This window comes from Acinetobacter tibetensis, assembly GCF_023824315.1.
GTDB classification, from domain to species: domain Bacteria; phylum Pseudomonadota; class Gammaproteobacteria; order Pseudomonadales; family Moraxellaceae; genus Acinetobacter; species Acinetobacter tibetensis.
Window position 1 is genome coordinate 2,247,164 of the sequence record NZ_CP098732.1, and the last position, 230,686, is coordinate 2,477,849.

Here is a 230,686-nt window from a genome sequence, read left to right on the forward strand (position 1 = left end):
TAAGGCTAGCTTTTTACAGAAAGAAAATAAGTCAATCTTTTTTTTAACCATAAAGTGTATAAAATAGACAAATTAAATACAATGTTACAATATTGTATACTTATTAACCACAAAACAATTTAATTACCTACTTTTTGTAAAGATTTCGGTATAAAGACTAGACACCCTCACTGTGGCATGAATATTATCCATCTCGTCAAATGTAGTTGCACAAGTGAATAAATCGGCCCGTTTGCTTGTAATTCAAGGTTTTACTACTGAATTACTGCTCTGCAAACCCGCCTTTAGGAGATTTTATGCATTCTTCAATGAAATATATTCTTGCCATAACCACCACGTTCGCCCTGACCCAGTCACAGGCCGAATTGGTTCAATCATCATCATTAAATAATGACAATGATAATTCACGTTTAGCAGCACGTGTTTTAAACAAAGATGCTCAGAGTTTTAACTCTCACTTTTCAAATCTAAATAGCCTTTCAATTACTGAGAGTTCTGGAGATAAAATTCGCCGCGAAACCATTGCTGCGAAAATTGAAATCCCAGCAAATGAGCCCTCAGTCATTGACAAGTTAAATAATGTTGCGTCAAATACTGTTCGTCAATTTAGCCAAACTGGTGTTGCCTCATGGTATGGTCGTCAGTTCCATGGTCGTAAAACTGCAAATGGTGAAACATTTGACATGAATGCATTAACAGCAGCTCATCGTAGCTTGCCACTTAACTGCTACATTCGTGTGACCAACAAAAATAACGGCAAAAGTGTGGTTGTCAAAGTCAATGACCGTGGTCCATTCCATGGCAACCGTGTGGTCGATCTTTCTTATGGTGCTGCAAAACAACTTGGTATCACCAATGCAGGAACAGCAAAAGTAAGCATTGAACGCGTTGCAGGTCCCAATTCTTAATTTCACTGATGCACAATACATTTGATAAAAAGCCACGTCTAAGTGGCTTTTTTTATTTTCTAATTTAATTAATATGTTATTTTAAAAAAAAGACAAGAAATCGACAACCTGTCTGGGAAACGATCTAATGACAAAATCAATCCAATATTTAACAACTTCGCATTTAAAAGTTTTTGCTCTAATGAGTACGGTTTTATTGTCTGCTTGTAGCTACTCCATCTCAAAACATATTCATCGCGGTCAAAAAATAGACCCCAGACAGAATTCTACCTTTATTCTGCATGGTGGCCCTATTCTAACCATGCAAGGCGATACCCCGACATACGTTGAAGCGATGTTGGTTGAAAATGGGATGATCAGATTTACTGGCTCTCTTGCTGAGGCAAAGCGACTCAATCTGCGTGCGCAACGTTTTAACTTAAAAAACCACACCGTTATTCCTGGGCTCATCGATGCGCATAGCCATGCCAACAGTGTCGGCTTACAACAAACCGTTGCTAATCTTTATGCCCCGCCAGATGGCAAAGTCACAGATATCCCCTCTCTGATTCAAGCAATGCAAATATGGAAAAATAATAATCCTGCTTTCATTCAACAAGCTTCGGGGTGGATTATTGGCAACGGATATGATGATGCCCAATTAACTGAAAAGCGTCACCCTACCGCGACTGAACTAGATAAAATCTCAACCGACCAACCTGTCATTGTTTTACATCAATCTGGTCATTTGGCCACGGTCAACACCAAAGCACTCGAACTACTCAAAATTGATGCTAAAACACCAAATCCAACTGGTGGAGTCATCCGTCGTAAAGCAAATTCTAAAGAACCCAATGGCGTACTTGAGGAAAGTGTAGTTTTTAAAGCCATGATTCAAATTTTCCAACATATGCCACCTGAAACCATGGAAAAAATGGCACTCACTGCGGTACAGACCTATGTCAAAAATGGATACACCACCATTCAAGAAGGTCGAGCAGATGCAGGGACTTCAGAGATGTGGCGCGATTTAGCGAAAAATGGCAAATTACCTGTAGATTTGGTGGTCTATCCAGACATTAGCACCGAAAAAAACTATATGCTGCAACATGGTACCAACCGAGAATATAAACACCACTATAGAATTGGGGGCGTTAAAATTAGTCTGGATGGATCTCCACAAGGTAAAACCGCTTGGCTGACCAAACCCTATCTAATCCCACCTGAAGGTCAAAAAAAATCTTATCGTGGTTATGCCGCCTTCCCTCAACAAAGCACGGTACAAAATCTGATTGACTTGGCTTTCCAGAATAATTGGCAAATTTTAGCGCATGCCAATGGTGATGCTGCTATTGATCAATATTTAAATACCATTGAAAAAGCCACAGCCAAATTTCCAATCCAAGATCGACGCAATGTAATTATTCATGCGCAAACCATGCGGGAAGACCAACTAGACAAAGCCAAAGAACTAAAACTCATTCCTTCTTTCTTCTCGCTACACACTTATTACTGGGGAGACTGGCATATTCATGAGACTTTAGGTCTTCAACGCGCTCAAAACATTTCCCCTACTGGCTCTGCCTTAAGAAAAGGGATTTTATTTACCCAACATCATGATGCACCCGTCATTCCCCCAAATAGCATGATGACTTTGGACACTACTGTAAATCGTGTCACACGAAGTGGTGAAGTTTTAGGTGAAGATCAACGTGTCAGTCCTTATCTTGCGCTCAAGAGCATGACCAGTTGGGCCGCCTATCAATATTTTGAAGAAGACAGCAAAGGTACACTGGCTCCAGGGAAAGTAGCTGATTTTGTGATTCTGGATCAGAACCCCATGACTATACCTAGTGATCAAATTAAAAATATTAAAGTGCTTGCTACTTTCAAAGAAGGCAAAGAAGTTTTTCACGCAGGAAATTAGATTTGCAAATGCATCCCTAAACGCAGTTCAAAATCATTGAGCTGCGTTAATGTATGACAAAACAAATGATAGAAATGGACTAAAATTTAATTTCAAATTTTGACCTCAGTTGTTTTCTATTTTATAGTTTCTTCGAAACATGGATAAAAAAAGTACAATAAGCAATTGCAGGAGCAACAGATGAAAACTATCACCGAATGGTTCGATGAATACAGTGAAAGCCACCAAAATAAAACCAATAAAATGATTCACTGGCTTTGCGTACCGACAATCCTATTTTCAATTATTGGTATTTTGGCGCATTTTAGTGTGCTACTTACTGCTCTCATTGTGGCCTTCACTCTTATTTTTTATAGCCGACTTGATCTTGTTTTGGCTCTGGCAATGGCTGCCCTCTTATTCGTAATGGCATGGCTAATTTTAATTTTACCTGTTGGCGTGGGTTTTTATATTGCATTGTTCATTTTTGCTTGGATTGGGCAGTTTTATGGGCATAAAATTGAAGGAAAGAAACCTTCTTTCTTTAAAGACCTCCAATTCCTCCTCATTGGCCCAATTTGGTGTATGGATGCATATCTAAATAAACTGGTACCCAAATTAAAAACCCATGCTAGAGCGCAAATGAACGCCATTTAGCGCACAAGTATAATTTTCACAGTGGAATTTGATCTTCCTGATGTTTTCCACTGTGAACTCGATTAAAACACCCAAGCTTCTAATGCATAAAAAAACAGCAAACTCAAAGCCAAACTGATTAAAATTTTTCTTAAAAATAAGGATACAAGAACACAAAATATCGTGGCATAAAAATAACTATTGCCCTGCAACGATCTCCATTCACCGTGATCAAAAAAAATAATCGGTATACAAATTGCACTTAATAAACAGGGTGCTGAATATTTCAACATTCGCTCGAAAAACATCGGAAATTGAATAGCAACTTTAGGTTCTAAAAACAGATAACGATTAAAAAATACAATTGCAGCCAACAAAAAAATAAATGACCAACTCATGTTTTTTGCTCCCAACGTTCTAGACACACCGCAACAAACATTCCCAACATGCCAGAGATTAAAATTGAGGCTTCTATATGCAATGCGGTTAAACACAGCGAGCTTAGAATTGTGGTGATGACACCAATCAAACTCATCCAATTTTTAATAAATGGAACAATAATCGCCACCAAAACAGCAACGATAGAAAAATCTAAATGCAAGTTCGACAAATTAGGAACTGTCGAAGCCAAATAAATTCCCAATAGACTAAATAGCACCCACGCGAGATAAAAACATAAGCCTGCACCCAATAAATAATATGGACGACGCAGTTGCTTGGTCATCGCGACAGCAAATAACTCATCCGTCAATAAAAATCCCAAAGGAATTCGGTAATAACTCGCCAAAACCGAAATATCTTTGCGCAAGGTTAAGGCATAAATAAAATGCTGACTGGTTAAGAAAAATACTGTAATTGCAATTGTAAGTGCTGTTGCATCCGCAGACCACATTCCTAAACTTACCAGTTGTGCTGCACCCGCAAACACAACCGCCGACATCGCTACTGCCTGTGGAATGCTCAGTCCTGCATCAATGGCAACTGAACCCGCCAAAATCCCCCATGGTAGTACCGCAATCGATAAAGGAACGATATCGATTGCGCCTTGGATAAAATCTTGCGACTTATGATAGGCCCTAGCTCTTAATTGCTGTTGAGAAAGATCCATAACAACATCTACTGAATAAACACATCTATAAAATAGGCGTTTTGCAGAAGGATGATCTTGTACAAAATTGCTGAATAATCATGAAATAATCAAAGCATGGAACGAAGCGAATAATCTTAATTAAATTTATAAACTTGAATCATTTAAATAACGCATTGAAATTAGAGTCACTTCTTCTAACGTAGACTCATCACGTATTGCAAAGGTGTCACTCCCACCGATTTTTTGAAATGCCGATTAAAATGACTCTGATCTGAAAAGCCACATAAATCGGCCACCAAAGCAATATTTTCACCGCGTTTTAAAAGCTGCTTCGCTTGATGCAAACGAAACTGAATGAGCCATGCGTGGGGTGGAAGACCCGTATATTTTTTAAATTGTCGCAAAAAATGCCAAGGGCTTAAACCTGCTGTTTCTGCCAGCTCATTCAGGGAATAATCTTTTTCAGGCGCACTCGCCAACAAATCCTTAATCATCAATATACGATTCTGAGCTTCAGGCAATGGCAACTCACCCAGCTTAGTGCGGCTGTGATGTGACATTAAATAAGCCAGTGTAGATAAGTATAAAGTTTGTTTAAATAATTGATTATCTTTATTTTCTAATAAATCAAACAGTAAGCTAAGTTGTTGCGCCAATCCTTCATCCTGAATCACGGCATGGGGAAACCACGGCATGGTTCCTGAAGGTTGAAAAAAATCCTGACTCACATCTCTTAACATTTCAGGTGTCGGATAAATGGCGCGATAACGCCACCCTGTTTCCACTGCAGATGAACCCGTATGCACTTCATCTGCATTCACCAAAATGATATGCCCTTTAGGTGCAATATGCAGTGCACCTGTCCGATAAAAAGACTGCGCACCCTCTTCTATCACCCCGATACAATAGCCTTCATGCACATGTTTAGAGAATTGCTTTTGTATATACGAAGCATTCAGTAACTCTAAGCCACCCAATTCTTGGACATGCTTAAATTTAACAAACTCATGCTTCACTTCGCTCATACAATTAATTCTTCATTCATGCCAGTCAAATCTATTTCACATGCAAAATAGCATGTCTATTTTTGTTGTATAGAACAAAATTGCTCTCTCATTTTTTATTGATAAATTCTTCCTTGATGTTTTAACCAACCACCAATGTGCTGCCGCTCTGGATCATGATGCGTCCAATGAATTATCCCACCCTTCGGGTTGTATTCATATTCACCATAAAACTCAACCGTATCCCCTTTTTGTACATTTTCTATTCTGGGTGCTAAATCAATATTATGTGCGACCAATACAGTCAAGCCATTCTGCAAGGACAATATAAATTTCTGGTGCCTTGAGCCTTCATGATCATCCGCAAGAATCGCTTTAACTACGCCACTTGCACGGACTTGAACATTATTTTGTTGTTGCTGAAATGCCTGTTGTATTTTCTGACGATCATCAACTGTTGATACTGTTTCCGATGGCGTTGTGATTGGAGATTCATTCTTAGGAGGCGTATGCTGTTCTCGGTTTATTCCTAGATATGCAGCAATAAGCACCAGAATAACAACGCCTATTCTCAAATTTGTTTTATTCATCATTTTTTATCCTTTTTATTTGATATAAAAAAAGCCCCAGAAGGGGCTTTTTTTTGCAAAATAAAATTATTTTGCAGCAGCTTGAGCAGCAGCAACTTCTTCAGCAAAAGAAAGTTCAGCTTTCTTCTCAATGCCTTCACCCACTTCGAAACGAACGAATTGAGCAACAGTTGTACCAGTCGCTTTTAATACGTCAGCAACTTTCTTATCGTTGTCAATTACGTACATTTGACGCTCAAGTACAACTTCGTTCAAGTATTTCTCAACTGAACCAGTAACCATCTTCTCAACGATGTTTGCTGGCTTGCCAGATTCAATCGCTTTCGCTTCAGCAATTTCTTTCTCTTTCGCGATAAGCTCAGCAGAAACGCCTTCAGCAGTTACAGCAACTGGGTTGAACGCAGCAACGTGCATTGCAACACCTTTACCAGTGTCAGCTTGACCAGTATAAGCAACTACAACACCAATTTTTAAACCGTGTTTGTAAACTGCAAGGTTTTCACCTTCAACAATTTTAGCACGACGTACTTGGATGTTTTCACCGATTTTTTGAACAAGAGCAATACGCGCTTCTTCAACAGTCGTGCCATCTTCAAGTTTAAGTTCAGCAATTTTAGCAGCATCAGTTTCGCCAGCAGCAAGTGCAGCAGCAGCAACTTTCGCAGAGAAGCCAGCAAAGTTTTCGTCTTTAGCAACGAAGTCAGTTTGGCAGTTTACTTCTAAAAGAATAGCTTTGTTGCCTTCTTGAGCGATCGTGATCGCGCCGTCAGCAGCGATGTTACCCGCTTTTTTAGCAGCTTTAGCTTGACCAGATTTACGAAGGTTATCAATCGCTAATTCGATGTCACCGTTCGCTTCTGTTAATGCTTTTTTACATTCCATCATTGCTAAACCAGTACGGTCACGCAATTCTTTAACCATGCTTGCAGTAATAGCAGTCATGTGTATCTCCTAAAAATCGGTAGAAAATGAATTCTTTTTAGAACAGAAACGGCCCAGAGGGATGCTCATGGGCCGTCTGCATACATGACGCTTACTTTGCCACCATCACATGTCGCAAAAATGACAAGCTTGCGTCAAAACGCATTAAGCCTCAGGAGCTTCTTTAGCAGCTTCGTCGCCTTTTGCTTGTGCATTTGCTTGTGTTTGAGCGTACTCTTTACCAGCAAGGATCGCATCAGCCATAGCAGAAGCGTAAAGTGTTACTGCACGGATCGCATCGTCATTACCCGGGATAACGAAATCTACGTTGTCTGGGTTAGAGTTTGTATCAACGATACCGATTACAGGAATACCAAGGTTTTTAGCTTCTTTAATCGCGATTGATTCGTGGTCAACGTCGATTACGAATAATGCGTCAGGTAAACCACCCATGTTTTTAACGCCGCCTAAAGCACGTTCAAGTTTGTCCATCTCACGAGTACGCTCTAAAGCTTCACGTTTAGTAAGCTTAGCAAAAGTACCGTCTTGAGATTGAGTTTGAAGGTCTTTCAAACGGTTGATAGATTGGCGAAGTGTTTTCCAGTTCGTCAACATACCACCTAACCAACGGTGATCTACATATGGTTGACCAGCGCGTTGAGCTTGTTCACGGATGATGTTAGAAGCAGCACGTTTAGTACCAACGAACAATACTTTGTTCTTTTTGCTTGCAAGATTGTTAACAAAGTTCAAAGCATCGTTTAACGCAGGAACAGTGTGCTCAAGGTTGATGATGTGAATTTTGTTACGCGCACCAAAAATGTATTGACGCATTTTTGGGTTCCAGAAACGAGTTTGGTGACCAAAGTGCGCACCTGCTTGAAGAAGGTCGCGCATGCTTACGTTGTAATCTGCCATTTTCTTTACCTTAAAGTTTGGGTTAGGCCTCCATATATCCGCATTCTCCACCCTTAAAAGGGCACCCAGAGTAATGTGTCGATATATGTGCGGATTTTTTACCTATTTCAATCAAATGACTCGTAAAGATATTCACGAAAAAGCATTTGATAAAATGGGCGGCTATTTATACCATAGTCACATATAAATTTCCAAAAGTTTTTAGAGATCATGAATACAACTTATCAAGCTCCCCGTCGATTAATTAAAACTGCCGATGAAATTGAAAAAATGCGTGTGGCGGGACGACTGGCGGCAGAAGTGTTGGATATGATCAAACCGCATATCAAACCAGGGGTAACGACCCTCGAATTAGACACGATTTGTCACGATTATATTGTGAACGTACAAAATGCGATCCCTGCATGTTTAGGTTATGGTGCGGCACCTGGTCGTCCAGCGTTTCAGCACACCATTTGTACTTCAGTGAACCATGTGGTGTGTCACGGGATTCCATCTGAAAGTAAAATCTTAAAGAAAGGCGATATCTTAAACATTGATGTCACTGTAATTAAAGATGGTTATCACGGCGATACCAATATGATGTACGTGGTGGGTGAAGAAACTTCGATTCTTGCTGACCGCTTATGTAAAGTTGCTCAAGAAGCCATGTATCGTGGTATTGCGACGGTTAAACCAGGTTCGACCATTGGTGATATTGGTCTAGCAATTCAAAAATATGTTGAATCAGAACGCTTTAGCGTCGTTCGTGAATACTGTGGTCACGGTATTGGTACGGTATTCCATGACGAACCTCAAGTATTGCATTATGGTCAAGGCAACAGTGGCATGATTCTGGAAGAAGGCATGACCTTTACCATTGAACCAATGGTCAATGCAGGCGTATGGCAAACCAAGTTATTGGGTGACAAATGGACAGTTGTGACCAAAGATCATAAGCTTTCTGCGCAATATGAACATACCATTTTAGTGACTAAAGATGGCGTTGAAATTTTAACAGCCCGTCCTGAAGAAGATTTATCTCGTTTTCAGACTGAAACCGTGTCATTGGCTTAAAATCTAAGTCAGTTGTCAAAAAGGTCACCTTCGGGTGATCTTTTTTTATATCCAAAAACAACCACCCCAAACTTTTTTCTTTTTCATTAATAAGTATTTAGAAAAGACTCAAATAAGTTGTGTCACGTGCGCTCACGCTTTTTAGAAATAACATGATTGATTGATAAGTAACAGAACCATAAAAAAATCACGGTAATTTTCACAATTTTTTAAAACTATACCTGTTCGAAAACAACAGTTTTCTTTCGCTGCTCTATTGAATAATGCCCCTGAATAAAAATGATGAAAATGGACATGGAGTCCCCTATGCAGAAAACAGGATTAGCATTTTCAATTGCGATGACCCTTATCCCTACATTTAGCCATGCTAAATCCCCTTATTTCAGCCTAGAAGATGGTGATGGCTTTAAACGTTTTTCCATTTCTGTGGGTGCATTACATGTTATGCCACAAGGTCAAGCCCAACCGTTTCGAGTCAATACGGCAGTCAAGGAAGGTGAAACTGCGAAAGTCGGCAGTATTCAAGCGCAAACCGTTTTAGACAATATTCGATCAGGCAGTGACGTTAATCCACTGTTAAAAGCAGCTCTTAAAGGATTGGCTGCAATTGATGCTCCCGTCCCTTCAAGTCTCAGTGGTACTGCCGAAATACACGGCTTAAGCCAATGGGATAATGCGGGTACTGGACTTCAGGCAGATGATGTTACAACTTTAGGCATCATGAGCAATTATTTCTTTACCGACCATGTTTCCGTTGAGGTCAAAGCTGGGATTCCCCCTAAGGTCGATTTACAAGGTCAAGGAAAAATCTATGCTCCCTTTTCAGCCATTGCCAGTCCTTTAGGCAGTGTTTTAGGTCAACTGGAACTTGAAAATGATATTTTGATTACCGATTTGTCTACTCATGGCACTGCTGCTTCGGCTCGGGCATGGACACCTGCATTTGAATTGCAATATCACTTTGGCAAAACTGGGGTGAATAAATTTCGCCCCTATGTCGGTTTTGGCGTCATGTATGCTTATTTTAATGAATTAGAAATGAACCCACGTATTGAACAAGATTTAATTGCCGCTGGTCATATGATTGCCAACATTAAAGAAGGTCAAGCTGGCGGATCTTTGGAAGGTAAAACCAGTTCTGCCAACCCTCAAGTGGATCTTGAAGCATCTGATGCCTTTGCACCAATTGCCACAGTTGGATTTACCTACGATTTTAATAGCAATTGGTTTGCTGTCGGCTCGGTCAGTTATGCTCAACTCAGTAATGACACCACCATTACCGTGACCGATGCCAAACTCGGTGAACTTATCCGCTCCAAAGCCGATATTGAGATCAATCCAATTCTCGCTTATGCAGGCATTGGTTATCGCTTTTAAAATTTGAAAACTCATTCGGATTTCTCTTCATGGTATTCATTAAAATAGTATGAATACCGTGGAATAACTGCTGAGTTTTATCCCCCCAACTTATCATCTAAAGTGCATTGTTCTGATGCACTTTTATTGAATGCTTTAAAGAATGAATTATTTTTGATCAGATTTTATCCCTTTTTATCCAGCGGGGTTTTCTCAGAATTTCATGACCTCTAAACTCATGTTGACCAACAAACTCACGTGTTTAATCACAGTATCCGTTGAATCAAGCCAAAATCACACTTTTGGCATATTGCTTGCATTTTAATCTATAAGATGAATCAACGTCGATTCACACAGTACATAGACGGCCAACGATGTCCGTTCTGATCGGATTACAAGCAGCTTAAAAAACTTGTAAACAAAATTACGCTCAGTTCAGGGGATGGTTATGTCTTCAACAATAAATAGCGATGCAAAAAAAGCGACACAAATTAAACTTTTTAATTTTTCTACACCCGCCATGCGTGCGTTCCATATGACTTGGCTCGCATTCTTTGTCTGCTTCTTTGCATGGTTTGCCTGCGCACCGCTCATGCCTGTAATTAAAGGCGAATTTAATTTAACCAAAGATCAAATTGCCAACATTAATATTGCAGCCGTTGCGATTACTATTTTAATTCGCCTGATTGTCGGTCCATTGTGTGATAAATATGGTCCCAGAAAGACCTATACGGCCCTTTTATTACTCGGCAGTATTCCTGTATTTGGGGTTGCCGCTGCCAATACCTACGAATCCTTTTTATTTTTCCGCCTACTGATTGGTGCCATTGGCGCGAGTTTTGTCATTACCCAATATCATACCAGTATTATGTTTGCACCGAATGTCGTGGGTACAGCAAACGCGGCGGCGGCGGGTTGGGGTAATGCAGGCGGCGGCGCAACACAAGCCCTCATGCCACTTCTTCTTGGGGCAATTGTAATGTTTGGTGTAGAACAAAGCATGGGATGGCGTATTGCCCTGCTTGTACCGGGCATCATGATGGTGATCGTGGGCATCTTATATTGGAAGCTTACTCAAGATTGCCCTCAAGGGAATTTTAAAGAACTTCGTAAAGAAGGCATTGAGGTAGGAAGTGGCAAAAAAGGCGGTACAGCAATTTTGCTGCAAGCTGCACGCAATTACCGCGTTTGGATTCTATTTGTATCTTATGCTGCATGTTTTGGTATTGAAATTTTCATTCATAATGTTGCTGCAATGTATTATGTAGACCACTTCAATATGGGCCTTAAAGAGGCAGGTTTAACTGCGGGTATCTTTGGTCTATTGGCACTTTTTGCTCGTGCTTTGGGTGGCATTGTTTCAGATAAAATTGCAATCGTAAAAGGCCTAGATGGACGCACCAAAGTGTTATTCACTCTAGTCTTACTTGAAGGTTTATTCTTAATCGTATTCTCTCAAATGAATACCGTCACACTCGCTATTATCAGCATGACCGTATTTGCACTCTTTACCCATATGGCATGTGGGGCAACTTATGCACTGGTGCCTTTTATTGACCGTGATGCTTTAGGAGGTGTTACAGGGATTATTGGTGCTGGGGGTAATGTGGGCGCAGTGGCTGCTGGCTTTTTATTGAAAGGCGTATTAGACGTACAAACTTGCCTATTTATCCTTGGTGGTTTAGTCACAGTTGCGGCCTTTAGTGTCATTTTAATTCGCTTTTCAGTTGAACATAAAACCAAAGAAAAACAACTTTTTGATCAAGCTGTATTAGAGCGAAATAGTTTAGCGTAAAACTTTAAATCCTCAGGTACAGATGATGGTGTATTCACGCTCTGTACCTGATCAAAATAACCTACTCTTTCTTATGTGAAACATTAACTTGATTCATAGACCCATAAATCACTCATCAATATAGAATTAATTCTTGAATGTATAAATCCTGATAAATGACAAATCCACGGCATCAAATGTTGAACTATTTCTAATCCAGCAGTGTCCTAAATATGCAAATAATGACTATTTCAGTAGCTTTCACATATTCATAAGGCTGCACTAATCCCCCAATCATTACGTCACTTTTCAAATATTTTAATCACATATCGAATGTAATCGATATATTGCGTACAATACAGCCAAACTCATATTTCAAAGACGAATGCGGCAATGACCCAAAGTCAATTTTCAAAACCCCTTATTTATATGCTGATTGGCAGCGCTATCATTTTGGCGCTTTCGCTAGGTGTTCGGCATGCATTTGGACTCTATTTGGTTCCTATGAGCCATGAATTTGGTTGGGGGCATAACGTTTTTAGTTTAGCAATTGCTTTACAAAACCTCATTTGGGGTGCTGTACAGCCCTTTACAGGGGCTTTTGCCGATAAATACGGCAGTAAAATTGTCATCACGGTAGGAGGTATTCTCTACGCGATTGGCTTATTACTCATGTCCGTCAGCTCAACTGGCTTTATGCTAAATGTCAGTGTCGGTCTGATTTTAGGTTTAGCCTTATCGGCCACCTCTTTTCCTGTGTTACTTTCTGCGGTTGGGCGTGCAGCCCCACCTGAAAAACGTAGTTTGGCTATGGGTATTGCCAGTGCAGCAGGCTCGTTTGGACAATTTATTATGCTGCCATCCACCTTATTGCTATTGCAAAATATTGGTTGGTCAGCCGCTTTAATTGTTAGTGCGATTTTAATTGCCTTTATTGTTCCGCTCGCTTGGATGCTAAAAGCACCCATGTATGTTGCACCGAATAGCCAAACGTCAAGTAGCGCACCTACGCTCAGTTTTAAACAAATTTTGAACATTGCAAAAGCCCATAAACCTTTCTGGTTTTTATCTTTAGGTTTTATGGTGTGTGGCTTCCAAGTGGTCTTTATTGGTATTCACCTCCCTGGTTATCTGATTGATCATGGTTTTGATGCAACCACAGGCACCGTGTTTCTCGCTTTAGTGGGATTATTCAATATCTTTGGTACGTACGGTGCAGGCTGGTTAGGGGGAAAATTTTCCAAACCTAAACTACTCATGGGTTTATATGCGCTGCGCGGCATCGCCATTATTGCTTTTTTAGCCTTACCGTTAAGTACATGGACAATCTATAGTTTTGGCGTCATTATGGGTTTATTATGGTTATCTACCGTCCCATTAACCAACGGAATTGTCGCCAATATGTTCGGCATTCGTTATTTGTCTATGCTCAGTGGTATTGTATTTTTTACCCATCAAGTCGGTTCATTTTTTGGTGGATGGCTCGGTGGTGTGAATCATGACATGACGGGTAATTATCAAGCGGTTTGGATGATTTCAATTGCTCTCAGCGTTTTAGGTGTACTGGTTCATTTCTTTGTCGATGAAAAGGCGGTGGTCCATGAATAATTCATCTCTGTTTTGGCTTAAGACATCGATTAGCGCGGTTGTACTGGGACTGATTATTGCTGCCATTGCACTCTGGCTACAAACACCGCAACTCTTCGAATACTTTAATCAAGCTTTCTGCCCACACTAATCTCTTCAAGACTGGCTCTAGTTTTCATAAACTCAGCATTTATTCTTATTTCAAAAAATGCTGAGTTTTTCTTAGTTTAAAACAACAAGAAATTTAGAGTAATAATAATGACCAATCTTACACAACTTTCTCAAGCCATTCACGATGAACCGCAATGGCATTTAGCTGATGCTCTTCAACATCCAAATGAAATTCAAATTACCCCATTGAAAGATCAAGCTTTAGGTGCGGTTGTGACAGGCTTAGATGCACGTAAAGCTCAGTCAGGCGAAACCATTTTCCGTCTTAAACAAGCCCTAGCCGAACATTTAGTTTTGATCTTTAAACAACAAAGTTTAGATGATTTACAATATCTAGCTTTTGCTAGCTACTTTGGTTCCATTTTCCGCCCAAGCGCTGACAATTCAGTACTTGCCAGCCAATCGGACACTGGTGTCCCACCTGATGTTGTCCCTGTGTCAAATGCAGTGGGGCAAGGAGACTACACAGGTCACGGCGAGCTAAGTCCACATGCCGATCACCAATGGACACCTCTTCCCTCTTTCGGCTCACTGCTTTATGCCATTGAACTTCCACAAAACGGTGGACAAACCACTTGGTTCAATACCATTAAAACCTATGACGCCCTCTCAGATGAAATTAAAAAGAAAATCGACGCGTTACAGCTCATTACCTATAACCCCTTTGTCCGTGTACAAAGTAATACAGGGACAAGCGGTTATGCAGATTCACCTTACTACCGCTTTAAAGATCAACCGATTTTAGGACATGCCTACCCACATCCACTTGTACGCATTCACCCTGAAACGGGACGTAAAGCATTGTGGCTGAATACACGTTCGGAAGTTGAATTGGTCAATGTGAATGATATTGAAGGGAGTGAACTCATCGCAGAGCTACGCGCACATATTCTAAAACCAGAGTTCCGCTACGAACATCATTGGGAAACGGGAGATATCGTGTTTTGGGACAATCAAGTCACATTACATTCGAGAACACCCTTTCCCGCAGAACAACGTCGCCTATTAAAACGTATTAGCTTGGCAGGTGCTCGACCTTTCTAAACGATATTCATCATTCCGCAGCACATAAAAAAGCCCATTAATTAAAATGGGCTTTTTATTCACTTCACTGAATGTTTAGAACAAACGGTTCATACCATTCAAAGTCGCTACACGGTACGCTTCAGCCATTGTTGGGTAGTTAAATGTCGTTTCCACAAAATACTTGATGGTATTATTTGGACTGTTCATCACTGCTTGACCAATGTGAATAATTTCCGCAGCGTTATTACCAAAGCAATGTACGCCCAAAATTTCCAAAGTATCGCGGTGGAACAAAATCTTCAATTCACCGACGGTATCACCTGTAATTTGCGCACGGGCTAAATGACGGAAAGAGGCCTGACCCACTTCATACGGAATTTTTTCTTCCGTTAATTGCTGTTCATTCTTACCAATCGAAGAAATTTCTGGAATGGTGTAAATCCCTGTAGGAATATCAACTACGGGTTCAACACCTTCTTCACCACTCATGTTTGCCCCCGCACAACGACCTTGGTCATAAGCAGCAGAAGCCAGCGATGGCCAACCAATGACATCACCCGCAGCGTAAATATTCTCAACTTCAGTTTGATATTGATCATTCACGGTAATTTGACCGCGGCTGTTTGGCGTAATACCAACATTCTCTAGTCCAAGGCCATCTGTATTACCCGAACGGCCATTACACCATAAAATCGCATCGGCCTTAATTTTCTTACCACTGAGCAAATGCATGACCACGTGATCATCAAACGTTTCGAGATGATCAATCTGTTCATTGTGACGAATCAACACACCTTGTTCACGTAAGTGATAAGAGAGTGCATCTGAAATTTCATCATCTAAATAGCTGAGCAATTTCATTTGGGTATTAATTAAATCAACTTTATGATCTAAGCCAATGAAAATTGACGCATATTCACAGCCAATTACACCTGCACCATAAATGATGATTTTCTGGATCGAGAAATCCAAATCCAAAATTTTATCTGAATCAAATACACGTGGATGATTAAAATCAAGCATGGCAGGACGATACGGACGGCTACCCGTCGCAATCACCAACTGCTTGAACATGATGGTTTCTTTAATCCCTTCAGGCGTAAAAACCAAAATTGTGTTTTGATCTTGGATATAGGCACGGCCGTGGAAAATATCAATCTTATTACGATCGTAAAAACGCGAGTGCGTCTCAACCTGTTGTTGAATGACTTTATGCGCATTGCGTAGCACTTGTTTCATGGTGAATTGTTTCCAATCCCCCACTTTTTGGAACATTGGATCGCGTTGATAGCGAATAATGCTCGATACTGTTTGACGCAATGCCTTACTTGGAATTGTGCCAACGTGGGTACAGTTGCCCCCCAATTGCTCTCGCATATCAATAATTGCAACACGCTTGCCCGATTTAGCAAGTTTCATTGCCGCGCCTTCGCCAGCAGGACCCGAACCGAGAACGACCGCATCGTATTTCACGAAAGTTCCACTAACGACCTCTTTCTTACGTGCCATTCAACGCTCCTTTTCTATAAATCTGTGTCTATTTTCGCTCTATTATGACTGAAAATAGCTGACTTTGCTGTATTTCATAGTCATATATTGAATGATGACGACATTTAGAAAATGAATAGTGTTTTTGCCCTATCAATGTGCAATTCCGTTATAATATTTGCATATCTCTCCGTGTAAACAGTGGAAAAGTTGAATATGTCTGAAAGCCGTAAACCTGAACAGGGTGTCAAACTTCGTGGTGCAGAAAAAGTTTCACGTATTCCTGTCAAAGTTGTTCCTACGGTTGAAGTGCCTCGTAAGCCAGACTGGATTCGTGTCAAGATGACAGCGCCTGAGGAAGTTCAACGCATTAAAACAACTTTACGTGCGCAAAAATTACATACTGTATGTGAAGAAGCTGCCTGCCCAAATTTACCAGAATGTTTTGGTGGTGGTACGGCAACCTTTATGATTATGGGTGACATCTGTACTCGTCGTTGCCCATTCTGTGATGTTGCTCATGGCCGTCCAAATGCGCTTGACCCAGATGAACCACGTCATATGGCTGAAACCATTTCAAATTTAGGTTTGAAATATGCAGTCATTACCTCGGTAGACCGTGATGATCTATTGGATGGTGGCGCACAGCACTTTGTCGATTGTATTAAAGAAGCGCGTAGTTTAAGCCCGAAAACCTTACTCGAGATTTTGGTGCCAGACTTCCGTGGCCGTATGGATATTGCCTTACGCATTATGACCGAATGCCCACCAGACGTGTTTAACCACAATATTGAAACTGTGCCACGTTTGTATAAAGCCATGCGTCCAGGTTCAGATTACCAACACTCTTTAACATTACTTAAAATGTTTAAAGAATACTGCCCAGACGTTCCAACCAAATGTGGTTTGATGGTCGGTATTGGTGAAACTGAAGAAGAAGTCATTGCACTATTAGATGACTTACGTGCGCATGATGTGGACTATGTGACCATCGGTCAGTATTTACAGCCATCTAAAGAACATGCACCGATTGACCGTTTTGTCAGCCCAGAAGAATTCGAGCGTTATGCTGAACATGGTCGTAAACTTGGTTTTAGAAACATCTGGTCTGCACCAATGGTTCGATCAAGTTACTTTGCTGACCGCCAATATTATGGCGAACCTGTACCCGCAGTGCGTCGTAAAGTAGATCCAGCAAAGAAAATTGCCGTGCAAACGATTGAAGCTTAATTAAGTCTTTGATTTTAAAAACCCTTTAAATACATGATTTAAAGGGTTTTTTATTATCATAAACTTCAATTAAAGCAATTACGCTATATCCAGTACACGTTAAAACTATAAAAAAACTCATTCACTTCAAAGCGAACTTGATAACCCAACTGGGTCAATTCAGCCGAAAGCTCCCGAATTTCACTTAGCGGTAAGTGCTTAGGTAAAACAGCAAATACGGCGGTATTCCCCTGCTGAGCACTTTCTTCAATTAATTTTGCTAAGCGCTCTTTATAGAGGTTGATATCTAATTTGGCAGTTGCCGTAAGAATTTTGGCATGTTCGGCTGTAATAAAGCTCATTCTTGTTCTCTTGGTATTGATGAATTATTTCTTTTGATCATAGCAAATAGAATAGACGTAAAGGTGAAAATTTGTACGCATTTTATCTTTCAATTTCAAACATCACCTATTTTCAAAAATTGAGCTAACCTCACTTTTTTTAAAAATAGTCTCAATGTATGGTGGAAATATTGACATTAATGAGCTTGGTGCGGGTGCAACTGCCTATTATCCAGTACAAGTCAAAGGTGCACTTTTTTACACAGGTGACAGCCATTTCTCACAAGGGGATGGTGAAGTTGCACTGACGGCATTGGAAGCATCTGCACGTGCGACCCTCAAATTTACGTTGTTGAAAGCAGGTAAGGACAAGATTCCGGGGCAAGAAATTAAACAACCTTTAGCTGAAAATGCAGAATTTTGGATTACTCCGGGTTTAGATGCGGATCTAGATGAAGCAATGAAAAAATCTACCCGTGAAGCAATCCGTTTTTTACATCAGGAATACGGTATTGATGAAGCGACTGCCTATGCGTATTTAAGTGCCGCAACAGATTTTGAAGTTTCACAGGTGGTTGACCGTACTAAAGGTATTCATGCCAAAATCCGCAAAGCCGATTTCAAAGAGTTTGAGTCAAAAAATCCTAGCAAATAACTGATAATGAAAATGAAGGTGATTTGGCAATCACCTTTTTCAAATCTGCAACATCAACATCATTCTCTTAGATCCAACATATCTTGCCTGTTTCGGCTCACCATTTTTTACAACTCATCACCACATTTATACGTCAGGCAATTGATTAAAAAATCAGCTAAATTATAAACTATCTATATACGCTACAGGATAAGAAGAATGACAAGATTCAAACCGTGCATACACTTGTTACGATAAGGATACATGGATAATTTAAGCCAATGAAAACGATTCGATCTCATGTGAGTTAGAGCGAATTGGTCTGTGTCGATAAGTTAAATCACCCCTAAAACTTAAAGACCTTCAAATGCTAGACTCAGGTATGATCCAAAGAATTCCGGGTCAAAATGTCACTCATCCCAGTCCTGTAAGTTTGCACATAAGAATCTTTACAGGAGGTTGATATGAATTTTCTAACAAATTTATTGGTCGCAAAGCCTCTTTCCATTTTCGGGATTGCCTGTATTTTTTTTGTCGGCTATTTAATCGTACGTAATTTTAGCCACCAGCATAGCGCGAAATATTTAGGACTGACCGCAATTTTATGGCTGCTTTATGCGCTCTGGGAATTTTTAGTTCAACTCAAATCACCAAACGCTAATATCCGTATTGATTTACTGATTATCTGGCCAGTAATTTTCATATTAACTTTAATTTCAATGCTGTTGCTGTTTTTTAAAAGTGAGAAATAAAGAGCTAAGCGGGCATATACTCCGCCTCTAAAAAGAACCAGTCGTTTCCCACTGGTCAAGGAAAAAGCGGCGACCCTATCTAAAGAAAAACGATTCTTTTATGGTTAGATAGAGCCGTATCTTGAGTTGTACGTATTATTATTGTGTGGTGTATGCACCATCCATAACTACAGCCCGCCCTGTAATTCACATCTTCTTTGAACTGTACAATCACACGTTGATAGTCATATAAAAATGCACTGATAATACCGACAATCAATGTCAAACCTACCGCCCAGCAAGTTCTTTTTCAGGGATTTATGCATCGTTATGTGCTTATCCGTTTTGTCATCAAAATAAACCAAGGATTCAAGTTAGTGAACCTATGGCTTAAGCAGGATTCAGGTTAAAATAAAGTATAAATAAATCTAATCATCTGTAACTTCATTGTTTTTTGCATTTTATGTGAAAAAGGCTCAAAATCAAGCCAGACCTCATCTTTCGCTTAGCCCTTGTAGTACACACCTACTTATGACTTTAAAACAACTAAAAGCCTTCTTAGCCCTCGCTCGCAGCTTGAACTATGCCAATGCATCAAATGAACTCCACCTGAGTCAATCTGCTTTAAGCCTCACCATCAAAACCCTAGAAGAAGAGTTAGGTGGAAAACTTTTTAAGCGAAACACGCGTCGAGTAGAATTGACCTTTGAGGGAAAATCCCTAATTCCTTATGCCAGAAAACTATTGGCAAACTGGGAAGATATGGAAAAAGATGTGAAACAACGTTTTAAATTACAACGTGGTACGCTCAATATTGCCTCTATGCCTTTTGTCACACACGCAATCATGCCGAACGTGATTCAAAATTTTTTAAGCTTACATCCCAATATTAATTTTTCTATTCATGACATTACCAATGAGAAAATTATTGAAAATGTGCTCGATGGTATTTTTGAACTCGGTATATGTTTCGAACCACAACAGATTGATATGCTTGAATTCTTACCGCTATTCAATGAAGATTTTCTCGCCTTATTACCCAAAGCACATGCTTTAGCCCATGCAACTTCAATTACATGGAAAGATCTCTGTGCCAATCCTTTCGTGACCTTGCAACAGCCTTCGATTGTGCGTCATCTGATTGAAGAAAATTGCAAAAATAATGATATTCAATTGGACTTAAAAGTGGAGTGTCATCAAATCAGTTCGTTATCGAGTTTTGTTGCGCTTGGCATTGGAGTCAGTGTAATTCCACGTCATTTTCAGCAATTTATCGATACTGAAAAAAATGTACTGATTGAATTACAAGATCAGGATCTAATTAAACCTGTTGGAATTATTTATAAAAAGAATTTTGAGATTTCTAACATCACAGCGCAGTTTATCGAAACCTTAAAACAATACAATTATAAAAATCACATATAAATTAATCAATTACAATTATTCTCTCTTCCCTCCTCACTCACCTATCTGATTTGATTACAGGGTTCCGCCATTTTTTATGCTGAATTTTGCCTATTTTCCACCCCATTATTGAGTTTTTCTGATTAACTGTTTGAAAATTTAAACTTCATTCTACGCACGAGCAATGCTAATAATGAGTTCATACAAACTAAGGGATTTAGAGAAGTTGATATGAATAAGCTCTATTCAAATGCAACACTTGCTTTGCAAGATGTCGTGCAAAATGGACAAACGATTGCAGTCGGTGGTTTTGGCTTATGTGGTATTCCAGAAGCGCTGATTGAAGCACTCAAACAAACTGGGGTAAATGACCTCACCTGTATTTCAAACAATGCAGGTGTCGATGATTTCGGTTTAGGCAAACTGTTACAGACCAAACAAATTAAAAAAATGATTTCATCTTATGTCGGTGAAAATAAAGAATTTGAACGCCAATATTTGAATGGCGAACTCGAAGTTGAACTCACCCCACAAGGCACACTGGCAGAAAAATTACGCGCTGGCGGTGCAGGTATTCCTGCATTCTTCACTCAAACAGGTGTTGGCACGCTGATTGCTGAAGGCAAAGAACAACGCGATTTTGACGGTAAGCCATATATTCTCGAAAACTCATTAACGGCAGATGTTGCATTGGTCAAAGCCTATAAAGCTGACAAAGCAGGTAATTTAATCTTCCGTAAAACTGCACGTAACTTTAATCCAGAATGTGCAATGGCAGGCAAATTTACTGTAGTTGAAGTAGAACACGTGGTTGAAATTGGTGAACTCGATCCCGATGACATTCATTTACCCGGTATCTATGTCAACCGCATTATTTTGAATGCCACCCCTGAAAAACGCATTGAACAATTAACCATTAAGCAGGAGGCTTAATCATGGCTTGGACACGCAATGAAATGGCTGCACGTGCTGCACTAGAACTCGAAGATGGATTTTATGTGAATCTAGGTATTGGTTTACCGACGCTGGTTGCCAACTATATTCCAGAAAACATCAATGTCTGGTTACAGTCTGAAAATGGTTTATTGGGTATTGGAGAATTCCCAACTGAAGCAACCGTAGATGCCGACCTGATTAACGCGGGCAAACAGACCGTGACCGCACGCAAAGGCGCTGCATTTTTCTCAAGTTCTGAATCTTTTGCCATGATTCGTGGTGGTCATGTCAACATCGCCATTTTAGGTGCCATGGAAGTTTCAGCACAAGGCGATCTTGCCAACTGGATGATTCCGGGTAAAAAAGTCAAAGGTATGGGCGGTGCAATGGACTTGGTTGCGGGTGTGCAAAAAGTCGTTGTGCTGATGGAACACTGTGCCAAAGATGGTAGTCCTAAGATTGTGGAACAATGTACCCTACCACTGACTGGCCAAGGTGTAATCAATCGTATTATCAGTGACTTAGGTGTAATGGACATTACGCCTGAAGGTGTGAAACTAATTGAGCTAGCGAAAGATGTTAGCTTAGAACAAATTCAAGCGGTTACTGGTGTACCATTAATTGTCGATAACGTTCAAGAAACGGTAAGCGCATAAATCAGATAGGTTAAAGCAGCTTCGGCTGCTTTAATTTTGATTCAACAAGAACGGAACAGATATAAATACACGGAGATAAACATGAATAAAGACATCGTCATTGTTGCTGGTAGCCGAACTGCAATGGGAAGTTTTCAAGGCGCATTATCGAGTCTTTCAGCCCCAGAACTTGGCGCAGCCGTTATTCAAGAGACTTTAAACCGCACAAACGTTGCCGCTCAGGATATTGATGAAGTGATTATGGGCTGCGTTCTACCTGCAGGCTTAAAACAAGCTCCAGCTCGTCAAGCCATGCGTCTTGCGGGTGTACCCGACCATGTTGGTGCAACCACCATCAATAAAATTTGCGGTTCAGGTATGAAAGCTGTGATGCAAGCTGCCGATGCCATTTGCGCAGGTAATGCAGAAATTGTCATGGCGGGTGGTATGGAATCCATGAGTAATGCACCTTATTTACTGCCAAAAGCACGTGCAGGTTACCGTATGGGTCATGGCGAAGTGAAAGACCATATGTTCCAAGAAGGTCTAGAAGATGCAGAAACTGGACTTTCAATGGGGGTTCTGGCACAAAAAATGGCCGATAAAAAAGGCTACACACGCGAGCAACAAGACGAGTTTGCAATTCGTTCTTTAACTCGTGCGCAAGCGGCAATTCAAAATGGTTTCTTACAAGCAGAAATTGCACCCGTGACCGTGTCGAGCCGCAAAGGCGAAGTTGTTGTGGCACAAGATGAAAATCCGTTTCATGCCAATATTGATAAAATTCCAAACTTACGTCCTGCCTTTGCCAAAGATGGCACCATCACCGCAGCCAATTCAAGTTCCATTTCAGATGGTGCATCTGCCATGTTGGTGATGTCGGCTGAACAGGCGGCAGCTCGTGGTTTAACCCCACTGGCCCATATTCGTGCTACAGCAACCAACTCTCAACATCCTTCAGAATTTACCATTGCGCCTGTGGCTGCAATTGAAAAAGTCCTGAAAAAAGCAGGATGGTCTGTAGAAGATGTAGATTTATGGGAGATCAATGAAGCCTTTGCTATGGTGACCATGGCAGCTATTGATGCTTTCAATCTGGACCCTGAAAAAGTCAACGTAAACGGCGGTGCATGTGCATTGGGTCACCCATTGGGTTCTTCAGGTTCCCGCATTATTTTGACTCTTATTTATGCCTTAAAACGCTTGGGTAAAAGCAAAGGTGTGGCTACGTTATGTATTGGCGGTGGTGAAGCGACTGCCATTGCCGTTGAGCTTGTCGCTTAACTGTCAAGTCTCGAAAAAATCATACAGATCAAAGTGATAAAAGGTTAAACTTTTATCACTTTTTTAATGAAGAAGAGTGACTCAAATGTCTCAGCAAGATTATGAAAATGGATTAAAAGTTCGTACCGAAGTCATGGGAGAAAGTTTTGTCAAACGTGCCCAAGACAATACCGTACCTTTTACTCAACCGTTACAAGATTGGATTAATGAGCATGCTTGGGGCTCGACTTGGCAACGTGAAGGTGTGTTACCTCGTAAATATCGCTCATTAATTACCCTTGCCTTTTTAACTGCACTCAAAAGTCCCACTGAACTGAAAGGACATGTCCGCGGTGCACTCAACAATGGTGCAACAGTTGAAGAAATTCAGGAAGTGTTATTACATAGCTTGCCCTATTGCGGCGCGCCCGCGACACAAGAAGCCTTTCGTGCAGCTTTAGAAGTCATTACTGAATATCAAAATAACAACTCATAATCTACCACCTATTTAGAGCCATATCTTATGGCTCTAAAAGTCTTATTTTAAACCTTATAGATTTTGTGCAATTGTATATACGAGTATCAGGCTTAATTGCAGCCCCACCACAACAGCGAACCACTTCCAACCCTTTTGTTTTAGCACGATCTTATTCGGATAAGTTACTGTTTTTATCATTCTCTATCTCCAATACAGTTTTATTGCTAAAAAGAAAGAAACATATTTTTTAGATTATTTATTAAGCAAATTTTACACCAACTTTTTAGATCCTGACACGATTAAAATTATTCAATCGTTATTCTTATTCTGTTTTAAAGTCACACAAACACATCTACAGCAATGTTAAAATAAAGAAGAAAAAGAATTTGGATAACAATGAAACGTATAGCTCCCCTAGCCACTTTCTGTCTGTTCGTATTTCTAAATACGCAAACAACCTATGCCAATTTCTTTCAAAATCTTGAAATTTTTCGACCAAAAAATACAATTCACAATATTTCTTATGGATCAGATACATTACAAAAATTAGATGTCTATCTCCCGAAGTCCAATCACTCAAACCTAAAAAATCAAAAACTTGCACCCATTTTATTGATTGTACATGGTGGAGCGTGGAGTATTGGAGATAAGTCTCATCAAGGTTTGATTCAACATAAAGCGACCTATTGGAATCAGCAAGGTTGGGTGGTAATTTCAGTGAATTATCGCTTAGTCCCTAAAGTCACCGTGCAACAGCAGACACAAGATATTGCGGATGCACTGAATTTTGTGCAAAAGAATGCCTCAAATTGGCAGGCTGATAATCGAAACATCGTGATTATGGGACATTCAGCAGGTGCACATTTGGTCACCTTACTCTCTACTCACCCAGAATGGATTTCCAACTTTCCCAAACCATGGAAAGCAACGATTGCCTTAGATAGTGCTGGCTATGACTTAGAAGCCACCATGTCCAATCAACACGCTCAATTTTATGATCGTGTTTTTGGGCCTTCTAAAGAAAACTGGCGTTTAGTTTCACCCAAAGTTCAGTTAAAACATTCGATGCCTGCTTTTCTGGCGGTCTGCTCCACCATTCGTCCTGATCAATCTTGTGTACAAGCGCATTCATTTGTTCAACAAGCCAAAGCTTTAGGCACGACCACAGCCTATTTGCCTCTACCCTTATCTCACGCCGAAATTAATCGGAACTTGGGTCAAAATAACGACTATACCCGTCAAGTTGATCAATTTATGCAACAGCATTTACAACATTAATATCTAGGCAAAAAAAAGCCACCCGAAGGTGGCTTTTTTAATGTGTTATGGATTAACCAATAAACTTACGTGCATTACGGAACATACGTAACCATGCACCATCTTCAGTCCACTCTTCAGGTTTCCAAGAATGCTGAATCGCACGGAAATTACGCTCTGGGTGCGGCATCATAATGGTTGCACGACCATCTTTAGACGTTACACCTGTAATCGCTTCTGGAGAACCATTCGGGTTTAATGGATAGTGCTGAGTTGGGTTACCATGACTGTCGACATAACGTAAAGTCACTTGGTTACCTTCATTTAAGGCAGCCAATTTTTCTGCACTTGCAACAACACGACCTTCACCATGCGCAACCGCAATCGGAAGAATCGAACCTTCCATGCCTTCAAGCAATACAGAATGTGACTTTTCAATACGAACGTTCACTGCACGTGCTTCAAACACTTCTGAAGTGTTGCGATGGAAACGTGGCCAAGCATCTGCACCAGGAATTAACGGTGCAAGTTGCGACATCATTTGGCAACCGTTACACACACCTAAAGTGAATGTTTCTTGACGGTTAAAGAATTTCTCAAATTGATCACGTAAGCGTGGGTTAAATAGAACTGATTTTGCCCAGCCACCGCCAGCACCCATGACATCTCCGTAAGAGAAGCCACCACAAGCCACTAAACCTTCGAAGTCATTTAAATCAACACGACCTGCAAGTAAATCACTCATGTGCACATCGACGGTATTAAAACCAACTTTGTCAAATGCAGCCGCCATTTCAGTTTGGCCATTTACGCCTTGTTCACGCAAAATCACCATACTTGGACGACGTAAATTAATAAACGGCGCTTCAACTGGCTCATTCAAATCAAAAGTAGGCTGTGCAATGATACCTTGATGTGAATTGTCTGCAATTAAGGCAAATTCTTGATCAGCAGTTTCAGAGTTATCACGTAAACGTTGAATTTGGTGAGAGACTTCAGCCCAAGCTTGCTGTAAATCAACACGTGGCAAAGTCAAACCATTGATCGTTAACTGATCTGTGTTATTGACTGAACCCACAACTGAGATGGCATCTTTTAAGCTTGATGCTGCAACTTCGTCTGCAAGAGTCGCCCAGTCAGAAGTACTGATTTGAAGCACTGCACCAATTTCTTCTGCGAACAACGCTGCTGTAGATTGATTTTCTAGTGCTACACCTAAACGTGAAGCAAACATCATTTCCGCAACAGTTGCCAATAAACCACCATCACCAATGTCATGGTAAGCTTGAATTAAGCCACGGTTGTTCCAGTCTTGGACTAAATCAAAGAAAGCTTTGAAATCCGCAAAACTGTCAACATCTGGAGTAACGGAACCAATCGCTTTATAGACTTGCGCAAGGATCGAACCACCCAAACGGAATTGACCTTTAGATAAATCAATACGAACCAATACAGAATCAGTATTTTTCAATTCAGGCGTTAAGGTTTTACGTACATCATTTACAGGTGCAAATGCAGTAATCACACCACTCATCGGAGAGGTTACAGCCTTATCCTGACCTTCGTCATTCCAAGTCGTACGCATCGAAAGTGAGTCTTTACCAACAGGAATTGCAATCCCTAAAGCAGGACACATTTCCATACCAATGGCTTTCACACCTTCAAACAAGGCTTGGTCTTCACCTTTTTGCCCTGCTGCTGCCATCCAGTTCGCAGACAACTTAATGTCGCTGATCTGCTCGATATTGGCACACATGATGTTTGAAATTGATTCTGCAACTGCTAAACGCGCAGATGCCGCAGGGTTTAACAACGCTACAGGTGGACGTTCACCCATTGCCATCGCTTCGCCTGTATAACCTTGTAAGCTGGTGGTTGTTACTGCTGCATCTGCAACAGGTACTTGCCAACGACCTACCAACTGATCACGCGCAACCATACCCGTAATCGAGCGGTCACCAATGGTAATCAGGAATGATTTAGATGCAACTGTTGGGTTCTTTAATACACGGAAAATCGCGTCTTTCAAGTCCACTTGAGCAGCATCAAAATCATCGCCCTTACGTTCAATCGTTTCGTATGAACGACTCATACGTGGTGTACCACCAAGCATGACTTGCATTGGCATATCCACTGCTTTGTTGTCGAACAATGGGTCGTTTACAGTCAATTGACGAGCTTCAGTCGCTTCACCCAATACAGCAAATGGGCAGCGTTCACGCGCACAAATTGATTCAAACAAGGCTAAAGATTCTGGTTTGATCGCGAGTACATAACGTTCTTGCGCTTCGTTTGACCAAATCTCCATTGGAGACATACCTGATTCAAGCGAAGGAATCTTACGAAGGTCTAGAATCGCACCGAGCTCATGGTCATTCACCAACTCAGGCATAGCATTGGAAATACCACCCGCACCGACGTCATGTACAGAAACGATTGGGTTTTCATTTTCCATGCGCCAGCAAGTATCAATCACTTCTTGGCAACGGCGTTCCATTTCTGGGTTTTCACGTTGTACAGAAGCGAAGTCTAGGCTTTCACCCATCGTACCGCTATCTACAGATGATGCAGCACCACCGCCTAGACCGATCAGCATCGCTGGCCCACCTAAAACAATGAGTAAGTCGCCCGGTTGAATCGCATCTTTTTCTACATGGTCAGGACGGATATTACCGTAACCACCTGCAATCATGATTGGCTTATGGAAGCCTTTCACTTCACCGTTTACATTCTGTTCGAAAGTACGGAAATAACCATTTAACGCAGGACGACCAAATTCGTTGTTAAACGCAGCACCACCTAATGGGCCTTCAATCATAATTTGAAGTGGCGATGCCATACGTGAAGGTTTGCCGTAGTTTTCTTCCCAAGGTTGTTCAAAACCAGGAATATTCAAGTTCGATACAGTAAAGCCTGTTAAGCCTGCTTTCGGCTTACCACCACGACCTGTTGCGCCTTCATCACGGATTTCACCACCTGAACCCGTTGCAGCACCTGCAAATGGTGCAATTGCTGTTGGGTGGTTATGGGTTTCCACTTTCATCAGGATGTGAGCAGCTTGGCTCTTATACTTATACGTATAGTGACCTGTGTCTTCATCTTTTTTCGGGTAGAAACGTTGTGTGTCATAACCCACAATGACTGATGCATTGTCTTTATAAGCAGACAAAACATCCGTTGGTGATTCTTTATAGGTATTTTTAATCATTTGGAACAATGACAATGGTTGTACTTCACCATCAATCGTCCATTCAGAACCGAAAATCTTATGACGACAGTGCTCTGAGTTTGCTTGAGCAAACATCATTAGTTCGATGTCATGCGGATTACGACCCAGCTTGTTAAAAGCAGCCGTTAAATAATCAATTTCTTCATCAGACAACGCAAAACCAAATTCCGAATTGGCTTGTACCAGTGCCTGTTTACCTTGACCCAAAATATCAATTGAATTTAAAGGTTTTGGTGCAGTTTCTTGAAATAATGCCACAGCATCATCAATACTGCTGAATACGCTCTCTGTCATACGGTCATGTAAAGCCAGCTTTACTTCATTCGATACTTCAGAAATACCTTTTAAAGTAAACAAAACACCGCGTTCAAGGCGGTGTATCGGGGTATTACAGTTGGCAAAAATATCCGTCGCTTTAGAAGACCACGGCGAGATTGTACCCACGCGAGGTGTCACCAAAATTTGGACGTCATCATTCGATGCTTGGCGAATTTGAAAAACTTCACCATCATTTAATAATTGTAAGGCAGATTGCTGCTGTTGCTCGTTGAGCGCTTGGTCAAACAGATAGACCCATTGGCTTTCTATTGATTGAACAGAACTAATTGACGCTAGACGTGATAATAGTTGAGTTTTCTTAAAAGAAGAATGTGCTGGTGCACCGGCCACGATAAACATGCTGATTTTGGCTCCACGGGCAAGTCTTTTGAACTTTACCGCAATGTGACTTTGAAGAGAGTCACATATTCTACTGTGAAAAGGTCAAATCAGCTAGATGGATAACCCTGATTATGTAACCTAATCCTGCAAGAATTTCATTTACAACCGCTTTATTACGCTTTTTTAGATAAAATGACTTAAAAATAAATAACTAGATTGACTACTCAAGCTGAAATAGTGTGAATTTTTTCATAAAAAAATTCGTTGTTGCTCAAAAACAATCAAAATTCCTTTTCAATCCTCTACCCTTCAATTTAAACCTCCACGCTTCTTTATTTACATTGCAACCGACAAATCGTGTCGCACTGCTCTAGTGCAACCCAATATTTTTTGGCATGATTTAAGCAATCCTTCTATGAAACATAATAAATGGAACAAATGCGTTGGTTAGAACTGCTTTCCACAGTTCGCATTGGTCGTAAAAAACAAAGTACAGAACAAGCACGAAGCCCTTTTCATAAAGATTATGATCGTATTATTTTTTCGCAAAGTTTTAGACAGCTCAATCGTAAAACTCAAGTCCACCCACTAACGCAACATGATGGCATTCATACGCGCCTCACGCATTCACTTGAAGTATCGTGTATAGGTCGCTCATTGGGTATGCTGGCGGCTGAGAAAATAAAAGACGAACTCCCTGTCTGGATTTCCCCTGCCGATGTTGGTGCCATCATTCAAGCTGCATGTTTAGCACATGATATTGGCAACCCCCCTTTTGGACATGCAGGAGAATACGCCATTCGTGAATGGTTTGATGATGCTTCACACGGCAACTTTCTGGCAAAACTCACTCCAGAAGAAGAAGCTGATGTGCGTCAATTTGAAGGTAATGCACAAGGTTTACGCTTACTGACCAAAATTGACTATCATCCTAATGATGGGGGCATGCGTTTAACCTATGCCACTTTAGGCGCATATTTAAAATATCCATGGTTATCCAAAACCATTGCCGAACAAGGCAATACCCCAGCCAGCATGCGAGCCAAATTTGGTTGTTATCAATCTGAAAAAGAAATATTGGGGCAAATTGCCGAACAACTTGGGCTCATTCAATTGGCAAAAGATCGTTATTGCCGTCATCCACTAACCTATTTATTAGAAGCCGCAGACGATATTTGCTATGCCCTGATTGATTTAGAAGATGGCATTATTCTGAATATGTTGAGTTATGAAGAAGTTGAACCCATTTTTCTTGATTTAATTGCGGACTATGGCAAGCCTGCAGAACTCTCGATGGATACCACTTGGCAGCAAAAAATTGCCGCATTGCGTGGTCGGGTGATGAAACGTTTAGTTGATGAGGTGACTACCGCCTTTGCCAAACATCATTATGAAATTCTGACTGGACAGCTCAAAGGCAGCTTATTGCAGTATTGTTCCGAAGACATTGAGTTGGGAATTAACCGTGCTAAAGAACTGGCACGCGATAAAATCTTTGAACACCCACAAAAAGCAGGTTTGGAAATTATCGCCCATCAAAGTTTACAGAATATTTTAGATGCTTTTATTCCCCTCACTACACCGCACAAAACCTTAAGCTTTAAAGAACAACGCCTATTTACCATTTTGCAGCGTTCAGGTGCGCGTTTTGGCAACAATCATTATGAAAATATTATGCAAGTACTGGATATTATTTCAAAGTTTTCCGATCATCAGGCTTATAATCTTTCGCAAGAACTGCAAGGCAATAAATCTGGTTTGATGTAACCCAAATTAAAGATAAACATACTTTTTAAATAAGTAATCTTAAACCACTGGCAACCGTATACACCTCAAATAGTGAAGTTTTAAAAATGATTGGATGTTTAATTGGCGAAGTGTTTGCCCTCGAAGCCCCAACAGTACTGTTAAATGTCAACGGCGTTGGCTATGAGATTGACACACCTTTATCGACATTTTGCCAATTACAAAAAGGACAAAAAGTCACGTTATGGACACATTTGGCAGTACGTGAAGATGCACAATTATTGTACGGATTTTTACATCAACAAGAAAAAATCATTTTCCGTACTCTTTTAAAAGTCAACGGTGTCGGCCCCAAAATGGCTTTGGGTATTCTTTCAACGCTAAGCGTAGACATGCTGATTCATACGGTTGAACATGAAGATATAAATACCTTGATCAAAGTCCCTGGCGTCGGTAAAAAGACTGCCGAACGCCTGATGATTGAATTACGTGATCGCTTTAAAGCCATGTCTACAGGTTCAGTACCAAGCAACTCAACCACGGAACAAATCCAATTTACAGGCAACTCTGCCGTTGCCGAAGCCGAAGCGGCTTTACAATCTTTAGGTTATAAACCCTTAGAAGCCCAGAAATTGGTGAGTGCGGCAAAAGGCGATTTTACTGAAGCAAGCGATATCATTCGTGCAGCACTTAAGTCGATGAATAAATAATTCAAATAGACACTCCAATACACCTAAATTCGATACACGAAGGCGACAAGGATGTCGCCATGTTGGATTGGGATATAAGGACATATCCTCAATCCAACACAAGATTTACTTGCGGACTCTAAAATATATTTTAAAGTCCTCATTTTGATCTTTCAAAAGTAAGGCAATGCCTACACAATGGCACCTAACCATAAATCATAATTTGAGGCTGTGCCTCGAAAGTTCAGCCAGAGATTTATTCACCCATTATGCAAGACCGTCTCATCGGTGGTTCCGAAAAACCCGAAGATCATATTGATCGCGCCATCCGTCCAACTTCACTAGATGACTATATTGGTCAACCTGTGGTACGCGAACAAATGGAAATCTTTATTGGTGCCGCACGTGGTCGTGCAGAAGCACTCGACCATACCTTGATTTTTGGTCCACCTGGGCTGGGTAAAACCACACTGGCCAATATTATTGCGCGTGAAATGGGCGGAAACTTGAAATCGACTTCAGGACCTGTATTAGAACGTGCAGGTGATTTGGCTGCTATGCTGACCAATCTTGAAGAAGGCGATGTACTGTTTATTGATGAAATTCATCGTCTTTCACCAGTTATTGAAGAAATTTTGTACCCTGCAATGGAAGACTACCAACTCGATATCATGATTGGTGAAGGTCCAGCAGCCCGCTCAATTAAATTGGATTTACCGCCATTTACCCTTGTCGCAGCCACCACTCGTGCAGGCTTATTAACGTCTCCACTACGTGACCGTTTCGGGATTGTGCAACGTTTAGAGTTTTATTCGGTGAAAGATTTAACTCATATTGTGACGCGTTCTGCCAACTTAATGGATGTGCCAATTACCCATGAAGGCTCGGCAGAAATTGCGCGTCGCGCTCGTGGCACACCACGTATTGCCAACCGACTATTACGTCGAGTTCGTGACTATGCGCAAGTGAAAGGTACAGGCGAAGTGACCCAAGACATGGCACAACGTGCATTAGATATGCTCAATGTTGATAAAGATGGTTTAGACACCCTCGACCGCCGTTATTTAAGCATGCTGCTTGAGCGATTTGATGGTGGTCCAGCAGGTATTGAAGCCCTAGCTGCTGCCATGGCTGAAGATTCAGGCACTTTAGAAGATGTGATTGAGCCATATTTAATTCAACAAGGTTATGCCATGCGAACTGCGCGTGGGCGTATTGCCACCAACATGGCGTATTTACAGTTTGGGATGACGCCACCTGAACCGAAAGAAAAGTAAATAAGAAAAAGGGAGATTAAATCTCCCTTTTCCTTTTCAAGAAAACTCGAAAAATAGCGGTTATTTGAGCCGAACAACTCGTCTATCTCATGATAAATTCGAGCATTCACAATATAAGTCGATACCTTAAAAATCAAAAAATATACTTACATGGTTTTGCCTTCCGTTTATCACAAGGCTGTGTATTGCATGAAATCATTCCGATTATCCTGTTTTGTTACATCGCGTCTACTATGTAGTCCCTTAAGTTTTGCCGATTGGATTAACACTGCTGTCGAAAAAATGAAGCACAAACTATCCAACTACGTCATCACATTCATCAACATCCAGAACTGGGAAATATGAAGTTTCAGACCTCTAAACTGATGCAACAGCAGCTTAAATCTTATGGTATAGGAGTGAAAATAGGATTTGCCAAAACAGGGGTAATTGGCATATTCAAATGCATTATGCTGTCTAGATTATCAACCCATTCCCTCTAAGCCCAGAGGGTCAATTTGCAAACAAGCTAAAGCTCCCTCACCTCTTCCACTAACATTAACTCACATGCCCCATTGCCTGTATCTTCACGACTGAGTGAACTGCGCCATGCCCAACCATCCGCCGATTTCACTTCGACCAAATGTCCCTTTAAATAAATTAGGTCATCTTGATCAACATCCTCCAATTGTTTTGCAATGGATGCATTCGCAGGAATCAAATGTGTATTGGCACTTTGTGTTTCAATCTCTTGGCGTGGAATAGGTGGCTGATTTTCATAACGCCAGTAATACCAGCGATTACTCTGACGTATCGAAAGCTGTTTATAAACTGTTGGATCTGCCATCGCGCCCCATCCCAAGGCAAAATCAACAGGGCTAAGCTCTGCTTCACGTCCAGAACGATAGTTTTCCCGTGATAAAACCCTAAATTGCCCCTCATAATTCGCCAAATTGGTCATGGTATAACCATTAAAAGTTTGAACTGTGTCACTGACTCGCTGATGATCTTGAGCATTTTCAATCGTAGGACTTGGCTTCCACCAATAAATGAGTCCTGTAACAATCACAATCAACCAAATTAAATAGGCCCGACGGCTCATCTTTCCCCCCCAAAAATGCAAATCGAAATATCCATTTTTATTATTCAAACTTAGCCTCATCCATTTTCAGATTGAAATCTTGTGCCATTGGACGGTCATTTCAAACTGCTAAACTTCATGGCATTACCTAGCCCATGACTCAGCCCCATTATAGCTGCAATTATTCTAAGCAGCTTTGGACAAGCACGGGCTTCGAAACACCATATTAAATCTAGACATGGAACACTATCATGGCGAATAAATTCGAATTTCAAATTCGTGTATATATTGAAGACACTGACGCAGGCGGTATTGTCTATCATGCCAACCATATTCGCTTTATGGAACGTACCCGTACCGAATGGTTACGTGCCTCTGGTGTAGACCATTACTGGCACCAAAAAGACTACAACTTCGTGGTGCACAAAATTAATGTTAAATACATGCGTCCAATTCTCATGGATGACCTCATTACTGTTACAGCAAGTGTAGTTTCGTGTAAAGCTACGTCTTTTGTATTGCAACAAAATATTTATCGTGGTGAAATCTTGTTGGCTTCTGGCGAAGTCGAGTTAGCATGTATTAGTGCAGAAATGAAACCTCGTCGTTTGCCAGATGAAATTCGCGATCTAATTCGTAAAGAGTTAGAACAAATCTAAGAAAACTCGGCTCCAGTGTAACTATGGCAAATCAATTAGACTCCACACTTCACGTTTCAGACCTCATTTTACAAGCAAGTCCTGTCGTACAACTGGTGATGCTTTTACTTTTATTTGCATCACTCTACAGTTGGTTTTTGATTGCCAAGTTACATCAGAGCTATAAAAAAGCCCAAGCAGATGATGAACATTTCCAAAAAATCTTCTGGTCGGGTGCCGAACTCAATACCCTTTACAACAATGCTCAACTCAACTCTAAACGTGTCGGGCTAGAAGACATTTTCTATCAAGGTTTGGGTGAATACCTCAAACTTAAAAAACGTCATGCAGCAACGCAACAAACCATCGAAGGTACTGAACGTATTTTACGTGTTGGTTTAAGCCGTGATCAGGGTAATTTAGAACAAGGTTTAGGCGCTTTAGCCAGTATTGGTTCTGTCGCACCTTATGTGGGCTTGTTCGGAACTGTTTGGGGCATTATGAATGCCTTTATTGGTCTGGCAGATGTCGATCAAGTGACCTTAGCGACCGTTGCACCTGGCATTGCGGAAGCCTTGATTGCAACTGCGATTGGTTTATTTGCAGCGATTCCAGCCGTTCTAGCCTTCAACCATTTTACTGCTAAAGGTGAAGCGGTTTATTCAGACCGTGCTCTGTTTGCAGAAGAAATGGTGGCGCTATTACAACGTCAGTCGGTAGGTTCTGTTCAGGAAAATGACTGATGGCGATTCAACGTTCAGGACGCTTTGAGCGCATAAAAAAACCATTAAAGAGCGACATGAATGTCGTGCCCTATATTGACGTGATGTTGGTGCTTTTGGTGATCTTTATGGTCACCGCCCCAATGATTACCAGTGGTATTAAAGTCGATTTACCGCAAGCCAATGGCACTCCACTGCAATCTGAAGATGCTCCTTCTATTGTCTCTTTAAAAGCAGACGGCACATATTTCTTAGAACAAAAAGGTCAAACGACAGGGCCGCTTGCACTGACAGAACTCACTCAACTATTAGTCGAGTCTCAAGCGCAAGCTCAACAAAATAACAAAAAACTCAATGTTGTGATCAATGGTCATCAAACTCGTCCTTATGGAGAAGTGATGGCGTTAATGTCAAGCCTTCAAGATGCAGGCTTAACTCAAGTTGGCTTACTGACCGAACCTTTAAAGTAATATGAAGAATTTTCAAAAGCCACCTTTCAAACAAAACGCAATTGCACTGGGTTTTACCTTCGGTGTGCATGTACTTGCGGTTGTGGGCTTGCTTTATTTAGGAATGAGTACCCCCCCTAAACCACCAGAGCAAATCAAAACCATATTAATTAAACCGCAAGATTTACAACCTACTCCACGCGAAGAAACTGAATTTTCAGAAACTGCGCATGAAAATATTGCCCCTGAAATTACGCAAACTGCTGAGCCGAGTGTAGAACCTACTCCTGTCATTCCTGTGGCGCCACCAAAAACCAACACCACTGAGCAGCAGGCAGCACGTTTAGCTCAGGAAAAGGCAAAAGCAGATACTGCCGCTAAAGCGCAAGCAGATGCAAAAGCCAAAGCACAGGCGGATGCTACTGCAAAAGCCAAAGCTCAGGCAGATGCCGCTGCGAAAGCCAAAGCTCAGGCAGACGCCGCTACGAAAGCACAAGCTCAAGCAGATGCTGCCGCGAAAGCCAAAGCGCAGGCGAATGCTGCTGCAAAAGCTAAAACTCAAGCAAATGCGGCTGCAAAAGCCAAAGCGCAAGCCGATGCTACTGCAAAAGCCAAAGCGCAGGCGGATGCTGCTGCAAAAGCTAAAACTCAAGCAAATGCGGCTGCAAAAGCCAAAGCACAGGCAGATGCTACCGCGAAAGCTAAAGCTCAGGCAGATGCCGCTGCAAAGGCCAAAGCTCAGGCAGATGCTGCCGCGAAAGCCAAAGCTCAGGCAGACGCTGCTGCAACAGCCAAAGCGCAAGCAGATGCTGCCGCGAAAGCCAAAGCTCAGGCAGACGCTGCTGCGAAAGCCAAAGCTCAGGCAGACGCTGCTGCAAAAGCTAAAACTGCTGCAAAAGCACAAGCCGATGCGGATGCGAAAGAGCGCGCTGAAGCAGAAGCTAAAGCCTCTGCTGCGAAGAAAGCAGCGGAAGAAGCTGCCAATAAAAAAGCTGAAGCAAAACGTATTGCCTCTACAGCAAAACGAGACTTTGAAAACAAAGTCAAGCGTGCGTGGAATCCACCTGCGAGCGCATCGGGTCAGAAAGCCAGTGCTCGAGTCACCTTAAGTGAGAGTGGTGCAGTTTTATCGGTTGTCGTCAATTCAAGCGACCCAGATATGAAAGCCAGTGTCGAAGCAGCAGTTCGTGCAGCAGCACCTTATCCAATGCCTTCAGACCCTGATGCACGGCGCGAAGCACGCACATTTACCTCATCTTTCACAGCTCAATAATCACAATCGCCATGCAAAAAGCATGGCGATTAAGTATTTTCACAGTGTTATAACAGTTTAGCCATAATGTAATGCTTTAAATCATGAAAATTCATGCCATTATGTTAGGCAATTTCACACAACCCACAAAAATTGACGTTTTAGAGTATACAGCGAATGATGGAAAATACGCGTAAACATCTACTTGGTTTAGCAATCATGACAGCTTTTCTACCTGTCATTGCACAAACTGCCCATGCTCAACTTCATTTAGAAATTGCAAAGGCACCAGAGCAAGCTCCCAAAATTGCGATTATTCCATTTAGTAATGATCAAACCATTTATTCTATTGTTGAAAATGACCTGAATCGTTCAGGAAAATTTAGCAGTGCATCGAAAAACTTACCTGCAAGTGCAAGTATGAATAATCCCAATGCTGCTGCATGGCAGACCGCTGGCGTGCCTTATGTCGTCACTGGGGAAATCAAACAAAATGCTGCGGGAAGTTATGAAGTTCATTACCAACTTTATGATGTTGAAAAAAAACAATATCTACTCAATGAATTATTGACCGTACCCACTTCACGTGTACGTCAAGCCGCACACATGATCAGCGATGCTATTTACCAAGCATTAACTGGCATTCAGGGAGATTTTAGCGGGCGTATTGCCTATGTGCTCCGTAATCCTACAACACCTGAGCAGCGCTATACCTTACAAATTGCAGATACAGATGGTGAACAGCCTAAAACCATTCTGACCTCGCGTGATCCAATCTTGTCTCCTGCGTGGACACCCGATGCACAAAAAATTGCTTATGTGTCATTTGAAAGCAAACGTCCAGCGATTTATGTGCAAGATTTGTCGACAGGTCAACGTGAAAAACTGGCAAGCTTCCGTGGCTTAAATGGCGCACCGAGCTTCTCTCCAGATGGAAAATCCATGTTATTTACTGCGTCTATGCATGGTAATCCAGAAATTTATCAAATGGATTTAAATACACGTCAGTTACAGCGTATGACCAATGACAGCGCTATTGATACCGAAGCACGTTACGCTCCCGACGGTAAATCCTTTATTTTTACTTCAGACCGTGGTGGATCACCACAAATTTACCGTTACAGCCTCGCAGATGGCAGTAGTAAGCGCCTTACCTTCCGTGGTGCATTCAATGCTCGCGGCACTTTAAGTGCTGATGGTAAAAAAGTGGCATTGGTGCATCGTCCAAGTGGTAGCAGCTACAAAGTTGCAATTCAAGATATTAATACGGGGATCACCAATATTCTGACCCCAACCAGTCTGGATGAATCCCCGAGCTTCTCTCCAAATGGTCAAATGGTGGTTTATGCCACTCGTGAAGATAACCGTGGCTTGCTCTCTATTATGTCAGTCGATGGTCGTTTCCGTATGAATTTACCAAGTGAACAAGGTGAAGTTCGTGAACCTGCTTGGGCACCTAAATAATTTTTAAAAATCTATCTTTATGGAGATGAAGATGAACGCTATTAAACTATTGGTTTTACCTGTTTTGGCTTCAGCCCTGATTATGACTGGATGTGCCAGCCGTAAACCTGCAGCCGAAATTCAAACAGGTCAAACACCAAATTCTGCTGGTACAACAGTCAGCACTGAAGGATTAAGTGAAGATGCTGCGTTAAATGCACAAAATCTTGCAGGTGCATCTTCAAAAGGGGTTACGGCTGCAAACAAAGCTTTTTTAGCGAAACGTGTGGTGCATTTTGACTACGATAGCAGCGATCTTTCAAATGAAGATTACCAAACACTTCAAGCTCACGCCCAGTTCCTTATGGCAAATGCAAACTCGAAAGTTGCGTTAACTGGTCATACTGATGAACGTGGTACGCGTGAATACAATATGGCACTAGGTGAGCGTCGTGCTAAAGCAGTAGAAAGCTTCTTAATCACCAATGGTGTAAGCCCGACTCAATTAGAAGCGGTCAGCTATGGTAAAGAAATGCCAATCAATGCAGGGCATGATGAGAATGCGTGGAAAGAAAACCGTCGCGTAGAAATCAACTACGAAGCTGTACCACCTTTATTAAAATAAGAAGGTCTACAGGCATAAAAAAGCGCTTTAAAATTAAAGCGCTTTTTTATATGCATTAAGCTGGTTTCTGCTCATCTTCTTCATGCTCATGCTGCATGGATTCAATGAGGTCATGCTTATTGAAATCTTTATATTCAGGCTTGGCTTCATATTCTTTCCAAGCTTCTTTCACCTTTTCAGGACTAATATCATCTAAACTAATGCCTTCATTTTGCGTTGGCATGGCATCAAACTTTTGTGTAGTCATTCTGCTGCTCCTCAATTCTTCTTCATCCTTCACATCAACATAGCATTATCCCTAAAAGTTGCAAGGGCAAAATCAAGCCAAATAATCGAGTTTAATTTTTCTTTTGCGGCATTCTCATCTAAACTAGCTGTCTAAATTTTTTTTGCTCAATTTGATTGGTTTTCACTCGGAGTTTTCCTGCCATGGCATACCTCACCCTTTCCCAATTCTTAGAACAACAAACTGGGAATCTTACACCTGAGCTTGCAAAAGTCATTGATACTATTGCAAATACGTGTAAAACCATTGATCAAGCTTTACAAAAAGGCGCGCTTGCTGGGGTATTGGGCAGTGCTGAACATGAAAATGTACAAGGTGAAGAACAGAAAAAACTGGATGTGATTTCAAATGACTATTTAATTGATGCATTAAAAATTCATCCACATGTTGGTGGTTTAGCATCAGAAGAATTAGATGACTTTACTCCTGCCCAAGAAAATGGCGAATATTTAGTGTTATTTGATCCACTTGATGGTTCAAGCAACATCGACATTAACATGTGCGTAGGTACTATTTTCTCAATCTTGCCTGCAAAAAATGCGGTGACTCAGTCTGCGGATTTCATGCAAGCAGGCAACCAGCAAGTTGCTGCGGGTTATGTGCTTTATGGCCCATCAACCATGATGGCATTAACAGTCGGTGCGGGTACGGTATTCTTTACTTTTGACCCAGAAACTCAACAATTCTTACTCACCTCTGAAAATATTCAAGTGGCAGCAGATACCAAAGAATATGCTATTAACTCATCAAACCAACGTCACTGGGAAAACCCAGTAAAACGTTATATTGAAGAACTGCTCGCAGGTAAAACAGGTCCACGTGAAAAAGACTTCAACATGCGTTGGGTTGCATGTATGGTGGGCGACATTCACCGTATTCTTTGCCGTAGTGGTATTTTCATGTATCCATACGACCTTAAAGATCCGAAAAAAGCAGGTCGCCTGCGTTTAATGTATGAAGCAAACCCTATGAGTATGCTGATTGAACAAGCTGGCGGTGCTTCTACAACTGGTCGCGTTCGTATTCTTGACATTCAACCGACTGACCTACACCAACGTGTCCCTGTGATTATTGGTTCTAAAAACGAAGTCAATTTAGTGACTGGCTACCACAACTAATTTTTTAAATGCGCATAACCATCTGACGCGTTATGCGCATGAGTCTCCTCCATGTCAATTATTTTCCTTGAATCAAAAGACAACCCAAAGATTAAACATCTCCGTGGTTTAATAGAGCAAAGTAGCTACCGTAAAAAGCAAGGTCAAACCGTGCTTGAAGGGACACACTTAGGCTTAGCTTGGGTTGAAAAAAAGAAGAAACTCAATTCTATTTTCACCACTGAAAATGCACTCGAACACCCTGATATTTGCGATATTTTAGATGAATATGAAGGTGCTGTTTTTGTCATTGCTGAAAGCCTATATCGTGACTTAAGCACATTGGGGACTACTTTGCCATTCTTGGCAGTTGTAGACTTACCAAGTTCAAGCCAAAGTGTAGACTTTAGCTTGGATACCCTGATTTTGGAAAACATTCAAGATCCAGGCAATGTCGGCACACTACTTCGCTCTGCAGCAGCAGCGGGTATCAAGCAAGTGATTTGTACCAAAGGTTCTGCAGCGCTCTGGTCACCACGTGTATTACGCGCAGGCATGGGTGCACACTTCTCCCTCAACACCTATGAAAACGTTGCCATCGAAGATGTACTCGACCGCTTTGAAATTCCAGTGTATGTGACCAGCTCACATCAAGCTGAAAGTTTATATCAAAAAGATTTAACACAAGCTTGTGTCTGGATCTTAGGTAATGAAGGCCAAGGCGTTTCTGACTTTGCTTTAGCACATGCTCAAGCACTAAGCATTCCACAGCCAGGTGGTCAAGAATCTCTCAATGTCGCTATTGCGGGTTCAATCTGCTTTTTTGAAATGGTACGCCAACGCATCTAATACACTTTTATTTTAAATTGTCTCGTCTAATTTCAAAAAAAGATTACACTTGAAAAAATAATAACGGATATTGTCAACCAAACCATTATTTCCAACGTTATTAAGGATATGTATTGGAAATAATGGTGATAATCCAATGACAGGGTTTTCCATCTCTATGGATTTAGCGCCGAAACAGTCTCAGTCCGAAAATTTAAGTGCTTTAAAAAGTACGGTTGAACAACGTCTGAAAAATTTTATGCAAGACGTAACTGGACGCGCACTCGTGATGATGGAAAATGCAACGCAAGGACAACAAGGCATCGCAATGGATCTGGTCCAAGAAGCCTTTATTTCTTTGCATAAATCCTATTCAGAGAAGTCGACTGAAGAATGGTATCCCCTGTTTTACACCATTTTAAATAACAAACTGCAAGATTGGCGTCGTAAAGAAGCTCGTCGCTCTCAGCCTTTTTCATTGTTTAAAAAGGTGAGTCTAGATGAAGATGATCTTGAAATTCAGGATGTTATTGATGAAACAACGCCTAGCCCACTTGAGTTTCTGGATCAGGCAGTCACTATTGAAGAAATTCAAGCTGCGATTCGCCAACTGCCAGTTCGTCAACAGCAAGCGTTTATGCTTCGGGCTTGGGAAGGATTTGACACGCAAACGACTGCTCAAATTATGAATTGTAGTGAAGGCAGTGTAAAAACACATTATCATCGCGCGATTCAAGGTTTGCGATCTGCGTTATCGCATTTGAATCCATATTCGGGAGGGTCATCTGAATGAAACAAGATGATTTCTTAAAACAAATCACTTCCAAACTTGATGGTCTTGCTCAGCAACATAAGGCAAAACCTGTCGTGATGAATCATGTTTTGGATCATATCCAGCAAAAAAAATCATCACGCTTTGTTTATTTCAAAATGACTGGGTTTGCTCTGGCAGCAGCAATTGCAGGAATTGTGGTTTTACCAAATTCTATCGATATGTCTGAAAAACCACAGAATCAAGTTGTAGTAACACCAAAACTCTCTCCGCAAATGGTTGAGGATTTGGAAATGTTAATGGTTTTAGGTGAGGACAAAGTTCCACATGGCAGCTAGACGTTTAGCTTTTGCTTTTTGTGCACTCGGTTTCTTGCAAACAAGTTTTGCAGGTTTTGAACGTTTTTGGATTTTTTCTAAAGATGCCAACACACAAGTGGCCGAAACATGGGAAACACTTTCTGAGCAAGAACAGCGTGCATTAATCAAACGCTATCAATCTCTCAAAGAAATTCCAGATGAACAAAGTAGCAGCTTACAACAGCGTATGGACTGGTTCACGCAGTTACCTGAACAAGAGAAACAGAAAATGCGTGAAACTTGGCAGCAAATGAGCAGTCAGGAACGTAATGATTTACGTGCACGTATGCAAAAAGCCACACCCGAAGAACGTATTACCATACGTGAAGAGTATATGAACAAATACCTACATCACACCACTGAACAGCATTAAGAACACTTTAACAGCAATAAATAACAGTATATAAAAAGCCAATCTACAATAAGTAAGATTGGCTTTTTATATTTCTATTTCATCTTTAAATATTAACCTCATCGGTACTCAACGAAGTTAATGTTTTCATTTTGCTTAATGCTTTTTTGTTTGACTATGACGTCGATACAAACCTAAACCGAATAAACCCAGTAAACTCCACCACCCAATTGAACCGCCGCCACCGCCAGATGTGACTGTATTCTTAGCTGTGTTATTTAAATAAATTTTTGCTCGATTTGAAGCCAAACCTTCGGCATCAAATACGGTATATTCCATAATCTGGTCGAATGGGCTGTAATTATTTTTTACCTGCACCACCAAATCGCTCGAATAACAGGTATCTCGCATTGCACTTCCTGGACATGGCCCATTCGGAACTGACGGGTCAATCATCATCGCGCTTGGTAAACTATCCAAGCGAATTGCCAACTCCTGACCTGCTTCATTATGATAAAAGTCGGCTTTATTCAGTCCAGCAATACTGCCTTTGGGACCATCATCATCAAAATCATTTTCTAGTGGATGCAACGAAATTTTCTGGCTAGATCCATATTGCAAGCTGTAAGTATCCTCTTTTGCAATTGGGGAAATATTGGTAAAACTCGCACTTAATAAGCCTGATGTTGTTTTGGTGGCATCTGTTTTCGAGGTGATGCTGTAAGTACATAAAGCATTCTCACCAATAGTAGAAATACTATCATCTAGGCGATAAAACATGATTCGTTTAAGTTCTGGCACCCACTCACATTTTAACTTCGGATCTTGATCGCCAATAAATTGAAAGCTACTGCCCTCACCAGAATAATGCCCCATACCCAATACCTGGGTATTAATCGTATAGTTTTCTGCATTTAATGCCTTAACCTGTGATTCATTATTCACCCATTGTTCATCAGGCAGTGCAAGTGCAAACGGATCAATATAAATCGCACGATACTTGGCATACTTTTCAGTATTGCTCTTCAAGTCTTTAAAAGCAGTCAACTCAGCTTGATATTGCGTCAAATATTTCGCATCCGTCGATTTATCATCCAAACGTGCTTGATATAAATCAATCGCTTGCTGATAGTCATCCACCATTTGCGAATAAGATAAGTTCTTTAAATTAATAATATCAGCCGCAGTTAAGCGCATCAGCTCAACCGAACCAATATCACAGGTATTTTTCATACTTGGATTAAGAATCAACGTTGCATCCGTAATGCGACTAAATCCACGTTGATCAACATCACTACACCCAATCGCATTCAGATTCACCAGATCATTCGCGGTCTGATTATCTTTTGGATAGTACAGCGGTAGATATTCTGTATTGGCATTCGGTCCCGTATACGCAGTTAGTAATGTTCCCATCGAAATATTACTGACATCAATATTGGTATTGGTTCCTGAAATATTACTTTCATAAGCCACCTTCGGTAGATTACATTGCCCTGTTACAGCAGCCAATTGCAGGGCATTATTGATTGCAGTCATATTGAGTTTGGCATCGGTCACATTCCCGTTATTCAATGCATAACGACATGACTGCCCCGAATTATAAGCCAACACATTAAATGAAATATTTTTACTACCTAATTGATCGTAAAGTAGCGTACTGGCCGCATTGTTCTCAACAATCGTATTACTGAGCAATATCAGCGTACTATTTTCACTTAAATTTGCCTGCGCAGCATTAGACGAGACATTTTTAATAATCGCCCCTGTACTGATATTTGCCTGATTTTTGGCAATGGTATTGGTTTGCAGTAAAGTCGATGCTTCACCACAAAGATCCAACATACTCTGATTATTTACCGCGCCATTGGCAACAATACTGCTATTTTGAATAGAGATTGTCGGCTTCGTGAACAACAAGTTGTTTTGGCAAGTCATCGCCAAAACACTGCCTTGTCCTGCTTGGTTACCCTGAATTAAAGCATGATCGATCGTAAGTGCAATGTCACCATCAAGGTAAATTGCACCACCTTGTGCCGCACGTGAATTTATAATGGCAACATTGGACAAATTAATATCCGCACCAGCATAAATAGCTCCACCCAATCCAGTGCTTACAGCATTCGCCAAGGTTAAGTTTTTAAATGAAGTCCCATATTTTGATAAAGAACTATTCAATATTCGCGTTTGATTTTCGCCGCTGATGGTTGTTTTGATCGCCGTCGTGGCAGGATATGTATTTGTTAATACATGCTTCTTGGAATAATCAAGCGGCTCAGCACCATAAATCTCAATCACCGATTGTGGGACTAATTCACGCTTCAGTGTATATGTTCCCTCTTTTAACTGAATCCGATCTTTTTGTCCTAGACGCGTATCACCTGCATTACATCCACCATAGGCTTTATTCTCGGCTGCCGTTTTAATGGCTTCGCGTAAAGAACATTGATTTAAGTTGTTACCATCTTCATCATCAAACGTAGTGACATGAATAAACGTATCTTCTGCTGCCATCAATGACATCGCAGAAAGTACCATTAACGTAAGTAAACCTTTTTTATAATTTTTCACGGTCAATTCCCTTGCCTATTTCTTGTAACGACGTAATCCAATCAGTCCCAATAAACCGAATAAACTAAATACCCCTGCACTCCCGCCCGAAGTTTTCACTTTACTGTTTTCCATTTGTCCAGCTGGTGCCTGAGAGACTTGCACTTTTATCTCTAAATAAGGGTTTTGAGAATCATTGAATCGTGTAGTTGTCGTGACTAAGCGAATCTTGAAAATATCAGCACCATGCCAGTTTCCATTCGGCTTATACTGAATGTTTCCTTGCTCATCTATGGTTAAAGTCCCTTTAGGCTGAGTAATTGTTGGAACGACCTGTAAGCATCCATCTTGCCAAGCACCACCCGCTGGATTCGCACCCAATAAGGCTTCACATTGATCTTTCGGTAAAAGCTCTCCATCCCCCAGCAAATCAGCAACCGACATTTTCGCAACTTCACCGTAATTGATATCATCCCCGATTAACGCGATTGTTGTTGGAAACACCAACTCAACAGCACCACGGTCACAAAGCACATTATTTGAATCACGGACCTGCCCACGCTGATCACTCGATTCACACTCGACCCGTGCAGTATCAGAACCTGTAGCTTGTTTACCCTTATTAACGATTAAAGAATCACTCAAGTTTTGATAGGACACCAATAAGCGCGGCTTAAAGTAACCTAAAAAGTTACTCGTTCCCTGATTAAACGGACAGACTAAACTTTGCCGATCTAAATTTGCACTGCTACATTTTCCTTCAATTGTACTGCCCGCAACTAAAGCCGTTTGGGTCAAAATATCATTCGGATACTCTGCTAATCCTTGTCCACACATCGCCGAAACTAAATTATTTTGTAAAATGCTCTGATCACCAGACTCAAATTTACAATCCTGCTGATTTGTAATTGGATACGGATTTCCCACCAAAATACTATTAGCCAAAAAAGCTTTGCCCTGTGGAGCAACAAATTGGATGCCTTGTGCGTTCCCAATCATGGTCAGGTTATTTAAGCCAATGCCATCACGTAAATTCAGCAAATAACCTTTATTCTGTAGAAAAGTACTGTTCTTAATAAAGTTTGCGACATTTAATATGGAGGTAGGCAACTGATCTGTATTAAATAATAACGATGAATAAATACCTGCCGATGTGGTACTTGTTGTCTCATTATTTCGAATAACGCTATTGAGAATTTTATAGGCAGGATGCTGGGTAAATAAAACTGCACCTTCATTCGCATAGTTCTTCTCCAACAAACTATTCTGAATGACAACTAAACTGTCCGTCGTATTCTCTATTGTTGAATTACCCACATTATAAATTGCCCCACCTTGAGCAGCATATCCCCCAGATAATACTGCATAACTTAATTGTAGATATTCATTGTTGTAAATCAGTCCACCTTGTTGAGCACATTGAACCTGACCACAACCTTGTAGACTGATTTCATACAGCACGACACTCAGTAGCTTCTCTTGTGAACCATCATCAATGCGCAAAATATTATCTTTCGCCTGCATTTGTAGCACGGCATTATTTTTACCTAAAACAGGCGTCTCATTAAAATCAGCCTCATAATTGGTTTTAATGGTTAATTCACGCTGAATGTTTAAGTGTGAATTGAGTTTATAAACTTTCTGCTTTTCTAATAAAATGACAGGACTTGCATCTTCCCCACCACAGCCAAAATATCCTTCTTTAGGCATATCTTGATTGATATAGTTCACCGCCTCTCGCAATGAACATTCTTTATCATCTTTAACAACATCTTCAGTGGTGGTGACACTAATATTTGCACTATAAGCATGCCCAGCTAGACATAACATTCCCACACCAATGCTCTGCTTGAGCATACATCTCTCCTTAATTTTTTAATTATCTTGTTTTTCTAGATTGCATCTTCTAAACAATTTCAATGCAATCTGATTGCAGTCCTTTTGCTGTACAGCCTAAAAGATGCCAATACAAATAAAATTGACTAAATTGCCAAATTCTTTGGGCATTAAAGCAACTACAGCACGATTGCACTGCATATTTTCTGGGCTAAGGTAAGATTTGAATGGTATTGGACACACTGAGGGTTCATGCTGATTTGCAGCATCCTGTTCTCCTTAACATACATTTCTATTATTTTTCTATGCTCGCAAATCCCTGCGATGCAAATTTATCAGTACTTTGTCACAGCTTTTTAAATTACTCAAGCGCTTTTATCTGTTATTGATATTCATCGATTAAGGCATAAATTTGTCTTAAAGTGGCATGGCTGAGTTTAGTTTTTTCGCCTTTAAGCAATTGAATTAACTGCTCTAAAGTTTGCAAAAGTATCGAAGCCTGCTGTGGACCATGTAACAGAAGATAATCAATAATTTGCTGATCAATATGAATGCCACGTCGGGCAAGCACAGAACTGACTAAAATTTGTCGATCTGCATATAAACTGCCAGTCGGAACTTTGACACTCACTGCTTGGGTTAATCGGGACTGCAAATCAGGTAATTCTAATTTCAATTCAATTGGTGCAAAGCGAGAGGAAAAAACCAGTTGTCCGCCAACTTCATTATTATAATTGATCAGGTGAAATACTGCTTTTTGCCAATGTGGGACACCACAAATCGCTTCGATATCATCAAGCGCAACCAAATCATAGCGTTCTAAAGAGGTAATCGCCTCCGTAGGTGCATCCAGCAGCTCTAATAACGAAACTTTAATCGCAGATTTACCCACATCCAAATAAGAATCACAAATCGCAGAAAGTAAATGGCTTTTGCCTGTTCCAGCACCGCCATATACATAGAATCGATTCATTAAACCTGCATGTAGCTGACGAATTGCATCAATGACGTGACCCCAACCTGGACCAGAGAAATCACTGATTCGGGCATCAAGTTGGGGTTCAATATCTAATTGCAGTTGACGCATATTCGTGATTAAGCCTTATACGCTTTATGTTTTGGGTTCAATGTTACTCGATTTCTCAGCAGTGTGCTGATCTTTCGAAGTTTGCTCTTTAATTTCAACATCAATATCCATTTGCGAAGTTTCTATACTAATAGAATTTGTTTCAGCAAAGGAAGTCACAACTGCTTGCGTACCATACAACTGACTCTGCTCATAACATTCTCGTGCGTGTTTAAGCAGCACAACAATCACCGCAGCCACAGGCAATGCAATTAACATTCCTAGGAATCCTGCCAATTGCGCACCCGCCAATACCGCAAAAACCACAGCGACGGGTGACAGACCAATCTTATCCCCCAACAAAAATGGTTGCAGAATGTAACCTTCTACGGCTTGACCAATCATAAATACCACACCAACCAAAGCCAACTGCATCCAATCAAGACCAAACTGGAAAAATGTCGCAATCACAGCCGCAATAATTCCAACGCCAAAACCTAGATAAGGAATAATACTGGCCAAACCTGCCACCATACCAATAATCAGTCCAACTTCTAGTCCAATTAATTGCAAACCAACCGCATAGACAATGCCGAGCAACAACATCACCAAAAACTGACCCTTCACAAATGCGCCCAGTACGCTATGACATTCACCCACAATTTTTAAAGTAGATTTTTCGTAAGGACGTGGAATAAGTCGACGCATACTATCGAGCATACGATCCCAATCTAAAAGGAAATAGAAAGCGATAATTGGAATAAGAACAACTGTACCCCCCACCTGAATAAAGCTCAGTCCAGACTGGGCAATTTTCAATACCATAGTTTGCAAGCTATCCGCACTATAATTGGTCTGAATATAATCCATGACGACCGTAGACAATTGATGTGTATCAATTTCCATCTGCACTAAATTAAAAGTATGCGACAACCAAGGTAAAAAGGTATCATTTAGCCAATGAATTCCTGCGGGAATACTACTTTTGGCATACATTAACTGCTGCCAAATCAAAGGCACCAAATAAGAAATTGCTAAAGTTAAAACAACACCAATCCCAATAAATACAATGCTAATAGACAACCAACGTGGCAATCCAATCTGATGAAATTTTTCCACCAGCGGATTAAACAAATAAGCGACTAAAAAGGCGACAATAAATGGGAGTACAACTGGCTTTAATAAATACAATACCCATAAAATAAGTACGATACCCGCAAGAATAAAAATGCGCCGTAAGGTTCGATCGACCATATTAGACCCGCCTTTTTCGATTTAATCGTTATAAAAAGTAAAATATTTAAGTAAAGATAGCATTTTAGAGCATAAATAACATAAGAGTTTCATTGATTCAGGTTATAATCCCCGCGCAAATGCGGAGACTTCACTATGAGCAACTCAACTTCTACCCCAAACACTGGTTTAAGCTATAAAGATGCAGGTGTCGATATTGAAGCGGGCGACGCACTTGTCGATCGAATCAAATCTGTCGCTAAGCGTACAACTCGCCCTGAAGTGATGGGCGGATTAGGTGGCTTTGGCGCACTATGTAAAATTCCTAAAGGCTATGAAGAGCCTGTTCTTGTATCTGGCACAGATGGTGTGGGTACAAAATTACGTTTAGCTTTGAACTTAAACCGTCATGACACAATTGGTCAAGACTTAGTTGCAATGTGCGTAAACGACCTTTTAGTGTGTGGTGCAGAACCATTATTCTTCCTCGACTACTATGCAACAGGTCACTTAAATGTTGATGTTGCTGCTGATGTCGTAACAGGTATTGGTAAAGGCTGTGAGCTTGCTGGCTGTGCATTGGTTGGTGGTGAAACTGCTGAAATGCCTGGCATGTATGAAGGCGAAGATTATGACCTTGCAGGTTTCTGTGTAGGTGTCGTTGAGCAAAGCAAAATCATTGATGGCTCTAAAGTAAAAGCTGGCGATATCTTAATTGGTGTTGCATCAAGCGGTGCTCATTCAAATGGCTACTCTCTGCTTCGCAAAATCTTAGACGTGAAAAATGTCGATCTTACTCAAATTGTAGATGGTCGCCCACTTGCTGATACAGCAATGGAACCCACTCGTATTTATGTAAAACCGCTTCTGGAACTTTGCAAACAAGTTGACGTACATGCTATGGCGCACATCACTGGTGGTGGTTTACCGGGTAATTTACCTCGCGTACTGCCAAATGGTGCTCAAGCGATTATTAATGAATCTTCTTGGGAATGGCCAGAATTGTTCAAACTTCTTCAAAAAGAAGGTGGTGTTGAACAATTCGAGATGTACCGTACTTTCAACTGTGGCGTAGGTATGGTTATTGCTGTTGACGCAAATGATGCAGATAAAACCATTGCGCTTTTAACCGAACAAGGTGAAAAAGCATGGGCTATGGGTCACATCGTAGACAACGCAGAATCTGTTGAAGGTGCTGACGAGAAAGTCCGCGTAATCTTTGCATAATGAAAATTGCTGTCCTTGTTTCAGGAAGTGGTAGTAACTTACAAGCCCTCATAGACGCCCGTCTATCAGGGCAAATTGTAGGTGTTATTTGCAACAAGCCTGAAGCGTACGCGCTAAAACGTGCTCAGCAAGCAGGCATTCAGACTGCTGTCATTCAGCACAAACAATATCCAACTCGAGAAACATTTGATGATGTAATGCATCAACAGTTATTAGATTGGAATGTTGATTTAGTGGTATTGGCAGGTTTCATGCGCATCCTAAGTGCTAAGTTTGTCTATGCATGGGAAGGGAAAATGCTCAATATTCACCCTTCTCTTTTGCCACACTATAAAGGTATGCATACCCACCAACGCGTACTCAATACAGGTGATGTGTATCATGGTTGTACCGTGCACTACGTCACAGCAGAGTTAGATGCTGGACAATCTTTGGCACAAGGTGTATTGAAAGTTGCTTGTCATGATGATGTCGAACAACTGGCGCAACGCGTGCATGAACTTGAGCACTTAATCTATCCTCAAGTAGTAGAATGGATCTGTACAGGTGCCTTGCAATATCATAATGCCAATACCGCGATGTATCGCAATCAAGTTTTGAATGAACCTATTCAGTTTTGTAAACTGTAAAGAATTATATTCAAATAAAAAATGCATCCGAGGATGCATTTTTTATTTTTTGTTATTGCTGAATTAACTGCTTAATCAATTCTACCGTCGCTTCAGGGCGTTCCAGAGGGAACATATGCCCTCCTTTAACCACACTAAATGGAATACCCACTTTTTTCTTAGCAACTTGCGGAAAACCGTGTTTTAAAAACTCACTTTGATCCCCAACCACCAAATGCATCGGAACTTTAGGTTTCGACATAGGTAACCACCACCAAGATGGTGTATTACGAAATATTGCAACTTCAGCAGCTTTAGGAATGGTCAAGGTTACACCACCGCGCTCCGCATCTTCGGTTAAGGCATGATCTAAATAGGCCTGAAAGCACTCATCATCAAATTTTTGATATAGGCTTTTCGGTCGCAACATTTCACCTGCCTGTTCACGAGACTCCCAATGATCACGGCGGCGATTACTCAGACCTGCTGGTGTCATACGATCCACCAGTTTCGGTTGAAATAACTTCGCAGTGTGGAACAGTAAAGAGGCTTTACCCATAATCAGTGGTGGATCCAGCATAATCACTTGCTGAAATAATTCAGGACGCTTATATGCTGTCATCATCGTTAACACTGAACCCAGTGAATGACCAAGCCCGATCACGGGTCGCCCATGTGCTTGCCGCACAATACTGTCAGTCAATTGATCCACCAAGCGTGGCCAATGATTAGTCACAGGGTAACGTTGGTCAGTTCCGATGAGTGGAACATAGACAATATCGTAATCATCTCTAAGTAAATGAAAAAGCTTTTCATAAACTTTGGATGGCACACCATTGGCATGCGCAAAGTGGATCAGTGGTTTCATTGTAGTTTTGTCGTTTGCTCAGCTTGAACTTGCTCTGAGAGTGAAGTTGCAAAACCTTGCCCGATTGAACTTCCCATACGCCCCAGAACAGAATCCAATGGATTATATTGAACGGTATAATCCACTGTTTTATCGATTTTCAAGTCACGTTTCAAGCTATTTAGACTACCTGTACGGTCAGCAATACCTAGCTTCACCGCTTGTTCGCCCGTCCAGAACAATCCAGAGAAAATTACAGGATCTTGCGATTTCAATTTATTACCGCGACCTTTCTTAACCGCGTCAATGAAGTGATCATGTACATTGTCTAATACGGCTTGTACATGTGCCTTCTGTGTAGCATCAACAGGTTGCGTCATTGATAAAATTGCTTTGTTTTCACCCGAAGTCATCGTGCGGTCTTCCACACCCAACTTTTGCATCAACCCATTCACGCCATAATTTGGCATGATTACCCCAATAGAGCCGACTAAACTTGATGGATTGACAATAATTTCATCTGCTGCAGAGGCAATATAGTAAGCGCCTGATGCACCCGTATCACCAATAAGCGCATACAATTTTTTATCTTTATGCTGTTGTTTTAAATATTGAATTTCTTGCCAAATTTCATCTGACTGGACTGGAGAGCCACCAGGTGAATTGATATTTAAGACAACGGCTTTACTATTGTTGTTCTCGAATGCTTTCTTCAAAGATTTGATGGTATCTTCGCTATTCACACTCTGTTTATCTGCGGCAATTGTGCCAATAATATCAACCACTGCGATATGTGAACCTGTAGTCGAACTAACATCTGTAGGAGCAGTACTACAGCTTTTACCCAAAATTACCAAGATGAAGAGAAGATAAGCGAAAGTCAGCAACTTAAAGAATATGCTCCAACGACGTGCGCGACGTTGCTCTTCCACTGAAGCCAATACGGCTTTCTCAAGAATTTGCCATTCTTTTCCTGACTGCTTTTCTAAATTTTGTTGTGTAGTATGACTTTCGTTTTGTGGTTTAGGTGGCCAATCGGACATTTAAGATGATCCAATAATGAATAAAATTACTCCCATTATATACATGCAGGCGCAATAAACTATTTAAACCCTGTATTTTCGCCTATAATAATTACTGTTTTATATTTCTTATCCCCATAATGTTTAGGCAATGACTGATAAAACTTCAAAAACAATGACAGATCGCGTACTCCAATTTGTAAGTCGACAGCCTATTCAAATTTCTCGAATGATTGCCCGTTCACTCGCAGGTTTAGTGAACGTATTAAAAATTTCTAAAACATCACAAACCATTCGTCTAAATCTTGAAATTGCCTTGCCTGAACTCAGTGAGAGCCAACGTGAGCAGATTAATCAACAAGCCATTCGAAATGAACTTATCTCTTATTTCGAGTTTTTTAGCATTTGGGGATCTGAAAGTCAGAAAAATATTTCGCGTATTCATTCAATTACAGGAGAGCAATATTTACATGATGCGCTTGCCGAACAAAAAGGCCTAGTATTAATTGTTCCACATTTTGGAACATGGGAAGTGATGAATGCTTGGCTCGCACAATTCACCCAAATGACGATTTTATACAAACCTGTCAAAAACCCATCAGCGGATAATTTTGTGCGCAGTGCACGTAGCCGAGAAAAAGCGCATCTGGTTCCGACTGATGAAACGGGTGTACGACAAATTTTTAAAGCATTAAAACAAGGTGGAACGACCGTTATTTTGCCCGACCACACTCCCAATGTTGGTGGGGAACTTATCCCGTTGTTTGGCTTACCCTTAGAGTCTAGTAACTTAAGTGCAAAACTGATTCAAAAAACCAAAGCTAAAGCATTGTTACTATATGCTATTCGTAATGATACGCATGGCTTTGACATGTATATAGAACCAATCTCTGATGAAATTTATCAGGGTACGGCAAACGATGGTACACGAATCATTCATCATGAAATTGAAAACCTGATTCAACGTTTTCCAGAACATTATCATTGGAGCTATAAGCGCTTTAAAGCAAATCCCGCACTACGCAATCTATATAATCTTCCTCATGAACAAGCCATGCAGTTGGTTACCGAAATTAGACAACAACAGACTAACGACTCAGCCAACGCTGCTGATCACGATAAAAATGCAATTGCATTGTTTGATCCTGAGTCTGAATAAATTGAATACTGCCCTTATTGGCTGTGTTATAGAGTGGAATGTTGAGCTCCTTTAATCGCTGTTGTGTCAGTTGACTCGGATGCCCATAACGGTTATTAAATCCCGCAGAGGCAATCGCAACTTTGGGTTTAAATTGTTTTAAAAAATCATAAGCCGAACTGTTTTTACTGCCATGATGACCTAACACCAGAACATCTACTTTTAGATCTGGATAGTCCTTTAAAATCTGATACTCTGCTTCCCACCCTGCATCTCCCATAAGTAAAAAATTGGCATAGGGTTGAGCATTTTGCACTTGAATATAGAGCACACAAGAAAGTTCATTTTGATTATTGGGTACTTCAGTTAATTGCTGTTGTTGTGGTGATAACACCTGAATCTTAACACCGTCTAATTGCCATACTTGCCCTGAATGACAATAATTGAATTGAGACTCAGGCATTACGTGTACCTGCTCATTACTGTAAATCGTTTGAATAGGCAAAGTTGAACGTAAAGAAAAGTATGAGCCGCTATGATCTTGGTCTAAATGAGTCAATACCAACTGATCTAAATTAGATATTCCCCTGCTATTTAAAAAAGGCCGGATGAGTTGCTGTCCTACACTAAATTTTTGTTCATCATAATGACCACCCATATCAATCATCATGTGCTGATCATGATTTTGTAAGAAAACAGCTTGCCCTTGCCCAACGTCTAGAATTTGTAATTCAAAGGGATGTTGTGATTCATCCAGCATAAAAATTGGTAAAAAGCAGACAATACTCCAACTTTTGGGCACGACTCCTCGAGGTAGAAATAAAATAATCAACCCGAGAGCCAGACCAGACATCACTGTCCAGTTCATGGCAATATTTTGTACCGTTGAACCGAATATCTGATCGCCAGTATTTAAGATTGAAAGTAAAAAAGACAGACCAAGATCATTCAATTTAAATAACAGAATTCCCAACGGAGGAATAACCCACAAACACAAGGTTGCAATAATGCTCAATGGAACAACAAGGAGACTCAACCACGGTAACGCCAGCAGATTGCTGAAAGGTGCAATCCAGACCACCTGTTGAAAAAAGATCAACATTAATGGCAAGAGCGCTAAAAATATTTTCCATTGCGATTCAAACAATATGCCAATGTATAATTTAAGCTGTGCATAGCGCGTTAGCGTTAATTGCTCAGGTTGCTGTTGTAGGGTCTGATAAATTCTTAACAATACTAAACAGGCGCAGTAGGACAACCAAAAGGCAGCGGACAGAATACTAAATGGATCGAGAAATAGCAGAATTGCAGCGCTAAGAAGCAGTACTTGCAAGGCTTGTAATTTGAATTTCGATAAAATCAATACAGCAAGAATACAACTGGTTAACAGCGTTCGTAATGCAGGGATTTCAAACCCAACAAAAGCGCTATACAGCAATACCCCCATACAAAATGGAATGACCAATAAATAGGGTTTGGGATAACGCAAATACCAACTCGGTGCAAAACGGATAATCAACCGATGAATCGTCCAACATAACAATGCTGCAAAGATCAAAACATGGGGGCCAGAAATTGCCAATAAATGACTCAGTCCCATACGTTTAAACAGCTCTTCAACTTCGGGACTCAACAGACTTTGGTCGCCCGTTAACAAAGCCAAAAGTAACCCTGAATGATGTAGTGATTGCTTTTGCAATGTATTTCGCAAAGTTAATCTTTGCTGCTCAATAGCCAATAATATTTTTGCAACCATACGCTGCTGCTGCCTTACATAGGACATCAACCCCATAGCATAAAGCTGTTGCTCGGTTAGCTTTTCTGCACTTTGCACCTGAAATGCAGACATGATGTTCTGCTGTAAAAACCATTTTTCCTGATCAAATGCACCTGCAATCGCATAACTATGTGCAGGTAACACTTTTCCTTGCAATCGGTAATATTGCCCCAATTCGAGCGAAGTGTCCGATGATGGACGGATATAAGCTAACCATTTTACAGGTTGCTTTTGATTATTCAGTACAACAATCTGTTGTTGAACATGATTGGATTGAAGCTGATTCAATGATTTTACGTGCACAACCACTTCGGCAGGTCTTGCAGTCAGTTCACGTAAAGATAGACGCTGTGTTAACGCACTGTCTGCATATAAATAAGCCAAATTAAAACTAAACAAGCACAACAAACTCCGCTGTATGAATCGAATCAATTGCAGATTGAGTTGTGGAAATTTAAAGAGAAGACCTTGAACTATCAGCCAAACGATTGCCAATAAAACACAAGTTTGACCTGTCAGCGCCCAAACTTTCCCCATTCCTGCGATACCCAGAATCCAAGCGATCAGTACGTAATACATCATTATTTTTCATATTGTTTTTATAAGTGCCGCACATCATAAAGCCCACCGAGGTGGGCTTCAAGTACAACAGAATAATTTAAATTTTATTGAGGGTCGGCCCAAAGCCCATCTTGCATATGCAAAATAGAATCTGCCGTTTGTGCCAATTGCTCATCATGGGTCACAATTAACATTGCCATATTAAATTCTTGCCGTAAATCGCTGAGTAATTCAAAAATTTTAACTGCAGTTTTCCGATCCAAGTTACCTGTAGGCTCATCCGCCATCATTAAAGCTGGTTTTGCCACCAATGCACGTGCAAGCGCGACACGTTGGCGTTCGCCACCAGACAATTCGCCTGGCTTATGCGTTAAACGATGCGATAGCCCAACACGGTTTAATAAATATTCTGCCTGTGCTTTAACGTCTTTATAATTTGTCCCTTCACGCAACATTAAAGGCATCGCGACATTCTCTAAAGCCGAAAATTCAGGCAATAAATGATGGAATTGATACACAAAACCAAGATGCTGATTCCGTAAATAACCCCGTTCGGCTTCACCCATATGGTCAAAACGTTGACCATTGAGCCAGACTTGCCCTTCTGTAGGACGATCTAATCCACCCAACACATGCAGTAAGGTACTTTTACCCGAACCACTTGACCCCACAATTGAAATAAACTCACCTGCATGGACTGTTAAAGATAAGCCTTTAATCACTTCAACCGTTGATTTGCCATCCGTAAAATGTTTGACCACATTCTTGGCTTCTAATACCACGTTACTCATAACGTAAAGCCTCCGCAGGTTGAATTTTAGCAGCACGTAACGCTGGGTAAATCGTCGCTAAGAAACTCAAAATTAAAGAGAGGCTGACAATAACCACCACATCTTGCCATCTTAAATAGGATGGTAAGTAGTTAATGAAATAGGCATCAAATAAATGTAAACCGAGTGTAGTATTCACCCAATCAATAAAACCACTGATTCCTGTCGCAAGAATAATACCCAAAACTGCACCAGCTACAGTACCAATAACCCCAATAACGGTCCCCTGCACCATAAAAATCTTAGTAATGGTGGCAGGTGAAGCGCCGAGAGTTCGCAAAATTGCAATATCTGCCTTTTTATCAGTCACCACCATCACCAGTGAAGAAACAATATTAAATGCTGCAACCAATACAATCAGGAACAACAATAGGCTGACCATTGCTTTTTCCATCTGAATCGCACTGAACAAATTACCATGCGTATACGTCCAATCAGAAGCGTAATAGTTACCAGGTAATTCACGTACAATATCATTACTCACTTGTGGGGCAGCAAAAATATCATCCAGCTTTAAGCGAATCCCTTGTGCACCATCGGGTAGGCGAAGAAGCGTTGAAGCATCATTTAGTGCGATATAACCCATCATGGAGTCGACTTCCGCACCAATACTAAAAATACCGACAATTTTAAACCGCTTGAAGCGTGGCACCACACCTGCCGGTGAAGGTGTCGCTTCTGGCAAGACCAAGGTAACACTATCATTCAAACCTAAGCCCAACGCATCCGTTAACTGCTTGCCTAAAACGATACCGAACTCACCTTTTTTTAATTGATCGATATTACCTTCAACCATGTGGTCTTGAATAATAGAGACTTTTTTCTCGTATTTTGGCTCAATACCTGTCACCATAAGACCAGAAACCTGACCATGGGCAGTGATCATACCCTGCAACTGCGTAAAGGGTGCAACACCTTTAACATGCTCATGCTGTTCAACTTTTTTTGCAAGTTCGGGCCAATCTGTTAAAATTTGTGTTGATGAAACAGTGGCTTGAGGTATCATGCCTAGTACACGGTTTTTCAATTCTCGGTCAAACCCATTCATCACAGATAAAACTGTAATGAGGACAGCCACACCTAATGTGAGACCGATCATTGAAACCAGAGCAATAAAAGAAATAAAGTGGTTGCTACGCCGTGCGCGAGTATATCTTAGCCCGATGTACAGCGAGATTGGTTTAAACATACCATCTAGTCCGAGGTAATACATTATGGAAAATTTACAGCATCAAAGCGCCTCAGCGGAACGTCGCGTTATGTCACGTATCGATGCTGCCTTGCGAATTAATTATCAGATTATTTCTGATGACGTTGCTCTTAATGATCCTTACGATCCAAATTTTGTCTTGCCCCGCTATTTTCTACTACTCGCAGAATTAGATCAATTTGATCTGGCATTAAACTACGAATTAGAACAATTAACTGAAAAAGATCAACAAATTGCTCGAATATTATCCTTATTCAATCAAAAATTAAACCTGATTACAGGGTCTTTATACGATGCAATTGTACAGTCCATGTTACCTGTACCCGAACATGTCAATTTTTCAGAGAGCGGGTTTAGTTTCCATAGTGATCGTGAAATTCAGGAAGGTACTTATATCCATGTTACCTTAAGTCATCCAGAAAACTTCTTTCATATTGCTGCGACTGCGCAAGTGGTATATAGCCGTGATGAAGGGAAAGGAAAATACCGTACAGGCGCATATTTCATTACCCTACATCCGCAAGATCGGGTCAAACTGGCTGAATGTGTCAGCTTTGAACAATCTCCCGACTAGACTCATGGACTATCTGGATCGCTTTAATTTAAGAGCGAGTTCTTTGCTCGCTTTTAAATCTCGATAAAAATAGATAAATAAACCGAACAATAAAATGCCCGCCCCCACAAAAACCATGAATGACAACATTTCCTGATTCAGTATTGCCCCAATCAACATCGCCAAAATTGGCGTCATGACGGTGGTTAATGAAATTGTGGTCGGTTGTAAGTTTTGTACCAATTTAAAATAACAAAACATTGCAATCAGGGATGCCATGATCACGGTATACAACAATGCCAACACCGATTTCATTTGTGGCATATGGGTGGGTGCATACTGCCAAATGAAAGGAATTAAACACGCTGCCGCAATAGTTGAAATCAGAATCGATCCTGCTGCTTGTGCAATTGGATTAATGGGTGCATTAACTTTTTTAACCCAGAACATCGATAAAGCATAAATAAATACGCTCATCAGCATCAATAGAATGCCAATCGGATGTACATGCTGCTGGCTGCCTGTAAAGCAAATAATCGCTAAACCTGACACCGAAATGGTCATGCCCATCCATTGCAGACGATGTAAATGCTGCTGAAAAGCAAAGCGACCTATCAGTCCTGCCATAATGGGAGCTAAGCCAAACATTAAGGCAATCATCCCCGATGATAAATATTGGGTCGCCATATACGTAAAAATTTGCGAACCAATAAAACTCGCGGCACCTGCCAAATAGCTTTGTAAGCTCACGCGATCAAATGGCAGACGAACTTTAAGAACATAAACCAGTCCCAAAGCCAACGGCAATGCAATAAAAAAGCGCAACACCAAAGCCCACATTAAATGTAAATCAGAAACACTCCAAACGATGGCTAAAGGTGTGGTTGCCCAAATGAATACCAATAATGCATAAGTAGACGCCAAATTGGCTTTGGATGGCATAGTCAATTCCACTTAAACGCTAGTTTTGCGCTTTTGCTTTTGAATAGTTTGATCAAGACTGCTCGAAAATTCGCGTTTATCACGTTCTGAAATTGGTGGTGGTCCACCAGTTTGTACGCCCGCCCCGCGCAAGGTGTCCATAAAATCACGTAAATGTAAGCGTGCTTTGACATTGGCCGTCGTATAAATTTCACCCCGAGGATGGATCGCAATTCCCCCGTTCTCAATCACCTGAGCCGCCAAAGGAATATCTTGTGTCACCACAATGTCATTGGCTTGCATACGCGACACAATTTCTTGATCGGCTGCATCTGCACCACTCATCACTTGTATGGAGTTAATACGTACAGAAGGCGTAATTCCCACGTTTTGATTGGCGACAAAGGTCACTTCTAACTGATAGCGATCTGAAGCACGTAAAATGACTTCACGTAAAATTTTTGGTAATGCATCAGCATCAACCCAAAGTTTAAAAGGCAGCACAGGCATCTACGATATTAAAAAATTCCACTCAGTGTAGCAAAAAGCCAAGCATTACTCTGCTGTTCATTTTAAATATACTTGAAAAGTATAATATTATTAAAAAAGTAAATGAAAACAACTCGTTTATTTAAAATCTGGATAGTCACAAATATACAACATGCTTTCCCTTCTCAGTCCAGATTCATCACTTAGTTTATATTTTTATCCTTATTTTCATTCAGATAGACTTGAAATCTTCAAATCACCCTCGATTAATAGATTAAAGCCACTGAACATTCAAAATTGTGCTTATGAAAAATCAAAACAGACCAGAAATGATCAGCATCGAAGATCAAAACTTCGGTAGCCATGTAGAGCATTGGAATCTGCTGACAGAAAATCCAACCACTGAAGTTCCCAAATGGTTAGGTCTGGCACTTGATGCGCCCATTATGCCGATGGGACTTTGCCGTGAAGAATGTGATATGGATGCATCTGTATGGCTCATTCAAGGTCCGAGCAAAGAAAAAGTACAACTATGCCAAGTCATTGCGGTGGAAAACAACAAACCTAAAGCGGTTAAAACTGCTTTTCCAAGTTTTGAAAGCCCCTACAAAGTCAAAGCCTCAATTGAGCGTATTATTACTTGTGAATCTAATACTCAAGCCGTACTACGTTTAAATTTAGGCGACAACAGCATTGTCTATGCCTTTGATAGCCTCTATAGCGTGAATCATGATCAATACCAAAAAGATCAAACCTACTTAGTCCAATTAAATGCATGGGCCTATGAATTAGAAGCCGTTTCTGAGCATGAGCAACTGGTTGTAGATGATCCAGCTTCAATTAAGCACCATCGTGCTTTGAACGATATTCTTGCAGCCAATGACGGCATTGCACCTGCTAACCTACAAGAACAAATCGATGCTTGGGAACCTAAGTGTGAGGATGACAAAGCACCTGTCACAGTAGATTTCTCCAAAATGGTTGCTTATTTGTATGGCGAAAAAATGGGGCAGGAAGATGAAGCTTGGTTCCAAGGTAATATTGTTGGCAAAACCAGCCTACAATTTATGGGACAAGAATATACACTCTACGATGTCACGCTTATTCATGATGAAAATCAAGAAGCCACGCTGATTCGTATTGCGACCAAAGATGATCAATATAAACATTTTAATATTGGTCAATACATTCGTGGCAATATTTGGGTTCAAGTGAGTATTCACTCAAAAAATTAGTTTTTTCATTAAGATAGCGTTAAAAGAACGGAATACAGATCATCATTACTTAATCATGATCTGTATTCCGTTCTTTCGTATTTATTCTCATCAAAAGCATAGTCTCATATTTCTACTTATATTTTATCCACATTTTTTATTTTAAGATTCTTTTTTAAATTCAAATAAAGTAAAGTTACCCACAGTTTTAAATTTATTTACCTATTCATTCAAATTAAAATAAAAAGACAAATTAAAACATAGAGTTATTATAATATTAATTAAATATACGATTTATCTAATATGGATGATTTATTTAAATTAAAAATAGAACTGATGTGCGAATTAACGCCAATTAGTACTTTATTTAGTCAAATTTTTGTGCTTATAATATGAACAAGCAATAGGATTTAACGATAATATAGATCGGAACGAAATATCTATGAAAATCGTACAAGAAGAAAATTTACAGCGCGTTGAAACACAACTTGAACAACGCTACCCACTTGATATGATGTCATGCATTTTTTTTATTTTTGGCATGATGTCATCGGCTTATATTCTGCACCAGTTTATTCTTTAATTTTACGCTTAAAATAAAAAACCCATCTTATTCAGATGGGTTTTTGCATATTGGGATTAACCATTACGTTTTACGAAGTCATCCATAAAGTTCACCAATGCTTGTACCCCTTCTAAAGGAACAGCATTATAAATACTTGCACGCATGCCTCCAACAGAGCGGTGACCTGCCAAATTCAACAAGTGGTTTTCTTCAGCTTCTTTCAGGAATAACTTTTCTAAGTCAGGATTTGCCAAAGTAAAGGGTACATTCATGATTGAACGGTTAGCTTCTACAATTGGGTTTGCATAGAAGTCGCTAGAATCAATATAGCCATAAAGTAATTGTGCTTTTTGTAGATTCACTTGATGCATGGCATCTACACCACCATTTTCAAGTAACCATTCAAACACTAAACCAGACAAATACCATGCATAAGTCGATGGGGTATTTACCATAGAATCATTTTTAGCTTGAGCAGAATATTTCAACAAACTTGGAATTTCTGGTTTCGCCTGATCCAATAAATCTTCACGAATAATGACCAGTGTTAAACCTGCTGGACCAATATTTTTTTGTGCACCGGCATAAATCAAACCGAATTTAGACACATCTAACGGTGCAGATAATATACTTGATGAAAAATCAGAGACCAATGGTTTATCTGTTTCTGGAATACCAGCAAATTGTAAACCGCCAATCGTTTCATTATCTGCATAATGCACATAAGCAGCATCGGCTGATAAATTCCATTGACTTTGTGGCGTGATTGCAAGTTTGCCGTCAATTTTTGTTCCAGCTTCTACAACATGAATATCGCCATAACGTTGTGCTTCTTGCAGTGCTTTTTCAGACCAAATACCCGTATGGATATAGTCAGCTTTATTATTTTTACCCAACAGGTTTAATGGAATGGCAGAAAACTGTAATGATGCCCCACCCTGTAAAAACAAAACTTTGTAATTTTCAGGAATGTTCATGAGCTTACGTAAGTCTGCTTCTGCTTTTTCTGCAACCGCAACATAGTCTTTGCTACGGTGGCTCATTTCCATAATGGACAGCCCTTTGCCATGCCAATCCAACATCTCTTGTTGAGCTTTTTCTAAAACGGCAGTAGGTAATGCAGCAGGACCAGCACAGAAATTGTACGCGCGCATGATTTTTCCTTTCAGAGGTGAAACACAATAAAATGATGGCATTTAATCATATCTTGCTCAGGCTTGCAGTAAATTATCCTGAAAATATTTCAATGCTATCGGGTATTTAAAGTCAAAACTTCAATAAAGATCGATTATTTTTTAGGTGGAATGGCTTTAATAAATGATTCAACATTCACTAAGTAACTGACTATACGTACAATTAATACTGAAATCACCACCATTGCATGAATCAACATTGCAGTTATTAAATAACAGCCAAATTAAAAATAACGCTAAACATGAATTTTTTTCTTTTTAGGCTCAGCAAGATGTTGTTCTTTTAAATCTTTCAATAATTTTTCATCATGTATATCAATCCTGTGACGTGTAGATTGAGCATACAAATTTTGGCTAAACACCCCACGCTGAAATGCCAACCACATTTGTTGTGGTTTTAAGAAAAAACCCGTCAAAAGTGCTATTCAATTCATGATGCCAAGTATGGGATGATTCAACATAGAATCCGTTCCCAACGCACAAGCACTAACCTCCCCCTCACTTCTGCCAACACGATAACCTGTTAAAATATGGTATAAGTCACGATATTTTAGACATTTAGGTCTTACTGCAATATTCGGAAGTGGTACAAACAAGTAACCATAATAAACATGAACCGTACAAAGCTCTTGTTCCGCTTGGATCGGAGAAAAACCATTATTTTGATAAAATAAATCTAACGCTTGATGAATACTCATCTGGTCTAATTGTCTTGATGCTAGGCACTTGCAAATTGGGAACATATTCAGTTATTAGTATTTTTATCTATGTAATTTTTTAAAAGTTTAAATTTATCGTATTATCTACTTACAGGAAAATGAGTCTAGCATCTGCAACACTCAAAATGTAAACGCGCTCGTTTACACCGATAAAATAAAGATCTGTATAATTCATTACAACAACAATGCGAGTTTGATTAATGCCACAGCGTTTTCAATTAAAATCAAGAAAATTAACGCTTAGGATGAATCCTATTTTTCCTGGTTTTATTTGCTTATGCACGAGTGTGTTATTTCTTCACCCAAGTTATGCAAAATCCATCAGCTATATAGAAGCTGAACAAAACATACTGACTCAATCCTATAGCACTCGAGCTGCGCAGGCTCTACAACAATCTGCTCAACTGCAAGCTGAAGCAGTGAAAGGGCTCGGACTCCCGCGTATTGATTTAAATGTTCGTGCTTATGCCTTTCATAATGAAGTAGATGTGCCACTAAATTCCTTAAAAAATAATCTGGATAATACCCTTACTCAAGGCGTGAATAATCAAATTGATCAATGGCAAAATAATAGTGGTATCCCTAGCGGAATTACAGACACTCTAAAAGATGGTGTCGGCAACGTTATTGATCGTGGCCTTGGATTAATTCCCAATGAGACGACGATCAATTTGGATGACCAAGTTATACGCCCGACCGTTTCAGTATTTATGCCTTTATATACTGGCGGACTGACCACTAGCGCCAAACAAATGGCAAAAATTCAGTCCGAACGCAGTGTCATCAATAATAAACAGCAACAAGACCTTCAGCGTTTCGAAATCATTCAAGCCTATTTTAACTCGCAGCTACAAACACAATTATTAGCGGCAAGCCGTTTTAATGCTCAAGCGATGCAAAGCCATTATCGAAATGCACTAAAATTAGAACAGCAAGGCTTTATTAGCAAAGGGCAACGGATGCAATTTGAAGTTGCTAAAAACAATGCTGAACGTTTAGCACAAAATACCCAAGCCAACCTACAAGCCAGCTTGTTTCAGTTGAATAATCTCCTGCAAAGCAGTGGCATAACAGAATTAAGCACGCCTCTTTTTGTCAATACAACCAAAAATCATTCGATTAATCAATTATTAAAGAGTTACCCTGAACAATCCTCTCTGGTTCAAAAGCTGCAAAAGGACACCGAGCTTGCTGGGGTAAAAGTGAAAGCGGAATCGGCAGCCAAAAAACCGACTGTATTTGCCTTTGGTGAATACAGCTTAGATGAACATCAAAACTGGATTGTGGGCGTTGCCGCTCAGTACAATTTATTTTCAGGCATCGACAAACAAAAAAATATACAAGCTGCTGAATTACAAAGATACGCTTTACAGTTAACCACCCAGCGTACTAAACAAGAAATAGAAAATATGATTTATAAATCATATAGCGAGCTTGAAACCGCTCAACAAAGCCATGCTCTACTGCAACAGAACATGCAAGCTGCTCAAGAAAATTTACGCATTCAAACACTTTCCTTCAAAGAAGATATGGGCACAGCCACACAAGTAATTGATGCTCAAAATGCCATGACCGCTCTTAAATCTGAAATGGCACTAAATGCGTATAAATACGTCATGTCATTAGCCACTTTATTACAAAGCCACGGTTCTATAGCTGAGTTTCAAAGCTATGTAAATCAAAAAAATACGCAATATATTCGTTAACTTTAATGGGGAAACCACATGAATCAAGATCAATCAACACCTGATCAAGAACCTAATGCTTCCTCATTGGAGGAAAAAAATACAGGGAAATCTGAAACTGATCTATCAGAGCAACTGACCGAAAATAACACTGGCACAGAAAATTCAGCAGATCACTTAAATGATGTCTCTGAAAAAGTGACTGATCCAACATCTAAAACTAAACTTCTGAAAAGCGTGGGTATTATCCTAGCCATCTTACTGCTTGGGTTAATTGCATTTGGTTTGTGGAAAAGCTACCAACCCAAGATGGTTGAAATACAAGGGAGAGTTGAAGCGGAAACCCTGCATATCAGTACCAAAATACCAAGCCGAATTGAAGAACTCTATGTACATGATGGTGAAAAAGTTCAAAAAAATCAGCCTCTCGTACGTTTGTATAGCCCAGAAATTGATGCTAAAAAGCAGCAGACACTGGCTGCTTTGCAATCGGCTCTAGCACTGAAATCGACCGCTGATCGAGGCTCACAACAAGAGAATATTGATACCCTATTTGCCAACTGGCAAGCCGTGAAAGCCCAACAAGACTTGGCACAAACAACCTACCAACGTGGAGCCAAACTTTTTCAGGAGGGTGTTATTTCTCGTCAGCGTCGTGATGAAATGCAGGCTGCTGCACAATCTGCTGCTCAGTTGACTGAAGCTGCTTACCAACAATATGCTCGAGCAAAACGCGGAAGTACAACTGAACAGAAATCCACAGCCGACGCACAGGTTGAAATCGCTAAAGCTGCTGTTGCGGAGGCGAATGCGCTAGATGCTGAAACAAAATTATTTTCACCCGTAAATGGTACAATTTCCAAAACCTACGGCAAAGTCTCTGAATTAGTCACGATAGGTGTGCCTGTCATGAGTATTATTTTAGATGATGAGCTATGGGTAAGTTTAAATGTCCGTGAAGATCAGTATGCTCAGGTCTATCAAGCCAAAACATTGGAAGGTTTTATTCCCGCTTTAAATAAAACTGTGCAATTTAAAATTGAGAATATTGATGCAGAGGGCGAGTTTGCGACTATAAAAACGACTCGACAAACGGGGGGTTACGACATACGTAGCTTTAAGCTCCACTTAACACCAAGCACACCCATTGCAGATCTTAAGGTTGGCATGAGTGTGATATTTAAAGTCAAAGAGCAATCCTGATGTGGGCTGGTCTCTGGCGTGAACTTCGCTATTTAGCCACACATAAATGGGACTTGTGTTTAGTTACACTCGCCCCGCTATGTGTGATTGTGCTATTTAGCTGCATGTTTGCGCAGGGAAAGCCTGAACATTTACCCATTGCGATTATTGATCAAGACCAGAGTAGTCTGAGTCGAAATATCGAAAAATATTTATCCAACAATCAAAGCTTGGCTATTTATACCGTAACGCCTGATTCCAATGAGGCTGAACGCCTACTGAATGAAACAAAAATTTGGGGCTATGTACTTATTCCAGAAGGTGCCGAACAACGGCTAGTTCAAGCGAAAGATGCAGAAATTGCACTCGCATTTAATCAAAGTTACTTCAGCATCGGAAATTCTATTTCTTCAGCCATGCTCAGCAGTACTGTGCAAGCCATGGCAAATTATATGGGGCAAAATTATTTAGAAAATAATATTCCCTATTTAGACATCCCTACCCCTAATGTGAAAATCTCGCCACTCTATAATCCGAGTCTCAGTTACGAATTTTATTTAGAACCTTTTGTCATTCCTGCTGTTCTACATTTATTGCTCTGTTGTTGTGTGGCTTTTTCCGTAGGTCAGGAATTTCAATTTAAGTCTGCAAAAAATTGGCTGAAATCTTCAACTATATGGACAGCATTACTCAGTAAAGTGCTTATTTATGTTCTTATTTTCAGTATTTGGACATGGTTGTGGATGTTCTGGCTCATAGAAATTCGAGGGTGGTTTGTGGCTGGTCAACTCTGGCTATTACTTCTAGCTCAGTTTTTATTTTATTTTGCCTATGCTTTAATTAGTGCAACTGTAGTATTGGCTACCCATAATTTGGCCAAAACTTTTGGCTTTATTGCGGTATATGGTGGTTCATCCTTAAGTTTTGCAGGTGTGACACTCCCCTTAAATAATGCCCCTGCATTTACCAAATTTTGGGCGAATATTATTCCATATACCCCTTATGCCAAGCTACAGACTGAACAATGGGTCATTGGTAGTCCTGTACAACTTTCATTCATCCCTTTAGCAATTCTGAGTTTTTATTGTCTCTTCTATTCGATAACTTCTTTCCTGTTATTAAAAAAGCGTAGTGTAGAGGTGCAGGAATGAAACAAAAATTGAAGTCATTTCTTTTTTACTTTGTAAAAACATTCAAAGATATTGCAAAGAATAGCTCCATTCTCACGACGATGGTGCTTTCTATCTTCTTTTATAGTTTTTTCTACCCAACAGCCTACAAAGCACAACATGCTCAAGCCTTACCTATCATTATTGTGGACGAAGAACAAAGTACATTAACCGCTAGTATCATTAATGCAGCGAGCAACAGCCCAAATATTCAGGTTCGTGCTGTGACAGGAAATTTTGCTGAAGCGGAAACTTGGGTAAAGCAACAACGTGCCGATGGCATTTTACTATTACCTGATAATTTATCTAATAGTATTCATCGGGGTGAAGTTGGTGGGGTTGGATTATATTTAAGTGCTGCTTATTTTTTAAGAACTAAACAAATTGGTTTGGGATTGGCTACAGCCATTGAAAACACCTTAGCAGAACGCGCAGAAAAGTTTGGACAGATTTCACATTTTTCTCCCGTCCTTTCAATTCACCAAATTCCATTATTTAATACACTTTCAGGCTATGGCAGTTATATTTTTCCAGCGATTGCCCCGTTAATTATTCATCAAACCATTGTATTGGGCTTATGTATGCTGGTTGCAGGTTATCGCAACTTAAATTGGCGGAGCAAAACAACTGAGTTTTGGGGGTTATTTGCTGCTGCGCTATGCATAGGTTGTTTGGGCTGCTTTTATTTATTTGGTTTTACCTTCTGGCTCTATGACTATCCACGTGGCGGAAATTTTTGGGGTATGCTGATTGCTGTCCCAATTTTTATAAGCAGTGTGATTGGGTTGAGTCTTGTCTTGGCTTCTTATCTTGATATTCCCGAACGTGCAGGCCATGTTATTGTCTTCACCTCTATACCCCTATTTTTACTTTCGGGTACAGCATGGCCACATGCCGCTATGCCGCTATGGATGCAATACTTGGGTTCAGCCTTACCATCCACTCAAGCCATTCAAATGTTTATTCAATTGAATCAGATGGGTGTACCTACGCAAATGGTTATACCTAAGCTCATTTATCTGAGCGTTTTTGCGGGTGTCTGTTTAAGCTGGGCATATTATCGTTTATGTAACACACGCAACTAGTCACTTATTCATCATTTTTATTCTACAAACTAATGATGAATTTAAATACAATCGTATTATTAAATAAAACAGTCCAAACAATCACCAATCAACAATAATAAATTAAAAAAAGATCGCTCATTCTTCACAATAACTTCACAATAGCCACCTTCCATCTGCCAGCATTCTTCTTTTTTCATGCCACCGCATCTTGATGCAGCATAAGAGTTCTTGCAGATATTTTTTTGCCCCTAATTTTTTTTCTGAGCTAAGTATGAAAAAAATTAAGATAAGCCTTGCATGGCAAATTGTAATTGCACTCATTTTAGGTATACTTTTAGGCTCTTTTCTGCACTATTCTCCTGAATATCGTGATGCCTTTGTAACTAATTTATTGAGCCCACTCGGTTCAATATTTATTAGCCTCATCAAAATGATTGTAATCCCACTTGTGGTTTCAATGCTTATTCTAGGCATTGCAAATACAAGTCATGGGACCAATGTCGGTCGACTTGGTTTCAGAACTATTCTATATTTTGAAATCATTACAACCATTGCCATTATTGTTGGCTTGGTTGCTGCAAATGTATTCCAGCCAGGTGCTGGTATTGATATGTCGACGCTAACTCAAGTCGATATTTCTAAATATCAAGAAACCAGTCATGAAGTTAGCCAACATTCTCATGGTTTAGTACAAACCATTTTGTCGCTAATTCCACCGAACTTCTTTGCTGCATTAACTAGCGGTCAAATGCTACCGATTATTTTCTTCTCGGTATTGTTTGGTATTGGTTTAGGTTCTTTATCTAAAGAAACGAAACAACCGCTGATTCAGGTATTGCATGGTGTTTCTGAGACAATGTTCAAAGTTACACACATGATCATGAAGTTTGCGCCTTTAGGTGTATTCGGCTTAATCGCTGCGACCGTTGCAAACTTTGGTTTTAGCTCGTTACTTCCATTGGTAAAACTTGCAGTATTGGTTTATGCCGCTATTTTCTTCTTCACTTTTATTGTACTAGGGTTGGTTGCCAAAATTTGCGGATTCAGCATTTGGACCATCATCAAAATCTTAAAAGATGAATTGATTTTAGCTTACTCAACTGCCAGTTCAGAAACCGTACTTCCACGTATTATGGAAAAAATGGAAGCTTATGGCGCGCCAAAAACAATTACCAGTTTTGTTATTCCAATTGGCTATTCATTCAATTTGGATGGTTCAACACTGTATCAAAGTATTGCCGCGATTTTCATTGCTCAGCTCTATGGCATTGACTTAAGCTTGGGTCAGCAAATTATTTTAGTACTTACTTTAATGATTACCTCTAAAGGCATTGCAGGTGTACCTGGTGTTTCTTTCGTAGTGCTATTGGCGACTTTAGGCAGTGTTGGGATTCCACTTGAAGGTCTGGCATTTATTGCGGGTATTGACCGTATTTTAGATATGGCGCGTACTGCATTGAATGTCGTTGGTAATGCATTAGCTGTTCTTGTCATCAGTAAATGGGAAGGCCAATTCGATACGGAAAAGCAAAAGAACTACAATATACAACTGAATGATACTTTGTAATTTAAATTGCATATAAAAAAGGACGCTACGGCGTCCTTTTTTATTTACTACTGCTGTTGATTATTTAATTTTCTCGCCAAATACTGACACGCTCATGTCTCGAATTTTACTACTGCCATTGGGTTTATCAAAACTCACGTCATACTGTACTAAGTTTTTATCATAGGCATATTCATAGGTCACGGTATATTTACTTGGCTGATTGCTTTCATTCTGCAATTTCTTTGACACGATTTTCTTGGTTTTATAATTCTCTTGAGGCAAGCCGCGTGCAAATTTTTGCATGTTTTTCTGATCACCTTGATAACGTGCTTGCAACTCAGATTCAAAATGCGTCATCAATTGGTCAAAATTCTGCGCACGTAAATCATCATACGCCTCTTGTGCAGCCTGTACTTGCTGTGGACTAGGATCTGGAATATTGGCCTGCTGTCCCAGTTTATCGCATCCACTGAACACCAATACCGATGCTAAAATCGCATATTTCATCTTCATCATCGTTCTGTTCCCATTATTTATGCAACAAATCATATAGAAAAAGGACGCCTAAGCGTCCTTTTTCTTTAGATCATGACTTATTCTTCTTCAGATTCATTCAAATCTGATTCATTTTCAGTTTCATCTACAATCATTTCTTCATCAACTAAATTTTCATTAGCCAATACTGATTCTATAGTTTCGATTTCATCTTCTTCTACAGCATCAATCGCTTCTACACCCACCAATGTTTCATCTTCACCTAAACGAATCAAACGAACACCTTGTGCATTACGGCCTGTTTGTGCAACTTCTGAAGCGCGAGTACGCACTAAGGTACCCCCATCTGAAATCAGCATCAATTCTTTGGTTTCATCAATAGAAACTGCACCGACCAATTCGCCATTACGCGCTGAGGTCTTAATGGCAATCACCCCTTTCCCACCGCGTTTTTTGGTTGGGAAATCACCGACTGGTGTACGTTTACCATAACCGTTAGCAGAAGCACACAGTACTTCACCTGTTTCAGGAACGACTACTAAAGATACGATACGGCTAATGAAGTTTGCATCTGCTGCATCATCTTCATCCGATTCAACTTCTTCTGACTCCTCTGCTTGAGCCGAACCAATCGTGACACGCATACCGCGTACACCTTTGGCAGAACGACCCATCGCACGTACATCAGTTTCAGCAAAACGAATTGCTTTACCTTCATTTGAGAACAACATAATTTGCTGTTCGCCATCAGTAATCGCGACACCAATCAAGGTATCTTCTTCATTCAGTTCAATTGCACGTAAACCATTTGAACGTACATTACTGAATTGTTCCAGCTCTACACGTTTCACGGTGCCCGACGCAGTTGCCATAAATACAAAGAAGTTTTTACGTAACTTTTCAGTCAATTCTGCAAATTCAGCAACAATTTCATCATCCAGATCTGTTGCAGAAAGCTCGACACCCAACTCTTTTAAGTGTTTACGCAATGCATCTGATAATTCATCCGCATCTTCAGCCAATCCATCAAATGATGCTTTTAACGCGTCATAATGCGCTTCGATGATACTGTTTTCACGTAGTTTCACCACATGAGCACGAACGAAAGCTTTAAAGTCGGCTAAACGATCTTTAAATTTCTTCGGTGCATCAATTACAGGTAAAATTGCCGTAATCGTTTCATCTGCTTCTAATGGCAGTAAGTTCACCATTGGGCGACCTTTTGCACCGCGAGAAGCTTGTGGCACTTCAAACACTTTCAGACGATACACTTTACCCACATTGGTAAAGCATAAAACCGTCGCATGGTTTGAGGTGACAATTAGATGTTGGATGTAGTCATCTTCTTTCATAGATGTTGCAGACTTACCACGTCCGCCACGGCGTTGCGCAGCATAATCAGACAATGGTTGAGTTTTCGCATAACCTGTTTTCGAAACAGTTAATACGACTTGTTCTTCTGGAATTAAATCTTCACGAGAGAAGTCAATACGCGATTCTACAATTGCCGTACGACGAGCATCGCCATATTGCTGAAGAATCAAAGCCAACTCTTCTTTAATCACAGCCATCAACAAATTAAAATCGTTCAAAATTGCTGTTAATTCAGCAATTTGCCCCAAAATCTCGGTGTATTCGGCATGAAGTTTGTCTTGCTCTAAACCTGTTAAACGGTGCAAGCGTAGCTCTAAAATCGCACTGACTTGGGTCGGTGACAAACGATACATATCGCCATCTAAACCAAATGGACGGCTTGGATCTTCACCTTCAATTTCTGCTGGACGGACAGAAACTGAACCAGCTTTCTCCAATAATGCAACTACACCACCCGCTGACCATTCACCCGCTTGTAAACGCTCACGTGCTTCGGCAGGGTTAGCAGAAGTCTTAATGGTTTCGATAATGGCATCGATGTTCGCCAAGGCAACCGTTAAACCTTCTAAGATATGACCACGTTCACGTGCTTTACGTAATTCGAACATGGTACGGCGAGTTACCACTTCTTGACGGTGGCGAATAAATGCCGCAATGATATCTTTAAGATTCATTAATTTTGGCTGTCCGTTGTCCAGACACACCATGTTAATGCTGAAAGAATTTTCGAGTTGCGTATTCAAGAATAAGTTGTTCACCACAACTTCAGCATTCTCACCACGTTTTAAATCAATGGCGATACGCATCCCGTCTTTATCAGATTCGTCGCGTAGTTCTGAAATACCTTCGAGTTTCTTCTCTTTTACCAACTCAGCAATACGCTCGATAGTTCTCGCTTTATTGACTTGATATGGAATTTCAGTGAAGACAATGGTCGTACGACCTGTTTTTTGATCTTCCTCAAAATGGTATTTACCACGGATATGCAAACGACCTTTACCTGTACGGTAAGCATCGACAATACCCGATTTACCATAAATAATGCCGCCAGTCGGGAAATCTGGACCCGAAATATGCTGCATTAAACCTTCAATACTGATATTTGGGTTTTCAGCATAAGCCAGACATGCATTCACGACTTCAGTCATGTTATGTGGCGCCATATTGGTCGCCATACCTACTGCAATACCTGTCGCACCGTTAATCAACAAATTCGGAATACGCGTTGGCATCACTTGCGGGATACGTTCTGAACCGTCGTAGTTGTCTTCCCAGTCTACGGTATCTTTTTCGAGATCCGCCAGAATTTCATGGGTAAGCTTTTGCATACGAACTTCGGTATAACGCATTGCTGCTGCACTATCACCATCGACAGAACCGAAGTTACCTTGACCATCCACAAGCATATAACGCAAACTAAAATCTTGCGCCATACGAACAATAGTTTCATAAACAGCAGAATCACCATGTGGGTGATATTTACCAATTACGTCACCGACAACACGGGCAGACTTTTTGTATGCTTTGTTGTAGTCATTACCCAATTCGTGCATTGCAAAAAGCACACGACGATGAACAGGTTTTAGACCATCTCGTACATCAGGTAAAGCGCGTGATACAATCACGCTCATTGCATAATCCAAATACGAGTGCTTGAGTTCATCCTCAATGGCAATCGGTCTAATTTCCGATACGCTCATGCATACTCCTTGTTATACAAGCAGGAATTCTGCCCGCATTTATATCTTAAATCTTGCAAAAATTTAACTCAGGGAATTGAGCTAAAAAACTAAAATACAGCCGTAAATTATAGCATAAAAGGCTCACTAACAGGGAGTTTAGTAATCTGAAAAATAGCATTTTTTTACAATAAAAAGTTTATTAGAATTAATAAGTTAAAAATCTAATTTTCTACTTTTTGACGAACAGAATAAACGCTTATTTTTTAATCTAAAATAATGCTCTTTCTAATAGGAGAAGTCAGCGTAAATTAAAAACCATCATTTATAGAAATGGGCATTTTCTCTTTGGAAAAAAATTAAATCCAACTCTAACGATTTACCGGTCAGTTGAAAAACCATGCTATGCATCTGTCCTCGATGATGAGTTTGATGATTAAATAGATGCGCTAATATCTCGATTAACGGTTCAGTATAAGCCTGACCTCGACGAATGTAGGTAATAAGCCTGTTAAATGCAGCTTCATCATATTCATTGAGAAAGCCAATTAAACGCTGATCATGCTCAAACCTCGCAGGGATCAACGCACTGATCTGAGGGTAAAGGATCTCATCTAAGGCGTAATTGGAGGCCACTCCCCCCTTAATACGTTCAAACCAAAGTAAATCACCTACCAGTAGATGATTTGCCGTTTGCATAAGTGATTTGAAATAGGCTTTGCAATCTTGATTTAACTGTTCTTCTGTTAGCGTGGTTAAAATAGAAAATAACTTCTGGTTTGCCCACTGATTATAATGAGCTAACATTAGAAAATAGGTTTTAAAGCTATAATTCATCTACAATCCTCTGTTTATTTGTTGTTATTTTTTAACACAAAAAAACGCTCTTTTCGGAGCGTTTTTTATTCAAACACAAGTTCAGAAATTAGATTTTAGATACTAATTCAGGAACAACAGTGTTCAAGTCACCCACTAACCAGTAGTCAGCAACGGCATTGATTGGCGCTTCTTCATCTTTGTTGATCGCAACGATCACTTTAGAGTCTTTCATACCCGCCAAGTGCTGAATCGCACCAGAAATACCTACAGCGATATATAAGTCAGGTGCAACGATTTTACCTGTTTGACCCACTTGCATGTCGTTTGGAACGAAGCCAGCATCAACCGCAGCACGTGAAGCACCTTGAGCAGCACCCAGCTTGTCAGCTAATGGGTCAAGTACTTTATGGTAGTTCTCACCAGAACCTACACCACGACCACCAGAAACTACAATGCGAGCCGCAGTTAATTCAGGACGTTCAGATTTCACGATCTCTTCAGAAACAAACTTAGAGATACCTGCATCTTTTGCTTCGCTTACCGCTTCAACCGCAGCAGCACCGCCTTCAGCAGCAACAGGATCAAATGCCGTACCACGAACAGTTGCAACGACAATTGCTTCATCAGATTGAACTGTGGCAATCGCATTACCTGCATAGATTGGACGCTTGAACGTATTTGCAGATTCAACCGCAATGATGTCAGAAATCATGCTAACGTCTAACAGTGCAGCCGCACGTGGAAGAACGTTTTTACCCGTCGTTGTAGATGTCGCAAGGATATGTGAATAACCTTTGCCTAACTCAGCAACTAAAGCTGCAACGTTTTCAGCCAATTGGTTTGCATAAGCCGCGTTGTCAGCAAGTAATACTTTGCTTACGCCTGCAACTTTAGCCGCAGCGTCAGCCACTGCTTGCGCGCCAGAGCCTGCTACCAATACAGTGATATCACCACCGATTTTTTGTGCCGCAGCAACAACGTTTAAAGTTGCACCGTTAAGTGTCTTGTTGTCGTGCTCAGCGATAACTAAAATACTCATGATTTTATCCTTCTGTATTAGATCACTTTCGCTTCGTTTTTCAATTTTTCAACAAGCTCATCAACAGATTTCACTTGTACGCCCGCTTTACGGTCAGCAGGTGGTTCAACTTTAACTGTTTTAAGCTTAGTTGCTGTAGAAACACCAAAATCAGCAGGAGACTTAGTATCAAGCGGTTTTTTACGCGCTTTCATGATGTTTGGAAGAGCCGCATAACGTGGCTCGTTCAAACGTAAGTCAGTGGTAATGATTGCTGGAAGTGACAATTCAACAGTTTGTAAACCACCGTCAACTTCACGAGTCACTTGTACTTTGTCGCCATCAACTTTAACTTCAGATGCGAACGTACCTTGACCTGCACCTAAAAGTGCACCAAGCATTTGACCTACTTGGTTAGAGTCATCATCAATTGCTTGTTTACCAAGAAGGATTAATTGTGGTTGTTCAGCTTCAACAACACCTTTAAGGATTTTAGCAACTTCCAAAGCACCAAGTTGGCTGTCATCAGCTTCAACCAAGATACCGCGGTCAGCGCCAAGTGCCATTGCAGAACGAATTTGTTCTTGAGCTTCTTTAGGACCAATAGAAACAACGATGATTTCTGAAACAGTTCCTTTTTCTTTTAAGCGAACCGCTTCTTCCACTGCGATTTCACAGAATGGGTTAATTGACATCTTAACGTTAGTAAGGTCTACCCCACTATTGTCCGGTTTAACGCGAACTTTAACGTTGGCATCAACCACACGTTTTACAGCAACAAGAGCCTTCATGTAATCCTCGGCTGTTTTAGCAAAAGTAAAAGTTGAGAAAAGTTAGATTAACTCTTCACATAAAATTTTTTAGGTGTCCTATCTTGCAATTGTATGGCATTTCGGTCAAGTCACAATTACTGAATCCACTGTAAAAATGCGTAAAAATGGCTGAACGTCGCGTTCAAATTTTTATTTGCATGAATTTTAATTCTAAAATAGCAGTTTTAGTGCTCTAATTTTAAACATTGATTTTTATTATTTTTTTACTTTATTTACTACATAATTATTTCTGATCAATGACTTAAATTTCTGCTTTATCTGTTTGAGCAAGTGACCAAGCATGGCTGTAAAATCAAACAAATGACTTGTCAGTTTTGACAGAACCATTTTCCTGATTAAAATTTTATTCCCTAGCTACGTTAAAGCAGCCGTCCAATCAAACTTATTGCTCCGACATGATAAGAAATCTGCTGTTGTACATATAAAAAAGCATGCCAATCAAGAGCATGCTTTTTAGTTTCAATTAATTGGCGATCAACCAACTCGCAGCCAGCATGAGTAAACCACCTGAACCCGCATCAACCCATTTTTGTTTTTGAGCATCTAATTGTGCATTTGCAGTAATTTTAGCAATCACAATACTTAACCCACTATATACCACCAAGCATAAGCCTATAAAAATGGACGATAAAATTAGACCTTGTGTGACAGTATTTTCTGCATTGCGCATGAACTGTGGCAAAATTGCAAAATAAATCAGCATGCCTTTTGGATTTAACAATGAAGTTAAAAAGCCTTTAGCGATTGGACTACCCGCAGATGCTTTGGGCACATGCAAAGATTTGCTGTTAAAAACAGCGCGAAATAAACTAAAAGCCAGATATAAAAGATAAGCGATCCCTAACCAGCGGATTGTTTCGAACAACATCGGGAAAGAAACCAATATTGCAGCGATGCCCAAGGCAACCAAGACCGAATGCACCATATAGCCCATACAAACCCCAAGAGTCGCCATAAAGCCCGCTTTTACACCTTTCGCCATCACTTGCGAAAAAATAAATAGCATGTCAGGCCCTGGAGTACACACCAGTGGTAGAACGGTCAACGCAAAGAGTAAATATACAGACATATCCTTTCCCCTTTCGAATATAGACTGAAAGTGAAAATTAGTATCTGCGAATTTATACAAAATAGGATTGCAAATATTCTATAATTAGATCCATATTTCGAATTTAATTCTATTTTATGAAATCATCTTCTAAGAATATTTTAATCAAGCTAGATCGGATTGATAAAAGTATCATTCGAGCCTTACAAGAAAATGGTCGAATCCAAAACAATGATTTGGCTAAAGAAGTTGGGCTATCTCCTTCTTCCTGTTTAAGACGGGTCAAACTGTTGGAAGAAGCAGGTGTAATCCAGAACTACACCACCGTAGTTGATCCTCAAAAGATTGGCTTCCAATTGATTTTATTTTCACGTATTTGGTTGGTCGGACAAGATGCTGAAACCATTGATCGTTTTATTGAAGCAATGAAAGAACTGCCTCAGGTCATGGAGTGTTATATTATTTTGGGTGAATGTGATGCCATGCTCAAGGTTGTCGTCCCTGATTTGGAAAGTTATCGAAAATTTCAGTCTACACATTTGACTAAAAAGAATGGCATTACCAGTGTCAAAACTGATTTGCCTAGCCAAATTATTAAGCAAAGTTTTCAACTTCCGCTTGAAGATTTATAAGAGTTGCTATGCAGAATTCTCTAGAAAGTACGCGCTTAATTTTACGTCCGTGGCAAGAGACTGATCGGTTGCCATTTTATCAACTCAATGCAGATCCTGCTGTGATGCGTTATTTCCCCAAATGCTTGACTCGGACTGAAAGTGATCTGCTTATCGATAAATGCCAAGCTTTAATTGAACAACAGGGCTGGGGCTTTTGGGCAGTCGAATTAAAATCTGAACAACGTTTGATTGGTATGACAGGATTGCATGATCAACCTGATCAATTTAGTTTTTCACCGTGTACCGAAATTGGCTGGCGTTTGCACAAAGACTATTGGGGTCAAGGCTATGCGACTGAAGCAGCTCAACTTGCATTGAGTTTTGCCTTTCAAACCCTCAATTTAAAGGAAGTCGTTGCGTTCACAGCATCCATTAATCATCCTTCACAAGCGGTAATGAAAAGGTTAGGTATGCAATATCAACAAGAATTTTTACACCCCGCCCTGACTGCCGAGAGTATTTTGCAAAAGCATGTGCTGTACGCCATTCATCAGCATGAATTTAGCTCAGACGTGCGCATTGCCTAAAAAGTCGCGATGTACATGACTCAGTTCAATCAATTCATAACGGGACAAATCAAAAATTTCCCAGACCAATTGAAAGTCATCGGTTGTATCCATAATTGGAATAAAGTTTGCAGATACATTCCACGTTGTACCATCCCAAACATAACATTTACGAGTCTCCTGTTGCACCGCTTGCACCATGCCAGAGGTATTAATCCCTTCAATCACGGAATTTTCTGGCAATAGAGGCTGCACTTCAGGTAAGCAATATTCAACAAAATGTTTAATCTGACGCAAACCATATCCTGCAAAAATATCCTTTTGCACTGAATTTAATTGATCATATTTTTCTTGTATATTCGAAATCATGGCTTGCATTCCTCTTTCATTTAACACTCAAAATTCGCAATCGGTATATTTATGCTCTACCGCATGCCATGCGACACTTATACTTCATCTTTTGATTTTTTATTATTCTACAATAGTACAAATAGGCTCCTTTTCATTTTACTTATGTAATGGCTAAAGCAAATTCTGTACCAGAATAAAATCATTCAGGTATATATCTACACTGAAATTGTTACTGTTTTTTGAATTGAGCACGCGGATGTGCTTGATCGTAGACATTGGCAAGTCGATCAAAATCGACATGGGTATATATTTGGGTGGTACTTAAATTACTATGCCCCAACATTTCCTGTACTGCTCTTAAATCACCGCTATTTGAAAGCATATGACTTGCAAAACAATGTCTTAATAAATGTGGATGTAAATCGACACTCACCCCTGCACGTTGCGCTTGAAACTTAACCCGATTTTCAATTTGTCTGGCGCCTAGTGGATTGCCTTTACGACTAATGAAGACATGCGCATCAGGAACAAAATCACCATGCCACAATGGATACAACTTTAGCCAATCCATTAACGCATCTCTAGCTTTGGAACCAAAGGGAACTACTCGGGTTTTGTTACCTTTACCCGTAATCCGTAATAAAAGCCGATTAAAATCAATGTCTTTAATTTTAAGACTTTGTACTTCTGCTAAACGTAGGCCACTGGAATACAATAATTCTAAAATTGCCTTGTCACGCAGCCACAATTCTTGATCAGATTCTTTTTCAGGTTCAGTCTGATCTAAAATTTGCTGAATGGTTTCAATATCCACCATACCCGGCAAGGGTCGCGGTTGGCGCTTTAATTGGAAATCATCGGATGGATTAAACGTCAGATAATTCCCTTCTTTTGCCCACTTCATAAACTGACGAATCGCAGATAATAACCGCTGCAAACTACTTGAACTTAACTGGTGTTGCTCTACTTTGACAGCCAAATATTCGCGTAAATCTGACGTTTCGATATCTTGTAACAGCAGTTTTTTCTGATCACAAAACTGTAAAAAATCACCAACATCACGCTCATACGCCAGTAAAGTTAATTTAGACTGATTTTGTATTTCTCGAGCTTTCAGCCACATGGCGAGTAACTGTTGGGACTCTACAGACATCATACCCACCCTAAACCTGAAAATTAAAATGAGTTAAATACTGCTGAATGTGTACTGCAACTTCTTCTGCATAGTGTTCTGCAAAAGCATGATCACCTCCATGAATAATATGAAGTTCAGCTTGTGGGAATTTTTGCTGTAAAGCCTGTCCAACGGCGATTGGGCTAATCGGATCTTGATCTCCCCACAATAACAATATTGGTATCCTGATCTTTTCAAGGTGTTGTGATAAATCTATCTGCGAAGCCATAAACCAGTCTGGATAGTTGAGATACTGTTGTTGATAAGCGGTTCGCCAATCTTGTACCTGAAATGGAGTTAAATCAATTCCGCCCGAAGTTGCCAAAAGCACTAATCCTTTGACCAAATCTGGACGTGCTATTGCTGCCTGTACAGCAAAAATTCCGCCCATAGACTGTGCAATCACAATAGATTCAGACTGAATCTGTTGCAAAACATAATTCGACAAACTGGCAAAATCATAAACACTCTCTTGGCTTGGTTCCTCACCAAAACTCGGATAAGCAATGACCTGTTTAGATTCTGCATGAGATAATTTATTGATTAAAGGATTCCAGAACGTGGTACTTCCCGATGCGCCCGGTAGAAAAATTAAATTTGGCATGTCTACACTTTATATCTATTTATCTTTGGTCTCAGCATAGCCGATTTTAATTCATAAAAAAGCACCATCATGAAGACAGTGCTTTTTTTAACATCAATGCAGATTTAGCCTTGGAAATAACGCAGGTCAATACGTCCTTCATAAACGTTGGCTGTCGGACCCGTCATCCAGACCACATCGCCATCACGCCATTCAATTTGTAATTTCCCACCCGCCAGTTCAATTTCAACCTGATTCGCCAATAAACCACGACGGATGCCTGAAACAGCAGCAGCACATGCACCTGTGCCACAGGCTAAGGTTTCACCTACACCACGTTCGAATACACGTAAACGTGCATGTGTTTCATCAATAATCTGCATGAATCCTGCATTCACACGTGCAGGGAAACGAGCATGTGACTCGACTTGTGGTCCTATCGTTGCCACATCAGCCGTAATCACATCTGGAACAATGGTCACAGCATGTGGATTACCCATATTCACCACATCAATTTGAATCTGTTGTTGATTTGCCAACTCTAGATCATACAGACTTGCTGGTTCATCGGCCAAAAATGGAATTTCCTGTGGCAGGAACTTTGGATACCCCATATTGACGCGTACCCAACCATTCGAACCCAATTCAGGTTCTACTATCCCTGCTTTGGTTTGTACCTTAATTTTGGTTTTCGTAGTCAATTGTCGTTCATGTACAAAACGAGCAAAACAGCGCACGCCATTCCCGCATTGTTCAACTTCTGAACCATCGGCATTAAAAATACGATATTTAAAATCCGCTTCTGGCATATCAGGTGGTTCAACAATTAACAATTGGTCAAAACCAATGCCAAAATGGCGGTCTGCAAGACGTTGGATGGTCAGTGCATCTAAGTAAGCACGCTGACTAATTAAATCCACAACCATGAAGTCATTGCCTAGACCATGCATTTTAGTAAATTCTAAAAACATTTTTAGTGACTCCTTAAGGCAATAAACGCTCTTTTTCCCAAAGTGATTCGATAGTTTCACGCTCACGAATCAGATGTGAGTTCGCGCCATCGACCATGACTTCAGCCGCACGACCACGTGTATTGTAATTTGAGCTCATCACAAAACCGTATGCACCCGCTCCCAATACTGCAAGTGTATCGTTTTCACGGAGGGCTAAATCACGTTCTTTACCCAAGAAATCGCCTGTTTCACAAATCGCACCCACGACATCCCATTGCAAAGTTTCGACATCATCTCGTGGAGTAACAGGTTGGATATCCATCCATGCTTCATACAAAGCTGGACGAATCAAATCATTCATTGCTGCATCAATAATGGCAAAGTTACGATGATTGGTCGGTTTCAATAAATCTACTTTGGTCAGCAACACACCAGCATTGGCTGAAATACTGCGACCCGGCTCCATATACACTTTTAGCCCTAACTTTTCTAAAGCAGGTTTCAAAGCACTGGCATATTCTTCTACGGTTGGAGGAACTTCATCTTTATAAGTCACCCCCAAACCACCACCAATATCAATGTGCTTCAACTGAATGCCTAACGCTTTCAGTTGCTCAATCATAAGCATGACACGATCAAGTGCATCAACAAACGGTTTGGTTTCAGTCAACTGTGAACCAATATGACAGTCAATGCCGATAATCTCTAAATTCGGTAGACTGGCTGCATATTGATAGGTTTCAAATACTGTATCCGAAGGAATACCGAATTTGTTTTCTTTTAATCCTGTCGAAATATAAGGATGTGTTTTTGCATCAACATCTGGATTGACACGTAATGAAATTGGGGCTTTTTTGCCTAACGCCGCCGCCACTTTCTGAATACGATCTAATTCTGCATGAGACTCAACGTTAAAACATGCAATGCCGACTTCCAATGATTTTTGAATATCTGCTTCAGTTTTACCTAAACCTGAAAAGACAACTTTAGATGCATCACCACCTGCAGCCAACACACGAGCAAGCTCACCGCCAGTCACGATATCGAAGCCACAGCCTAATTTGGCCAACACGCTGAGTACCGCAATATTTGAGTTAGACTTTACCGCAAAACAAATTTGATGGTCGATAAAATCAAACGCACGATCCATATCTAAATAATGTTTTTCAAAAGTCGCTTTTGAATACACATACAGTGGCGTGCCATATTGCTGCGCAAGCTGTTCTAGGGAACACTGCTCTGCGTGCAATACCCCATTAATGCGGGTAAAACTCATGGAAGATGTCCTTTTAATGACAAGTTAAGGAGTAGAAGATTTTGATTCTGTAGTTGTCTGTTGTTCAACCGATTCAGTCGTTTGAACTTGCTCAGTTTTTTGCGCAGGCGCTACATTTGGATATAACAAATATTTTGAACGTTTGTCATAATTTGAATCGCTTGGTAATTGTAATGCACCCGATTGACCACAACCGACTAATGAAGAACCCAACACCAATACACTTATGCAGCAAATGACGTGACGCATCTGACCACCTATCTCAAATTTTAACGAAGTATAACCCGATCAACGCATTGACCAAAGCATTAAACACTAGAGATTATCGCCAGACATAGAAAAACGCCAGTTCTAAACTGACGTTTTTCTGTATAGACAACGATTATTTATGTTTTGGCTTATAGAAACAGAAATAACCAATCGCAAGAATAATAAGCCAAATTGGGCTGACCATTAATGCCTTCATGGTATCAGGCTCTAATGACAATACGTAAATCATGCCAATGAAGAACACAATCACCACCCAACACGTCAAAGGACCACCAGGCAATTTAAAGGTCGATTTCGCATGTAACTCTGGACGTGTTTTGTAGTAAACCAAATAGCTCCACAAAATAATCAACCACACCAAAATAAACAGAATCGTGGATAAAGTTGTTGCCAGAGTAAAGGCTTCAACCGTATTTGGAACGAAATACTGTAAAGCTGCACCACCCAACAAACAAATTGCAGAGAAATATAAAGCATTTGCAGGAACTGCACGCTTATTCAAATGACCAAAAGCTTGTGGTCCTTGCTTCTCGCGCGATAAACCGAACAGCATACGGCTGGTCGAGAATACTCCACTGTTCATAGAAGACATCACTGACGATAACACCACAAGGTTCATAATAATCGCAGCGGCTGCAATACCTGCCTGACTAAACAAATTCACGAATGGGCTAACTTCTGGGTTGATTCTGTTCCATGGTGTCACCGACATCACAATCACCAATGCCAACACGTAGAAAAAGATAATACGAATGGGAATAGAATTGACTGCTTTAGGCAAATTACGCTCAGGATCTTTAGTTTCCGCTGCTGTAGTCCCAACCAATTCCACCCCGACAAAGGCAAAAATCGCAATTTGGAAACCAGCCAAGAAACCACTCATCCCTGTCGGGAACATACCGCCATTGGCCCACAAGTGCGTGAACGATGCCACTTCACCCGTAGTGGAAGTAAAGCCTGTAAAAATCATCCACAAACCAACTGCAATCAATACCACAATCGCAATGATTTTGACCAAAGCAAACCAAAACTCAAGCTCACCAAACAGCTTCACCGTCATGAGGTTTAAACCCATAATGAAGACGATGGCAGCAACACTGATCATTGCACCTTCAACTGGGCTAAATGGTAGTCCATTGTTGAAGAATTGCAGATAATAAATAATCGCGGATAAATCCGCGATACCAATGGTGATCCAACATAACCAATAAGTCCAACCGACAAAGTAACCCGCCCAAGGACCAATCAAGTCGGTCGAGAAGTCAATAAATGACTTATATTTCAGGTTAGATAATAGTAATTCTCCTAATGCGCGCATTACGAAAAACACCATTAAACCAATGATCATATAAATAAATAAAATTGATGGGCCTGCCAAACTAATGGTTTTGCCCGACCCCATGAACAAACCCGTACCAATTGCACCACCAATCGCAATTAGTTGTAGATGTCGATTCGACAAACTACGATGGAGTTCGCCTTGTGCAGCCGACTCATTCGTGTTTTGATTTAACATCGCTATAAAAACTCTCTATTAATCCTTTAAGATTTTTTAACCAAATTAATCCCAATTACACATTTGTACTATTTTTAAGCACGCCTTCGCCATGTAAGTTTTTGGGTCAATCTAAGCTAAACAACTCTATCTGTATCGTTCAGCATTCAAGCCTTATACAATTGGGGCCGATAATACGCACTACATTAATGCAATACAATGCACCTTTTGGACACATCAGTTCATATAAATCTTATACCATTCAATAAAAAAAGCAGCCGATTCGGCTGCTTTTTTTTAAGTTTTACTAAATGTTCGTAAGCTAACTTTCTATTGGTTGTTCTGTTTTTTCTTTAAACGCTCTTCCCAATAAGTTGCATTACGAATGCCGAGTTTCACAGGATCGAAGGTATATTCTGTTACCCCTGCTTTTTGCTGCTGCTCGTAATCTTTCAACGCTTTCATGGTTGGTTTCCAGATAAAGTAGGTCACAATAATACCAATAATGTTAATCCACGCCATTAAACCTACACCAATATCACCAATGCCCCAGATATAACCTGTCGCACTGATCACACCATAAGCAACCGAAATCATGATGAAACACTTGGTGATGAATAATAGTGAAGGTGTTTTGGTGATATAGCTCAAATAAGCAATGTTGGTTTCTGCAATATAGTAGTAGGCAACAATCGTGGTAAAAGCAAAGAAGAACACCGCTAAAGCCACAAAGATTTGACCAAAGCCACCGAATACCGTGCTTACTGCCATTTGGGTAAATGCTGGAGAACCAATTTCAACAGTGGCAGCCACGTTTTGAACAATAAATTGACCCGCTTCTAAAGTACCTTGTACGTTATACATACCAGTAATCAGAATCATGAATGCCGTTGCAGAACAAACAAATAAGGTATCGACATACACAGAAAATGCTTGTACAAAACCTTGTTGTGCAGGGTGTTGCACTTCTGCTGCCGCCGCTGCGTGCGGACCTGTACCCTGACCTGCTTCGTTAGAATAAACACCACGTTTAACACCCCAACCAATGGCTGCACCCAGTCCTGCCATTGGAGAGAACGCATCAGCAAAGATTAGTTTAATCACCCCCGGAAGTTCGTGAATATTCATTCCGACAATTACGAGCGCCATTAAAATGTAGCCTGCCGCCATGAATGGCACAACAAACTCAGCAAAACGCGCAATACGTTTAATACCACCAAAAATGATGATGGCCAATAAAGTCAGAATCACCACCAAAGCCAATAACTTATAAGCTCCTAAGTTACCAAAAATGATAGAACCTTCACCTGTAATTTGGGTGAAGGCATTCCCGACCGCATTGGCTTGAATACCAGGTAGAAATAAACCACAAGATATAATCGCTGCAATAGCGAATAAAATACCCAACCAGCGTTGCCCTAAACCTTTATCAAAATAAAAAGCAGGTCCACCACGATACTGACCTTGGTATTCCACCTTATAAATTTGACCCAAAGTAGATTCTACGTAAGCTGTACTTGCCCCTAAGAAAGCCACGAGCCACATCCAAAACACGGCACCTGGACCACCAAAACCAATTGCTGCCGCTACCCCTGCAATATTACCAACACCCACACGCCCCGAAAGTGAAACGGCTAATGCTTGAAACGATGAAATCCCCTGCTCTGAAGAAGATCCTGAAAATAATAATCTTGCCATCTCTTTCATTTGGCGAACTTGAACAAAGCGCGTCAGAATAGAGAAGAATAAACCTGCCCCTAAACACAAATAGATGAGAGCTTTGCTCCAAATAATACTATTAACCCAATCAACAATTTCTGCTGCACTCATAGACATCAACCTTTTTATATAATTTGAAAATATTGCAACTGCTTTATTTTCATTTGTCTGAGCATGAGCAATATCTATGCCATCAAACCTCTATGTCATGACAAGAAATAATCAAATGCTCAAACTCCTTCCATGGAAAAAGTGAACTGAACGAAGCTCTTGACTCAAAAACACACTGTTTCTTACTTGTAAAAGTCTTAGATCATGTTATTTTTCTGAGCAATTCCCTTTAACCCGTAATTACGATAAACCGCTTCGCCTCTTATTCCTTAAGAATGGCATTCGCTATATTTAATAGTTTTCGTAACTATTACTTTTATCTAATTTACAGATTATTTTCAATTTTATTTATGGCAAAAATTAAAACTGTATATCGCTGCGAACAATGTGGCGCAGACCATTCTAAATGGGCTGGACAATGTATTGAATGTGGCGAATGGAACAGTCTGGTCGAAGTCCGTATTGAACCTGTGGTGACGCATCGTGCCCAACCTAAAATAGGCGGAGGTTATGCAGGACAGGCAGCCAGTATCACGACTTTAAATCAGGTCTCAGTTTCACATGAAACCCGTCTTGCAACAGGGATTGGCGAGTTTGACCGCGTACTCGGTGGCGGGTTGGTAACAGGTTCTGTGGTGTTGATTGGTGGTGATCCCGGCATTGGTAAATCAACCATTCTCTTACAGACAGCAACTTACATGGCGGCTGCTAAAAGTTCTGCGCTTTATGTTACAGGCGAAGAATCACTATCGCAGGTTGCACTGCGTGCACAACGTCTAGATTTGCCCACCGACCAATTAAAAGTCATGGCAGAAACCTGTGTAGAACGCATTTGTGAAGTTTTAGCACAAGAACGTCCTGCTGTTGCCATTCTCGATTCTATTCAAACCCTTTACACAGAAACCTTACAATCTGCCCCGGGTGGAGTCTCGCAAATTCGAGAATCGGCGGCATTACTCACACGTTTTGCCAAAAATAGTGGCACCGCACTCTTTCTTGTCGGTCATGTGACTAAAGAAGGTGCCTTGGCAGGTCCACGTGTGCTTGAACATATGGTCGATTGTGTTCTGTACTTTGAAGGACAATCCGACTCACGTTATCGCATGATTCGTGCAGTTAAAAACCGTTTTGGTGCAGTAAATGAATTGGGGGTTTTCGGCATGACCGATAAAGGTCTACGTGAGGTCGCCAATCCTTCGGCTATTTTCCTGAGTCGCTATGACGAAGCCATTCCAGGTTCAATTGTGATGATCAGTCGTGAAGGTACACGTCCGCTGTTGGTTGAAGTCCAAGCGTTGGTCGATGATGCACATGGACAACCGCGCCGTGTTGCCTTGGGTTTAGAGCAAAACCGCTTAAATATGTTGCTCGCAGTGATGCATCGTCATGGTGGTGTACAAACCTCTGGGCAAGATGTCTATGTCAATGTCGTGGGTGGTTTGAAAATTACCGAAACAGGCTCAGACTTAGCCGTTCTACTCGCTTGTGCTTCTAGTTTAAGAGGTAAAGCATTACCACAACAATTGGCTGTCTTTGGTGAAGTTGGATTATCTGGTGAAATTCGCCCCGTACCTAACGGTCAAGAACGTTTGAAAGAAGCCATTAAACATGGCTTTAAATACATTATTGTGCCGCGCGCCAATGCACCACAAAAAACCATTGCAGGCGTACAGATTATTGCGGTAGCACGACTACATGAAGCATTAACCGAAGCGATGAATCTATCAGAATAGCCAAACGCCGCTGTTAAAATTTAACTGTGCAAAATTAAACAAAAAAATTGCTTTTTCTTATTGAAAAAATTGACAAATGCCTGCATAAATACAGGGCTATTTAACATTATTTTTATAGGAAAATTGAATGGAAGTTCGACAGCGTAGTTTAGTTGCAGGTATTTTAGCAGCGACGTTATTGGTAGCACCTTTGGCTGAGGCAAAACGTGCGGGTGGTGGTAAAAGTCATGGCATGAGCCGTTCTGCCACACCAACCCAGTCTTATCAACAACCTCGTCAAGCGACACCTGCACAACAACCTGTTGCCCCTGCAACTGCACCACAAAAGTCTGGTCCAGGTGTAGGTAGTATGGTCGCCGCGGGTGTTGCGGGTGCTGCTATTGGTGCTGTTGCTGCAAATGCACTTGCAGATGACAATACAGCAAGCCAAGCTACAGCCGCTGAAGAGGAAAAAGGTGGAATTCCGAGTTGGATCTGGATATTACTCGCTGCTGCTGGTGCCTTCTTCATTTTCCGCAAGATGGGCGCAAAAAAAAAATTAACATCCACTAACCCGTATGCACCAAATAATGGCGGTCAAGCTGCATCGCCATTTGGTCAAGCACCTGCGGCACCACGCGCATCTACTGACAATACCAACATTTTTGGTCAATCTGTAGCTGGCGGTGCTGCAACTCAAGCGCCAGTCAATACCGCACCCTTTGGTTCAGCCTACACCAACAGTGGTAGTCAACTCCCTGATGGTACAGAACCTGCTGCGTTCTTACGTATTGCACGTCAGCGCTTTAATCATATTCAGTCTATGAATACCGCAAGTAACATTGAAGAAATCCGTCGTTACCTCACGCCAGATTTATATCAATCAATGTATAACGACATTATGACCAACCGTGATCAAGATGTTGCTGAGTTCTCTAACTTAAATGCAATGGTTACAGATTCTGCAACTGAAAATGGTCAATATGTTGTAAGTGTTCGCTTTACAGGTACAGTCAGTGAAGACCTCAATAGTTTGCCGCAACCATTTGCCGAAATCTGGCATTTTGTTAAACCTGCGGGTTCAACCCAAGATTGGCTGGTTGCTGGTATTCAGCAGGCTTAATCATTGAAATATTTAAAAACAGCGACTTCGGTCGCTGTTTTTATTTGCCATTGAATCAAGCTAATATCAAATGAAGAACATGATTGAATAACATCTATTTCTAGCCAAGATCAAGCACCAAATAGAAGGATACCAATATGCAACCACTGCTTTGCTATAAAACACTTCCCATTTGGAAGCATGACACCATTCCACAAGCATTTCAGCAAGCTCACAATACCAAACAAGGTACATGGGCAAAACTCAATATTTTAAAAGGCGAATTAGACTTCGCCATGCTGAATGAACAAGGAGAAATCCTTTCTGAACTTCATTTTAGCCCAACCAAACAACCACCGCTCATTGAACCACAAGCTTGGCATCGTATTGTGGCATTCAGTCCTGATATTGAATGCCAACTCAGTTTCTATTGCCAAGCCAATCAATTATTCACTCAAAAATATCAACTTACGCCGACCCATTCCGAAATTTTAGCAGCCCTTCCACATCTTCAAGGTGGCAAAGCACTTGATGTAGGCTGTGGTTCAGGGCGTAATGCACTTTTTTTGGCTCAGCATGACTTTGAAGTTGATGCATGGGACGTAAATGTACAAAGCATGCAACGCTTGGAACAAATAATTACGGCTGAGCAAATACATCAGGTTCATACCCAACTCCGTGATTTAAACGAAAATCAGCAGATTCAAGATCAATATGATTTTATCTATTGCACCGTGGTGATGATGTTTTTACAAGCACATACCATTCCACCACTCATCGCACAAATGCAGCAAGCGACTAAGTCTGGCGGTTATAACTTGATTGTATGTGCGATGGACAGTGAAGATTATCCAGTGCAGTCCGACTTTCCTTTTAGCTTTAAGACGGGTGAGCTGAAAGCATATTATGAAAGTTGGACCATCCTTAAATACAATGAAAATGTTGGTGAACTACACCGTACAGATGAACAAGGACAACGCATTAAACAGCGCTTTGCCACGATTTTTGCACAAAAAATCTAATGTTAGAGCATAAAAAACCCGCCAGATGGCGGGTTTTTTAGCATTGGATCTTATAAACGAACCAATTTTACAATTTGTTCTGCAAGTTCTTCTACTTGTTCAGCAGTAAAGCGCACATCCGTTGCATCAGCAAGGTCTGTAATTACAACTACACCCGTTTCACGCAACAAAGCAACTTGTTCCGAGGTTAAACCTGCTTTAGCAATTGCCACAACACCTTGTTGAATCAACAAGCTTTCTAAGATTTGTGCTTGCTCAAGAGCTTTTGCTGTTACAGTCACAACTGCTGGTTTTTGACCTAAACGTGCAGCACGATCTTCCGCAGAAACAGGGTTTGCATGCGCAGACCACTCAACAGATTCTTCCACCATACCCGCACCAATCGTTACGTTATTCAAACGATCAATGAAGATAAACGAACCTGTATAACGGCTGTCTTGATAACGGTCAAACACTACTGGCGCATCAAATTCAACCGTCACATTGGCAATCGCATTGAGATCAAGATGATCCACTTGCATTTGCTCAAGTGTGTTCACGTTCGTACGGAAATTAATGGCAGTCACTTTGGCAGGAACAGTTTGCGTACCCACTTTTAAGTTATACAACTTGCCAATCACCAGCGGTTGATCCGCCATCCATACCACAGTCGCTTTTATAGAAAGAGAAATTGCAGGAACACCCTGATCCGCACGCACCAACATATTACCGCGGGATACATCAATTTCATCGTTTAGCGTTAATGTCACCGCTTGACCTGCAAATGCATGTTCAAGGTTGCCATCAAAAGTCACGATTTCCTTAACCGTTGAAGACTTACCTGATGGTAAAGCAACAACTTTATCGCCCACATTAATTTCACCAAGGGCAATCGTTCCCGCAAAACCACGGAAGTCGAGATTCGGACGGTTTACATATTGCACAGGGAAACGGAAATCACGCTTCGCGGTATCACGGTTAATTTGTACCGACTCCAGCGTACCCATTAGGGTTTCGCCTTTGTACCACGGTGTGTGTTCCGAAACATTCACCACGTTATCGCCATTCAATGCAGAAATAGGCGTAAAGATGATGTTGCTTGGCTTACGGTCACCCAATTGGCTGACGAAGTTGCCATATTCCGCTTGAATTTCATTGAAACGGGTTTCAGAGAATTCAACCAAGTCCATTTTGTTGATCGCAACAATAATGTTCTTAATACCCAACAAGCTTGCAATATACGTGTGACGACGTGTTTGTGTTTGTACGCCATAACGCGCATCAATCAAAATGATCGCAAGGTCACAAGTAGACGCACCTGTTGCCATGTTACGGGTATATTGCTCATGCCCCGGAGTATCGGCAATGATGAACTTACGTTTTTCAGTGGAGAAATAACGATAGGCTACATCAATGGTAATCCCCTGCTCACGTTCTGCTTGTAAACCATCTACAAGAAGTGCCAAGTCAGGTGCATCGCCTGTTGTCCCCACTTTTTTAGAGTCACGCGTCACGGCTTGCAATTGATCTTCATAGATCAATTTTGAATCATAAAGTAAACGACCGATTAAAGTACTTTTACCATCATCGACATTACCGCAAGTCAAAAAGCGTAATAAGTCTTTATTTTCGTGTTGTTTCAAATATGCCAAGATGTCTTGGCTAATCAGTTCAGATTGATGAGACATTGCTCAAACTCCACAAATTCGTTGAAATCGTTTTAATCCTGAATCTCCCTAAATCCCTCTTAATCAAAGAGGGACTTTTTCTCCTCTCTTTCTTACAGAGAGGACGGGAGAGATTAATTAGAAATAGCCTTCTTGCTTTTTCTTTTCCATCGAGCCTGCTTCATCATGGTCAATCATACGACCTTGACGTTCAGAGCTTGTGGCAAGCAGCATTTCTTGAATAATTTCCGGTAAGGTATTGGCAGTTGATTCAACCGCGCCCGTGAGTGGGTAACAGCCTAAAGTACGGAAACGTACCGATTTCATTTGTGGAACTTCGCCTTCTTTTAAAGGCATGCGCTCATCATCAACCATGATGAGTGTACCGCTACGTTCAACCACAGGACGTTCCGCAGCTAAATATAAAGGTACTAGTGGAATACTTTCCAAATAGATGTATTGCCAAATATCAAGCTCAGTCCAGTTTGACAATGGGAACACACGAATACTTTCGCCTTTGTTCACTTTACCGTTGTAAAGATTCCAAAGCTCAGGACGTTGGTTTTTAGGGTCCCAACGATGCTTGCTATCACGGAAAGAATACACACGTTCTTTCGCACGTGATTTTTCTTCATCACGACGTGCGCCACCAAAGGCAGCATCAAAACCATATTTATCCAGTGCTTGTTTTAAGCCCTGAGTTTTCATGATGTCGGTATATTTTGAACTGCCATGATCAAATGGATTGATCCCAGCGTCTTTACCTTCTTTATTTTGATGTACGATCAAATCGAAACCATGGGTTTTTGCCATGTTGTCACGGAATGTGATCATCTCTTTGAATTTCCAGCCTGTATCGACATGCAATAGTGGGAATGGAAGTTTTGCAGGATAGAACGCTTTCAAGGCAAGATGCAGCATGACAGCTGAGTCTTTACCAATAGAATACAACATCACCGGATTTTCAAATTCGGCAGCTACTTCACGAATAATGTGAATACTCTCAGCTTCAAGCTGTTTAAGATGAGTAAGTCTTTCCTCATTTATTGACATCGACAACACCGATTACTAATTCGTGCTTATTACACATTCAACAATTGATATTCATTATAGAGATTTACTAATCACAACTATTGCTTGTTTTATTATATTGATATGCAAAATTATCATATAGAGCATAACTAATAATAACTATAAGTTTTCAAGCTATAGTGAATCTCTACCCTTTCAAAATGTTTGCAAAGTCTTGGAAGATTTTAGCCTATTCACTCTTTGCCTGCGCGGCAGCTTCGCGCTGTTGCCTTAATTCAACACGCTTTTGAATTTCTGCACGCTCTAAATCATATTGCTTTTTATTCTCTGCATCGCTTTTTGCAGCTAAAAGTGCCATGCCAAGAATAAACACTGGAATGAACAGTCCAAATGCCATTAATTTCCAAGGTATGGGCTTTTTGTTCACTTCTGGTTGGCTCATAGGTGATTTAACTCAAATCTTGCATTCTTCATTACGCAACAATATAACAAAAAAGAGCCTCAATAATGAGACTCTTTTTCACAAAGATTAATCTAAAAATGACTTAAAAATTGCCCGTACATTGTGGGTTTTGACTTGCATCTTTCTGTGCGTCGGTCAACACAATACCTGTAGCAGCAGACATATTTGCTTGAATAAAATCGACAGCATCCTCATTTTTACATACGATTGCTTGTGTATGTGTTGCATTCGGTACGATCGTCAGTTTATATCCATCAGCATAATTATTTTGCGGGAAATAGTTTGTCGCCTTTGCTTGCATATTTGCATGCAAAGCTTGTGTAACTACAGGCAATACTGCCTGATCTTTCTCTCCCTGAATAATAAATACAGGTGTTTTAATCACTTTTGCTGCGGTTGCATTGGTGGCTGGTTGATTGTCTATCAGGAACTTTTGAACCACTGGATCTGTTTTTATTTTATTTAAATCAATGCCATATTGAGCAATTAAATGGGTAGGATCTTTCAAGAAATCAAGTACGCCAACTTTGAATAGTTCCTGCAAACCATTCGCACTATTTGGGTCTGCATAACCCAAACATGCGCCATCATCGCCCGTACGGCCATATGCTTTTTCTGCAATATCCGCTGCACCCGCTGTAAAGATATTTTTTAAATCATAATTAGGTTGATATGCTTTAATACCTGAACTGGTCAGTGCTGCATAAGCCAACAATTCAGCATAACCATCTGCAATTTGATCAATTGCCGCTTGTCCTTGTTCTGCTGTAATGATGTTATTTGCAACTGCATATCGAACTTTTAGTAATTGCTCATCTAATCTATTCACACCCTTAGATTGATTATTTTCATCAAGATTCAACTGCGGATCGAGATAAATTTGAATAATTGTTCCTAAGCTTGACGCTGGTGCACCTGCAACTGCTCCTTTATAACTGCTATCTGTATTGGCAAATTCAGCAGTGCCCAAGGAAGCATGTCCACCTTGTGACTGACCAATCGACATCCAAGCGCCATTTAACTGCTTACCGTAATGATCTTTCGCGGCTTTTACCGCTGCAATTGCGGAATTAGCCTGACTGGATAAGTTCAAATAAGGATGTACACCTGCTGTACCCAACCCCTCATAATCTGGTGCAATGATGACATAACCCGCGGCCAATAAGGTATCTGCAAGAATTTTAAAGCGAGGGTTAAGTAGATTTTTACTTGGAGCACAGTCATCTCCACCACCAACAGTTCCATGTTCCCAGACTACTACACGATAACCATCTTTAGGCTGAATGGCTTTTGGAAACAAAACCATGGCAGTGGCTGTTGCGGTTTTCCCTTGAACATTGGTCATATTATAGGTCATGACTTTAATCGATGAACTATTCTCTACGGTATCTAAAGAATAATGCCCTTCAGATAAATAGGTTTTATTTGAATCGGCCACCGTGTTATCGTCATCATCATTACAAGCTGTTAAAAATAGACTTGAAAGTGTCAATGTAAGTGCCAAAGCTATTTTCGTGCGCTTCATAAAATATCCTTTTTTTAATCTTTATTTTTTGGGCATGAAACTACATGCAGAATGATTAAGGCATAAAAAAAGTGCCCTGTATAGGACACTCTTTAACCATATGGTCATTTTAAATCGTTAATTCTAAAAAAATTCCTATAAAAATTACCAATCCTCCCCAACGATTGTGACGGAATGCCCAAAAACAAATCTGAGGATCACGATCTTTGGTTTTGACAGCTTGATAAATAAAATCACCGGCAACGATCATTAAAGCAAGCAGGCCAAATGGAATGAATAACTGTTCTAAAAATAAAACCGTCCCTATTAAAATTACACTGAGCAACTGCAACATACCAATAATTTGAATATCATAACGACCAAATAAAATCGCGGTTGATTTCACCCCAATCTTTAAATCATATTCACGATCAGTAATGGCATATTGCGTATCATAGGCAACAGTCCAAGCCAAATTACCAAAATATAGTAGCCAGCAGCTTAATCCCAAAGGTTCTCCCACTGCGGTATACGCCATCGGAATAGACCATGAAAATGCAGCCCCCAGAAATACCTGCGGTAAATGGGTATAGCGCTTCATAAAAGGATAGATAAAAGCCAGAAATAGCGCACCGAAAGAACAATAAAAAGTCTCTATCGGTAAAAAAAACAGCATACAGGCGCTGGCAAAAACCAAGATTAAAAAGACATAAATCGCTTCTTTTGCACTAATCACCCCTGTTGCCAAAGGCCTATTTTTGGTTCGCTCTACATGAGCATCGACTTTACGATCGGCGAAGTCATTAATAGCACAACCTGCAGCACGCATAAAAATAGTGCCCAAAATCATTGGAATTAAAATTCCTAAACTTGGCATGCCTTTATTTGCAATCCATAAAGCCCACATGGTTGGCCAAAAGACCAATTCGGTACCAATAGGTTTATCAAAACGACATAAATAATAATAAGCTTCTAAGCGTTCACGCCAAGTAATATGTTGCACCGTAGCCATGAAAATCCTTCAACAATTTCATAATTTGGTTTTGCGTAGATACTGCTCAAATGCAGGTAAGAACGTTTCTTGCACAATAAATTTACAACCATGCCAAGTATAACAACTTTGGCGTGTCCAACCATCTTCTAACCAAATCACACGGCGTTCACATGCTGGATTGGTACGCTGGAACAGAAACCAGCCAATAGGTTTTGTGCCAATATGTTTAAAAATTCTGGCACGACCTTGCAAACTCAGAATCGGAAAAATACTTTTCGCTTTAACCCAAGGCTGCGTATCATTGCCGTATAAAAAACTTTCTCTAACCCATGACGTATGCTGAAATGGCATTTCCATCCATTTTGCATCAATAAAATGTAGGCGTTGAAAATGCTCTTTCATAGGTTGTACCCTAAATTTTCCACCCGCCAAATCCGTGAGTTGCTGCGTCAATGAACCTGTAGCATACAACCATGTTTTCAGTTCAGTTGGAATCTGCTGCTGCATAACCTTACCTGTTTAATTGATCTGCTGTGCGCTTAAACGCTTTTTGCGTTATGAAGAATGTCGTTGATTCAATTCTAGGATCAATCTTTAACAATTATCTGTTTTTGCAATGGTTTCAAATTTACCTTGCGGGGTTTTCACCAAAATAAACCCTTCGGCGCTCAAGTAAAAACTTTGGGGATAATCATAGTCGAGTGCCAACTCAGGGCTTTTCAGGGCAACAAACTCTGCCTGTTTATAACCTTCTGGAGTACGCCCAACTTCAATATAAGTCACCATTGAAAAATTCAGTTTAAAACCTTTGCTATGGTCTTTGGGATCAATCCACGGATAAAAACTGGTATGTTTCTTACGCTGTGCCATAAAGCTGATCTATTTTTTTAAATAAAACAGATAATACAAAAAAAACCCGCGACGAGCGCGGGTTTTTTACAGTGGAATTCAGTTCAGAATTACAAGCTGTAGTACATATCGAATTCAACTGGGTGAGTTGTCGTATTAAGACGACGAACTTCTTCAGTTTTAAGTTCGATGTACGCATCAAGCATTTCTTTAGTGAATACGCCACCTTTCAATAAGAATTCGTTATCCGCTTGAAGTGCTTCAAGTGCCATATCTAGGCTATGAGCAACTGTAGGGATTTTTGCTTCTTCTTCTGGAGGAAGGTCATACAAGTTCTTGTCAGCAGCTTCACCTGGGTGAATCTTGTTTTGGATACCGTCGATACCCGCCATTAACAATGCTGCAAAACCTAAGTACGGGTTCATCATTGGATCTGGGAAACGAGCTTCAATACGTTTGCCTTTAGGGCTAGAAACGTAAGGAATACGGATAGAAGCAGAACGGTTACGTGCTGAGTAAGCCAACATAATCGGAGCTTCGAAGTGTGGAACTAAACGCTTGTACGAGTTTGTAGAAGGGTTTGTAATTGCGTTCAATGCACGAGCATGCTTGATCACACCACCAATGAAGTAAAGCGCCATTTCTGAAAGACCAGCGTATTCATCACCAGCAAACAAGTTCTTACCATCTTTAGAGATAGACATGTGAACGTGCATACCAGAACCGTTATCACCAACCATTGGCTTAGGCATGAAAGTTGCAGTTTTTGCATATTGGTGCGCAACATTCCAAACAGCATACTTGAACTGTTGTACTTCGTCTGCTTTACGAACCATTGTGTTGAAGCTCACACCAATTTCTAACTGGCAAGATGCAACTTCGTGGTGATGTACTTCTACACGACCTGGGCCCATGATGTCTTCAATTTTTGCACACATTTCTGCACGCATATCGTGTGAAGAATCAACTGGAGGAACTGGGAAGTAACCACCTTTAACACGTGGACGGTGACCAGAGTTTCCGCCTTCGTAGTCTTTGTTTGTTGACCAAGCAGCTTCTTCAGCGATTAATGTATGGCGCGCGCCAGACATATCGATTTCCCACTTCACTTCGTCAAATACAAAAAATTCTGGTTCTGGACCAAAGAATGCAGTATCACCAATACCTGTAGATTTTAGGTATTCTTCTGCACGGCGAGCAATAGAACGTGGGTCACGGTCATAACCTTGACCAGTTGATGGCTCGATGACATCACAAGTAACAACTACTGTAGGCTCAGCGAAGAACGGGTCGATAAAACCAGTTTCAGCATCTGGGCGTAAAATCATGTCAGACGCTTCGATACCTTTCCAACCAGCAATTGAAGAACCGTCAAACATTTTACCGTCTTCAAAAGTATCTTCATCAATTGTATCTGCTGGGTAAGTTACGTGCTGTTCCTTACCTTTAGTATCAGTAAAGCGGAAATCGACCCATTTTGCGCCACTTTCTTGGATGAGTTGAAGGACCTTGTTCGCCATGCTCATTTTGCTCCGATGATTTTTTGTTGCACCTGTGGAGTGCGTGTTAGTAGTTGGCAGTTATAAAGCAATTCTCATACCAACTTTTAAAAAGCAAAGCTAAAACATTGAATTATTTATCAGAATACAAGATTTATAAACTTTGCTTCCACCCTATTATACTGTTTGAAAAATGAAATGCACCATATTCAATCATTTTCATTATTAAGCAATTAACCAAACCACAAAAGGAACCAAAATAGTGCATTTAAATACAAATGACATAATCCAGTGCATTTTTTAGCGCATTTTTTAACACTTATGTCTTTTTTATTTATAGACCACAGATTCGTTCATCAGAAATGCTTATAAAAAATATAAACCGCTATCAATGTAACAATAAAAACTCATGCTTTTGAGCTTATCAAGCAGCACACATCGTTCATCCAATCATTTAAAACTGCGCTTATGTCTCAAAAGATGCACCACTTTATTGCTACTCATGACTCGCCTTGCTCGGACTCACTTTGCGCATCAAAAATCCCCCCAACAGCATGAGTAATAAATGAGAATACTCAATATCTAGTAAAAATCAGTCACGTTTATAGGCGATTTCTAATTTTTGACTAAATATAACAAACTGTGATCAATTCAGATCTATATAAGTACAACACTGCAAGAATAAAGGTAGGACAACAACACTCTCCTATTGAATCTGGTCTAGGTAAAATTGAGGTATTGAACCTGCGATACTATTACCTACAGCTTCCAAAAAAACTTTAGCTACAGATCAATGGAAATGATGGCATCTCCCCTTTTTATGATGCAGTACGAGTAGACCACCAACATAAAAACGAACCTAACGTGACCAAAGTAGCACCTTGCCAAAATGACCATGACAGCTCTAAATCAAGCAACTGCATAGCAATTAATGAGGAAATAATCGGTGTGAAATAAGAGGCGGCTGTCAGTAATTGAATATTGCCATGTAAGATGCCAATGTTCCAAGCCGCATAACCCAATCCAAATGCAGCCGCACTAACAGCCAAATAAATAAAACTTTGTAGGTGAAGTTCAGGAACTTGAACATCCCCCATCCAAAGATATTTAAGCCATAAAGCCACAGCAGTTAGGCAAAAAAATAGGGCGATTGCATTCTGACCATTGCCAATTTTTTTCGTGAGTATGCAATACGCTGCCCAAATAAAAGCCCCCATTAATGCTAGAGCGTAGCTGATGGGGTTAAGCGCAATATTCTGTGTAATCTGGTTTAAACTAAACTCGCCACTTCCCATTTGAACTTGAATAATGCCAAATAACGTTAGTAACATTCCCACAATCACTAAAGGATGGAACTTTTGCTCTTTGGTTAAAATTAAAAGTAGAACGGTCAGGCTTGGCCACAAATAATTCAGAATACTCACTTCCACAGCTTGTTGATTGTTTTGAGCAAATGCTAAAGAAAGTGATAGGCATAACTCATAAGCAACAAACAAAATAGAGCCGAAAATCAGATAAGATTTAGGGAATAAATGTAATTTGGGTGGTTTAAATAAGATCAGTAAAATGACGGAACTTAAACTGTAAATTAAACAGATACCCAAAATTGGACCGAATCCATCCGTAACTTGTCTTAATAACCCGACAATAGAAGCCCAGAACAAAATGGCACACAATCCAATTATAGTGGCGAAACGATGTGACATAATCTCCTAATTAACCCGCGTAAAATTCATGTGAATGTAGCAATAGTCAGATGATGCGACAAGGTATTTATGACAAAGACTAATCAATATCATTTAATCAAAGCCCTATCCAAATCGGACAGATCATACTAGATACGCAGCTTAAAATTACATGTTTTGCATTGTCCTCTCTTCCCCCCAAAGAGATGTCATACCATCACTGTTTATTTGACAGGAAATAATCATGAACTATAAATATTTACTTCATTGTTTAATTCGCACCTTGCACCAAATTTTGCTTGGGTAATAACTTGCAACCACAAGATAAAGCATCATTGACCCGCGCAGCCGCCTTACCCATGACCAACATATGCATATCCCCCGATACAATAGTCGCGACCACTTTATGTAAAGGGCAAGTTGCTTTATCTCCAACACAAGCAACGGCAATTCCCTCGATTAAGAAACTAGAATTGCCAGAAATTACTTTTCCGCCACCTGTTGTTGGACATCCAACTGTTATATAAGGCGTCGCCATACCCCTATCCCCTTATTAGCAACTAAAGTACTTCAAACTCAATTCTACGATTTTTTTTACGTCCCTCTATTGAGGCATTATCCGCGACAGGTTTCTCTGAACCTAATCCAGCCGTACTTAAACGTCCTGCAACAATCTCTTTTTGAATCAGATACATTTTGACGGCTTCTGCGCGTGCCAAGCTCAATGCCACATTCTTTTTAGCATCACCAGAGCTATCAGTATGACCAATAATTTTGACGTTCTTGTCTCGTACTTTATTTAATGCTACTGCCATCTCATCCAGAATTTTTGTTCCTGTAGCCGTTAAAATTGCACTTCCAGATTCAAATTCTACAATTCGATCTTTCAAAGCATCATCTACGATTTTTTGTTCGGATTGATTAATCGTAAAACTCGTATTCACCCGATAAGGTGGTTGCACAAGGGATTGAAACATAGATGTAACTGGTTGAATTTCTGTTGGATTCAGCAGTTTTCCTGTTAATTCAACTTGCGTTCCTTTTACAGTTAACTTACCAGCCGTGATTTTTTTTAAATCCGTAGTAATCACCCGTGCCACAGTATCATCCCAAGCTTGGGGTGTCGCTACAGGTCGTATCTGGATTTTATCCACAACCTGATCCTGCCCATAAACAGCATACAATTTCTGTAAAATTGCCTGTTTACTGGTTTGATTAGCAACCACACCTTCAACAATAACAGGCTGTGCATAAAGTAATGCACTGGACAAAAACCCACATGCCAAGATGATATTTTTGCAAATCATTCTCTTTTTAAAATTCATTTTTATGTTAGCCACGAATAAATGTTTGTTTGAAAAATTTAATACCTTGATTGAGGCTTAATTGCCGTTCACACAAAGCTTGTTCTAATACAGCTAAACCTGCATTTTGTTCTAAATAGCTGTCTATCCATTCTGCCTGAATCAGAGAAACCCAGCGTTCAGTGGTAAAATTTTGCATAAAAATATCACTGAGTGCTGAAATATCAGCACCTTGAAAACCAAAGAGTAAAATAGGCTCTTCAGCATGAAGCAGTCCAATCAAGACCTCTGTATTTTGGCTGCCAATGAACAAATAAATTAAATTGACCCAGAATGCCGCGATTTCATAACGATAATGTGCATTATGAATTGGTAGAATCAAGACTTTATTTAAATTGGCAACACCGAAACTGAGAATAGGCTGCAATAATAATCCTAAGCCAATCATACTTTGAGCAAGCTGATAACTATTCATTTTCATTAAACTGGCAAATGAATACATGGTCTGATTGTCAAAGAAATCTAGGCTGACATTAAGATTACAGCTCAGCTTATCACGACCAAAATTTGATAATTGTTCTAATAATTGATCAGGTTCCTGAATCGCTTGCAACTTTTTATTTGTTTGAAATAAATCAATTAACAAAGGTTTATACACAACTGGTGCATAAGACAAATTATGTATTGGCTTAGGAACTTCAAGTAAATGACACAATACCATTGGAAACTTTCGCCCCGAAGCATCTTCACTGGCTTCTAAGTTGGCAAGTAACAGCGGTGATTCCATTGGATTAGCAATGAAAAAGTCTAAGCTCGGTAAAGTTTGATATGCCTTTTCGAAATCAGGTTTTTGCATCGCCAACTCCAATGCCTCCGTCATCCAGCGATCAATCATTTGAATAACGTTAGACTGCCCCTTACTTTTTAAGAAGTCGCCACGTGCTGGACTCTTGCCAAAATAAAATGATGCCGTTTTACTTATTTGCATTGAGTCTCTCCCTCACTCCTTCTCAATCGTCGTATCATTGTGGTTTTACTCCTGATAAAACTTGTGAAGTGGACGTCAAATTTTGAGGTTCTGCTTTTATATTGACTTGGGTCGGTGCAACTTGTGCAGCAACAACCCGCACAGCTTTGTCCATAACCACTTTATCAACCAGTTGTAATCCTGCATAACCTCGACCAGCACCAACATTACTGCCACTATTACCGCTAATCAGGCGGAAGTTTAGCTTCACAAAAAGTGATGGATCTTTCGGGCTTGACCAAGTCATTTCAAAACTACCGTTTTGTTGTTTTCTTTGCGCAGAATCAATCAGTCGGTTAATGCCATATTCACCTGGCGCCTCAAAAATTGTATGGGTTTGCCCTGCTAAGTCGACGGCAGTAATTCTGACACCAGGAATTGCATTTTGATTTGGCCAAATAAAATTCACCCACTGCTGTATTCCATTTTCATACACCATTCTTTGACCATCAATATCGATGCTATAAGACAGCAATTTTGGATTCGGTAATGGATAGAATTGGAAATTCGATTGACTCGCTGCAGCAGAAGGTGTTGTTTGATTTAAATCACCTGTCGCTACGCCATTAGCAGGTGCAACATAACTTTGAAAATTCATCACAAACTGCGGGTTTAGACCTATACCTAAATCTTTCCATGTTTTAGATGACAACATATATCCACGACGGATCACCAAAGGATCCAGACTTTCTTTAACAAAACGAGCAATACTGCCTGTTTCACCAAAAATCTGTGCGATTTCCGCACTGGTCGCTTGTATCGTCGCGCCCTGATTAAATGGATATTTTTGCCCCAAAGTCATGCTAAATGGTTGATAAGCCTGCATCACCCATAATTTATTCAGTTCGTTTTGTGCAGGTGGCAATAACGCATTAAAAGCTTGGGTCAATGGGCTTACCAATAGACGTTGTAACACCTGCTGATCTGTCGCATTCAGCCCAACCATTAATTTTTCATCCACAATTTTCTGTGTGGTATTAAATACTGAAGTTTGTTCATTAATGGTTTGTTTAACAACGGTCAAAGCGCTTGGACCAATGTCACCTGCATTTTTTAAATCATTAAACTTACTACGTACCTGAGAAAGATTGTTTAAATACTCATCCAAAAGAGACTGGTTTTGCTGATCATCACGCTTACGTACCAATTGGTAGAAAAATACAAACTCTTGCGATATTGGTCCTTGAGCCTGATTAATGGCTTTCTTTATGGCATCTTCGTTATTTTGTCTTAATATCGTACGCTTAAACCATGCAACAAAACCTGTTTGTGGGGCTGCCAATTCAGCTTGTACAACAGGGTTATCCCAACTGGTTTCCTTGGTTACACGTTCGATCAATATTCTGATTGGTGAGTTTTGTGGTTCACCTAAGATTTCGACAATACGAGCGTCACTATTAAAGTCTGTTCCTTTCGCATAATGTACGGCGTTCAGGAACTTTTTCCATTCTGCAATATATTCCTGCTTATACAGTTGCGTGAGTTGTTTTCGAATTTGGTCTGGGCTTCCAGTAAAGGTTAAATCATCCGACTGAGTCGTATTCAGCACCCAATCTTTCGTATCGGTGGGTTTATTCGCAGCATCTTCAATCGCTTGAGCAACATAATCATCCCATGCCTTATAAGTAAATACACCGGGCAGCGCGTAGCCTCCCATTAATGTGGTCTTGTTACTTTCACCGACAATCTGACCAACAGTCAGTGCAGGAAAACGAACTGATGCCCGCATTTTAATTTCATTATAAACTCGGTCTCGTGCAGGCATACCCCGCACTACAGCCACCATGACTTGACGAGTTTGATCCACCAATTGGGTATCTGCTTCTAATACAGGGAACTGTTTTTGATTTGCTAAAGACATCGCATAAGTTAAAACTTGCTCCGCTTTTTGCGTTAGCTCACTTTGCGGCATGGCTCCACGATTTGCCAATAACCAAGAACGCCAGAACTTTGTCACCTGATCACTGAGATGACTTGCATCCATATACTGTGGATTGCTTAGCATGATATACGCTTTTAAAGCATTATAAGCATCTTGAGGATTGGTATCAGACGGTTCAAAGTACTGTTGATTTTTATTGGCTGCCAATTGCTGAATTTGTACATTGACATGATTCGCCTTCAGCGTTGCTTCATTGCTTTTAACCCGCTGCAAATATTGCTCGATATTCTGTTGCGAAGGTTCCAGCACAATCTGCCGAATACCTTTCAAATACTCACCTTGAAGCTTCTCACGTAATTCATCACCTTGATATAAACCAAATGAAAATTTGAAAGGGCGATCTTGATCAAAGGTATCTAATTGCTGCAATCGATTTTGTAGAATTAAAAGCGCTTCTAATTGTGTCCCCAAATCAGTTTCAGATGTTTTTTCCAACTGTTGGACTTTGTTGAGATCTGCTTGCACATCGAGAATCAATTGCTGATTATTACGATAAGACCAAACCCATACGCCAAGTACCATAGCGACAGTCATCAAACCCACCATAAAGCCCAAGTAACGTTGGCGTTTACGCAAAGGATTAATATGTTGCTTCACTAAATTCTTATCTTTCAAAATCACATTTGAAAATAAGCCTTTTAAGAAATAACCATGATTTTGTGCATTGGTTTTTTTCGATGAATCTCCAGAATGCAGCAAGTTTAGATCAAATTCTTGTGCAATTTGCTCCGTCATCGGGCTTTCAATGATGCCCTCCTGTAATGCACTGGTGAAATAGAAGCCACGAAATACAGGTTTAAATTGATAAGGATTGTCTTCAAACAATGCGGCAATAAAGGTCTTTACCGCTGGTTTTAATGTTTTGAATTCAAGCGGAAAAGTCATCACCCCAGGTGAAATATTCTGTGCGTGGCGACGACTTAGATGTGTGGTGCTTACGCTTTTTAAGCCATCAAATAGCGTATTATAATGTTGCTCAAATAAGTCTGAAGCATTTGGTGAAGAGTCTGCATGATACGGAAGTGTTGCACCCCACACTTGATCGAATTCCTGACCCTCATAACATTCAAAAAACTCAGTAAAACCCGCGATCAAATCCATTTTCGTAAACACCACATAAACTGGTGCAAAAACTTCTAATCGTTCTGTTAAGTCTTGAATCCGGGCTCTTAAGTTCTTGGCTAGTTTTAGTGATTTTTCAGGGCTCTGACTAATCAGTTCGGCAATACTAACCACCACAATTAACCCATTCACAGGTGCTTTCGGTCGATTTTTTTTCAATAGTTTTAGAAAGCCAAGCCATTCGCCATGATCCTCTGCATACACAGAGTAGCGACCCGCTGTATCTAATAAAACGCCGTCTGTGGAGAAAAACCAATCACAGTTTCTGGTTCCACTTAGCCCCGCAGAGACCACTTTTTGATGCGATTCTTCAAATGGAAACTTCAATCCAGAATTATAAATCGCCGAACTTTTACCTGCTGCTGGGTTACCAATGACCATATACCAAGGCAACTCATATAAAGCGGCATTACCCTTTTTATCCCCCAACTTTGATTTACGAATCAGTTGAATGGATTCTTTCATCTGCTGTTGAATCAGTCTTAGTTCTTCATTATTTTGGGTTTGACCGTACTCAGATTCAGTTTCTTTACCTATTGCTTCTGCAAGTTGTTCACCTTGCTGTTCATGTTTGCGACGCTGAATCAGCCAATAAATACCATAACCGATCAAACCTAAAAGATAGGCAATACATAGCATGATAAAGATATGCCGTGGCACAACATTAAATGAAGATATCAGAGCAACCAATATGGAAAGTGCAATCATTGCTTTTGGATTGGTAATGTACTGCCACAAGTAGCCTAAAATTGTATACATTGTTATCTCGTCAATTTTAATATTCTTAAGTATTTAATTCTGATAGTAATTCTTCAGACTGAAATATCACATGTGTGTGTGGAGCATCCAGACTGAACACAAAACTATGCATAGATTCAGGTGCTTGAAGCCCAAGAAGAAATCCGAAAATCTTAGCCAAACTTTGCGTATGTCCTAAACTGTAATGACTATATAAACAGTGATACGACTGTATGTTTGATGAACCAATATGGGTTGCTATTTGTTGAGCAACTTTCATTTGAGCAATATTATCTGGCACCACAAAAAACGGAGTTTCGTTCGCATATTGTTCTAAGTTTTCAATGCCTAATTTACCAATAAAATTCATCAAATTTATTTCGTTTTCAACCAGTTCGATCACTTTTACTCTGGATAATTCAGACACTTGTACTGATTCGGCTGCAATACAACAACTGCCAATGAACTCTGCAGGAATATATTGATCAATTGTCCATAGATGTTCGTCAATCATGTCCTGATCTATGGCTGAGTCAACCACGGTGATATATGAAATTTCATCCTTTTGATGCTGAATGGTTTTAAGCAGTTTAATCCATTCCGCATAGGCATTTTCTGTACCCCAATAATGGTAATGTACGTTTATTTGTTGTACTAACAGCCCTAAACTCTGCAAATACTCTTCAATTAATACATCACTCGATTGTTCATTCCAAACATGGAGTAAGTAATCGGAAAGTACCACATGAATATTCAACATATTGAGGCGAGGAATATCCATAACCATTGTTTGTTCTTCTTCATCTTCCTGATAATCGGAGCGAATCCAAGCAGGATGCATACGATATTCATAAGCAAGTTGCTGGTCATAAAACAGCGCTGAATTTTTCAAATGCTCCACAATAGTTAATAAGGAGGCACAATTTTCATTGAGTTCAGCCTGCATCAATGCCTGTATGCGTTGTTGAATTTCGCTTATCTCAGCGCGATCCATTTCATGGTCTAAAGACTCATCGACAGGATCAGGCATTCGGTAAGATAAAATTGGGTTACCCATCTGATTCACAAGTTTGGAGTCCAATGCGGGTGCAGGCATTTCCGCCATTTTTGCAAATATTTCTTGGTTTTTCCCCAAAGCAGATTGCAGCGAAGTTGCATAAACATTTAAACGTAGATATTCAGGATTGAGCCGATTTTGTGTATTTTCGCTTTCAAGGGATGGATGAGCTTCAATCAGTTTTGAATCTTGCTGCTTATTTTGTATAAATTGGTATAGCTTCCATATGAGATAAGGGCTTAGCACTACCAATGAAATCAAAAAAGGCATCAACACAAAATAAAGCAATAAATCTTGTGCTGTCGGTTCAAATTTAGCATCACGCCAGTAATAAATAATCAGCGTAGAACTTAAAATAAAGATACTTAAAACTGTACTGAATATAATTTTAAGCATTTTAGATCTCTCGTATTAACGCATAACAAAATTCGTTATGATCTTCTGTTAATTTCGGCATTAAGAAAGTTCCCTGCCCCAAACCCAATGATTGATTTGCACCAATTTGAACTGCTTTCTTGTCAGTCCTTTTCAAAATTAAACGAACATCAACATGCAAAGTCGGGTCACACCAACTCTTAAAAATCTTTCTAAGTTGTTCACTTAAACCTTTCCCTGGCAAATAATCTAAATAATGTGGGTAAGTTAAAGGCCCAATTTGAACTTCTATTTTTCCATCCACCTGACGGACTTTTTCACCACAAAAAGTATTTAAACCCAAAGCATTTTTAGCCAAACCACCCAAACTGGTTTTCTGAACATCATTAAGCTGAAAGGTTTCAACAATAAATTCTTTAATTTCGATCTTTTGCTTAAACACACAATGCAACATCGTTTTCAAGGCATGAACATTATTATTCTGTCCTTGCATTAATCCTGAAAACTCAGCAAAAAAGTCATTCAAGTCGGAAGACTGATGTTGCTGTCGCACAAAACCATTTAATGCATGTAAAATTGTTAAATAGTGATTATTCTGATCAATTTCGTAACGAACAGGTAAGTTATAAACCAGACTGGAATCGACATATTGAGCAGTCAACTTATGATTAAAAAGTCCAATAAATTTCTGTACTTCATCACGTTGCTTACGAGGTGATAACTTTATTTTCTGCGTATAGCTATAAGGTAATGCCCCTTGTATCCCAAGCAAGCCCACCATCAAGTTTTTGAGTTCAATTTTATCTTCTGCTAAATTTAATGACTCAATCTCTGCAATAGGAAAGTTGAGCTGAATTGAGCTCTCAAAACTAAAACGATCCGCCCAATGTTGAACTTGATTAAAAATAGGATCATGCCGTAACAGCCGAGTCGTTTGGATAAACTCATAAGCTGTAGGCATGTGAAACAGACCATCAATTACAGAAGCTTCTTGCCACCAACGTTCTGAACGCATTGGTATAACTCCTGTCCTGATTGATGATCAAAAATTGTCAAATCCACAAAACTGTTCATTTGTACTTTTAAGTTGAATACAAAGCTCAATAACTGGCTAAAAATATATAAACTATGCCCACGAAAGACTTCTGCTTTGATTGATACTTTGACTTTTATACCGCGGACAAAAGCTGGGAATGGCTTGATATTCATCATTTTATGCATTGATTCAAATTCAATGCCCTGAATGGCATCAATCAATAGATGATTTTCTTTGGTATTTGATAAATTATATAAAGCCAGTAATTCTTGAATATGGGGTACCGCATTTTCTTGCATTAATGTCATCAAATTCAAAGACAAATGTGAAATCAGTCGCCACTGTTCTTCTTTATTTCCATTAAAAACATAACATGGTGAAGGTCGTTTTAAGACCTGCGCACGCCGAACTAAGCCCACACCATTCATATTTAAAGTATGCTGACTTAAACTCATGCTCTCATAAGGCAAATTACCATTAGAACACAGTAAATTTGTACTAATAAAATCAGACTTGATTTCATGAGGATTCAAATGCCGAGAAATAATGGAATAACCCAATTCAATGTTTTTATGTTGATATTGTTTTTGATTCAATGCATAAAAATATCGTGCATCCTCTTTATGCGCATGACTCATGGCAAAAAATGGTGAAATCGGATAGGTCACGGCATCTTGATCGTGTTTTTCTCTCATCATTTGCATATTAAGAATAGAATAAACACGATAAAATTCAGGGTGATGTGCGTCTGTTAAAATTGGATATTCTAATTTTTTATGATCAATCTTCTGTGGCTCAGCTTTTTTCTCAAACAAATTAATTGCTGGACTACTAAAAAGCTTGAAATTCGCAATATTTAAAGCTGAATAATTATGAACAATTGCAGGGTCAGTCAAATTGAGTTTTAAATGCACATGTAATTCAAATTGGCTATTTCGCTGCGTAAATTTTTTTAGCTGCTTTAAATTCAACTGAAGATAGTTAAATTTTTCTGAAAAGCAAAAATATTCCATTAAAAGCCGATAAGCATGGTGAGTATGCTGATCTAAAGGCAATAAGCTTTCTTTTTCTGTAAAGCCCATCACTTCAAATGGATTTTCGATTGGCAATATATGCTGACCTGATTTCAAGCTAAAACTGGTTTCAGACCTAAACACTGTATCTAAAAACTGCAAAGGAAAATTAGAAATTGCATCTAAATATATTGGGATAACTTCATTGTCCAACCATGTTTCTGCGCCATTAAACGCTTCAAAAGAAAATACCAACGTGGCATTTTGGTTCAAGTGCAAATGCGAGCTCTGATTGGTCTTAAATTCTAAGGATTTAAGCTGTATCGGTAATAGTCGAACAGCCAAGCTCGTTTTAAACTCACACTGTACGCCTTTCACACTTCGTGATTTAAGTGTGGTTTTTTCTGGAATAATTGTGACTTCTGTTAGCTTCTTTTGCTTTTCAATATCTTCAAAACTAACAACAGTACAAGCAGGAAAATGTCTTAAATATTGAGGAAACATCACCTCAAATAATGACCGTGTAAACACGTCATAACTATCTTCTAATTTTTTATCAATTCTTGCTGCAATTAAAGAAAAAGCTTGGATTAGTCGCTCAATGTGTGGGTCATCAATTTGCTCTTGATTCAGTGATAACCGTTGCGCAATTTTAGGATACTTTTTCGAAAACTCTCTCGACTGTAGTGCAAACTCTTGCAACTGCTTTTCGTAATAAGGTAAAAGTTCTTCAATCACAGCGTTGTCCTTGTACCTTAAGATTGCGCAGAAATAACATATTGTTGCGTCGTTGGTTTTAACAACGCATCAAAAACGACAGGCTCATATAAAGGATGAATATTTAAATAAGCCTGAATGGTTAAACACAATGCGCCCATATTGTGACCATCCAGAAGCATTTCCACTTTGACTTGTTTTAATCGCGGTTCATGTGCCGAAATTGATTGCTCTATAGACTGACAAATTTGCTCTCGATCGAGTGGGTTTGCTGTAGAAAGTCCAACAAAATCAATAATACCGAATTGCACTATTGATTGTTTAGACAAAGGATAAGCATCAATAATATGATCTAATTTTGCCATACGGCTATTGAGCAAATCTTCAAGATCATTGGCGACTGACTGTCTTAATTCTTGAATTGAAAGTCCTCTTATACTTTCAGTTTCAGGAAGTAAGCGATCAAACAGCGTGGACTGAAAACCGTAGGGATGTAACTGTTCTAAACTCATGCTCATTATCTAAGTCAATTTATTCTGCATTCAAAAATAGAGGACAACGATGGTCATCCTCTATGTATTGATCTGAGTTCAGTTATGCAGCATACGATGCTGTGTTATTCGACAATGACCATTTCTTGGTCACTGCACCTTTCGCAGTACCATTAATATCTTGTTGATTATACGTCCACTCAACAGCAGCATATTTCAAGCCGAAGGTTTCAGTTGGAACACCTTCTTCATTGACAATCGGCGCTACACTTGAAACGAGAACATGCTTCAATTTAATTTGAAGATATTTAATACGCTTATCACCATTGGCACGGTAAAAATCAATTTGCACTTCATCAAAAGTGTAACCTGCTGAACATGCTTCCCATAGTTTCGGGCTAGTCGCATCAAGGTCTTTTACAAAATGCATATCTGCATGTTCAACACGTTCAGCCGTGTGACCACCCACGCTAGATGAGGTTGCAGATTTTGGTTGACGAATATTGTGTGCCCAAGAGTTTACTTCTAACCAACCCTTGTGCTCTGAGTCGCGTGACTCACCATCAACTTTGTATTTACCTCGAAATTCGACGTATATATCTTTCATGAGATTATCCTATATTATAAAGTTCTTAATTATTGAGCTGTTCTTAATTTAATTAGAAGACTGAGGCAACTCAGTGACGAGTCGCAAAGATACGGACAACTCGTCCAGCTGGAAATGTGGTCTTAAAAAAACCACAGACTTGTAGTGACCAGGCTCTGCTGGATTTTCTACAACTTTCACGGAAGCCTCTCTTAATGGAAATTGGGCTTTTGCTTCTTGAGAAGCCCCATCATCCAAGAGCACATATTTTGCTAACCATTCATTTAAAAAGGCTTCGACATTACCTGCTGATGCAAAACTACCCACTTTGTCACGCATCATGGCTTTTAAATAATGTGCAATACGAGAAACTGCCATAATGTATTGAATCTGACTCGATAATGCTGAATTTGCATTTGCAGTATCATTGTCATATTTCTTTGGTTTTTGCGCAGATTGCGCACCAAAAAATGCGGCATAATCCGTATTCTTACAATGTACCAATGGAATAAAACCAAGGTCACTTAACTCTTTTTCACGACGGTCTGTAATCGCAATTTCGGTTGGACATTTAAATGCAACTTCACCATCATTGGTTTTAAAGGTATGTACTGGTAAACCTTCAACCAATCCCCCTCCTTCTACTCCACGAATTGCAGCACACCAACCATGCATATCAAATGCATTGGTTAAACGTGTACCAAATGCATAAGCAGCATTCATCCATAAATATTCATCGTGGTTTTGACCCGAAACCTCTTCTACAAAATTAAAGCCTTCGGTTTGCATGCCTTGCTTTGGATCATAGGGTAAACGACCTAAAACACGTGGCATGGTTAATGCCACATAACGGGCATCATCACTTTCACGGAATGAACGCCACTGCACATATTCAGCAGTTTCAAAAATTTTCGAGACATCGCGCGGTCGGTCAATATCGGTAAACGATTCCAGACCTAACATATTGGCACTGGCAGCAGAGATAAACGGAGCATGAGATGCCGCAGCAACATGTGAGATTTGCTCTAACAAATACATATCTGCTGGGGTACGGTCAAATTCAAAATCACCAATCAAAGTTGCATACGGTGCTCCACCAAAGGAACCATATTCTTCTTCATAAATTTTCTTGAATAGGGTGCTTTGATCAAAGTCTGTCGCGCTTTGAAAATCTTTAATCAACTCTTTTTTCGTGGTGTTTAATACCCGAATTTTAATGAGCGGATTTGAAGGTGATTCTTGGCAGAAGTAATACAATCCACGCCATGTCGATTCAATTTTCTGAAACTCAGCATGATGCATAATTTGACTTAATTGTTTGGAAATCAAGTCATCAATTTCGGCAATCCGCTTATCAATCGACATCGACATATTGTCTGAAACTGTAATTGTTCCAGCCATCACTTCTTTAGCTAATTCAGCAATGAGACTTTTCGCACGGTCATGCTCTTCATCATTTCGAGCGATACGACTTTGTTCAACAATAGAATCGAGTAAAGTTAATTCAGCGGAGTTATCTTGTACAGCAAGTGCCGATTGCATGTTATTCATTGTCCGCTCCTACTTCTTCACTCAACTGGCGGACTTGTTCGGTATTTTTTAAAACATCATCTAACAAATCTTCTAAACGTTCACTATTCGAAATTTTATTACGTAAATCTGTTAAACGTTCACGTGCTTCGACCAATTTACGAAGGGGTTCAATTTGCTGTGCAATGTTTTCTGGTCTAAAGTCATCCATTGATTTAAAGGTTAAATCAACCCCAAAGCGCCCACCCGTTTCTGAAAGCGTATTTTGTACCTGAAAAGTCGCTCGTGGCGAAAGCGACTCCATGACTTCATCAATATTTTCTAAATCGACGTTCACAAACTTTTTATCTTTAAGTTTGGTTTTTTCCTGTTCCGAAGCCGCAGAAAAATCTCCTAAAACACCGACAACAAAAGGGAGTTCCTTAATTTCTTTCCCTTCACCCACTTCTACGTCATAAGTAAGTTGGACACGCGGGGGGCGAATACGTTGCAATTTTTTTTGCACGCTTTCTCGTTTAGCCATGATTTAAAACCTTGTATTTTAAATTGTTATAAACCCGCAAAAGGGTTGCTGCTGCTGTTCGTATTACTATTGGTTGTATTTACTTTAACCGTCGTTGTACTTGTCTTAGTCTTATTGCTTGTTGTCGCTGCGGATTTGGTTTTAGCCTTAGTTTTTGCAGTTGTTGCGACTTTTGCTGATTTTGCTGCTTTTGTTTTCGATGATTTCGACGTTGATTGATTCCTTTCAGCCGTATTTAAAGCAGTTTCTAATAAAACTGAGGCTGGTTTTGCTGAATCAATTGATCGAATGAGTTCATTTGCAGCAGGATAAGTAATGTCCGAGCTAAGATAGCGCATTTCTTTCTGACGCATTTGTTTCAGAGCATCATTTGCAAGATCAGTCGCCGCGAGGAACTTGACATCAGTCAAGGTATTACCCTGTACTTTTTCAGCTTCAAGCTGCTGTACCAGTGCTAAAGCTTTTTCGCTTCGACCAATTTGCTGAAAACGTTGCGCTGCTTGAACTAAATAACCATTTTTATTATCTGCGTTTTTTTTATCGCAAATTTGGCTATATGTTTTTAATAAAACAGGATCATTTTCACCAGAAACTAACGGATTTTTCTTGATGCAACTTCGAGAAATATCAATATCTGAATTACTCGCAAATGCACTCATAGATAAACTAGACAGCATTAAGCCTGCCCATAAGAGAATATTTGTCTTCAAAACAACCTCTATTATTAAGTCTTTGTCTAAAGTTTTAACCGTTTATATTCTGGTTTTTACTTTATGTATTTTTAAAGTAGGCAGATTTAACTAAATATTAACTACAGTAGTCAAGACAAATTTTGTCATCTTTCGACATTTAATAAATTTAAATAACACTTTTTTTCTTAAATTTTATGATATATGATTCGCACGACTTTATACCAATTACTTAAAAACATAATTTTTCATGCTAGAAAGTTATGATTTTTTTGACTAAGAAAATTTGATTATTACTTTTTTATTAATAACTTAACCAACAAAAATATTCGTATTAAAGTAGTGATTCAAATCTTAGTCTCAAAAGCTGAGATCCATAATGAATAATTTAAAAGTTTTAATTACAAAACTGTCTATTCCTGCACGTGAAGCTTTAGAAAAGGCAGCAAACTTTTGTGTTTCTCAACAAAATTTTGAAATAGAGATTGAGCATTTACTGACTGAATTGGTGAAACAAAATTCAGATAATGATCTGCAACTCATATTAAAAAAATACAAAATCGCGCATGAAGAACTTTTAAATGATTTAAGCCAAAGTATTGCATTATTGCCTAAAGGCAACACTCGTACCCCTATTTTTGCTTTGTCTATTGTTCGTTTATTCGAACAAGCTTGGCTAGTGGCTTCTGCTGAGAAAATACCTGTTATTCGAAGTAGCCACTTATTGATTGCATTACTTACTGCGGCTGATTTACACCAGATTGCAACCCGAGCATCTGTACACTTAACTATGTTGCCAATCGACACGATAAAACATCAGTTTTTAGACATTTGTCGAAACAGTACCGAATGTGATACAACGCCAGTAGTACAGCCAAAAACTGATCTTCCCTCTAGTTCTATCCAACCATCAACTTCGCAAACACCTGCTTTAAATCAATACACCATCAACTTGACGCAAAAAGCACAAAACGGACAAATTGACCCTGTAATTGGACGCGAACATGAAATTCGCCTCATGCTCGATATTCTGATGCGACGTAGACAAAATAACCCGATTTTAACTGGCGAACCAGGCGTCGGAAAAACAGCGGTTGTTGAAGGACTTGCTTTAAAAATTGCACAAAATTCCGTTCCAGATGCGCTCAAAAATGTACAACTTCACACCTTAGATATGGGGTTATTACAAGCAGGAGCCAGTGTAAAAGGTGAGTTTGAAAACCGACTGAAACAAATTATTCAGGAAGTTCAAAGTTCAAGTCATCCTATTATTTTATTCATTGATGAAGCGCATACACTGATTGGAGCAGGAGGACAAGCGGGGCAAAATGATGCTGCAAATTTACTTAAACCCGCGCTAGCTCGTGGTGAACTGCGTACTATTGCGGCAACAACTTGGGCAGAATATAAACAATACTTTGAAAAAGATGCAGCCTTAAGTCGTCGCTTTCAAGTCATTCAAGTTGAGGAACCAACCGAAGCTGTTGCCATTGATATGCTACGCGCCATGATTCCAGTTATGACTGAACATTTTAAGTTACAAATTGATGATGAAGCAATTATAACCGCAGTTCATGCATCACATCGTTACATTACAGGGCGTCAACTCCCCGATAAGGCCATTAGCGTTTTAGACACTGCGGCTGCGCGTGTCGCACTTACCCAGAATGCTCAACCTGTTCAATTAGACCAATTTCAAGCGCAGTTACACAATCTTAAATTAGAACTAAACATTCTACAGAATGAACACCAAAGCAATCCAATTCATGAAGAACGTCTAAACAGCATTCAAGAAAATATTCTGTGTTTAGAACAAAATATTCAAGTCATACAACAAAAATGGCAGCAAGAACTGGCTTTAGTCAAACAAATCCAAGCGCTGCAAGATGGCCAAGCAGTTAACTGTAATGAGCAAATTGCTGAACTCAGATTCAAACTTCTCCAATTACAAGACAATAACCCTCTCGTGTTTGACCGCGTGAATGCCACCATCATCAATGAAATTATTTCTGATTGGACGGGTATTCCTGTTGGTAACATGGTCAGCGATGAAATTAAACAAATACTGAACCTAAAAAACAAACTTGAACAACGCGTCATGGGTCAAGATTATGCGTTAAAACTGCTAGTTCAAGGTATTAAAACTGCTAAAGCCAAGCTGGAAGACCCCAATAAACCACAAGGTGTGTTTATGTTAGTGGGACCAAGTGGTGTAGGTAAGACCGAAACAGCACTGACACTAGCGCAGGAATTATATGGCGGTGAATCGCACTTAATTACCATCAACATGTCCGAATACCAAGAAGCCCATACCGTTTCCTCGTTAAAAGGTTCGCCTCCGGGTTATGTCGGCTATGGTCAAGGTGGCGTATTGACCGAAGCTGTACGACGAAATCCGTATAGTGTTGTTTTATTGGATGAAATTGAAAAAGCACATCAAGATGTTCAAGAATTATTTTTCCAAGTCTTCGACAAAGGTACTCTAGAAGATGGTGAAGGACGTGTCATTGATTTTAAAAATACTACGATCTTACTGACTTCAAATACAGGCTCAAGCAGCATCATGCAAGCCTGTCTAAATCATCCAGTCGAGCAATGGCCTACTGCTGAGCAACTACTTGATAAATTAAAACCAAGTTTATATCAGCAATTTAAACCTGCATTCTTAGGTCGCATGCAAATTGTTCCATATTTCCCATTACATGATGATCTTTTAATTCAAATTATTGAGCATAAATTAGGAAAAATTATCAAACGCATCGAGCAGCAATATCATGTGCAGGTTCAGTATAGTGATGATGTCAGCGAGCTATTACTTAGTCGTTGTACTGAAGTGGATAGCGGTGCCAGAAATGTAGATCATATTTTAAATGCCTCGATTCTACCTGCTTTAGCGACAGAAATTTTGCTGGCTTTAAGCGAACAAAAGTTGCCAAATCAAATTTGGATAGACGTAGACAATGATGAATTCATTTATGTTCTTGATTCTAAGATAAAACAATCTAAAAAGAAAAAAGCCAAAGCAGTCAAAGCTGAAACTGTATAAAACGTAAATTGGATTATTTCGTACTATGAATATAGAGTTAGACAAGTTGCTCGAACCCATTTCGGGTGCAAAAGCATGTGGGGAAGATTTATCCTTTTCCAATGAATTTCACGCCATTAAAAAAGCCAAGACTGAAGATGATCCATCTTTGATCTTAGGCGACTGGATTACAGAACCGAAACAAGCTGACTGGAATTTTGTTGCAGAACAAAGTTGCCAACTTCTGATTGAAAAAACCAAAGATATTCGACTGCTCACTTGGTTATCCGAAGCATGGGCAAATTTATATGGTTTTCATGGCTTAGCGAAGAGTCTGGAACTGTCACACCGCTTATTAGAACAATTCTGGCTCAAGTTACACCCTGCAATTGAAGAGGATGACTTAGATCAACGCTTGGGATTATTAAAAGGTTTAGTCAATCAACTTCCGCTATTAATCAAAAAAACACCATTGATTGAAAGTTCGCCAGCTTATTCTTTATGTGATTATGAAAATTTTCTGTATCAGAACAACAATCAAAGAAAACAAGCAGATGATGATACGGTATTTTCGAATCAACTTGAGCAATTTGACCTCGCACTTGCGCAAAGTTCCCGAACGGTACAATTACAGAATTACCAAAGTTTTGAACAACTTTTATTGCATTGGGAAACCTTAAAACTGGTACTAGATCAACTCATGCAACTGGAAGCTCCAAGCTTTGCGCATATCGACTCACAACTTGAAGATATCCATAAATCATTAAAGAAAATTTATAAAGCGGATCAATTTCAACATGGATCTGACACTTTAGACACTTCATCTACGCTTGAAATATCAACAGACACTCGTCAATTGCCTCAAACAGAAACAGCTTTCGCTATGCCCCTGCATTCACAACAAGGTTTTCAGCCTTCCCCACAAAGTCATTTACAAAATCGGGAACAAGCCATCAAAGTTTTACAGGACATTGCCGATTATTTTCAAACGCATGAACCGCATAGCCCAGTGAGTTATATGCTGCAAAAGACGGTTAAATGGAGTCAAATGCCTTTACATGAATGGTTAGCTCAGGTCATTAAACAGGAAAATCCTCTCGAATCTGTTCAAGAATTATTGGGCATCTCCTCAACCAACAATGAAACAAGTAACTGGTAATTGACATGTTTAAAGCAGAAAAAATTCTTTGGGGCGAAGGCCTATTTTTACGTCCTCAACACTTTCAATTACAAGACCGTTATCACGAACAGCATCTAAATCATACCATTCGCGCGACCATCCCTTTTGCCTACGGTATTCAAAAGATTACCTTCGATGAAAGCCAATTGAACTTAAACGTTTTGGCTTTAGAAGCAATTGAAATGATCTGGCAAGACGGTGAAATTTATGCCGCTCCCTCACGTGACCTTTTACCCGAACCCATTTTATTGGACCATTTAAACTTGCAAGGTGAAATGCAAATTTATTTGGCGATTCCTATCGTACAAGCCAATAAAAAAAATGTGTCATATGAAAAAAGTTCACAGCCGAGTCGTTATCATTGTTATTTGACTGAAACCCATGACCTGTTTACCGATGCATCTCCTGCTGAAATTTCCCTATTGCAACGTCGTGCAGAATTTAAGCTATTAGAACCACATATCATGCCAACCCATGAAATGGACGGTTTCTTGTATCTACCCGTTGGCATGATTAAGCGCCAAAGTTCAGGACATTTTGAACTTGACCCGAAGTTTATTCCACCGTTATTGCATATTGAATCAAATGCAGCATTGTTAAATCAGTTGAAACGTCTGCTAAATATCATTCGTGCCAAGATTAAAACCGTTCAATCTAATAATCGTGAAAATGAACAAAAACTGATTGAATTTCGTTCTGGTGATATTGTGTCTTTTTGGTTGGTCAATGCACTTAATACAGCATATTCTTGCCTCAACCATATTTTTCAACACCCTCAGATTCATCCTGAACGCTTATTTTCTGAACTGTTACGATTGACTGGTTCTTTATTGACGTTCTCATCCGTCTATGAAGTAGACCAACTGCCCAAATACCAACATCACCAACTGCAACAGAGTTTCAGTGATTTAGAGCAAATTTTACGAGACTTACTCGATACGATTATTTCAAACCGCTACATCAGTATTAGCCTAAAAGAAACACGTCCATCGTACTGGGTCGGTAGTCTTGAAACAGATAAAATTACCCGAGATACCCGACTCTATGTTTCTGTCTCGAGTAGCATGATGCAAACGCATGAACTGATTCAAATTGTTCCTTTACGCTTTAAAGTGGGTAGTACCATTGACGTCGAACAACGTGTGGTTGCAGCACTTCCTGCGATTCCATTACATCACTTAATGCAGGTTCCAACTGCCATTCCTGTGCGTTCAGGGGTGAGTTATTTTGAAATTGAACCTCATCATGAACTTTACCAACAGATGTTGTCTTCTGAAACCATTTGTATTTATGTTCCATCTGGTTTCCAAGACATTAGTATTGAATTAATTGCTGTGATGAATAGCTAAGGAATAATAAAAATGAATTCTTCTAGTCAGGCACCCTCTTTGTTTGATGATGGTCAAATTGGTTCAAATACCTTGCCTTATCACTCTGCGATTGTGAAGCCAACATCCTGCCTAATTGATTTACTGTATGACGGTTTTTATGTGGTTTTTTTATTAAGAAACCAATATGTCCCTCAACAACCCGAACAATTTAGACAAAAAGTTCTGGATTTATTACACCGCTTTGAACAGCAGGCACGCAAATTACAATTTTCTGCCGAAGATATTCATGATGCCAAATATGCCTATTGTGCCTTGTTGGATGAAACTATCGTCACGCAGCAAAATGATGCTTTTTTTAATTTGCAAAATCTATGGTTAATTAATCCATTGCAATTAAGCCTGTTTGGTTCACAACTGGCAGGTTATCAATTCTTTGAGGTTTTAGAGCAACTGCGTAGTAAAGGTAAAGACCGACTCGCCTCACTCGAAGTTTTTCATTATTGCCTACTGTTGGGTTTTCAAGGCAAATATCGGATTGAGTCGATTGAAAGTCTAAACCATTTGGTGGCACGAATTGGAGATGAAATTGATTACTTAAAAGGGAAAAAAGCAGCATTCTCGCCTTTTTCGGCTCTACCTGATCAAATCAAGAACATCATTCATCGTGAACTTCCTTTCGTCTGGATTATTCTATTTTTATTGATTTTTAGCCTTCTGGCTTTTGCAGGCTTAAGATATTCGCTTAACCAACAAACGCAGACTTCACTTGCGCCATTTAATAATGTAATTAGTACGCCTACGGAACAGGCCAATATTACGATTTATTTACCTTAAATTGTTGGTGGCATATGGCTCAAGAAAAACAAAATACCCTGCGCATTTTAAAAGCGAACCCTGCAAAACCACAAAAGCGTTCAAGCATTTATGTGATTGCGGGGTTTGTCGGTGGCATTATTTTAAGTTGTGGCTTTTTCGGTTTTTATCTTTATGCTCAAAACTCTGAAAAAACAACATCCACTGACATAAAACCGAATCAAGCTGAGACAACTACGCATACATCTCCCCTCGAAACCAAGCCCGTGGAAAATGCGACTACAGCAGATGAGGATATTGATTATCCGAATCAAATCAATGAACAAGAGATGTCCGCACTGTTTAAACATTCAGTGAATAGTCCGACCAATCTCAATAAGCATACTCCAAACAGCTCACCCTTCGCCAATCTGGGTCAGCAACCGGAATTAGCGAGCAAAGATGTGGGCATAATCGAAAAAAAAGTGCAGAAACCTCAACCTATGACCCCAACGGCAAAGCCACTAGCACAAGGCGTAGTGAAACCTGCATTATTAGATCAACTGGATAAAGAAGCTGAATTGGCTCAGCCTCAAGCACAAACCACACACCCATCATCACCTGCTGTACAGTCAAACTAAGATGATTATTTTTATTGGCTGTAGCTTTCTAGCGTTGGTGATTGGTTTGAGCTTGTTAATGTCTTACGAGCTTCGGCTGCGAACCTTGAATTATGTGCGGATGATTTTACCCAGCAGCAAACAAAAGCTTGGGCACGCACGTCATTTTGCACAAGAAATGGGTTATGCCGCTTCTGCTGAGCAAACTCAAACCCATTGGCATTTACAACAATGGTGGATTTTGATTGCTGGATTCTTTTTATTGGGCAGTATTCTACTGTTTGCCTTTACCCGCCCCATTGATCCAACCAAAGTCGAAGCCAATTATCTGGAAAAAGTCGACCCACAAATTTATGCCTTATTGAATGGTGAAATACTGACAGCACCACCAGAGGTCGATGAACAGTTGGTGGACGCTGCAATTGTTGAGGCCATGCAACTAGAACAGCAATATCAAGCACAGAACAACAGTGTAACGGCTCAACCTTTCTCTTTAGAGCGGGATACGACATTTGAACAAAGTCATGGGCATTTTGATACTTCATTGATTGACCGTAAATGGGATCGGATGAATTTACGCTACAAGCAACGGTTATTGATGGTGTTTAAAATCATGAAGGAACGTTATGGTTATGAACTGGTATTGTTAGAGGGTTACCGTAGTCCTGCACGTCAAAATATGCTTTCTGGCAATAAAAACACCACGCGTGCTAAAGCCTTCCAGAGCTATCACCAATTTGGCTTGGCTGCGGATGTTGCATTTAAACGGGATGGCAAAGTGGTAATTTCTGAACGTGACCCTTGGGCTTGGAAAGGCTATCAACTATATGGTGAAGTTGCCGAGTCGGTCGGTTTAACTTGGGGTGGACGCTGGAAGTCTATTCATGACTATGGTCATACCGAGTTCCGTATGCCGGGTTTGAAAAAAACAGCAGAAATGGCAGAAAAACTCACTACTGAAGGACAGCTTTTAGCACAAGAATTAAATTAATAATGTGCCCAATTGGGATGACTGCATACCAAGTCCTATATCTTTATATTATTCATAACAACAAAAAGCCCTATGGATGAATAGGGCTTTTTTTAAAACAGGGATATCTGTTTTAATGTTGTTGCTTAATCACTTTTATTTTTGAAATTGAGTGCAAGCGCATTTGGTACACGGGGGTAAACGATCAGTACCAATTTCTAAGTAGACTCGACGTCCGCATTGAACACAAAAATAGAAGCCTGTTCCGGGTTTTTCGCCAGCAGTAACCATCTTTGTTCTCCATAGATTTTAGAAATGGTAACCCTAGTATAACGCGCTTATGCTCAATGTCTATTGATCATTTTAAAAAATAATGGCGTCATAAATGTAAGAAATAATGTATTCAAAAAATTGGTGAGCTAAACAAAATTTAATCATTTAAGCGAAGCTTTGATTACTTTATGAACATAAATAATGCTTTAGATTACATATAACCTGTTCTTTAGAGCCATTGATCGTGAACTTACTCTCATAGCGGTAGATATACCTGAAAGCATAAATCAGGTTTCGTTCCCTTCAATCCTTTTCTTGATACAAATAAAAAGCCCTATCTGGTGTGACAGGGCTTTATTCAAAACAGCGGATCACTGTTTGCAGTGTGCAGCTTAGGCAATCTTGTTGTTAAATTGATTGCCAAGGCATTTGGTACACGGGGGTAAACGGTCTGTACCAATTTCTAAGTAAACGCGGTGTCCGCATTGAATACAAAAATAGAAGCCTGTTCCAGGTTTTTCGCCAGCGGTTACCATTTTTGTTCTCCATGTGTTTTAGAAATGGTGAACAGATTATAGACAAGCTTTTGAGTTTGTAGAGTCTATTTTGTGACCGCAGGGGTCAAAAGGTTAAATAAAGGACTTTAAATTTTCATTTTCAATAATTTTCCACTTATGATTATTCATCAGCAACACTTGCAGATGCTTTAGGAATAGCATTAACAATGATAACGTCTAAATTTTTTAGTCCCGTATCCTTAACTAATGAATTGAAGGATTCCCAACGCCCTTTAGTAATACCTTCATTATATAAAACTAAATATATGCCTTTTTGACTTTTCTCTGCTTTTTGATAAATAGGGAGCTGCTTTTCATAACCATGAGCTAATTGATTATTCGATGTTAGCTTAACTTCTACTAAAACCTTAGTTGATGCACCTACACTAATTTTAAAATCAACAGGTCCTCTACCTGCATCGGCCTCGGGGGATAAATCTAAATTATTTGCATAACAATATGCACTTGCAATTCCAAAAAATAATAATTGTGCTGCTGATTCATGCTTTCTTTTATCTTTATCATCATAAAGTAACTTACTCAGCCCATTATTCTCTATTAATTCCTTAAAATGCATACATATTTTTTTAACTACTGTATACACATCATCCAAAGTTGGGTTTTTCTTTAAAGTTAATTCTAGAGGTTGTTTAGCTAATACATCTTGAGCTGTTCTATACCAAATCACTTCCCCTGTTTTATCTTCATTAAAGTCATAATAACTAGGTCTTGAGTTGGAATAGGCCTCTAACAATTCTTTCAACAAATCAGGGTATTGTATAAATACATTTTTTACATGTTGCTTCTTTTCTTGGGTAGTAACTGATTTATATGCGTTACCCAACAAATCATTAAAGAAAACTCGGAGTTCTTCATTATGGGATTTAATCCAATTAAGATCAGCAAACTCATTTGCAACTGGCAAATCTCTTAAGAACTCTTTAGGTATTAGTATAATCGGTTCTTTTGTATAAGGATTCTCAGGTAAATTTGCTTGTTTATAATATTTTGAGAATCTTAGTTCTTTTAGCTCAATCTTAAATTCTGCACAAACTCTTTGTGTATATGCAATCAACTCATCAATTAAAATATTAGTTGTCATATCACTTATTAAATCTGGACCAACACCATCTTCAAAAGCACCAACTAATTCAAAAATGGCTGGATCCTCGTTGCCAGCTTCGATTATTGCTTTAATATTTTCCAATATCTGTTGTTTCTTTTTCTCTCCTATCCCACTCCCTTGATTACTGGATGAGTAACCTATACTAAAACCTTTAATTTCATTTGTTTTAAATATACTTAAAGCCTTTTTCCAAAATAAATCTGATTTAGAAGTTTCTTGGGCTTGCTTCAACAACCTAATAACTTTTTCAAAAAAATTTTGAATTTTAGAATAAGCATTTTTAAATTCAGGTATTTTTGTATCTCTTATTAAACTTGGATCAATAAAAAGCCTTGTATCCACCCCCAAAATAGGATCAAAAGCGCCTGTTTCTTCGAATTTCAAACTATCAATTTTATATTCATCTACAAAACTTATAATCATTATACCGTCCAAATAAAAACCCCATCATCAAGATAGGGCTTTTTTTGAACAATATCAATAATGTTTAACTAAAGTATCAAGCCACTTGGCCTTCTAAAAAGTCTTGTGCAAAACGCTGTAATACACCGCCCGCTTCATATACAGAAACTTCTTCTTCTGTATCTAAACGGCAAGTGACTGGCACTTCCACAATTTCATTTTTACCATCGGCAGTTGAGCGCTCAATCACCAAAGTTAAATCAGAACGCGGCGCAATATTACCAATCACGCTATAAAGCTCTGTACCATCTAGCTTTAATGTCTTGCGGTTTACGCCCGGTTTAAACTCAAGCGGTAACACGCCCATACCCACCAAGTTGGTACGGTGAATACGCTCAAAACCTTCTGCCACAATCGCTTCAACACCCGCAAGGCGCACACCTTTCGCAGCCCAGTCACGGCTTGAACCCTGACCGTAGTCAGCACCCGCAACAATAATTAATGGCTGTTTACGGTTCATGTAGGTTTCAATTGCTTCCCACATACGCATTACTTCGCCTTCTGGCTCTACACGCGCTTTTGAACCTTGCTTAATGGTACCGTCTGAACGAACTACCATTTCGTTATAGAGTTTCGGGTTAGCAAATGTTGCACGTTGTGCAGTCAAATGGTCACCACGGTGCGTTGCATATGAGTTGAAGTCTTCTTCTGGTAGACCCATTTTGTGAAGATATTCACCCGCAGCCGAATCCATCAAAATCGCGTTTGAAGGCGACAAGTGGTCAGTGGTGATGTTGTCACCCAAAATGGCAAGCGGACGCATGTTCGCTAAAGTACGTGGTGCAGCCAACGCCCCTTCCCAATATGGTGGACGGCGGATGTAAGTACTTTGTGGACGCCAGTCATAAAGCGGACTTTCGGCCTCTACGGTTACGCCTAAATCAAACATTGGAATGTAGACTTTACGGAACTGTTCAGGCTTCACAGCTTCTTTAACTAACGCATCAATTTCAGCGTCAGATGGCCAGATATCTTTCAGGTAAATTGGGTTACCGTCTTTATCGTGACCCAAAGCATCTTTTTCGATGTCAAAACGAATCGTACCTGCAATTGCATAAGCCACAACTAGCGGTGGAGATGCCAAGAACGCCTGTTTTGCATATGGATGGATACGACCATCGAAGTTACGGTTACCAGACAATACTGCTGTTGCGTACAAGTCACGGTCAATAATTTCTTGTTGGATGACTGGATCTAACGCACCCGACATACCATTACAAGTCGTACAAGCGTAAGCCACAATACCAAAACCGAGTTGCTCTAAGTCTTTTAGAACACCCGCTTCTTCAAGGTAAAGTGCAGCCGCTTTTGAACCCGGTGCAAATGATGATTTCACCCAAGGTTTACGAACTAAACCTAGCTCATTTGCCTTACGTGCCAACAAACCTGCTGCCACGGTATTACGTGGGTTAGAAGTGTTGGTACATGAAGTAATTGCGGCAATAATGATTGCACCATCTGGCATTAAGCCGTCAGAACGGTTTTCAACAACACCTGCAATGCCTTTTTCTTTTAGGTCGGCAGTTGAAACACGTGCATGTGGATTTGATGGACCAGCAATGTTACGCGTTACTTTTGATAGGTCAAAACGTAGTACGCGTGGGTACTCTGCTTTGGTCATGTCAGATGCCCAAAGGCCAATTTCTTTTGCGTACTGTTCAACCAATGCCACTTGAGCATCTTCACGACCTGTTAGACGTAAGTAGTCAATCGTGTTTTGGTCGATGTAGAACATTGCAGCCGTAGCGCCGTACTCTGGTGTCATGTTCGAAATGGTTGCACGGTCGCCCACAGACATACTATCAGCACCTTCACCAAAGAACTCAAGGTATGCACCAACCACGCGCTCTTTACGCAAGAATTCAGTTAGAGCAAGTACGATATCTGTTGCAGTAATACCTGCCTGACGCTGACCTACAAACTCAACCCCAATAATGTCTGGCAAACGCATCCAAGATGCACGACCCAACATCACGTTTTCAGCTTCTAAGCCACCCACGCCCACAGAAATAACACCCAAAGCATCGGTATGTGGGGTGTGTGAGTCCGTACCTACACAGGTATCTGGGAAGGCTACGCCATCACGTGCCTGAATCACTGGAGACATTTTCTCTAGGTTAATCTGGTGCATAATGCCGTTCCCCGCAGGGATCACATCGACATTTTTAAATGCGGTTTTCGTCCACTCAATAAAGTGGAAACGGTCTTCGTTACGGCGGTCTTCAACAGCACGGTTTTTTTCAAAAGCGTCTGGGTCAGCACCACCGTATTCCACTGCTAAAGAGTGGTCAACAATAAGCTGAGTCGGCACAACCGGATTGACTTTAGATGGGTCACCGCCTTTGTCAGCAATTGCATCACGCAAACCTGCAAGGTCAACCAAAGCAGTTTGACCCAAGATGTCGTGACACACCACGCGCGCTGGATACCATGGAAAGTCCAAGTCCTGACGACGCTCAATTAACTGCGTTAAATAGGCAGTTAAGTTCTCGGCATCGGCACGGCGTACCAATTGTTCTGCAAGTACTTTAGAGGTGTAAGGCAGTTTTTCGTATGCGCCTGGCTGAATATCTTCAACGGCTTGACGCACGTCGTAATATTCAAGCTGGGTATCGCCCTTATAATTTGGCAGCAGTTTACGGTATTTTGTGTTCATTAACCACGCTCCGCCAATGGTTTAAATTTGAGGTTTTCAGGGCCTGTATAGTTCGCACTTGGACGAATGATTTTGCCGTCTTGGCGTTGTTCAATCACATGAGCTGACCAACCTGCTGTACGTGCGATCACGAATAATGGTGTGAACATTGCAGTTGGAACGCCCATTAAGTGATAGCTCACAGCACTGAACCAGTCGAGGTTCGGGAACATGTTTTTCACTTCTTTCATCACGGCTTCTAAACGTTCCGCAATCAAATACATTTTTTTGTTTTCTTGCGCATCCGCCAATTCAAGTGCAACTTGCTTAATCACTTCGTTACGTGGGTCAGCGATGGTGTAAACAGGGTGACCAAAACCAATCACGACTTCTTTGTTTTCTACACGCTTACGAATGTCTGCTTCTGCTTCATCTGCGTTGTCATAACGCTGTTGAATCACGAATGCAACTTCGTTTGCACCACCATGTTTGGGACCACGTAATGCACCAATCGCGCCTGCAATGGTTGAGTACATGTCTGAACCTGTACCTGCAATTACACGTGACGTAAACGTCGATGCGTTGAACTCATGCTCTGCGTACAAAATCAACGACGTGTGCATGGCTTGAATCCATTGTTCACATGGTTTTTCACCGTGTAACAAATGTAGGAAGTGCGCACCAATTGAGTCATCATCAGTTTCAACTTCAATACGTTTACCGTTGTGGCTAAAGTGATACCAGTAAAGCAACATTGAACCGAAAGATGCCATTAATTTGTCTGCGATGTCGCGTGCACCCGCATAGTTATGGTCTTCATGCTCTGGCGTTAAGCAACCAAGAACTGATACACCTGTGCGCATCACATCCATAGGGTGTGCATACGGTGGGAGTTGTTCTAAAGCCGCTTTAAGTGATGCGGGTAAACCACGAAGTGCTTTCAGTTTATTTTTATAGGCTGTGAGTTCCGCTTTATTCGGTAATTTGCCATGAACCAAAAGGTAAGCCACTTCTTCAAATTCACTTTGACCCGCAAGATCTAAAATGTCATAACCACGGTAGTGCAAGTCATTACCACTACGACCTACGGTGCAAAGTGCTGTATTACCCGCCACTTGTCCGCTGAGTGCGACTGATTTTTTAGGTTTGAATCCGCTTGTTGTTGCATTCATGAGATCTTCCTTCTTCCATTGGGTGGATCAATTCATTTTTATGCTTTGCGTCAGTTTTATTTCCTACACTGACGCGAAGATTTTTATGGTTAAACTGTTATTTATTTTTGACAAAAGAGGCATCAAGGTATTGTTCAAACGCATGGTAGTTAATGCGGTCATACAATTCTTGACGGGTTTGCATGGTATCAACCACGTTCTTTTGTGTGCCTTCTTTACGTAAAGTGGTGTAGACATTTTCCGCTGCCTTGTTCATCGCACGGAAAGCTGAAAGAGGATAAAGCGCAATGCTGACATCCGCAGAAGCCAATTCCTCTGTGGTGAATAATGGCGTAGAACCAAATTCTGTAATGTTTGCCAAAATTGGAACATTCGTTGCAGCAGCAAATTGTTTATACATCGCCAATTCAGTAATTGCTTCGGGGAACAACATGTCCGCGCCTGCTTCAATATAAGCACCTGCACGGTCAATTGCAGCTTGTAAACCTTCTACAGCCAAAGCATCGGTACGCGCCATAATCACAAACTTGTCATCACCACGTGCATCAACCGCCGCTTTAATACGGTCGACCATTTCTTGTTGTGAAACAATGGCTTTGTTTGGACGGTGACCACACCGTTTCGCGCCGACTTGGTCTTCAATATGCATAGCCGCTGCACCAAACTTGATGAGTGCTTTGGTGGTACGGGCAATGTTAAATGCTGAAGCACCAAAACCTGTGTCGGCATCGACCAATAAAGGCAAGTCACATACATCGGTAATACGGCGTACATCTGTCAGTACATCATCGAGGTTGCTAATGCCCAAGTCAGGTAAACCCAAAGAGCCTGCTGCCACCCCACCGCCAGATAAATAAATGGCTTTGTAACCTGCACGTTTTGCCAATAAAGCATGATTGGCATTGATGGTTCCGACCACTTGTAATGGATGTTCACTTGCAACCGCATCACGGAATTTCTGCCCTGCTGATAACGTTGACATACGTCCTCCCTCTCTCTTCATCATTAAATTAGGTTTTGTTCAATGTTTTGATAAGACGCAGCAATGTGGCGTCGCATCAGTAATTCCGCGAGTTCTGCATCACCTTCGGCAATGGCATCTAAAATACGAATATGTTCCGACAAGGCTCGATGCGGACGATTTGGCGTTTTGGAATACTGAATTCGATACATCCGAATCAGGTGATACAACTCATCACATAACATCTTTTCCAAAGTTTTATTGCCACAGTTTTTGATGATGCAATAATGAAAATCGTCCTGACCTTCTTGTAAGTAATAGCCTTTACCTTCTTTAAAATTCGGGTCTTGCGCATGTAAATGCAGCACTTCACGCAAATTTAAAATCTGTTGTTTGTCGATGCTTTGTGCAGCCAGACGACAAGCCAAACCTTCCAAGTTTTCACGAATTTGATACAGCTCAAACAATTGTTGATGCGATAAAGACACAACACGCGCACCAACATGAGCGGTACGCTCCACCAGTTTTTGTCCTTCTAAGCGGTGGATGGCTTCACGTAAAGGTCCACGACTAATGCCATACACACGCGCCAGTTCTGGTTCAGAAATTTTACTGCCAGGTGTAATTTCACCGCTCACAATCGCAGTTTGAATTTTTCTGAAAATCTGGTCGGTTAAAGTCGCTGTAGCGACTTGTTTTGTCTGTGGAGACAGCTCGTCAATTTGCATATTGTCAACAATCAGATCAATTATTAGCTAAAATAAGCACAAATAAATTAAAATGCAACAAGATTGTCAACAACTTTGGTATTAGACTTGCAAAAGTGATCGACGAAGACTTGACAACGTTTAAGTAAAATCATATCGGGTATCCGTTCTAAAGATGCTTCAATACAACAGCTCTATAATTTATTTTAATTCAATATCTTAAATCTTATTTCCATGCTTATTTTGTGATAGAACTGCATTTTATATGTCCATGTCGTGACCTGCTCTATCAACACTTGATTTGAGTCCAATCACGAAGTTGTGCTGAATGACCCTTGAGTTCTATTGTCGACACTTCAGTTTTTGTTTTGTTCTATCTGTTATGCCGTAAATAGAAAAAAGCCTCAAGGAAATGCTTGAGGCTTTTGTTACCATTTATATGCTGCTGGACTTATTTTGCCTTTTGCAAACGTAAAGCATTTAAGACCACAGACAATGAACTGAGCGACATCGCCACTGCGGCTAACATCGGGGTAAGTAATAACCCAGTGAGTGGATAGAAAATCCCCGCTGCGACAGGTACACCCAACCCGTTATACACAAAAGAAAAAGCAAGGTTCTGTTTCATATTCCGTACACCGAGTTTCGCCATATGCAGGGCATCGGCTGCTCCACGAATATCGCCTTTCACCAACGTCACTTGTGCCGTCTGTTTGGCAATATCAGTTCCATTGCCCATCGCAATCCCGATATTGGCTTGGGCAAGCGCTGGTGCATCATTAATCCCATCACCCGCCATGGCAACAATTTTGCCCTGAGCCTGATATTTCTTCACAATCTCCAGTTTTTCGATTGGGGTACAGTTGCCATGCACATGCTGAATGCCCAACTCTTTTGCCACCAGTTGCGCATTTTTCTCATGGTCACCTGTTGCCATCACCACTTCAATGCCATCATCAATCAATTGCTGAATCACTTGATGCGCATTGGCTTTAATCGCATCATGGATAGAAATATACGCCAGTACCTCTTGGCTATTGCTCAAGAAACTTATGACATTGCCTGTTGCACGTTGCTGGTCTAACTGGCTTTGTAGTGTAGTGTCTAACGTGATACCGAGTTGCTCAAGCAGCTTTTGACTACCGATATAGAGGGTTTGCTCGCCAATCTGACCTTTCACGCCAAAGCCCGTCACATCTTCAAAGTCTGCCACTTTAAGTAATTGCTGTGCAGGCACCAACTGAGTCAGAGTTTGAGCAATTGGATGACTTGAATACTGTTCAATCGAGGCAATCCACTGTTCAACTTGAGTTTGTTCCACATTTGGACAGAGCAACTGAATTTCTTTAAGGCTTGGTTTACCTTCCGTCAAGGTTCCAGTTTTGTCGACTATCAGCGTATTGACCTTACTTAAGGCTTCAATCGCTTCCGCATCTTTAAACAGAACACCTTTCTGTGCTGCACGACCTGTAGTAGCCATCACGGACATTGGCGTTGCTAAACCAAGCGCACATGGACAGGCAATAATCAGTACCGCCACCGCACACATCAGTGCCAAGTCAAATTGCGCACCACCAAACACCATCCATGCAATGAAGGTCAAAGCACTAATCAGTAACACCACAATCACAAAATACTTGGCAAACACGTCGGCTAAACGTTGCAACGGTGCTTTTGAACGCTGTGCTTCTGCCACCGTTTGAATCATTTTCGCCAAAGTCGTATTCGCTCCGACCGCTGTAGTTTGAATACGAATGCTGCCTTGTTGATTCACTGTGCCACCAATGACAGTGTCATGCACTTGCTTTTTCACAGGTACAGGTTCACCTGTCATCATGGCTTCATCGACATAGGTTTTGCCTTCTACCACCACCCCATCCAGTGGAATCTGATCACCTGAGGAAATCTGTAAAATATCGCCTTGTTTGACCATGCCAATATCCACTTCAATCACTTGATCATTTTGAACCAACTTGGCGGTGTTGACTTGGAGTTTCAGCAAGGCTTTCAATGAATCGGCTGTTTTGGCACGGGCTTTTAGCTCCATGATTTGACCAAGCAAACTCAGAGATACAATCATACAGGCCGCTTCATAATACACCGCGACGCCATGCCCTGTTTTGGCTGCCATCGGAATCAGGCTTGGGAAGATGGTCGCCACGACACTATAAATATAGGCGGCTAATACCCCAACCCCAATCAGGCTCCACATATTCAAGTTACGGGTTTTATATGAGGTCCAACAGCGCTCAATAAACGGTTTACCCGCCCACAACACCACAGGGGTCGCAAGGACTAGCTCAATCCACGGCTGAATATGCGGTGAAATGAAACTATGAAGATGTGAACCCATGGCCAAAACAAACACAATCAAGGTCAGTGGTAGAGTCATCCAAAAGCGATGGCTAAAATCAACCAATTCAGGGTTTGGTGCATCATCTAAAGTCGGTTGCATCGGCTCCAGCGCCATACCGCAAATTGGACACGTGCCCGGCCCTTTTTGCACAATCTCAGGATCCATCGGACAGGTATAATCCATATCCGCAGCCCCTTCAGGCACAGGACGCTGATCAGGTGGAAGTAAATAAAACTCAGGATCGCCCTTAAATTTGTCTAAGCAAGATGGATTACAGAAATAATAAGTCTGTTGCTGATAATCAGTTTTTAACTCTGTATTTGGGTCAACGGACATACCGCAGACAGGGTCAATAAATGTGGATGACCCTGATGGAGCAGGATGTTCATGTTGATGTTTCCCACCACAGCAGCTACTTTTTGCAGGTTCTGCTTTAGGCGTTGCTGCACAGCAACTTGCTTTGCTATCTTGCGCTGTGTGAGGTTTTGGCTCACAACAAGACGTTTTTTTCTCTGTCTCTTTCTGAGTTGACCCGCAACAGCCCGCAGTAGAAGTAGACCCCGATGTTGCATCTTCAGTTTTTACATAAGCCTCTGGATTGGCAATGAATTTTTGCTGACATTTTTCACTACAAAAATAGTAGTTCTGATTCTGCCATTCAGTATGCGGTTTAGTTAAATCTGTCACGGTCATGCCACATACAGGGTCAATAAATATGGTCTTCGCTGTATCTGAAACAGCTTTTGATGCACAACCACAACCTTTGGAAGTCACTACAGCACTTTCCTCTTTCACCTGAGATGAAGCATCGCTTATCTCTGTTTTCGGTTTACTGCAACAAGCGCTTGATTTTTTTTCTGAGCTTAAGTAAGCCTCTGGATTAGCGGCAAATTTCTTCAAACAGCCTGAGCAACAAAACAAATAACGAACTGATCGATGCTCATACACATGTGGAGAATCTTCCGCCACAGTCATACCGCAGACAGGATCGATATTTACCACAGTAGGCGCTAATTTCTGTTTGGAACAGCAAGACGTTTTGTGTTGTTCACTCATTCTGACTCACCTTTTATTTTTTGATTGTGTTAGCATAAAGTCTGTACCTAGGTACTGAGTCAAGCCTTTTGGAGATTATTTTATGCTCACTATCGGCAAACTGGCAAAACACTGTCAAGTGAATGTGGAAACCATTCGTTATTATCAACGAATTGGTCTCATGCGCATTCCTGAAACCATGCAAAACTATCGCTATTACAGCCAACAAGACATTGAAACCTTAAGCTTTATTCAAAAAGGCAAAGATGCTGGCTTGCAGCTCAGTGAAATTCAAGATCTACTACATTTACAACTGGATGATCGAGAGAAAGTCCGTGAAGTAATTCAGCAACGACTGGAAAAAATTGATCAACGGATTCAAGAACTGAATGCACTGAAACAGCGTCTTTCAAGTTGGGTGGATGAATGTAAAACCACAACAGACAGTTGCTGCCCAATTTTGCAAGAACTGAAAAAAGGTTCAACGACTGCACCATAAACAAATGCTGTCTTTTTGACTTGGCGATCACCTTAACACTCACCTTTTTGATACTCAGGACTGCGTTCACCATGTCGATTGAACTTGCCCAACTCAGAAAACAGCTTCGCAAACAACGCAGACAAGTTTCCGCCTATCAACAGCAGCAGTCCGAACAGCAAATTTTACAGCGCCTAAGACGTGTGCCCGAATTCAAACATGCCACCCGTGTCGGTATCTACCTACATGCTTTTGGGGAAATTCAGACCCATAAAATCATTGAATATTGTTTTCATCAAAAAAAGTCGGTGTATTTACCGATGATTTGCAATATGAATCAACGCTTGGTGTGGGTCAAAGTTTCACGCAATCAATTTCAAAATAAGCGTTTTTCCCACCATCCGCTGGGTATGCAAGAACCCATGGCAACACGTGGGCAGCACGTTTCACATTTAGATTTGCTACTGATGCCTTTATTGGCGTGTGATCCTTATGGCACACGCATTGGCATGGGCGGTGGTTTTTACGACAAAACCTTGGCTACTGCGCCCTATCACCGTCCGTTTCGCCTCGGTTTGGCCCATCACTTCCAGTTAGTACCACAGCATCTCATTCGAGAAAAATGGGATCAACCTTTGGATGGGCTACTCACCCCTCAACAATATTTACGCTTCAAGCGCTAAAATTGACATTTTTGACTGTTGAGAATACTCAAAAATCAAATGTTTAGTCATTTTTTATACAATTTGCTTTGACCAACCCTTGTATTTTTTAAAATACCCATCACTATAAAAAATATGGCAACACCGTTGTCACTCATTAGGAGTGCCCATGTCTGAAATTATTATGAATCAAGAAACCTTAGAGCCTCAGGTTCCAAGTGTATTACCACTTTTAGCGTTACGTGATGTGGTGGTGTATCCACACATGCAAATCGCGCTATTTGTAGGTCGTGAAAAATCGATCAATGCAGTTGATGTGGCTCGTAACAGTGACAATCTAGTATTTGTGGTTGCTCAGAAAGATTCTCTTTCAGAAGAAATTGATCACGACAACTTATATCAATACGGTACTGTCGCGAAGATTGTGCAAGTTGTGAATCATGAAAATGATGAAAACTGTATAAAAGTATTAATTGAAGGCTTGCATCGTTCAAAGCTAGAAAAAATCATTGATGAAAATGATTATCTAACCGCAGAACATGCGCTTAGCCCAATGTCAGTCCACATTGACGAAACAACGCAAGAAACACGCGTTCAAGAATTACGTGCCCTGTTTGCTCAATATGCGGAAGCAAAACTACGTAATGCACGTGAACTGATTGCTGCTGCGAACAAGATTGACGATTTACTACAATTGTTATTCTTCGTAGCGACCCGTGTTCCACTGAATATTGATGTGAAGCAAAAATTCCTCGAACACGATGAATTTGAAGCACATTTACAAGAACTGATGACATATTTATTGCAACAATCTGAAGAGCAACAGATTGAGCAAACTTTACATGACTCAGTAAAGCGTCAAATGGAGAAAAATCAACGCGAATACTTCCTCAATGAAAAGATGAAGGTCATTCAGCGTGAGCTTTCTGACATGAATGGCGGTGCGGAAGATGACGTTGCTGAAATTGAAAAACGTCTTGCTGAAGCTGATTTGCCCGAACACGTGCGTAAAAAAGCTGAAAGCGAATTCCGTAAACTCAAAGCAATGCAACCTGCGTCTAGTGAAGCGGCTGTGGTGCGCAATTATATCGAGGCCATTTTAGATACGCCTTGGAATAAAGCCAGCAAAGTCAGCATTAACTTAAGCAAAGCGCAAGAAATTCTCGATGCAGATCATTACGGCTTAGACGACGTGAAAGATCGTATTGTGGAATATCTCGCAGTTCAATCTCGCGTGAAAAAACTCAAAGGTCCGATTCTATGTTTAGTCGGCCCTCCGGGTGTAGGTAAAACCTCACTGGGCGAATCTGTTGCGAAAGCGACTGGTCGTGAGTTTGTCCGTATGGCGCTGGGTGGCGTACGTGACGAAGCGGAAATCCGCGGTCACCGTCGTACCTATATCGGTGCGATGCCGGGTAAAATTGTGCAGTCTTTAACCAAAGTTGGTGTAAAGAACCCATTGTTCTTGCTCGACGAAATTGACAAGATGGCGCAAGACTACCGTGGCGACCCTGCTTCTGCGTTGCTTGAAGTACTCGATCCATCACAGAACAACAAGTTTAACGATCACTATTTAGATCTTGATCTAGACTTGTCTGAAGTGATGTTCATCTGTACTGCCAACAGCATGAATATTCCAGAAGCCTTGCTGGATCGTATGGAAGTGATTCGTCTACCGGGTTATACCGAAGATGAAAAAGTCAATATTGCTGAACGCTACCTTGTTCCTAAAGCCATTAAGAACAATGGTCTACGTGCGAAAGAACTGACTGTTCATGAAGAAGCGATTCGTGACATCGTGCAGCGTTATACACGTGAAGCTGGTGTGCGTAGCTTAGAGCGTGAAGTCTCGAAAATTGCCCGTAAAGTAGTAAAAGAAGCGGTCAGCAAAAAGGCGAAAAACCTACAAGTTGATGTGACTTCGGCTAATCTTCCAGACTACTTAGGTCCACATAAATTTGACTTTGGTATGGCAGAAGATGAAGCACAAGTCGGTCGTGTCAACGGTTTAGCATGGACTTCTGTCGGTGGTGAGTTATTGACCATTGAAGTTGCTGCTGTGAAAGGTAAAGGTAAATTCATTACTACGGGTTCACTCGGTGATGTGATGAAAGAATCGATTACCGCAGCCATGACCGTGGTACGTACACGTGCAGATGAGTTAGGCATCGAGTCAACTCGCTTTGAAGAGACCGATGTTCACGTCCACTTACCAGAAGGTGCAACACCAAAAGATGGTCCATCTGCTGGTTTAGCACTGACTACAGCATTGGTTTCTGCCTTCACAGGCATCCCAATTCGCCCTGACATTGCCATGACAGGTGAAACCAGTCTTGGTGGTCGTGCAATGCGTATTGGTGGTTTGAAAGAAAAATTGCTTGCTGCACATCGTGGTGGCATTAAATTAGTCTTCATTCCTCAAGATAATGTCCGTGATCTTGCCGAGATTCCTGAAAATGTGAAAGAAGGTCTTGAAATTAAAGCGGTAAAATCAATTGATGAGATTTTGCCTCTTGCCTTGACCTCTATGCCTGAACCTTTGGTTAAAGCACCGATTGTAAAACCAGTCGATGATGGTAAAAAAGCAGCACGTCACTAATTTCAGCAAGAATGAAAAGAGAGCTACGGCTCTCTTTTTTTATTACAATTTACTGTTGATAACACCACATATCTTTATGCTTTTATCCCCTACAATAAATTGCATCCATAGGATGATACAGGACCATTAAAATGAAAAACCCTGTCGGATGGTTTGAAATATATGTCAATGACATAACCAGAGCCAAACAATTTTATGAAGCCGTATTTAAGATTCAACTCTCTGAACTCACTCCTCCTTCTGAGGGTAACTCGCTTCAAATGTGGGCTTTCCCATCAGATATGCAAGCCTATGGCGCTTCTGGTGCTTTGGTAAAAATGTCAGGTATCGCCGCTGGTGGGAATAGCACATTAATCTATTTTTCATGTGAAGACTGTGCAGATGAAGCTGCCCGAATTGGTCATGCTGGTGGCAAAATCCATGAAACAAAAACTTCAATCGGTGAGTACGGATTTATTGTTTTAGCTTTTGATACAGAAGGGAATATGATTGGTTTACACTCCATGAAGTAAACCAGTGTATCGTAAATAATTTAAGATTATCGTATGTTCTGACTTTTAGTATTAAGTAAGTTTACCTTCACAAATCAGACTTGAAAAAACAGAAAAAAAGCCCCATATATAATAGTAAGAATACATATGTGCTGTATGTTTCTTATTCCTAAAGGTTATCTGTTTCTCCAGGCAGATAATCTCTTGATCGCAGTCCTTACACTATTCAAGGACTGCGTTTTTTATTGGTATTCTTTATTTTTTCTACATAAAAAATAATGATGCCCTTTTATCCCACATTATTTACTTCAATATTGTTTGCACCAGCCCATCGATCACTTGGGTCATCTTTTCAAGATTTAAAGTCTTTAGTCTGTCCGCAGTCGTATGATAATTCTTATTCCGATAAAAGGCGGTATCGGTCAGCATAATCGCAGGAATATCATAATTCCAATAGTTGCTATGACTGGAAAAATTCAGCCCAGGGGTAAAAGAGGGTGCAACTAAACGTTGGCATTCCAACTGCTGCATTGCAGCACAAAAACGCTCACCTAGCCCACGCGAATCGATATCACTCACCGCTGCAATAAAGTTGCCGTGACTTGGATAAATCCATTTCAATCCAACAGGATATTCTTGTACCAGTGCTGCATCGTAGTAGCCAATCATTTCCAGCATATAAACTCCTCGAATCTTATCACGCTGTGCTTGTACGGATTTGGCATGTACATAACTGCCCATATATTCAGTATTGGTATACGGCGGTTCTTCAAGCGTATAAAAAGTAAATTCTACATTATGGCTCAGATGGCTTTTTTCCTGTGACAAAATACGAGCCGTTTCAATTACTCCTGCGACCCCAGAGGCATTGTCATCTGCTCCCTGTACTTCACCAAACACATCATAGTGTGCGCCCACAATGACTTTTTCGGCACCTCCCACATTTAATGAACAGACCACGTTGCGATAATTCTGCCGATTCACAATATAATTCTGAAATTGACAAGGAATACCAAATAAACGCATTTGCTCTTTGATCCAAGCAGAAACTCGATTTAATTCGGCAGTATTTTGATGATTCCGAAATGAACCTGTACCAATAATTTGCTGTAGATAAAGTTGTACATTCTGAACATCAGCTTGTTGACTGATGGCAGAATTGGCCTGACTCTGCGTAGCCACCGATATAGCGACCATCAGTAAACCCACCCAACCTATTTTAAAAAATTTCTTCCTTTTCATTTATTATTATTCCACCGTCATCGCAATTTTTTTCGTTCTTAAAGAGCATTAATGCAACAGCCAGTAATTATTTTCAATTGCAAAATGTATATCGACATTGGATTGTGTTCATTCAACGCTATAATTCTGCTGAATTAGCATGTGATGCCAGATATGAAAATACGAATTCTGACCATCGGTCAAAAAATGCCAGCATGGGTTCTGACGGGTTTTGAAGATTATTTCAAACGAATTCAACCCTTTGTACAGACTCAAATTATTGAGCTACCAATGGCAAAGCGTGGAAAAAATGATTCTGAAGCCGACATTTTAAAATATCGACAAATTGAAGGTGATAGCATTTTAAATGCGCTCAAACAGAATGAAACGCTCATTGCGCTTGAAGTGGGTGGTCGTGAATTCAGCACTGAAAAACTGGCAGACACCATGAAATCTTGGATGTTGGAAGGCAATGATGTTGCCTTAGCAATTGGTGGACCAGATGGTCATTCAGAAGCGGTCCGTAAAGCAGCAGCGTGGCATTGGTCGTTATCTAAACTGACCTTGCCACACCCTTTGGTGCGTGTCATGCTGATTGAACAGTTATATCGAGCCATGAGTATTAACCACAATCATCCCTATCATCGGGCGGGTTAAAGCTGTTCTCCATCATTCTATAATTGCAACAATACGTTGAATAGAAACTATTTATTCAATTATTCGTATTTGGCATGATGAACATATTCTTTTATTCAAATTAGGCGCAAGACAATGAATCTACAAACTTTACCAGGTTTATTTATTTCACATGGATCTCCCATGCTTGCGCTTAACCCTGAACAAGTTGGCCCAGCTTTACACCGTTTAAGCTTAAATCTCCCGACACCCAAAGCCATTGTTGTGATGTCAGCACACTGGGAAAGTCAGGCACTGGAAGTCAATACGGGCATCCGCCCAGAAACTTGGCATGATTTTCGTGGTTTTCCCCCTGCGCTGTATGAAATTCGCTATCCTGCCCCAGGTGAACCTCAACTTGCCGAAGACATTTTAAAGCGTCTGTCCGATGCAGGATTTGATGCGCATGCTAACAATAGCCGCCCGCGTGATCATGGTGTGTGGATGCCATTACTCCACATGTTCCCGAATGCAGATATCCCCGTGGTTGAAATTTCACTCCCCATGCACATGTCCGCAGAACAGATTTATCAAATTGGGCAAGCTCTTTCAGTTTTACGTGCACAACAAGTTTTACTGATTGGTTCAGGCAGTATTACCCATAATTTGTCTGAATTGTCATGGCATGGGGAATCTCAGGATGTGCCTGTATGGGCATCCACCTTCCGTAATTACGTGGTTCAAAAACTAACGCATCAAGACTATGAAGCGGTATTGGACTGGAACAGCATTCCCTATGTACAGCGCAACCATCCAACCCTAGAACATTTTGCGCCTCTATTTTTTGCAATGGGTACTGGAACGCGATTCAACATTGTACATAGCAGTTTCACAATGGGTTCATTGGGAATGGACATTTATCGTTTTGACTAATCCTTTATAAACATTAAAGAAATGAATACAAATGTTGTACACGTATTCATTTCTTTTTTTTATTAATCATTTAACCTTTAGTTTTGTAGCTATTCACTAAAGTGTTAATTTAAAAATGAAATTGAAATACCTTTTACTTGCTTTGTTGCCTTTTTCTCTTGCTGCTTGCCAATCAACTCAAACACCATCAAATTTGGATCAAGCCGTGAATGTACAATCAATTCCTGATCAAAACAAAACACTTGCTGCCTATGAATGGATCAGCACTACATCGACCACGCCAAAACCTTTAACACTGTCGTTTAATACACAAGGACAATTGTCCGTAAAAACGAGCTGTAACGGTTTAGGTACGAGCTGGAAAATTGAAGGTGACAAAATTGTCACAGGTGCAATGATGGGCACACAAATGGCTTGTGCTGAACCCGCGATGCAACAAGAACGCTTAGCAGCAGATTTACTCGGTCAACGTTCAATTCAATTTACGTTGAATAGCCAAAATATTGAAGCACCGACATTAACACTGGTTTCTGCGAAAGGCGAAAAACATGTCTTTGTTGGGAAAATGACACCTGAAACGAAATATCAATCTCAAGGTGAAACCCTCTTTTTAGAAATTTCACCAGAAACAAAAACCTGTTCCGCTGGCGTCGCTCGCATTGAGTGCTTACAAGTTCGTGAAATCAAATATGATGACAAAGGTATAAAAACAACTGTCGATAAAGATTGGACTTTATTCTACGACCATATCGAAGGCTATACTCACGATTCTAAAACCCGCCAAATTGTTCGCGTAAAACGTTTTGAACGTCAAAACCCTGCTGCGGATCAATCAAAATATGCTTATGTGAAAGATATGGTCATTGAAACCGAAACTGTAAAATAAGCACATATAAAAAAAGCCGATGCAATTACATCGGCTTTTTTATGCTGTGTTATTTATTCAGCTTTAGAACACACCCTGTGACAGCATGGCATCTGCAACTTTTACAAAGCCTGCAATGTTCGCACCATCCACATAATTAATGCTACCGTCTGCTTTGGTGCCATATTTAACACAATTGCGGTGAATGTCTTTCATAATCGCATGTAAGCGCTCATCGACTTCTTCGAAACCCCACCCTAAACGCAAAGCATTTTGTGACATTTCTAGACCTGAGGTTGCAACGCCCCCTGCATTGGATGCCTTACCTGGTGCATACAAAATTTTCGCTGCAACAAATTTTTCAACAGCATCGAGGGTTGAAGGCATATTGGCACCTTCTGCAACACAGAAAACACCATTAGCTAATAATACCTCTGCATCTTCACCCGTCAATTCATTCTGAGTTGCACATGGTAAAGCAATATCACAAGGAATCCCCCAAGGGCGTTTGCCTTCTAAATATTCAAATCCATGCTTAGATGCAAATTCAGAAATACGTCCACGCGCTTCATTTTTCAAATGCATCACTTCTGCTAGAAGTTCGTCGGTGAAACCATCTTTGACATAAACCGTACCATTCGAGTCTGAAAGTGATACGACTTTTGCACCTAGGAACATGGCTTTTTCCGCAGCAAATTGTGCAACATTACCTGAACCTGAAATGGTCACAGTTTTTCCTTGGAAACTGTCACCACGCGTTTTTAGCATTTCTTCAGCAAAGTATACTGTGCCATAACCCGTTGCTTCTGGGCGTGCCAAAGAGCCGCCAAATGCCAAGCCTTTACCAGTAAATACACAAGAAGTGTCATTACTGAGCTTTTTCATCATGCCTGCCATATAACCGACTTCACGACCACCAACACCAATATCTCCAGCAGGAATATCTGTGTTAGAACCTAAGTGACGGTATAGCTCAATCATTAATGCTTGGCAGAAACGCATGATTTCGCCTTCTGACTTCCCTTTAGGGTCAAAGTCAGAACCCCCTTTTCCGCCACCCATAGGCAACGTTGTTAAGGCATTTTTAAAAGTCTGTTCAAAACCCAAGAATTTTAAAATGGATAAATTGACAGAGGGATGGAAACGCATTCCCCCCTTAAATGGGCCAATTGCTGAGTTGTATTGAACACGAAATGCTCGATTTACATGGGTATTGCCTTGATCATCTACCCATGACACGCGGAATTGGATGGCACGTTCTGGTTCAACTAAACGCTCAAGTAATCCATGTGCTGCATACTTTGGGTTCTTTTCAATGAATGGCCACAGACTGGTCATCACCTCTTCTACCGCTTGTAGAAACTCGGGTTGGTGTGCATCACGTGTTTTTACGTAATCCAAAAAGTCGTTTAGGCTACTGTATTTCAACACTTCATCCTCAGCAATTTATGAATCAAAATAGGTCAAAATTAAATTAAGTGATAAATTTTGGCGCAAAACATTAAATACTTTTTATCTACCTTCCACAATATTTATTTAAAATAACATCATATTTTCAATATATAACAAACAATTATTTAACTATTACTCAAAGTTTGTCTTTTCTATTTTTTAAACCCTAGCTTAACAATTCACCCAAGCCTTGCACTATATAAATACACTAAATGCATTAATTTGGAACACAAGATTAATCCATTGAATCATGCTAAAATTCGGGAAAATTTGACTCTATCTCTCTAATCCTGTTTTAAAGACAGGTGTGGTTTTCGCATGATTTCGCAAATTGCTCTCATTCAACACATCGACTCTCTACTCCCCCAAACTCAATGTGGTTTATGTGGTCATCGAGATGGTTGCCTTCCCTACGCCAAAGCGATTGCAGAAGGAGAAGCAGCCAATAAATGCGTACCAGGTGGGCAACCTGTTGCAGATGCTCTAGCCCTTTTGCTACAGCGCCAACATTTACAGGTTGAAGAAAGTGTATGGCCACTTCAGGCGGATGGACGTCCGCAACGGATGAAAGCCATTATTCGAGAAGATGAATGTATTGGTTGTACCAAATGTATTAGTGCATGCCCTGTCGATGCGATTATTGGATCAGGTAAACTCATGCACAGTGTCTTAACTGATTTGTGTACGGGCTGTGAACTTTGTATTCCACCCTGTCCAGTCGACTGCATTGATTTAGTCGAAGACTTGAATAGCTTACCGAATGAAATTGAGCGTACTAAGGAACAAAACAATTTACGCCAGCGCTACTATGCTCACATTCAGCGAGAAGAAACTCGGCGCTTGCACCGCAAAGGGCCTGTGGTACGTGCCGAGATTGATACCACATTATTTGCTCAATTTTCGGCTCAACTTGACTCTGTACCTGTGATTGAAGTTGCAGATAAAACACCTGCTGTAGCCAATCAAAATGCCCAATCAACCATTGAATTGGCAAAGTTACGGACACAAATTAAAAAATTAGAAAAACAACTTAGTGTTCGTGAAGATGTCGCCAAACGTGCTCAATTGCTAACATTGACCGAACAACTCAATGCATTGCAGGGGGTTTAAACATGACAACCAAAACCTCTACCGCTAAAAACATGACCAAGAAGCAAATTCAAACCTTCTTTGAACGTTTACGCGATCAACGTCCGAATCCAACCACTGAATTAAACTTTTCAACACCATTTGAGCTGTTAATTGCTGTGACTTTATCGGCTCAAGCCACTGACGTGAGTGTCAATAAAGCCACGGACAAATTATTCCCCATTGCCAATACGCCTGAAGCCATTTTTGGACTGGGTGTCGAAGGACTCAAGCAATACATCAAAACCATTGGTTTATATAATTCCAAAGCTGAAAATGTCATTAAAACCTGCCAAATTTTAATAGAGCGACATAACAGTCAAGTGCCCAATAATCGTGCTGACTTGGAAGCTTTACCTGGCGTTGGACGTAAAACTGCAAATGTGGTACTGAATACAGCATTTGGACATCCAACCATGGCGGTGGATACGCATATTTTTCGTTTAGGTAATCGGACTGGGTTGGCGGTAGGGAAAAATGTACTCGAAGTTGAGCACCGACTGGTCAAAGTCATTCCTAAAGAATTTATGGTGGATGCACACCATTGGCTGATTCTTCATGGTCGTTACTGCTGTATCGCACGTAAACCCAAGTGTGCCGAATGTGTGGTTTCAGATGTGTGTAATTGGCCAGAGCGCTTTGAATTTGGGGCTGCACGGGCAATCCCCGTAAGCAATATCTAAATCACACAGCGCATAGAACTGACATGCGCTGTGATCAGACGACAGACAGGCTTATTGCTTAGGTGGCTTTTGTTTTAATTTCGGGTGCAACGTGTACTCAGGTTTTGGCGCAGTTTTATTTTCTTCTTTTTGCTTTTGTTGGGTTTCTCTTAACATTTTAAAGCTGATATACAACAAACCTAACAACAGCGCTAAGCAAGCCACCACTAAAATGAATAAACCAATTTTTAACAAAATCGTATCCTCAAAAAGTTCGGACAAATAAAAAGAGCCCTAATATGACTTAGGACTCTTTTAAAGTCAAAAATTCAGTTTTGAATTATTTTGACTGATCTAAAATCGCGAACAAATCTTTTTGTACGTCTTCAATTGCACGTAAACCATTTAACTTGTCATAAGTCGGGGCATTTTCACCAGAAGCAGCACGACCTTGGTAGAATCCAACCAACTGTTCAGTTTCTGTATGATATGAACCTAGACGCTTACGAATAGTTTCTTCTTGGTCATCTGGACGTTGAACCAAATCTTCACCAGTTTCGTCATCTTTGCCTTCAACTTTTGGTGGGTTGTAAACAACATGATAAACGCGACCAGATGCAGGGTGCTGACGACGACCAGACAAACGCTGAACGATTTCTTCGTCAGGAACTTCAATCTCGATCACATGATCGATATTAATGCCTTCTTTTTCCAAAGCTTCAGCCTGCGGAATCGTACGCGGGAAACCATCAAAAATGCAGCCGTTCACACAGTCAGGTTGAGCAATACGTTCTTTTACCAGACCAATGATCAGTTCATCAGAAACCAGACCACCGCTTTCCATTACGCTTTTAGCTTTAAGACCTAATTCAGTACCTTCACGAATTGCAGCACGGAGCATATCACCGGTTGAAATTTGTGGGACATTGTAGCGCTTACAGATCAACTGAGCTTGTGTACCTTTACCTGCTCCAGGTGGTCCGAGTAAGATAATGCGCATAAAAAAACATCCTCATTTAAAACAATATGTATGATACTTCGAGCCAACAATTATGCAGATCTAAACAGTCAGCATGAGTATCTAATTATAAGAAAGCCACAAACAAATGTATTGTACCAGCTATAAATCCAGTGACCCCACCTAATACAATCAGAATCCATTCGTCTTCCTGAAATGCAGGACGTAACAGGTTCTGGAACTCTTTCGGCGTTAACTCTCGAATACGCTCTCGGAACATTTGAAAGATTTTCTGTGCACGGCTCGCATTGAACGCAGGGTCGCATACTGGCACCATCGTAATTTCAATTGAGCGATCAATCAAGTCCGTCTTGAGTTTTGCGTACTCTTTTGGCCCTAAAGATAACTGTAATGACGTTCTAACCAGTGGAGTTTCCATAATTTGGTTAATATGCCGTTTGACGATACGACGTGTTTTGTCTTTTTTACTACCATACATCATTTCAGTCATGATGGATTTTAACGTAATCAGGTCTTCTGTGACTACACTCGCAAATACGTCCGATACTTCTTCCTGACGCTTCATGAACGCACCTTGGATATTATACGTTCCGATTCTAGGCCAGACAGGCTTAACCCAAGGAAACTTACGATCTTTAGTTAATTCAGTGAGTTGCGGGTAACGTACATAATGTGGCTCTATCGGGTTAAAGACCATCCAGATTGCAATCCAGTTGGTTAAAAAACCCCAAACCGATGCCCAAAACGGAACTGTCCAGTGCCAAGGCACCACAAACCACACAATCATTTGGAACACGCCAAAAAACATTCCAATTAGAGCACTAATGTGCCAAATGAAATTGATTTCTTTCTGTCCCACTTTTAAGAACATACGGACCATTAAACGACGATCACCCTCCATTTGGCTGACCACCATTTCACGCATGTTAACCAATGACTCGACGTTCACAGTTAATTCTGTTACCAGCTCTCTTAACACTTCTGGAAGCTGCTTATGCGCCTGCGCATAGATACGGCGTTTAATCGAATAAGGTAGATTTTCCCAAAGTACGGCGTTGCGATCGACCATCACTTCATCAATCAGATGTTCCAGTTCAAAGCCAACCTGTTCACCGATAATACGTGCCATATCTTCTGGATCCATGGCATCTAGAAATTCGCGCAAAGAACCCAATTTAGACAAGGTGTTATCGGTAATGATCCCTGAGATGCGTCCTGCCTTTCGCGGCACAATCCCCTGCCAACCCACAGGCAAAGGTCCCAAATGGAATCCCCAAAAAGTAATTGGATAAAATACCATTTTTAACGCCATCCAGACGTGTGCCCAGGTCACAAATGCAGTTACAGGAATAATGCTCAGCACAGCCCAAAAATCGGGACGATTCAAAAAGGTTTGCCACAACTGATTGATGTACTCAAGCATGCATATTTTCCAAAATAATGACTAAATAACAGAGATTAATTCTTAATTTTTTTTAAACAGGTTATTTTCTGCTTAAGCCCATACTTAATGTATAAGAGAATTGTATTTTCGGTTCGATGTGTTCCACAACCTCACCCTCACGATTTTTTAATTCTTCTCCTGCCCCAAGCCCGACACTCAATGTACTAATGCGATCTTTGTCTAACAAAACATATGCAAGATCTACACCCGCGCCTAAGCGCGTTTCATCTTTATTGTCCACTTGCTTACTGGCAATGTGACCCGCATAAGCCCCCACATAATACCCGTTTTTATCCTTCCCTGTGAAATAGTAAGGATATCTAAAACCAATTTGTGTTCCAAAAGGCGAATCATCAGTAAGAAAAAAACCTGCTTTGCCATAGGCAATACCATAAGGATTGACCCATTCAGCATTTAAGTGAATCAGTTGTTGGGTTACCCCTGCTCCAAGATTCCATGTGCTGACACTTTCAGGCGTCAATTTCGCATCTGGTAAATAATGATGGTCTTGCGCATAAGTTGTATTGAATAATGTTATCAATGCTAACAAGGGATAAACTCTTGTCATTATTGTCACCTTTGTCCTTATTTTAATTGTGCATGCATTCCAAATTTTTTGCATGTTTTTGACTTTAACAGAATTGTTTCTATTCTTATATACAACACCTGATCTTTTTACTGTCTATAAAGTCAAAACACCCAGTTGCAATTAAACAACCTAGCCCCGACCAGTTCCAACAGATAAGCATTATCAAAGCCTGTGACTTGAGTTAGAATAGCGCCTTCCTGATTCTCCCCCACAGTGTAAGTCAATAGCGTATGAAGCAGCACTTTCCTTTAAAAAATGTCCAACAAGAAAAGCGCATTTATCGCAATCGAGTATTTATCTCTGTCGGGATTGTCAGCTTTTTTATGTTGCTGTTGGTGGCACGTTATGCCTACTTGCAGATTATGCAATATCAACAGTTTGCGACAGCATCGGATCAAAATCGTATTCGACTTCAACCACTTGCACCTGCTCGCGGCTATATTTATGACCGTAATGGTATTTTATTGGCCGATAACTATCCTGTCTTTACAGCAACGATGAGCCGTGCGGATATCAAAGATATTGACGACACAGTCAAGCGTCTTACCCCAGTTTTGAGTTTGACTGACGAAGATATTGAACGCTTCCTGTCTCGGATTGAAACCTCGAAAAAAACCGAACGCGTTTCGATTAAACTTAATTTAACTGAAACGGATATTGCCAAATTCAGTGAAGTTAAATTCCAGTTTCCTGGAGTCAATATAGAGACCCAAATGACCCGTTATTATCCACATGGTGAACTGTTTGCCCATGTGATTGGTTATGTGGGTCGTATTAATGACAAAGAACTAAAAAGTATTGATAAAGACTTATATGCAGGCACCAACCTCATTGGAAAAATTGGGGTGGAAAAATCCTATGAGGAACTCTTGCATGGCGTACCCGGTAATGAATCTGTCGAAGCCGATGCGCATGGTAATGTCCTGCGCCATTTAGGACGTAAAGAACCCGTTCGTGGTAATGATTTATATCTTTCGCTCGATTATGGCTTACAGACTGTCGCTACCGAGCAATTGGCAGGACGTCGTGGCGCCATTGTCGCCATGGATCCGCGTACAGGAGAAATCCTTGCGCTGGTTTCTAGCCCAAGCTTTAACCCAAACTTGTTTGTTACAGGGATTAGCCATACCGACTATAGCGGTTTACGCGATAACCTTGATCAACCGCTTTATAACCGTGCAGTACAAGGGGCATATCCACCGGGTTCAACCATTAAACCCATGTTTGGTTTAGGAGGTATTCACTACGGCTATATCGACTGGGGTACCGCAATTTCTGATCATGGCTACTTTACTCTGCCGGGTGACTCTCATAAATTCCGTGACTGGAAAAAATCGGGGCATGGTGTAGTCAATCTACATAAGGCCCAAGTCGTTTCCTGTGATACCTTCTATTACGTGCTCTCTTACCGTATGGGTATTGAGAAAATGAATTCATGGATGCGTCAATTTGGCTTCGGTCAGAAAACAGGGGTGGATTTACCGAGTGAAAGTGAAGGGCTATATCCAAATCCTGACTGGAAAATGCGTACACGAAAAAGTAAATGGCTGAAAGGTGAAACGATTTCGGTCAGTATTGGTCAAGGTGCATTTACCGCCACGCCATTGCAATTAGCCATGGCTACAGCAATCACTGCCAATCATGGTGCACATGTTATCCCACATGTATTACAAACCAGTAAAGGGGCTAAACCACATAAAGTTTTAAATGCACCTGATGGGCATATTCAGTTTAATGGTAAAGACGAAGACTGGGTACAAATGCGAGATGCCATGGTAGATGTAATTGAAACTGGTACAGGTCGTGGTATTCGGACGCCAATGTATAAAATTGCAGGAAAAACAGGTACAGCACAGGTCAAAAGTATTGCGCAAGGGAAAAAATATAATGAAGCTTTACTGACCGAACGTCAGTTAGACCACGGTCTCTTTGTGGGTTTCGCACCTGCAGAAAATCCTGAGATTGCCATTGCTGTAGTGTGGGAAAATGGTCGTCATGGTGGTTCTGCTGCACAATTGGCAAGACCTGTATTTGACTATTGGTTAATGCAACGTAAAAAGAACCCGATTAAACCTGAAGGGCATCAAATTAGTGGTGGATTAATGACTGCTGGTATTAAACCAGGTGAACTGCCGAGTGGCTCTGGTACATCTAGCTCAACCGCTAGTACTCAGGCTCAGCAAAGCACGTCAACACCTCATACTGCTACACATTCACAAACTCAAGTTGCGCCGACACAACCACAAGCCCAAGCCGCACCAACTGCTGCAACGGAAGATATTGAATAATGAAGAATCAACTCAGAATTATTGGTGGAGAATGGAAGCGACGCCAACTCGCATTTGCAAGTATTGAAGGACTACGCCCGACCCCTGACCGCGTCCGCGAAACCTTGTTTAACTGGTTAATGTGGGATATTCAAAATGCACAAGTACTGGATTTGTGTACAGGTTCTGGGGCTTTAAGTTTTGAAGCCCTCTCACGTGGCGCAAAACATGTCACGATGATTGAACCTAACCAAACTCAGGCACAATTTCTAAAGCAGAATATTCAATTATTAAAAGCAGACAATTGCCAATTAAAAGTGACCACGGCTCAACAAGCGCTCGTGACACTAAAGTCAAGTTTTGATCTGGTGTTCTTAGATCCACCTTATAGTTTAAATCTTTGGGAAGAACTGGCCAAACTGACTGATCCGCTGATTGCTGAAAATGGGTTGATTTATATTGAAGCTGATCGTGAGCTCAACACGCTGAATTTACCGCACAGTTGGCAATCTATAAAGCAAACCAAAGCTGGTACAGTCCGAGCAGGCTTATATAAAAAAGTGACTCGTTCTTAATGCATATTTAATTTGAAGCCAGTTATGCGCACCCTGCCTCAACTGGCTTCAAATAATAAATGCAACAGCTCAACACCATACAATCACATTAACGTGGTGGTTGGTTATGATCATTATGCTGATTATTCGAATGATCATGCTGATTAGAATCAGGTCGATGATCTGAACCATGATGTGGAGGTGGTCTATTGTGCCGATGATCCCAATCACCATGCCATAGACATCCCGTGAGTAAACTCGTGGTTAAAACCAATAACACAATATTTTTAATCATTATTTTTCCCTAACCTTTTTATCCAATTTTTATTACTTCTGATTCAAAGATCCTGAATAGCAATCTTTTTTTGCTGCCTATTCCCACCACAAAATACAAAGACTTGAAAGATAATTCGGTTCAATAACATATAAAAATTTGGTTTTTAAATAAAAACCAGATGGAAAAAACCAATCTCCATCTGGTGCATTGATACTCATAAATCAATTAAAGGGTATCGAATAAAGTCAACTTTGGGAGATGAACCATTTTTGTCATGCATATGTTTTTGATGAGATGGTTCTGGTTGATAATCAGTTTCTTGAAGCATTGGACTTGTACTTGAATGATCCATGCCTGCGCTATGTGACATACAACCCATCATCAAGCCAGTACTCAGCTTTTATCATTTTCCTTCCCCTTTTTACTAGGGTCGAATATTTATTATTCTCCTTTAAAGCGATTTAGGGGTTTTCAATTTGTGCGTTTTTTGTACTATTTTTTAAAATACGTCTACTCTATCACTAATAGAAAAATTGCGATAAATAAAAGCCGTGCTAAAACAATTATGTTCTTGTCTTCAATTTTTCGAAAATTATCTCCCGCAACTCATCTAACATAAAGTTAAATAAGAACAACATCCTCTTATTTAACGAGATATTCAGCATCCTTAAAAATTCAGCTAATGTGGTAATGGCCTAGTCTGCTTATAGTTTGGTCGATCTGGTCGATGATCAGGTGGACGACTTTCAGGAGGTCTACGTCCAGATGGACGGTGCTCTGGTGGCCTATTTTCTGGAGGACGATGCTGTGAAGGATGATCATGCGGAGGTCTATAATCTGGACGTCCATCCCATCCATAACCATAACCATAAGATGGTCGATGATCATAGTCGTGATGATCATGGTCATACCAATCATCATCATACCAAACACAACCCGACAACATAATGACCGACAAAGTGGATAACACAATTAGTTTTATCATAATGTTCCCCTTACATATGGGAGTACTTCTTCATTATTCAGAACAAAGATGAATAAAAAACAAGCAACTTGTTCTTTTTTTGTTATAGCAAAATAAATGTGCTTTCATGACTTAATGTCTATATTTCCATTCATTAAAAATAGATGTAATTCCATCACCTTAACGCTTTTTATCGAACAGTTATTCTTCTAGGCTGAAGCAATATGACCGACCTAGTCAAATCACGTTGATGAATACTCTCAGTTAAAATACTTTAAAATATATTGTATTTTTTCAATATCTTTAATTTTTGTTCAATACATCTGAATCCGAAATAATTTCTTACAAGTCTCCCCTGAGTCATCCCTCCATAAAACAGTCTCGCCCTAGCCATTGTGTGTGGTTTAAGTAAATGAAAATCGTTTAATGACGTGCTGTTGAAATATTTAAATACAAATCCTGATGACCGTTTCACCTCATTGTTACCTGAGCTACACAGTTTGCACATTATTGTATTATTCACGTAATTCGTTCTGTTTCGCTTTGTTGTTTCAATTGATTGAATGCCTGTGAATCCTTAGCATGAGTCCTGTTCTGACTTAAGTGATGATAAGTAGAACAGCTTTAATTTTATCTCGTTAATAACACAGGATGCCTATTATGAAATTAACTCATATCCTACTTGCAACAACCTTTGCTGCTGTAACAACCACAACTTTTGCTGCAACAACTGAACAACCTCAAACTGAAGAAAAAGTCATTGTTTCAACCCAAGAGCAACCTGCTAGTTCTGCAACTGAAGGCTCGGCTGCTCAACCTACTACAGACTCAGCAAGTGAAGCTACGCCAGCACAATAAGGCCTAGTACACCAGTTTTCTAAGACCTTCACTCCACCTCATTCACTCGAAGGTCTTAGAAATTTTCAGGTGATTCAGCGTATTCTGTGTCACCTGAATTTTCTAAGAAATGTATAATTATCTAAAATTCCTGAATAATGAATATAGTTAATTATGATGATTCCCATGACATCAACTATGATTGATTTTTAAATAAAGTAAATAAAATCATATAAATATTAAAAATATTAAACCTAACCCAAAACCTATTTATGCTAGCTATCCACTATGGCATAGCTTGTTTGAAGTCATGACTTCACCGTTAATAGCATTATTGTGAATGGATTGAATGGGATTCGCTGTGAGCACAAAAAATACTGATTTTACCACTGAAGTGGCAATCCTTGGCGCTGGCCCTGTAGGGCTTACGCTTGCAAATTATTTAAGCAAACAAGGGGTTCAAGTCACCGTCATAGAACAACTGGATCAACTAATCGATTACCCTCGTGCTATTGGTATTGATGATGAAGCATTGCGCACGATTCAGTCTCTTGGGCTAGTAGAGCAAGTTTTACCCCATACAACCCCAAATCATGCCATGCGCTTTTTGACTCCTAAAGGGCATTGCTTTGCGGATATTCAACCTTTAACACGTGAATTTGGTTTCTCGCGTCGTAATGCTTTTATTCAACCGCAAGTCGACAATGTATTACTACAAGGGCTAAAACAATATCCACAAACCCAAGTTCTATTTGCACGTCAACTGACTGAGTTTAGCCAAGATACGCAATCAGTCACCTTGAATATGCAAAATAAACAGGGAGAAGCTGAAGTTGTAAAAGCCAAATATTTGATCGCCTGCGATGGGGGTAACTCTATCGTGCGTCGTACCTTAAATATCGGTTTTGACGGTAAAACTGCACCGAATCAATGGATTGTCATTGACATAGAAAATGACCCATTGGCAACCCCACATATCTATTTATGCTGTGATCCCGTGCGTCCATATGTCTCGGCTGCATTACCGCATGGTATCCGTCGTTTCGAATTTATGGTGATGCCTGGTGAAACCCAAGAAGAACTCAGCAAACCAGAAAGCATTAATCAACTGTTGGCAAAAGTTTTACCGAATACCCAAAATATCGAGGTGATTCGTCAACGTGTATATACCCATAATGCCCGCATTGCAGATAAATTCCGTGTAGATCGTATTTTACTTGCAGGTGATGCCGCGCACATTATGCCCGTCTGGCAAGGTCAAGGCTATAACAGCGGTATGCGTGATGCCTTTAACTTAGGCTGGAAAATGGCATTGGTTGTACAAGGAAAAGCAGGACCTGAACTTTTAGATTCATACCAAATTGAACGTAAAGATCATGCCAAAGCCATGATTGATCTTTCCGTGATGGCGGGTCATGTATTGGCACCACCGAAAAAATGGCAAGGCTTTGTACGTGATGGCATTGCATATGCACTCAATTATATTAAGCCGATTAAACAATATTTATTAGAAATGCGCTTTAAGCCCATGCCGCAATATCATGATGGCGTGTTGATTCAAAATAAGCTGAAGCACTCACCTGTCGGTAAAATGTTTATTCAGCCTAAAGTTGAATTGGTTTCTGGCGAACAGGTGCTCTTGGATGAAATCATTGGCAATGACTTCGCAATCTTGGCTTGGGGGGTAGACCCACAATGGGGCTTATCAGATGCAACCCTACAACAATGGAAAAAGCTAGGGGTAAAATTTATTCAAGTTTTACCTGCGGTTCAGTTGCAAAATGAAAAGCGTAAACAATTCGATGGTGTGATTTGTGTCGGTGATATTGGCACTGAAATCCGTAGCTGGTTTGGTCGCACCAACGACTCGATGGTCATTTTACGCCCTGACCGCTTTGTAGCAGCACTCGCGATTCCTCAAAGTGTAGATCAAATCAGCCAAGCATTGTTCGCAAAATTACATAGTAAAGCTTAATGCTCTACGCTACGGCGTTACACCCTCTAAATCACAAAGCCCAGAACAATTCTGGGCTTTGTGCGCTAAATAACTATTCAATCGCTTTGAACCATGCAATATCCTGAACCGAAGCACGAGTTTTCATCTGTCGTAAAAATGGTTTAGCTTCTTCAAAATATGGCAGCAACTTAAACGACATGGCATACACTAACCAATACGCCAAATATAAATCTGCCGCAGTACACTTTTCCCCAAGTAAATACGGTTTTGCCTGACTTAAACCTTGTTTTAAAAATTGAAATAAACGCTGTTCATCACCAAAACTTAAGCCCATTTTCTTACTTTCAATCAGATCTTTAGCCACATTTAAATTTTTAATGTCCATATATTCGGTTAATGGGCCATGGATGTAGAACAGCCACTTTAAGTAAGCACCACGTTTAGGGTCATGCAGTGCGGGAGCAAAATCCTGCTCAATATATTTATCTGCCAGATAGGCAATAATTGCAGGTACTTCAGTGATGACAATATCGTCATCTACCAAACAAGGTACTTTTGCCATCGGGTTAATGGCTAAATAAGTTGCCTGACGCATATCTTCATAGCTGATATTAATCAATTCTACCTGATCTTCAATCTTTAGCTCTTTGAGGAAAGGCAAAATGATATTGCCTCGTGATTGTGGATTGGTATAAAGCTGCATCATTGTTATGGTTCCACTGTTGTTATTTTGCGCTACCTTAGCATAGCTTGCCTCTCAACTGCGTGGTGATTCTGTCATCCATGACCTAGAATTGGAGCATATTTTCAGTGCTGAATTAGAAAATTCCAGTATAGAATTGCTCTTTTAAGATTTTTAAAATGAGGTTAATCGCCTCATTACGTTGCTCTTTGCGATAGCTGGCATACAGACCAATGGTGGGTAATGGCTCAATGGTGTTTTTTACCACGATTTTATCGCCCAATAAGGGAATGACATAAGCAGGAACCAAACTCCAGCCTACCCCCATCCCGACCAAATTTACATTGAGTAAAATATTCGTAGAATGCTGTACCACATTCACATTGAGTTTGGATTGTTTGAAAAAATCCTGAATAATTTTATAAAGTTGAGGTGAAGCACCTTCATCACTGATAATAAAATCTTGCTGATTAAAACTTTTGATACTAACGTGACGCTGCGCTGCTACAGCCGAATCTTTCGGCACAATAAGCGCCAAAGGTTCATTGAAAATTTGTACAAACTCTAATTCACTCGATTCATCAATATAGCGGGTGAAAGCAATATCAATGTCGCCTTTCTTTAAAGCTCTAAACTGATCTGCATCGGTCAAACTATGAAAATGAATTTTTAAATCGGGAAAATGTGCCCGAATATTGGGCATGATGTAAGGGAATATCTTCATCTCGGCCACAGGCACAAAACCAATATGTAATTGGTCTTTACTCATATTTGCCACTTTGCGTGCATCGTGAATGGCTTTTTCCGCATGTTCCAAGCTAAGTAATGCTTCCTTTAAAAAGGCTTTGCCTTCTTCGGTCAACTCCACTTTTCGGTTAGAGCGAACCAGTAACTGTACGCCAACCTCTTGCTCCAGGTCTTTGATTTGCTGGCTTAAAGAAGGTTGTACCGTACACATGCGCTGCGCAGCTTTGGTAAAATTTAACTCTTCAGCCACTGCAACAAAGTAACGTAAATGACGTAATTCCATCAGTGTTCTCCTTCATGTTGAACGGATACAACTTTAGTTGCCACTTTTACTCGATACACGACAAGCGTGGCTAAAGTCATCATGGCACAAAACAAATAAGTCATGGCATAGCCCCAATAGGCAATTAAAACTCCCATGAACACTGAACCGACCGCCAAGCCTAAATCAAACAGGGTAAAATAAGTCGAAATCGCATGTCCAATCCGTTGCTTCGGTACACTCTGAATGGCGACCGTCTGCAAACATGGAAATAAAGTGCCATATCCAATTCCGATCAGTACCGCGGATAACCAGAGTACCCATGGCTGATTCAACTGACTGAGCACAGCTAAACCAACGGCAAACAAAATAAAAGATGGATAAATCACCACGCTAGCCCCTTTCTGGTCAAACCAACGTCCCACCCATGGTCGAACCAAAATCATGGAGCAGGCAAAGACCAGAAAAAAGGTACTGGTATACGCTATCAGTTGCTTGGTTTCAGTATACGCCGCAATAAAGCTCATCACACTCGAATAAGAAAATGCTGTCAAAAGTGCGACCAAACCCACAGCAAGTACGCGAAACTCAATAATATCGTGTAGTGTTAAACTAGAAGATGATGGCTCGACTAAAGATTGGCTGTCTTCATCATGAATAGGAATGCAGAGACAGAAAATAAATCCTAGCGTCATCAGTCCCGATAAAATGGCAAATAACACTGTAAAACTGGCATATTGAGTAATGGTTAAAGCCAATAAGGGACCAAACACAACCCCTAAATTAGTTGACATCACAAAGTAGCCCATCCCCTCACCTTTGCGATGTTCAGGAATAAACTCATTGGCAACAGGTACCGTGACTGTCGTTAAAATACTGAACCATATGCCATGAATAAAACGCACCAATAACAGGCTCCACATGCTGTCGATCCATAAATAACTGAATGCAAACAGCACAAATAAAATTTCTGAGCCACGAAAACTAAGTTTCTTGCCTATTTTTTCCGAAATAAGTCCAGAAAAAGGACGTACCATAATGGATGAAATCAAAAACAAGGTCAGTGCTAAACCCGCTTCTTGAATAGACCCACCCAAATCTTTCATGATGTAGACAGGTAAAATGGCCAGCAAGGCAAAATAATAGGTAAATAAAAACAGGTTATTCAGAACACAAAATACAAATGCTCGATTCCACAGCCTCTCTACACGTCCATCCGATCTCATTTTATGGACTCACTTTCTCAGTCGTATTCATACGTGCAGGTTGCAGAACCATGTTCAGCAATGCTTGAATATAAGCTTCTTCAGGCTGATGATTAAAGAAGATCATCTGATAATGAATGGGCGCATACAAAGTATCGAGCATCAGTTCAAATGGATAATCGGCACGAATCTCTCCACTTTGAATGGCCAATTGAATCAACTTTCGGGTCGCTTCACGGCGCGGTAATAAATACTGACTAAAAAACGCCCCAGCGGCTTCACGATGCTCGGATAACACCACCAATAAAGCTCGTCCAATCGGGCGATTTAAAGCATGTGATAACTTGAGTAATTGTTGCTTTAAATTAAATTCCAGACTCTGCGCATAATCCAGTTCAAACACCGAAGCCGTTTCCTGCTTGAAGGCTTCAAAGACCAAGTCAGATTTATGTTTCCACCAACGGTAAATGGTGGACTTCCCGACACCCGCCCGAGCAGCAATCTCTTCAATCGTCAACTTACCGTATTCATAATCTTCTAAAGCTGCGATCACAGCATCTAAAATACATTGCTTACGACGCGAAGATTTTTCTAACTCAGACATAGCTCACCACAAAACGAAACGATACGTATCGTTTTATATTAATGTAATTTTACTGTCTAAACTAGAGGATTAAGACCAAGGACTATAAGTTCATATCATTTAGCGGCATAAAAAAAACCCGTGAGTTAGTTACACTCACGGGTTTCGCTTGAACACAGCTAAATTTTAACTTGGTGTCGAAGACTTTTTATAAATGCTGCAAGATGGGTGATGGTTTTCTTGCAAACGAGCCACTTTACGTTGTTCTGCGGCCTCAAAACGACAACGCTTCCATTCATTGGTTAAGTCCAATGGTGGAATTTGTTTAGGTTGACCTGTTTCATCTACCGCAACCATCGTGAAATAGCAGCTATTGGTATGACGTACAGTACGTTTTTGAATATTTTGTGCTTCTACACGAATACCGATTTCCATAGAAGTACGGCCCACATGGTTCACACTGGCAAGGAAAGTGACCAACTCACCGACATGAATCGGCTCTTTAAAGTTCACTTTATCAACTGATAGTGTCACAACATAACTACCTGAATAGCGACTTGCACAGGCATAAGCCACCTGATCCAGCAGCTTTAAAATAGTTCCACCATGAACATTACCCGAGAAATTTGCCATGTCTGGAGTCATCAATACAGACATGGTCAACTCCGACTGATCATCTAAAATTGGAGTAATTTGATCTAATGGGGACATCGCGCTCTCTAGACTCTTGCAAAGATAGTAGAATATGTACGCATTATTATATAACTTTTGTCATAAATAACATGTTCAAATCGGCAATTAAGTCATCACTATTATTTATAGTGATTACCATATCATTCAGTAAAATATATATTAATGCGCTCGACTTTAATATAAACCTATAATTTTATTATATTTATCTTAAAGTCATTCAATAACGACTATAACTTAACCACCGACCTTGTCTCTGCAAAGCTCTATTTAAATGACTGAAAACCTCAAACAAAACCAGTCCACTACTTGAAATGGGAAAATGAAAGTTTTTTAAATATTAAAATTGGATGAATTAAGGCATATCAATTGAAAATGACATTCTGCTTAAATTAACTGGCCTCCCCACAAGAAACAGCCCAATCGTTGTCCTCTTTTTCACGCTCTGGAAAGAATGAATTGAGGCTATAAGCTCTAATATTTTTGAGTGCCACAGTGCTAGTTTTGAACAGAGTATTGAGGAATTTTATAACCGCGTGAATAATTCTGTTGATCGAAGACTTTCAGGATATTACTCAATTGTTTATCCGCAGCATGAATACCTGCCTGCATGGTTTCTTCACGCCCTTTGACATCAAAGATATGCGCTTTTTCACGTAAATCTGGCTGAATGACAATATCGGCATGTTTCAATTCTTCTCGAGCCAAGTGATTCTGCATAATGTTGATATTTTGGTTAAACAATCCCCACATATTACTGGTTTCTGTGTGTTCGGGTTGTGCCAAAATATCTACAGCAATCACAATGTCTGCACCTAATTCGCGGGCAACATTCACAGGTACAGGGCTGACCAATCCACCATCGACATATTCATCTCCCGCAATTTTTGTTGGAATGAACATACTCGGAATAGAAACTGAAGCTCGGACTGCTTGTCCAGTATTACCATAATTGAAAACTACTTTTTTACCTTCTTTTAGCTCGGTCGCCACTACATACATTGGCGTTTTTAAAAGTTCCAATGGTGTGTTGAGCACTTGTTCATTGACATAGTCTTGAACTTTTTGACCATCAAAGAAACCTGTCATTGCCAGTTTTACATCACGGACATCATTGGCTTTCATATTCAGCGCAATCTCACGTAATTGTTGGGCATTTTTCCCACTGGCATAAATTGAACCCACTACGCTGCCTGCACTGGTGCCCACAATCAAATCTGGATGAATCCCGTATTGCTCCAGTACCTGAATCACGCCAATATGTGCATAGCCACGCGCGCCACCACTGCCTAAAACCAATGCCACAATCGGACGATGTTCTGTTTGTTTGAGTTTTTTGAAGTCGATACGATTCGCCTGCACTTGAGCTTCAGCAACTATAGGCGTAGTTGTCGGCTGAGCCGAGGGCAATAATGATGACTGAGCCATACTCTGCCCCGAGAACATTCCCCAAATAATGCCAATAACTAAACTAGATTGAAGCGGTTTCAAGGTAGGTAAACTCTCTGATCGTGACTAATAGTTATTCTATGCAAAATAGATGGTTCCACTGTTGCATTTCGTAAAAATGAAACTTTAGTTCATTAGCATAACGAACAAAAACCGTGAAATTATGAAGACTAGGCTGCATTTTCGAAAATTTTCTTCTTGGCTTGTTTTTAAATCAATGATCCCTGCAGATCAAAAAACAAATAAAAAAGCCAGTATGATTTAGACACACTGGCTTTTTCAAAATTCAGATTTTTAAGCGATTACCAAATATCAGAATTCACTTTGTCTTTAAATTTTGGATGGTTGTCCAATTTAAATTCAGGTTCTTTAATCCCTTGCTTCAACTGTGAGGTATAGTCTTTTAATAGCATGAGAGCAAATGGCGTTAACAATAGAATTGCAAATAAGTTAATAGTTGCCATTAAGCCCATAGATAAATCCGCCATCGACCATACCAATGGTACGCTGGTAATTGCACCAAAGTACACCATAAACAGCACCAGTAAACGGAATACCAATATCACTTTGCGGTTATTGTTAATGAACTGCATATTACTTTCGGCATAAGCATAGTTACCAATAATCGATGAGTAAGCAAACATAAACAAAATGATGGCAAGGAAGTCATCCCCCCAGCTACCAATCTGGCTCACCAAAGCCATTTGTGTTAATTGTACACCCGCAAAACCTGCATCATGGTACAAACCTGACGATAAGATAATAATCGCTGTACATGAACACACCACGAAGGTATCCACAAATACACCCAGCATTTGTACCAAACCTTGGTTTACAGGATGTTTAACATCCGATGCTGCTGCCGCGTTTGGCGCAGAACCCATCCCCGCTTCATTCGAGAATAAACCACGTTTAATCCCCATCATCATGGCCATAGAAACCATCGCACCGAAGAAACCACCGGCTGCGGCATCAAACTGGAAAGCATGGGTAAAAATGAGTTGGAAAATTTCAGGTAATATTGAAAAGTTCTTCACGGCGATGTACAGCGCTACTGCCAAATACATCACTGCCATGAGAGGAACAAAGCTTTCTGCCACTTTGGCAATACGCTTAATTCCACCAAAAATAATGACTGCCGTTAGAATCACTAAAACAATACCCACCCAAGAAATTTCGAAAGAGAAAAGTCCTAAGTTCAGCATGAGATTGGCTTTATCCCAGCCCCACGCATGTGAAGTCGCATCAATAATCGAGTTGGCTTGCACCGCATTGAAGACAAAGCCATAAGCTAAAATCAACGATAACGCAAAAACCACACCCAACCATTTTTGTTTTAAACCCTGAGTAATATAGTAGGCTGGTCCACCACGAAATTGCTGATTTTGCGTGTCACGAACCTTAAAAAGCTGAGCCAAAGAAGACTCAACAAATGCTGAACTCATCCCTAAAAATGCGGTTAACCACATCCAGAACACTGCACCAGGACCACCAATCGCAATCGCAATCGCAACACCTGCAACATTACCTACACCGACACGACTCGCAAGACCAGTCACAAAGGCTTGGAATGGTGTAATGCCATGCTCATCATCGCCTTCTTTACGACTCGATTTCATGACTTTAATACTGTGAAAAAATAGTCGAAGCTGCACAGCACCCGTAATTAAGGTATAAAACACCCCAACCACCACCAAAAATACCACCAAAAAGTTCCATAAAGGGTCATTCAGCATTTGCACCCAAGACATCAGGGTGGTATTTAGTTGTTCGTTCATTTTCTTATTCCTTAAGACTCAGCAGATAGTGTTTAGCAATTCAAAAAAGGCCTTGAGAACAAGACCTTTTGCTTCCTCTTAAGCAAAGAACTTAAGAATAAGTTGAATAACAGTGGCGTTGATCAAGTCAACGAAGAATGCCCCACAAAGCGGAACAATCAAAAAAGCTTTATGTGAAGCACCATACATGTTGGTGATGGCTTGCATATTGGCAACAGCAGTCGGTGTTGCTCCCATACCGAAGCCACAATGCCCCGCAGAAAGTACGGCTGCATCGTAATTTTTTCCCATGACTCGGAATGTCACAAAGGCTGCATAAAGCGCCATGGTAATGGTTTGTGCACCTAAAATGACAACCAACGGACCAGCAAGGTCTGCAAGTTGCCATAATTTCAGCGAAAGTAATGCCATGGCCAAATACAAAGAAAGTGACGCATTACCAAACACATCAATCGCGCGGTCAAAAATACTTACTTTGAACACGCTCTCAAGGATGTTACGTAAAATTACACCACCACCCAATGTCCAAACAAAGGTAGGCAATTCAAACCACGTACCCTTACTAAAACCCGTCATAAACTCGGCAAATGCAAGACATGCGGCAAACATCCCTAAGGTGGTAATCGCATTATCAGCAGTAATCAAACGTACCTGATGTGGATATTCAAAGGGTGCTGATTGTTCTGCCTCTTGAGCTGTCATTGGCGTATGATCACGCTTCTCGATCTGAGCATTGGTTTTAGGTTGTGCAAGTTGATAACGGTTGATCAACATTTTCGCCAATGGACCACCAATTAAACCACCAATGATCAAGCCAAAAGTGGCACTTGCCATACCCAGCGCTAATGCACCTTTAATCCCATGCTCAACTTCCAGAATTTCACCCCAAGCGCCCGCAGTACCGTGGCCACCTGTTAAGGTAATTGAACCTGCGATAAGACCGATCAGTGGATCAATACCCAATAAAGTCGCAAGACTCATACCGACAAAATTCTGTACCACAATGAATGAAGCAACAGCAATCAGGAAGATCACCAAGCCCATTCCACCTTCTTTCAATTTTGAAAAATTTGCACTTAAACCAATTGAAGCAAAGAAAATAAGCATAAAGCTGGTTTGTAATTCACTGCTTGTACTGATGCTAAAACCCCAAATGTTGTATACAACTAGGGAAAGAAGCGCTGCAATCAAACCACCTGCAACTGGTTCAGGAATATTATAACGACGTAAAAAATCGATGCGATTCACCAGGAATCGCCCCAATAACAATACAATGACTGCCGCAATAAGCGTATAGAATGCATTAAAAGTAAGTGCCATAATTCTTGTCCGTCAATTTTATCTGTTGTTATACAGATAAATAATAACGCTCTATGTAGGAAAAGCTATAAGCAGCTTTGTACAAACAGTGAAACATACTGCTTATACAAAGCGCTTGCAGTTTGACTTTAGAGCAAGAGTTTTAGAAGTTGTAACGTGCCATAGCACCTACGCGATTATCTTTCCCTTTTTGCCAGAGAAAGTTTCTCGCTCACCATAGACATATTCCATCCCTAGCGTGACTGGAGTCACAGGGCTATACATCACATTGAGCCAAACTTGTTGCAAGGTCTTGTTTTGTACAGTATCTATAGATACTAAACCGTCAGCAAAGTCATTCCTGTCATTTGCCAACATAAGACCATCCCCCAAAGTACTGCGTACTTTAGGATTGAATTGATAAATTGTACCTACCGTTAAGGCATCAAACTCATTTAAGTTAAGGTAGGTTGTAGTCGGGCTGATATTGTAGGCTATATTGGTATATAAGAAGAATTTGTCATCACCTTTGACATGGGAATAATCTCCCACCACGTGAAGTTGTTCAGACAACTTATAACTTGTACCTAAACCTAGGCCCCAACTAAATGCGGTTTTATTATCTGCATCTGTAGCACGAAATTCCTGTGATAAAGCACCTAAAGAAGTGGTTCCCTTAGCTTCTAAACAGTTGTGTTTCAGCTTTGCTGTAAATACCGAGAAGCGATTGTCATCATGCTCTTTTTCTAAACCCAGAACATATGATGTGTCTGCATTGAATTTATCGCTATAACGCACCATTGGGGTACGAAACGCACCAATCCCTAAGGGTGCATTAAAATCAAGCATTTCAGGTTGTAAGCCAGTGGCTATAAAAGTCGAGGTCATTTGAGCAAATAACCAGTTATTCAGAGTTAAATAAGCATGGCGAATGCGTAGTGAATCATGACTGCCACGGAAATCGACTTCGACCTTCCCCCCAACATCTTGATCTTGAATCGGTGCTTTAAAATCTAGACCTAAACGGGTTGTGGTCGCGGTACTATAAAAACGATCTTCTATTTTATTTTTATTTGTTACATCACTCAAGGCTACCGCATTAATACGGTTAAAAATCGCATCGCCACCATCAAATTGGTAAGAGGTATCGCCACGGACAAATCCGTAGAGCTTAACTTCAGAACCACTCGAGGCTTTGACCTGTAACGGTGATGCTTTTTCTGTACTTATGGAATGAACAGCTTTAGATGTAGTAATTTGTAGTTTTGTTCTATGACTTACCACTGCTGCTTGTTGTATTTGTGGAAGATTTTGCTGAATCAAAGCTTTTAATGCTTCAACTTCAGCTCTTAATCGTGCAATTTCCTCTTGCTCAACAGACGCTGCGTGAGTCACTGTCATCATCAAAGTTGCAATGGTAACTGCCAAACTTTGCCGAATCCTAGGCTTCTTCATGAGGGGTAAACTCATTCCAAGCTCCTTGTTCCTTTGGTATTTTGCATGTTCATCTAGATCCATTTATATCGGGTGAACAAATAGACCTATACGATAATATCAATTTCTCAATTGATCACTGCTGAAATGAAAGCGCAACATTATGCTGAATTTTTACCAAAAACCTTATTATTATTTTTTAACTCTGTTTTAAGTGTTTCTAATTTAATCTACTTTTTGTTCATCCATCCTCTTTTTGTAACTTTTAATTTCAGCCAAATAATTGTTTAAATAAATAAAAAAAGAGGCTTATGCCTCTTTTTTTTATTTGAACTGAATATTTAGAAATTATACAGTGCAACCACGTTTACACGATTTTCTTCACCTGTTTTACTGGTTAAAGGCGTTGTTGCATTGGGTGCAGAGAAGGTTTCACGTTCACCATAGGTGTATTCAAGACCTAAACTCACTGGTTTAATTGGGCTATAAAATACATTCGCCCAAGTTTGCCATAAGTCTTTATTCAAAGCGCTTGGGCTTTTAGATGCATTGATATAATCCAAATCTGTATCATGCTTCATATAACCATAACCCAATGTACCACGCCACTTCGGATTAAACTGCTGAGTAATACCAACCGTAATTGAGTCAAATTCACTTTGTTGAATATTTTTATTGGCATCAATTGCATAGCCTGGGTTTGACCACGATACAAAGCTATTATCCCCTTTGACATGGTAGTAATCTGCTTTTAAGGTCGTACTTGGTGTGACATTGTATTTTGTTCCTAAGCCTACGCCCCAAGCCACTTTTTCATCATCAGAAGTTTGCTTATCTACCACCATGGTACGGGCTGAAACAATACCAGCATTGTTGGCAAATTTATGATTCAAACGAGCAGTTAGAGCAGGAATACGCATTTGGTTATCTGGATCTGAACCCAAGGTCCAAGCCGTTCCAGAGACTGAATCTGAACTATATTTAGAATCTTCCAATGCAAAGATTAAGTTAGTTTCTGGCGTAAAAGTACTGGTATAACGTACTTGTGGAGTGCGCTTAACTGCACCACCGACATAACCTAAAGCATCAATCGTTTCTGGCATATAATCAGGTACAGCAAAGTTTGACCATGTTTGACCAATGAGCCAGTTGGCATAAGTTAAGTATGCATGACGAATACGTAAAGTATCATTGCTGCCCAAAAAGTCGACTTCAACTTTACCAGCAACATCACCCACCTGAGTTGGCGTCTTAAAATCAAAACCTAAGCGTGTTGCAGCTAAAGTAGATTTGAAAAGATCACTATTTCCTGGCGCTCCGTCTAAAGCAGCTTTATTGATTTGGTTATATGGATGCGCTCTGCTTGGACCACCATCAATCTGATAAGTCGCATCTGCACGGACATTACCGTAGAAATTAACTTCTGCACCACCGACCGTAATGCCTAAACCTTTTTTCTCTGCTACTGGTTTTGCTGGCGGAGTTTGTGTAGCAGCCTGAACCTGATAATTCTGCTGCTGCGTGTTCATTTGCTTTTGCTGCTGTGCATATTGCTCTAACATGCCTCGCAACTCTTGAACCTCTTTACGTAATTGTTCAACTTCCGTATTGGTATCTGCCTGTACAGTTCCTGCTGCAACCACACCCATCGCTAATACTAACGTTTTTAAACGCACAGACATCTTTTGAGTCGTCATCCTAAATTCCCTATCCATCACCAGTGCAAATTATTGTTTGTTCATTCCACTGAACATTTCTTGAGCCAAAATGTGACAGATAAGTCTTATATCGACTATATATGCTTTAGTCGAAGGCTATTTTTTGTTTTTTATACAAATTACCATTCCGTTTGCAATGAAATTGAGACTAAGTCTTTGTCTTTTCAGTATAAGTATCGAATTATTATTCATAAATAATGAATTATGATTCATTATTTTAATAAGCTAAGTTTAACCAATATGATAATTAACATCAGAAACAATACCTTTAAGGTATTGAAATCAACCTATTAGGTGTGATTTTTTCTTAAATTAATACCTAGAGATTTCTTACTCATCTGTCTCATTATTATATTGTTGTACAATCTTGAACATTCGGCTTATTTACTCAAACCAAACAACGCCGAAAAATCAAAACAGAGATTCAGCTTTTATTTAAAGCACAGACTTTAATTTTTTATATTTACGCTCAATCTTTCCAAATTTCCTCTGTGACTTCATTACCTCATCTTACGCGGCAATGCTAAGAAGTTTTCATTTTAATCAATAACAATTTGGTCAATTGCCGCAGCTTTAAATCAAATATACAGCGCTGTGTGATGACAGCATCTTCATCGAATTATATTCAGGTCCATACGTTTAGATCAGTAATTTCAAGCAAAACTTTGTCAGTAAAATTCATGCTGAATAGGGGCAGACTGTGTATAAAACACACATAGAAAAGGCGTAATTTAAATTACGCCTTTTGCATTCAGCTTAAAAATTAAATCGCTTGATTAAAGGTATCGCAGTCTTTTAAGTTGCCTGATTTAAGACCTGCTTGAAACCATTTCATCCTCTGCACACTCGAACCATGTGTAAAGCTATCAGGAACAACCTGTCCTGTTGATTGCTTCTGTAAGTAATCATCCCCAATTTTGTGCGCAGCATCCATCGCTTCTTCAATATCACCCTGTTGCAAAAACTGAGTGCGCTGTTGGTTATGATAGGCCCAAATACCTGCTAAACAATCGGCTTGTAATTCTTGACGCACAGACAGTTGATTCGCTTCAACTTTCGAAGTCTGCGTGCGTGCTTTATGAACCTGATCGGAAATTCCCAAAAGATTCTGCACATGGTGTCCAACCTCATGTGCAACTACATAGGCTTGAGCAAAGTCGCCCGCTTGATCTTGGCGAGTCAGTTCTGTTTGGTTTTGTTCACCACCAATGCCCATTTGCTGACGCATATCTTTAAAGAAAGTGGTATCAATATAAACTTTCTGATCGACTGGGCAATAAAATGGCCCCATAGCCGCTTGCGCTGCACCACAACCTGAATTCACAGCTCCAGTAAACATCACCAGTTTTGGTGCGGTATACTGCTGATTCAATTGCTGCTGAAACACCACATTCCACGTGTCTTCAGTATCTGCCAACACTGTTCCAATAAAATCCATGGCTTCTTGCTGCTCTGGGGTTGGATTATCCAAACCTTTGGTTTCCGCACCAATCGAAGCTTGCTGTGTTACTTGCTGAGTAGCTTGATATGCCTGCTGTGGATCTACTCCAAAAAATTTCCATGCGACAAATGCAACCACCAAGCCTAGAATACTGAAGCCACCCATTTTGCGACCTGTACCACCGCCACGACGGTCTTCTATATTGCTACTGACACGACGACCTTTCCAACGCATAGCCTTATTCCTTATTTTTATGAAGTAGACCTTTTAAGCTTAAGCCTGTTTTGAATTCGGCCAAATCTTTTTAAACACAGTTAGTACAAGAATCACTGCCAAACCCGCGGCAATACCAATCATCAAATTAATTAAAGTTGGCGTTAATGCACCAACAATACTGCCAAAATTAGGAATTAACTCTAAGTGATCAACTGTATCTTCGGTAAAATGATGGATAAGCGGTACTGCATGGTTAATAATCCCACCACCCACCAAGAACATTGCAATTGTGCCAACTACGGTTAATGTTTTCATGAGCTTAGGTGCAAAAGCCAATAAAAAGCGTCCCACTTTCTGTTTCGTATTCGAGCCTTGTTGAGTTAAGTACAGCCCAATATCATCAATTTTGACAATCAATCCGACAAATCCGTATACACCGATGGTCATTGCAATCGCAATAATGCTGAGTACAGTCAGTTTACTCATAAACGTCGCTGTAGCTACTGTACCTAAAGAAATCACCACAATCTCTGCAGACAGAATAAAGTCAGTGCGAACGGCACCTTTAATTTTCTCTTTCTCATAGGTCACTAGGTCAGTTTCAATGGTGTGAAGCTCTTCTTCTGCTTCCTTCTCATTGCTCGCCTTACGATGTTGCAAACTGTGTAAAACTTTTTCTACGCCTTCATAACATAAGAATAAACCGCCAATCATCAATAAAGGATTAATCAGCCACGGCGCCACTACACTGATCAATAGTGCCAGTGGCACCAAAATCAATTTATTCACAAAAGAACCCTTGGCGACACTCCAGACTACAGGCAATTCGCGTTCTGCACGTAAACCGCTGACCTGTTGTGCATTGAGTGCCAAGTCATCCCCCAAAACACCCGCTGTTTTCTTGGCAGCCACTTTACTCATGACAGCAACGTCATCTAATACAGTCGCAATATCATCTAATAATATTAATAAGCTACTTGCCATTATATTTATCCTAAGAAGTTTGCTCTATTTTAATGGGATATGCAGAAAAAAACTGTATTTACCTGATGATTTATGTTCGGATTTAATTTTTTTCTACTTCTATTTTTTTCTGACTGACATTAAAAAAAATTATGCCGTACAATGTAGCCCATTAATTGACTGCAGATGTAGTAAAAAACACTACTTTTTGGAAAAGAAAATGAGTAATCAAGATAATCGTCCAGTCATTTTGACTGGCGACCGTCCTACAGGGCAACTTCACTTAGGTCATTTTGTTGGTTCGTTACGTTCACGTGTGGGTCTACAAGATTCACATCATCAACATCTTTTATTGGCTGATGCGCAAGCATTGACTGACAATGCCGACAATTTTGAAAAAGTACGTCGTAATATTATTGAAGTTGCTACCGATTACTTAGCAGTTGGTATTGACCCAACCAAAACCACCATCTGTGTTCAATCTTGCTTACCTGCATTAAATGAACTTACGATGTTGTATCTCAACTTCGTGACCGTTTCACGTTTAGAGCGTAATCCAACCATTAAATCTGAAATTCAGATGCGTGGTTTTGAACGTGATATTCCAGCAGGCTTCCTATGCTATCCAGTCGCTCAAGCTGCTGACATTACCGCATTTAAAGCCACTGTTGTTCCTGTTGGTGAAGACCAAATTCCAATGATTGAACAAACCAATGAAATTGTTCGTCGTATTAACCGTCAAATCGGTCAAGACCTATTACCAGAATGTAAAGCACTGCTTTCTAATATGAGTCGTTTACCAGGCTTTGATGGTAAAGCAAAAATGTCAAAATCATTAGGCAACACCATTGTGCTTGATGCAAGCGATAAAGACATTAAAAAAGCCGTAAATGCAATGTATACCGATCCGAACCACCTGCGTATTGAAGATCCGGGTCAAGTCGAAGGGAATATCGTATTTACTTATTTAGATGCTTTTGATCCGAATAAAGAAGAAGTCGAAGAGTTGAAAGCACACTATCGTCGTGGTGGTTTAGGCGATGGTACGGTGAAAAAACGCTTGGAAGGTGTCTTGAAAGAATTAATCGGACCAATTCGTGAACGTCGTATCGAGCTTGCCAAAGATCCAGATTATATTATGGACATTTTAAAGGCTGGCACAGATAAATGCCGCGATATTACCCAACAAACATTAGATGAAGTCAAATCCGGTTTAGGTGTATTTCACTTCTAAACATGTTTGAGCAACATCACAAATTAAAGGTCTTTTATAAGACCTTTAATTTTTTAGAATAAAAAAACATCGCCCCAATCACAAGACTCTCCAATTATTAACGTGATTTAACATGAAGTAACGTGATTGCTCATGACCTTGAGACTCATTACGATTAACATTATCCCATGATTTAGGAAATCCTAAATTGATAACATTTCTCCTTAACCGAACTGTGCAAACAGATTCGTTGTTCTACGCAATGATCACCCCAATCGTTGCGTATTTTTTTGTCTCAAAGTTTTTTAGACTTATTCTCATTTCGGTGCTATCTTAGACAATAAAGAACAAATTTGTATTTTATTTGTTATAAATAACATTAAAAAAAAGAGAATTCGATCATGTGGGAACTTGTGACGCACCCGTCAAATCTCATTTTTAGCATTTCTATATGCCTACTCTTTCTCTTTGCCTTTTTTGAGCTGACTTTATTGTTATTGGGCGGTGGCACTCAAGGTATTCTCGACCAACTTTTACCCGCTGATCTCACTTCACCTGAAGTCGATATAGATACTGAAGCCAGTTGGTTGTTACAAGTTTTAGACTGGTTATATTTGGGGCGTGTGCCTTTATTAATCTGGGTTATTATCTTTCTTACCATTTTTGGGCTGTTTGGACTGCTATTACAAACAGTTGCTCACTTATTTACAGAAACCTATTGGAGTGCTTGGCTCTTAGCACCTGCCAGCTTCTTCTTGTGTATGCCATTGGTCCGTTTCACCGCGAAAGTTGTTTCAAGAGTTTTACCGCAAGACGAAACTACTGCAATATTTAGTGAAGAATTGGTCGGTCGTACTGCCGTAATTGTGATTGGTATTGCTAAACCCCATTCCCCTGCTCAAGCCAAAGTCAAAGATCAATTTGGACAAATTCATTATGTTTTGGTTGAACCAGAACAAGAAGATGCTTTTAAACAAGGTCAGCAAGTGATTCTGACCCAAAAAACAAAAATTGGCTTTCAAGCCATACGTTCTGAAACTTAATAACACTTAAATTTTGAGTATACGATGCTAAATTCAAATCTTATCAATCTGTTAGTAATTGCAGGCATTATTTTTGTCGCAATTATTGCTATTGGCTTTATAGTCGCCCGCTTATATCAACGTTCAAGCAAAGAAATTTCATTTGTCCGTACAGGATTTGGTGGCGAGAAGGTCATCTTGAATGGTGGTGCCATTGTTCTTCCTGTATTGCACGAAATTATTCCAGTTAACATGAATACCCTTCGACTTGAAGTGGTTCGTGCAGAAGAACAAGCGCTCATTACACGTGATCGTATGCGTGTAGATGTAATGGCAGAGTTTTATGTGCGGGTAAAACCGACTGCTGAATCGATTGCAACAGCCGCTCAGACTTTAGGTCGAAAAACCATGTCTCCCAATGAACTGAAGAATTTGGTGGAAGGCAAATTTGTTGACTCTTTGCGTGCGGTCGCTGCTGAAATGGCAATGGAAGAACTACATGAAAAACGTGTGGACTTCGTGCAAAAAGTTCAACAAGTCGTATCAGAAGATTTATTCAAGAATGGTCTAGAACTTGAAACCGTGTCTTTAACTGGTTTAGATCAGACCAGTTTTAAATACTTTAATCCGCAAAATGCGTTCGATGCAGAAGGTTTAACCAAACTTACAGAAACCATTGAAGACCGCCGTAAAAAACGTAATGTGATTGAACAAGATGCAGATCTTGCAATTAAAACTAAAAACTTAGAAGCCGAGCAAGCACGTTTACAAATTTTACGTGAAGAAGAATATGCCAAATTACAACAAGAACGCGAAATTTCAGTCCGTCGAGCAGAACAGCTTGCTGAAATTGCAGCACAAGAAGCAGCTAAAAAACGTGAGGCAGAAGAAGCACAAATTGCTGCTGAACGTGAAGTTGAATTAAAGCGTATCGCTTCTGCCCGTGATGTAGAAAATGAAAATATTTTAAAAGCCCAACTCATTCAAAAAGCCCAAGTCGAGCAAAAGAAAACCATTGAATTGGCAGAGCAAGATCGTGCAATTGCGATTGCTGAAAAGTCCCGCGCAGAATCAGAAGCCAAAGCTCAAGCAGATCAAGCCCGTGCTCAGGCAGTTAAAGCAGAAGAAGAAGTGCTTACTGTCCGTGAAACGCAACGTGCTGAACGTGAAAAAGCGGTTGAATTGGTTGCAGCAAAACAAGCTGCTGAAAAAGATGCCATTGCAATTACGGTCGCTGCCGAAGCTGGTAAAAAAGCCGCTGTGGACGAAGCAGAAGCAATTCGAATTGCTGCGGAAGCGGAAGCTGAAAAAGCCCGCCTACACGCCAAAGGTGAAGCAGATGCTAAAGTTCTACTGGCACAAGCCATGGAAAAACAATATCAAGTAGATGCTGAAGGAACTCGCGCTGTACACGAGGCGAATAACACCTTGTCATCTGAGCAAGTTGAAATGCAAATTCGACTGGCTTTACTTAAATATCTGCCTGAAATTATTCGTGAAAGCGTTAAACCAATGGAAGGTATTGATGATATTAAAATTTTGCAGGTGAATGGTTTGGGAAGTGTTGCACATCCTCATGGTCATGAATCGACGCCTGAACATTCAACTGCTTCACTGTCCGACCAAGTTGTGAATAGTGCTTTACGCTATCGTTCGCAAGCTCCATTAATCGATAGCCTAATGAGCGAACTTGGACTGCATGGTGGTGATATCAATGGTTTAACCCAACAACTCAAACCGCAAAGCAAAGTATAAATTCTAGTATTAAGTTAAGCGCAACTTCTGTTGCGCTTTTTTCATCAAAATATTACATATTGCCACTTCGTACTCAGTTAAAATTCAACCCTATAGGACCTAAACACAAGGAGCATGCATGCATCTTACGATCTATCCTGCTTTGTGGTTTGACAATCAAGCGTTAGAAGCATTTGAATTCTATTGCTCAGTTTTTCCAAACAGCATGATCCTTGAACATAATCCGACTGTCGTAAAAGCATCTTTGTCCAATCAATGCTTTATTGGGATTAATGGTGGTCCCTATTTCTTACCTAATCCAGCCATTTCTTTTACTGTCATTTGCAATAGCCGCCAAGAAATTACGACATTGTGGCAAAAACTTATTCTCGGTGGTGCAAGTCTTATTGATCTCGGGCATTATTCTTGGAATGCTTATTATGGTTGGGTTCAAGATCAGTTTGGCTATACTTGGCAATTACAACTAGGTAACTACGGTAAAACACAACAACACATTCTGCCCCATTTATTATTTTGCGGTATCCATCAAAACCAGTGTTCGCAAGCCTTGCAATACTATCAAAAAATTTTTCCAGAATTTCAACGTCATCAGCGGCTTCGCTACTCTTCAGGAGACTTGAAAGGAAAAATCCAAAACAGTATTTTTAGCTTGAACCATCTTAAATTTATAGCAAAAGATAGTCCTGATCTGCATATTTTTGATTTTAATGAATCTGTTTCTTTTGTAATTCCCTGTAAAACACAGCAAGAAATTGATTATTACTGGAATTATTTTACTGAACACGGTTCGGAAAGTTGGTGTGGTTGGTGCAAAGATGTATTTGGTATTAGTTGGCAAGTGATCCCCGATAACCTTGCACAAATCTTAGCGACTCATCCCCAAGCCTATTCAGCACTTACACGTATGAAAAAGATTATTCTGCAAGACCTACTTAGGTAAAACCTGAAAAATATTATGGCATTTTAGAATAAACGGAGCCAAAAGAATCGGATTAACTGTCCTCGATCATGGGGGAAATTTGACAGATATTCATAACCGAGTTTATTTCGCTTATTCAGTTTAATTTCAATTCCATAGCCAAATGATATTTTTAAGGCATCCAAATCTGAACTATTGAACTGACCTGTACCAAGTTTGTTCGTAAAATTATCAGAATTATAAGCGGTGTAATTAAACACCCGAATATATTCATTTTCATAAAAGTCATTATTCGCTACGCTATAATCATTTTCTTCTTCATTATGCTGCTCTGCAAGATGCTGATAATAATTGAAAATTTCATCACCAATAAACTCATCCATTTGTACATCTGCATTTTCAGCCATAGCAACATTCATCAATAGAAAAATCAGAATGAGTACCCGAAAAAAGAACAAATGAAGCAGTCTTAACATTTGCAATACTGTGTCTTGAAAATATAATTTTATGCATAAATATAGCATAGTTAAACAGCATCACATACAACACCTGATTAAACTACACCCCTGATTTTGCAGCGAATAAAATTTATTTTTCAAAAGGAAAAGGCTTCATCATCTTGAAGCCTTTTATCACTTTAAAATAATTATTTGCTAGATTAGAACAGTTTGGTCAAAGAGAATACGACACTTCCTTTCATAATATTGGCATCACTATCGATATTATTGTCAATCCATACCAACTCTGAATTTAACCCCAAAACTTCTGCACCCAAACCAATTTTATAATCGAAATAATCGTCTTGCTGACCATCGCCACCAAATGCTTTAGCAAACTGTTCATTATCTTCCAGTTTGGTATAGCCCAAGCTCGAAACAAGTTTAATATTTTTATACACTGGGAACTTATAACTTGTATTTAAGTAAATTTCTTTACCTGATTTAAATGCAAATTCTGGTGAATAAAACACTCCCGCTGTGAAATAGTCACCACCCGTTATCAAATCACTATGGTTGTAGTTCACACCAAATTCACTAAAATCGGTGTGAAATTCTTTAATCGTGCCAGGATAATTCACATCGGCATAGTTAATATCTAGAAATGATTTTTCTGTGATGGGTAAAATATACCCCACAAAAAAGTCAGCTTCGACATTCCCACCTGCCCCAACATCCGCATTCGATGCCCATAAACTTAGATAGGCGCCTGATTTATGCGAAAAGTTTAAAGCCCCTTGAACGGCTGGATCACGATTTGACATCGAAACACCACGGAAGCGATAATCCGTCAACATTGCCATAGAGCCTGCAACTGTAATTGCAGGTGTAGATTCAGATGTCGTTGTTTCCTCTGCAAATACTGAAACTGATGACATTAAAAGTGATACAGTCAACCACTGTTGAGCACATGATTTAAACATAGATTCCCCCAAATCTTAAGATTTGCCACATCAAGGTTTTGATATGGCATGTTTTATTGCTATCGCAGCATTAATGTGAATGTGTCGTCGTATCTTTTGGTGTGTTTAGATTCAAAGTTGGGGTTTCATCGAAGAAGTTCCACGGTTTAAGCAGTACATTCACCCATTCCGTTGGCATGATTGGCCATTCTTCTGCACGAGCAACGTGCGTTGTACCTGTGGTTAACCACACGACCAAGTCTTTGTTGTCAATGTTGTCGTTGTTTTTAACAAATTGCCCCAAACCTGTATCTTTGTCAGAACGGTTTGGATATGCACCCTCAGGATATAATTCTGTCGGGTTATATTTGGTGACCCAAATTTGCTTGTCCATGAAGTTTAAACGCTTGAATAACCATTCATCTGGACTAAAGTTTGCACCTTTGGCAATTGGGTGTGTACCACCAGCAAATGGTATGAGTTGATAAGAAACTGGATTGCCAACTTTGTTCTCTTTCGAATAATTACTGATTAAACGAATGGTCGATGGATTAAATTTCTCTGCTGCTTCTTGCTCATTACTCACGACATGCTTTTCGATTTCCATCGTGCTCTTACGAATGCCTTTTTTATTGACATTCACAACAGGGTTCATGTGGGTCAGTGTGTTGTTCTCACCATCTACATCTAAATCTAGACGGAAGTTATAAATATGCTGATGGGTTGTTCCCACAATATTATGATCAATCAAAGTACCGTAACGGGTGTCTTCTTTGGCTGTTGCATCATGCATCGTTGATGCTTTTACCCCTTTAACCGCTTCAATACCTGTAGCACCCGCATTAATACCCATGGTGCCATTGTCTGAGAAGACCCAGTCAAACATGTAATCATAGTTACCGACTGTGCTAATCCAACGAACCACAAGCTCACGACGCTCAGCACTTACATTGGTTTGCCCCATTTCCTGATGTTTAAACTCGGGTCCTGCATAACGTTCAAATACAGCAATTGCGTTTGGAATCGTCATTGGTTTACCTTCGTAATCGGCAATCACCGCATCCAATAACACCGCATTTTCAGGTACATCTTTACCCCGCTCAATGGAGGAGGTTAATGTTCCCATTCCATATTCACCAGAGTCGAGATAAGACTTGAAGTACCAACCCATATCTGGGTCACCATAAGGAACTACCATGCCGCCAAGATTGCCTTGGTACATGACCTTACGCTTTACACCTTTATCTTTAAAAGTGACTGTGCCAACTTGTAAACCTACACGTGAATCCAGCCCGACATGGAAGCACCAGTTACCCCAGTGGATATACTGCCCCGTGATGCTATAGTTTTTCCCCTCGGGTTCTACAATATTTAAAGGCTTACGTGTTTCTGCCTTTTTATCACGACCATCATAAGGACGTGGTGTCATAGGTACAGGCACTAAACTGCCCTCTTCAATTTTGACAATTTTCTTTTTGTCTAAATCGACGACAGCAACTAAATTCTCGATAGGATGTGCCCAGTAGTTGCCATCACCTACATCAAGATAGCTGACAATTTTCAGTAGGCTAAGTTCTTTATTTAAACCATCTTCACCACCAAAGTATCCTACTGTCAGTGGTGTACCAACAACTTTAGTGACATCTGTAATGCCACGTTTTGCTACCGCAGCTTTATACTCTGGACTTTTCTGAATGACCTCTTGTACCATCATAAAGTCATCCAACAACACCATCCCATGCGTTGCAGGTAAGACCTTCCAAGCTCTTACTTGTTGTGTGTTCAGATCAACCACACCCTCAATAATATTATCGCTTTGTAATAAGCTGAATTCGGCTAAACGTGGGCCTTTATATTCAGTATGATTCAGCACACTGTTCCAAACAGCATTTTTTTCAGGTTCTTGTAAACGAATACGACTGAAACGTAATGCTTTTGGTGCACGTTGATCTGCCTGAATAATTTTAGTCACTGACTGAATTTCTTCTGTCGTTAAGGTATTTAACGGATGCTTTACGGTTTCAACTTGAAAGGTTTGATCAAGTCCAGATTGGAAAATCTCATTCGCCAATGTTTCCGATGCCATGGCTTGACCATCTTTTACAATAATGGGCGCCGAAATTTTTAATGGCTTCCCATTCACCATAATGGTAGTTGAATTAGGTTTTGCTCGGACTAAGGTCGAGTTTTTGCTGATGGTATAGATATTGGCATATTGGTCTTGCTGTACCGTTGCACCTACCGATTGCATGGCTTGTTGTAGGGGTAACATTTTCGCCGCTTCACCATGCGCCATTGCTTGAGTTGCACATGCACCAATTGCCATTACACCAACAACATTTGATATTTGTTTAAGATATTTTTTCAGCATTTGTGAATGTAATGTTTTCATCTCGGATTTCCTTAGCCTTACAAACTGTCTTCTATGCTGAAAAATTACGCTGTTCTCTATACAAAAAAATCATCCCAAAGGATGATTTTTAAAATTGAAGATAGCTCGAACTTTTATCTATTACAGATGTCAGCCAGACAGTACTCGGCTCATCAATTCCTGACGGCTTCTGACCTGTGTTTTTTGATAGATATGCTGTAGATGGGTCTTTATGGTTGATATTCCACAATGCATTTCATTGGCAAGTGCTTGGTTATTTAAACCTTTGCATAATAAGCCTAATACTTTAGATTCTTGTCGCGTTAGTGATTCTGTTAAACCTTCATTAAATAGGCTAACCTGATGACTAGAAACATCATAAATTTGATTAAAACAACATGCGGTCAAATCATAAAATGACTCAATTATTTTTAACTCTTGATCAGAAAATTCTGCATAAGCTGAAGACCGAACCAAACTCATGCCGCGTACAGGAACCCCATTCTGCCTAAAAAAAAGTTCAATCGTGTCTTTGATATCCCACTTTTTTCTAAAGTCATCATACTCATCATTAGAAGCCACAGCTTGTAATACACTAAACTTCATATCTGCTTGATGGTATGCAAAACGAAAATGCACAGGATCAAAATATTGCTTACGCTCTAAGTATTCATCAACTGCTTGATGAGGTATACCCTTAAACGAGTATTGACTCGCTGTTGTTTCAGCGTCGATCTGAAATGCAACCAATCCATCAAATGGCAGCACTTTTTGGATATTACGGGTGAACTCTTCGCTGAACTGATTCCAATTTACCGCTTGCATCGTATCAAGACACTATTTTGAATGAATACTTGCTCAGAGCAATTTATATACCAAACGTAACGAGATAAACGTAAAAAAGCGCATGCTACCGAAGTAACACACGCTTTCTATACGCAATGAGTCTGAAAAAATTAAGCCAAACCTTTTTCTTTCAATACTTGTAACATGGTAGAACCGAGCTCGGCAGGACTCCGTGTATACGCCATTCCAGCGCGCTCAAAGGCTGCGAATTTTTCTTCAGCAGTTCCTTTACCACCTGAAATAATCGCACCAGCATGTCCCATACGCTTACCTTTTGGTGCGGTTACCCCTGCAATGTAACCAACTACAGGTTTAGTAACATTCGACTGAATATATTCAGCTGCTTCTTCTTCAGCCGAGCCTCCAATTTCACCAATCATGATAATGGCATCAGTATCAGGGTCATCTTGGAACAGTTTTAATGCATCAATTTGGTTCATACCTGGAATTGGGTCACCACCAATACCGATACAGGTCGATTGTCCTAGACCCAGTTTAGTGGTCTGAGCAACCGCCTCATAAGTCAATGTTCCTGAACGTGAAATAATCCCGATACGACCCGGTTGATGAATATGACCCGGCATAATTCCAATTTTACATTCCCCCGGTGTAATCACCCCAGGACAGTTTGGACCCACTAAACGTGTTCCATTGCCATTGGTTTCTAAATAACGCTTGGCTTTTAACATATCTAGCGTCGGCACGCCTTCGGTAATTACCACAATCAGTCCAACACCTGAATCAACTGCTTCAATGATTGAGTCAAGTACATAAGGCGCGGGCACATAAATCACAGATGCATCAGCTTGCGTTTCACGCACAGCATCTTTCATTGTATTAAAAACGGGTAAATCTAAATGAGTCGTGCCGCCTTTACCTGGGGTCACACCACCCACGACTTTGGTTCCATAGTCGAGTGCTTGTGCAGAATGGAAAGTACCATTTTTACCTGTGAAGCCTTGTACCAATACTTTTGTGTTTTTATTAATTAATACGCTCATGATGGCACTCCTTATGCTTTTACTGCTGCAACAATCTTTTCTGCAGCATCAGCCAAGCCGTTTGCAGAAGTTAATTTCAAACCTGATTCATCTAGAATTTTTGCACCCAATTCCGCATTGTTGCCTTCTAAACGAACCACGACAGGAACACTCACATGTACTTCCTGAACCGCAGCAATAATAGCTTCCGCAATCATGTCACAACGAACAATACCACCAAAAATGTTAATTAAAACACCTTGTACCGAGGTATCTGCCAAGATCAATTTAAATGCTTCAATGACGCGCTCTTTGGTTGCACCACCACCAACATCTAAAAAGTTTGCAGGTTGCCCACCATAAAGTTTAATAATATCCATGGTTGCCATTGCCAAACCTGCACCGTTGACCATACATCCAATATTACCTTCTAAAGCAACATAGTTCAGATCAAATTCCGATGCTTTTAATTCACGTTCATTTTCTTGTGATTTATCACGAAGTGCAGACACTTCTGGCAAACGATATAAAGCATTTGAATCAATACCGACTTTGGCATCAACACATAAAATTTCACCATTTTCACGGACTGATAATGGGTTAATCTCGAATAAGGCAAAATCATTTTCAATAAATGCCTGATATGCAGCCGTCATAATTTTGACAAATTGTGCAATCTGGCCATCTTTTAATTTCAATGCAAATGCAACTTCACGTGCTTGAAAAGGCTGTAAACCCACTAATGGGTCAACTTCTACTTTAATAATTTTTTCTGGGGTTTCTTCTGCAACTTTTTCAATTTCTACACCGCCTTCGGTCGATGCCATAAACGTTACACGGCGACTTGAACGATCAACGACTGCACCAAAATATAACTCACGTTCTACTGGATAGACATCCTCACAAACCAAGACACTATTCACAGGCTGACCATTGGCGTCAGTTTGATAAGTAACTAAACGAGTACCGATGATATGGTTTGCGTAATCTGCCGCTTCAATACTGGATTTTACAACTTTAACACCACCAGCTTTACCACGACCACCAGCATGCACCTGCGCTTTCATAACCGCAAATTTTCCACCAAGTTGCTCGAAAGCTTTCACTGCTTCTTCTGCATTGGTTGCCAATACACCTTCTTGAACAGGCATACCATATTTTTTTAATAACGCTTTGGCTTGATACTCATGTAGATTCATTGACTAACCTTTTACTACTTCTTTGCTTTGTTATGGACTGACTAATTCCTAGACTCACGTCTTATTTGGTATTAGTCCTTATTACATTTTTTCTTTCTTATTTGTAGTAGATTGTTCTGGTAAAAACAACCTTTAATCAAAAAAAAGAGCGGTTAAAACCGCTCTTTTCTTGTCTTATTTACGCTTACGCTGAATTGCGTGAATCGCTCGGCCATCGACAGCCAATGCAGCTTCATGAACAACTTCAGAGAATGTTGGGTGACCAAAAGTCATCAACTGTAGATCTTCAACAGAAGATACAAACTCAAGTGCGATCATACCTTGGTGTACGATATCTGACGCAGCCGGTCCAATCACATGCATACCCAGTAAACGATCTGTTTTCGCATCCGCAACAAACTTCACGAAACCAGCATTTTCACCAGCAGCCATTGCACGGCCATTTGCAGCAAAACCGAATTGACCCGTTTTCACTTCGTGACCTTTCTCGATCGCTTGCTGTTCTGTTAAACCTACCCACGCCGCTTCTGGGTGTGTGTAGATCACAGAAATGATGGTGTCATAGTTGACTTGAGCTGCATGACCGTGAATACGCTCAACAGCCATTACGCCTTCTTCCATTGCTTTATGTGCAAGCATTGGACCGCGTACTAAGTCACCAATTGCATAAACGCCTTCAACAGACGTTGCACACCAATCGTTCACTTCAACTAAACCACGTTCAGTTAATTTAATACCGCAATCATCAGCCAATAGACCTTCAGCGTATGCACGACGACCTACACAAACGATCAACTTGTCGAAAGTTTGAGTTTTGTCTTCACCACCTTGCGTATATTTAACAGTTACTTCAGAACCGTTAACTTCTGTACCAGCAACTTTCGCGCCAACACGAATATCAAGACCTTGTTTGGTCAAAAGTTTTTGGTAGTCTTTTGCCAAAGCTTTATCAGCCATTGGTAAGAATGCATCCATTGCTTCAAATACCACAACTTCAGCACCCAAACGACGCCAAACAGAACCAAGCTCTAGACCAATCACACCTGCACCAATCACGCCTAAGCGCTTAGGGACTTCTTGGAATTCTAGTGCGCCAGTTGAATCAACAATAATGTTTTGATCAACTGGTGCTGATGGAATGTTAATTGGCACAGAACCGGTCGCAAGAATCACGTACTTAGGCTCTAAAACTTGAGTTTCACCTTCGTGAGATACAAATTCTACTTTTTTACCTGCAAGTAATTTACCTGTACCTTTTAACCACTCGATACCGTTACCTTTTAGAAGACCATCAATACCCATGGTAAGCTGGTCAACAATTTTGTCTTTACGTGCAAGTAATTTTGCAAGATCAAAGTTCACATCACCTGTGGTAATACCGTGATCAGCTAAGTGATGCACTGTATCTTCATAACGATGTGAAGAGTCAAGTAATGCTTTAGAAGGAATACAACCCACGTTTAAGCAAGTACCACCCAAAGATGGTTTGCCTTTGTGAATACGTTTTTCGATACACGCAACTTTAAAACCTAATTGTGCTGCACGAATCGCTGCTTCATAGCCACCTGGGCCACCGCCAATTACAACAAGATCAAATTGTTGAGACATGTTTATCTCCAAATACAGGCTTAAAGGATCGCTCTAAGCCTGTTATTTTTATTCTATCGATTAAAGGTCAAGGATCAATTTAGCTGGTTCTTCTAACAATTCTTTGATTGTTACCAAGAAACCTACAGCTTCTTTACCATCAATTAAACGATGGTCATAAGAAAGCGCTAAATACATCATTGGCAAGATTTCTACTTGACCATTTACAGCCATTGGACGCTCTTGGATTTTGTGCATACCCAAAATTGCAGTCTGTGGTGTATTCAAGATCGGAGTCGATAACAATGAACCGAAAGTACCACCGTTCGTGATTGTGAACGTACCGCCAGTCATGTCTTCGATGCCTAATTTGCCATCACGTGCTTTGTAAGCAAAGTCACGAATACCATTTTCAACTTCAGCATAGTTCATACGATCTGTGTTACGAAGCACAGGTACAACTAGACCACGCTCAGAAGATACCGCTACACCGATGTCGTAGTAACCGTGATAAACAATGTCATCACCATCAATTGAAGCATTAACCGCTGGGTAGCGTTTAAGCGCTTCAGTTGCAGCTTTAACAAAGAAAGACATAAAGCCAAGACGCGCACCATGACGCTTCTCAAATGCATCTTTATATTGTGCACGCATTTCCATGATCGGCTTCATGTTCACTTCGTTAAACGTCGTCAACATTGCTGTTTCTTGAGTTGCCGCAAGCAGACGTTCAGCTACACGCTTACGAAGACGTGTCATCGGAACACGTTTTTCAATACGCTCACCAACCGCTACGCTTAAAGGTGCAGCAGCAGGAATGGCTGGTTTAGTTTGGTGATTTGAAACATCTTCTTTAGTAATACGGCCACCACGACCTGTACCTGCAACGTCAGCCGCAGCAATACCAGTTTCTGTTAATGCTTTACGCACAGCAGGAGCTTGGTCTTGAACTTGTTGAGCACGTTCAACTACTGGTGCAGCACCCGCTTGAGTATTTGCAGCAGCTTGTTCAACTTTCGCTTCACCTTGGACTGCTTCTGTTGCAGCAGCACCAGAAACTACACCTTCTTCAAACTGAGCAATTACTTCAGCAGAAAGAACTGTGTCGCCTTCACCTTTAATGATTGTAACGATTGTACCGTCAGCAGGAGCAACGACTTCTAAAACAACTTTGTCTGTTTCAATATCACAGATCACTTCATCACGTGATACTGCTTCACCTGGTTGTTTGTGCCAAGTTGCGATTGTTCCGTCAGCAACTGACTCAGGGAATACCGGTGCTTTAATTTCGGTTGCCATTACTTAGAATCTCCTGTTATTCAGCTACGATCGCTAAAGCGTCATTTACGAGCTGAGCTTGTTGTTTTGCATGCAAATATGGTGAACCACAAGCCGGTGCAGCAGAAGCTTCACGACCTGCATAACTGATACGTACTGGTTTAGCCGACTTCATTACATCATCATATAGACGAGGAGCAATAAATAACCAAGCGCCTTGGTTCTTCGGCTCTTCTTGCGTCCAAACAATGTCTTTCACATTTGGATATTGAGCAAGAACTTCAGCAATACGTTGTTCAGGGTATGGATACAATTGTTCAATACGAACGATTGCAGTGTTATTCAACTCTTGCTCACGACGTTTCTCAAGCAAGTCGTAGTAAACCTTACCACCACAAAGTACTAAACGTGTTACGTCTGCTTTGTTGATGTTGTCGATCTCATCAATCACTGTTTGGAATGTACTGTTTGCAAGTTCACTTAAAGTAGACGTTGCAAGTTTGTGGCGAAGTAAAGACTTCGGCGACATGATGATCATTGGCTTACGAATTGGGCGAATCGCTTGACGACGTAAAGCATGGAAAATCTGCGCTGGGGTAGTCGGTGTCATCACTTGCATGTTGTCTTCAGCACATAGCTGTAAGAAACGCTCTAAACGTGCAGATGAGTGCTCTGGACCTTGACCTTCAAAACCGTGCGGAAGAAGTAAGGTTAAACCACACACACGCTCCCACTTAGTTTCACCTGATGCGATGAACTGATCGATCACAACCTGTGCACAGTTTGCGAAGTCACCAAATTGTGCTTCCCAAATGACCAAGCTCTTAGGAAGTGTGGTTGCATAACCATACTCAAAACCTAACACCGCCATTTCCGACAATAATGAGTCGTAAATTGCAGTACGTGGTTGGTTTTCTTTGATATGGCACAGTGGAATATAAGTTGAACCATCCACTTGGTTATGCAGTTTTGCATGACGGTGCGAGAAAGTACCACGACCTACGTCTTCACCTGTTAAACGAACCAAATAGCCATCATCTAAAATAGATGCATAAGCCAAAGTTTCCGCAGCACCCCAGTTCAATGGCATTTCGCCAGTTTGCATTTTCAAGCGATCATCAATCACTTTTGCAACTTGACGCTGCATTACGAAGCCTTCAGGAAGCTCACGCATTTTGCGACCGAGTTCTTTTAAGCGATCTTCAGAGAAGGTTGTGTCCCAAATGTCTGTGTATTCATGACCTAAGTATGGCGTCCAATCTACAAACATTTTTGTATTTGGCTCTAATACCAAGGCATTTGCAACGTGCTTACCTGCTTCTAAATCAGAACGATAATCTTCTACCATTTGGTCGGCAGCAGCACGATCTAACACATTTTGCTGAACCAATTGGTCTGCATACAATGCACGAGTCGTGGTTTTTTTGTTGATCACTTGATACATCATTGGCTGTGTTGCAGCTGGCTCATCCGCTTCGTTATGACCACGACGACGGTAACAGAACATGTCAATTACAACATCTTTACGGAATGTATGACGGAAATCATGCGCCAATTGAGCAACAAACAATACTGACTCAGGATCATCACCGTTCACATGGAAAATCGGTGCTTGGATCATTTTCGCGATGTCCGTACAGTATTCTGTAGAACGCGCATCACGTGGATCAGAAGTTGTGAAACCCACTTGGTTATTCACAACAATGTGAACCGTACCACCAACTGTATAGCCACGAGTTTGTGACATTTGGAAGGTTTCTTGGTTAACACCTTGACCTGCAAATGCAGCATCACCATGCACAATCACTGGCAATACATCGTCACCGCCGATGTCTTTACGACGTACTTGACGTGCACGTACCGAACCTTCTACGACTGGTCCAACGATTTCTAAGTGCGATGGGTTAAATGCCAATGCCAAGTGAACTTCACCACCTGGAGTCATGACATTCGAAGAGAAACCTTGGTGGTATTTAACGTCACCAGAACCTTTTTTATGTAAGCTCTTACCTTCGAACTCACCAAATAGGTCTGCTGGGTTTTTACCCATGATGTTCACAAGAAGGTTCAAACGACCACGGTGTGGCATACCAATGACCACTTCTTTACAACCTACAGAACCTGCACGTTGAATCAAAGCATCAACCATTGGAATGAAAGATTCACCACCTTCAACACCAAAACGTTTTGCACCGACGTATTTATTACCTAAGAATTTTTCTAGGCCTTCAGCCGCAGTTAAACGCTCTAATACGTGTTTTTTCTGGTCTGCTGTAAAGTTAAATTGCCCACGTGCACCTTCAAGGCGTTGTTGAATCCAACGTTTTTCTTTGGTATCAACAATGTGCATGTATTCTGCACCAATCGAAGCACAGTAGGTTGCTTCCATGGCTTGAACCATTTCACCTAAAGTCGCTTCGTCTTTACCAATCAAAAGATTACCTGTATTGAATACAGTATCTAAATCCGATTGAGTTAAACCATGTGCAGCAAGATCAAGATCTGGCACGATTTCACGTTTTGCCAAACCTAGTGGATCAAGCTTCGCTTTCTGATGACCTCGGTTACGATACGCTGCAATAAGTTGTAATACGCCAATTTGACGACGCTCATGTTCAGTACTAACTGTGCTTTGAACCACTGCCTGAACACGGCTTGAATTGCGGCCTAATAAGAGGAATTGCTCACGTACATTGCTGTGTGGTTGATCACCTTTCGGGAATTTATCGAAGTATACACGCCAATCAGCACCAACTGATTCAGGTGACGTCAAATACTGCTCATAAAGTTCTTCAATATACGCTGCACTATCAGCGGAAAGTTCAGTGTCAAGACGCAGAGCGTCAGCAACTTCTTGCATTTGTGGACCCATTTCCTATTGCAAAAATATTTCAGGTGCCTTTTAAGCAACCCCATGATTGATAATGTCAAATTGGTAACATGACATTAGTCCCTAGCAGACATCAGCCTTAGGGCGTTATCACCACATTAGGAGTAACCTGATGTGAAAAATGAACAACAACACCCTCAATGGCATCATCACTCATCCATATATACTCGACCGAAACCGAGCAATTTTTTGCAAAATCGTTTTAGAAAAGATAAATTCTTGATTTAGCTTTTCTAAAACCACTTAGAAAGTATGTAAGCACCCAATTTATATCAAAAAATGTGCATTAATTAACCACAGTTTTTTTCAATATAACGATGTATCAAATCGTAACATGTTCCTCTTTCACCAATTGATTTTTTTGACACATACCATTCATAAATCAGCGAAATACACATAATACTTTATGCTGTACACTACGGTGATTTATCATCAATTGACAATAAATCTAGACCAAAGTCCTATTTAAATTTAGCAAATAATAAAAAAGAGCATCTTCTTACAAACTGCCCTTTTCTAACGTTATATAATAGCATTTATTCTACGCGACAAACGCTTTTTCAGCATAAATAATCCATCTGTTTTTACATGAATTGCACAAATTATATTTATGTTCTCGTTCCTTTCCAGCAAAACAGTATTACACACGATAATTTTCAGGCTTCATAAAAAAAGCACACTCTTGAGTGTGCTTTTTTTAAGCATTTTTAATCTCTAAAGATTAGCCTGCCATATCTAAAAGCATGTTACGGATATGACCGATTGCTTTAGTTGGATTCAAACCTTTAGGACATACTGATACACAGTTCATGATGCCTTTACAACGGAACAATGAGAATGGATCGTCAAGACGAGCCAAACGCTCTTGAGTTGCTGTATCACGTGAATCGATGATGAAACGGTAGGCATTCAATAACGCTGAAGGACCCAAGAATTTATCAGGGTTCCACCAGAACGATGGGCATGAAGTTGAACAACATGCACAAAGAATACATTCGTATAAACCATCTAAGTGTTCACGCTCTTCAGGAGCCTGTAAACGCTCTTTTGGTGGCGCAGGTTGATTATTGATCAAGAATGGATGAATTTTGTTGTACTGATCGTAGAACTGATTCATATCCACAACTAAATCTTTAACCACTGGCAAACCTGGTAAAGGACGAACAGTAATCACTTCTGGCAAGTCGTTTAGGTTCCAAAGACACGCTAAACCATTTTTACCATTAATGTTCACACCATCTGAACCACAAATACCTTCACGACATGAACGACGGAACGTTAAAGTTTCATCTTGTACTTTCAATGCAAGAAGCGCATCAAGCAACATACGGTGCTTATCAGTCAACTCAAGCTTAAAAGTTTGCATGTATGGTGCTGCATCCTTATCAGGATCGTAGCGGTAGATATTAAATGTACGAGTACCTCTACTCATCTTACTTCTCCCAATTAGAATGTACGTGGTTTAGGTGGAATTGCAGCTACAGATAGTGGCTTGTAACGTACCGGCTTGTATTCAAGATGGTTATCGCTAGAGAACCATAATGTGTGCTTCATCCACTCATCATCACGACGACCGTACGGGTATTCTGGATGATCAGGAGATTCTTCAAAATCTACAACTGTATGTGCACCACGGCATTCTTTACGTGCAGCAGCAGAAATCAAGGTCGCTTTAGCAACTTCATACAAGTTTTCAACTTCTAAAGCTTCAATACGTGCCGTGTTGAATACCTTAGATTTGTCTTTCAAATGAATGTTACGAACACGTGATTCAATCGCAAGAATTTCTTTCACGCCTTTATCAAGCAATGCTTCTGTACGGAATACACCAGCATGGTCTTGTACGATGTCTCGAATTGCATCAGCAACTTCTTGCGCATTTTCACCTGTTGTTGACTCATCCAATTTACGGATACGCGCAACAGTTTGCTCAAGTACAGTTGTAGGAAGTGGTTGGTATTCATCACCGTGGTGTTTAGTCACGTAATCGATGATGTGTTCACCCGCAGCCTTACCAAATACAACCAAGTCAAGAAGCGAGTTCGTACCTAAACGGTTTGCACCATGTACAGATACACAAGAACACTCACCAATTGCATAGAAGCCTTTAACAGGTTTCGTAAAGTTACGCTCACCCGCGTTGGTAGAATAAACATCAGTTTCTTTGTTGTAGTTCGCTTCAAGCGGTGAAGTTTCACGGCTTTCTGGCACTACAACTTGACCATGGATGTTTGTAGGAATACCACCCATTTGGTAATGGATTGTCGGTACTACAGGAATTGGCTCTTTAGTGATGTCAACGTTCGCGAATTTCTTACCAATCTCAAATACAGATGGAAGACGCTTCATGATTGTTTCAGCACCCAAGTGCGTCATATCAAGCAAGATGTAGTCTTTCTTCGGACCACAACCACGACCTTCTTTAATTTCTTGGTCCATAGAACGTGATACAAAGTCACGTGGCGCCAAGTCTTTTAAAGTTGGTGCATAGCGTTCCATGAACGGCTCACCCGCATCGTTACGAAGGATCGCACCTTCACCACGACAGCCTTCGGTCAACAATACACCTGCGCCCGCAACACCCGTAGGGTGGAATTGCCAGAATTCCATATCTTGTAATGGAATACCTGCACGAGCCGCCATACCAAGACCGTCACCAGTGTTGATATATGCGTTAGTAGATGCACGGTAAACACGACCCGCACCACCTGTAGCAAACAATGTCGCTTTAGCTTGGAATACCGCAATTTTACCCGTTTCTTGGTCGTATGCAGTTACACCGAGTACATCACCCGCTTCATTACGGATAAGATCAAGTGCAATCCATTCAACAAAGAATTGAGTACCCATTTTCACGTTGCTTTGATAAAGCGTGTGAAGAAGCGCGTGACCTGTACGGTCAGCAGCAGCACAAGCACGTGGAACAGCTTTTTCACCGTAGTTTGCAGAGTGACCACCGAATGGACGCTGGTAAATTGTACCATCAGCATTACGGTCAAATGGCATACCCAAGTGTTCTAATTCATAAACAACTTGTGGTGCTTCACGCGTCATAAATTCGATCGCGTCTTGGTCGCCCAACCAGTCTGAACCTTTTACAGTGTCATAGAAGTGGTAGTGCCAGTTATCTTCTTGCATGTTACCAAGAGATGCACCAATACCACCCTGCGCTGCAACTGTATGTGAACGTGTTGGGAATACTTTAGTCAGAACCGCAACTTTTAAACCAGCTTGAGCAAGTTGGTAAGATGCGCGCATACCTGAACCACCACCACCAACGATGACAGCATCGAAAGTTTCGTGTGGAATATTTGTGTAATCTTCTTTAGGGGTTATAGCGCCCATGATCTCTTCCTATCAATTCGCCCAAAAAATCTGGATTGCCCAGATCGCATATGCAAATACAGCAATAATTACTGCTGAAGTTAGTACAAGGCGTAAACCTGAAGCTGAAGGCCCCATTTGACGAGTAGTCACATAATCCGTGAATACTTGCCACATACCAATCCATGCATGTGCAACAAGAGATAAGACTGCTAATAAAGATAAGATCTTCATTGGAGCTGTCATCATAAAGCCGTACCACTGTTCGTAGCTAAAACCGCCATTGCATAGGATCCAACCTAAAACAACAACAGTATAAACTGCTAATACGACAGCACTTACGCGTTGGATAAACCAATCACGAGAACCTGAACCCGTTAAACCAGTAGCACTTTTCATTAGATAACAATCCATACAAATGCCGCAATGATACCTATTGCAGACAAGATCAATGAAATAGTAGCTGCGACACGACCACTTTGCAGTTCTTCAGCAATACCTAGATCCGCAAGTAAATGCTTAACCCCCGCAATAAAGTGGAAAATTAAGCCGGCTACAAATACCCATACGATAAAACGCACGATGAAGCTATTAAAAATAGCTTGCACTTGCGCAAAACCTTCAGGAGAAGACAATGATTTGTCTAAAATCCATAAAAGTACCGGTACGAGTAAAAATACGATAACACCAGATAGACGGTGTAAAATTGATGCAATAGCCACAGGGGATTTTAAGTTTACTTCTAAAACTTGACCCATGGACAAATTGACAGGTCTGTTGCTTTTCACAGCGGGCATCCTGTAAGTAAAAACTCCATCCGGAGTTTGTTGGAATTAATTCGAAGGAAAGCTGGCATTGTCAGGCAAGTAAATGCCTAAACTTAAAACGACACTGAATTATAAAACGCGAAAAGTCAAAATACAAACAATCAAAGACTGGTTTTTTAACAAAAAACTCTTAAATAAGAATCATTAACAAAAACAACATTCTATAAAAACCAATAATTTAGCTCAAACTTATTGCTATGCTATTGGTTTTTATCACTTATCCATCAAATCCCTCCCTTTTTAAGCGTCTTCTGTGATTTTGCATTTTTAGACTAAAGATAAGGAAGATATTTTCCTTATCTGAGAATCTCTTCCTTTATATGGAGAGACTTGCATTTCCTATCAAAATGTTCACTATTTATTTAGAGCAATAATTTTATGATATAACGTGATTAAATAACGACTTAGCCAAAACAACATACAGATCACGTATAAATATTAAGACTTTAATTTGCCCAAAAATTGCAAAAAATTACGTAAAAAGATTAATTTCCAACCAAAAATCAAAATTCAACTAGTCATTTTTTGATCAATCAAACCAGTCCTTATGATTAGAATTTAATGTCAAGTTTGACTCAAAAATGAAATCAAATATAAACAAAAATGAATGTAAGTTATGAAAATTAGATGAATTTCGATTCAGTTTGTTCGCACTATTTGTTTAAAAACACCCTCTCTATAATTTTTATAAATATTTACAATTAAGATGGAGTGCTATTTTTTTTCTGCACCTCAAGAATATTTTGACATATTATAGCGCAGCGGTGCTGCGATTTTATTCATTCCTCTAAGGACGGATTTGACTAAACCTCTGTGAGGACGTCAGTTTTTTATCCATAAGTATAATTGACAAAATTTCAGTACGCTCTAATCTAACTAGCAAATTTTTGATCCGTCTGATTCGCGCATTAGAAGATTAGTACTACGAGTCAGATTAAACATTCACCAGGACAGGAGATCTTTGAATGTCTGAAGCAACTGGCAAAAAAGCCGTATTACAGCTTGATGGCAAAGAAATTGAATTACCAATTTACAGCGGCACATTGGGCCCAGATGTAATCGACGTTAAGGATGTGTTGGCCGCGGGTCACTTTACTTTTGATCCTGGTTTTATGGCAACAGCAGCTTGCGAATCAAAAATTACCTTCATTGACGGTAACAAAGGTGTACTTTTACACCGCGGTTACCCAATTGACCAACTTGCTACTAAAGCAGACTACTTAGAAACTTGCTACTTATTATTAAATGGCGAGCTTCCAACTGCTGAGCAAAAAGCTGAATTTGACGCTAAAGTACGTAACCACACTATGGTTCACGACCAAGTTAGCCGTTTCTTTAATGGTTTCCGTCGTGACGCTCACCCTATGGCAATCATGGTGGGTGTAGTTGGTGCACTTTCTGCGTTCTATCATAACGGTTTAGACATTGAAGATGTTAACCACCGTGAAATCACAGCTATTCGCTTAATTGCAAAAGTACCTACACTTGCAGCTTGGAGCTACAAGTACACCGTAGGTCAACCATTTGTTTACCCACGTAATGACTTAAACTATGCGGAAAACTTCTTGCATATGATGTTTGCTACTCCAGCAGACCGTGATTACAAAGTAAACCCTATTCTTGCAAAAGCAATGGATCGTATTTTCACGCTTCATGCTGACCACGAACAAAACGCGTCTACATCTACTGTACGTTTGGCTGGTTCTACTGGTGCTAACCCGTATGCATGTATTGCTGCTGGTATCTCTGCACTTTGGGGACCTGCTCACGGTGGCGCGAACGAAGCTGTTCTTAAGATGCTTGATGAAATCGGCACTGTAGAAAACGTTGCTGGCTTCATGGAAAAAGTGAAAACTAAAGAAGTTAAACTTATGGGCTTCGGTCACCGAGTTTATAAAAACTTCGATCCACGTGCGAAAGTAATGAAAGAAACTTGTGACGAAGTTCTTGGTGCTTTAGGCATCAACGATCCACAGCTTGCTCTTGCTATGGAACTTGAACGTATCGCGCTTTCTGACGAATACTTCATTAAACGTAACCTATACCCTAACGTAGACTTCTACTCAGGTATCATCCTTAAAGCGATTGGTATCCCGACTGAAATGTTTACTGTAATCTTCGCACTTGCACGTACTGTTGGTTGGATCAGCCACTGGTTAGAAATGCACAGCGGACCTTACAAAATTGGTCGTCCACGTCAGCTTTACACTGGTGAAGTTCAACGTGACATCCAAGGTCGTTAATTCGAAAGAATTGATGATTAAAAAAACCACCCTTCGGGTGGTTTTTTTATGTCAGCTTAAATACAGATACAGCCATAAGAATATTTTTAAGATAAAAACTAAAATTTAACCGATATCGTAATTAGCCAAGTCTAATTTTTTCAGTTTTTGCTTCAATTGCTTGAGTGACCATGGCCAAGCTGCAAAATTTCGCCCATTTTGATCTAGATAATAAGATTTACAGCCACCACGGTTAAAAACCGTCTTCTGCAAATGTTTTTGTACTACAACATTATGTTCATGAAGTACTTTTGGCTTAATTTCTATTCGCTTAATGTTCTGATCTCGCATTTGCAGTAAACCACTCATAATGTAATCCAGTTGTGCTTCCGCAATCCCAATAAATGAGTCATAGACCAGAATATTGGGACCCAGCACCAAAAAGGCATTGGGTACATGTTCCAAACTTGCACCCAAAAATGCCTCTGGAGAGCTTTCTTTCCAACGCTCAGCCAAGAGTTGCCCATTCGCATCATAGACTCGCTTGCCTATAGGTGGATGTGAAACTTCAAAGCCTGTCCCCCAGATAATCACATCAACTTGATACTGTTCACCATTGGTGGCAATCAATTGATTCCCCTGAATTTCAATCAAACCCTGTGGCACAAGCTGTACATTTTCTTGTTGTAAGGCAGGATAATAATCATTGGCGAATAACAGCCGTTTACAACCAATTGAGAAATTCGGGGTCACATTTTTTCGTAATGTTTGATCTTGAATTTGCAGTTTTAATAGCTGTTTGCTCAGCAGATTAATTGGCTCTAATATTTGAGGATGACGCAATCCAAAGTTAATCCCATTTAAAATTTGCGCAACACTGTTACGCCACAACTGTTGAATCACAGGATATTTGGCAATGACGCCTTTAGCCGCATCATTCAATGCAAAATCAGCTTTGGGTAATACCCACGGTGCAGTACGTTGAAAAATAATCAACTCTTTGACATCAGGTTGAATTTGAGGAATAAACTGAATTGCAGATGCACCCGTACCAATCACAGCAACCCGTTTACCTGTTAAATCGCAGTCATGTTTCCAGCGTGCCGAATGAAACATTTCACCGCTAAAGGTATCAATTCCTTTAATCTGTGGCACAGAGGGTTCTGTAATGGGTCCCGTAGAGAAAACCACTGTTTTAGCGAGAAATTTGCCTTGTGAAGTTTCTAAAACCCATTGTTGCTGTACTTCATTCCATTTAGCGGATATAAGCTCATGCTTAAATTTAATTTTGTCATACAAATTGAATTGCTTCGTGACCTGCTCCAGATAGGTCAAAATTTCCGTTTGCTTGGCAAATAGATGACTCCATGCATGGCTTGGTGCAAACGAAAAAGAATATAACGCGGATGGCACGTCACAACCACAGCCAGGATAAGTGTTGTCACGCCAAGTTCCACCGACGCGATCTGCTTTTTCAAACACTAAAAAGTCAGTATAGCCCGCTTGTATCATCTTATAGGCAGCAGCAATACCAGATATTCCCGCACCAATTACAACACAATCATATACACGAGTTGACTGCGCTTGTTTCGCTTTCGTTCGTATTTTGGTTTTTTGTTGAGTCACGGAAGTTGGGTTTTCCTCTACCCCAATAGATTCAGCACCTTCTTCTAAGGCGGATTCAATTTTTTGATCTGAATTTTCCACTAAAATATTCTCCGTAATGTTCAGTATCTTATTTTTATTTCATGTATTTTTGGAACAATGGATAACCAATTCCAAGTAACTTTGCATACAGACTTGGTGCAGCACGTTTTAACCACCAAAACAACTTGGCATCTGGCTGTGGAATGGTATACAGCTTATTCGCATCAAGCCGATCTAAGGTTTTAATTGCGACTTGATCGCTATTAATAAAAGCATGATTCATCAGCAAATGATCTGCCAAACCAGAGTAACGTTGTGGCAAACGGCCATTTTTCATAATATTGGTTGGCACCAAAGTTGGGCAAAGGACATTGACGCGGATATTGGTACTTCGGAGTTCTGCTGAAAGCGTTTCTGACAATGCCAAAACACTCGACTTCGTTACGTTATATGCCGTCATTTCAGGAGCCGCAGTAAAACCCGCAGCCGATGCCACATTAATAATCGCACCAAAGCCTTGCTGTTTGAATTGTGGGACAAAATAATGACATCCATGAATCACACCCCATAAATTGACATGCATACACCATTGCCAATCGTCTAGACTGACTTCATCAAACTTTCCCCCCAAACCAACTCCCGCATTGTTAATAATTAAGGTGGTCACATGCCCCATTAGTTGTTCAGCTTGCTCTGCCAATGCTTTCACTTGCTCAGCACATCCCACATCACATTGCACAGCAAAAGCATCCGTTTGATATTGATTTTGAATCAAGCTCACGGTTTCTTCAGCAGCACTGAGATGAATATCTGCACAAACCACCACCCCGCCGCGCCGAGCAAGCTCTAGTGCGAAACTCCGTCCAATACCACTCCCCGCACCGGTTACCACGGCATAAGCTTGTTTGCTTGGATTACTTTTTTTATTAAAAATTGTCATTTTAAAATCCCCGCTTTGTTATGAACGTAAACTAGGGGTAAATTCACGCGTAAAATAAGGCGTTAAAATGCCATGTTCAGGGTTTAACAGCTTTTCTTTGTAATAGCTTAAATAGGCTGAAATATCATGATCATTGGGATGAAAATCAGGACGTAAATAATCAAAAATATGCTGCATGGTGCTGCCATAGACACCATCCTTTAAGCCAAAAATTAGGCTTAAACTGTAAGGCAGTTCTTTCCAGTAGCTCCAACGAATCAGATTTTTCGGTTCTCGGTAAAATGGCACCATGAGTGAGGCGACTGAAATTAAAATAAGAATCGTGATAAGCGCAGGGAAAAAGCCTGCAATACGCAGCGCATAATTATTGGATAAAGCTTGAAATACATCATAGGCAATGTCTTTATGCTCAGACTCTTCGAGCATATGCCACATCCAAATGGCGCGCTGCTTTTCATCTCGAGAATGGAAGAAAATTTCCTCATGCTTCATCATATATTCTGCCAATACAGCAGTGAAATGCTCAATACCTGCCATGAGCGACAGTTTCATGGGTTGGGGTAAACGGTTAAATCCATAATCAAATGCCCAACCAGCCCATGTGCGAAACAACTGCACTGGATAATCTACTTCTAGGAATGCATCGTTTAACTCATTATGCATTTTAGAATGAATCGCCTCTTGACCAATCAAAGCCGTCACGCGCTGTTTCAGCAGTGGATCTTTAAGCAATTCACGATGATAACGCGCTGTATCTATCACCAAGTCCTCTCCAAACGTTAAAAAAATGGAAAGTGATGCGAAATAGGCACTCGCCAATTCTGCATTGAGATAAAATTTGGGATCAATTTCTTTCGGGTCAAAGTCAAACCGCATGTGCCGAATCGGAATCATCGGGGACTGTTTCAAAGTATTAAAACGAGGCCCAGAAAATACATGATTCAATGTATTTTTAAGTGGTGTAATGAATTGCATGACCATTCCTTATTTTTCTACTGTAAGTGCAACTTTGTGGTATTGCACATGCTGCTTAAGCATGCACCTACAGTAAAAAACTAAGTGAGCCTATGTGGCTTGCCACTAGCAATTCAGGTCATTTGATTTGCAATTTCTGCCTTTCCTCAGACTTGTCCGACAGTTTTCTGACAAAATTATCTACATGGGACAAAATCACGCTTTGGGTGCCAAAAAAGGAATGCATTGTTCATAAGCATTGCAGTCCTGCCCTTGTGTTTTTTTAATAAAATAATCTTGCACCATTTGCGCCTGCTGCTCTATTCCATAATTTAAAAACAATTTTCCTTGCTGGATTACATAGTGATAACGGCGATCAAATAATGCCTTACGTACCACAGCAATGCCTTGCTGGTACTGCCACACATGCGTCATCTCATGAATAAACCAAGATTGCAAACTGAGTGAACACTTTGAAAAGTCATGACAGTAATTTTGCGCATGAAAATAAATATATCCATTCGGGCTAATCGCATGATTTTTAAGTACTGCTTTATGCGCAATAATTTGAACCCGATCCAACTGAATTGTGTCTGCAAAAATCCATCGAACCAATGATTTTTCACCATCAGTCAAAGGGCGTCGAGACAAAACACCTACGCTTCGAATAGTCTGGAGCAGAGTTGATAAATATCGCGACATATCTTTAACCTTTTCAGTGAAATATAAGTAACTTACCATCTACAATTATGAATTGTTTTTCTAAATGCAAATAAGAATTTTTTTTGAATTTATACACTACATTTGTCGCAATTCGTATATAGTATCAACGCAAATTATTTATTCATTATTTTGTCGTTGATTACACAGTACTGAACCGATAACGATAAGAAACTCAGTCATCTGCGTACACATCCCTATAGCTTTAGGATTAAGTTGGAATGAAAAGTTTTAAAATTGCCCTAGCACAATTCTCTCCGCATATTGGTAATATCGAAGCAAATGCTGAAAAAATGCAACAATTGGCAAATGAAGCCAAAGCGCAAAAATCAGATTTAATTATCTTCCCTGAATTAGCAACGATTGGTTACCCAGCCGAAGATTTACTGTTGCGTCCAAGCCTGTCTAAACGCACACAACTAGCGTTTGAACAACTGAGCCAAGTGAAAGACATTGTCATGGTCTTTGGTTTTGTCAATCAAACTGAAGATGGTCAACGCTATAACTCTGCCGCAGTGATGAAAGACGGTAAGATTCTCGGTATTTATAACAAGCAAAACTTGCCAAATTATGGCGTGTTTGATGAAAAACGTTATTTTAACGAAGGACATCAGCACTTGGTATTTGAATACCTCGGACATAAATTCGGTGTACTGATTTGTGAAGATATCTGGTCACTGAATACCGTTCAGCAACTTGCCCAACTCAATGTAGAAACTGCTTTAGTCCTAAATGCTTCACCATATGAAGTGGGTAAACCACAGCATCGTGTTGAAACCATGTCTGCTCTTGCGAAACAAATGAACCTTAATTTGGTTTATGCCAACCAAGTTGGTGGTCAAGATGATTTAATTTTTGACGGCACCAGTTTTGTCATTAACAAAGACGGCGCTGTTGCAGTACAAGCACCAAGTTTTAAAGAAACATTGCTCTATTCGGACTATATTGGCGAACAACAAAGCTATCAAGTTACTGAAAGCAGTCCAACTCTCGAAACCATGGCAGAAATTTATCAAGCTTTGGTGATGGCAACGCGTGACTATGTTCACCGTTCAGGCTTCCCAGGCGTGATTTTAGGTCTTTCAGGTGGGATTGACTCAGCATTGACCCTTGCGATTGCTGTAGATGCGATTGGTGCTGACAAAGTACAAGCGGTCATGATGCCTTATACTTATACTTCGCAAATCAGTGTAGAAGATGCAGCGGCACAAGCGAAGAATATGGGCATTACCTTTGGTATTGCGGAAATTAATCCGATTGTAAACAGCTTTATGCAAACGCTTTATCCATTCTTTGGTAATGCACCTGCTGATGCCACTGAAGAAAATTTACAAGCGCGTACACGCGGTACGCTATTGATGGGCTTATCGAATAAATTTGGTAACCTTGTCCTTTCTACAGGCAATAAATCAGAACTTTCTGTCGGCTATTGCACACTGTACGGCGATATGGTCGGCGGTTTTGCTGTTCTGAAAGATGTGTATAAGACCATTGTATTTGAATTGGCAAAATACCGTAACAGTATCTCTGAAACACCTGTAATTCCAGAACGTGTGATTACTCGTCCGCCTTCAGCAGAACTACGTCCAGACCAAACCGACCAAGACTCATTACCTGCTTATGATGTCCTCGATGCAATTCTGTATGCCTACATCGAAGAAGACATGAGCCAAGATGACATTATTGCCAAAGGCTTTGATGCAGACGTTGTGAAAAAAGTAATTCGCCTCGTCGACTTTAATGAATATAAACGTCGCCAAGGTTCTATTGGTCCGCGTATTAGCTCACGTGCCTTTAGCCGCGAACGTCGTTACCCAATCATCAATGGTTGGAAAGCTGGTCTATAACAGCAAATAGAAACATAAAAGCCCAAACTTTAGTTTGGGCTTTTTTATACACACAATATTTTTTCTCTTTTTTCACGCACAAAAAAAAGAGACCAAGCTGAGAGCTTGGTCTATAAAAATGGTGGCTATGACGAGACTTGAACTTGTGACCCCCGCATTATGAGTGCGGTGCTCTAACCAACTGAGCTACATAGCCGTAAACTGTGTGCGCATTATCTAAATTTCATGTCTATGCGTCAAGCCTTTTTATTCACGAATGTTCAGAGTTTAAACAGTTGATCTATTTAGTCCGTAAGTTCATCCATATTTGTATAATTTTCATCAGATTAGTATCAAAGCGACAAACACAGGGTTCCGTTTTTAATGATGTTCTATACGCTCAACAGACATCGTCTATCTGGAAAATATATGCATAGAGCAAGGATAAGCTATATCGAGTTCATTAAATGGATAGAGGATGAAACAACAAGCAGCTTAATACAGGTTGGTAGATGAATCATCTCAGCAACGCTCTTCTAATCCTCATCCTGAAATCACATTTTTACTGAAAAATTAAATGGCTTAAAGACCGAAGCCCCGCTTATTATTTTACCGATACGACGTGTAATCATAAATTTTAGACAAAAAAAATCACGTTATAGGAACGTGATTTATAAAATGGTGGCTATGACGAGACTTGAACTTGTGACCCCCGCATTATGAGTGCGGTGCTCTAACCAACTGAGCTACATAGCCGTAAACTGTGCGCGCATTATGTGATTTTATCTTTAGTACGTCAAGTACCTAATGCGCTTAATTGATCAAAATTTGGTGAAGTGAGCCGATAAGCCGGGTTCTGTCGTGAACGATCATTCCTCTAGGCGTACAATCACTCATACGCTCCAGCGACCTACCCGGATCCAGCATGGGCCATGCCTAAAGGATCCCTATTTGGTCTTGCTTCCGGTGGGGTTTACCATGCCATGAACTGTTACCAGTCATGCGGTGCGCTCTTACCGCACCCTTTCACCCTTACCTCCGATTTCGATTGCTCGAAACTATAATGAAGGCGGTCTACTCTCTGCTGCACTTTCCGTCGGCTCACGCCGCCCAGGCGTTACCTGGCACCTTGCCCTATGAAGCCCGGACTTTCCTCCCCTGCTTCAATCACGGAGATCTCCACAGCAGCGATCGTCTGGCTCACTTCGAAGCGCATAGTATCAAATCTTAGACTTAATTGCTTGCGCTTTTTTGAGCAATCAGCTTTTTATATTTATCCATCAGCTCATCCTCAGTTTCAGCATGATCGGGATCAAGTGGGATACAATCTACAGGACAAAAGAGCTGACACTGCGGTTGATCATGATGTCCCACACATTCAGTACATAAGTCTGGGTTAATTTCATAAATCAATTCACCCATAAAAATTGCTTCATTGGGGCAAACAGGTTCACAAACATCACAATTGATGCATTCATCAGTTATATATAAAGACACTCTACCAACCTTGTTGATGCTTTTGCTCAAAGGCTTTCACCACCGCTTCAGGAACGAATTTGGTGACATCGCCTTTCAGACGAGCAATTTCACGAATTAACGTGGAAGAAATAAATGAATATTGTTCCGATGGCGTTAAAAACACCGCCTCAAAGCGTGAATCGAGTTGACGGTTCATATTCGCCAATTGAAACTCATATTCAAAATCAGACACTGCACGTAACCCACGCAGCACAGCCGTTGCCTTTTGTTCACGGAAAAAGTTTACCAATAAACCATCAAATCCTACAAATTCTACATTAGGTAAATGACTCAGAGAAGCCTGTGCCAATGCCACGCGTTCTTCCAACTTGAACAATGGATTCTTATGATGCCCAATCGCAATTGCCACCACCACTTCATCAAACATTTTTGATGCACGCGTCACAAGGTCGACATGCCCATTGGTAATTGGATCAAATGTTCCTGGATAGATTACGCGAGTTTTAGACATCCATTTGTACTCTAATTCATTTTATTGGGATGTATTTTAACAAAATCTTGTTTTTTTGGTGAAGAAACTGCATAAATTTGAAAAATCTTCACTATTCGTGCAAAAACTATTGGGCTGTTTCATTTAAGTAAAATAGCAGTGTGCCATTTGATGGTGTATTTGATTTACTTTAAACCTTTTCAATCCGATTTAAGAATTGTCAGTAGGTTCATGTTGGGGCACAATAGTCATAACTTTGGAAGTAATTGATTATGGCGAAAGCAACTGTAGTTAAAAAACATAATGGCGGTACGATTGCCCAAAATAAACGTGCCCGTCATGATTATTTTATTGAAGAAAAATTTGAAGCAGGACTCTCCTTACAAGGTTGGGAAGTTAAATCATTACGCGCAGGTCGCATGACCCTGTCAGAGAGCTATATCACCTTTAAAAATGGTGAGGCTTTCCTCTTCGGTGCACAAATTCAACCGTTACTCAGTGCGTCTACGCATATTGTTGCTGAATCGACCCGTACACGTAAGCTACTACTGAACCGTCGTGAACTGGATAAGTTACTCGGTGCAGTCAATCAAAAAGGTTATTCATGCGTTCCGCTTGCCGCTTACTGGAAAGGTCCACGCGCGAAGTTGGAAATTGCTTTAGTAAAAGGTAAACAACTCCATGACAAACGTGCTACGGAAAAAGATCGTGACTGGCAACGCGATAAAGCACGCATTATGCATAAGTAATAAAAAAACCTCCAATTTGGAGGTTTTTTTATTACTAGAAGTGTTAATAATCAGCTTTTAGCTCAACTAAATACTTCCCAAACTTTCGTGCGGTTTCCAAGTCACCTTCTGGTGGGGTAACTTCAACACTGGCATTATCTGACTGCGTCATTAACCCCAAGAAGCTCGACATACGGTTAATATCTTGCTGGCTACGTCCAGTTGGCATAAATGGCAAACCCGCCCACAACATACCATGCTGCATGGCAAATAAATTAATCTGTTGCAAGACTGCCAATTTATCACCACTTAAGCCACCACCATTGGTAAAACCAGCAGCAAGTTTTCCTTGCCAAGCACGAGCTAACCAGCGCTTAGAGGAATCTTCCATAAATTGTTTCAGTGCAGAAGTCAGGCTTCCCATATATGTTGGGCAGCCCATAATAATAATATCAGCCTGATCTAAAAGCTCCCACTGTACTGCTGCCACAGAAATCAAATGGACTTCTGCACCTGCCTGCTCTGCACCTTGCGCAATATATTGGGCTACCTTGGCCGTATGACCATAAGGACTATGATAAACCACACATACATGTACAGGAGCAGAAGAAACGAGATCAGTGACAGACATGGAAACTTTTAAAACCAAATAATTAAGTCAAGTTTAACACTTTTCGTTCGTCTGAGGCGAGTGCATAGCACAATGTAAAAATCGTTGCACCAATCACACGGTCATGCTTATTTTAAAAAAACAAAAGTTGCCATTCTTCCAGTTTTAGCATTACGACGATAAGAATAATATTCTTCCGTTTGTCTATAGGTACACTGGTCTCCACCTAAGATCTTGGTGACACCATGCTGCTGCAAAATATAGCGCGCAATCGCATATAAATCAGCAAAGTATTTCCCCTGCTCTTTCGATGGTTCAAAGGTCGAGGCTAAGGCAGGATACTTGCTACAGAAGATTTGTTTGACTTCTGCCCCTACTTCAAAGCAAGGTTGACTAATGGCTGCCCCTAACCATGCCCAAGTAGGAGGATGCTGCATGGCTGCAATGGTGTTTTCCACAATTCCATTGGCCAGTCCACGCCAGCCTGCATGTAGGTTGGCCACCTCAATCGCTTCAGCATCGCCAAGTACAATAGGTAAACAATCCGCCGTCATCATCATTAAGGCATGCTGCTTCTGTTGAGTTACTAAACCATCGCCTTCGAGTGCCTCGAAGTAGATCTGTTCATTCACAGTGTGACAAATCGTGCTATGGGTTTGCGTCATCCACGTTATTTTTTCTACGCCAAAAGCAGAGAATTCTTCAAGTAACTGCATTCGGTGTTGTTGTACTCGATGAGCATTATCCTGAACATGCAATGCCAAATTAAAACCATCAAGTTCAGGTTTATCCGATGCCTGAGTATGCTCATGTTGCACACGCGTTTGCCCGACAAAAACACCTTCTGGAAAGCCTTGAACAAATTGCATGTTAAATTCCTTATTCAACTTAAATCATCTTTGCGTTATTCCTTTTACCATCAGGAACTTCGCAAAGATCACCTCTTCAATTGCTTTTAATAAGCTTTATTCTCGCTACGCAATACATCAACCAATGCTGCAAAATCTTCTGACCACGGTGCTTCAAACATCATGTCCTTACCCGTACGTGGATGAACTAAACCCAATTGCACAGCATGTAATGCCTGACGTCTAAAGCCACGCAAAGTATCATTTAACAATTCAGATGCCCCAGCAGGAACACGTACACGAGGCATATAGACCGGATCGCCGACCAAACCATAACCAATGTAAGCAAAATGCACACGAATTTGGTGCGTACGTCCAGTTTCCAAACGTGCCTGTACACGGGTGAAATGCTGAAAACGCTCTTTTACATTGTAGTGGGTCACGGCATCTTTCCCACCTGGTAATACGGTCATTTTAACGCGATCAACTGGATGGCGTTTAATCGGCTCATCAATGGTACCGCCTGCAATCATGCTGCCATAAACGATCAAATCATAAACACGATAAACCGATTTATCTGCCAGTTGTTTGCTTAATGCAAACTGAGCTTCCAAAGTTTTCGCAACCACCAACAAGCCGCTCGTGTCTTTATCAATGCGATGTACTAGACCTGCACGTGAGAGTTCAGCCGACTTTGGGTAATGATAAAGCAGCGCATTCACCAACGTCCCTGTGCTATTTCCAGCACCAGGATGCACCACCATTCCAACAGGTTTGTTAATCACAATGATGTCATCATCTTCGTAAACAATATTGAGTGGAATGTTTTCAGGCTGACTCGTTGTTTGTGCTTCTAGCTCGACATCAAGAGTAAGCTGCTCATATCCTTCACATTTGTACTTTGGTTTAACAATGTTACCATTTACCAACAAATGCCCATCCTTCAGCCACTGCTTGAGTTTTTCGCGTGAGAAATCACTCCAAACATTCGCCGCAACCTGATCAATACGTTGCCCGATATAGCTTTCATCCAATTGAAATTGCAACGATAAACGTGTTGCAGTTGCATCAGAAGTATGGTTATCTGCTTCGTCTATTTCTTCAAGTAAATTGAAATCAGTTTCTGCAGAATTTGTATTAGTAGATTGTGCTTGGGTCATTTGATCATTCAAACAAAAGTGGTTTAATAGCGCAATTGTAGCTCATTGCCCGTATTAACAGAGGAATTTTTATGTCGCTACCACGTTATAAAATTACAATGCTCGCTCTTTCTTTAGGCATTGCGTCTGCAATGGTGGGCTGTAGCAGTAATCCAAAAAAAGAAGTGGTGGATACAGGCCCACAATTAAGTGAGCAAGTGTATATACAAAAAGCCGAGAAAGCGCTAGATAATGGTCAATATACTGATGCAGCCAAGTACCTAGAAGCAATTGATACTTACTACCCAACGGGTGATTATGCACAGCAAGCCCAGCTTGAGTTGTTGTACACTAAATTTCAGCAAAAAGATTATGAAGGCACGATCAGCCTTGCAGAGCGTTTTATTCGCTTAAATCCGCAGCATCCAAATGTAGATTATGCTTACTATGTACGCGGTGTAGCGAACATGGAACAAAACTATGATGGTTTAATGCGTTATACCTCATTAAAGCAATCACATCGTGATACCAGCTATTTAAAACTCGCTTACCAAAACTTTGTCGATTTCATTCGCCGCTATCCATCGAGCACTTATGCGGTAGATGCAGCACAACGTATGAAATATATTGGCAATGAGCTGGCAGAAAGTGAAATGAATATCGCGCGTTTTAACATTAAGCGTAAAGCTTGGTTAGCCGCTGTTGAACGTTCGCAATGGGTAATTGAACATTACCCACAAACACCACAAATTCCAGAAGCATTAGCAACAGTTGCCTATGGTTACGAACAACTGGGTGATAAAACCACTGCGCAACAATATATCGATGTTCTAAAACTGAACTATCCGAATTTAGTGAAATCTGATGGTAGCGTGAATTTACGTGCTGTACGTAAAGAAGGCAGTTGGATCAACCGCGCAACTTTAGGGGTCTTTGGTCGTGAAGAACAAAGTGCTATCGAAACACCGAAAACGACAGCACCAACGGCACAACGCAGCCTAACCAACCGCATGACTTTTGGTTTGCTAGGTCGCCCAGATGTTTCGAGTGAAGCTCCTGCTTCGAGTACATCTGGCGAATAAAACTCGCAAGTTTTGATGCAATTTCATGAAGGGCAAGTTATCATACTTGCCCTTTTATATTTTGCATTTGGCTTGATCTGACTGATTAAACCCTATACAAATAAATAGTTTTCTTTTGCAAAAGTTAGATTCAAGCAAATCTCGCTTTGCATTTTCATTTTTGCTAGATGTATCACGATAACGACTATGGCCATTCCTCAGCACACGATAGATCAAATTCTCGATCGAACTGATATTGTCGATTTAATTGGCCAACGCGTGAAACTTAAAAAAACGGGACGCACATACTCAGGTTGCTGCCCGTTTCATCAGGAAAAGTCGCCCTCTTTCCATGTCTATCGTGACAAGCAGTATTATCACTGCTTTGGCTGTCAGGCGAATGGTAATGCCATTCGCTTTCTCATGGACATCGACAATCGAAATTTTGTCGATGTGATGAAAGATCTGTCTAGCCAAGCGGGTATTGAATTACCCAAAGACAATCAAGATTCCAAACGTCTCTCCTACAAACGAGAAACTAAACCTGTAGCAGCAGATCCAGTTATTCCCACAAATCCTGTTCAGATTCCAACGCCTCACAACCCGCAAATCGATCATGATCCATTTGAAGAATTTGGTAATATCGATGATCCTTTTGCCCCTTTTGAACAATTTCAAGCATTCAATGAAGCCCCTACACAAGAGGGCAATCTTTATGATTTACTGGAGAATGTCGCGCAGTTCTATGAACGACAACTCCCCCAAAGCCAAAGTGCACAACAGTACTTTAAACACCGTGGCTTAGGTGCAGATACCCTTCAATTCTGGCGTTTAGGCTATGCACCTGAAGATTGGCAACATCTGGAAAAAGCCTTCCCTCATGATGTTCAGGGCTTAAAATTATTGGGTCTAATCCGTACCAGTGACAAAGGACGAGATTTTGACTTACTGCGTGATCGGGTAATTTTCCCGATTCGTGATGCCAAAGGTCGTGTGGTTGGCTTTGGTGGTCGTGCCCTGAATGACCAAATTAAACCCAAATATATCAACTCGCCAGATTCCGAAGTTTTTCATAAGAACCAGTTGCTATACGGACTGTATGAGGGACGCAAACAAAAAGCCCAAGACTGGCTCATGGTTGAAGGCTACATGGATGTCATCGCGCTACAACAAAATGGCATTTATGGTGCAGTTGCAACGCTAGGAACTGCCAGTAATACAGAGCATTTAAATATTCTGTTCAAACAGAATAATCGTATCACCATTGCCTTTGATGGTGATGCCGCAGGTCAAAAAGCAGCACGACGGACTTTAGACATTGCCTTACCCTTATTAAATGATGGTCGTGAACTGAAGTTTTTTGTACTCCCCAATGATCATGACCCTGACTCACTGATTCGACGCGAAGGTTTAGAAAATTTCCAGCGCTTATTACAGCAAGCCCCATTACTCTCCGACTTTGTATTTGCACATTTAACCCAAAATCAAGATATCAGTAGTCCTGAAGGTAAAAGTTTGGTCATGGCTGAACTGCGTCAACTGACTGAACTGTTGCCAAAAACGGGTTCTTTTCGTTATCTTTTAAATCAATCCTTTAAAGAAAAATTAGGGTTTGGCAAACGTTGGACACCACAACTCAGTAATGATGCGTCTTTATCTTTTAACATTCGCACCAAAGATGAAGACTTTGCCATCGCTATCCTGATGAATCATCCATTTTTATATATTCATTTTGAAACTTTACGTGCCTTTGTTCCAAGTCAGGAACTACTCTCACATGTCCTTAATATTCTCAATCGAATTTTTGATAACTTGCCTGATGACCAAGAGCTAGCAACCTATTACGTATTGGGTGCTTGCAGCGCTTACAGTTTAGAAATTGCTGATATTATGCGACGTACCAATATTGAAGTGCTGACCCATGCACCAGAAATGGCGGATAAACTGGCGACTGAATACGCCTTAGGCTTACAAGAAAAATATTTACGTCAGAAATTAAAAGACCCGAATTCATTACTTGAGTCACGTAATTTACGTCAACAATTGAACGAACTGACCAAGAAAATTGGACTACGCCTGTTATCTTAAACCAATGAAATCATATTTATTTTTTAGCTTTACGTCGATGCGCTGCAACATTGGTTAAACTTTGCTGCAACTGTTCAAAATAAGCAGGATCTTCTGCCTTGGCTGCATCACGTAACACAATAGAGGTTGGGTGTAGCAATTTCTGCGTTAAACGATGGGCAAAATCTTGCATAATTTGTGCAGCATTTTCCCCTTTTTCTAAGCGAGACAAAGCCAATTGCAATTCTTCTTGTTGTAATTCATGTCCATGTTGGCGATATTGATGAATGGTTTCACCCGCTTCATTGACTCGTTCATGGGTAATCAGCTCAATGGCTAATTGATTCACCATCACTTCCGCTTCAACAGCCGCCTGACGACGCTGCGCAAGATTTTCATCAATAACCGACTGTAAATCATCCACACCGTAGAGATAAACACCATCTAAAGATTCGACTTTAGGTTCTATATCACGCGGTACGGCAAGATCAACCAAGAGCATTTGCTGATAACGGCGTTTCTTTAAGGCACGCTTCACATCTTGATAGGAAATAACCTGATGCAAACTTCCCGTACAGCTTGAAATCACATCTGCACGGTATAAGTTTTCAGCCAACGCTGCAAAATCAATAATCTCAACATCAACCTGATGGGCAATTTCTTGAGCTAACAATTCGGCACGCTCACGGGTGCGGTTACAAATCAGTACTTTGCCAACCCCCATTTCCGCCAAATGTTTTGCAACCAAGCTATTCATTTCACCTGCCGCGACAATCAGCACGGTCATTTTTTCAGGTTGGCTAAAAACTTGTAAGGCTAACTGCGCAACGGCATACCCCATTGAAACAGCATGACTTCCCACCGCTGTTTCTGAACGAACGCGTTTTGCAGCATAGAAAGCATATTCGAAAATTCGATTTAAATTACCTGAAACCGTATGTGCATCTTTGGCTAAAGACAGTGCAGATTTTACCTGCCCTAAAATTTGCGGTTCACCGAGCATTAGAGAGTCTAGCCCGCTAGCCACCCGCATTAAATGCGTCACCGCTTGCGCATCTTCATAACGATAGACATGATTGACTAATTGCTTAACATCTAAATGATTTGCTTGGGCGAGCCAACTGAGTACCATATCCGCATTCTCAGATATGGCATAAACCTCGGTGCGGTTACACGTCGACACAACCACCAAATCATTTAATTCAGAGTTGTGACTTTGCTGAGCAAGCAATACACTAAGCTTTTCAGCATTAAATGCAATTTGCTCACGCAACGCTACTGACGCGGTTTGATGGTTGACCCCCAATGCAAAGAAAGACATATCAAATCATCAATTCACTAAATTTATGCTATTGTGCAACATCGGTGTCATAAAAAGCATTACTTGGATCAAGAAAAAATTGCGTCAAACAAACAGCCGTATAAACGGCACGACGATAAAGCAGTATTCTACCACATTCTTACTGCTTGGTAGCATGGCTTCTGGTACTCATGTAAGAGCATCAGAGGTTGTTTATCATGCAAATTCAAATAATAATGCCATAAAACAAAGCATGATTGCCGAATTTGCTTTGGCTTATCACGATATTCCAACCGCTTTGCACAACTACACCGTTCTAGCCATTCGCAGCAATTCTACTCTAGTGAAACAACGCGCACTCAATATTGCGTTGGAACAAGATGACTTAAAAGCAGCACTCGATATTGCGACACACTGGGTGGTACAAGAACCCGAAGATGTGCCCGCCCTATTTTATTTATCGCATATCGCCTTAAAAGCGCATGAATACGAGCTGGCAGCAGAAACACTCGATAAAATATTAATGATTGATCCCAATGCGGATTTAGAGCAAATTTTGGCGGGTATTTCACCTGAATCACAAACTGACCGTGAAGTCTTGCTCAAGACCTTGTCTACCAGTAAAGAAAAGGACAATCCATCCATTTTGGTGCTGATCGCTGGTTTAGAAGCGCAAAATGGTCAATTTGATCAAGCATTAATTACCATTAACCGTGCCTTACGCAAGCGCCCGAAAGTCACAGGCTTTATTCTCATGAAAGCCAACTTGTTGACTGTCTTGGGTGACGAACAAGAAACCTTGAAATGGTATGATAAATCTAGCCGTAAACATCGTGACAATTTAGAAGTTCGACTCGCAGAAGCCAAATATTTAATTAAATTAAATCAATCTGATACTGCGCTTAAAAAGCTCGAAAGCATCTTAAAGAAGTGGCCTAAGCAAGAAGAAGCACTCTTTTTAGCAGGTCTGACCAGTATTGACTTAAAACAATATGAAGATGCGGAAAAATTTTTGGTCGAACTACGCTATTCAGCCCAATATCAAAATGATGCCTACTACTATTTGGCCGTCAATGCTGAACGCAAGCAGCACTTTGAAACAGCCAAAGCCTACTACCGCTTAGTTGATGGCAACCTCTATCCTGTCTCTAGACGCAGCATGATTAATATTTTTGCACAGCAAAACAAGCTACAAGATGCCTTACGTTTTTTGACCCAGGAACGGGTCAATTACCCACAACACGCCAGTTTCCTCTATCAGGCACAAGCCGATATTTTAAAACGCATGAACAATATCAAGGCGGCCCGTCGTTTATTGGATGAAGCCATTAAAAATCTGCCAGATGATCCTGACTTGATTTATGCAGAAGTGTTATTGCTCGATCCCTTTCAAGACCGTGTTAAGTTAGAACAACTCCTCAATCGCTTATTGGAAATTGAACCGAATAGCCCAACCTATTTAAATGCTTATGCCTATACACTTGCTTTACAAAATCGGCGTTTAGATGATGCACGGCATTATGTTGAACTCGCATTAGAATACACCCCCGATCAAGCATCTATTTTGGATACGCTAGGCTACATCACCTATCTACAAAATGACTTTGAAACTTCCGCACAAGTGCTTGGCAGGGCTTACACCTTAAGCAATAGTATTTCAATAGGAGTTCGATATGCTAAAGCATTATATATGCAAGGAAAAATTACTGAATTTAGTACTGTGTTACAACAATTAAAACAAAAACATCCAAATGATCCTCAATTGGAACAACTGAGTTCGTTACTGTTACCTCAACATATGAAAAAGAGCTAATTGATTTTGATGCGTGTATTTTCAAAAGTCGGTCTGACCGTATTCACCAGTAGTGTTTTATTCCTAACCGGTTGTCAGCAATTTACCAAACCGCAAATTCCTGCGGAAAGCCCAAATGCTGCTGAACAGAATCATTTTAATTTACAAGGTAAAATTGGCGTGCGTACACCGCAGCAATCGGGTAGTGCTTTTTTTACTTGGCAGCAACAACAGCAACAATTTGATATCGAACTCAGTGGTATTCTTGGTGTCGGTAAAACTCAAATTACTGGACAGCCCGGTGCTGTAAGCCTCAATAGTGCGAAAACTGGTTTAATTCAAGCCGCTACGCCAGAAGAACTGCTAGAACAGGCAACAGGTTGGCAAGCGCCCATTACGCATTTAATTGACTGGGTACAGGCTCGACCAGCAACACTACAAGCACAAATTAATAAGGATGCAGCGAATCGCCCGCAACAAATTATTGAAGATGGCTGGCAAGTCGACCTTAGTTATAACGATACTGCTCAACTACCCAATAAATTAGTTCTGAAACAAGAACTTGAATCTGGTAAAGAAAATCGTATTACAATGCTGATTCAAAACCGTTAATTCTGGCTGGCTATGATTCGCGTACCCTCTCCTGCAAAACTCAATCTGTTTTTACACATCACTGGACGTCGTGAAAATGGATATCACGAGCTGCAAAGTATTTTTCAACTGATAGACTTATGCGATTGGTTGGAATTTGAACCTACTCAGCAAAATGACATTCAGATCGAAGGCTTAAATGCCGTCGATCTGGAGCAGAATTTAATTTACAAAGCCACACAGATGTTAAAACCGTTGGCAAAGCATCTCACTGGCTTAAACATCAAAATTGAAAAAAAAATTCCGATGGGTGCAGGACTCGGTGGTGGATCATCTAATGCTGCGACCACCCTTATTGTTGTGAACCAACTCTGGCAGTGTGGCTTAACAATTGAACAATTGGCTGAACTGGGGGTAAAACTTGGTGCTGATGTGCCTATTTTTGTACATGGGCAAAATGCATGGGCAGAAGGCATCGGTGAACACTTAACATTCATCAACTTAGATCAAAAACAGTACATAGTGCTAAAACCTGATTGTTTTATCAGCACTCAACTGCTTTTTTCACAAAAAACGTTGACAAGAAACTCGAAGCCATCTAAATTTTGCGCCTATCAGATAAAGCCATCTGACTTTGGAAATAACTTTGAACCTTTGGCAAGAAGTCTATATCCTGAAGTCAATGAAGCGATGCAATATTTAGATCAGTTCGGTATTGCAAAACTTACAGGTACAGGTGCTTGTGTTTTTACTGAAGTAACTGCTGAAATGCACGTAAATGAAATTCTTGAACATGCACCATGTAAAGCTTACTTGGTAAACAGTTTAAATGAATCTCCATTACGTCATTTTAAAGTTCAATAGGGGCGTCGCCAAGTGGTAAGGCAGCGGGTTTTGATCTCGCCATCCGTTGGTTCGAATCCAGCCGCCCCTGCCAATTTCACCTGTAGATGTATGTATTAGGGGCGTCGCCAAGTGGTAAGGCAGCGGGTTTTGATCTCGCCATCCGTTGGTTCGAATCCAGCCGCCCCTGCCATATACACACATCAAATTTAGGGGCGTCGCCAAGTGGTAAGGCAGCGGGTTTTGATCTCGCCATCCGTTGGTTCGAATCCAGCCGCCCCTGCCAATTTCAAGCTTAAAAGACAGAACAACACTTTGCATCTTCTTGTTAATTTACCTTGACATGAACGCGCAAAAATATTAAAGTTCTGCCGCATTAGGGGCGTCGCCAAGTGGTAAGGCAGCGGGTTTTGATCTCGCCATCCGTTGGTTCGAATCCAGCCGCCCCTGCCATCTAATTTCAAACACACCAACCGCCAAGGGTGCTTCATGCCCAATCTTGTCGTTTTTAGTGGAACTGCTCATCCACAATTCGCTCAAAAAGTCGTAAGCCATTTGCACATTCCTTTAGGTGCTGCTTCAGTTTCAACCTTCTCTGATGGTGAGATTGCTGTAGAAATCACTGAAAATGTTCGTGGTAAAGACGTATTTGTCGTACAACCTACTTGTGCGCCTACTAATGATAACCTTATGGAAATCTTAGTGATGGCAGACGCCTTACGTCGTGCAAGTGCTGGTCGTATAACTGCTGTCATTCCTTACTTCGGTTATGCACGTCAAGACCGTCGTCCTCGTTCATCTCGTGTTCCAATCACTGCAAAAGTTGTCGCAGACATGCTGACTACTGTAGGTATTGACCGTGTTGTGATGATCGACCTACATGCAGACCAAATCCAAGGTTTCTTCGATATCCCTGTAGACAACATTTATGGCACTCCAGCATTACTTGCTGACTTACGCCAACAGTCTCATGACAACCTCATGGTTGTTTCTCCAGACGTTGGTGGTGTAGTTCGTGCTCGTGCTGTTGCTAAACAAATGGGTGATATTGACCTTGCGATTATCGATAAACGTCGTCAAAAAGCGAATGAATCACAAGTGATGCATTTGATTGGTGATGTGAAAGGTCGTGATTGTGTCATTGTTGATGACATGGTAGATACAGCGGGTACTTTATGTAAAGCTGCTGATGCACTGAAAACTTTTGGTGCTCGCCGTGTTGTTGCCTATGCAACTCACCCTGTACTTTCAGGCAAAGCCATTGAGAATTTGAAAAACTCTGTCATCGACGAACTCGTAGTTACAGATACAATTCCACTTTCTGAAGAAGCACAACAGCTTGGTAAGATTCGCCAAGTTTCGGTTGCCAGTATGGTTGCTGAAACAATTCGTCGTATTAACAACGAAGAATCTATTAGCGCAATGTTCGATAGTTATCTATAATATAGCGCTAGAATTCCAAAGCCCTGCCCAGTGCAGGGCTTTGTCTCACTAGGTCGGTCGCAGATCTAGTTTATTTAATAAACTTAAATTAAGGATGTCTATCATGGCAAACTTCGTATTAAATGCACAAGCACGTGAAGCAGCTAACCAAGGGAAAGGTGCGAGCCGCCGCCTTCGTCATGCTGCACAAGTTCCAGCAATCATCTACGGTGGTAACGCTGAACCTGTAGCCGTTACTTTAGAACTTCGTGAGCTTGTTAAAGCTTTAGAAAACAACGCTTTCTTTGAAGAAGTTGTTGAAATCAAAGTTGGTGACAAAGTTGAAAACGTTAAAATCCAAGCGTTACAACGTCACCCAGCTAAAAATACACCTATGCACGCTGACTTCAAACGCGCATAAGTGTTGAATGGTGTAATTAGTGGCTAATATATCGCTAATTGTTGGTTTGGGTAATCCTGGAAAGGAATATGCCCAAACCCGCCATAATGCAGGCTTCTGGTTTGTAGAACGCATTGCAGAAAAATATGGCATTACATTAAAAGCCGATCCCAAATTCCATGGAATAAGTGGTCGTGGTAATATCGAAGGTCAAGACGTTCGTCTGCTTTTACCAACAACCTTTATGAACCTTTCGGGCAAAAGTGTTGTTCCCTTCTGCAAATTTTATCAAGTTGCTCCTGAAGCAATGTTAATTGCCCATGATGAGCTTGATATGAACCCAGGTGTCATTCGCCTCAAAACTGGCGGTGGTCATGGTGGTCATAATGGATTGCGTGACATTGTTCCACACCTCGGTCCAAATTTTCATCGTCTACGTATTGGTATTGGTCATCCTGGTTCTAAAGAACGTGTCTCTGGACATGTGCTTAGCAAAGCGCCAAGCAGTGAACAAGGTTTAATGGATGATGCAATCGATCATGCACTATCACGACTCAAGTTACTCGTGAATGGTGATATTCAGCAAGCAATGAATCAAATCAATGCTTATAAACCCAACTGAATTTATTTGAATTGTTAAACAATCGTTCTTGCCATGTTGTTCATTTCAGAGCAGAATGCGTTTTTTGCCGATTACTAATCTTGTAAGACGCGATTGATTCAAACAAAAGATAAAGGTCTTAGGTCCACTCAGGAGACGCTCGCTATGCTATCTCGTTTACTAAAATGCAAAATTCACCGCGCTGTAGTTACCCATGCTGAACTTCATTATGAAGGTTCATGTGCAATTGATGGTGTGTTAATGGATTTAGCTGGTATTCGTGAATACGAAGAAATCCATGTTTGGAACGTGACCAACGGTAAACGTTTCGCAACTTATGCAATTCGCGGTGAAGACAATTCTGGGATTATTTCTGTGAACGGCGGTGCTGCTCACCAAGCGGATGTTGGTGATCTTGTGATCATTGCAACTTTTGGTGCATTTACCGAAGCAGAAGCCAATGCGCACAAACCTCGTTTGGTCTATGCCAACCCAGACAATACAGTCAATCACACTGCAAACTGTATTCCAGTTCAAGTGGCATAAGATAAATAAGAAGCTCGCAAATCGCGAGCTTTTTTATTGCGATCAGGTTCTTTCCATTCACCACATCCCTTCTCAATATGCTTAGCGAATTTATTGCAATCATTGTCAGAAATAATGATGATGCTAACGTTAGATGAAATATCACATTTTCTGTAAAAAAGTTTATACTAGCGACACATCGCTTCAGGGCGGGGTGAAATTCCCCACCGGTGGTAAGTTCCAGTATTGAACACTGAGAACAAGCCCACGAGCGTGTAGCCTTTAAAGCCACATGCAGATTTGGTTCAAAGCCAAAGCCGACGGTATAGTCCGGATGAAAGAAGACGACGTGACCAATAAAGTCTCAGGCGTAAGTTTGTGATCATTTATTGCTACGCCAATTTTTCAAAGTCCTGAAATGTTCAACCGTATCTTCAACTTACGCGAGCGTTTCAATGTCTAGTTTAATTCAACCCGAACTCTTTTTTTCAGCACTTCCCCCAGCAGAACAGCGTATTCAACAAGCATTAGCTGACATTCGCCAAGGTAAACCTGTTTTGGTGATGGATGATTTTGATCGTGAAAATGAAGCTGATTTAATCATTGCAACAGAAACGTTAACGGTCGAAACCATGGCGCGTATGATTCGTGACGGTTCTGGTATTGTCTGCCTTTGCATCACCAACGAACTCGCAGACCATTTAGAACTACCACCTATGGTGAGTGATAACTCTAGCCAATTTAAAACTGCATTTACAATCACCATAGAAGCTGCTCAAGGAGTGACTACAGGTGTATCTGCGCATGATCGTGTAACTACCATTCAAGCGGCAACACGTACTGGTGCAGTTGCTAGTGACTTAAATCGTCCTGGTCATGTATTCCCATTACGTGCGCGTGATGGCGGTGTCCTCAGCCGTCGTGGGCATACTGAAGGGACAATAGACCTTGCCCGTTTGGCGGGACTGAAACCTTCTGGCGTTTTATGTGAATTGACTAATCCAGATGGCAGCATGGCTTCTGGTATTCAAGTTCTGGCTTATGCAGAAACGCATCAACTTACGGTCATTACCATTGAAGAATTGGTGCAATATCGCTTAGCTCATCACGTATAAATGACACAGTCCCAGTCTTCAAACTGGGACTTTTTTAATTTGATCAAGAATCATATTTAAAACAATGTGGCATAAATACCATAAAGTGCGACAACAATTAAAATCACACCACAACAAGCCAATAGATGCTGATACATCTTGGAACGTGAAAAGCGATTAAACATTAAATATACAAATGATAGTGTCGCAAAATCGAGTGCAATCCAACTTACAGTCAGGATACTTAAACTCAAATTTAAATTTGGCGTAATCTGTACAAATTGTGGAAAAAAAGACGCAAAGAAAATAATATCTTTAGGATTTGAAATGGCAACAAGGAAACCTTGCTTAAATCCACCATTTGCAACTGTACTCGAGGTATTTCCAGCACCTACATCGCCCTGCCAAACTTCTCTTAAAATTTGTATACCCAAATAAACAATATACAGACAACCCAAAATCTTAACGACATTAAACCATTGCTCGCTAATGGTTAAGAAGCCTTTTAGAATTGCAATGGAAGCAGCAATTAAAATTAGAGAAGCCAGATTCGTACCAAAAATGGTTTGTAAGGCACGACGATAGCCCCCTTTTAAACCCGCACTTGCTACCAATAGCATGACGGGCCCAGGTGTAGCGATCATAATTACAACAGCAAAACAATATAAAAAGTATTCAATATAATTCACAAGTCATTACTTTCTTTTATACACATTAAAATAAAGCGAGCGTTTTAATCTTCTTCATCATCACGTAATAAGCTATGACTAATTCCATCAGCACGGAGAAATGCCAGATCATAACTTGCAGTTGCCAATGCCAACACGCGACGCTCAAACTCTTGCCACAAAGCTTTCACTTGCTGTTCAGTAATACCCAAACCACTTTCTTGAGTAAAATTTTTGTTTTTTTCACAAATTTTCAGGGCATGATATAACTTACGTCCTTTAGAGGCTTCTGGTCGCAACCGTACTCGCTTCGACAAGACAAAACCTTCGACATGTCGTAAATCTGCAAAGGGTAGCATGGGAACTAGAATCTGATCCAATTGAGCATCTAAACGGATCCAAACTGCATTTTGCTGCACTGTTGAATAAGTATTCCACTGAATGACTTCATGATTAAAACGACGACATCCCCGACAAACTGCATCACCAAAGACCGTAGAACAACGCCCTGCACATGGCGTGAGTGAAGCGATTCGACGATCATTACTCAAAATAAACTCCTAAAATCATATAGATAAACACTAAAAAACAAAATTTAATTCCATCAATTTTCAATTAAAGTTGCTTAAGCATCATACCGTTTATCACCTAATTTAAAAACCATAATTCTTGACGGGTTTTCTCGCTTATTACAGTAATTCGCGCTAAAATATGCGCCTTAAATTTTGTCCTATCGTTTATATTTGGAGTACTCCATGAACGCTACTGTAGAACAGCTTGCACCTGTAGAACAGCAAGCGACCGCTGATTGGGTTGTTGCCGCACTTTATCAATTCAAAGAAGTTCAAGATTCTGCTGATTTACAACAGCGTCTTTTAGACTTGGTAAACTCTATCAACCTATGTGGTACTCTAATTGTTGCAGATGAAGGAATTAATGGTACCGTTGCGGGTGACCGTGTAGCAATTGATGCTATACATCAATTTCTATTAAATGAAGGCTTTAACGCAATGGAATATAAAGAGTCAACCAGCTCTGAAAAACCATTCCGTAAAATGAAAATCAAACTCAAAAAAGAAATTGTCACTCTAGGCGTAGAAGTTAAGCCACGTGATTTAGTTGGTCACTACTTAGACCCAAAAGAATGGAACGACCTAATTGCACGTGATGACGTGATTCTGATTGATACGCGTAATGATTACGAATATAAAGCAGGTACTTTTAAAGGTGCGATTGATCCTCAAACTGAAACTTTCCGTGAATTTCCAGATTACGTAAAGAAAAACCTTGAACAGCATAAAGATAAGAAAATTGCGATGTTCTGTACGGGTGGTATTCGTTGTGAAAAATCGACTTCTTTGCTTTTACAAGAAGGCTTTGAAGAGGTGTATCACCTGAAAGGCGGTATTTTAAAATATTTAGAAGAAACCCCAGCTGAAGAAAGCATGTGGGAAGGCGAATGTTTTGTATTTGACGGTCGTACAGCGGTGACTCACGGTGTTGAAGAAGGTCAAAATATTAAATGTCACGCATGTGGTTGGCCATTACTTCCAACTGAAGTGGAAGAGCCAAGTTATGAACATGGTGTGTCTTGTAAATATTGCGTAGACAAAACCACAGATAAGCAAAAAGATGGTTTCCGTATGCGCCAATCTCAAATTGCAGCGGCAAAACGTAAACGCCTTTAATTTAAAAAATAAGGTCATCTTTTCGATGACCTTATTTTTAGATCAGCTATATAAAAATAAATTTCAACTGTTGTTTTTTTATTAAGAGCTTGGTTTTGTTGTTGCACACACTAAAGACTCTCCCTTTTCATTACCTGCCGTCACACCATTAATTTGCCCAGATGGAAAAAATGAAATTCCAACATTATATAAAACATCATCTAAAGTCGATGAAACGCTATTAGAAGCTACAAATAAAGTACCAACAGAAGTTTTCGTAGGAATTTCATCATCCTCATCTTTATTGATAATTGCAGATATTGTTATTTTACCATTACTAACAGTAAGTAAACTTCCCTCTTTTGTTAAAATACATCTTTCACCAAAAGGTGTAATTAATTGCTCTTCCTTAAAATCAGGTAATACATTAGAAGCACAATAATTATATCTTTCTATCATACCTGATTCATATTGTTGGCAAGCTATTGTGTTTACTTGAAGATTCAACGGACTAACAACTATGCTGTCAGGCTTAATAGGTAATTGAGCAAGATTACCATCCTTAACTAAAGTTAATAATGCATTGTAATCCTGAATACTCTTACCACTCTGAATTGCTTCTAATAATGCTTGAATGGCTTGGTGAATAGGATTATTTATTGCGGTGATCGTATTAAAGACATCAACTTTACCATCAAGAGCATATTCTTTTTTTATCAACTCTGCGACTAAAGCTGAATTTGCTAATTTCAATTGATCCACTGTTATTATACCAGACTGATACCATATGGCAGGCATTTGCGTACTTGCATAGGTAAGCGCTATATCCGTAAAGGGATTAATGTTTACACTACCCTCTTGACCAATATAACTATGGTAACTTTCTCCATTCGCCTTAACTTCTAAACGACATGGAAATTTACGACTATCAACTTCCCCTTGCCACTTACCCTCCTCGTCAACCATCACTGTATTTTTAAAACCGACACCATCCTTACATATTGCAGTCACCGTTGCATCTTTTAAAGCAGATGCCGCAAATGCTGTACCTGACACTGTACTATATGTGATTTTATCAGTCTGATCAGATTGTTTCACTCCCACGTCCGTTGATGGATCATTATTACTTCCACAAGCAGTAAGTAAAAGTATTGAGAATAATATACTAAGTTTAGGTGTTGTTTTTTTATTAAAATGCATGAGATCACTCTATTAAATATTTTTATCCACAGTTGCAAATATGCGCAAGTTGGAACAGTAATTATACAGACCTTTCTGTTTATAATTCCATACAACAATAATAAATAAGATAGGTCTTACTTTCACAAAATGACTAAATTTAAATGAATATGAATCAATTAAATTGAGTTAACTACCCCTTAATTATAATTCTTAATCCTTACTTCTATACATGCGTATATAGGACTACTAACACCTAAATTTTCAATACAAAGGCTCGTTAACTAATAAGTCATTGAGATTTATTTGGACAACAATTATTCTAAGCTTCAACATACAAATTGTATTAAAAAACACTATGGGACTTAAAGATTGGGTCTTATCCATCATGGAACAACTCGGTTATCTAGGTATCGCACTTCTAATGTTCCTCGATAATGTTTTTCCCCCTATACCTTCTGAAATTATTATGCCTTCCGCAGGCTATACTGCATCACAGGGTGAACTACTGCTCATTGGTGTGATTATTGCGGGTTGTATCGGCTCTCTAGTTGCCGCAGCAGTTCTATATTGGATTGGTTATAAATTTAATCATGCAACCATCTTTCGTTTCGTTGACCGATATGGCAAATATTTCTTTGTTCAATCAACCGATGTTAAAACTGCCTTAGACTGGTTTGAACATTACGGGCACCGTATCGTCTTTTTTGGTCGTATGGTCCCTGCTGTCCGTTCTTTGATTAGTATTCCTGCTGGCATGAGTCGGATGCCATTTTGGAAATTCATGTTCTACAGCAGCTTAGGCACCATTATTTGGACCAGTTTCTTAGCTTGCGTAGGTTTCTATTTCGGTGAAAATCAAGCACTCATGCATCAAATTTTTAGCCAAGTGGGCTATGTGATGCTTGGTATTGCCCTGCTCATTATTTTATGGATTTTCTATCGAAGATATCAGAGAAAAAAACAACATTTTAAAGACTAAATTGATTTAATTTAAGGATTTACATGAAGCATTATTTAAAACATTTTGCTGCAATTTACAGTATCGCTTTAGTGATTCTTGTGGCTATTCTGATTTTTGGTTTACAGTTAGGCGGAATTACTCTAATTCCTGCTTTGATTGCTTCCGCCTTACTAAGCGCAAGTCATTTTGTCAAAAAAGAACAACGCCTACCTAGCAGTGATGAAAAAATTCAATTGGTTTGGGGCTGTAGTGCGATTGCCATTATCATCGCGAGTTTCTTTGTGTTCTTCTTGGTACTGATGAACCCCAATGCAGAGCAAATTTTAAAAGCTGCCGATGAAGCAGGTCTAGGTATTTCAGCACTCATCATGCTGTGCTTAATAGCAGTACATGGCATCATTTTTCATTTTGCCTATGGTTGGTATGCAAGCTTTATCGCAAGAAAACAGCACCTAATGTAACTCTCTCGTCACGTTAAGCTCAAAATGAATTAGATGACTTCCAGTACATTGTTAACATAAAAAAAGCACCTGACGGTGCTTTTCTTTTAATACTATAGGGTTAGTTTGGTGTGTGATACATGAGCCGCGATTGTAGCAGCGCAAGATGCAACATCACGCTGGCGTGTGGTACATTAAATAAATTTCATTTAAATTGTCTGGAATTTCTTCCGCCAATTCATCCATTAATTGACCATTGCGACGGAAAGATTCCATTTGTGGATCTTCGTCATCAATGCCACTGAACACCATGATTGGTAAAGTTAAATCAACCAATTGTTCTTCGTATTCTGGCGCAAACCATGCTTCTTCATTTAAGAACATCGCATCGACAAAGCCAACACTCCAGTCACCTAAACTTGATTCCACATCAGCTTCTTCAATTTCAAAAGGAAATTCAATTCCTTCTTCATTCGCCAAATTCTGACGAATACTGTCTAGCCAAGATTTGACTTGTGCAATAATCTCAGCAGGAACTTTTTTCTGATTACTTTCAAAAAGCTCATCTAACCAGCGATCAAATTGCGGACCAACAGCAATTGCACATAAAAAACCATGAGTCGCTGCGAAATCTAGACCATGCTCATTTTGGTCACCATCTAGATATTCACTCAATAGGTCTAAATCTAAAGCACTCATTTTATATCCAAGCTTAAAATTGTAAGACGTATCATAACATTTTCAACACACGATTCTCATCGTGAGTTTTAATCATCCTCATCATCGAAATCGTCGTCATCGTCTATATCGTAATCAAAATCTTTTAACTCGCGCTCTAAACGGCGTTGTGCGAGTAAGTCATCAATTAATCGACGTTTTTCCAGCGACTCTTTTGCGCTAATCTTGCTTGATGCTTCGTCAAAATTGACGTCATCATCACCGTAGTTATCATCTAATTCAAAATCTGTTGAAGACACTCAAACTACCTCAGAATAAAAATATAATGGGTCTAGGCGCTATTTATCGTTCTTCCGAAATCTTGTCAAGCTTTATTTAAATTTATTGCATTTTATTTGAATTTTGGTCTTTATTTTTAACCAATTTCATGGCATGATATAATCCACCCTGCGTCTTTTAGTTTTGTGGTATTTTTAATATCAAATCCAAAATGTTTTTGATTCCAAATGTTGGATTTTGAACTGACGAACGCAAGGGATGAACTTGAAAATAACAAATTCACCCCCATCTTTATCCTTAAATTTACATTAAATATTTTATCAGGCGGCTTATTTGCTGATTATTCCTGATGAGATACATTGCAATTTACAGATAAGTTTATGAAGCAAACTGAGCTATCCAGCACGGTTTTTCACAGTCACAGATTCAACAAAGAGTAAGCAAAGATGAGCGATATGACTTCCCCTACTTCGCAAGTAGCGGCTCTGATTAGCCGAGGCAAAGAGCAAGGTTACCTAACTTATGCTGAGGTTAACGATCATCTCCCAGACTCGATTACTGAAAGCGAACAGATTGAAGACATTATTCAGATGCTTCAAGACGTTGGTATTCCTGTACACGAACGTGCACCTGAATCTGACGATACAATGTTCGAAGACAATGCAGAAGCTGCCGATGAAGTTGCAGAAGAAGAAGCTGCTGCCGTTCTTGCCTCTGTAGAAAACGAACCTGGTCGTACCACAGACCCTGTACGTATGTACATGCGTGAAATGGGTACTGTTGAGCTTTTAACCCGTGAGGGTGAAATTAGCATTGCGAAACGTATTGAAGAAGGTATTCGCGATGTTCTGCATTCTATTGCCTACTGGCCAAATGCAGTTGAAGTCGTTTTACAAGAATATAATGATTTTCTAGAAGGCGAACGTCGTCTTGCAGATATTTTATCAGGCTATTTAGACCCTGAAACTGATGAAGAAATTCCAGAAGTCTTGGAAGAAGAAGCTGAAGAAATTGAAGAAATTGCAGACTCTTCAAGCAAGTCAACCAAAGATGTCAAACTTGATGATGAAGATGAAGACGAAGAGTCTGAAAGTGATGATGATTCTGAAGGTGATTCTGGCCCAGACCCTGAAGTTGCGAAAGTACGTTTTTCAGAACTTTCAAATGCGTGGGAACAAACCAAAACCGTAATTGCGAAACATGGTCGTAATAGCGACGAGGCTAAAGCTGCGCTTGAAGCCCTTGCAACTGTGTTTATGATGTTCAAATTTACTCCGCGTCTATTTGATATCATTTCAGAAATGATTCGTGGCACTCACGACCAAATTCGTACGTCTGAACGCGAAGTAATGCGCTACGCAGTTCGTCGTGGCCGTATGGATCGTACTCAATTCCGTACATCTTTCCCAGGTCAAGAATCAAACTTTGCTTGGTTAGATGAACAAATTGCTAAAGCGCCAACTGAACATAAAGCGCATTTAGAAAAAGTGCGTCCTGATGTGCTTGCTTTCCAACAGAAAATTGCCGACATCGAAAAAGAATTGGACTTAAATGTAAAAGACATTAAAGACATTTCTAAACGTATGGCTGTGGGTGAAGCAAAAGCGCGTCGTGCGAAAAAGGAAATGGTTGAAGCCAACCTTCGTTTGGTAATTTCGATTGCGAAAAAATATACCAACCGTGGCTTACAATTCTTGGACTTGATTCAAGAAGGTAACATCGGCTTGATGAAAGCCGTAGACAAGTTTGAATACCGTCGTGGTTATAAGTTCTCAACTTATGCAACGTGGTGGATTCGTCAGGCGATTACTCGTTCAATTGCGGACCAAGCACGTACCATTCGTATTCCAGTACACATGATTGAAACCATTAACAAGATCAACCGTGTATCCCGTCAACTTCTTCAAGAAATGGGTCGTGAACCTACACCTGAAGAATTAGGCGAACGTCTGGAAATGGACGAAGTTAAAGTACGTAAAGTCCTCAAAATTGCCAAAGAACCGATTTCTATGGAAACGCCAATTGGTGATGATGAAGATTCGCATTTGGGTGACTTCATTGAAGACAGTAACATCACGTCACCAGTCGATGCTGCAACTTCAGAAGGTCTTAAAGAAGCAACGCGTGAAGTACTTGAAAACTTGACTGAACGTGAAGCGAAAGTCTTGAAAATGCGTTTTGGTATTGATATGCCAACCGACCATACTTTGGAAGAAGTCGGCAAACAGTTTGATGTAACACGTGAACGTATTCGTCAGATTGAAGCTAAAGCACTTCGTAAGTTACGTCATCCTTCTCGTTCTGAACATTTACGTTCATTCCTAGAAAACGACTAATTTATACCGATACGATGGAGACTTGAAATTTTATCGCTTGTCTCCATTATGTATTTAAGAGCAACACCTAACGCCTGTAGTTTCGCAGGCGTTTGAAATAAGGGGGACTGACGCTCATGACTATGTTAGACCGCACACCATCTCGTGAATTACAAGAACATCTTTGGGTGTTCCCAATGGACTACCCTATTAAACTCATTGGTCTTGCTGGCACTGAGTTACATATAGCAGTCGTTGAAATTTTAGTGAAACATTTCCCTGAATTTGATGGTGATTCGATCCAAGTACAACTATCACGGACAGGTAAATATCACTCTCTCACTGCGCAATTACGCTTTGAAGAGCTAGAGCAAGTGCATCAGTTATATGCAGATCTTGCGGCTTGCCCGTTAATTAAAACTGCACTATAAGCACTCAAAAAAACACGCGGACTGCGTGTTTTTTTATATCAATTTTCATTCCATTTCAGATATATCTCCCTATCCGGCTCTGCTCAGCTTATAATTTAGCTCACATTCAAATCTTGTTAAGGATGCTGTCGACGTGACTGATGCTGTACTCAAACCCACTTTAATCATTCGTCAATTTAATCAGCTTACCCCTTATGCCGATCGCTTTCAGGACATGAAACAATTGACTGAACAGCGCGAGGCTGAAACGCCTGACGAACTGTGGCTATTACAACATCCCGATGTACTCACTCAAGGTCAAGCAGGCAAACCAGAACACATTTTAATTCCTTCAAACATTCCTGTGGTACAGACAGATCGAGGGGGGCAAGTGACATGGCATGGTCCAGGTCAATTGGTGGCTTACTTCATGTTTGATTTAAATCGTCTTGGTTGGAATGTGCGAACCCTAGTGTCTTATGCAGAAAACTTAATGATTGAGTTACTGAAAAAATACGGGATTGAAGCCTATGCCAAACCCGATGCACCAGGCGTGTATGTAAATGAGCGAAAAATAGGATCTTTGGGGTTTAAAATTCGTCGTGGGCGCAGTTATCACGGACTAGCACTCAATATTAATTGTGATTTAGCTGGTTTTCATACCATCAATCCATGTGGCTATTCAGGTCTAGAAATGGTACGCATTCATGACTTGATTGAACAAAACCCACCAAGTTTTGCAAACTTATGCGTCGATATCATTGAAACTTTACAAAACAGCGGGTACTTTAATAAAGTTCAAATTGTTCAACAATAAGCACTTTACTTTATATAGCGAAATAAATTAGAGTATTTACTCTAAATAAAATAAAAGACTCTTAAACTAAGGGATAAGCAAGTGATTTTAAACAAATCAGTAAAACCTGCTTTACAGCTCGCCTATGTCAAACTCATGATGGATGTGATTGGCAGAGGATTGGTTATGGCAAGTCAGGTGGATGATGAAGTTCGGCAGGAAGTCGCAAAATTTCCTGCAAATTTCGTATTATCCATGAAGGTATTCCCGCATGGTCCTGCTTTTATTGCCAAAGTCACCGATAATCATCAATTGTTATTATTGAACGACACTGAGCAAAAACCAGACCTCACCATTACCTTCAAACATCTCAGTCATGCCTTTTTAGTCTTTTCTTTTCAGGAAAGTACCGCTCAAGCATTTGCCAATGACCGCATGATTGCCGATGGCGATTTATCTTATGCCATTCGTTTGGTTCGTTGCTTGAATAAAATGGAAGCATTGATTTTACCTAAATTACTGGCTGAACTTGCAGTCAAACAATACCCACACGAACTTAGCCTAAAAGAAAAGCTTACAGGCGCAGCCAATATTTATCTTAAAGTGGCTCAATCATATTTCAAACGGAGTGCATAACATGGCAAAGCCTTATTACGAATTTTTTTGCCCAGTTAAAGTGATTGCGGGTAATGCCGCGTTAGAGCACATTCCTTTTGAACTTTCTACATTAGGTGCCAAACGCCCCATGATCATCACCGACAAAGGCGTGCGTGGTAACCAATTACTGGCCCCCATTGAGGCGGCTTTTGAATCGACCGATGCAGTGATCGGCTGTATTTTTGATGATGTTCCACCTGATTCAAGCTTAGATACAGTACGTCGTGCCGCTGCTTTATATCGTGAAAACCAATGTGATGCGATTATTGCCGTTGGTGGTGGCTCTGTGATTGATACATCGAAAGCCACTAATATTTTAGTCAGTGAAGGTGGTGATGATTTACTGCAATATTCAGGCGCACACAACTTACCTAAGCCGTTAAAACCGTTCTTTGTGATTCCAACCACATCGGGTACGGGTTCTGAAGTGACCATGGTTGCGGTTGTATCCGACACAGCCAAGAATGTAAAAATGGCATTTGCTTCATACTACCTGATGCCACATGCTGCAATTCTTGATCCACGCATGACGCTTACCCTGCCACCGCATTTAACTGCGATGACTGCAATGGATGCACTTACTCATGCAATTGAAGCCTACACGTGTATGGCAGCCAATCCTATCAGTGATGCTTATGCAACGGCTGCGATTAAGAAAATTAGCGCTAATCTATTTAATGTTTTAGATAACCTTAATGATTCACAAGGTCGTTTAGAACTGGCGCAAGCATCTACTATGGCAGGCATTGCCTTCTCTAATTCTATGGTCGGTCTAGTTCATTCTTTAGGCCATGCGCTCGGTGCCGTGGCTCACCTCCCCCACGGCCTATGTATGAATCTATTCCTGCCTTATGTACTCGAATACAATAAAGAAGTGAATGGCGACAAAATCGCAGATCTATTGCTTCCGCTTGCAGGAGCCGATATTTATGCGCAAACCCCAGCACATTTACGTGCAGATAAAGCCATCACGACCATTCAAGCCATGCGTGATCGTTTGTTCAGTCTGACCAAACTACCAAGAACGCTACAAGAAACAGGCAAAGTCACCGAAGCTCAATTGGATGAAGTGGCCGAAAAAGCCTTAAATGATGGTTCCATCATCTACAATCCTAAAGAAGCATCCTTTGAAGATTTAAGATCTATTCTTCAAAAAGCATGGTAAAAATGCAATAAATAATGAAGCCTGATGTTCTAACATCAGGCTTTTTCATAAATGACACATTGGTCATTTATTTTTTACCTATTTGGCAGAGAATTTGCTAAAAGTTCTACAAAAATACTGACAAGTGACATCAATTTAGGATAGATTGGCGCACTTTATTTTATTCGTAGGGGGGATCGTTCGTCTCAAACGATCCTTATAAACATGACTGATCCTTGATCAACGATTAAGAGGATAACGCCGTTGACAAATAACTCTGGGACTCAATCGGCAGCTAAACTGCAAAAAACGCTTGGATTTTGGCACATCGTCATTATTGGCCTAGCATATATTCAGCCAATGACCTTGTTTGATACTTTTGGTTTAGTATCTGAAGAAAGCCATTATCATGTTCCAACCTCTTATATTATTGCCTTGGTTGCGATTCTATTTACCTCTATTAGTTACGGACACATGATCCGTCGCTACCCATCTTCTGGTTCTGCCTATACCTACGCCCAAAAATCCATTCATCCCAATGTCGGTTTTATGGTGGGTTGGTCATCTTGGTTAGACTATTTATTATCGCCAATGGTCAACATTGTTCTGGCGGTGATTTATTTAGAAGCGTTATTCCCAGATGTGAATCATTGGGTTTGGGTTGTGGGTCTTACTGCGCTGATGACAGGGGTAAACTTACGTGGTGCGCGTTTTGTTGCCAACTTTAACAGTCTGATTGTTTTCGTTCAGTTGGGTGTAATTGCATACTTTACATGGATGGTGTATCAATTACTGGCTGGTGGCGTGAATGCAGATGGCACTCTGGTCAATGCTAAATATCAACTTTGGAGTCTTGAACCATTTTGGAACGAGATGACCACTATTGGTGCATTAATTACAGGTGCAACTTTACTCTGCTTCTCTTTCACAGGATTTGACTCTTTAAGTTCTTTAGCAGAAGAAACCAAAGACACTGAAAAAACGCTACCTAAAGCTATTTTCATGACGGCATTATTTGCAGGTGTGATTTTTATCATCAGCACTTATTTCATGCAAATTTACTTCCCGAATGATCCTAAAACTTACTTTGAAGATGTTGCTGCGACTCAGCCAGATATCTTACAAGCTGTGGGTGGTGTTGCCTTCAAAACAGCCGTATTGTATTTTGCAATTGTGACGGTTATGGCATCAGGTATTTCTGCACATGCTGGCGTATCACGCTTGATGTATGTGATGGGTCGTGATGGCGTTATCAATAAAAAAGTATTTGGTCATATCAGCCCAAGAACCTATACACCGTCTTACAATATTTTGATTGTCGGTTTAGTGGCTTTAACTGCAGGCTTTATGGACCTTGATATTGTAATTTCAATGATTAGTTTTGGCGCTTTAACCGCATTTACTTTTGTGAATTTATCGGTGATTTCACGTTATGCACTACGTGATGGTCGTACAAAATCAACCAAAGAAATTATTAATTTCGTAGTTATTCCAATGCTAGGTTTCCTAAGTATTTTTGCCATGTGGCTTGAAATTGAAGAAACTGCTTTGAAATATGGTTTGTGGTGGGCAATGTTTGGTATTTTATACTTAGGTTATAAAACCAAAGGGTTCAAACAACCTGCCCCGCAATATCATGAATTTGATGATCATCATTAATTTTCATGTATAAAAAAAGACGCAGTATGCGTCTTTTTTTATGTTGGCTTATGCCAAAAACTTATTAGTAATCTTAGCAATACGCTTTGCATAAACTTTTGCCGTTTCGAGATCCCCACTAGGAATTTCATCAACACTGGCATCTGAAGGTGTTTGGACCAATAAGCCTACCGAGCCACCTAAATTATTCACATCTTCACGGGTCGCTGATTTACTATTTGCAGGCAATAAACCTAAGCTCACCCAAATCCCGCCATGTTGAGACGCAAGAGTTTGTAACTGAATCAAGGTCAGTTGTTTATCACCATTTAAACTGGCACTATTGGTAAATCCACCAAAAATTTTGTCTTGCCATGCGCGAGTAAACCATTTTTTTGACGTTGCATCAGCAAACTTTTTAAATTGCCAAGGTGCAGTCCCCATATAAGTTGGAGCACCAAATACAATCGCATCAGATTGATCGAGTGTCGCCCAATCCTGTTCTTGAATATCACCATTTGCATCAATTTCAATTAAATTTGCTGAAATTTCCTGAGCAAAGGTTTGTGCAATTACTTTGGTATGGCCATAGCCAGAAAAATAAACCACCGAAATATTAGCCATCTTGTTTTCCTCTATTTAAATCAAATATTTTGAAACTTCAATACAATCATGCAATCACATGATTTTTCTCTAAATCTGATCAGGTTTGAGTTTGACGTAACTTGCCACGACGTCACTCAAGCCTTGTTTTAAACTTTGGGTTCTCTCCCCTACCAGCACTTCATAAGCATTTTGTTGAATCCCTGCAAAAATCTGTTCCGCAACAAACTCAGGGCTAAATTGAGCAATAGGTAAACCTCGTGTTAAATCGGTATCAATAAATCCGACATGAACGCCCATCACCTGAATATAAAACTGGGATAACCATTGGTGACTGGAGTTGGTATAAGACCACGCAGCCGCTTTAGAAATTGCATAACCTGTTAATGAAGTACTGGGTTCCCAAGAGACATCCAACAAAATATTCACCACATAACCCTGTTGGTTTTGCTGCAAAATGGGTGAAAATATTTGTGTGCCCCGCATCATGCCAAACAAATTGGTTTCTAAAATTTTATGTGTTGTTTCAATAATATTGGCATCTACTGGCTGCGTATTTAACAGTGCAATGCCTGCATTATTGACCAATATATTTGTATCAGCACACGTTTACACTGCACGCTAGATAGACTGTTTATCATTCACATCAAGTTGAACAGGAATTCAA

At 40.4% G+C, this 230,686-nt stretch carries 210 protein-coding genes, 6 tRNA genes, 1 other RNA gene, 4 pseudogenes and 1 riboswitch (2 of these 222 cut by a window edge); of the genes and pseudogenes, 99 read left to right on the forward strand and 122 right to left on the reverse strand.

Annotation, left to right across the window (positions count from 1 at the left end):
- From mltB to M5E07_RS10980, 4 genes are all read left to right on the forward strand, one after another.
- Positions 1–3, forward strand: the 3' portion of a protein-coding gene (gene mltB / locus M5E07_RS10965; RefSeq protein WP_116759297.1) for a lytic murein transglycosylase B. 999 nt of this gene lie to the left of the window's left edge; 3 of the gene's 1,002 nt are visible here — the last part of the coding sequence; its start codon lies off the left edge, out of view; the stop codon is at positions 1–3.
- A gap of 293 nt (positions 4–296) precedes the next feature.
- Positions 297–908 carry a septal ring lytic transglycosylase RlpA family protein gene (locus tag M5E07_RS10970; RefSeq protein WP_116759298.1) on the forward strand — a complete coding sequence of 204 codons (612 nt, stop codon included), beginning with the start codon at positions 297–299 and terminating at the stop codon, positions 906–908.
- 127 nt (positions 909–1,035) lie between these two features.
- Positions 1,036–2,814, forward strand: coding sequence for an amidohydrolase (locus M5E07_RS10975; RefSeq protein ID WP_252219244.1), 1,779 nt, complete (start codon positions 1,036–1,038; stop codon positions 2,812–2,814).
- A gap of 180 nt (positions 2,815–2,994) precedes the next feature.
- Positions 2,995–3,450 carry an Mpo1 family 2-hydroxy fatty acid dioxygenase gene (locus M5E07_RS10980; protein WP_252219247.1) on the forward strand — a complete coding sequence of 152 codons (456 nt, stop codon included), beginning with the start codon at positions 2,995–2,997 and terminating at the stop codon, positions 3,448–3,450.
- A 62-nt stretch (positions 3,451–3,512) separates the two neighbouring features.
- Here the strand turns inward: M5E07_RS10980 and M5E07_RS10985 are convergent, their stop codons facing one another.
- The 6 genes from M5E07_RS10985 to rpsB form a co-directional block, all read right to left on the reverse strand.
- Positions 3,513–3,827 carry an AzlD domain-containing protein gene (locus M5E07_RS10985; RefSeq protein ID WP_252219250.1) on the reverse strand — a complete coding sequence of 105 codons (315 nt, stop codon included), beginning with the start codon at positions 3,825–3,827 and terminating at the stop codon, positions 3,513–3,515.
- The gene (locus M5E07_RS10990; protein WP_252219253.1) at positions 3,824–4,537 is read right to left on the reverse strand and encodes an AzlC family ABC transporter permease; all 714 of its coding nucleotides are present in this window, start codon (positions 4,535–4,537) and stop codon (positions 3,824–3,826) included. Before M5E07_RS10990 ends, M5E07_RS10985 begins: the two co-directional genes overlap by 4 nt.
- A 176-nt stretch (positions 4,538–4,713) precedes the next feature.
- Positions 4,714–5,544, reverse strand: a complete 831-nt coding sequence (locus M5E07_RS10995; RefSeq protein ID WP_252219256.1) for a helix-turn-helix transcriptional regulator — start codon at positions 5,542–5,544, stop codon at positions 4,714–4,716.
- Between the two features lie 95 nt (positions 5,545–5,639).
- Entirely contained in the window at positions 5,640–6,116 is a 477-nt protein-coding gene (locus M5E07_RS11000) for a DUF3465 domain-containing protein (protein ID WP_252219259.1), read from the reverse strand.
- A gap of 63 nt (positions 6,117–6,179) precedes the next feature.
- Entirely contained in the window at positions 6,180–7,055 is an 876-nt protein-coding gene (tsf, locus tag M5E07_RS11005; protein WP_016167396.1) for a translation elongation factor Ts, read from the reverse strand.
- 144 nt (positions 7,056–7,199) lie between these two features.
- Positions 7,200–7,952, reverse strand: a complete 753-nt coding sequence (gene rpsB / locus M5E07_RS11010; protein ID WP_116759304.1) for a 30S ribosomal protein S2 — start codon at positions 7,950–7,952, stop codon at positions 7,200–7,202.
- Between the two features lie 210 nt (positions 7,953–8,162).
- Between rpsB and map the strand changes: the two genes are divergently transcribed.
- The 6 genes from map to M5E07_RS11040 all read left to right on the forward strand — a co-directional run bounded on the left by map (position 8,163) and on the right by M5E07_RS11040 (position 14,940).
- Positions 8,163–9,008 (forward strand): type I methionyl aminopeptidase, encoded by an 846-nt coding sequence (gene map / locus M5E07_RS11015; protein WP_116759305.1) that lies wholly within the window; start codon positions 8,163–8,165, stop codon positions 9,006–9,008.
- Positions 9,009–9,314: 306 nt separating this feature from the next.
- On the forward strand, positions 9,315–10,385 hold the full coding sequence (locus M5E07_RS11020; protein ID WP_252219261.1) for an OmpW/AlkL family protein: 1,071 nt from the start codon (positions 9,315–9,317) through the stop codon (positions 10,383–10,385).
- 427 nt (positions 10,386–10,812) lie between these two features.
- On the forward strand, positions 10,813–12,159 hold the full coding sequence (locus M5E07_RS11025) for an MFS transporter (RefSeq protein ID WP_252219266.1): 1,347 nt from the start codon (positions 10,813–10,815) through the stop codon (positions 12,157–12,159).
- Positions 12,160–12,531: 372 nt separating this feature from the next.
- The gene (locus M5E07_RS11030; protein WP_252219270.1) at positions 12,532–13,746 is read left to right on the forward strand and encodes an MFS transporter; all 1,215 of its coding nucleotides are present in this window, start codon (positions 12,532–12,534) and stop codon (positions 13,744–13,746) included.
- Positions 13,739–13,876, forward strand: a complete 138-nt coding sequence (locus M5E07_RS11035; RefSeq protein ID WP_016167390.1) for a hypothetical protein — start codon at positions 13,739–13,741, stop codon at positions 13,874–13,876. The genes M5E07_RS11030 and M5E07_RS11035 overlap by 8 nt, the downstream gene beginning before the upstream one ends.
- Before the next feature lie 107 nt (positions 13,877–13,983).
- Positions 13,984–14,940: a TauD/TfdA dioxygenase family protein gene (locus tag M5E07_RS11040; protein WP_252219272.1), complete on the forward strand. Its 957-nt coding sequence runs from the start codon at positions 13,984–13,986 to the stop codon at positions 14,938–14,940.
- Between the two features lie 75 nt (positions 14,941–15,015).
- On the opposite strand, the gene sthA is transcribed toward M5E07_RS11040, so the two are convergent.
- Positions 15,016–16,431 (reverse strand): Si-specific NAD(P)(+) transhydrogenase, encoded by a 1,416-nt coding sequence (sthA, locus tag M5E07_RS11045; RefSeq protein ID WP_116759310.1) that lies wholly within the window; start codon positions 16,429–16,431, stop codon positions 15,016–15,018.
- Between the two features lie 195 nt (positions 16,432–16,626).
- Between sthA and lipA the strand changes: the two genes are divergently transcribed.
- On the forward strand, positions 16,627–17,640 hold the full coding sequence (lipA, locus tag M5E07_RS11050; RefSeq protein ID WP_116759311.1) for a lipoyl synthase: 1,014 nt from the start codon (positions 16,627–16,629) through the stop codon (positions 17,638–17,640).
- A gap of 83 nt (positions 17,641–17,723) precedes the next feature.
- Here the strand turns inward: lipA and M5E07_RS11055 are convergent, their stop codons facing one another.
- Positions 17,724–17,981 (reverse strand): hypothetical protein, encoded by a 258-nt coding sequence (locus M5E07_RS11055; RefSeq protein ID WP_044739361.1) that lies wholly within the window; start codon positions 17,979–17,981, stop codon positions 17,724–17,726.
- A gap of 151 nt (positions 17,982–18,132) precedes the next feature.
- On the opposite strand from M5E07_RS11055, the pseudogene M5E07_RS11060 reads away from it, so the two are divergent.
- The 7 genes and pseudogenes from M5E07_RS11060 to M5E07_RS11090 form a co-directional block, all read left to right on the forward strand.
- Positions 18,133–18,615, forward strand: a pseudogene (locus tag M5E07_RS11060) (acetamidase/formamidase family protein); the annotation flags it as partial.
- A gap of 443 nt (positions 18,616–19,058) precedes the next feature.
- Positions 19,059–19,346, forward strand: coding sequence for a hypothetical protein (locus M5E07_RS11065; RefSeq protein WP_252219275.1), 288 nt, complete (start codon positions 19,059–19,061; stop codon positions 19,344–19,346).
- A gap of 510 nt (positions 19,347–19,856) precedes the next feature.
- Positions 19,857–20,750, forward strand: coding sequence for a LysR family transcriptional regulator (locus M5E07_RS11070; protein WP_252219278.1), 894 nt, complete (start codon positions 19,857–19,859; stop codon positions 20,748–20,750).
- A gap of 210 nt (positions 20,751–20,960) precedes the next feature.
- Positions 20,961–21,662, forward strand: coding sequence for a CoA transferase subunit A (locus tag M5E07_RS11075; protein ID WP_252219281.1), 702 nt, complete (start codon positions 20,961–20,963; stop codon positions 21,660–21,662).
- A 2-nt stretch (positions 21,663–21,664) separates the two neighbouring features.
- Positions 21,665–22,321, forward strand: coding sequence for a CoA transferase subunit B (locus M5E07_RS11080; protein ID WP_252219282.1), 657 nt, complete (start codon positions 21,665–21,667; stop codon positions 22,319–22,321).
- 81 nt (positions 22,322–22,402) lie between these two features.
- On the forward strand, positions 22,403–23,584 hold the full coding sequence (locus M5E07_RS11085) for a thiolase family protein (protein ID WP_252219284.1): 1,182 nt from the start codon (positions 22,403–22,405) through the stop codon (positions 23,582–23,584).
- An 85-nt stretch (positions 23,585–23,669) separates the two neighbouring features.
- A complete protein-coding gene (locus tag M5E07_RS11090) occupies positions 23,670–24,059 on the forward strand; it encodes a carboxymuconolactone decarboxylase family protein (RefSeq protein WP_016167377.1) in 390 nt (129 codons plus the stop codon).
- Positions 24,060–24,113: 54 nt separating this feature from the next.
- Here the strand turns inward: M5E07_RS11090 and M5E07_RS16370 are convergent, their stop codons facing one another.
- Positions 24,114–24,239, reverse strand: a complete 126-nt coding sequence (locus M5E07_RS16370) for a KGW motif small protein (protein WP_265735813.1) — start codon at positions 24,237–24,239, stop codon at positions 24,114–24,116.
- A gap of 198 nt (positions 24,240–24,437) precedes the next feature.
- Between M5E07_RS16370 and M5E07_RS11095 the strand changes: the two genes are divergently transcribed.
- On the forward strand, positions 24,438–25,319 hold the full coding sequence (locus M5E07_RS11095; protein WP_252219286.1) for an alpha/beta hydrolase: 882 nt from the start codon (positions 24,438–24,440) through the stop codon (positions 25,317–25,319).
- A 52-nt stretch (positions 25,320–25,371) separates the two neighbouring features.
- Here M5E07_RS11095 and purL read toward each other — a convergent pair whose 3' ends face one another.
- Positions 25,372–29,205 carry a phosphoribosylformylglycinamidine synthase gene (gene purL, locus M5E07_RS11100; protein WP_252219287.1) on the reverse strand — a complete coding sequence of 1,278 codons (3,834 nt, stop codon included), beginning with the start codon at positions 29,203–29,205 and terminating at the stop codon, positions 25,372–25,374.
- A 411-nt stretch (positions 29,206–29,616) separates the two neighbouring features.
- Here purL and M5E07_RS11105 point away from each other — a divergent pair, with 411 nt between their 5' ends.
- The 4 genes and pseudogenes from M5E07_RS11105 to M5E07_RS11120 form a co-directional block, all read left to right on the forward strand.
- The gene (locus tag M5E07_RS11105; protein ID WP_252219289.1) at positions 29,617–30,954 is read left to right on the forward strand and encodes a deoxyguanosinetriphosphate triphosphohydrolase; all 1,338 of its coding nucleotides are present in this window, start codon (positions 29,617–29,619) and stop codon (positions 30,952–30,954) included.
- A gap of 86 nt (positions 30,955–31,040) precedes the next feature.
- Positions 31,041–31,643 (forward strand): Holliday junction branch migration protein RuvA, encoded by a 603-nt coding sequence (ruvA, locus tag M5E07_RS11110; protein WP_252219291.1) that lies wholly within the window; start codon positions 31,041–31,043, stop codon positions 31,641–31,643.
- A 248-nt stretch (positions 31,644–31,891) separates the two neighbouring features.
- On the forward strand, positions 31,892–32,899 hold the full coding sequence (gene ruvB, locus M5E07_RS11115; protein ID WP_131263803.1) for a Holliday junction branch migration DNA helicase RuvB: 1,008 nt from the start codon (positions 31,892–31,894) through the stop codon (positions 32,897–32,899).
- Positions 32,900–33,088: 189 nt separating this feature from the next.
- Positions 33,089–33,342 (forward strand): annotated as a pseudogene (locus M5E07_RS11120) (amidohydrolase); the annotation flags it as partial.
- 65 nt (positions 33,343–33,407) lie between these two features.
- Here the strand turns inward: M5E07_RS11120 and M5E07_RS11125 are convergent.
- Positions 33,408–33,980 carry a hypothetical protein gene (locus tag M5E07_RS11125; protein WP_252219294.1) on the reverse strand — a complete coding sequence of 191 codons (573 nt, stop codon included), beginning with the start codon at positions 33,978–33,980 and terminating at the stop codon, positions 33,408–33,410.
- 230 nt (positions 33,981–34,210) lie between these two features.
- On the opposite strand from M5E07_RS11125, the gene ybgC reads away from it, so the two are divergent.
- The 6 genes from ybgC to pal all read left to right on the forward strand — a co-directional run bounded on the left by ybgC (position 34,211) and on the right by pal (position 39,088).
- Entirely contained in the window at positions 34,211–34,618 is a 408-nt protein-coding gene (gene ybgC, locus M5E07_RS11130) for a tol-pal system-associated acyl-CoA thioesterase (protein WP_044739346.1), read from the forward strand.
- Positions 34,619–34,641: 23 nt separating this feature from the next.
- Positions 34,642–35,340 carry a protein TolQ gene (gene tolQ / locus M5E07_RS11135; protein WP_016165954.1) on the forward strand — a complete coding sequence of 233 codons (699 nt, stop codon included), beginning with the start codon at positions 34,642–34,644 and terminating at the stop codon, positions 35,338–35,340.
- Entirely contained in the window at positions 35,340–35,789 is a 450-nt protein-coding gene (gene tolR, locus M5E07_RS11140) for a protein TolR (RefSeq protein WP_116759328.1), read from the forward strand. Before tolQ ends, tolR begins: the two co-directional genes overlap by 1 nt.
- 1 nt (position 35,790) lies before the next feature.
- On the forward strand, positions 35,791–37,041 hold the full coding sequence (gene tolA / locus M5E07_RS11145; RefSeq protein ID WP_252219297.1) for a cell envelope integrity protein TolA: 1,251 nt from the start codon (positions 35,791–35,793) through the stop codon (positions 37,039–37,041).
- 159 nt (positions 37,042–37,200) lie between these two features.
- The gene (gene tolB / locus M5E07_RS11150) at positions 37,201–38,484 is read left to right on the forward strand and encodes a Tol-Pal system beta propeller repeat protein TolB (protein WP_252223791.1); all 1,284 of its coding nucleotides are present in this window, start codon (positions 37,201–37,203) and stop codon (positions 38,482–38,484) included.
- A 31-nt stretch (positions 38,485–38,515) separates the two neighbouring features.
- Entirely contained in the window at positions 38,516–39,088 is a 573-nt protein-coding gene (gene pal / locus M5E07_RS11155) for a peptidoglycan-associated lipoprotein Pal (protein ID WP_131263825.1), read from the forward strand.
- 55 nt (positions 39,089–39,143) lie between these two features.
- Here the strand turns inward: pal and M5E07_RS11160 are convergent, their stop codons facing one another.
- Positions 39,144–39,335 (reverse strand): NF038105 family protein, encoded by a 192-nt coding sequence (locus tag M5E07_RS11160; RefSeq protein WP_116759332.1) that lies wholly within the window; start codon positions 39,333–39,335, stop codon positions 39,144–39,146.
- A gap of 182 nt (positions 39,336–39,517) precedes the next feature.
- On the opposite strand from M5E07_RS11160, the gene M5E07_RS11165 reads away from it, so the two are divergent.
- From M5E07_RS11165 to M5E07_RS11185, 5 genes are all read left to right on the forward strand, one after another.
- On the forward strand, positions 39,518–40,492 hold the full coding sequence (locus M5E07_RS11165; RefSeq protein ID WP_116759333.1) for a class 1 fructose-bisphosphatase: 975 nt from the start codon (positions 39,518–39,520) through the stop codon (positions 40,490–40,492).
- Positions 40,493–40,543: 51 nt separating this feature from the next.
- Positions 40,544–41,320: a TrmH family RNA methyltransferase gene (locus M5E07_RS11170; protein WP_116759334.1), complete on the forward strand. Its 777-nt coding sequence runs from the start codon at positions 40,544–40,546 to the stop codon at positions 41,318–41,320.
- A gap of 157 nt (positions 41,321–41,477) precedes the next feature.
- On the forward strand, positions 41,478–42,092 hold the full coding sequence (locus tag M5E07_RS11175; RefSeq protein WP_116759335.1) for an RNA polymerase sigma factor: 615 nt from the start codon (positions 41,478–41,480) through the stop codon (positions 42,090–42,092).
- Positions 42,089–42,409, forward strand: coding sequence for a hypothetical protein (locus tag M5E07_RS11180; RefSeq protein WP_116759336.1), 321 nt, complete (start codon positions 42,089–42,091; stop codon positions 42,407–42,409). Before M5E07_RS11175 ends, M5E07_RS11180 begins: the two co-directional genes overlap by 4 nt.
- Positions 42,399–42,803, forward strand: coding sequence for a DUF3106 domain-containing protein (locus tag M5E07_RS11185; RefSeq protein WP_116759337.1), 405 nt, complete (start codon positions 42,399–42,401; stop codon positions 42,801–42,803). The genes M5E07_RS11180 and M5E07_RS11185 overlap by 11 nt, the downstream gene beginning before the upstream one ends.
- A 135-nt stretch (positions 42,804–42,938) precedes the next feature.
- Here M5E07_RS11185 and M5E07_RS11190 read toward each other — a convergent pair whose 3' ends face one another.
- From M5E07_RS11190 to cxpE, 4 genes are all read right to left on the reverse strand, one after another.
- Entirely contained in the window at positions 42,939–45,353 is a 2,415-nt protein-coding gene (locus M5E07_RS11190) for a CSLREA domain-containing protein (RefSeq protein ID WP_252219300.1), read from the reverse strand.
- A 15-nt stretch (positions 45,354–45,368) separates the two neighbouring features.
- On the reverse strand, positions 45,369–47,189 hold the full coding sequence (gene rbtA / locus M5E07_RS11195) for a rhombotarget A (RefSeq protein WP_252219302.1): 1,821 nt from the start codon (positions 47,187–47,189) through the stop codon (positions 45,369–45,371).
- Between the two features lie 361 nt (positions 47,190–47,550).
- Positions 47,551–48,255: a DnaA regulatory inactivator Hda gene (gene hda, locus M5E07_RS11200; RefSeq protein ID WP_016165940.1), complete on the reverse strand. Its 705-nt coding sequence runs from the start codon at positions 48,253–48,255 to the stop codon at positions 47,551–47,553.
- A gap of 24 nt (positions 48,256–48,279) precedes the next feature.
- Complete coding sequence (gene cxpE / locus M5E07_RS11205; protein WP_252219304.1) at positions 48,280–49,488, reverse strand: chloramphenicol efflux transporter CxpE; 1,209 nt, start codon at positions 49,486–49,488, stop codon at positions 48,280–48,282.
- A gap of 135 nt (positions 49,489–49,623) precedes the next feature.
- Between cxpE and purM the strand changes: the two genes are divergently transcribed.
- Together purM and purN are read left to right on the forward strand one after the other, a co-directional pair.
- The gene (gene purM, locus M5E07_RS11210; RefSeq protein WP_116759343.1) at positions 49,624–50,694 is read left to right on the forward strand and encodes a phosphoribosylformylglycinamidine cyclo-ligase; all 1,071 of its coding nucleotides are present in this window, start codon (positions 49,624–49,626) and stop codon (positions 50,692–50,694) included.
- Positions 50,691–51,323, forward strand: a complete 633-nt coding sequence (gene purN / locus M5E07_RS11215; RefSeq protein ID WP_252223793.1) for a phosphoribosylglycinamide formyltransferase — start codon at positions 50,691–50,693, stop codon at positions 51,321–51,323. The genes purM and purN overlap by 4 nt, the downstream gene beginning before the upstream one ends.
- 52 nt (positions 51,324–51,375) lie before the next feature.
- Here the strand turns inward: purN and M5E07_RS11220 are convergent, their stop codons facing one another.
- Positions 51,376–52,170 (reverse strand): alpha/beta fold hydrolase, encoded by a 795-nt coding sequence (locus tag M5E07_RS11220; protein WP_252219306.1) that lies wholly within the window; start codon positions 52,168–52,170, stop codon positions 51,376–51,378.
- A complete protein-coding gene (sppA, locus tag M5E07_RS11225) occupies positions 52,167–53,192 on the reverse strand; it encodes a signal peptide peptidase SppA (protein WP_252219308.1) in 1,026 nt (341 codons plus the stop codon). The genes M5E07_RS11220 and sppA overlap by 4 nt, the downstream gene beginning before the upstream one ends.
- Before the next feature lie 130 nt (positions 53,193–53,322).
- Between sppA and M5E07_RS11230 the strand changes: the two genes are divergently transcribed.
- Positions 53,323–54,330, forward strand: a complete 1,008-nt coding sequence (locus tag M5E07_RS11230; RefSeq protein ID WP_252219310.1) for a lysophospholipid acyltransferase family protein — start codon at positions 53,323–53,325, stop codon at positions 54,328–54,330.
- Here M5E07_RS11230 and M5E07_RS11235 read toward each other — a convergent pair.
- The 3 genes from M5E07_RS11235 to M5E07_RS11245 all read right to left on the reverse strand — a co-directional run bounded on the left by M5E07_RS11235 (position 54,260) and on the right by M5E07_RS11245 (position 58,666).
- Positions 54,260–56,668: a DNA internalization-related competence protein ComEC/Rec2 gene (locus tag M5E07_RS11235; RefSeq protein WP_252219312.1), complete on the reverse strand. Its 2,409-nt coding sequence runs from the start codon at positions 56,666–56,668 to the stop codon at positions 54,260–54,262. The two genes, M5E07_RS11230 and M5E07_RS11235, sit on opposite strands and share 71 nt — an antisense overlap.
- Before the next feature lie 83 nt (positions 56,669–56,751).
- Positions 56,752–57,438: a lipoprotein-releasing ABC transporter ATP-binding protein LolD gene (gene lolD, locus M5E07_RS11240; protein WP_116759355.1), complete on the reverse strand. Its 687-nt coding sequence runs from the start codon at positions 57,436–57,438 to the stop codon at positions 56,752–56,754.
- Complete coding sequence (locus tag M5E07_RS11245; protein ID WP_116759462.1) at positions 57,431–58,666, reverse strand: lipoprotein-releasing ABC transporter permease subunit; 1,236 nt, start codon at positions 58,664–58,666, stop codon at positions 57,431–57,433. The genes lolD and M5E07_RS11245 overlap by 8 nt, the downstream gene beginning before the upstream one ends.
- Positions 58,667–58,691: 25 nt before the next feature.
- On the opposite strand from M5E07_RS11245, the gene M5E07_RS11250 reads away from it, so the two are divergent.
- On the forward strand, positions 58,692–59,261 hold the full coding sequence (locus M5E07_RS11250; protein ID WP_116759358.1) for a PilZ domain-containing protein: 570 nt from the start codon (positions 58,692–58,694) through the stop codon (positions 59,259–59,261).
- Between the two features lie 9 nt (positions 59,262–59,270).
- On the opposite strand, the gene M5E07_RS11255 is transcribed toward M5E07_RS11250, so the two are convergent.
- Complete coding sequence (locus M5E07_RS11255; protein ID WP_252219315.1) at positions 59,271–60,182, reverse strand: DMT family transporter; 912 nt, start codon at positions 60,180–60,182, stop codon at positions 59,271–59,273.
- A gap of 12 nt (positions 60,183–60,194) precedes the next feature.
- Positions 60,195–60,671: a YaiI/YqxD family protein gene (locus M5E07_RS11260; protein ID WP_171304933.1), complete on the reverse strand. Its 477-nt coding sequence runs from the start codon at positions 60,669–60,671 to the stop codon at positions 60,195–60,197.
- A gap of 284 nt (positions 60,672–60,955) precedes the next feature.
- Between M5E07_RS11260 and M5E07_RS11265 the strand changes: the two genes are divergently transcribed.
- Together M5E07_RS11265 and M5E07_RS11270 are read left to right on the forward strand one after the other, a co-directional pair.
- Entirely contained in the window at positions 60,956–61,885 is a 930-nt protein-coding gene (locus M5E07_RS11265) for a hypothetical protein (RefSeq protein ID WP_116759362.1), read from the forward strand.
- Positions 61,886–62,306: 421 nt separating this feature from the next.
- Positions 62,307–62,447 (forward strand): hypothetical protein, encoded by a 141-nt coding sequence (locus M5E07_RS11270; RefSeq protein ID WP_165815681.1) that lies wholly within the window; start codon positions 62,307–62,309, stop codon positions 62,445–62,447.
- A gap of 56 nt (positions 62,448–62,503) precedes the next feature.
- Here M5E07_RS11270 and serC read toward each other — a convergent pair whose 3' ends face one another.
- The 3 genes from serC to M5E07_RS11285 form a co-directional block, all read right to left on the reverse strand.
- A complete protein-coding gene (gene serC, locus M5E07_RS11275) occupies positions 62,504–63,583 on the reverse strand; it encodes a 3-phosphoserine/phosphohydroxythreonine transaminase (RefSeq protein WP_116759364.1) in 1,080 nt (359 codons plus the stop codon).
- Positions 63,584–63,858: 275 nt separating this feature from the next.
- Entirely contained in the window at positions 63,859–64,038 is a 180-nt protein-coding gene (locus tag M5E07_RS11280; protein ID WP_252219317.1) for a hypothetical protein, read from the reverse strand.
- Between the two features lie 9 nt (positions 64,039–64,047).
- On the reverse strand, positions 64,048–64,320 hold the full coding sequence (locus M5E07_RS11285; protein ID WP_252219319.1) for a hypothetical protein: 273 nt from the start codon (positions 64,318–64,320) through the stop codon (positions 64,048–64,050).
- A gap of 266 nt (positions 64,321–64,586) precedes the next feature.
- On the opposite strand from M5E07_RS11285, the gene M5E07_RS11290 reads away from it, so the two are divergent.
- The 5 genes from M5E07_RS11290 to gltP all read left to right on the forward strand — a co-directional run bounded on the left by M5E07_RS11290 (position 64,587) and on the right by gltP (position 71,011).
- Complete coding sequence (locus M5E07_RS11290; RefSeq protein ID WP_252219321.1) at positions 64,587–66,047, forward strand: TolC family protein; 1,461 nt, start codon at positions 64,587–64,589, stop codon at positions 66,045–66,047.
- Positions 66,048–66,065: 18 nt separating this feature from the next.
- Entirely contained in the window at positions 66,066–67,229 is a 1,164-nt protein-coding gene (locus tag M5E07_RS11295; RefSeq protein WP_252219323.1) for an HlyD family secretion protein, read from the forward strand.
- Complete coding sequence (locus M5E07_RS11300; RefSeq protein WP_252219324.1) at positions 67,229–68,359, forward strand: ABC transporter permease; 1,131 nt, start codon at positions 67,229–67,231, stop codon at positions 68,357–68,359. The genes M5E07_RS11295 and M5E07_RS11300 overlap by 1 nt, the downstream gene beginning before the upstream one ends.
- Before the next feature lie 8 nt (positions 68,360–68,367).
- Positions 68,368–69,462, forward strand: a complete 1,095-nt coding sequence (locus tag M5E07_RS11305) for an ABC transporter permease (protein ID WP_434087812.1) — start codon at positions 68,368–68,370, stop codon at positions 69,460–69,462.
- 253 nt (positions 69,463–69,715) lie between these two features.
- Positions 69,716–71,011, forward strand: coding sequence for a glutamate/aspartate:proton symporter GltP (gene gltP, locus M5E07_RS11310; RefSeq protein WP_252219329.1), 1,296 nt, complete (start codon positions 69,716–69,718; stop codon positions 71,009–71,011).
- A gap of 60 nt (positions 71,012–71,071) precedes the next feature.
- On the opposite strand, the gene M5E07_RS11315 is transcribed toward gltP, so the two are convergent.
- The 6 genes from M5E07_RS11315 to M5E07_RS11340 form a co-directional block, all read right to left on the reverse strand.
- On the reverse strand, positions 71,072–71,509 hold the full coding sequence (locus M5E07_RS11315) for a DUF3887 domain-containing protein (protein WP_252219331.1): 438 nt from the start codon (positions 71,507–71,509) through the stop codon (positions 71,072–71,074).
- Between the two features lie 77 nt (positions 71,510–71,586).
- On the reverse strand, positions 71,587–74,562 hold the full coding sequence (gene gyrA / locus M5E07_RS11320; RefSeq protein ID WP_252219332.1) for a DNA gyrase subunit A: 2,976 nt from the start codon (positions 74,560–74,562) through the stop codon (positions 71,587–71,589).
- A gap of 300 nt (positions 74,563–74,862) precedes the next feature.
- A complete protein-coding gene (locus tag M5E07_RS11325; protein WP_252219335.1) occupies positions 74,863–75,378 on the reverse strand; it encodes a DinB family protein in 516 nt (171 codons plus the stop codon).
- A gap of 88 nt (positions 75,379–75,466) precedes the next feature.
- Entirely contained in the window at positions 75,467–76,399 is a 933-nt protein-coding gene (locus M5E07_RS11330; RefSeq protein WP_252219337.1) for an FAD-binding protein, read from the reverse strand.
- A gap of 17 nt (positions 76,400–76,416) precedes the next feature.
- A complete protein-coding gene (locus M5E07_RS11335) occupies positions 76,417–77,169 on the reverse strand; it encodes an electron transfer flavoprotein subunit beta/FixA family protein (RefSeq protein WP_016165916.1) in 753 nt (250 codons plus the stop codon).
- 505 nt (positions 77,170–77,674) lie between these two features.
- Entirely contained in the window at positions 77,675–78,280 is a 606-nt protein-coding gene (locus M5E07_RS11340; RefSeq protein ID WP_116759382.1) for a LysE family translocator, read from the reverse strand.
- Between the two features lie 116 nt (positions 78,281–78,396).
- Between M5E07_RS11340 and M5E07_RS11345 the strand changes: the two genes are divergently transcribed.
- A complete protein-coding gene (locus M5E07_RS11345) occupies positions 78,397–78,891 on the forward strand; it encodes an Lrp/AsnC family transcriptional regulator (protein WP_016165914.1) in 495 nt (164 codons plus the stop codon).
- 8 nt (positions 78,892–78,899) lie between these two features.
- On the forward strand, positions 78,900–79,460 hold the full coding sequence (locus tag M5E07_RS11350) for a GNAT family N-acetyltransferase (protein ID WP_252219339.1): 561 nt from the start codon (positions 78,900–78,902) through the stop codon (positions 79,458–79,460).
- Here the strand turns inward: M5E07_RS11350 and M5E07_RS11355 are convergent.
- The 8 genes from M5E07_RS11355 to M5E07_RS11390 all read right to left on the reverse strand — a co-directional run bounded on the left by M5E07_RS11355 (position 79,440) and on the right by M5E07_RS11390 (position 87,371).
- The gene (locus M5E07_RS11355) at positions 79,440–79,808 is read right to left on the reverse strand and encodes a hypothetical protein (RefSeq protein WP_252219341.1); all 369 of its coding nucleotides are present in this window, start codon (positions 79,806–79,808) and stop codon (positions 79,440–79,442) included. The two genes, M5E07_RS11350 and M5E07_RS11355, sit on opposite strands and share 21 nt — an antisense overlap.
- 211 nt (positions 79,809–80,019) lie before the next feature.
- On the reverse strand, positions 80,020–80,943 hold the full coding sequence (gene xerA, locus M5E07_RS11360) for a site-specific tyrosine recombinase/integron integrase (protein WP_116759386.1): 924 nt from the start codon (positions 80,941–80,943) through the stop codon (positions 80,020–80,022).
- Positions 80,944–80,953: 10 nt separating this feature from the next.
- Complete coding sequence (locus M5E07_RS11365) at positions 80,954–81,568, reverse strand: alpha/beta fold hydrolase (RefSeq protein ID WP_252219343.1); 615 nt, start codon at positions 81,566–81,568, stop codon at positions 80,954–80,956.
- A gap of 104 nt (positions 81,569–81,672) precedes the next feature.
- Positions 81,673–82,518 carry a diaminopimelate epimerase gene (gene dapF, locus M5E07_RS11370; protein WP_252219345.1) on the reverse strand — a complete coding sequence of 282 codons (846 nt, stop codon included), beginning with the start codon at positions 82,516–82,518 and terminating at the stop codon, positions 81,673–81,675.
- A 13-nt stretch (positions 82,519–82,531) separates the two neighbouring features.
- On the reverse strand, positions 82,532–83,776 hold the full coding sequence (gene lysA, locus M5E07_RS11375; RefSeq protein WP_252219347.1) for a diaminopimelate decarboxylase: 1,245 nt from the start codon (positions 83,774–83,776) through the stop codon (positions 82,532–82,534).
- 24 nt (positions 83,777–83,800) lie between these two features.
- Positions 83,801–84,025, reverse strand: a complete 225-nt coding sequence (lptM, locus tag M5E07_RS11380; RefSeq protein ID WP_116759394.1) for an LPS translocon maturation chaperone LptM — start codon at positions 84,023–84,025, stop codon at positions 83,801–83,803.
- A 133-nt stretch (positions 84,026–84,158) separates the two neighbouring features.
- On the reverse strand, positions 84,159–85,562 hold the full coding sequence (locus M5E07_RS11385; protein ID WP_116759396.1) for an amino acid permease: 1,404 nt from the start codon (positions 85,560–85,562) through the stop codon (positions 84,159–84,161).
- A 309-nt stretch (positions 85,563–85,871) separates the two neighbouring features.
- Positions 85,872–87,371 (reverse strand): alanine/glycine:cation symporter family protein, encoded by a 1,500-nt coding sequence (locus M5E07_RS11390; RefSeq protein WP_252219349.1) that lies wholly within the window; start codon positions 87,369–87,371, stop codon positions 85,872–85,874.
- 350 nt (positions 87,372–87,721) lie between these two features.
- On the opposite strand from M5E07_RS11390, the gene radA reads away from it, so the two are divergent.
- From radA to tehB, 3 genes are all read left to right on the forward strand, one after another.
- Positions 87,722–89,104 carry a DNA repair protein RadA gene (radA, locus tag M5E07_RS11395; RefSeq protein ID WP_116759400.1) on the forward strand — a complete coding sequence of 461 codons (1,383 nt, stop codon included), beginning with the start codon at positions 87,722–87,724 and terminating at the stop codon, positions 89,102–89,104.
- 127 nt (positions 89,105–89,231) lie between these two features.
- The gene (locus M5E07_RS11400; protein WP_252219351.1) at positions 89,232–90,206 is read left to right on the forward strand and encodes a Tim44 domain-containing protein; all 975 of its coding nucleotides are present in this window, start codon (positions 89,232–89,234) and stop codon (positions 90,204–90,206) included.
- 137 nt (positions 90,207–90,343) lie between these two features.
- Entirely contained in the window at positions 90,344–91,207 is an 864-nt protein-coding gene (gene tehB / locus M5E07_RS11405) for an SAM-dependent methyltransferase TehB (RefSeq protein WP_252219353.1), read from the forward strand.
- Between the two features lie 50 nt (positions 91,208–91,257).
- On the opposite strand, the gene cysN is transcribed toward tehB, so the two are convergent.
- The 21 genes from cysN to M5E07_RS11510 form a co-directional block, all read right to left on the reverse strand.
- Positions 91,258–92,874: a sulfate adenylyltransferase subunit CysN gene (gene cysN / locus M5E07_RS11410; protein WP_252219355.1), complete on the reverse strand. Its 1,617-nt coding sequence runs from the start codon at positions 92,872–92,874 to the stop codon at positions 91,258–91,260.
- 117 nt (positions 92,875–92,991) lie between these two features.
- Positions 92,992–93,900: a sulfate adenylyltransferase subunit CysD gene (gene cysD / locus M5E07_RS11415; protein WP_171065359.1), complete on the reverse strand. Its 909-nt coding sequence runs from the start codon at positions 93,898–93,900 to the stop codon at positions 92,992–92,994.
- Between the two features lie 214 nt (positions 93,901–94,114).
- Positions 94,115–94,327 carry a hypothetical protein gene (locus tag M5E07_RS11420; protein WP_116759408.1) on the reverse strand — a complete coding sequence of 71 codons (213 nt, stop codon included), beginning with the start codon at positions 94,325–94,327 and terminating at the stop codon, positions 94,115–94,117.
- Between the two features lie 103 nt (positions 94,328–94,430).
- On the reverse strand, positions 94,431–95,873 hold the full coding sequence (locus M5E07_RS11425) for an alpha/beta hydrolase family protein (protein WP_252219357.1): 1,443 nt from the start codon (positions 95,871–95,873) through the stop codon (positions 94,431–94,433).
- 109 nt (positions 95,874–95,982) lie between these two features.
- Positions 95,983–96,864: a 4-hydroxybenzoate octaprenyltransferase gene (ubiA, locus tag M5E07_RS11430; RefSeq protein WP_252219359.1), complete on the reverse strand. Its 882-nt coding sequence runs from the start codon at positions 96,862–96,864 to the stop codon at positions 95,983–95,985.
- Positions 96,865–96,882: 18 nt separating this feature from the next.
- Positions 96,883–97,353 carry a chorismate--pyruvate lyase family protein gene (locus tag M5E07_RS11435; protein ID WP_252219361.1) on the reverse strand — a complete coding sequence of 157 codons (471 nt, stop codon included), beginning with the start codon at positions 97,351–97,353 and terminating at the stop codon, positions 96,883–96,885.
- Positions 97,354–97,440: 87 nt separating this feature from the next.
- Positions 97,441–97,716 carry a hypothetical protein gene (locus M5E07_RS11440; RefSeq protein ID WP_252219363.1) on the reverse strand — a complete coding sequence of 92 codons (276 nt, stop codon included), beginning with the start codon at positions 97,714–97,716 and terminating at the stop codon, positions 97,441–97,443.
- An 89-nt stretch (positions 97,717–97,805) separates the two neighbouring features.
- Entirely contained in the window at positions 97,806–99,221 is a 1,416-nt protein-coding gene (gene glnA, locus M5E07_RS11445; RefSeq protein WP_171304935.1) for a type I glutamate--ammonia ligase, read from the reverse strand.
- Between the two features lie 791 nt (positions 99,222–100,012).
- Complete coding sequence (gene yddG / locus M5E07_RS11450) at positions 100,013–100,900, reverse strand: aromatic amino acid DMT transporter YddG (RefSeq protein ID WP_252219365.1); 888 nt, start codon at positions 100,898–100,900, stop codon at positions 100,013–100,015.
- A gap of 250 nt (positions 100,901–101,150) precedes the next feature.
- Positions 101,151–101,417: a PAAR domain-containing protein gene (locus tag M5E07_RS11455; RefSeq protein ID WP_252219367.1), complete on the reverse strand. Its 267-nt coding sequence runs from the start codon at positions 101,415–101,417 to the stop codon at positions 101,151–101,153.
- 22 nt (positions 101,418–101,439) lie between these two features.
- On the reverse strand, positions 101,440–102,186 hold the full coding sequence (locus tag M5E07_RS11460; RefSeq protein WP_434087813.1) for an OmpA family protein: 747 nt from the start codon (positions 102,184–102,186) through the stop codon (positions 101,440–101,442).
- Positions 102,187–102,211: 25 nt separating this feature from the next.
- The gene (tagF, locus tag M5E07_RS11465; RefSeq protein WP_252219371.1) at positions 102,212–103,171 is read right to left on the reverse strand and encodes a type VI secretion system-associated protein TagF; all 960 of its coding nucleotides are present in this window, start codon (positions 103,169–103,171) and stop codon (positions 102,212–102,214) included.
- 34 nt (positions 103,172–103,205) lie between these two features.
- The gene (gene tssM / locus M5E07_RS11470; protein WP_116759428.1) at positions 103,206–107,033 is read right to left on the reverse strand and encodes a type VI secretion system membrane subunit TssM; all 3,828 of its coding nucleotides are present in this window, start codon (positions 107,031–107,033) and stop codon (positions 103,206–103,208) included.
- Between the two features lie 25 nt (positions 107,034–107,058).
- Complete coding sequence (locus tag M5E07_RS11475; protein ID WP_116759430.1) at positions 107,059–108,465, reverse strand: hypothetical protein; 1,407 nt, start codon at positions 108,463–108,465, stop codon at positions 107,059–107,061.
- Position 108,466: 1 nt separating this feature from the next.
- Entirely contained in the window at positions 108,467–109,459 is a 993-nt protein-coding gene (gene tssG / locus M5E07_RS11480) for a type VI secretion system baseplate subunit TssG (protein ID WP_116759432.1), read from the reverse strand.
- On the reverse strand, positions 109,423–111,231 hold the full coding sequence (gene tssF, locus M5E07_RS11485; protein WP_252219373.1) for a type VI secretion system baseplate subunit TssF: 1,809 nt from the start codon (positions 111,229–111,231) through the stop codon (positions 109,423–109,425). The genes tssG and tssF overlap by 37 nt, the downstream gene beginning before the upstream one ends.
- 17 nt (positions 111,232–111,248) lie before the next feature.
- Positions 111,249–111,722, reverse strand: a complete 474-nt coding sequence (tssE, locus tag M5E07_RS11490; protein WP_116759436.1) for a type VI secretion system baseplate subunit TssE — start codon at positions 111,720–111,722, stop codon at positions 111,249–111,251.
- A gap of 82 nt (positions 111,723–111,804) precedes the next feature.
- Complete coding sequence (locus M5E07_RS11495) at positions 111,805–112,308, reverse strand: Hcp family type VI secretion system effector (protein WP_116759438.1); 504 nt, start codon at positions 112,306–112,308, stop codon at positions 111,805–111,807.
- A 48-nt stretch (positions 112,309–112,356) separates the two neighbouring features.
- The gene (gene tssC, locus M5E07_RS11500) at positions 112,357–113,838 is read right to left on the reverse strand and encodes a type VI secretion system contractile sheath large subunit (RefSeq protein ID WP_116759440.1); all 1,482 of its coding nucleotides are present in this window, start codon (positions 113,836–113,838) and stop codon (positions 112,357–112,359) included.
- Positions 113,831–114,340, reverse strand: a complete 510-nt coding sequence (gene tssB / locus M5E07_RS11505; RefSeq protein ID WP_016165882.1) for a type VI secretion system contractile sheath small subunit — start codon at positions 114,338–114,340, stop codon at positions 113,831–113,833. Before tssB ends, tssC begins: the two co-directional genes overlap by 8 nt.
- 26 nt (positions 114,341–114,366) lie before the next feature.
- Positions 114,367–115,050: a hypothetical protein gene (locus M5E07_RS11510; protein WP_252219375.1), complete on the reverse strand. Its 684-nt coding sequence runs from the start codon at positions 115,048–115,050 to the stop codon at positions 114,367–114,369.
- A 355-nt stretch (positions 115,051–115,405) separates the two neighbouring features.
- On the opposite strand from M5E07_RS11510, the gene tssH reads away from it, so the two are divergent.
- From tssH to M5E07_RS11540, 6 genes are read left to right on the forward strand one after another with little or no spacing between them, the layout of a single operon-like run.
- Positions 115,406–118,075 carry a type VI secretion system ATPase TssH gene (gene tssH, locus M5E07_RS11515; RefSeq protein WP_252223795.1) on the forward strand — a complete coding sequence of 890 codons (2,670 nt, stop codon included), beginning with the start codon at positions 115,406–115,408 and terminating at the stop codon, positions 118,073–118,075.
- 25 nt (positions 118,076–118,100) lie between these two features.
- The gene (gene tssA, locus M5E07_RS11520; protein ID WP_252219378.1) at positions 118,101–119,213 is read left to right on the forward strand and encodes a type VI secretion system protein TssA; all 1,113 of its coding nucleotides are present in this window, start codon (positions 118,101–118,103) and stop codon (positions 119,211–119,213) included.
- 5 nt (positions 119,214–119,218) lie between these two features.
- A complete protein-coding gene (tssK, locus tag M5E07_RS11525) occupies positions 119,219–120,583 on the forward strand; it encodes a type VI secretion system baseplate subunit TssK (protein ID WP_252219381.1) in 1,365 nt (454 codons plus the stop codon).
- Positions 120,584–120,595: 12 nt separating this feature from the next.
- Positions 120,596–121,399 (forward strand): type IVB secretion system protein IcmH/DotU, encoded by an 804-nt coding sequence (gene icmH / locus M5E07_RS11530; protein WP_252219384.1) that lies wholly within the window; start codon positions 120,596–120,598, stop codon positions 121,397–121,399.
- Positions 121,400–121,413: 14 nt separating this feature from the next.
- Positions 121,414–121,998: a hypothetical protein gene (locus M5E07_RS11535; RefSeq protein WP_252219386.1), complete on the forward strand. Its 585-nt coding sequence runs from the start codon at positions 121,414–121,416 to the stop codon at positions 121,996–121,998.
- A 1-nt stretch (position 121,999) separates the two neighbouring features.
- On the forward strand, positions 122,000–122,968 hold the full coding sequence (locus M5E07_RS11540) for a M15 family metallopeptidase (RefSeq protein WP_116759454.1): 969 nt from the start codon (positions 122,000–122,002) through the stop codon (positions 122,966–122,968).
- Positions 122,969–123,103: 135 nt separating this feature from the next.
- On the opposite strand, the gene M5E07_RS11545 is transcribed toward M5E07_RS11540, so the two are convergent.
- The 8 genes from M5E07_RS11545 to M5E07_RS11580 all read right to left on the reverse strand — a co-directional run bounded on the left by M5E07_RS11545 (position 123,104) and on the right by M5E07_RS11580 (position 134,252).
- Entirely contained in the window at positions 123,104–123,238 is a 135-nt protein-coding gene (locus M5E07_RS11545; protein ID WP_016165874.1) for a zinc ribbon-containing protein, read from the reverse strand.
- 374 nt (positions 123,239–123,612) lie between these two features.
- Positions 123,613–123,756 (reverse strand): zinc ribbon-containing protein, encoded by a 144-nt coding sequence (locus tag M5E07_RS11550; RefSeq protein WP_120402943.1) that lies wholly within the window; start codon positions 123,754–123,756, stop codon positions 123,613–123,615.
- Between the two features lie 142 nt (positions 123,757–123,898).
- Positions 123,899–125,326: a DUF8370 family protein gene (locus tag M5E07_RS11555; RefSeq protein WP_252219388.1), complete on the reverse strand. Its 1,428-nt coding sequence runs from the start codon at positions 125,324–125,326 to the stop codon at positions 123,899–123,901.
- 76 nt (positions 125,327–125,402) lie between these two features.
- Complete coding sequence (gene acnD / locus M5E07_RS11560; RefSeq protein ID WP_252219390.1) at positions 125,403–128,021, reverse strand: Fe/S-dependent 2-methylisocitrate dehydratase AcnD; 2,619 nt, start codon at positions 128,019–128,021, stop codon at positions 125,403–125,405.
- Positions 128,021–129,172 carry a bifunctional 2-methylcitrate synthase/citrate synthase gene (gene prpC, locus M5E07_RS11565; RefSeq protein ID WP_252219392.1) on the reverse strand — a complete coding sequence of 384 codons (1,152 nt, stop codon included), beginning with the start codon at positions 129,170–129,172 and terminating at the stop codon, positions 128,021–128,023. Before prpC ends, acnD begins: the two co-directional genes overlap by 1 nt.
- 97 nt (positions 129,173–129,269) lie before the next feature.
- On the reverse strand, positions 129,270–130,154 hold the full coding sequence (gene prpB, locus M5E07_RS11570) for a methylisocitrate lyase (RefSeq protein ID WP_016165869.1): 885 nt from the start codon (positions 130,152–130,154) through the stop codon (positions 129,270–129,272).
- A 23-nt stretch (positions 130,155–130,177) separates the two neighbouring features.
- A complete protein-coding gene (locus M5E07_RS11575; RefSeq protein ID WP_116759728.1) occupies positions 130,178–130,861 on the reverse strand; it encodes a GntR family transcriptional regulator in 684 nt (227 codons plus the stop codon).
- A 430-nt stretch (positions 130,862–131,291) separates the two neighbouring features.
- A complete protein-coding gene (locus M5E07_RS11580) occupies positions 131,292–134,252 on the reverse strand; it encodes a heavy metal translocating P-type ATPase (protein ID WP_252219394.1) in 2,961 nt (986 codons plus the stop codon).
- Positions 134,253–134,334: 82 nt separating this feature from the next.
- On the opposite strand from M5E07_RS11580, the gene M5E07_RS11585 reads away from it, so the two are divergent.
- The 4 genes from M5E07_RS11585 (at position 134,335) to M5E07_RS11600 (ending at position 138,482) form a co-directional block, all read left to right on the forward strand.
- A complete protein-coding gene (locus tag M5E07_RS11585; RefSeq protein WP_252219396.1) occupies positions 134,335–134,730 on the forward strand; it encodes a MerR family transcriptional regulator in 396 nt (131 codons plus the stop codon).
- 71 nt (positions 134,731–134,801) lie between these two features.
- A complete protein-coding gene (locus M5E07_RS11590; protein WP_116759734.1) occupies positions 134,802–135,392 on the forward strand; it encodes a 5-formyltetrahydrofolate cyclo-ligase in 591 nt (196 codons plus the stop codon).
- Positions 135,393–135,540: 148 nt separating this feature from the next.
- The gene (lon, locus tag M5E07_RS11595) at positions 135,541–137,970 is read left to right on the forward strand and encodes an endopeptidase La (RefSeq protein ID WP_116759736.1); all 2,430 of its coding nucleotides are present in this window, start codon (positions 135,541–135,543) and stop codon (positions 137,968–137,970) included.
- 131 nt (positions 137,971–138,101) lie between these two features.
- Complete coding sequence (locus M5E07_RS11600; protein WP_116759738.1) at positions 138,102–138,482, forward strand: VOC family protein; 381 nt, start codon at positions 138,102–138,104, stop codon at positions 138,480–138,482.
- Positions 138,483–138,764: 282 nt separating this feature from the next.
- On the opposite strand, the gene M5E07_RS11605 is transcribed toward M5E07_RS11600, so the two are convergent.
- The gene (locus M5E07_RS11605) at positions 138,765–139,703 is read right to left on the reverse strand and encodes a M28 family peptidase (protein ID WP_434087783.1); all 939 of its coding nucleotides are present in this window, start codon (positions 139,701–139,703) and stop codon (positions 138,765–138,767) included.
- Positions 139,704–139,856: 153 nt separating this feature from the next.
- Between M5E07_RS11605 and rlmH the strand changes: the two genes are divergently transcribed.
- The 3 genes from rlmH (at position 139,857) to M5E07_RS11620 (ending at position 142,116) form a co-directional block, all read left to right on the forward strand.
- Positions 139,857–140,339 (forward strand): 23S rRNA (pseudouridine(1915)-N(3))-methyltransferase RlmH, encoded by a 483-nt coding sequence (rlmH, locus tag M5E07_RS11610; RefSeq protein WP_026441300.1) that lies wholly within the window; start codon positions 139,857–139,859, stop codon positions 140,337–140,339.
- 114 nt (positions 140,340–140,453) lie between these two features.
- Positions 140,454–141,230, forward strand: coding sequence for a DODA-type extradiol aromatic ring-opening family dioxygenase (locus M5E07_RS11615; RefSeq protein ID WP_252219398.1), 777 nt, complete (start codon positions 140,454–140,456; stop codon positions 141,228–141,230).
- A 115-nt stretch (positions 141,231–141,345) separates the two neighbouring features.
- The gene (locus tag M5E07_RS11620) at positions 141,346–142,116 is read left to right on the forward strand and encodes an META and DUF4377 domain-containing protein (RefSeq protein ID WP_252219401.1); all 771 of its coding nucleotides are present in this window, start codon (positions 141,346–141,348) and stop codon (positions 142,114–142,116) included.
- A 63-nt stretch (positions 142,117–142,179) separates the two neighbouring features.
- Here M5E07_RS11620 and gdhA read toward each other — a convergent pair whose 3' ends face one another.
- Positions 142,180–143,523, reverse strand: coding sequence for an NADP-specific glutamate dehydrogenase (gdhA, locus tag M5E07_RS11625; protein ID WP_252223799.1), 1,344 nt, complete (start codon positions 143,521–143,523; stop codon positions 142,180–142,182).
- 342 nt (positions 143,524–143,865) lie between these two features.
- Here gdhA and M5E07_RS11630 point away from each other — a divergent pair, with 342 nt between their 5' ends.
- Together M5E07_RS11630 and nth are read left to right on the forward strand one after the other, a co-directional pair.
- Entirely contained in the window at positions 143,866–144,657 is a 792-nt protein-coding gene (locus M5E07_RS11630; protein ID WP_252219403.1) for an RnfABCDGE type electron transport complex subunit B, read from the forward strand.
- 2 nt (positions 144,658–144,659) lie between these two features.
- Positions 144,660–145,358 carry an endonuclease III gene (gene nth, locus M5E07_RS11635; protein ID WP_252219405.1) on the forward strand — a complete coding sequence of 233 codons (699 nt, stop codon included), beginning with the start codon at positions 144,660–144,662 and terminating at the stop codon, positions 145,356–145,358.
- A gap of 51 nt (positions 145,359–145,409) precedes the next feature.
- On the opposite strand, the gene M5E07_RS11640 is transcribed toward nth, so the two are convergent.
- The 4 genes from M5E07_RS11640 to M5E07_RS11655 form a co-directional block, all read right to left on the reverse strand.
- Positions 145,410–145,592 (reverse strand): hypothetical protein, encoded by a 183-nt coding sequence (locus M5E07_RS11640; RefSeq protein ID WP_252219407.1) that lies wholly within the window; start codon positions 145,590–145,592, stop codon positions 145,410–145,412.
- An 85-nt stretch (positions 145,593–145,677) separates the two neighbouring features.
- The gene (gene adk / locus M5E07_RS11645; protein WP_116759750.1) at positions 145,678–146,337 is read right to left on the reverse strand and encodes an adenylate kinase; all 660 of its coding nucleotides are present in this window, start codon (positions 146,335–146,337) and stop codon (positions 145,678–145,680) included.
- An 85-nt stretch (positions 146,338–146,422) separates the two neighbouring features.
- Complete coding sequence (locus M5E07_RS11650) at positions 146,423–147,739, reverse strand: DUF445 domain-containing protein (protein WP_116759752.1); 1,317 nt, start codon at positions 147,737–147,739, stop codon at positions 146,423–146,425.
- 61 nt (positions 147,740–147,800) lie between these two features.
- Positions 147,801–148,328, reverse strand: a complete 528-nt coding sequence (locus tag M5E07_RS11655; protein WP_116759754.1) for a hypothetical protein — start codon at positions 148,326–148,328, stop codon at positions 147,801–147,803.
- A 251-nt stretch (positions 148,329–148,579) separates the two neighbouring features.
- Between M5E07_RS11655 and mrdA the strand changes: the two genes are divergently transcribed.
- Both mrdA and rsmD read left to right on the forward strand, forming a co-directional pair.
- Positions 148,580–150,637 (forward strand): penicillin-binding protein 2, encoded by a 2,058-nt coding sequence (gene mrdA, locus M5E07_RS11660; RefSeq protein WP_252219409.1) that lies wholly within the window; start codon positions 148,580–148,582, stop codon positions 150,635–150,637.
- Entirely contained in the window at positions 150,637–151,191 is a 555-nt protein-coding gene (gene rsmD, locus M5E07_RS11665; protein WP_116759756.1) for a 16S rRNA (guanine(966)-N(2))-methyltransferase RsmD, read from the forward strand. The genes mrdA and rsmD overlap by 1 nt, the downstream gene beginning before the upstream one ends.
- 88 nt (positions 151,192–151,279) lie before the next feature.
- On the opposite strand, the gene M5E07_RS11670 is transcribed toward rsmD, so the two are convergent.
- The gene (locus M5E07_RS11670) at positions 151,280–151,465 is read right to left on the reverse strand and encodes a hypothetical protein (RefSeq protein WP_252219411.1); all 186 of its coding nucleotides are present in this window, start codon (positions 151,463–151,465) and stop codon (positions 151,280–151,282) included.
- A gap of 661 nt (positions 151,466–152,126) precedes the next feature.
- Positions 152,127–152,432: a hypothetical protein gene (locus M5E07_RS11675; RefSeq protein ID WP_252219413.1), complete on the reverse strand. Its 306-nt coding sequence runs from the start codon at positions 152,430–152,432 to the stop codon at positions 152,127–152,129.
- 639 nt (positions 152,433–153,071) lie between these two features.
- On the opposite strand from M5E07_RS11675, the gene M5E07_RS11680 reads away from it, so the two are divergent.
- Positions 153,072–153,269: a hypothetical protein gene (locus M5E07_RS11680; protein WP_116759764.1), complete on the forward strand. Its 198-nt coding sequence runs from the start codon at positions 153,072–153,074 to the stop codon at positions 153,267–153,269.
- 328 nt (positions 153,270–153,597) lie between these two features.
- A complete protein-coding gene (locus M5E07_RS11685) occupies positions 153,598–155,223 on the forward strand; it encodes a bifunctional 3-(3-hydroxy-phenyl)propionate/3-hydroxycinnamic acid hydroxylase (protein WP_252219416.1) in 1,626 nt (541 codons plus the stop codon).
- A 73-nt stretch (positions 155,224–155,296) separates the two neighbouring features.
- Here the strand turns inward: M5E07_RS11685 and M5E07_RS11690 are convergent, their stop codons facing one another.
- The 12 genes and pseudogenes from M5E07_RS11690 to M5E07_RS11745 form a co-directional block, all read right to left on the reverse strand.
- Positions 155,297–155,908 (reverse strand): glutathione S-transferase family protein, encoded by a 612-nt coding sequence (locus M5E07_RS11690; protein WP_252223801.1) that lies wholly within the window; start codon positions 155,906–155,908, stop codon positions 155,297–155,299.
- Positions 155,909–156,023: 115 nt separating this feature from the next.
- Entirely contained in the window at positions 156,024–156,917 is an 894-nt protein-coding gene (locus M5E07_RS11695) for a LysR substrate-binding domain-containing protein (protein ID WP_116759768.1), read from the reverse strand.
- The gene (locus tag M5E07_RS11700; protein ID WP_252219419.1) at positions 156,917–158,122 is read right to left on the reverse strand and encodes an MFS transporter; all 1,206 of its coding nucleotides are present in this window, start codon (positions 158,120–158,122) and stop codon (positions 156,917–156,919) included. Before M5E07_RS11700 ends, M5E07_RS11695 begins: the two co-directional genes overlap by 1 nt.
- Before the next feature lies 1 nt (position 158,123).
- Positions 158,124–158,705 carry a TetR/AcrR family transcriptional regulator gene (locus tag M5E07_RS11705; protein ID WP_252219422.1) on the reverse strand — a complete coding sequence of 194 codons (582 nt, stop codon included), beginning with the start codon at positions 158,703–158,705 and terminating at the stop codon, positions 158,124–158,126.
- A gap of 165 nt (positions 158,706–158,870) precedes the next feature.
- On the reverse strand, positions 158,871–159,395 hold the full coding sequence (locus tag M5E07_RS11710; protein WP_116759774.1) for an acyl-CoA thioesterase: 525 nt from the start codon (positions 159,393–159,395) through the stop codon (positions 158,871–158,873).
- 477 nt (positions 159,396–159,872) lie between these two features.
- Complete coding sequence (locus M5E07_RS11715) at positions 159,873–160,802, reverse strand: patatin-like phospholipase family protein (RefSeq protein ID WP_252219425.1); 930 nt, start codon at positions 160,800–160,802, stop codon at positions 159,873–159,875.
- A gap of 323 nt (positions 160,803–161,125) precedes the next feature.
- The gene (locus M5E07_RS11720) at positions 161,126–162,601 is read right to left on the reverse strand and encodes an alanine/glycine:cation symporter family protein (RefSeq protein WP_252219428.1); all 1,476 of its coding nucleotides are present in this window, start codon (positions 162,599–162,601) and stop codon (positions 161,126–161,128) included.
- Between the two features lie 78 nt (positions 162,602–162,679).
- On the reverse strand, positions 162,680–163,921 hold the full coding sequence (gene gltS, locus M5E07_RS11725; protein WP_252219430.1) for a sodium/glutamate symporter: 1,242 nt from the start codon (positions 163,919–163,921) through the stop codon (positions 162,680–162,682).
- 142 nt (positions 163,922–164,063) lie between these two features.
- A pseudogene (locus M5E07_RS11730) lies at positions 164,064–165,370 on the reverse strand (DcaP family trimeric outer membrane transporter).
- Between the two features lie 305 nt (positions 165,371–165,675).
- Positions 165,676–167,031 (reverse strand): DcaP family trimeric outer membrane transporter, encoded by a 1,356-nt coding sequence (locus M5E07_RS11735; protein ID WP_252219432.1) that lies wholly within the window; start codon positions 167,029–167,031, stop codon positions 165,676–165,678.
- 784 nt (positions 167,032–167,815) lie between these two features.
- Positions 167,816–168,727 (reverse strand): KPN_02809 family neutral zinc metallopeptidase, encoded by a 912-nt coding sequence (ypfJ, locus tag M5E07_RS11740; RefSeq protein ID WP_252219435.1) that lies wholly within the window; start codon positions 168,725–168,727, stop codon positions 167,816–167,818.
- Positions 168,728–168,766: 39 nt separating this feature from the next.
- Positions 168,767–169,693, reverse strand: coding sequence for a DUF808 domain-containing protein (locus M5E07_RS11745; protein WP_252219438.1), 927 nt, complete (start codon positions 169,691–169,693; stop codon positions 168,767–168,769).
- Between the two features lie 199 nt (positions 169,694–169,892).
- Between M5E07_RS11745 and trpS the strand changes: the two genes are divergently transcribed.
- The 4 genes from trpS (at position 169,893) to M5E07_RS11765 (ending at position 174,602) form a co-directional block, all read left to right on the forward strand.
- A complete protein-coding gene (gene trpS / locus M5E07_RS11750) occupies positions 169,893–170,906 on the forward strand; it encodes a tryptophan--tRNA ligase (RefSeq protein WP_116759788.1) in 1,014 nt (337 codons plus the stop codon).
- 380 nt (positions 170,907–171,286) lie between these two features.
- Positions 171,287–171,928: a YqiJ family protein gene (locus tag M5E07_RS11755; RefSeq protein WP_116759790.1), complete on the forward strand. Its 642-nt coding sequence runs from the start codon at positions 171,287–171,289 to the stop codon at positions 171,926–171,928.
- A gap of 24 nt (positions 171,929–171,952) precedes the next feature.
- Positions 171,953–173,662 (forward strand): flotillin family protein, encoded by a 1,710-nt coding sequence (locus M5E07_RS11760; RefSeq protein WP_116759792.1) that lies wholly within the window; start codon positions 171,953–171,955, stop codon positions 173,660–173,662.
- 118 nt (positions 173,663–173,780) lie between these two features.
- The gene (locus M5E07_RS11765; RefSeq protein ID WP_252219441.1) at positions 173,781–174,602 is read left to right on the forward strand and encodes a VOC family protein; all 822 of its coding nucleotides are present in this window, start codon (positions 173,781–173,783) and stop codon (positions 174,600–174,602) included.
- A gap of 23 nt (positions 174,603–174,625) precedes the next feature.
- Here the strand turns inward: M5E07_RS11765 and M5E07_RS11770 are convergent, their stop codons facing one another.
- From M5E07_RS11770 to sdhC, 13 genes are all read right to left on the reverse strand, one after another.
- Complete coding sequence (locus tag M5E07_RS11770) at positions 174,626–174,988, reverse strand: hypothetical protein (RefSeq protein ID WP_252219444.1); 363 nt, start codon at positions 174,986–174,988, stop codon at positions 174,626–174,628.
- Positions 174,989–175,239: 251 nt separating this feature from the next.
- Entirely contained in the window at positions 175,240–176,001 is a 762-nt protein-coding gene (locus M5E07_RS11775; RefSeq protein WP_252219447.1) for a TorF family putative porin, read from the reverse strand.
- Between the two features lie 70 nt (positions 176,002–176,071).
- A complete protein-coding gene (gene tynA / locus M5E07_RS11780; RefSeq protein ID WP_252219449.1) occupies positions 176,072–178,372 on the reverse strand; it encodes a primary-amine oxidase in 2,301 nt (766 codons plus the stop codon).
- Positions 178,373–178,501: 129 nt separating this feature from the next.
- Positions 178,502–179,176 (reverse strand): response regulator transcription factor, encoded by a 675-nt coding sequence (locus M5E07_RS11785; protein WP_116759802.1) that lies wholly within the window; start codon positions 179,174–179,176, stop codon positions 178,502–178,504.
- 131 nt (positions 179,177–179,307) lie between these two features.
- Positions 179,308–180,198, reverse strand: a complete 891-nt coding sequence (sucD, locus tag M5E07_RS11790) for a succinate--CoA ligase subunit alpha (protein ID WP_131323065.1) — start codon at positions 180,196–180,198, stop codon at positions 179,308–179,310.
- 11 nt (positions 180,199–180,209) lie between these two features.
- Positions 180,210–181,376, reverse strand: coding sequence for an ADP-forming succinate--CoA ligase subunit beta (sucC, locus tag M5E07_RS11795; protein WP_252219452.1), 1,167 nt, complete (start codon positions 181,374–181,376; stop codon positions 180,210–180,212).
- Positions 181,377–181,550: 174 nt separating this feature from the next.
- Complete coding sequence (gene lpdA, locus M5E07_RS11800) at positions 181,551–182,984, reverse strand: dihydrolipoyl dehydrogenase (RefSeq protein ID WP_131262488.1); 1,434 nt, start codon at positions 182,982–182,984, stop codon at positions 181,551–181,553.
- Positions 182,985–183,044: 60 nt separating this feature from the next.
- A complete protein-coding gene (gene odhB / locus M5E07_RS11805; protein ID WP_116759810.1) occupies positions 183,045–184,262 on the reverse strand; it encodes a 2-oxoglutarate dehydrogenase complex dihydrolipoyllysine-residue succinyltransferase in 1,218 nt (405 codons plus the stop codon).
- A 16-nt stretch (positions 184,263–184,278) separates the two neighbouring features.
- Complete coding sequence (locus tag M5E07_RS11810) at positions 184,279–187,101, reverse strand: 2-oxoglutarate dehydrogenase E1 component (protein WP_252219455.1); 2,823 nt, start codon at positions 187,099–187,101, stop codon at positions 184,279–184,281.
- A gap of 751 nt (positions 187,102–187,852) precedes the next feature.
- On the reverse strand, positions 187,853–188,563 hold the full coding sequence (locus tag M5E07_RS11815; RefSeq protein ID WP_116759813.1) for a succinate dehydrogenase iron-sulfur subunit: 711 nt from the start codon (positions 188,561–188,563) through the stop codon (positions 187,853–187,855).
- A gap of 14 nt (positions 188,564–188,577) precedes the next feature.
- Entirely contained in the window at positions 188,578–190,476 is a 1,899-nt protein-coding gene (locus tag M5E07_RS11820) for an FAD-binding protein (protein ID WP_116759815.1), read from the reverse strand.
- A 12-nt stretch (positions 190,477–190,488) separates the two neighbouring features.
- Positions 190,489–190,854: a succinate dehydrogenase, hydrophobic membrane anchor protein gene (gene sdhD, locus M5E07_RS11825; protein WP_004695554.1), complete on the reverse strand. Its 366-nt coding sequence runs from the start codon at positions 190,852–190,854 to the stop codon at positions 190,489–190,491.
- Complete coding sequence (gene sdhC, locus M5E07_RS11830; protein WP_026441307.1) at positions 190,854–191,252, reverse strand: succinate dehydrogenase, cytochrome b556 subunit; 399 nt, start codon at positions 191,250–191,252, stop codon at positions 190,854–190,856. The genes sdhD and sdhC overlap by 1 nt, the downstream gene beginning before the upstream one ends.
- A gap of 995 nt (positions 191,253–192,247) precedes the next feature.
- Here sdhC and gltA point away from each other — a divergent pair.
- Positions 192,248–193,525, forward strand: coding sequence for a citrate synthase (gltA, locus tag M5E07_RS11835; protein WP_116759817.1), 1,278 nt, complete (start codon positions 192,248–192,250; stop codon positions 193,523–193,525).
- A 105-nt stretch (positions 193,526–193,630) separates the two neighbouring features.
- Here gltA and M5E07_RS11840 read toward each other — a convergent pair whose 3' ends face one another.
- From M5E07_RS11840 to M5E07_RS11855, 4 genes are all read right to left on the reverse strand, one after another.
- On the reverse strand, positions 193,631–195,130 hold the full coding sequence (locus M5E07_RS11840; RefSeq protein ID WP_252223803.1) for a flavin-containing monooxygenase: 1,500 nt from the start codon (positions 195,128–195,130) through the stop codon (positions 193,631–193,633).
- A gap of 115 nt (positions 195,131–195,245) precedes the next feature.
- Positions 195,246–196,091 (reverse strand): SDR family NAD(P)-dependent oxidoreductase, encoded by an 846-nt coding sequence (locus M5E07_RS11845; RefSeq protein ID WP_252219458.1) that lies wholly within the window; start codon positions 196,089–196,091, stop codon positions 195,246–195,248.
- An 18-nt stretch (positions 196,092–196,109) separates the two neighbouring features.
- Entirely contained in the window at positions 196,110–197,066 is a 957-nt protein-coding gene (locus M5E07_RS11850) for a metal-dependent hydrolase (protein WP_116759823.1), read from the reverse strand.
- A gap of 195 nt (positions 197,067–197,261) precedes the next feature.
- A complete protein-coding gene (locus M5E07_RS11855) occupies positions 197,262–197,747 on the reverse strand; it encodes a type IV secretion protein Rhs (protein WP_252219462.1) in 486 nt (161 codons plus the stop codon).
- Between the two features lie 239 nt (positions 197,748–197,986).
- Between M5E07_RS11855 and M5E07_RS11860 the strand changes: the two genes are divergently transcribed.
- Positions 197,987–199,612 (forward strand): NAD+ synthase, encoded by a 1,626-nt coding sequence (locus M5E07_RS11860; protein ID WP_252219465.1) that lies wholly within the window; start codon positions 197,987–197,989, stop codon positions 199,610–199,612.
- Positions 199,613–199,731: 119 nt separating this feature from the next.
- Here the strand turns inward: M5E07_RS11860 and M5E07_RS11865 are convergent.
- The 5 genes from M5E07_RS11865 to coaD form a co-directional block, all read right to left on the reverse strand.
- Positions 199,732–199,808 (reverse strand) — tRNA-Met (locus tag M5E07_RS11865).
- A 462-nt stretch (positions 199,809–200,270) separates the two neighbouring features.
- Positions 200,271–200,347, reverse strand: a tRNA-Met gene (locus tag M5E07_RS11870).
- Positions 200,348–200,420: 73 nt separating this feature from the next.
- Positions 200,421–200,798, reverse strand: an RNA gene (gene rnpB, locus M5E07_RS11875) — RNase P RNA component class A.
- A gap of 26 nt (positions 200,799–200,824) precedes the next feature.
- Positions 200,825–201,088, reverse strand: coding sequence for a YfhL family 4Fe-4S dicluster ferredoxin (locus M5E07_RS11880; protein ID WP_252223805.1), 264 nt, complete (start codon positions 201,086–201,088; stop codon positions 200,825–200,827).
- A 1-nt stretch (position 201,089) separates the two neighbouring features.
- Positions 201,090–201,581 (reverse strand): pantetheine-phosphate adenylyltransferase, encoded by a 492-nt coding sequence (gene coaD / locus M5E07_RS11885; protein WP_116759831.1) that lies wholly within the window; start codon positions 201,579–201,581, stop codon positions 201,090–201,092.
- A 251-nt stretch (positions 201,582–201,832) separates the two neighbouring features.
- Between coaD and smpB the strand changes: the two genes are divergently transcribed.
- Positions 201,833–202,309, forward strand: coding sequence for an SsrA-binding protein SmpB (gene smpB, locus M5E07_RS11890; RefSeq protein WP_116759833.1), 477 nt, complete (start codon positions 201,833–201,835; stop codon positions 202,307–202,309).
- Positions 202,310–202,352: 43 nt separating this feature from the next.
- Here the strand turns inward: smpB and M5E07_RS11895 are convergent, their stop codons facing one another.
- From M5E07_RS11895 to rluD, 3 genes are all read right to left on the reverse strand, one after another.
- Positions 202,353–202,919 carry a flavodoxin family protein gene (locus tag M5E07_RS11895; RefSeq protein ID WP_116759835.1) on the reverse strand — a complete coding sequence of 189 codons (567 nt, stop codon included), beginning with the start codon at positions 202,917–202,919 and terminating at the stop codon, positions 202,353–202,355.
- Between the two features lie 107 nt (positions 202,920–203,026).
- On the reverse strand, positions 203,027–203,767 hold the full coding sequence (gene pgeF / locus M5E07_RS11900; RefSeq protein ID WP_116759837.1) for a peptidoglycan editing factor PgeF: 741 nt from the start codon (positions 203,765–203,767) through the stop codon (positions 203,027–203,029).
- An 86-nt stretch (positions 203,768–203,853) separates the two neighbouring features.
- On the reverse strand, positions 203,854–204,906 hold the full coding sequence (rluD, locus tag M5E07_RS11905) for a 23S rRNA pseudouridine(1911/1915/1917) synthase RluD (protein WP_116759839.1): 1,053 nt from the start codon (positions 204,904–204,906) through the stop codon (positions 203,854–203,856).
- A 71-nt stretch (positions 204,907–204,977) separates the two neighbouring features.
- Between rluD and M5E07_RS11910 the strand changes: the two genes are divergently transcribed.
- Together M5E07_RS11910 and M5E07_RS11915 are read left to right on the forward strand one after the other, a co-directional pair.
- Positions 204,978–205,967 (forward strand): outer membrane protein assembly factor BamD, encoded by a 990-nt coding sequence (locus M5E07_RS11910; protein WP_252219468.1) that lies wholly within the window; start codon positions 204,978–204,980, stop codon positions 205,965–205,967.
- A gap of 186 nt (positions 205,968–206,153) precedes the next feature.
- The gene (locus M5E07_RS11915; protein WP_252219471.1) at positions 206,154–208,034 is read left to right on the forward strand and encodes a DNA primase; all 1,881 of its coding nucleotides are present in this window, start codon (positions 206,154–206,156) and stop codon (positions 208,032–208,034) included.
- Positions 208,035–208,050: 16 nt separating this feature from the next.
- Here the strand turns inward: M5E07_RS11915 and hemA are convergent, their stop codons facing one another.
- Entirely contained in the window at positions 208,051–209,334 is a 1,284-nt protein-coding gene (hemA, locus tag M5E07_RS11920) for a glutamyl-tRNA reductase (RefSeq protein WP_252219474.1), read from the reverse strand.
- Positions 209,335–209,413: 79 nt separating this feature from the next.
- Between hemA and M5E07_RS11925 the strand changes: the two genes are divergently transcribed.
- The 12 genes from M5E07_RS11925 (at position 209,414) to ribB (ending at position 216,602) form a co-directional block, all read left to right on the forward strand.
- Positions 209,414–211,126: a tetratricopeptide repeat protein gene (locus M5E07_RS11925; RefSeq protein WP_252219477.1), complete on the forward strand. Its 1,713-nt coding sequence runs from the start codon at positions 209,414–209,416 to the stop codon at positions 211,124–211,126.
- A gap of 9 nt (positions 211,127–211,135) precedes the next feature.
- Positions 211,136–211,717 (forward strand): lipoprotein insertase outer membrane protein LolB, encoded by a 582-nt coding sequence (gene lolB / locus M5E07_RS11930; protein WP_116759849.1) that lies wholly within the window; start codon positions 211,136–211,138, stop codon positions 211,715–211,717.
- A 12-nt stretch (positions 211,718–211,729) separates the two neighbouring features.
- A complete protein-coding gene (gene ispE, locus M5E07_RS11935) occupies positions 211,730–212,560 on the forward strand; it encodes a 4-(cytidine 5'-diphospho)-2-C-methyl-D-erythritol kinase (RefSeq protein WP_252219480.1) in 831 nt (276 codons plus the stop codon).
- Positions 212,559–212,633 (forward strand) — tRNA-Gln (locus tag M5E07_RS11940). The genes ispE and M5E07_RS11940 overlap by 2 nt, the downstream gene beginning before the upstream one ends.
- Positions 212,634–212,657: 24 nt before the next feature.
- Positions 212,658–212,732 (forward strand) — tRNA-Gln (locus tag M5E07_RS11945).
- An 18-nt stretch (positions 212,733–212,750) separates the two neighbouring features.
- Positions 212,751–212,825, forward strand: a tRNA-Gln gene (locus M5E07_RS11950).
- A 92-nt stretch (positions 212,826–212,917) separates the two neighbouring features.
- Positions 212,918–212,992: transfer RNA gene (locus tag M5E07_RS11955), tRNA-Gln, on the forward strand.
- A gap of 36 nt (positions 212,993–213,028) precedes the next feature.
- The gene (locus M5E07_RS11960; RefSeq protein ID WP_116759853.1) at positions 213,029–213,982 is read left to right on the forward strand and encodes a ribose-phosphate pyrophosphokinase; all 954 of its coding nucleotides are present in this window, start codon (positions 213,029–213,031) and stop codon (positions 213,980–213,982) included.
- Positions 213,983–214,085: 103 nt separating this feature from the next.
- On the forward strand, positions 214,086–214,382 hold the full coding sequence (gene rplY / locus M5E07_RS11965; protein WP_116759855.1) for a 50S ribosomal protein L25: 297 nt from the start codon (positions 214,086–214,088) through the stop codon (positions 214,380–214,382).
- Positions 214,383–214,401: 19 nt separating this feature from the next.
- A complete protein-coding gene (gene pth / locus M5E07_RS11970; RefSeq protein WP_116759857.1) occupies positions 214,402–214,983 on the forward strand; it encodes an aminoacyl-tRNA hydrolase in 582 nt (193 codons plus the stop codon).
- Between the two features lie 144 nt (positions 214,984–215,127).
- A complete protein-coding gene (gene panD, locus M5E07_RS11975; protein ID WP_016165796.1) occupies positions 215,128–215,508 on the forward strand; it encodes an aspartate 1-decarboxylase in 381 nt (126 codons plus the stop codon).
- A 176-nt stretch (positions 215,509–215,684) separates the two neighbouring features.
- Positions 215,685–215,837, forward strand: a riboswitch (FMN riboswitch).
- A gap of 105 nt (positions 215,838–215,942) precedes the next feature.
- Entirely contained in the window at positions 215,943–216,602 is a 660-nt protein-coding gene (gene ribB, locus M5E07_RS11980; RefSeq protein WP_252219483.1) for a 3,4-dihydroxy-2-butanone-4-phosphate synthase, read from the forward strand.
- A 56-nt stretch (positions 216,603–216,658) separates the two neighbouring features.
- On the opposite strand, the gene M5E07_RS11985 is transcribed toward ribB, so the two are convergent.
- Positions 216,659–217,270 (reverse strand): LysE family translocator, encoded by a 612-nt coding sequence (locus M5E07_RS11985; protein ID WP_252219486.1) that lies wholly within the window; start codon positions 217,268–217,270, stop codon positions 216,659–216,661.
- 44 nt (positions 217,271–217,314) lie between these two features.
- Positions 217,315–217,800, reverse strand: coding sequence for a DUF1289 domain-containing protein (locus M5E07_RS11990; RefSeq protein ID WP_116759863.1), 486 nt, complete (start codon positions 217,798–217,800; stop codon positions 217,315–217,317).
- Between the two features lie 204 nt (positions 217,801–218,004).
- On the opposite strand from M5E07_RS11990, the gene trhO reads away from it, so the two are divergent.
- Positions 218,005–218,937, forward strand: coding sequence for an oxygen-dependent tRNA uridine(34) hydroxylase TrhO (gene trhO, locus M5E07_RS11995; protein WP_252219489.1), 933 nt, complete (start codon positions 218,005–218,007; stop codon positions 218,935–218,937).
- Positions 218,938–219,018: 81 nt separating this feature from the next.
- Here the strand turns inward: trhO and M5E07_RS12000 are convergent, their stop codons facing one another.
- On the reverse strand, positions 219,019–220,116 hold the full coding sequence (locus M5E07_RS12000; RefSeq protein ID WP_252219492.1) for a hypothetical protein: 1,098 nt from the start codon (positions 220,114–220,116) through the stop codon (positions 219,019–219,021).
- A gap of 367 nt (positions 220,117–220,483) precedes the next feature.
- On the opposite strand from M5E07_RS12000, the gene M5E07_RS12005 reads away from it, so the two are divergent.
- Complete coding sequence (locus M5E07_RS12005; protein ID WP_416253369.1) at positions 220,484–221,077, forward strand: DedA family protein; 594 nt, start codon at positions 220,484–220,486, stop codon at positions 221,075–221,077.
- 23 nt (positions 221,078–221,100) lie between these two features.
- A complete protein-coding gene (locus tag M5E07_RS12010; protein WP_252219497.1) occupies positions 221,101–221,520 on the forward strand; it encodes an ABZJ_00895 family protein in 420 nt (139 codons plus the stop codon).
- Between the two features lie 153 nt (positions 221,521–221,673).
- Here M5E07_RS12010 and M5E07_RS12015 read toward each other — a convergent pair whose 3' ends face one another.
- Both M5E07_RS12015 and M5E07_RS12020 read right to left on the reverse strand, forming a co-directional pair.
- Complete coding sequence (locus M5E07_RS12015; protein ID WP_116759871.1) at positions 221,674–222,198, reverse strand: YecA/YgfB family protein; 525 nt, start codon at positions 222,196–222,198, stop codon at positions 221,674–221,676.
- A 68-nt stretch (positions 222,199–222,266) separates the two neighbouring features.
- Positions 222,267–222,476: a PA3496 family putative envelope integrity protein gene (locus tag M5E07_RS12020; protein ID WP_116759873.1), complete on the reverse strand. Its 210-nt coding sequence runs from the start codon at positions 222,474–222,476 to the stop codon at positions 222,267–222,269.
- 426 nt (positions 222,477–222,902) lie between these two features.
- On the opposite strand from M5E07_RS12020, the gene rpoD reads away from it, so the two are divergent.
- The 6 genes from rpoD to M5E07_RS12050 all read left to right on the forward strand — a co-directional run bounded on the left by rpoD (position 222,903) and on the right by M5E07_RS12050 (position 229,437).
- Positions 222,903–224,792 (forward strand): RNA polymerase sigma factor RpoD, encoded by a 1,890-nt coding sequence (rpoD, locus tag M5E07_RS12025; protein ID WP_116759875.1) that lies wholly within the window; start codon positions 222,903–222,905, stop codon positions 224,790–224,792.
- Between the two features lie 122 nt (positions 224,793–224,914).
- Positions 224,915–225,202: a YbeD family protein gene (locus M5E07_RS12030; protein ID WP_252223807.1), complete on the forward strand. Its 288-nt coding sequence runs from the start codon at positions 224,915–224,917 to the stop codon at positions 225,200–225,202.
- 133 nt (positions 225,203–225,335) lie between these two features.
- Positions 225,336–225,998, forward strand: coding sequence for a lipoyl(octanoyl) transferase LipB (lipB, locus tag M5E07_RS12035; RefSeq protein ID WP_252219500.1), 663 nt, complete (start codon positions 225,336–225,338; stop codon positions 225,996–225,998).
- An 81-nt stretch (positions 225,999–226,079) separates the two neighbouring features.
- Positions 226,080–226,613: a hypothetical protein gene (locus M5E07_RS12040; protein WP_252219501.1), complete on the forward strand. Its 534-nt coding sequence runs from the start codon at positions 226,080–226,082 to the stop codon at positions 226,611–226,613.
- A 1-nt stretch (position 226,614) separates the two neighbouring features.
- The gene (locus M5E07_RS12045) at positions 226,615–227,799 is read left to right on the forward strand and encodes an iron-containing alcohol dehydrogenase (RefSeq protein ID WP_252219504.1); all 1,185 of its coding nucleotides are present in this window, start codon (positions 226,615–226,617) and stop codon (positions 227,797–227,799) included.
- Positions 227,800–228,042: 243 nt separating this feature from the next.
- Positions 228,043–229,437 (forward strand): APC family permease, encoded by a 1,395-nt coding sequence (locus tag M5E07_RS12050; RefSeq protein WP_252219507.1) that lies wholly within the window; start codon positions 228,043–228,045, stop codon positions 229,435–229,437.
- Between the two features lie 48 nt (positions 229,438–229,485).
- Here the strand turns inward: M5E07_RS12050 and M5E07_RS12055 are convergent, their stop codons facing one another.
- Together M5E07_RS12055 and M5E07_RS12060 are read right to left on the reverse strand one after the other, a co-directional pair.
- Complete coding sequence (locus M5E07_RS12055) at positions 229,486–230,040, reverse strand: flavodoxin family protein (protein WP_252219509.1); 555 nt, start codon at positions 230,038–230,040, stop codon at positions 229,486–229,488.
- 69 nt (positions 230,041–230,109) lie between these two features.
- Positions 230,110–230,686, reverse strand: a pseudogene (locus M5E07_RS12060) (SDR family NAD(P)-dependent oxidoreductase); it runs 148 nt beyond the window's last position.

Excerpts from the sequence above, each read along its gene's own strand:
- M5E07_RS10970 (WP_116759298.1), top strand. The coding sequence starts at position 297 with ATGCATTCTTCAATGAAATATATTCTTGCCATAACCACCACGTTCGCC.
- M5E07_RS10975 (WP_252219244.1), top strand. The coding sequence starts at position 1,036 with ATGACAAAATCAATCCAATATTTAACAACTTCGCATTTAAAAGTTTTT.
- M5E07_RS10980 (WP_252219247.1), top strand. The coding sequence starts at position 2,995 with ATGAAAACTATCACCGAATGGTTCGATGAATACAGTGAAAGCCACCAA.
- M5E07_RS10985 (WP_252219250.1), bottom strand. The coding sequence starts at position 3,827 with ATGAGTTGGTCATTTATTTTTTTGTTGGCTGCAATTGTATTTTTTAAT.
- M5E07_RS10990 (WP_252219253.1), bottom strand. The coding sequence starts at position 4,537 with ATGGATCTTTCTCAACAGCAATTAAGAGCTAGGGCCTATCATAAGTCG.
- M5E07_RS10995 (WP_252219256.1), bottom strand. The coding sequence starts at position 5,544 with ATGAGCGAAGTGAAGCATGAGTTTGTTAAATTTAAGCATGTCCAAGAA.
- M5E07_RS11000 (WP_252219259.1), bottom strand. The coding sequence starts at position 6,116 with ATGATGAATAAAACAAATTTGAGAATAGGCGTTGTTATTCTGGTGCTT.
- tsf (WP_016167396.1), bottom strand. The coding sequence starts at position 7,055 with ATGACTGCTATTACTGCAAGCATGGTTAAAGAATTGCGTGACCGTACT.
- rpsB (WP_116759304.1), bottom strand. The coding sequence starts at position 7,952 with ATGGCAGATTACAACGTAAGCATGCGCGACCTTCTTCAAGCAGGTGCG.
- map (WP_116759305.1), top strand. The coding sequence starts at position 8,163 with ATGAATACAACTTATCAAGCTCCCCGTCGATTAATTAAAACTGCCGAT.
- M5E07_RS11020 (WP_252219261.1), top strand. The coding sequence starts at position 9,315 with ATGCAGAAAACAGGATTAGCATTTTCAATTGCGATGACCCTTATCCCT.
- M5E07_RS11025 (WP_252219266.1), top strand. The coding sequence starts at position 10,813 with ATGTCTTCAACAATAAATAGCGATGCAAAAAAAGCGACACAAATTAAA.
- M5E07_RS11030 (WP_252219270.1), top strand. The coding sequence starts at position 12,532 with ATGACCCAAAGTCAATTTTCAAAACCCCTTATTTATATGCTGATTGGC.
- M5E07_RS11035 (WP_016167390.1), top strand. The coding sequence starts at position 13,739 with ATGAATAATTCATCTCTGTTTTGGCTTAAGACATCGATTAGCGCGGTT.
- M5E07_RS11040 (WP_252219272.1), top strand. The coding sequence starts at position 13,984 with ATGACCAATCTTACACAACTTTCTCAAGCCATTCACGATGAACCGCAA.
- sthA (WP_116759310.1), bottom strand. The coding sequence starts at position 16,431 with ATGGCACGTAAGAAAGAGGTCGTTAGTGGAACTTTCGTGAAATACGAT.
- lipA (WP_116759311.1), top strand. The coding sequence starts at position 16,627 with ATGTCTGAAAGCCGTAAACCTGAACAGGGTGTCAAACTTCGTGGTGCA.
- M5E07_RS11055 (WP_044739361.1), bottom strand. The coding sequence starts at position 17,981 with ATGAGCTTTATTACAGCCGAACATGCCAAAATTCTTACGGCAACTGCC.
- M5E07_RS11065 (WP_252219275.1), top strand. The coding sequence starts at position 19,059 with ATGAATTTTCTAACAAATTTATTGGTCGCAAAGCCTCTTTCCATTTTC.
- M5E07_RS11070 (WP_252219278.1), top strand. The coding sequence starts at position 19,857 with ATGACTTTAAAACAACTAAAAGCCTTCTTAGCCCTCGCTCGCAGCTTG.
- M5E07_RS11075 (WP_252219281.1), top strand. The coding sequence starts at position 20,961 with ATGAATAAGCTCTATTCAAATGCAACACTTGCTTTGCAAGATGTCGTG.
- M5E07_RS11080 (WP_252219282.1), top strand. The coding sequence starts at position 21,665 with ATGGCTTGGACACGCAATGAAATGGCTGCACGTGCTGCACTAGAACTC.
- M5E07_RS11085 (WP_252219284.1), top strand. The coding sequence starts at position 22,403 with ATGAATAAAGACATCGTCATTGTTGCTGGTAGCCGAACTGCAATGGGA.
- M5E07_RS11090 (WP_016167377.1), top strand. The coding sequence starts at position 23,670 with ATGTCTCAGCAAGATTATGAAAATGGATTAAAAGTTCGTACCGAAGTC.
- M5E07_RS16370 (WP_265735813.1), bottom strand. The coding sequence starts at position 24,239 with ATGATAAAAACAGTAACTTATCCGAATAAGATCGTGCTAAAACAAAAG.
- M5E07_RS11095 (WP_252219286.1), top strand. The coding sequence starts at position 24,438 with ATGAAACGTATAGCTCCCCTAGCCACTTTCTGTCTGTTCGTATTTCTA.
- purL (WP_252219287.1), bottom strand. The coding sequence starts at position 29,205 with ATGTTTATCGTGGCCGGTGCACCAGCACATTCTTCTTTTAAGAAAACT.
- M5E07_RS11105 (WP_252219289.1), top strand. The coding sequence starts at position 29,617 with ATGGAACAAATGCGTTGGTTAGAACTGCTTTCCACAGTTCGCATTGGT.
- ruvA (WP_252219291.1), top strand. The coding sequence starts at position 31,041 with ATGATTGGATGTTTAATTGGCGAAGTGTTTGCCCTCGAAGCCCCAACA.
- ruvB (WP_131263803.1), top strand. The coding sequence starts at position 31,892 with ATGCAAGACCGTCTCATCGGTGGTTCCGAAAAACCCGAAGATCATATT.
- M5E07_RS11125 (WP_252219294.1), bottom strand. The coding sequence starts at position 33,980 with ATGAGCCGTCGGGCCTATTTAATTTGGTTGATTGTGATTGTTACAGGA.
- ybgC (WP_044739346.1), top strand. The coding sequence starts at position 34,211 with ATGGCGAATAAATTCGAATTTCAAATTCGTGTATATATTGAAGACACT.
- tolQ (WP_016165954.1), top strand. The coding sequence starts at position 34,642 with ATGGCAAATCAATTAGACTCCACACTTCACGTTTCAGACCTCATTTTA.
- tolR (WP_116759328.1), top strand. The coding sequence starts at position 35,340 with ATGGCGATTCAACGTTCAGGACGCTTTGAGCGCATAAAAAAACCATTA.
- tolA (WP_252219297.1), top strand. The coding sequence starts at position 35,791 with ATGAAGAATTTTCAAAAGCCACCTTTCAAACAAAACGCAATTGCACTG.
- tolB (WP_252223791.1), top strand. The coding sequence starts at position 37,201 with ATGGAAAATACGCGTAAACATCTACTTGGTTTAGCAATCATGACAGCT.
- pal (WP_131263825.1), top strand. The coding sequence starts at position 38,516 with ATGAACGCTATTAAACTATTGGTTTTACCTGTTTTGGCTTCAGCCCTG.
- M5E07_RS11160 (WP_116759332.1), bottom strand. The coding sequence starts at position 39,335 with ATGACTACACAAAAGTTTGATGCCATGCCAACGCAAAATGAAGGCATT.
- M5E07_RS11165 (WP_116759333.1), top strand. The coding sequence starts at position 39,518 with ATGGCATACCTCACCCTTTCCCAATTCTTAGAACAACAAACTGGGAAT.
- M5E07_RS11170 (WP_116759334.1), top strand. The coding sequence starts at position 40,544 with ATGTCAATTATTTTCCTTGAATCAAAAGACAACCCAAAGATTAAACAT.
- M5E07_RS11175 (WP_116759335.1), top strand. The coding sequence starts at position 41,478 with ATGGATTTAGCGCCGAAACAGTCTCAGTCCGAAAATTTAAGTGCTTTA.
- M5E07_RS11180 (WP_116759336.1), top strand. The coding sequence starts at position 42,089 with ATGAAACAAGATGATTTCTTAAAACAAATCACTTCCAAACTTGATGGT.
- M5E07_RS11185 (WP_116759337.1), top strand. The coding sequence starts at position 42,399 with ATGGCAGCTAGACGTTTAGCTTTTGCTTTTTGTGCACTCGGTTTCTTG.
- rbtA (WP_252219302.1), bottom strand. The coding sequence starts at position 47,189 with ATGCTCAAGCAGAGCATTGGTGTGGGAATGTTATGTCTAGCTGGGCAT.
- hda (WP_016165940.1), bottom strand. The coding sequence starts at position 48,255 with ATGCGTCAACTGCAATTAGATATTGAACCCCAACTTGATGCCCGAATC.
- cxpE (WP_252219304.1), bottom strand. The coding sequence starts at position 49,488 with ATGGTCGATCGAACCTTACGGCGCATTTTTATTCTTGCGGGTATCGTA.
- purM (WP_116759343.1), top strand. The coding sequence starts at position 49,624 with ATGAGCAACTCAACTTCTACCCCAAACACTGGTTTAAGCTATAAAGAT.
- M5E07_RS11220 (WP_252219306.1), bottom strand. The coding sequence starts at position 52,170 with ATGAAACCACTGATCCACTTTGCGCATGCCAATGGTGTGCCATCCAAA.
- sppA (WP_252219308.1), bottom strand. The coding sequence starts at position 53,192 with ATGTCCGATTGGCCACCTAAACCACAAAACGAAAGTCATACTACACAA.
- M5E07_RS11230 (WP_252219310.1), top strand. The coding sequence starts at position 53,323 with ATGACTGATAAAACTTCAAAAACAATGACAGATCGCGTACTCCAATTT.
- M5E07_RS11235 (WP_252219312.1), bottom strand. The coding sequence starts at position 56,668 with ATGATGTATTACGTACTGATCGCTTGGATTCTGGGTATCGCAGGAATG.
- lolD (WP_116759355.1), bottom strand. The coding sequence starts at position 57,438 with ATGAGTAACGTGGTATTAGAAGCCAAGAATGTGGTCAAACATTTTACG.
- M5E07_RS11245 (WP_116759462.1), bottom strand. The coding sequence starts at position 58,666 with ATGTTTAAACCAATCTCGCTGTACATCGGGCTAAGATATACTCGCGCA.
- M5E07_RS11250 (WP_116759358.1), top strand. The coding sequence starts at position 58,692 with ATGGAAAATTTACAGCATCAAAGCGCCTCAGCGGAACGTCGCGTTATG.
- M5E07_RS11255 (WP_252219315.1), bottom strand. The coding sequence starts at position 60,182 with ATGCCATCCAAAGCCAATTTGGCGTCTACTTATGCATTATTGGTATTC.
- M5E07_RS11260 (WP_171304933.1), bottom strand. The coding sequence starts at position 60,671 with ATGCCTGTGCTGCCTTTTAAACTTTGGGTTGATGCTGATGCATTACCA.
- M5E07_RS11265 (WP_116759362.1), top strand. The coding sequence starts at position 60,956 with ATGAAAAATCAAAACAGACCAGAAATGATCAGCATCGAAGATCAAAAC.
- M5E07_RS11270 (WP_165815681.1), top strand. The coding sequence starts at position 62,307 with ATGAAAATCGTACAAGAAGAAAATTTACAGCGCGTTGAAACACAACTT.
- serC (WP_116759364.1), bottom strand. The coding sequence starts at position 63,583 with ATGCGCGCGTACAATTTCTGTGCTGGTCCTGCTGCATTACCTACTGCC.
- M5E07_RS11285 (WP_252219319.1), bottom strand. The coding sequence starts at position 64,320 with ATGAGTATTCATCAAGCGTTAGATTTATTTTATCAAAATAATGGTTTT.
- M5E07_RS11290 (WP_252219321.1), top strand. The coding sequence starts at position 64,587 with ATGAATCCTATTTTTCCTGGTTTTATTTGCTTATGCACGAGTGTGTTA.
- M5E07_RS11295 (WP_252219323.1), top strand. The coding sequence starts at position 66,066 with ATGAATCAAGATCAATCAACACCTGATCAAGAACCTAATGCTTCCTCA.
- M5E07_RS11300 (WP_252219324.1), top strand. The coding sequence starts at position 67,229 with ATGTGGGCTGGTCTCTGGCGTGAACTTCGCTATTTAGCCACACATAAA.
- gltP (WP_252219329.1), top strand. The coding sequence starts at position 69,716 with ATGAAAAAAATTAAGATAAGCCTTGCATGGCAAATTGTAATTGCACTC.
- M5E07_RS11315 (WP_252219331.1), bottom strand. The coding sequence starts at position 71,509 with ATGATGAAGATGAAATATGCGATTTTAGCATCGGTATTGGTGTTCAGT.
- gyrA (WP_252219332.1), bottom strand. The coding sequence starts at position 74,562 with ATGAGCGTATCGGAAATTAGACCGATTGCCATTGAGGATGAACTCAAG.
- M5E07_RS11325 (WP_252219335.1), bottom strand. The coding sequence starts at position 75,378 with ATGAATTATAGCTTTAAAACCTATTTTCTAATGTTAGCTCATTATAAT.
- M5E07_RS11330 (WP_252219337.1), bottom strand. The coding sequence starts at position 76,399 with ATGAGTATTTTAGTTATCGCTGAGCACGACAACAAGACACTTAACGGT.
- M5E07_RS11335 (WP_016165916.1), bottom strand. The coding sequence starts at position 77,169 with ATGAAGGCTCTTGTTGCTGTAAAACGTGTGGTTGATGCCAACGTTAAA.
- M5E07_RS11340 (WP_116759382.1), bottom strand. The coding sequence starts at position 78,280 with ATGTCTGTATATTTACTCTTTGCGTTGACCGTTCTACCACTGGTGTGT.
- M5E07_RS11345 (WP_016165914.1), top strand. The coding sequence starts at position 78,397 with ATGAAATCATCTTCTAAGAATATTTTAATCAAGCTAGATCGGATTGAT.
- M5E07_RS11350 (WP_252219339.1), top strand. The coding sequence starts at position 78,900 with ATGCAGAATTCTCTAGAAAGTACGCGCTTAATTTTACGTCCGTGGCAA.
- M5E07_RS11355 (WP_252219341.1), bottom strand. The coding sequence starts at position 79,808 with ATGATTTCGAATATACAAGAAAAATATGATCAATTAAATTCAGTGCAA.
- xerA (WP_116759386.1), bottom strand. The coding sequence starts at position 80,943 with ATGTCTGTAGAGTCCCAACAGTTACTCGCCATGTGGCTGAAAGCTCGA.
- M5E07_RS11365 (WP_252219343.1), bottom strand. The coding sequence starts at position 81,568 with ATGCCAAATTTAATTTTTCTACCGGGCGCATCGGGAAGTACCACGTTC.
- dapF (WP_252219345.1), bottom strand. The coding sequence starts at position 82,518 with ATGTTTTTAGAATTTACTAAAATGCATGGTCTAGGCAATGACTTCATG.
- lysA (WP_252219347.1), bottom strand. The coding sequence starts at position 83,776 with ATGAGTTTTACCCGCATTAATGGGGTATTGCACGCAGAGCAGTGTTCC.
- lptM (WP_116759394.1), bottom strand. The coding sequence starts at position 84,025 with ATGCGTCACGTCATTTGCTGCATAAGTGTATTGGTGTTGGGTTCTTCA.
- M5E07_RS11385 (WP_116759396.1), bottom strand. The coding sequence starts at position 85,562 with ATGTTAAATCAAAACACGAATGAGTCGGCTGCACAAGGCGAACTCCAT.
- M5E07_RS11390 (WP_252219349.1), bottom strand. The coding sequence starts at position 87,371 with ATGAGTGCAGCAGAAATTGTTGATTGGGTTAATAGTATTATTTGGAGC.
- radA (WP_116759400.1), top strand. The coding sequence starts at position 87,722 with ATGGCAAAAATTAAAACTGTATATCGCTGCGAACAATGTGGCGCAGAC.
- M5E07_RS11400 (WP_252219351.1), top strand. The coding sequence starts at position 89,232 with ATGGAAGTTCGACAGCGTAGTTTAGTTGCAGGTATTTTAGCAGCGACG.
- tehB (WP_252219353.1), top strand. The coding sequence starts at position 90,344 with ATGCAACCACTGCTTTGCTATAAAACACTTCCCATTTGGAAGCATGAC.
- cysN (WP_252219355.1), bottom strand. The coding sequence starts at position 92,874 with ATGTCTCATCAATCTGAACTGATTAGCCAAGACATCTTGGCATATTTG.
- M5E07_RS11420 (WP_116759408.1), bottom strand. The coding sequence starts at position 94,327 with ATGAGCCAACCAGAAGTGAACAAAAAGCCCATACCTTGGAAATTAATG.
- M5E07_RS11425 (WP_252219357.1), bottom strand. The coding sequence starts at position 95,873 with ATGAAGCGCACGAAAATAGCTTTGGCACTTACATTGACACTTTCAAGT.
- ubiA (WP_252219359.1), bottom strand. The coding sequence starts at position 96,864 with ATGGCTACGGTGCAACATATTACTTGGCGTGAACGCTTAGAAGCTTAT.
- M5E07_RS11435 (WP_252219361.1), bottom strand. The coding sequence starts at position 97,353 with ATGCAGCAGCAGATTCCAACTGAACTGAAAACATGGTTGTATGCTACA.
- M5E07_RS11440 (WP_252219363.1), bottom strand. The coding sequence starts at position 97,716 with ATGGCACAGCGTAAGAAACATACCAGTTTTTATCCGTGGATTGATCCC.
- glnA (WP_171304935.1), bottom strand. The coding sequence starts at position 99,221 with ATGAGCATGGCGAACAAGGTCCTTCAACTCATCCAAGAAAGTGGCGCA.
- yddG (WP_252219365.1), bottom strand. The coding sequence starts at position 100,900 with ATGTCACATCGTTTCGCCACTATAATTGGATTGTGTGCCATTTTGTTC.
- M5E07_RS11455 (WP_252219367.1), bottom strand. The coding sequence starts at position 101,417 with ATGGCGACGCCTTATATAACAGTTGGATGTCCAACAACAGGTGGCGGA.
- M5E07_RS11460 (WP_434087813.1), bottom strand. The coding sequence starts at position 102,186 with ATGATTTGCAAAAATATCATCTTGGCATGTGGGTTTTTGTCCAGTGCA.
- tagF (WP_252219371.1), bottom strand. The coding sequence starts at position 103,171 with ATGCAAATAAGTAAAACGGCATCATTTTATTTTGGCAAGAGTCCAGCA.
- tssM (WP_116759428.1), bottom strand. The coding sequence starts at position 107,033 with ATGTATACAATTTTAGGCTACTTGTGGCAGTACATTACCAATCCAAAA.
- M5E07_RS11475 (WP_116759430.1), bottom strand. The coding sequence starts at position 108,465 with ATGCTTAAAATTATATTCAGTACAGTTTTAAGTATCTTTATTTTAAGT.
- tssG (WP_116759432.1), bottom strand. The coding sequence starts at position 109,459 with ATGCGTTCAGAACGTTGGTGGCAAGAAGCTTCTGTAATTGATGGTCTG.
- tssE (WP_116759436.1), bottom strand. The coding sequence starts at position 111,722 with ATGAGTTTAGAACAGTTACATCCCTACGGTTTTCAGTCCACGCTGTTT.
- M5E07_RS11495 (WP_116759438.1), bottom strand. The coding sequence starts at position 112,308 with ATGAAAGATATATACGTCGAATTTCGAGGTAAATACAAAGTTGATGGT.
- tssC (WP_116759440.1), bottom strand. The coding sequence starts at position 113,838 with ATGAATAACATGCAATCGGCACTTGCTGTACAAGATAACTCCGCTGAA.
- tssB (WP_016165882.1), bottom strand. The coding sequence starts at position 114,340 with ATGGCTAAACGAGAAAGCGTGCAAAAAAAATTGCAACGTATTCGCCCC.
- tssA (WP_252219378.1), top strand. The coding sequence starts at position 118,101 with ATGAATATAGAGTTAGACAAGTTGCTCGAACCCATTTCGGGTGCAAAA.
- tssK (WP_252219381.1), top strand. The coding sequence starts at position 119,219 with ATGTTTAAAGCAGAAAAAATTCTTTGGGGCGAAGGCCTATTTTTACGT.
- icmH (WP_252219384.1), top strand. The coding sequence starts at position 120,596 with ATGAATTCTTCTAGTCAGGCACCCTCTTTGTTTGATGATGGTCAAATT.
- M5E07_RS11535 (WP_252219386.1), top strand. The coding sequence starts at position 121,414 with ATGGCTCAAGAAAAACAAAATACCCTGCGCATTTTAAAAGCGAACCCT.
- M5E07_RS11540 (WP_116759454.1), top strand. The coding sequence starts at position 122,000 with ATGATTATTTTTATTGGCTGTAGCTTTCTAGCGTTGGTGATTGGTTTG.
- M5E07_RS11545 (WP_016165874.1), bottom strand. The coding sequence starts at position 123,238 with ATGGTTACTGCTGGCGAAAAACCCGGAACAGGCTTCTATTTTTGTGTT.
- M5E07_RS11550 (WP_120402943.1), bottom strand. The coding sequence starts at position 123,756 with ATGGTAACCGCTGGCGAAAAACCTGGAACAGGCTTCTATTTTTGTATT.
- M5E07_RS11555 (WP_252219388.1), bottom strand. The coding sequence starts at position 125,326 with ATGATTATAAGTTTTGTAGATGAATATAAAATTGATAGTTTGAAATTC.
- acnD (WP_252219390.1), bottom strand. The coding sequence starts at position 128,021 with ATGAACACAAAATACCGTAAACTGCTGCCAAATTATAAGGGCGATACC.
- prpC (WP_252219392.1), bottom strand. The coding sequence starts at position 129,172 with ATGAATGCAACAACAAGCGGATTCAAACCTAAAAAATCAGTCGCACTC.
- prpB (WP_016165869.1), bottom strand. The coding sequence starts at position 130,154 with ATGTCAACGTTATCAGCAGGGCAGAAATTCCGTGATGCGGTTGCAAGT.
- M5E07_RS11575 (WP_116759728.1), bottom strand. The coding sequence starts at position 130,861 with ATGCAAATTGACGAGCTGTCTCCACAGACAAAACAAGTCGCTACAGCG.
- M5E07_RS11580 (WP_252219394.1), bottom strand. The coding sequence starts at position 134,252 with ATGAGTGAACAACACAAAACGTCTTGCTGTTCCAAACAGAAATTAGCG.
- M5E07_RS11585 (WP_252219396.1), top strand. The coding sequence starts at position 134,335 with ATGCTCACTATCGGCAAACTGGCAAAACACTGTCAAGTGAATGTGGAA.
- M5E07_RS11590 (WP_116759734.1), top strand. The coding sequence starts at position 134,802 with ATGTCGATTGAACTTGCCCAACTCAGAAAACAGCTTCGCAAACAACGC.
- lon (WP_116759736.1), top strand. The coding sequence starts at position 135,541 with ATGTCTGAAATTATTATGAATCAAGAAACCTTAGAGCCTCAGGTTCCA.
- M5E07_RS11600 (WP_116759738.1), top strand. The coding sequence starts at position 138,102 with ATGAAAAACCCTGTCGGATGGTTTGAAATATATGTCAATGACATAACC.
- M5E07_RS11605 (WP_434087783.1), bottom strand. The coding sequence starts at position 139,703 with ATGAAAAGGAAGAAATTTTTTAAAATAGGTTGGGTGGGTTTACTGATG.
- rlmH (WP_026441300.1), top strand. The coding sequence starts at position 139,857 with ATGAAAATACGAATTCTGACCATCGGTCAAAAAATGCCAGCATGGGTT.
- M5E07_RS11615 (WP_252219398.1), top strand. The coding sequence starts at position 140,454 with ATGAATCTACAAACTTTACCAGGTTTATTTATTTCACATGGATCTCCC.
- M5E07_RS11620 (WP_252219401.1), top strand. The coding sequence starts at position 141,346 with ATGAAATTGAAATACCTTTTACTTGCTTTGTTGCCTTTTTCTCTTGCT.
- M5E07_RS11630 (WP_252219403.1), top strand. The coding sequence starts at position 143,866 with ATGATTTCGCAAATTGCTCTCATTCAACACATCGACTCTCTACTCCCC.
- nth (WP_252219405.1), top strand. The coding sequence starts at position 144,660 with ATGACAACCAAAACCTCTACCGCTAAAAACATGACCAAGAAGCAAATT.
- adk (WP_116759750.1), bottom strand. The coding sequence starts at position 146,337 with ATGCGCATTATCTTACTCGGACCACCTGGAGCAGGTAAAGGTACACAA.
- M5E07_RS11650 (WP_116759752.1), bottom strand. The coding sequence starts at position 147,739 with ATGCTTGAGTACATCAATCAGTTGTGGCAAACCTTTTTGAATCGTCCC.
- M5E07_RS11655 (WP_116759754.1), bottom strand. The coding sequence starts at position 148,328 with ATGACAAGAGTTTATCCCTTGTTAGCATTGATAACATTATTCAATACA.
- mrdA (WP_252219409.1), top strand. The coding sequence starts at position 148,580 with ATGAAGCAGCACTTTCCTTTAAAAAATGTCCAACAAGAAAAGCGCATT.
- rsmD (WP_116759756.1), top strand. The coding sequence starts at position 150,637 with ATGAAGAATCAACTCAGAATTATTGGTGGAGAATGGAAGCGACGCCAA.
- M5E07_RS11670 (WP_252219411.1), bottom strand. The coding sequence starts at position 151,465 with ATGATTAAAAATATTGTGTTATTGGTTTTAACCACGAGTTTACTCACG.
- M5E07_RS11675 (WP_252219413.1), bottom strand. The coding sequence starts at position 152,432 with ATGATAAAACTAATTGTGTTATCCACTTTGTCGGTCATTATGTTGTCG.
- M5E07_RS11680 (WP_116759764.1), top strand. The coding sequence starts at position 153,072 with ATGAAATTAACTCATATCCTACTTGCAACAACCTTTGCTGCTGTAACA.
- M5E07_RS11685 (WP_252219416.1), top strand. The coding sequence starts at position 153,598 with ATGGGATTCGCTGTGAGCACAAAAAATACTGATTTTACCACTGAAGTG.
- M5E07_RS11690 (WP_252223801.1), bottom strand. The coding sequence starts at position 155,908 with ATGCAGCTTTATACCAATCCACAATCACGAGGCAATATCATTTTGCCT.
- M5E07_RS11695 (WP_116759768.1), bottom strand. The coding sequence starts at position 156,917 with ATGGAATTACGTCATTTACGTTACTTTGTTGCAGTGGCTGAAGAGTTA.
- M5E07_RS11700 (WP_252219419.1), bottom strand. The coding sequence starts at position 158,122 with ATGAGATCGGATGGACGTGTAGAGAGGCTGTGGAATCGAGCATTTGTA.
- M5E07_RS11705 (WP_252219422.1), bottom strand. The coding sequence starts at position 158,705 with ATGTCTGAGTTAGAAAAATCTTCGCGTCGTAAGCAATGTATTTTAGAT.
- M5E07_RS11710 (WP_116759774.1), bottom strand. The coding sequence starts at position 159,395 with ATGTCCCCATTAGATCAAATTACTCCAATTTTAGATGATCAGTCGGAG.
- M5E07_RS11715 (WP_252219425.1), bottom strand. The coding sequence starts at position 160,802 with ATGGCTCAGTCATCATTATTGCCCTCGGCTCAGCCGACAACTACGCCT.
- M5E07_RS11720 (WP_252219428.1), bottom strand. The coding sequence starts at position 162,601 with ATGAACGAACAACTAAATACCACCCTGATGTCTTGGGTGCAAATGCTG.
- gltS (WP_252219430.1), bottom strand. The coding sequence starts at position 163,921 with ATGGCACTTACTTTTAATGCATTCTATACGCTTATTGCGGCAGTCATT.
- M5E07_RS11735 (WP_252219432.1), bottom strand. The coding sequence starts at position 167,031 with ATGACGACTCAAAAGATGTCTGTGCGTTTAAAAACGTTAGTATTAGCG.
- ypfJ (WP_252219435.1), bottom strand. The coding sequence starts at position 168,727 with ATGCGTTGGAAAGGTCGTCGTGTCAGTAGCAATATAGAAGACCGTCGT.
- M5E07_RS11745 (WP_252219438.1), bottom strand. The coding sequence starts at position 169,693 with ATGGCAAGTAGCTTATTAATATTATTAGATGATATTGCGACTGTATTA.
- trpS (WP_116759788.1), top strand. The coding sequence starts at position 169,893 with ATGAGTAATCAAGATAATCGTCCAGTCATTTTGACTGGCGACCGTCCT.
- M5E07_RS11755 (WP_116759790.1), top strand. The coding sequence starts at position 171,287 with ATGTGGGAACTTGTGACGCACCCGTCAAATCTCATTTTTAGCATTTCT.
- M5E07_RS11760 (WP_116759792.1), top strand. The coding sequence starts at position 171,953 with ATGCTAAATTCAAATCTTATCAATCTGTTAGTAATTGCAGGCATTATT.
- M5E07_RS11765 (WP_252219441.1), top strand. The coding sequence starts at position 173,781 with ATGCATCTTACGATCTATCCTGCTTTGTGGTTTGACAATCAAGCGTTA.
- M5E07_RS11770 (WP_252219444.1), bottom strand. The coding sequence starts at position 174,988 with ATGGCTGAAAATGCAGATGTACAAATGGATGAGTTTATTGGTGATGAA.
- M5E07_RS11775 (WP_252219447.1), bottom strand. The coding sequence starts at position 176,001 with ATGTTTAAATCATGTGCTCAACAGTGGTTGACTGTATCACTTTTAATG.
- tynA (WP_252219449.1), bottom strand. The coding sequence starts at position 178,372 with ATGAAAACATTACATTCACAAATGCTGAAAAAATATCTTAAACAAATA.
- M5E07_RS11785 (WP_116759802.1), bottom strand. The coding sequence starts at position 179,176 with ATGCAAGCGGTAAATTGGAATCAGTTCAGCGAAGAGTTCACCCGTAAT.
- sucD (WP_131323065.1), bottom strand. The coding sequence starts at position 180,198 with ATGAGCGTATTAATTAATAAAAACACAAAAGTATTGGTACAAGGCTTC.
- sucC (WP_252219452.1), bottom strand. The coding sequence starts at position 181,376 with ATGAATCTACATGAGTATCAAGCCAAAGCGTTATTAAAAAAATATGGT.
- lpdA (WP_131262488.1), bottom strand. The coding sequence starts at position 182,984 with ATGTCTCAACAATTTGATCTTGTTGTAATTGGCGGTGGCCCAGGTGGC.
- odhB (WP_116759810.1), bottom strand. The coding sequence starts at position 184,262 with ATGGCAACCGAAATTAAAGCACCGGTATTCCCTGAGTCAGTTGCTGAC.
- M5E07_RS11810 (WP_252219455.1), bottom strand. The coding sequence starts at position 187,101 with ATGCAAGAAGTTGCTGACGCTCTGCGTCTTGACACTGAACTTTCCGCT.
- M5E07_RS11815 (WP_116759813.1), bottom strand. The coding sequence starts at position 188,563 with ATGAGTAGAGGTACTCGTACATTTAATATCTACCGCTACGATCCTGAT.
- M5E07_RS11820 (WP_116759815.1), bottom strand. The coding sequence starts at position 190,476 with ATGGGCGCTATAACCCCTAAAGAAGATTACACAAATATTCCACACGAA.
- sdhD (WP_004695554.1), bottom strand. The coding sequence starts at position 190,854 with ATGAAAAGTGCTACTGGTTTAACGGGTTCAGGTTCTCGTGATTGGTTT.
- sdhC (WP_026441307.1), bottom strand. The coding sequence starts at position 191,252 with ATGCCCGCTGTGAAAAGCAACAGACCTGTCAATTTGTCCATGGGTCAA.
- gltA (WP_116759817.1), top strand. The coding sequence starts at position 192,248 with ATGTCTGAAGCAACTGGCAAAAAAGCCGTATTACAGCTTGATGGCAAA.
- M5E07_RS11845 (WP_252219458.1), bottom strand. The coding sequence starts at position 196,091 with ATGACAATTTTTAATAAAAAAAGTAATCCAAGCAAACAAGCTTATGCC.
- M5E07_RS11850 (WP_116759823.1), bottom strand. The coding sequence starts at position 197,066 with ATGCAATTCATTACACCACTTAAAAATACATTGAATCATGTATTTTCT.
- M5E07_RS11855 (WP_252219462.1), bottom strand. The coding sequence starts at position 197,747 with ATGTCGCGATATTTATCAACTCTGCTCCAGACTATTCGAAGCGTAGGT.
- M5E07_RS11860 (WP_252219465.1), top strand. The coding sequence starts at position 197,987 with ATGAAAAGTTTTAAAATTGCCCTAGCACAATTCTCTCCGCATATTGGT.
- coaD (WP_116759831.1), bottom strand. The coding sequence starts at position 201,581 with ATGTCTAAAACTCGCGTAATCTATCCAGGAACATTTGATCCAATTACC.
- smpB (WP_116759833.1), top strand. The coding sequence starts at position 201,833 with ATGGCGAAAGCAACTGTAGTTAAAAAACATAATGGCGGTACGATTGCC.
- M5E07_RS11895 (WP_116759835.1), bottom strand. The coding sequence starts at position 202,919 with ATGTCTGTCACTGATCTCGTTTCTTCTGCTCCTGTACATGTATGTGTG.
- pgeF (WP_116759837.1), bottom strand. The coding sequence starts at position 203,767 with ATGCAATTTGTTCAAGGCTTTCCAGAAGGTGTTTTTGTCGGGCAAACG.
- rluD (WP_116759839.1), bottom strand. The coding sequence starts at position 204,906 with ATGACCCAAGCACAATCTACTAATACAAATTCTGCAGAAACTGATTTC.
- M5E07_RS11910 (WP_252219468.1), top strand. The coding sequence starts at position 204,978 with ATGTCGCTACCACGTTATAAAATTACAATGCTCGCTCTTTCTTTAGGC.
- M5E07_RS11915 (WP_252219471.1), top strand. The coding sequence starts at position 206,154 with ATGGCCATTCCTCAGCACACGATAGATCAAATTCTCGATCGAACTGAT.
- hemA (WP_252219474.1), bottom strand. The coding sequence starts at position 209,334 with ATGTCTTTCTTTGCATTGGGGGTCAACCATCAAACCGCGTCAGTAGCG.
- lolB (WP_116759849.1), top strand. The coding sequence starts at position 211,136 with ATGCGTGTATTTTCAAAAGTCGGTCTGACCGTATTCACCAGTAGTGTT.
- ispE (WP_252219480.1), top strand. The coding sequence starts at position 211,730 with ATGATTCGCGTACCCTCTCCTGCAAAACTCAATCTGTTTTTACACATC.
- M5E07_RS11960 (WP_116759853.1), top strand. The coding sequence starts at position 213,029 with ATGCCCAATCTTGTCGTTTTTAGTGGAACTGCTCATCCACAATTCGCT.
- rplY (WP_116759855.1), top strand. The coding sequence starts at position 214,086 with ATGGCAAACTTCGTATTAAATGCACAAGCACGTGAAGCAGCTAACCAA.
- panD (WP_016165796.1), top strand. The coding sequence starts at position 215,128 with ATGCTATCTCGTTTACTAAAATGCAAAATTCACCGCGCTGTAGTTACC.
- ribB (WP_252219483.1), top strand. The coding sequence starts at position 215,943 with ATGTCTAGTTTAATTCAACCCGAACTCTTTTTTTCAGCACTTCCCCCA.
- trhO (WP_252219489.1), top strand. The coding sequence starts at position 218,005 with ATGAACGCTACTGTAGAACAGCTTGCACCTGTAGAACAGCAAGCGACC.
- M5E07_RS12000 (WP_252219492.1), bottom strand. The coding sequence starts at position 220,116 with ATGCATTTTAATAAAAAAACAACACCTAAACTTAGTATATTATTCTCA.
- M5E07_RS12005 (WP_416253369.1), top strand. The coding sequence starts at position 220,484 with ATGGAACAACTCGGTTATCTAGGTATCGCACTTCTAATGTTCCTCGAT.
- M5E07_RS12010 (WP_252219497.1), top strand. The coding sequence starts at position 221,101 with ATGAAGCATTATTTAAAACATTTTGCTGCAATTTACAGTATCGCTTTA.
- M5E07_RS12015 (WP_116759871.1), bottom strand. The coding sequence starts at position 222,198 with ATGAGTGCTTTAGATTTAGACCTATTGAGTGAATATCTAGATGGTGAC.
- rpoD (WP_116759875.1), top strand. The coding sequence starts at position 222,903 with ATGAGCGATATGACTTCCCCTACTTCGCAAGTAGCGGCTCTGATTAGC.
- M5E07_RS12030 (WP_252223807.1), top strand. The coding sequence starts at position 224,915 with ATGTTAGACCGCACACCATCTCGTGAATTACAAGAACATCTTTGGGTG.
- M5E07_RS12045 (WP_252219504.1), top strand. The coding sequence starts at position 226,615 with ATGGCAAAGCCTTATTACGAATTTTTTTGCCCAGTTAAAGTGATTGCG.
- M5E07_RS12055 (WP_252219509.1), bottom strand. The coding sequence starts at position 230,040 with ATGGCTAATATTTCGGTGGTTTATTTTTCTGGCTATGGCCATACCAAA.